This is a genomic window from Vibrio sp. JZG120, from assembly GCF_053890955.1.
The window spans coordinates 1-230,686 of the sequence record NZ_JBSRRK010000008.1; the positions used below are offsets into that span (position 1 = coordinate 1).

Below are 230,686 nucleotides of genomic sequence, written 5' to 3' on the forward strand. Positions count from 1 at the left end.
TGGTGATTTCTCCAATTGATTTTCCGGTATAGCGGTTTCCGACGTCTCGGAAAACCAAGTAGTTCTCTCAAAGTTACTTTTATTAACGGCGCTCAAACTGATTTCTTTAGGGAATTTTTTGGATTTTTTTGGAAAAAGTTCATTTGGAGAAGGAATCGTGATGAAGCAGATAAAAAAGCAAAAAAACGTCAAATTTTCGCTAAAGCTTCTTTTCGAGTTGTCGATACAGGCAGGTTTTACGTTAAATTCGAGCGAGATCGATCATTAGCCAAGTAAGGTTAATGCTAGGTTGGGCGCTTGTTTTGCTTGTGCAAGAATAGAAGTACTGACCTGCTGCAAAATCTGCTGCTTCACCATTTGCGTGGTTTCTTTCGCGTAGTCAGTGTCTTGGATACGACTGTTGGAAGCGGCTAAGTTTTCGTGGATGTTATCGAGATTATTGATCGCGTGATTAAAGCGGTTTTGATACGCGCCTAACTCAGCACGATGGCTATCAACGTACTTCATCGCAGTATCTAGGACGGCCACGGCTTGTTGCGCACCACCGACAGACGTAATGTCGATGTTATCAACCGCATCGTAACCTTTTAGCTGTAACCCCAGTTCACTCGCTAAGTCACCTGAAAACGATAAAGTGCCTGAAGTTTCTTCTCCAGCCATAAATAGCTGTAACTGACCTTCTTCATTCACCGATGCCGTGACTTTGTCAGTTTGACCATTGATATAAGTCGCAAGCTCTTCGATATCATCGCCAGCTTTGGCATTAATTTGAATGGTTTCCGTCTCACCAAAACGATTCGTAAATGACATACTAAGATCATTCGCACCGTCTTTTACTTTCCAATCAGAGCTTGCACGTCCGTTTGCAATGTAACTAAAGCCGCCCATATCAATGCCATCACTGCGCATCGACTTTAATTCAACTTGCACAGCTTCACCTGACGCTGCACCGATTTGAAATGCCGACTTACCAAAGCTGCCATTGAGCAGTTTACGCCCACCAAAGGAGGTCGTTTCGGCAATGCGGTTTAGCTCATCGTTAAGTGCCGTCACTTCTTCTTGCAGTGCAGTGCGTTCCGCTTTGCTGTTTGAGCCATTGGCTGACTGAAGCGACAAATCACGCATACGCTGCATGATATTAGTCACCTCATTCATCGCGCCTTCCGCAGTTTGCATGATGGAAATACCGTCATTCGCGTTACGTACCGCGACATCCAAACCGCGCATTTGCGATTGCAGACGGTTGGAGATTTGCAGACCCGCAGCGTCATCCTTTGCGCTGTTAATACGCTTCCCTGAAGACAAACGCTCCATGGATTGGTTCAGCATGTCAGTTGCACTGGTCAAATGACGTTGTGCGACAAGTGCTGCAACATTGGTATTAACGGTGATAGCCAAGAGACACAGACTCCAAATAAATTAAGGCTTTGGATACTTATCGACCAAATAATCGAAAGGTTTAGTCTTTTTTGAAAAAGTCTGTGGAATAGAAAAGAAGAAAATAAAAGCCCTCCAATTGGAGGGCTTAAGAAATAAAGTCTGAGAACTTACTTGATGGCTAGCTCTGCTAGCATTTCTTGTGATGGAGCGAAGAAGTACGCACCAGTTACCGCTTTTGTGAAACGAAGCATTTGGTCTGTTTTACCATCTGTCACGCCGTACATACTTTCTAGCATCACTTTAATGTTATGAAGTGTATTGCAGTAAGAAATAAACAGCAGGCCATGAGGCCCTGTTACCGTCCCGTATGGCAAGCTATGACGAACAATCTTGAGACCTTTTCCTTCTTCTTTAATATCAACGCGACCAACGTGTGATGCAGCAGGAACGTCTTCTAGCTCGATAGAGTCTGGTTTGGTACGACCAATCACTTTTTCTTGCGCTTTGACATTCAAGCGATTCCAAGCGGCAAGGTTATGTTCGAAGCGTTGAGCCATGACATAACTACCTCCAGCAAATGGGCCCTCTTTTACTAGAGCCACATCAGCGCGAGCCTCCCCTTTCGGGTTTTCTGTCCCATCAATAAAGTCTGTCATATCACGAGCATCAAGGTAACGGTACCCATACGTTTCGTCCACAATGGTGACATCTTCTGCCGTCTCTTCTAGAAACTTACGCAGAACATAAAAGTGCAAGTCGTGACGAGTAGAGTGACAGTGAATCAGCACATCAACATCCGTTGCAGGCGCTACGATGTCTCCTTCGCCAAGTTGAGTAAAATCAATAAGCTCTTCTGGCGCGTCTACATTGAGGTGTTGCCAAAACGATTTTGTGAATGCGATAGAAAGGGTCAGCGCCGCGCCTGGCTGGGTAATATTTAACTCTTCCACTAACTTTGGTAGTGCTTTCAGCTTATCCAATACGTTTTCACGGTTTTGGTTCACTTTAAGTTGAGTGTACAGTGCAAATGGCCCTGCTTCTGGCACGATCGCCGTTTGAGCTTGTGACATTGAGGTTTCCTCTATACTTTGCCCCGGTGTGGGAAGTTATTGTTTTTAATTCTTCGAAGGCTGCTCTTCATTGCGCTCCAATTGTGGCACATGAAAACAGTCTTTTACCCATCTTCCATTTAGAAGATAGATCATAAACCAAGCTAATAAGGTAATGGTAAGGGCGTTTGCCCAGTTGAATACACCATGTTCCAGATACACATGATACATGGTCTGAGCCAGTTGGATACCGCACAAGATCAAAGTGATCTCTCGACCATAGCGAGTAATTCTGTTTACCCATCCTCTATCGGGGTGACGGAGCCCCATCAACCACATGAGAAGCAGGCTTGGAATGCCCATAGCCAAACCCAAATACAGCGTACTTGAGTCTGGATAAACAATAGCGAGTAGCTTACTGCCACTATCACGACTTACGCCTGCCATCGCAAACACAACCCATGAACGTACAAGAAACATCCATCCAAACCATAAAATAATCGGCGCTTTTAAAAATCCATGGGCGTCATATTGGTCAAACGAGTAGCGCACAACATCTTCTTCTTAATGTGATAAAACGCCACTTTAACCTATCATTTCAGAGTTGCAAGCCAGCAAAGATGAGAACTAAAGTTCATTTCATCATCTTACACAGGTAAACTAAACAAAGATTTACAATGACGTTGATGAGAAACATGAAAAAAAGAACTCCAGCTACCCCAGCGCCTTCTCAAGAAACTCAAGCCGAAGCGATGAGAATTGCCAAATCCACGCAGAAACCGGGGCAAACCAAAGAGCAAACCAAGCTTATCGCTCAAGGTATCGAAAAAGGCATCGCTCAATATAAGAAGCAGCAAAAAGAGCGCAATCGTCAAGCCGATAAAGCGAAGAAAAAACAGCAACGTGAAAAGCAACGTCAGCATGAAGAAGCTATCGAACAAGACAACATTACCAACGATGTGCCAAACTATGCATCAAGCAAACAGCCTTGGATACTGCTCGCTCTGAGCTGGATTGGCTTTGCTGCTTACATAGTATTGGGGAAATAGCTGATGAGACGCCTGTTACTTGGACTTTTTGTCGTACTTCTCTCTGGTTGCACGATGCCTTCTCACCTTACTCATGCTCAAAGCCAAGATGTTCATATTCGCATTGACGCTCAGTTCAACCCTGATCGATGCGAATACAAAGGCGAAGTCACCGGAAGCGAGGGTCATTGGTATAACTACATTTTCATGACCAATGACGCGATGATGCAAGGCGCGATGAACGATTTAAAAAACAATGCAGCGGCTATCGATGCGGACACCGTTTTTATGGTCTCCCCACAAGATTTTATCACTTCATTTAGCGTGCTGGGTTCCGCCTACCGCTGCAATGGATGAGGCCTGAATATGAAAAAAGCCAGCAATTGCTGGCTTATGCACGAAATCCAAGACTGCTAGCGATATCTCTCTCCCGCTCTAGAACCCATTGGCTATCAAAAGGCCCCCAATCTGAAAGTTGATAATAGCCGTCATTATGACGTCGGCCATCTTGAACGAATATGAGTTCAATGCCGATCCCAGGTAACGCCTTGAGTACATCTTGAATTGTACGACGAGGCCACCCCGTTTTTTCGATCAACTTTGGCACATTCGGCCTTTCTAGGTTTTCCACCAACAAGGCCAAATATAGCCGCCTTGCAAAAACAGGACTCAATTCCATTGACACCTCCTAAAATTGTGCTGATTCATTATTTCGTTTTTGCTCAGCGAGATGTTGCGTTTGATCAATAACTCGACTTTTCCATTTGATTTAGACGATTTTTTATTCGATTTATAGTGCATTCATCGTAAATAAGTTACGTAACATCAGTTATCTCAATCTATCTGAAAATATTTTCCACCGCATTTTGTCAGTTTGATTGCTTCTTGATAGGATGCTATAGCAGCCCAAATCACTTAAGTGCGTCTTAACCGCGCCAGTGAAAAATAGAACAAAGAAAAAAGGAAACACTATGTCGATTACCATGTTTGGTATTCCCAACTGCGATACGATCAAAAAAGCCAAAAAATGGTTAGAAGCTGAGGATATTGCTTACGACTTCCATGACTACCGTAAGCAAGGCGTTGATGTAGCTATGGTAAGCGAATTTTGTCGCGCTTTAGGTTGGGAACAGGTGCTCAACAAACGTGGCACGACCTACCGCCAACTGACACAAGAACAAAAAGACACGCTTAACGAAGAAAACGCGATCGCTCTTTTGGTAGAAAACCCTGCGATGATCAAGCGCCCAATTTTAAAAGTGAATGATCAACTTCATATCGGTTTTAAAGCTGATCAATACGCTACCATTTTCAACTCTTAAATAAAGGAATACTCAAGGATGACAGACAGTCCAGTATTGGCACTTGCTAAAGATCTGATCAGTAGACAATCTGTAACGCCGGAAGACGCAGGTTGTCAGGATTTGATGATCGAACGCTTAAAAGCACTCGGGTTTGAAATTGAAGTGATGGTATTTGAAGACACCACGAACTTCTGGGCTCGCCGTGGTTCAGAAGCGCCACTATTTGCGTTCGCTGGCCACACCGATGTGGTACCTGCTGGCAAACTGGAGCACTGGGATACACATCCGTTTGAACCAACTATTATTGATGGTTACCTACACGGTCGCGGTGCAGCGGACATGAAAGGGTCGCTAGCTGCTATGGTCGTTGCTGTCGAACGCTTCATTGAAGAAAACCCAGACCACAAAGGCTCAATCGGCTTTCTAATTACGTCGGATGAAGAAGGACCATTTATCAATGGTACCGTTCGTGTTGTAGAAACGTTGATGGCACGTGGCGAAAATATCGACATGTGTATCGTCGGTGAACCATCCAGCACCGAAGTGGTTGGCGATGTGGTGAAAAATGGACGTCGCGGTTCTATCACGGGCGATTTAACGGTAAAAGGAACACAAGGCCACGTGGCCTATCCTCACCTAGCCAATAACCCAGTGCACGAGTCTCTACTCGCGATTCATGAACTCGCAACAACCGAGTGGGACAAAGGGAATGATTATTTCCCACCAACCAGCTTCCAGATCCCGAACGTATCGGCTGGCACTGGTGCGTCTAACGTCATTCCTGGCGAGTTCCATGTTCAGTTCAACCTGCGTTTTAGTACTGAGCTTAACAATGACGCAATTGTTCAGCGTGTTACCGAAACACTAGACAAGCATGAGCTGGACTACGACCTAAAATGGACATTCAACGGCGACCCATTCCTGACCGATACAGGCGCGCTGCTAGATGCAGTTGTTGCTGCTGTTGCCGACGTGAATGATACGAAGCCAGCACTACTTACAACTGGCGGTACGTCTGATGGTCGCTTTATCGCTCGAATGGGTGGTCAAGTCGTAGAGTTAGGCCCTGTTAATGCTACGATTCATAAAGTGAACGAATGCGTGAAAGTGGACGATCTAGAAAAGTTGACTGACATGTACGAGAACACGTTGAAACACCTGTTAGCGAAGTAATCAGCGAGAACACCATGACACCAGAGCAACTCACCGGCACCACAGATTCTCATCTGCAATCCACTTTAGTGGGTCAAAAAGCGTTTCTACTCCACCCTGAAGTAGCTGACGATCTGCTAAAGATGATTGAAGCGGCAACAGAAGCAGGTTTTAAAATGGAAATCGCCAGTGGTTTTCGTGACTTCAACCGCCAAAAAGCGATCTGGAACGGGAAGTTTTCTGGTGAGTTGCCAATTCTCGACGTCAACTCCCGCCCTTTAAACAAAGCAGAGTTAAATGACGAAGAGAAGTTGATGGCCATTTTGCGCTGGTCGGCACTGCCCGGAGGAAGTCGTCATCATTGGGGTTGCGATTTTGATGTCTATGCGCGCAATTTATTGCCTACTGACACCAAACTCAAGCTGGAGCCTTGGGAGTACCTTGAAGGCCACCAGCAAGCGTTCTACCAATGGTTAAAAGCCAACCTTGGTCGATTCGGCTTCTTCTTCCCTTATCAGCAAGATTTAGGTGGCGTTTCGATTGAGCCTTGGCACATTAGCCACCGCACTGTCGGGCAACAGTGCCTCGCGCAATTGACGCCTGATGTGCTCAGAAACCAGCTGATTCAGCAAAATCAGACCGACAACATTGCAGGGATTGACGTCATACTGAATAATTTGGATAACGTCGTTGCCAAATTTATTCACAATATCACGCCGCCGGAGGCTCTATGATAGAAATACTCACCAATCCTTGGGTCATTATCATTGTAGTGTTGAGCGTGGTCATTGGTAACATTGCCGCACTCAAATACACCGCAAAAATGAAGTTTGGTCAGATGGATAAAAGCCGTAAGAACGATTTATATAAGCTGAACACGTTGGATAAACAGCGCTCCGCTGACGAGGAGAGCAACAAAGACGAGCCTCGTTAGTTAAACACCTACTTTATCCCGACACGCCGAATATAAGCATCAAAAAAGGGACCACTGGGTCCCTTTTCAATTATTGTGTAAACGTATCGCGTTAAGTTCGCTTTGGTTACTGCTTCACCGTCGCAGCCAATACAGGCGCTAGTGATTTCAAAAACTCTTCTTCTACTGGCTTACCAGAGGAATCCGTAATATTGATAGACGTACGGTTGCCTAAATCACCAAGTAAGAATGTGTACTTACCAGCGTCTAACTCCACTGGTTTAACGCCGATATCGTTCCAGAATTCATCATCCGGAGACGCATATTTCGCAGTGATTGTGCCCTGAGACTGGCTACGCTCTTCAATCTTAAAGCCCATCTTAGGTAGAATATTAGGCAGACGTTGCCAAAGCATGTTGTATTGCGCACGCGCGACAATCACAGGAAGCCCGCTGCGGTCTTTACCCATTGTAATTGGGATCTGTTTAACCAACTCTTGCGCTTTACGCTGTGCTTCTTCACGCACTTCTTGATCGTAGCGAGCGGTTACCAAGTTCGTCATGAACACATTGTAGCGCTCACGGTTGGTCGCCGTTACTTCTTTCACTTGATTGCCTTCACGCCAGTCAATAAGACTCACTTTAAAGCCGTGTCGACCATTTGCTTCAGCACGTACGATCTCATATCGGCTACCAATTTCCAGCTCTTCGTCTGGCGAATCCCACGTCACCCAACCTGTCTCGATACGAGAATCCGTTTGGCTTTCAACTGGAATCTCGTTGGCCGCGACCATGTTTTGTACCGTTTGCCAAACTTTATCCAGTTCATCTTTACGAAGTAGCCAAAGTGTCACTTCACCATCACTACTGCGGTCCAGACGTGCACCAGGAATAAGCTCTAGGACTTGTTGAGGTGGACGAATGTCGACATCTTTACCTACTCCACCAACATAGTTACCCTGAGGGATCTCATAGTTCGGATAAAACTGTGGCTGTGCGCCTTGTGGGACATTCCACTCACCCAAATTGGGGGAGTTCAAATACTCGAAGTCATCTTTTGCTTGACGACGTTGATTGGCACCACCTGAACAGGCAGTCAATACGAATACAGCTAATGAACTTAACACTAACTGGCTTGAAAGCTTCATCTATACTCCTAAAACACCGAGGGCGCTTTGGCCCCCAGTATGAACTTCAATCCTAGTAACTCAATCTTAATAGCTCAATTTTAATAAATACCGGCGTCGGTTAACGCCTGTTCAACGATCGGCTGCGATTTTTCAGAAAGTGTGGTTAAAGGAAGACGCAAACCACCTTCTTCAATCAAACCAAGCTTTTGCGCTGCCCATTTTACTGGGATAGGGCTTGCTTCAATGAAAAGGTTTTTGTGTAGAGTCATCAAGCGTTGGTTAATCGCTTCTGCTTCTTCGTACTTACCTTCACTTGCCAAATGGAACATGTCTGCCATGTCTTTAGCTGCAATATTGTTCGTTACTGAGATAACACCATTGCCGCCAAGTTTCACAAAATCGAGACCCGTCGCATCATCGCCACTTAGTAAGATAAAATCTTCGCCACAAAGTTCACGGTGAATTGCAATTCGGTCCAAATCGCCCGTTGCATCTTTTAAAGCCACGATATTATCAAGCTTTGACAAGCGTGCCACTGTTTCTGGCTGCATATCAACAGCAGTACGGCCTGGTACGTTGTATAAAATTAGAGGCACATCACTCGCTTCAGCAATTGCCTTGTAGTGCAAGAACAAACCTTCTTGAGTTGGTTTGTTGTAATACGGTGTCACACTCAGGAAGCCAGCAATACCAGAATCAGCCAGTAATTTGCTAAATGTTACTGCCTCGTGGGTTGCGTTTGCACCCGTGCCAGCAATCACAGGGATGCGACCGTCGGCAAACTCAACAGTTTTATTAACGACCTTTACATGCTCTTCAATGGTCAGTGTCGCTGACTCACCTGTTGTGCCTACTGCCACAATACCGTCTGTACCCGCTTCAACGTGGTACTCTACTAGCTTTTGCAGACTGTCAAAGTCTACTTCGCCATCTGCTTTGAATGGTGTAATCAGCGCTACGATACTTCCTGAAAACATGTTTATCTCCCTCATTTAACTCTTTCTGCATGGTACTGTAATGCGATTGAAAAACACAAGAGCGTAAACTCGCTTACAAAGTACAAATGAATGAATAATTATCAGTTGTTAGAGGTCTAGCAACTTAATTGCTCTATTTGGTTTGATTAGCGGCAATATTGATAATCGTGTTGGGCTTTCGAGTGACTTTAGAATCTATCAGTGATTTGGAAAATACTGAAGTGCACAAGCCAGGAAAATATACTCTTGGGTTGCGCTCACCAAGTCAGACCTGAGTGAATAAAAAGACCAAACAATACGCAAGCACATCATGCAAACGTTTTATTCCCCCGACTCCCTCGTTGACTGCTTGCCCCCAATCGTTCACCTCAAGAGCCAACCTGCTTTTTTGTAAACTAAAAAAAGAACTGACTCGATATTTCTCCGCAATATCTGTGCTAACATCTCTCTATTGAAGAAAGGACAAGAAGCTCATTTATGAAGCAACATCTGGTACTTACAGCAGTTGGAACGGACCGTCCAGGCATTTGTAACCAAGTCGTACACCTCGTTACTCAAGCCGGTTGTAACATAGTCGATAGCCGCATCGCTATCTTTGGAAGTGAATTTACGCTGATCATGCTCCTAACTGGGAACGCCAGTAGTGTGACTCGAGTAGAAACGCAATTGCCCCTACTTGGCCAAGAGCATGACCTGATTACGATTATGAAGCGTACGTCGGCGCACGAATTGCTCGACAACAGCTACACAATGGAAGTGTTTATTGAGTCTGAAGACCGCCCAGGTCTGACTGAAAAGTTTACTAAGTTCTTCGCGGATCAACAGATTGGTTTGGACTCTCTTAGCGCCCAAACTATCAGTAAGTCGAAAATTCAACTTGATGCCGACCAATTCCACATTGCGATTACCGCATCAGTAAGTGCGGATTGTAACTTAATGCAATTACAAGAAGATTTCGATGAACTTTGTCAGTCGCTCAACGTACAAGGTTCTCTGAATTTCATTAAAAACACACTATAAAGTAAAGGAAATCACCATGAATACGCTGACAGCAGGCTCGCCAGCGCCAGCCTTCTCTTTGCTCGACCAAGACGGAAATACCGTTTCTCTCGAAGACTTTAAAGGCAAGAAAGTACTTTTCTACTTTTACCCTAAGGCGATGACGCCGGGTTGTACTACACAAGCAAAAGGTCTTCGTGACATCAAAGCTGAACTCGATGCACACAACGTGGTGGTACTTGGCGTAAGCATCGACCCTGTAAAACGCCTAGGCAAATTCATCGAGCGTGATGATTTAAACTTCACCCTGCTTTCTGACGAAGATCATGCCGTTGCAGACCAATTTGGCGTTTGGGGCGAAAAGAAATTCATGGGTAAAGTATACGATGGTCTTCACCGCATTAGCTTCCTGATCAATGAAGAAGGCGTGATTGAACACGTGTTCAACAAGTTCAAAACCAAAGATCACCACGAAGTCGTATTAAATTACCTGAACGAAAACGCATAAGCGCGATCCGTTCTCAAATAACAAAAAGCCCAGCCAACTGCTGGGCTTTCTTTTGAGCATTGTACTTTGGTAACGCCTACTCTTGTTCGACTGGTTCGTTTTCTTCCGTACTTGGTAAGGCATGCCATACGGCTTTAACTAGTGTCGCCAACGGAATGGCGAAGAATACGCCCCAAAAACCCCACAAGCCACCGAAGACTAACACTGCCACAATGATGGCAACTGGGTGTAGATTTACCGCCTCAGAAAACAGAACAGGAACCAACACATTACCATCCAGCGCTTGGATAATACCGTAAGCAAGCAGCAACCAATAAAACGGAGGCGCAAGACCCCATTGGAACAGACCAACGATGGCGACAGGCACAGTTACAGCTGCCGCGCCGATATAAGGAATTAACACAGATAGACCGACAGCTACGGCAAGCAGCGCCGAATAGCGAAGATCTAAAATGGCAAAAGTCACGTAACTCACGCCACCCACGATTAAAATCTCTAACACTTTACCGCGAATGTAATTTGATATCTGCTCGTTCATTTCATGCCAAACTTTATTCGCCAATTTACGGTTTTTCGGCAGAATACCGCTTGCGATTCTCAGCATTTCTTCTTTGTCTTTAAGCAAAAAGAAGATAAGTAGTGGCACTAAAATCAGGTATACCGCTAGCGTCGCAATACTGACTAATGACGCAAGTGAGCCTTTTACTACACTCTCACCAAGTCCCAACGCTTGGTTTTTGGCATTTGTCACCACGGTTTCTACAATTTCTAAGTTTGCTAACTCAGGATGACGTTCTGGTAACGTGACAATAAACTTTTGTAACCCGTTGTACATGTTTGGAATATCGTTAATTAGATTACCGACCTGAGTCCAAATCGTCGGAACCAAACCAAACAAAGCGATCAACATCAATCCGACGAACATTAAGATCACGATGATGACCGACAAAGTGCGCGGCACGCCCATGCGACACATTTTTACGACTGGCCATTCAAGTAAATAAGCCAAAACGATCGCGACAAGCAATGGCGCAATCAAATGCCCAAAGAAGTAAATGGTGATAAAACCAAACAGCAAGATCGCGACGAGACTTACTGCATGAGGGTCTGAGAAACGTCGTTTATACCAACGACTAACCATTTCAAACATCTTATGCGGATTCCTTATTGAATACAGTCAATGTGTAGTGCTCTGATGTAGATTGGCAATCAACTGAGTACCCTTGGGCACTGAGATAGTACACAATGTCTCGTTTAGAGCTCTTATCCACCACTTGAATAACAAGTTGATGATACTGCTGCGTTTCTCCTTGAAAGACTTCAGCAGCGTGACGCTTTGCAAGTAACAGTGCCATAGGGCAACGTTGTTCACGCAAATCAAGTAACATGGATTCCATTGTATTGCTCTGCACTTATGATAGGGTTGTATTGTAACGGCTTTTTGAGCTGGTGCTAGCACTTCTGACATGATTTAACCACATGCTGAAATGACTCGGATATAAAATAATTTACGAAACCAATTCATTTATTTCCGGTCTTATTGCTAGCTTATATCCTCGCGGATAACCAAAACGCATGTGGCGCTGTTAAGAGGTTCTCAGCCTCTAACCACATGCTTATGTATTTTGGAGAACCTTTTAAACGTATGTTAAAACGCACTCGCTCGCTAGTTTGCTTATGTCTTGCAGCTGCAATCAGTTCGCCGACAACTTATGCCAATAGCATTGACTTGCCAGACATTGGCACGGCTGCTGGTGGCACGCTCTCAATAGACCAAGAGTTGATTTACGGCGACGCCTATATGCGTATGCTCAGAGCCAGTAAACCTATCGTTAATGATCCTGTTATCAATGAGTATATTGACGCTCTCGGGCACAGATTAGTAGCCAATGCGAACGATGTAAAAACGCCGTTTCACTTCTTTATGATTCGCGACCGCAATATTAACGCGTTCGCGTTTTTTGGTGGTTACGTAGCGTTGCACTCTGGGTTGTTTCTTCATGCGCGTTCAGAAAGTGAGTTGGCCTCTGTTGTTGCTCACGAGATTGCGCACGTCACACAACGCCACCTTGCGCGCAGCATGGAAGAGCAAGCACGTCGCTCTCCGGCCACATTAGCTGCACTCGCTGGCGCATTACTGCTTTCGATTGCCTCACCAGAAGCGGGGATGGCTGCAATTACGGCGGCAACCGCAGGTAACATGCAAAGCCAAATCAACTACACTCGCGCAAATGAGAAAGAAGCGGACCGCTTTGGTATTTCGACACTGGCAAAAGCTGGTTTTGATGTTCAAGCAATGCCACGTTTTTTTGGCCGTCTTGCAGATGAATATCGTTATGCGAGTAAACCGCCGCCAATGCTACTGACTCACCCACTACCTGAAGATCGAATTACCGATAGCCGTGCACGAGCAAGGACCTATCCACCAATGCGTGTTGTGCCTTCAATAGACTATCACCTAGCGCGTGCGCGCATTGTGGCTCGTTACGCTGGCATTGATGGACAAGCTGCTTTGGGCTGGTTTGAACGAACTCAAAAGAAAGCCTCTGCGGACATCACACCTGCTTTTGACTATGGGCGAGCACTCGTACATTTAGACAGCAAACGCTTGTCTCAAGCGGAACCTATTTTGAAAAAGTTGCTGGAGCAGGACCCAAGTAACCCGTTCTACCTGGATGCTATGACGGATTTATATATCGAGAAGAAGCAGCCAGAAAAAGCAACCGAGATGCTCCGTAAAGCGTTATCTCGGAACCCTCAAAATAAAGTATTGACCATTAACTATGCCAATGCACTACTTGAGGACAATAAAAACGATCAAGCCACGCGAGTTCTTCAAAGATACACTCATGATTATCCTGAAGATACAAATGGCTGGCACCTAATATCGAAGAGCTACCACGCGCTAGGACGTAGTGATGAAGAGTTGGCTGCGCGAGCGGAAATTTTGGCGTTGCGAGCAAACTGGAATAAAGCGATTCAATATTATAGTGAAGCAAGTAAAATGGCCAAGTTGGGCAGCTTAGAGCAAGCTCGATACGATGCCCGTATTGACCAACTCATGATCCAAAGAGATCGATTCATGGCATTACAATAACGAAATGGAGAAAACCATGTCAGTCGTGATTTATCACAACCCTCGTTGCTCAAAGAGCCGTCAAACACTTGAACTGCTTGAGCAAAATGGTGTTACACCGGAAGTCGTCAAATACCTAGACACACCACTTAACGTAGATGAGCTAAAAGCGCTGTACGCACAACTTGGCTTTTCATCTGTACGTGAAATGATGCGCACCAAAGAAAGCGAATACAAAGAACTTGGCCTAGGCGAAGACTCTGTTAGCGATGAGCAATTGTTCGAAGCAATGGCGAAAAATCCAAAATTATTTGAGCGTCCGGTGGTAGTTGCCAACGGCAAAGCGAAAATTGGTCGACCACCAGAGCAAGTGTTGGATATTCTATAAATGGATTGCCAGATCCTTATTTTGTATTTCAGCCGTCACGGCTCGACAAAACAACTGGCAAGACAGATAGCAAGAGGAGTCGAATCGACTCCTCAATGCCAAGCAATTTTGCGTACAGTTGAAGAATTGTCACCTCACTCACACTCCCCTTCTGATCCAATTGTTACTCTAGAGGAACTGAAAACGTGCGACGGTCTAGCGTTTGGCAGTCCCGTCTGGTTTGGCAACATGGCTGCGCCTTTAAAGCACTTCTGGGATCAGACTACATCTTTATGGGTCAGTGGTGACTTAATCGATAAGCCAGCTTGTGTCTTTACCTCTTCCTCTTCGATGCATGGTGGTCAAGAAACAACGTTACAAAGCATGATGACCCCTTTATTGCATCACGGGATGATGGTTTTGGGCATTCCTTATGCCGAACCAGAGCTACACACTACGCAGTCCGGAGGCACTCCGTATGGCGCCAGCAGTGTAGGCCATGAGGCAACCCTCAGCAGTGAAGAGATTCGTCTGGCACAACAATTAGGCAAAAGGCTGGCAACTGCAGCGTTAAAACTAAAAGTCTGTTAGTAAAATCAAGGATAGTTAATCGATGTCTGACTCTTTAGACCAAACACCACTCGGTACACAGGCTAAAACCTATCGTTACCTAGCTTTATTTGGCAACTTAGCCTTATTAGCCTGGGTCGCAATTTGGCAGCTTGCGTTGTCCCCTCACCCTCACCTTAGCAGCACAACACTTGCTATTGCTTGGTGTATTCCGCTATTACTTCCGTTGCCTGGTATTTTGGCTGGTAAGCCTTACACTCATGCTTGGGCTAACTTTGTTCTTATGCTGTATTTCTTGCATGCGCTGACCATCCTTTATGTGGATGGTGGAGAACGTTGGCTTGCGGCAGTAGAGTTGCTCCTGACTTCACTCGGTTTCGCTGGCAATATTTTGTTTGCTAGAGCGAGAGGCAAAGAGCTAGGTCTTAAGTTGAAGCGCCTCTCTCAAGTAGAAAAAGAAGAAAAAGCGAAATTCAATAAATAACGCCAATCGCAATCAATCACTGAGCATTGGTTCGAATACGAATTTAGAAAACAAAAAGAGTCGCTATTGCGACTCTTTTTTACGCTTACCACATTGGTGTTTGATCCTTGCGCTTTACGCCTGGAAAGCTATCAATGCGATTACGATGCCGAGCGCCACTCGTAGATCAAGTCATACTGTTCTCGGACAGGCTCCACAATCATCGGCTGAGTTGGGTGCGTTTCGTCCTTTGCTTCCGCCGCGATATCCGCAGGCACTTCGGACTGCACTTTTTCTACCATAGCTGTATCTTTAGCTTCATTCATCGGAGCAATTGGCTCTGCTTCTTGAGTTAAAGCTGGGGCATCAACTTCACCCAAAGGATCTTCAAAAACCATTAATTGAGAAATAGAAGAAGCTTCTTTCTCAAAAGCTTGTTGAGATGCCAAAAGATGGATGTTGAGCGTCAGCTCATCACCTTGGACACGCTTAATTTCCGTACCCGCAACCGAATTAAGTTGTTTTAACGCATTCTCTAAACGGAAGAAGTCCGTGGCAGACGTTACATTAAGGACTTTCACCGCCAACGCTTTTGAAGATTTTCCAGATACTACCACTGCGCTCTTACTCGCGTAGTAGTCAGCGATGCCATCAACCATCTCAGCAATGGCATTGGCGCCTGATGCGGAACCGTTACGCGGAGAGCGCTGTGCTTCAACAATTCTCATTGGTGATTGATCGTATAACGTCCAGCGAATTTGTTCACCTTGAGCGCGCACAACTAAAACGGCATCCGCTGGGTAGCGCTGGCTCGCTTGGCCAATTGGCTCAATAAAGCCGCCCCAAAGATCAGAAACATTAACACCAGTTACATCATCAAAATCACCAACCGGGATCGTGATCGGCAAGCCTCTCGATTTCGCAGCACTGCGAAGTGCTACAACGTTTGAAGAGTCGGAATGCTCCCAAGCAATATTACGATCGTAGCTCTGCTCTTCCACCATCCAAACCAAAATATTGGCGCGATTTGGCGACCAAGATGGCAATTGTGCTTGTGTTAAAAGCGAGCTGATTTGGTCACTGTTAAACAACATTTTTAAGCTCGCTTTTCCATCAACCTGCCCATAGCTCAGTTGGGAAATGTAACGCGCACTTGAACCAAGTGCCTTTTTAATCACTGGATTGCTTAAAGAGGATTGAGAACCGGTCGCTCGAACAATCACATCCTGCATACCTTGTTGACGAGCCAGAGACTCACCGTCGTTCTGCTCACTGTCGATAACCACTTCGGCACGATAGATATCCACCTGAGTTAATGCATATACTGGTAGGGACAACCAACCTATCAGTAAGAGAGCTAAATAGCGCATAGTTTTTATAATCCTCTGAACAAGAACCCGAATAATAAGCAACTATCAAATCTTGAGCAAGGTAAGTACTGAGTAAATTGTCTGTATTATGACCAGCTTTGTTAACTCGGGTCTCAACGAGCACTCTAGCGTTGTTTTTCATAATAAACTCATTGCTTATCCAGCTATCTCAACAAGTTAGACAGTTCATTTTTCATCGTCACGCAAGACTCGTAAAAGAGGCCAATTTGCAAGCAACTAACTCGCAAAAACGCTATTTATGGGAAAGATTCAATCGAAAGTTTGATCCATGCAACGTTGCAAACGATTGCTGGATGATAGTATTCGCCGGATTTGTCTGCGTATCTTGAAAATAGGGAATTATTATGAAAAACGCGTTACAAGGCGCTCAAATGCTCTTTGTCGCTTTTGGTGCTTTGGTGCTTGTGCCGCTGCTAACTGGCCTTGATCCAAATGTCGCCCTCTTTGGTGCCGGTGTCGGTACTCTCCTCTTCCAATTAATGACTAAACGTTCTGTTCCCATCTTCCTTGCCTCTTCTTTTGCGTTTATTGCTCCTATTATGTTCGGTATCCAAACTTGGGGTATCGGCGCAACGATGGGCGGCTTAATGGCAGCGGGCCTGGTTTATGTGGCTCTAGGGGCGATGATCAAAGTGCGTGGTGTTGGATTTATCCATAAAATTCTCCCGCCTGTTGTCGTTGGTCCTGTGATCATGGTGATTGGTCTTGGCCTTGCTCCAACAGCAGTGAACATGGCGGTAGGGAAAACCGGTGATGGTGCTGCACAGCTTGTTAATGGTGATGCTGCGATCATCATCTCGGCGGTCTCACTGCTCACAACCATTGTACTAAGCGTGTTTGCAAAAGGCTTTTTGAAGCTCGTTCCAATTGTCGGTGGTATTCTTGCAGGTTACTCTGTTTCTCTATTCTACGGGGTGGTTGATTTCACTCCAGTAGCACAAGCGGCTTGGCTAGCTATGCCAAACTTCACCGCGCCAGAGTTCAACATAAACGCAATCTTGTTCATGATTCCTGTCGCTATCGCACCTGCGGTAGAGCACGTAGGTGACATGCTTGCTATCTCAAACGTCACAGGTAAAAACTACCTGAAAAAACCTGGCCTTCATCGCACAATCGCAGGTGACGGGGTGGCAACTATCGTAGCCTCGATGGTGGGTGCTCCACCAAACACCACTTACAGTGAAGTTACAGGAGCGGTAATGCTAACCAAAGCATTTAACCCTGTGATCATGACTTGGGCTGCGATCACTGCAATCGTACTTGCATTGGTAGGTAAGCTAGGCGCGGTTCTTCAAACGATTCCAGTACCTGTCATGGGCGGTATCATGATTCTGTTGTTCGGCTCTATCGCCACAGTAGGCCTCAACACACTGATCAAGAATAACGTTGATTTACATAAGTCTCGCAACCTAGTGATCGTTGCCGTAACACTTGTATTTGGTATTGGCGGTATGGCTTTCGGTATTGGTGAGTTCAGCCTACAAGGTGTGAGCCTATGCGGTATCGTGGCAATTATTCTTAACCTTGTGTTACCAAACGATTTAGGTGAAAACCACGTTGTAGATAACGCACAAATGGAAGAAGAGAACGCGAAATAGTGCGTCTGCGCTGCTTTACTGAGTGGCGCATTTTATTCTTCTCGTATTATAGATATAAAAAAAGGCTTGGTTTTCACCAAGCCTTTGTTTTTTCTGTTCAGTCGTAGTAATACATTAAAGAATTACTTAGTACCGAAGATCTTATCACCTGCATCACCTAGACCCGGTACGATGTAGCCTTTGTCATTTAGCTTCTCATCGATTGCCGCAGTGTATAGCTCCACATCTGGGTGTGCTTTTTCTAGCGCTTCAATACCTTCTGGTGCAGCAACAAGTACCAACACTTTGATTTGGTTACAACCTTTCTCTTTTAGAAGATCAATCGTAGCAATCATAGAACCACCCGTTGCAAGCATTGGGTCAACAACAAGCGCAATACGCTCATCGATGTTAGAAGCAAGCTTGTTGAAGTAAGGAACTGGCTCAAGTGTTTCTTCATCACGGTAAATACCAACAACACTGATACGTGCGCTTGGCATGTGCTCAAGAACACCGTCCATCATGCCTAGACCTGCACGTAGGATTGGTACTACGGTTACTTTTTTACCTTTAATTTGGTCTACTTCTACCGGACCGTTCCAACCATCAATGGTCACTTTTTCTGTTTCAAAGTCTGACGTTGCTTCGTAAGTAAGTAGGCTACCGACCTCAGTCGCTAACTCACGAAAACGTTTTGTGCTGATGTCACCTTCTCTCATTAGACCAATTTTATGTTTTACTAGAGGGTGCTTTACTTCAACAACTTTCATGTCCATCTCCGGCTATAGTTGGCAATATTTAAACAAACCTTCAGATTATACATGATTTTTACAGGGATATCAGGATAAATCACTAAAGAAAAAAACAGACGCAAACGTTTGCTATCTATGTTTAAGCACTGTTAGAATAGCGCCGTTTTCATATCCAACTTAATACCGAGGACTTCCCTGTGAGTGGTAACAACTCTTCTCTTAGCTATAAAGACGCTGGTGTAGATATTGATGCAGGCAACGCGCTTGTGGATCGTATTAAGGGTGCGGTAAAACGTACTCGTCGCCCTGAAGTTATGGGTAGTATCGGTGGTTTTGGCGCGCTATGCGAATTGCCAACCAAATACAAACAACCTGTACTGGTTTCTGGTACTGATGGCGTAGGTACTAAGCTTCGCCTAGCACTGGATATGAACAAGCACGACACTATCGGCATCGACCTTGTTGCGATGTGTGTAAATGATCTTATCGTGCAAGGCGCAGAGCCACTGTTCTTCCTAGATTATTACGCAACAGGCAAACTAGACGTTGATACCGCAGCGGATGTTGTTTCAGGTATCGCTGAAGGGTGTGTTCAAGCAGGTTGCGCCCTAATTGGTGGCGAAACTGCGGAGATGCCTGGCATGTATGAAGGCGAAGACTACGACGTTGCTGGTTTCTGTGTTGGCGTAGTCGAAAAAGAAGACGTGATCGACGGCACGAAAGTCGCTGCTGGTGATGCACTTATCGCTGTTGGCTCAAGCGGCCCACACTCAAACGGTTACTCCCTTATCCGTAAAATCCTAGAAGTATCTGGTGCAGATAAGAACGAAGAACTAGCAGGTCGCACTATCGGTGAGCACCTACTAGAACCAACTAAGATTTACATCAAATCAGCACTTAAGATGATTGAGAAACACGACATCCATGCGATTTCTCATATCACTGGTGGTGGTTTCTGGGAAAACATCCCACGTGTGCTGCCTGAAGGCACAAAAGCAGTTATCGATGGTAACAGCTGGGAATGGCCAGTGATCTTCAAGTGGCTACAAGAGAAAGGCAACGTCGACACACACGAAATGTACCGTACGTTCAACTGTGGTGTGGGTCTAATCGTTGCACTACCTAAAGACCAAGCGGAAGCCGCGGTTGCTCTTCTTCAAGAAGAAGGTGAAAACGCATGGGTGATTGGTCAAATCGCGCAAGCAGACGCGAATGAAGAGCAAGTTGAAATCCAATAATTTGCAAATCGAGCCCACAAGATAAAAAGAATGAGGACACTAGATGACTAGGTCCTCATTTTGCTATCTAGAACAATAAAAACCATTCTATTAGTAGGTAGTTTAGAAGCTACATAACTCTAACCTACAATACCAAGGCACTCTCGACATCATGAAAAACCATACCCTAAAAAACATTGTGGTCCTCATCTCGGGTAACGGAAGTAACCTGCAAGCTATCTTGGAAGCTTGCGAAAACAGCATGCCAAACGCACGAGTAGCAGCCGTGTTCTCTAACAAAGCCGATGCTTTTGGTTTAGAACGTGCAAAAAACTTTGATGTAGACGGTCACTTTGTCGACCCTAAAGCATTCGACTCGCGTGAAAGCTTTGATGCAGAGCTAATGAGTCAAATCGATGAATACCAACCAGACGTGATTATTCTGGCGGGCTACATGCGTATTCTGAGCAGCGAGTTTGTTTCTCATTACATGGGTAAGATGATCAATATCCACCCTTCTCTTCTACCAAAATATCCTGGGCTACACACACACCAGAGAGCAATTGATGCTGGCGACAAAGAACATGGTACGAGTGTGCACTTTGTAACGGAAGAGCTTGATGGTGGCCCTGTCATACTGCAAGCAAAAGTTCCGGTGTTCGAAGACGATAATGCTAGTGTACTTGCAGCACGTGTTCAGGCTCAGGAGCACCGAATCTACCCTATGGTGGCTAAGTGGCTGGTAGACGAGCGGTTGATCATGAAGGATGGTAAAGCCTATTTAGATGGCGCAGAACTTGGCGCACACGGTTACGCCTCCGATGAGTAGTCCTGAAACCAAACTCCAAACACAAAAGAGCAGCCTGAGAGCTGCCTTTTGTTGTTTTGAAACTTATAAACTTGATTCAAGAAAGCCGCAGTGCGACTAGAAACCTAAAACCCAACATTCTAAAAAATCCCATAACCACTTGAGTAACACAACACTCGGAAAGTAAATTCTGAATCTGGTTCGTTCCTCACCGTTCAGAATGACGTGGTGTTTTATGAGAAATTTCTATCCATTTACGTCTTTCCGGCAAGCCTTAGCAAGACTAGGAAGCTAGAAAGTATGAGAGTTCACCAGTATCCGCATTCGGTTGAAAACGTATAAAAATAAAGCTCGCGATTAAGCGAGCTTTACGAGTTGTTCCGAATTAACCGCTATTCTAACGGCTCAGTTGGCGCCTGATTGCCCGGTTTCGCCGCTGCAAACGGCACATTCACCAGTTCAGAGGCATTGTTTTTCACTAGTTCACCTAGGTGAAACAAGCCGTACTCGCCAGGTTTCATCCGCTGCCAAGCTTCGTTACCCGTTAAAGGTTGAGTCGCGATCACAGAAACAATGTCATGTGGCGTTGTTTCTTCTTGGAAGTTAATTTCCACATCTTCATCAAGCAAAGCGGCTTTACCAAACGGTGCGCGTCTCGTGATCCAATACAAGTGATTGGTGCAATACGTCATTACATACTCACCATCACTCAGAAGCATGTTAAATACACCCTTCTCTCTTAGCTCATCACAACATTTAGCAACATATAAGAATACCGATTCCATGTCCTTTGGCGGCTCAGGATATCGATCTTCCATTTGCTTCAGTAACCAACAAAAGGCCAGTTCGCTATCTGTCTCGCCGACAGGTCGGTGTCGACCCGTATGTAAGTCTTGATAACCTGAGAGCTGACCGTTGTGCGCAAACGTCCAATACCTCCCCCACAGCTCACGTGTAAAAGGGTGAGTATTTTCTAAATTAACGCCGCCACGATTCGCCTGTCGGATATGGCTAACGACAGCGCGACTTTTGATAGGATAATTTTGCACTAACTCTGCAATTTGCGACTCACAACTTGGCTTGGGATCTTTGAAAGTTCGAAAACCTTTCCCTTCGTAGAAGGTAATTCCCCATCCGTCACGATGTGGGCCAGTTCGACCTCCACGCTGCATGAGCCCGGTAAAACTGAAACAAATATCCGTCGGAACATTAGCGCTCATACCGAGCAATTCACACATGATTTAAAAAACTCCCTAACAACACAGCTCGAAAAGGTGGCCGTGAAACGACTATTCCATCTCTTTTTCAATCAACTGAATGATGATATGAATAATCTTAATATGAATTTCCTGAATGCGGTCCGCATAACCAAAGTGTGGCACGCGGATTTCAATATCGGCAAGCCCTGCCATTTTGCCGCCATCTTTGCCTGTTAGTGCAATCGTCTTCATGCCTTTCGCTTGCGCCGCTTCAATCGCTTTCAGGATGTTACCTGAGTTACCTGAAGTCGACAGACCAAACAGTACGTCACCTTTTCGACCAACGGCTTCTACATAACGGGAAAACACGAAGTCATAACCAAAGTCATTACTCACGCAAGAAAGGTGACTTGGATCTGAAATAGCAATACCAGCATAGCCAGGACGGTTTTCTCGGTAACGGCCTGTTAACTCTTCGGCAAAGTGCATCGAATCACAGTGAGAACCACCGTTACCACATGACAGTACTTTACCATCTTGCTTGAATGAGTCAGCAATCATTTTCGCCGCTGCTTCGATTTGCGCAATGTTATGGTCATCGCTTAAAAATTTGTTGAGCACTTCAGCAGCTTCGTTTAATTCACTTCTAATCAGATCATGGTACATAAGACGTTCTCTTTATTATTTCGGCTTCAGTCAGTCCTAGATTCACTGAGCAAATTGTTCTGATACCAATTTGGTATCGGACATTTCATAAACCTGAACTCGGGTTTGATTACTCTGAGTTTACCCACAAACGAGAATTAGTGTCGATAGTGAACCAACAGATTTAGATTGGTGATGGTAATAAACTTGTCAACTTGCTCATGAAACCATCACTCAAATCGCAACTTTAGAACTTTAACTCTACTTAGATCACTTTTTATCCAATCTTATGTTTTACATTTCCTTAATATTTTGATTACACTTAAACCAACTGGTTAGACCTCTTACCTAACATACAGACGTACAACACTTATAAAGTCTGAAAAGGAAAATACATATGGACATCTTGCTCACAATCATCACGATGACGGTCGTGCTAGGCATTACGCTCTACCACCGCATGTCTCTCGTGAAATCTATTAGTTTACTCACAGCAGCTATGTTAGCGCTCACAGTAATAGGCGCGGTTGGCGTTACTGGTTGGACGATTTACATTCTTACTGCCGCTGTATTCGCGGTTCCTGGCGTACGTCAGTCTTTGATAAGCCGCAAAGCATTAACGCTTTTCAAGAAAGTGCTGCCAGCTATGTCTCAAACCGAAAAAGAAGCGTTAGACGCAGGTACCGTCTGGTGGGAAGCCGAGCTATTTAAAGGCAAACCAGAGTGGCAAAAGCTTCACGCAATTCAAGCACCTAAATTAAGTGCAGAAGAACAAGCCTTTTTAGACGGTCCAGTGAATGAAGTGTGTGCCATGGTGAGCGATTTCCAAGTGACTCACGAACTCGCAGACTTACCGCCAGAAGTATGGCAATACCTGAAAGATCACAAATTCTTCGCCATGATCATTAAGAAAAAGTACGGTGGTCTTGAGTTCTCAGCATACGCTCAATCACTAGTACTACAAAAACTAACGGGTGTTTCTGGCGTTCTATCGTCTACCGTTGGTGTTCCTAACTCTTTGGGCCCTGGTGAGCTACTGCAACACTACGGTACTGAAGATCAGAAAAATCATTACTTACCGCGCCTAGCTGAAGGTAAGGAAATCCCTTGTTTCGCCCTAACGAGTCCAGAAGCAGGCTCTGACGCTGGCTCTATTCCAGATTACGGTGTGGTTTGTAAAGGCGAATGGGAAGGAAAAGAAGTACTGGGTATGCGCCTGACTTGGAACAAGCGCTACATCACCCTAGCGCCAGTCGCAACGGTACTAGGCTTAGCATTTAAACTTCGAGATCCTGAAGGTTTGCTAGGCGACAAAGAAGATCTTGGCATCACTTGTGCGCTTATCCCAACTGATGTCAAAGGTGTTGAGATTGGTAACCGACACTTCCCGCTCAATGTGCCTTTCCAAAATGGCCCAACGCGCGGTAAAGACATCTTTGTTCCTATCGATTTCATTATCGGTGGTGAAAAAATGGCGGGCCAAGGTTGGCGTATGCTGGTTGAGTGTCTATCGGTTGGTCGTGGTATCACGCTACCTTCAAACTCAACAGGTGGCATCAAAACTGCGGCAATGGCAACGGGCGCTTACTCACGCATTCGTCGCCAGTTCAAACAACCTATCGGTCACATGGAAGGCGTAGAAGAGCCATTGGCACGTCTTGGTGGTAATGCTTACGTGATGGATGCAGCAAGCAACTTAACCGTGGCAGGTATCGACTTAGGTGAAAAGCCATCAGTAATCTCAGCTATCGTGAAGTACCACTGTACTCATCGCGGTCAGCAAAGCATCATCGACGCAATGGACATCGTAGGCGGTAAAGGTATCTGTATGGGACCTTCTAACTTCCTAGCGCGTGGTTACCAAGGTGCGCCAATCGCGGTAACGGTTGAGGGTGCAAACATTTTAACACGCTCAATGATCATCTTTGGTCAAGGTGCGATTCGCTGTCATCCATACGTTCTTGAAGAAATGAACGCCGCGTACTCTGATGCCAGTGATGCTGTAGAGAAGTTCGATAAAGCGCTTGCTGGTCACGTGAGCTTTACCATGAGTAACCTCGTGCGCAGTATCTGGTTTGGTTTGAGCGACGGTTTAGGTTCTTCATCACCAACCAAAGATGCAACCAAGCGTTACTACCAACAATTGAACCGTTACAGCGCAAACCTTGCTCTGCTATCGGATATCTCAATGGCAGTGCTAGGTGGCTCTTTGAAGCGTAAAGAGCGTCTATCAGCGCGTCTTGGTGACATTCTAAGCCAGCTATATTTGAGCTCTGCGACGTTGAAACGTTTTGAGCAAGATGGCCGCCCAGTCGAAGATTTACCATTAGTACACTGGGGTCTACAAGACAGTTTGAAACAAGCGGAAGTGGCGGTAGACGAATTCTTAGCAAACTTCCCGAACAAAGTGATTGGTCGTGCACTGCGCGTGTTAATCATGCCATTCGGTCGTGTACGCAAAGCGCCAAGCGATAAACTAGACAGCAAAGTGGCGCGCATTCTACAAACGCCTAGTGCAACGCGCTCACGCATTGGTCGCGGTCAGTACCTTGAACCAACCGAGCACAACGCAGCAGGTAAGATTGAGCTTGCCCTGTCAGTCATTCTTCAAGCTGAGCCAGTGTTCGACAAAGTATGTAAAGCGCAAGGCAAACGTCGTCCATTCCTACGTTTGGATATGATTGCTCAGGAAGGGCTAGAGCAAGGCTTGATCACGCAAGAAGAAGCCGACCTACTAAGAGAAGCTGAACAGCATCGTCTGGATACAATCAACGTTGACGACTTCGAGCCGGAATTGCTCGCCGCAAAGCCGCTATACCCTCAGATGGATAGCGTTGCTTAACTCTCTAATCTGAAACCATACAACGGGAGTGACAACTCCCGTTTTTTATTGCTACCAGAATAGCCTTCATAACACCTCACACCACGAAGAACCTCTGCGCAAGCGCAATAAAATCCACGCACTCCGACCCTTCCCCCGATTTCCAGTGATAACTAACTCACAGACGTTCCAAGCAAGCGGTGTATACTTTTAAGTAACTCACTCACATATATGGTAAATCCGTTGGCTAAAATATTATTCGCACAGTGGTTCCCAGGGCTTGTTCAGCTTAAGCATTATCAAAAAGAATGGTTTGTTAACGACTTTAGAGCCGCCTTTTCTGTTGTCGCGGTTGCCCTGCCAGTTGCCATAGCTTATGCACAGCTAACCGGTGTATCCGCAATTGTCGGTCTGTACTCGTGTGTACTGCCAATGTTGGTATACGCCATGATGGGCACATCTCGACAACTCATTGTCGGACCTGATGCAGCAACCTGTGCAGTGATTGCCGCCGTTGTTACGCCGCTTGCCGCGGGTGATCCTACAAAACATTGGCAGTTAGTTATGACCATGACAGCGATGACTGGTATTTGGTGTGTACTGGCCAGTCGTTTCAAGTTAGGGGTGTTTGCAGACTTCCTTTCTCGCCCGATTCTTTTGGGTCTACTCAACGGTGTCGCTCTCACAATTATCGTTGGTCAGTTTGCCAAAGTGGTCGGTTTGAAATACGAACAACGTTATTTGCTGGAACGCTTATGGGAGGCTCCACAACGATTAACCGAGCTTCATTGGCCTACCGTAACTCTGAGTATCGTGACGGTTGTCGTTTATTTACTCACCAAACGCTACCGACCAACTTGGCCTGCTGCCATGCTGGCGATACTCGTGACTACCGCGTCAGTTTGGTTTTTCCATTTACAAGAGATGGGCGTATCCGTAGTTGGGCTCACTCAAGGTGGTTTCCCTCAGTTTCAAACGCCGGAGTTTGAGCTAGGTGAAGTTCGTGAGCTAGTGGTCCCGGCGCTCAACCTTGCGATTGTCAGCTTTGTTAGCATGATGCTCACCGCGCGCAGTTTCGCCGCTAAAAACGGTTATGATATTGATGCAAATAAAGAGTTTCAGGCGTTGGGCTTTGCCAACATTGCCTCAGCGTTTTCGCAAGGTTTCGCGATAAGTGGAGCTGACTCACGCACAGCGGTAAATGATGCCAATGGCGGTAAATCTCAATTAGTTTCGATTGTCGCCGCAATCACCATTGCCATTATTGCGGTATTTATTTATGAGCCTTTACAGTTTATTCCCATCGCATCACTTGGTGTCGTGTTGATCATCGCATCCTTGTCTCTGCTCGATCTCAAAGCCATTTGGAAATTAAAATCTCGTGACAAAGATGCGTTCTATCTAGCAATCATCACTTTTATTTCTGTTTTGATCGTAGGCGTAATACCGGGGATCACTTTGGCGGTACTGCTAGGGCTGTTTCAATTTTTACGTATTGTCATGCGACCGAGTGATCAGCTACTTGGCTTGGATGAAAAAGGCACCATTCGGACCATCGACGACTCAGGAAAAGCTTCGCCTATTCCTGGAATGGTGATTTACCGCTTTAACTCGCCGCTGACTTACTTCAACGCACCTTACTTTAAACGCCGAGTGTTAGAGCAAGTAGAACATCACAAAGACGCAAGTTGCGTTGTCATCGACGCCGTATCGAGCTTTACTCACTTGGATCTCAGTGTGATGGCAACACTGGCAGATATTCACAATACTTTAAAAAAGAGAGGCGTACGCTTAATCCTCGCAGGAAGGAAACGACGCTTACGTCAATGGTGTGAGCTTACTGGTATCAGCACCAGTGAAGGAGGCATCTTACTGCGAGCCGATATGTACCTTGCCATTAAACTTAGTGGCTGTTACATCAGTGCTGTGGGTGAGGGACAAATTCCTACTGTTCAAAAAGAGCCTGATTTAGAGCAGCCACCCAAACCAATTCCAGAAGTGGCTTAAATGGAAATTCAATATAGAAAACAGGAGATTAAACTCCTATTTTCAAGTACTTATCTTCACAGCTGAATACGTATTACGCCTTCGGCTTAAACTTTTTTGTCATCCCTTGGCTTTTAGGAGCCACCAGCCTATAACCAAGCTTTTCGTAAAAGACCGGTTCATCAGCAATCATAGAAACGTAAGAGCCTTCAAGTGCAACAGAAGAAAGATAACCGTCGATGTATTCCATGACTTTTCTACCTAAACCGTTACCTTGATAATCAGAATCAACGGCAACGTCGACAATTTCGAAGTTACACGCCCCGTCACCAACAACCCGACCCATTGCAATGAGCTTTCCTTCATCCCGGACAGATACGCCATACAACGAATTGGGTAGACCAATTTCAGCAGCTTTCAACGATTTGGGTGATAGCCCGGCTTTGACACGCATATCACAGTATTCTTTCGGGCTTGGCACATGCTCTTCATATCTTATTGTCATTATGTACGACTCCTTTATATCATCTTGGAGCTTACACAACCAAACTGTATAAATAAACAGTTAAACATTGGAAAGATGTTCCCGTTAAGCACACAAAGTATCGGGTCTGGAAAAGAAGCCACCGACAACTCTGACGCCATAATAGATATAAGTTGCTCTGAAGCTAGACATTCCTTTTTCTAAACATATTTCTCTCAGCAACATATCCGCATGCTTTCGAGCACTTTGAGGCAACACCTCTTCCCTCATGAGTTGGTAAAGAGCATCATGCACTAAAGAAGCTTTCATAATGTTTTTTGTGTCTAACGCTGGCCCACTCGCTCCATCCCATGCATAGCCCTTTTTAATCGTTAACACGCCTTGTTTGGACAAACTAAGAAAAGGGCTGTCATACGCGTTACTCACTGAAATGTGAGCCTCAATCTTTTCTTCAGAATGGAGAGTGTATTTGTACTTCTGACGCTTTTTGTATTTCATAACCTAACCGCCTAACTAACTTGAGTGGGAGGAACGGGGATAACTCTCAAATTAGAGTTTCTCAGAGAGTTTTTTCAAGTAGGACTTTGCAAGATCATGGTTATCTCTGCTCAACCACTTAATACAATCAAAGAGTTCCCAAATCAGGCCTTGATCACCACTGGTATAAACTGGGAAATCTTCATGTTTTGGCGCAGGTTCATCAGTAACCATGCCAGCAGTCACATCAGCTTTATCAAATAAAACCTTAAATGGCTTAGAAAGTTTGAAAGGCTCACAGATATCTAAACAATGAATCTCCGCACTGGTTAGGTCATTAAAAATATATTTTTTGAAGCACGCATTTTCGTTGTGCTCTCCCTCAAGACGATAAAAAATGTCTTTATTTGCTTCAAAGTGGGTAAAGCAAGGCTCTGAGGCTTTATGGAAGTTGTTTTGAGTAAAGACAACAACATCAGCGTCCGAAATACGGTCACCTTTTCCTGATGACAATGAACCAAGCAATACCGCAGCAACAACGTCTTTTTCAGAATAAAAGGCATCATAAGCAGACTCAACCAAGGCCTTTTGTCGTGGTAGATGTTCTAGTTCTAACGCTCCAATTGTCATAACTCACTCCGTCGATACGCACTAAAATCAAGTCGAAACGTAAAGAGTATCATGCGAGCTTTATTATGATTAATCAACGTTAAATCATGGTGTTACTTTAAAATAAAATGATTAATGACCATGAGAAACATCAAATTCTGTCTCAAACTTAAACTGAAAAAAAAACGGAGCCGATTGGCTCCGTTTCTCGCTTTATGTGTTACTACTATTTCTTTGGCACCTCTAACTGCATCTCTGGCATGGCATCGCGCTTCGCTTTAATTTTGCGCCAGACTATCCATGCAATGATCACAATCAGCAGCATTATCACGTTACCCACCGCGATAATAATCATGCTGCGCTTACGCTCAGCCTCCCGCTCAGCAATAATTTGCTTTTCCATTTCAATACGGCGCTGCTCGGCTAATTCAGCTTCTTTTGCAATTCGAGCGGCTTCTAGATCAACTTCATCAACAACACTGAAGGTTTGCTCTGGAATAGGAAACACCAGTGGACGTTGCGTCGCAAAATCAGTGGCAAAGATCTCGCCGCGCCATGCGTATTTACCAAGCTCAGCGTCGTTATTGAGGTTCAGCGTGGTTCTCATTCCATCTTTAGAAACCTGGCCTTGGCTGTAGCTAACAAAGCCATCGGGTGCATCTTGTTCCACCGTGACTGCGATTGAGCCTGGCGCGATCATACCTTGCTCACCACTCACCACCAATTGGTGTGGTTTGTCAGGATTGCGCGCCTGAATAAAAGTACGAGAAATGGGGTTCGGATAAACCAAGATGACTTGCTCTTGCGCTCGTAAGAATACGCCATTACCAGAGGTGATTCGCGCACGGTACTTACCGGGCTCAACATCTATTGGTAGTTGGACAGTGAACACACCATCCCCTGCTTTTTCATCCAAGCCGCGGCCATCATCAGCAAACTCACCCACAACCATCGGCACTGGACGTGCTTCTTTGATCAACTCATCTTCATTTTCGACAAACTTGGTAAATGTCACGCGCAAATTCACGCGGTCAAGGAAGTCGCGCAGTACAAGAGGTTTGTCGTCGGAGGTTAGGCGAGCTGTAAACTTAAGCGCTTCCCCATTATATAATCGGTTTGGGAACACATCCGTGCTGAGCTTTAAGTGAGAAATTAAGCGGATGTTATTTTTAGGAGTGACTTTCCCCACAGCCTGCCATGGGCCTGGCATAGGGTTGTCAACGGAGATAATATCGAGTGAGGCATCTTGGTACCAACGTACATTGTCGTAGGCGTCCCAAGCATAGTACTTTTTACCGTCAGGGCGGACTAAAACAACTGGCTGAGAACTTTGCTCACGATAAACTAAAAAAGTGATCTGCTCGATGGTTGGATCCACTCGAAAGCGATTGTCTAACAAAGACATAGCAGATTCACTCGATGCACTCGAGAGACTACTCCATATCGCTAAAAACGCGACCAACAAAGCCCTCAGCATAGCTTCTCCTATTGATGCCAAATACAGTCGTTCACCAACTCTAATCTTTTTTGGTGAGCTTCTAGTTCATCGGCACTTGCGCGCAAAACCTTTAGCGCTTTTCTTCCTTCAATACGGCGAATGGTTTCTACCCCACCCTCTTGTTTATTCGCGTTAAACTCTAGACTCGTTTGACCACCCGTCATAAAGAGGTAAACGTCGGCTAGAATCTCCGCATCGAGCAAAGCTCCGTGGAGTGTACGGTGCGAGTTATCAATACCGTAACGTTCACATAAGATATCAAGGTTGTTTCGCTTACCTGGGAAGATTTTCTTCGCCATAGCAAGGGTGTCGGTCACCTTGCAGTAGTCGTCCGTTTTGCCGATGTTAGGATCGAGCATGCCAAACTCGTAATCCATAAAGCCCGTATCGAAGGGCGCATTGTGGGCAACAAGTTCGGCGCCTTTAATAAACTCAAGAAACTCTTGGTGCACGCTCGCGTATTCCGGTTTATCAACCAAGAATTCATCCGTAATACCGTGAACTTCAACCGCTTCTGGTTGGATTTCACGATCGGGTTTTAAATAAACGTGGAAGTGACGACCAGTCAGCTTACGGTTGATGATCTCCACGGCACCGATTTCAATAATGCGGTGTCCCATGTAGTGAGGACCACCCTCGCGGTTCATACCTGTGGTTTCGGTATCGAGAACGACAATGCGGTTATATTCAGAATTGCTGCTGGTATTCATAAGGTTATGTATGTCAGACTATGCTTTATTAAATGTTTCGGCTAATAGTACCAAAAAATATGACCAAACACGTTGAGATTTTCACTGACGGTTCTTGTTTAGGTAACCCAGGACCAGGTGGTTACGGCATTGTATTGCGTTACAAAGACGTAGAAAAGACGCTTTCCAAAGGCTACACGTTAACCACCAACAACCGTATGGAAATGTTGGCGGCTGTCGTCGCGCTGCAGACGTTAAAACAACCTTGCAAAGTCACTTTAACGACTGACAGCCAATATGTGCGCCAAGGTATTACTCAGTGGATCCATAACTGGAAGAAGCGTGGCTGGAAAACAGCGGATAAAAAACCCGTGAAGAATGCCGATCTATGGCAAGCTCTAGACAAAGAAACTGCACGCCATCAAGTTGAATGGCACTGGGTAAAAGGCCACGCTGGTCATCGTGAGAATGAAATTTGTGATGAGCTAGCCCGTACCGCCGCAGAAAACCCAACCGAGGAAGATACTGGTTACCAACCCTCTTAACGAGATTCTTTCCTCATAGTATTGCCCTCTCGATTCATCACCCCTAGTGGTGTGAGCTTTTTCTTCAAACGCCAATGCGGTTTGATAGGCTTGAGAGGGTATGTTCGTTTCCTTGCCACAATGTAATACAAACTCCCTGCAGGTGACGCCCAATCACCGAGACTGTTTTCCAACCATGTCCACATCGTGCGGTAACGCTTCATCGGAAACAGCGCGTAACGATCGCAATGAATCACTTGATAATTAAGTAACCCTAACCAGTCGTTGATGCGGTTCGACGTAAACATTCGTCCACTCCAAGGCAAATTATGTTTACGCCATGGAAGCAAACTCGCTAATCCAGTCAAACTTAGTGGGTTAAATCCAGTGATTATCAAATAACCATCATCCATCATCACTCTATCGACTTCCCGTAGCAAACGGTGTGGATCGCTTGCATAGTCGAGCTGATGAGCGAGTATCACAACATCAAAGCTTTTTTCCAAAAAGGGCAATTCGTAACCATCTGCAATCACATTATGCAACGGGTTCTGGATATCTACGTTGACTTGGTGTTGAATGTTACAATTACAGCTGGTTAGCTCACAGCTCAACCCGCCCAGTTTGAGCATATGGTAACCGAAGAGTTTCGGACACCATTCATCAAGTCGGGTCTGGATTGACTCAAGCACCCACGGACCGTTGTTCATTGCTGACCAAGTCGACGGGTGTGGTATAGTTTTGTTGCTGAGTGCTGGTTTCATTAACCACCTGACTAAAATGGGTGACGGAGAACGAATCGTGTTAGAGATCAAAAGCATACCCGCATTTAATGATAATTACATCTGGCTGATACAAAATAGCGATAAGCGTTGCGCAGTCGTTGATCCGGGCGATGCGAAGCCAGTGTTAGAATACTTGCAGGCTAACGAATTAACTTTAGAAGCGATTTTAATTACGCACCACCACAACGATCACATTGGTGGCGTTCCAGACTTAGTGCGTGCCTTTCCTGAAGTCGCCGTTGTGGGCCCGAAATCTGAGCCAATTCCAACCCTAACCACCCCCATGGAAGAAGGCGACAAACTGGAGTTATTTGGCGAAATCTTTTTGGTGCTAGGTTTACCAGGCCATACCTTAGGTCATATCGGTTACGTTGGAGACGGAAAACTGTTTTGCGGTGACGTGTTGTTTTCCGCAGGCTGCGGTCGTATTTTTGAAGGTACGCCAGAGCAAATGTTTGAGTCACTAAACAAGCTAACGTCTCTACCAGAAGAAACTCAAGTCTTCTGCGCGCATGAATACACCGCGAGTAACGTGGCGTTTGCTTTAGCGGTTGAGCCTGATAATGAGCAGCTCCGTCAATATCGCGATGATGTAAACCGACTGCGAGCTCTAAACATTCCGACACTTCCAACAACAATACGCAAAGAAAAGTGGATTAATCCGTTCTTGCGAACCACCAATCCTGACGTGGTTCAATCTGTTGCTAGTCGCATTAAAAATAGCGATCCATGCTCGGTTTTTACGGCTTTGCGTGAGTGGAAGAACGAATTTTAACCATTTTCTGCTTGTAAGTTTGCAAGACCCCAGTATTATCAGGGGCTGATTTTTCGAGAAGCGCCACTGGCGCTTCTCTTACGTTTGGGGTTGATATAAATCTATTTGAATTTCTCCCCATTGCATAATTTAGAAGCTCTTTGCCTCTATTAATTAGTTAGTGTTTAAAAGATGTCTATTATCTTGCGACTGCCACGCACATTGTGTTGCGCGACAGGCAGGTGAAGATAAAAAGGCCCTAAATAGGCTGAATCCATGCGTTTGAAGTATACCTGGGCGTTGGCGTTGTTATTATCTGGCTGTCAATTGACTCAGTCAGACTCAACGTCTTCTACACCAGAAACCAATAAATCTGAGCAGACTGCAAAACAAAATGCAGCGAAGGCTCAACCGGGCAACACATCGTCTTTAGCAAAAAAATCCGCTAACGACGCGCCTAAAGTTCTTTCCCCTCAGGAACAAGAAGATGTATGGCAACGTATCGCCATGCAACTTGAAATGGATATCCCAAACCATAAGAAAGTGGACTACTACCGTACGTGGTATCTAAAGCACCCGAATCACCTTTACACGGTGTCTAAGCGTGCGACTCCTTTTCTATACATGATCACAAAACGTATCGAAGAGCGTGGACTTCCAATGGAGCTTGCTTTGCTTCCTGTGGTGGAAAGCTCATTCGATGCCTTTGCCTACTCACACGGTAGTGCAGCTGGATTGTGGCAATTTGTCCCTGGCACCGGAAAGATGATGGGACTAGAGCAAAACTACTGGTATGACGGTCGCCGAGATGTGGCAGCAGCAACGGATGCCGCGCTGGACTACCTTGTACAACTAAACGAGCGTTTTGATGGTAGCTGGGAGCATGCAATTGCCGCTTACAATAGTGGTGGTGGCCGTGTTTCTAGCGCAATTCGTAAGAATAAAAAGCTCGGTAAACCTATCGATTTCTTCTCATTGGACTTACCAAAAGAGACCAGCAGTTACGTTCCTAAGCTGCTAGCTTTGGCTGACGTCATCGCAAACCAAGACAAGTACGGACTTAATATTCCTGCGATTCCAAACAAACCTGTTCTAACGCTTGTCGATCCGAAAGAACAGCTTGATCTGGCCATTGCAGCAGATTATGCCGGCATTGGTGTGAAAGAGTTACAAAGTTACAACCCTGCATACAACCAATGGTCAACGGCGCCTGAAGGTCCGCACCAACTTTTGATTCCGGTAGAGAAAAAAGAGGCTTTTCTCACTAAGGTGGAGAAAAACCGTGGTAAAGGTATGAAGGTCGCTCGCTACAAGGTGAAGTCTGGTGACTCTTTAAGTGTGCTAGCTAATAAATACGGCACAACCACAAAAGTGATTCGACGTGCAAACGGTCTGTCGAATAACAATATTCGTATTGGCCAATACCTACTGATTCCGACGTCAACAAAAGACGATGCGAAATACGCACTAACGGCACAAAATCGATTAAGCAAGACTCAATCACGTGCTCGTGGACAACTCAAGCTCACTCACGTCGTTCAGTCTGGAGAAAGTTTGTGGTCAATCGCACGTGAAAATAAAGTGTCGTATAAATCGTTAGCAAAATGGAATGGCATGGGCCCTAAAGATCCATTGCGTGTGGGTCAAAAGCTCGTGATTTGGAAGGACTCAGACAAAGGTGCTGTGATCCGTACCGTTTTCTACAACGTTCGCTCCGGTGACACCATTAGCGGCATTGCAAGCAAGTTCAAAGTAAAAACAAACGACATCGTAAAATGGAACTCGCTACACAACAAAAAATACTTACAACCAGGTCAAAAACTTAAGTTGTACGTTGACGTAACGAAGGTAAGTGTATGAACCCATCAAGCAACCCACTTGTGATGCTGTTGGACATTTTTCGTTCTCCAACATCTTGCTTTCTAGCGCTTTACCAACGCGGCGGATGGGGATGGCAACCGTTCATCTTCTTGATGCTTAGTCCGTTTTTATTCTGGGGCGCTTACTTTTCGAATGTCGATTTCACGTGGCTTAGTGACCAACTAGCCGCGCAGTTTCAGCAAATCGACCCAAAGCAGATTGAGCTATTAGAGCCAAACACGCTAATGGCAAGTGCGATCATCAATGATGTATTCAACCGCTTTGCCACCTTACTGTTGCTTGCGCTTTGGTTCTTTCTTGCAACGAAGGCAAGCAAGCAACAATATGGTTACTGGAAGTGGTTTGCCGCGTCGTGTGCAATCTTATTCCCAGCAGTATTGGGCGATATCGCAAGCTACGCGAGCCTATTGCTCAAGCATGGCCAGGTGATGACTTACGCAGCAGATTTAAACAGCCTCAATGGTCTATTAAAACTGCCGCTTACCAGTGAGTGGTCTCAGTTCGCTAGCTCACTACCACTACTGCTGCCTTGGTATATTGTATTGGGCTACGGTGTTGTGCTTACTTGGACTGAGTTTGAACGTGGGCAAGCCTTGGTGATTGCAAGCCTGCCATGGGTATTCTTCTACGTTATTTGGGCGCTTTATATTGTGGTGACCTAAGCTAATCATCTAACGTAAATGACAGTAACAATGGGTTATGATCGGAAGCGTCGCTCTGCGGCGCTTTCGCGTATTTGAGGGTCAGTCCTCGGTAAAATACGTGATCCAACGGTAATCCCGTTATAAATTGGACTCGATGATCAGGCGAGAACGTCACTTCTTGCAAGTCCGCGGCTTTTAAGGCCTGTCGCATCGCATTAACGCGAGATTCACTCCAACTATTGAAGTCTCCAGCGAATAGGATCGGCCCTGTATGATGCTTTAAAAGCATTTCAAGAGCCGTTAACTGAGAGACATACTCTTGCGTGCCAACCGTGAAGTTAATTGCATGTACATTCACCACAGCGAGTCTCTCGCCATTGCTTAATTGATATTGGCTGTATAGTGCAGACTTGGGTAAACGCAGCCAAGGCTCTTTAGACGTATAAGCACAGGCTTTTTCTGGTTGCCCTTGAGCGATACTAATCACACCCGCACCGCTGCCCAGCGCCTTAAAGGCACTCACTTGGTTGCTGACCCAGTTGCCATCCACCAACCATTGCTTAAAAGATGGTGTCATGCTGGCTTCTTGCAATAACAGCAGCTGCTTATCAGCAGAGAATTCATTGAGTGCGCTTTGCCAATTATTCCGGTTCTGTTTGTAGATATTCCAGACAAGTACATTGATTTCACCGCCCTGATCCAGAGCTTTTGAGCCGCTAAATTCGATACACCTAATATCCTGCGTCAGCTCTGAACCTGTTTGAGTAATGATTTGCGGCTGATCTGGTACGGTGAAAATAACCTGGAAGCCGACCAATACCGCCATAATAAGAAAAGCTAACGCCAGAAAAAAACGCTTAAACATACGACAAACCTGAATATACGCACCCTAAAACTGGAACAACCAACCTCGGGTTATTTGATTTCACTGAAAGTAAAAAACAAAAAAGGAGCCACTTGGCTCCCTTTTAGCATAATAAATACGAGACAGGTAACAAGAAACCTTAGATCGCGTCTTCGTCTTCTTCACCAGTACGGATACGAACCACACGCTCAACATCAGTAACAAAGATTTTACCATCACCAATTTTGCCGGTTTGCGCGGTTTCAATGATCGTCTCTACGCATTTATCAGCCACATCTTCCGTTACAACGATTTCGAGCTTCACTTTAGGCAGAAAGTCCACCATGTACTCTGCACCACGGTAAAGCTCGGTGTGACCTTTTTGGCGACCAAAGCCTTTCACTTCAGAGACGGTCATCCCTGTAATGCCAACTTCAGCTAGCGCTTCTCGAACATCATCCAATTTAAATGGCTTGATAATCGCTTCAATTTTTTTCATGTTCATCCCTTAAGCTTCAATCGATTGCGCTTATTATCGTTTAGCGTTTCGCAACATTCAATGTTTGTCTCTGATCCACCAGCGAAAATCCAGATTGAGCAAATTAACATAGCGAATATCGTGAGTTGATAAAACCCCAGTGAGGACTGCTCAATGCCCAATCGTCCAAGCTTTTTCAGACTCGCGTTTACTTCAAACTTGCGTAGTAAGCCGCTAGATTAGCGATGTCTTCATCAGACAACAGTGAAGCTTGAGCTTGCATAACAGCAGCAAGACCACCTGTTCGCTCTTTGTTTTTATAGGCTTTAATTGAACTGATAATGTATTGCTCGTTTTGCCCTTTCAGGTTTGGGTAACCCGGAATGACAGCAATGCCGTCGGCGCCATGACATGCTGCGCATACTCCTGCCTTTGCTTGACCAGCTGTGGCATCTCCCGCTGCTAGAGCATGACCACAGAATATGGTTAGCGCCACCATTGCGCCCATGATTGTTTTTTTCATTGCTTCACCTAATCAATTATTATTTAAGGATTTTTATATTTTATAATCGACATTGTGGCATGAATTTTCATTACCTGCGCCAAATAAGTTCACAATCTTGACCATTAAACGCCTGATCAACGAACAGATCTGCCACTGCAACGACTCGGTCTTGATACATCAAAATCGGAATTTGACGACGCAGCCAGCTTGGCACATTGTATTCTTGGAACAACTTCTTCAGCTTTCGACTGTGATTACGCGTGGTTGGATGCGCTGATAAGCCTTCCGGATTGAAGGTCACGCGAAGCAATTCTGGCTGACTCGGAAGCGCAATCGTTGCGTTGCTAGAACTCGTCGTTAAGGTCAGCTCCCCTAGCCGCTCTGGAAGCGATAAAACGGTATCGACTTGAATCCTACTTTGCCACTCAGTGACGTCAGCTATTTCCGTTACCCAATAGAGACGATTTCGAAAACGGCGCACTTCACCTTGTTTAAGTTGTAGTTTGGGGTTGGCATCTTGCTGAGCTAATGCGACTTCATTCCAGATAAGATTGAGTTGTACCTGAGTCGGCATACTAGTATTAAGCTTAGCCAGCCACATACGAATCAAGCGCGCACGCGCTAATTCACTGTGCTTAGCCAGTTCTTTAATACTTAAACTTAGATCCGTTTGTAAAGCGTGTTCAAACACCGCGCTCAATAGTTCATCCAATAGCGCTTCTTGTTGAGCACATAAGCTTGCACTGCGCTGAACCGCTTGATGGATACTCGGCCAGCGACCAGACAATTCAGGAATAACACAATGACGAAGAAAGTTACGATCATAACGGGTATCTTGGTTGCTTTCGTCTTCCACCCACTCCAAGCCTAATTTAGTAGCCGCGTCTTCGATGGTCTTCCGCTTGATAGTAAGCAATGGTCGAACTAGGGAGCCGCCAGAAAACGGCATACTCTCCGCCATCGAAGATAACCCTTTTGGCCCGCTGCCTCGCTTAAGAGCAAGGAGAAAAGTCTCTAGTTGATCATCAGCATGTTGGCCGGTCAACAGTATATCGCCTTCTTGAATGTACTTAGTTAAGGCTTGATAGCGAGCTTCACGAGCAAGAAGTTCAATACTTTCACCATTGCTGATGTCTAAGCTCACTCGCTCAATCGAGCATGATATGCCCACTTGTTTTGCCCAAAGTAAGCATTTATCGGCCCAATCATCGGCATTCGAGCTCAAACCATGGTGCACATATACGGCGTGGCACTCTATCGAATGCGCTTGTTGATAGCGACTGAGTAATTCGAGTAAAAGACGTGAATCCACTCCTCCGCTAAACGCCAAGACAACCTTAGTGCCTGATTGATAGTAGCGGCCGAGAACTTGAGCAAAATGCGGGTAAAGCGATTCCATAAGCGATCCGATAGGTACAAAAAAGGGCTGGACTCTCATCCAACCCTTTCTATTTTAACTGTTATCACTTGAGATATCAGCTAACGCTTAATTGCAATCACCGAAATTAACAGTAACCGTAGCTCATTAGGCGCTGGTAACGACGTTCACGTAGCGTCTCTTCATCCAATTGTTCTAGATCTTCTAGCTGACGAAGTAGTGTCGCTTTCATATTCGCTGCCATTTGAACATGATCGCGATGAGCGCCGCCTAGTGGCTCTTCAATGATTTCGTCGATCAGTTCAAGCTCTTTAAGACGAGGAGCAGTTAGACCCATCGCTTCTGCCGCTTGCGGCGCTTTGTCAGAATCACGCCATAGGATTGAAGCACAACCTTCAGGAGAGATTACTGAGTACGTAGAATACTGAAGCATGTTCACGTAGTCACCTACACCAATTGCTAGTGCGCCGCCTGAACCACCTTCACCAACAACGTTACAGATTACTGGCACTTTAAGACCAGACATCACTTTTAGGTTTTTCGCGATAGCTTCAGATTGACCACGCTCTTCTGCGCCCACACCTGGATACGCACCAGCCGTATCGATAAATGTGATGATCGGCATGTTGAAACGCTCAGCCATTTCCATCAAACGTAGCGCTTTACGGTAACCTTCTGGTTTTGGCATACCAAAGTTACGTTTCACTTTCTCTTTGGTTTCACGACCTTTTTGATGACCGATGATCATCACAGGACGGCCTTCAAGGCGAGCCATGCCACCCACAATCGCTTTGTCGTCTGCAAACGCGCGGTCACCCGCTAATTCATCAAACTCCTCAAAAGCGTGTTGGATGTAATCCAGCGTGTAAGGACGTAGTGGGTGACGAGCCAGTTGAGCTGTTTCCCATGCGCCTAGGTCGCTGAAGGTTTTTTTCTTCAGCTCTAAGCTTTTCTTCTCAAGCTGTTCGATTTCTTTATCCAGGTCAATCGCAGAATCACCACCGTGACGAGAGACATCACGTAATGCTTCAATTTTCGCTTCTAGTTCTGCAATTGGCTTTTCAAATTCAAGAAAGTTTAGGCTCATCTATGAATCCTTGTTTACTCAGCGTCTAACACATTGCGCTGAATTTTTAGTTAAATTCGAGTTCTACCTGGCTTTTGCCAAGTAACTGTTTTAAATCGTCGAGTAATGTATCACTTGGCGTTACTCGCCACTCGGTGCCCAATGTTAACCGCGCTCTGGCGTCGGCACGCTGGTAGTATACATTGACGGGTACGGTTCCAGCTTTGTGCGGTTCTAAAATACGGCTGAACTGCTCAAAAAACTGATCGTTGATCTGATTTGCATCTATCGATACCGACAAACCACGAGCGTATTTCTCGCGCGCACTGCCGAGATCCATAACTTCACGCGCCGACATTTTAAGGCCACCGTTGAAGTCATCAAAGCTGACCTGTCCAGAAACGACCAAAATTCTGTCTTTTTCGAGAAGTTCAGCGTATCGATCCAGCGCATCGGAGAACAACATCACTTCCATACGACCACTTCGGTCATCCAGTGTCATAATACCAATTCGTGTACCACGCTTGGTCGTCATTACACGAGCGGCAATAACCAGGCCGGCTACCGTGACAGATTGATCGCGGCGAGTGGGCGTTGCGTCTTTTAGTCGACAACTGGTGTATTTGTTTAGTTCCTTTACGTAGGCGTTAATTGGGTGCCCTGTCAAATATAGACCTAGGGTATCACGCTCGCCCTCTAACCACACTTTTTCTGGCCAAGGCGGAACCTGCGTATACTTATGCTCTACTTCTTCAGGCGCATCCGTTAGCACACCAAACATATCCGTTTGACCAAACGCCTCAGCTTGGTGATGTTGACTTGCTGCTTTTACCGCATCATTGAGTGACGCCATCATCGCCGCGCGGTGTGGGCCTAGTCGATCCAACGCGCCCGCGTAAATCAGCTTCTCTATCACTCGTTTATTGACGCGTTTTAGATCAACTCGAGCACAGAAATCAAATAGGTCTTTAAAGTGACCACCTTTATTTCTTGCCTCAAGAATCGCATCGATAGGGCCCTCACCTACCCCTTTTATCGCACCAATACCGTAAACAATTGCGCCATTTTCATCAACATTAAAGCGATATAGGCCAGAGTTGATGTCTGGTGGCAGCACGGTGAGCTTCATACGGAAACACTCATCGACCAAGCCAACGACTTTTTCCGTGTTATCCATATCAGCTGTCATTACCGCGGCCATAAATTCGGCAGGATAATGGGTTTTCAGCCAAAGAGTCTGATAAGAAACCAATGCATAAGCAGCAGAGTGCGATTTGTTAAAACCATAACCAGCGAACTTCTCTACCAAGTCGAAGATTTTCATCGCCAACTCGCCATCGATACCGTTCTTTATCGCACCTTCTTCAAAGATAGCACGTTGTTTTGCCATCTCTTCTGGCTTTTTCTTACCCATTGCACGACGGAGCATGTCCGCACCACCTAGCGTGTAACCCGCTAAGATCTGCGCAATCTGCATTACCTGCTCTTGGTACAGGATGATGCCGTAGGTTGGATCAAGCGTCTCTTTTAGCGACTCGTGTTGCCACTTTTCATCTGGATAAGAGATCGCTTCTCGACCATGTTTACGGTCGATAAAGTTATCTACCATGCCCGATTGCAAAGGACCCGGACGGAAGAGTGCTACCAATGCGATAATGTCTTCGAAACAGTCAGGCTGAAGTCGTTTGATCAGCTCTTTCATGCCCCGAGATTCAAGCTGGAATACTGCTGTCGTTTCAGAGTTTTGCAACAAACGGAAAGAGGCAGGGTCTTCTAACGGTATGGATTCAATTTGAACTGGTTCTTTACCTTCTCGCTCTAGACGTGGGTTAATCAGCCCTAACGCCCAGTCAATAATGGTTAAGGTACGTAAACCCAAGAAGTCAAACTTAACTAGGCCAGCGGTCTCAACATCGTTTTTATCAAATTGAGTAACCGGGAAGTGACCTTCAGCGTCTGCATAAATTGGCGCAAAATCGGTAATTGTTGTAGGTGAAATTACAACACCACCAGCGTGTTTACCGGCGTTTCGCGTACAGCCTTCCAAAATATGACACATGTCGATGAGTTCTTTAACTTCCTCATCGGCCTCATACAATTCAGGTAGCGCAGGTTCAGCTTTAAACGCCTTATCTAGCGTCATGCCTGGATCAGGCGGGATCAGCTTTGAAATACGATCAACAAAACCAAATGGATGACCCAATACGCGGCCAACGTCACGGATTACCGCTTTTGCCGCCATCGTACCAAACGTGATGATCTGAGATACCGCGTCGCGACCGTACATTTCCGCAACGTGGTCAATAACCTGGTCACGTTTATCCATACAGAAATCGACGTCGAAATCGGGCATCGAAACACGTTCTGGGTTCAAGAAACGTTCGAATAGCAAATCGTATTCTAATGGATCCAGATCGGTGATTTTTAGTGCGTAAGCCACCAAAGAACCAGCACCGGAACCACGTCCAGGACCTACAGGAATTCCATTATCTTTTGACCACTGGATGAACTCCATTACGATCAAGAAGTAACCAGGAAATCCCATTTGGTTGATAACATCTAGCTCTATCTGAAGACGTTCATCATATTCAGGGCGGCGACGTTTCCTCTCTTCCTCATCTGGAAATAGGAACTCTAAACGCTCTTCCAAGCCCTCTCGGGATTTCATGACTAAGAACTCAGTCTCTTTCATCCCTTCAGTTGGGAAGGCTGGTAGGAAGTACTCCCCTAAGCGCACAGTCACGTTACAACGCTTCGCTATCTCGACACTGTTTTCTAACGCTTCAGGAATATCAGCAAACAGCTCGCACATTTCTTCTTCTGTACGAAGATATTGCTGCGGACTGTAGTTTTTTGGCCTGCGCGGATCTTCTAATGTGTAACCATCGTGAATCGCTACGCGTATTTCATGAGCATCAAATAGGTCTGGACTCAGGAATACAACTTCATTGGTCGCCACTACTGGCAAGTCTTGCTGCTCTGCCAATTCAACTGCAAAGTGAAGATAAGTTTCTTCATCTGGACGACCGGTACGAAGTAACTCAAGATAAAAGCGATCTGGAAAATGCTGTTTATAAAAATCAACACACCCTTGCACTATTTGACGGTTGCCTTTCAAAAGGCCGCGACCAATTTCCCCGCTTTTACCGCCGGATAATACAATCAGGCCTTCAGACATTTCAGCCAACCAGGCTTTATCAATCACAGGGTGGTGTTGAACATGTCCACGTAAGTACGCTTTTGATATCAATAACGTCAGGTTCTTATAACCCACATTATCCGCCGCAAGCAAAGTCACTTGAGTCAGCTCTTCACCAAACTCGTCCGACTGCATTTTAAAGTCAGCACCAATGATCGGTTTAACACCACTGCCATGTGCTGTACCGTAAAACTTCACCAAACCACATAGGTTGGTAAAGTCGGTCAACGCCATTGCGGGCATACCGAGTTCAGCAACTTTCTTTACGATTGGCGGAACTTTGTTGAGGCCATCCACCATCGAGAAGTCACTATGAACACGCAGGTGGATGAATTTGGGATCTGACATTAACAGGTACCGTGTAACTCTATTTTATTGGGGATTCTAACCTAAAGAGGTTGGGTTTATAACACCAATTAGATCGTTTGATTATTCTATGCCTAACGCTTTTTTTACTGGCTTGAAACTCTTGCGGTGTTCACTAATCACTCCGTGTTGCTCAATCGCTTCAAAGTGCGCTTTAGTTGGGTAACCTTTGTGCTTCGCGAAGCCAAATTGTGGATGAAGTTTATCCAACTCTTCCATCTCTTGGTCACGCACGACTTTGGCAATAATGGAAGCCGCACTGATTTCGGCAACACGTAGATCGCCTTTTACTACAGCTTGAGCATCCATTGGCAGCTCCGGACAACGGTTACCGTCAATCAACACCAAATCAGGTTGAACCTGTAACCCCGCCACTGCGCGCTGCATCGCAACCATAGTCGCCTGCAAAATATTCAGTTGATCGATTTCTTCAGGAGAACAACGTCCGACCGCCCACGCCAAAGCTTTTTCTTTGATTTCAGGAAGCAGCGCCATGCGTTTCTTTTCGGTCAATTTTTTCGAATCGTTCAAACCTTCAATAGGATTGTTAGGATCAAGGATAACCGCAGCGGTGACGACGTCTCCCACCAAAGGGCCACGTCCTACCTCGTCGACTCCGGCCACAAACTGATAACCTTGTGGATATTCAAACGGAGGGAGTTCAACTTTGGTTTTGGTCGCTTTTGGTTTAACAGCCATGATAAATCTCTATTTTTCAATCAGTTTTAGAACCGCGTTTGCGGCTTGTTGATCCGCATCTTTACGGATCCAATGATGCATTTCCGTAAACTTATCTAACATCGGTTTATTGTCGCTTTCCAATAAGCGAGAAACCTCAGTAAACAAATTGTCTGGTGTGCACTCATCTTGTAGATATTCTTTGACGAGCTCATCATCCGCCAAGATATTCGGCAATGACACATACTTCGTTTTCAATAGACGTTTAGCTAAGAAAGCGGTAAATGCATTCACACGATAACCCACCACCATTGGACGCTTGAGAAGCATACACTCCAACGCTACGGTACCAGAGGCCAGCATCACTGCATCGGATGCGGTGATGACGTTACGTGCGGTGTCATCAACTAACTTGAAGTCCAACTCTGGTGCGAGCTCTTTCCATGCTTGTTCAAACTGCTCACGGCGTTTTTGATTAACAAGTGCGACAACAAACCCCAGTTCTGGAAATTTTTTATGAAGTAACTTGCAGGTTTCAATAAATGGCTCAGAGAGCATTTTTAACTCGCTACCACGACTGCCTGGCAGGACAGCAAGCCACTTTTTATCTTGTTCTAAACCAAGCAACTCACGTGCAGGCACTTGTTCTGATTCAAGTGGGATGGAATCAGCCAAGGTATGACCAATGAACTCGCAAGGCACATTAAATTTGTCGTAGAACGCTTTTTCAAAAGGAAGAAATGCTAACACCAAGTTCGTTGCCGCTTCTATTTTAAAGATGCGCTTCTGACGCCAAGCCCAAACAGACGGACTCACGTAATGAACGGTTTTAATGCCCGCTTGCTTGAGGTCAAGTTCTAGACGTAAGTTGAAGTCAGGAGCATCGATCCCGATGAAAACATCAGGCGGATTCTGAGTAAAATACTGAACGAGCTCAGCTTTCACTTTAAGAAGTCTCGGTAAGCGGCCTAAAACCTCGACTAACCCCATCACCGCAAGCTCTTCCATATCAAACAGAGACTCGCAACCTTGGGCTATCATTTTCGGACCGCCAATGCCTACAAACTCTGCGTCTGGATATTGTTGCTTTACTGCTTTGATAAAGCCTTCACCTAGCGTATCGCCAGACAATTCTCCGGCAATGATGCCAATACGTAATGGTCTTTCCATATCTACTTCGCTATTTTTCCTGTGCGCTATGGATAACGGTTTGCCTTATCCATAAAACACAAAAAGATCGTAACCTCAAATTCGGTCACGATCTTTTTATTTATTGGTTCATTCGCCAATTAACGAATAATGCCACGTTCCGTCGTTTCCAGAATATCTGAGAAACGCTTCACAGCCGGCCAATCTTGAGCCATTTCAGCCAGAATAGGCTTCACTTCTTCTAGCGTCTTACCTGAACGGTAGATTTCTTTATACGCTTTTTGCAGCGCACGAATCTCTGGTTTCTCAAAACCATTACGCTTCAAGCCAACAAGGTTCAAGCCGAAAGGAGTCGCGTGGTTACCTTGCGCGAGTACGTAAGCTGGGACATCTTGCACCACTGCTGAGCAGCCGCCAATGTACGCGTAAGCGCCCACTGTACAAAACGGGTGAATCGCAGACAGTGCCATCACACCAGCATAATCATCAACAGTAACGTGACCACCAAGAATCGAGTTATTACCGATATGAGTGTGGTTACCAATAACAACATCATGCGCAACGTGTGCATTCACACACAATAAGTTGTCATCACCAATGATCGTGGTTGCTTTGTCCTGCACTGTGCCGCGGTGAACTTGGACCGCTTCACGAATGACGTTACGATCACCGATAACCACAGTTGTGTCTTCACCACCGTATTTTTTGTCTTGGTTTTCTTCGCCAATGACAGCATGCGGGAAAATACGGTTATCTTTGCCAATAGTCGTGTGACCTTTGATCACAACGTGAGACATCACTTCTGTGCCTTCACCAATTTCAACCGTAGAGGTGATGTACGTAAAAGGACCGACAGTTACGTTAGCACCAATTTTGGCGCCCTCTTCTACCACCGCTGCCGGGTGGATTTTAGCGGTTTCATGAATCATATTAAAACTCTCGACGAGCACACTTCAGTTCTGCAGAACATACCACTTCGCCGTCAACTTTTGCTACACCGCTAAATGCAGCAATGCCGCGACGTTCTTTCAGAAATTCTACCTCAATAACCAATTGGTCGCCCGGAACCACTGGTTTACGGAATTTCGCGCCGTCTACGCTTGCAAAGTAGTACAGTTCATTTTCTGTTGGTGCACCAAATGATTTAAATGCAAGTAAGCCTGTTGCCTGAGCCATTGCTTCTAAAATCAAAACACCTGGGAATACTGGTAGTTGAGGAAAGTGACCTGTGAACTGAGGTTCGTTAACCGACACGTTTTTAATCGCGTGAAGGTACTTCTCTTCTTGGAAGTCTATCACTCGGTCGATCAATAAGAATGGGTAGCGATGAGGTAGTAGCTCTTGAATTTCAGAGATGTTCATCGTTTTCTTTTCAGTAGTCAAAGTCGTCTTCCTATATCAATTTTTTGCCGCCAAGATGGCAAACGTGGCAACAGGTCGTAAAGCCGAATCGCTTTGCAATATACTAGCAAAATACGCACCATCTTGGAGTTAAATCTACTTAGAGCGCGTCATTATAGAAGAAAAAGACCCGCATTTCGCGAGTCTTCGTACAGAATATGGAACTAGAGCCTGTTAGCTTTCACGTTAAATACAGAGCGAAAGATAACTTGTTCTAAATTTCTTCTTTCTGTTCCAGCTGTTTTTCAACCGCTTTCAGGCGCTTATTCATCTCATCAATACGGTGAACTCGAGTTGCAGTTTTACGCCACTCTCTGTTCGTTTGTAGTGGAATACCTGATGAGTAAAGGCCTTTTTCTTCGATACTGCGCATTACCATGCCCATACCTGTAATCGCCACACCATCTGCGATAGTGATATGGCCATTCAGAACAGACGCGCCGCCAATCTGGCAGTACTTACCAATTTTTGTACTGCCCGCGACAATAGTACCACCAGGCATCACGGTACCATATCCGATCTGCACGTTGTGCGCGATTTGAAGTTGGTTATCCAGAATGACATTGTCTTCAATGATAGTATCTTCGAGTGCACCGCGGTCAATCGTAGTACAAGCACCAATCTCAACGCGGTTACCGATACGCACTGAACCAAGCTGAGGAATTTTAATCCACTCGCCTTTGTCATTCGCATAACCGAAGCCATCAGAGCCAATGACGGTGCCCGATTGAACAAGACAGTCATCACCCAATGACACTTCATGATAGATAGTGACATTAGCCCAAAGCTTGGTGTTATTCCCTAGCTTGGCGTTCTTACCGATAAAACAACCAGCGCCAACACTTACGTTGTCGCCGAGTTCCACGCCCGTTTCAATCACGGCGTTAGCGCCGATTGTAACGTTCTCACCCATCTTAACGTCAGCGGCAATCACAGCACTTGGTGCAATATCGTCTGCCGGTTTTGGTGTGGTATCCATCGCTTGGACCACACGAGCAAATGCGACATAAGGGTCTGAAACCACTAGCGCATTTCCAACGCATTGATCTTTATGCTCAGCCTTTACCATAACAACGGTAGCTTGGCACTCAGAAAGGTGTTTTGCGTATTTTGGGTTAGACAAGAAGGTTACGTCACCTTCTTGTGCTTTATCCATTGGGGCAACACGGCTTACAACGAGAGACTCGTCACCAAACAGCTCACCCCCGGTAATTGTCGCCAATTCGGCTAATGTTAATGTCTTCATAACTTCTTATTTTAGAGCTTTAATTACGTCTTCAGAAATATTGTATTCTGGCTTGCCGTACTGCAAAGCAGAGATATCAATCACAAGATCGTAACCATTTTTGTCTGCGACTTTCTTAACTGCATCTTGAATCGTTTTGAAAAGCTTCGCTTTTTCTTCAGCTTCACGACGCGCACTTGCTTTTTCAAGTGCTTGTGCTTTCACTTTGTACTCGCTGTCTAGCTTCGCGATATCGATACGTAGCTTTTCAACTTCGTCTTGACCCAAAAGCTCGCCGTCACGTTGTAGCTTTTCGATCTTTGTTTTAGCTTGTGCTTGGATTGACTTCAGTTCATCAGCTTTGCTTTTGAAGTCTTTTTGCATTTTTTGTAGTACAACTTCACGTTGAGGAAGAGCTTGGAAAACTTGAGCTGTATTTACGTAAGCAATTTTCTGTGCAGCTTCTGCCGCATTTGCAAACATTGAAGAGCTCAGTACAAGAAGGCCAATCCCAGCCGCTTTGATCATTTTATTCAAAATATTTTCCTCTTTAGAAAGTTCTACCGATAGTGAATGTGAAGAACTCTTCATCATCGCCATCAAATTTCTTAATTGGTTTCGCTAGTGAGAATACTAGTGGCCCCATTGGAGACATCCACTGCAACGCCGCACCGTAAGAAGAGCGGTAGTTGGTTGGATCTGAGTAATCGTAGTAGTAACGGTCACCATATTCCGCACCTGAATCGCGGTAGTCAAACTCCGTATCCCAAACACTTGCCATATCAAAGAAGATACTGGTACGAATTTGGTTTTGTACTTCTTCTGATGCAAATGGTGTTGGGACAATCAACTCAACACTTGCTAGCGCTACGGCGTTACCACCAACAGAGTCATCTGTTGCTGTATCTGCGCCATTGTTTGAACCAGATGTATCACGGTAAACCGCTTTAGGACCAACAGAGTTTGAGCCAAAGCCACGAAGCGATGTAAAGCCACCTGCGTAGTAGTTTTCGTAGAATGGGAACAAGTTATCGTTACCATCTGTTTGACCGTAACCATTACCGTAACCTAAGCGGCCACGGAACAAGAGGGTAAACTCGTGCTTTTTAGTCAATGGCACATACTGACGAACATCGTACTGCATTTTGAAGTATTGAACGTCAGAGCCAGGTACGGTCATTTTATAGAATGCACGCTGATGGTTACCTGCCGTAGGGAAGTAGCCACGGTTTAAGTTATTACGTGTCCAAGAGATATTGAAATCGAAGTCGTTCGTGTTCAACGCTCCACTAGAATCAATGTTGTCTGCTTGTGCTCGTAAGAACTGCTCTACCTGCAAGTAAGGCGATAAGTTACCGATCTTGTTGTGCGTATAACCGACACCGAATTCAAAACGGTTCAGCTCATCGAATGGGAAGCCCCACGTTAAGCTCGCACCATAGCTTTCGTTGGTATAGTCAACGATATTAGCTTCTTTCGCTTCAAATTCGTTGTAGAAGACCTTACCACCTAAGCTAACACCGTCTAAGTTCCAGTACGGGTCTCGGTAATCTAGACTGATGTTTTTCTGGTAGTCATTCATCATCGCGTTGATACCAACACGGTTACCGCTACCAATAAAGTTATCTTGTTGCAGGCCAACCTGGAAGCTCACACCCGATTCTGTACCGTAGCCAACACCGAAGTTAACGCTACCAGAGTTCGCTTCTTTGACAGAGTAAACTAGGTCAACTTGATCATCACTACCAGGAACTCGAACCGTCTGTACTTCAACATTTTCAAAGTAGCCCAAACGGTTTAGACGAGTTTTACCCGTTTCAATCGATTTCGAGTTTAACCAACTGCCTTCCATCTGACGCATTTCACGACGAAGGACTTCATCTTTGGTTGAGTTGTTACCCGTGAAGCGGATATCACGAACGTAAATTCGGTTACCTGGATCGACGTTAACGACCAAAGATACTTCTTGATTCTCATCGTCAAACTCAGGAATGGTATTCACTTGAGGATAAGCGTAGCCGGACTCACCAAGCACACGTTTAATACCCTCTTCCATTGAAGTGACCAACGAGCCGTTGTACGTCTCATTGTCTTCAAATGGTACAAGTCGTTCGAACGTCGCTTCCTCACCAATCAAATCACCACGGAACTTTACGTCCTTGACGGTATAAACCTTTCCCTCTTCTAAGCCAAGAGTAATGTATACCCCTTTCTTGTCAGGAGAGATTGCAACTTGTGTCGAATCAACGTTAAATTTTAAGTAACCGCGGTCCAGATAGAATGATTTGAGCGCTTCAATATCACCTGCAAGCACTTGTTTTTGGTACTTTTCGTCAGACAGGAAATTCCACCACGGCACATCAACATTCAAGTTAAAACGAGAAAGAAGGTCCTCATCGCTGAAAACTTCATTGCCGATAAAATTGATTTGCTGAATTTTTGCCGACACGCCTTCAGTAAAGACAAACTTTAGGTCAGAACGGTTACGTGGCAGTGGAGTCACCACAGCTTTTACTGTGGCGTTGTATTTACCTACGCTGTAGTAAAAGTCTTCTAAGCCTTTTTCAATGTTGCTTAGCGTGGTGCGGTCAAGCGCTTCGCCTTCACGAACACCAGATGCGTTCAGGTTTTCTTGTAGCTGCTCGTCCTTGATTGCTTTGTTACCAGAAAATGAGATGCTGGCAATGGTAGGACGTTCTTTGACTTGAACCATCAGAACGCCGCCGTCACGTAACACTTTCACATCTTCAAAGTTACCAGATGCATACAGTGCACGGATAATCTCTGCAACATCGCCTTGGCCAATGGTATCACCGACACGTACAGGCATTTTCAACAACGCAGCACCCAGTGCTACACGCTGCAATCCATCGATTTCAATATCTTGAACTACGAAGTTCTCTGCTCCATTTGCAGATACACTGGTCGCCAGTAAACTTGCAAATAGAATTCGCTTAATCGCCATACTTGTTCTAATTATTCCTTGCTACTGCTTTTGTCTCTGAACTATCACAGACGAGTAAAATCATTAAATAGCGCTAACGCCATGAGCGAGAAGATGATCGCACCACCAATTCTAAAGCCCATTTCCTGCACTCTCTCAGAAACGGGACGTCGAATGACTGCTTCAATTGCAAAAAACAACAAATGACCGCCATCCAACATTGGTAAAGGAACGAGATTAATAATACCTAGGTTAACACTAATTAGAGCGAGAAAACCTAAAAAGTAGACCAAGCCATAATCAGCCGTCGCACCTGCGCCTTTGGCTATTGATATTGGACCACTCAGATTATTCAGACCAACGTCACCAACAATCAGTTTCTTAAGCATGCTGATTGTCAAGCCAATGACTTGGCCGGTTTTGTCTACCGCCTTACCTACTGACTCGAATACACCAAACTGAAGGTCGAAGCGATAACTTTCTGGCCATTCTGCGACTTTAGGTGCAATACCTGCAAAACCAACGACTTCTTTGTTAGCTAGCTCACGGCTACCAGGCGTCAGCGTTAATGTTTGCTCATAGCCCTGACGCAATACCGTTAATTCAATCGGTGTATCAGGATTAGAGCGAACCGCTTCAACAACCTGCTTCCACTCCGTGACGCGTTGTTCACCAATAGCGACAATCTCATCACCTGGAAGCACACCTGCTTTTTCCGCCGCTCCACCTTGCGAAACCTGTTCGATAACGCGATATACCTCCGGTGTATACGGCGCAAAACCTAACGACTGCATCGCAGACTGAGTTTCAGGGTCGAACTCCCATTCGCGCAGATCGAGAGTTTTCGTTACTTCTGAACCAACTTCATTCGCTGACGTCAGTGTTACTGTCATCAAATCATCGCCAATATGAGAAATCAATCCCATATTTACCGATTCCCAATCCGGAGTTTTGATACCAGATATCGATTTAAGTTCCATTCCAGATTCAATTCCGGCTTCTGCGACGATCGAATTGGGCGTAACTTCACCAATTACTGGCTTAACTGCTGGGATACCAATAAGAAATACGAGCCAATAGGCGAAAATTGCGAAAAGGAAGTTAAAGATAGGGCCTGCCGCAACAATAGAGGTTCGCTTCCATAGCGGCTTCTTATCAAACGCTAAGTGCTTCTCATGTTCTGGCACCTCATCAACACGGCTATCAACCATTTTTACATAGCCGCCGAGAGGGATCATTGAGATGCTGTACTCCGTTCCGTCTTTGCCTACCTTACTCCAGATAGACTTGCCGAAACCGATTGAAAACTTTTCAACTTTCACGCCGCAACGGCGAGCAACCCAAAAGTGCCCAAACTCGTGCACAGCGACAAGAATGCCCAGTGCGACGATAAAAGAAATGAGATTCCACAATATACCAGTCATCAGATACGCTCGCGTATGGTTTCTAGGGCAATAGTTCGTGCCATTCTATCTAGCTCTAACAAGCTTTCCAAGCTATTCGCATTCTCAGCTTTGCAGCTTGCATTGATTTTATTCAACACAGACTCATTGATGCGAGCGATATCCGTAAAACCTAGGCTGTTATTTAAAAATGCATCAACAGCGACTTCATTCGCTGCATTCAGTGCCGTTGTTGCATGTTGACCTTCATAACAAGCGTCAATTGCTAGTTTTAGACATGGGTAACGAGCAAAATCAGGTTGCAAAAACGTCAATTCGCCAATTTGCGTGAAGTCTAGTGGCTTAACCCCAGCTTCAACCCTTGATGGGTATGACATAGTCAGTGCAATAGGAGTCGCCATATCCGGCTCACCCATTTGTGCCAAAACCGAACCATCGCGGTATTGAACCATTGAATGAATAACAGACTGCGGATGAATAATAACCTTTAGCTGCTCGCGAGCCGCATTAAACAACCATTTAGCTTCGATATACTCTAAGCCTTTGTTCATCATCGTGGCTGAGTCAACGGAAATCTTTGGTCCCATCGACCAGTTTGGATGGGCGATCGCCTGTTCAGGAGTCACCTTTTCCAGTTCTGCGATGTCAGTGTAACGGAAAGGACCACCAGAACCAGTCAGCAAAATATGAGAAATGCCATGTTCTTGTAAATTACAACGACCTAAATTGGTTTGTACTTGCTGTGGTAAGCACTGGAAAATAGCATTGTGTTCACTATCGACGGGAAGTAGCTCCGCACCAAACTCTTCTACGGCATCAATAAATAACTGGCCTGACATGACCAGTGCTTCTTTATTTGCCAACAATACTCGCTTACCAGCTTTCACAGCAGCCATGGTAGGCAGTAGACCAGCCGCTCCGACAATAGCAGCCATCACACTGTCAACTTCGTCCAATGATGCAATATGGCATAGAGCATCCACACCACCTAATACTTCGGTGTTTGGCGAAACCAAATGTAACTCAGATTGGAGTTGAATCGCTGCGGCTTTGTCCGCCATTACCGCGTATTTAGGTTGCCACTGACGACATAGCCCGATCATCTTTTCAACGTTGGTGCTTGCCGCTAAGGCAACGACAGAAAACAGCTCTGGGTTTTGTTCGACCACTTTAAGCGTGCTTGCACCAATAGATCCAGTAGCACCAAGAATCGTTAACTTTTGCATGTTGTAAGACCGTTAGAAAGCTCAGGAGCGACAATGCCGCTCCTGATAAATTAGAATACGTAGTAAAGAAGAGCAAAAACTGGGAATGCTGCGGTTAGGCTGTCAATACGATCGAGCACACCGCCATGTCCTGGGATAATGTTGCTGCTGTCTTTAATGCCTGAGACACGCTTGAACATACTTTCCACCAGATCGCCGAGCACTGATATAACAACAGTAACCAACGTAATCAACACCATATGGACAGGACTGGAGAACTGAATATCAAACCAATCAGCAAATGCCCACGCCACGATCAATGCCGTGATAATGCCGCCAATAAGCCCTTCAATGGTTTTATTCGGACTGACATGTGGCGCCATTTTACGTTTGCCTAAGCTTTTGCCTGCAAAGTAAGCACCGCTATCTGCAGCCCATACCAAGAAACAAACGTATAACACGAGCTTTGCTCCGTGGTATGGATCTACCGTAATGTCATGAGCTCTAAGAATAACTACACTCCAAAGGAATGGAATTAATGTCAGAAAACCAAACACATGGCGTAAAACAAAATTATTTTGCCAAGATTTCGTTGTTTTGGGATAAGTAATCGCCATTAAGCTAGCAATAATCCACCAAACAAAACCAAGGCCCAGCACAACATAATGAGGCGTTGCTAAATGGTTGAGGCTATGTGCGTCAGGCGAAATATATAGAAAACTAAGTCCGGTAACAATGACTGCCGGAACGAGGGCAGCAAAGCGAGAGTTGCTTCCTGTAAATTGAGTCCACTCCCAAAAACCTAATAGGGTAATTGCAGTTAAAGCGGCAATAAAGCCCATTAGGGGTAATTTAAAAATGCCTAAAATAACCAGGGGAGCTAAAATTAGTGCTGTTATTATTCTCTGTTTCAAACTAACTAGTCCTTATTGAGCTGCCATCAATGCCTTTATTTGTTCACCTGTACAGCCAAAACGACGTTCTCGATTGATAAACCAAGTTACAGCTTCAACTAAGCTGTCTTCGTCGAATTCCGGCCAATACTCGGGTGTAAAGTACATTTCTGCATAAGCCATTTGCCACAACATAAAGTTGCTGATGCGACACTCTCCACTGGTACGAATCAAAAGATCCACTTCAGGTAAGTCTGCCATGGTCAAATGCTCAGTGATTAGCTGCTCATTGATATCCTCTACACGAATCTCACCGTTGCGTGCTTTTAACGCTAACGTTTTGGCCGCTTCTGTGATGTCCCACTTACCGCCATAATTGGCTGCAATGTTGATCACCATCCCCGTGTTACCTGCCGTTAGATTTTCAGCTTCTACAATCTTCTTTTGTAGACGCTCACTAAATCGACTGGTATCACCGATCACGCGCAACCGTAAATTATTTTTGTGTAGTTTTTTTACTTCACTAGACAGGACCGTGATAAACAGTTCCATCAAAAGACCCACTTCTTCCTCCGGACGACGCCAGTTTTCACTACTAAAAGCAAATAGCGTCATGGCTTTAATGCCAAGCTTTGAAGCAGCAGCCACGGTCTTACGAACGGCATTAACGCCTTTTTTGTGACCAAATACGCGAGGTTTTCCTTTGGACTTAGCCCAACGGCCATTACCGTCCATAATGATGGCAATATGCTTAGGAAGGGAATCAGAGAAGGCTTGAGAATTTTGCATAGGGAGTTAATTGAGTTCCATCAGTTGGATAGACTAACATAAAAAAACGCTGAGCTGTGAGCACAGCGTTTTCCAACAGTGATGTGTGTGGGAGTATTAAACTTCCATCAACTCTTTTTCTTTTGCAGCAAGAACTTCATCGATCTTCTTAACTGCAACGTCAGTTAGTTTTTGAATTTCGTCTTGTGCTTTACGGTCTTCATCTTCAGAGATTTCTTTATCTTTTAGAAGCGCTTTAAGATCGTTGTTTGCGTCACGACGGATGTTACGAACAGCAACACGACCACCTTCAGCTTCACCACGAACGATCTTAACTAGGTCTTTACGACGTTCTTCCGTTAGCGGTGGAAGTGGAACGCGGATGATAGTGCCAGCTGACATAGGGTTTAGACCAAGGTCAGACGTCATGATCGCTTTTTCTACTTTCGGCGTCAGCTCTTTATCGAAAACCGTGATTGCAAGTGTACGTGCATCTTCAGCAATAACGTTTGCTACTTGGTTTAGAGGTGTTGCTGCACCGTAGTATTCTACAGAAATACCAGATAGTAGGCTTGGGTGTGCACGACCTGTACGAATTTTAGAAAGGTTGTTCTTAAGCGCTTCAACGCTTTTATCCATGCGCTCTTGCGCGTCTTTTTTGATTTCGTTAATCACAGTTTCACCTTAAAAATGTCATCTTTCCTGAAGAAAGCCTAAAACGGTTGAGCAAAGCAAACGCCACCCTAACGCTTTGGGTGGCACCTTAGGACAAGCTTATTCGTTGATTAGCGTGCCTTCTGCTTCGCCCATAACCACGCGACGTAGTGCGCCTGGCTTGTTCATGTTAAATACGCGGATTGGCATTTTGTGGTCACGAGCTAGCGTAAACGCCGCCAAGTCCATCACTTTCAGCTCTTTATCCAGAACTTCTGCGTAAGATAGCTTATCATACAGCTCTGCGTCTGGGTTTGCTACAGGGTCAGCAGTAAATACACCATCAACTTTCGTCGCTTTTAGTACAACATCCGCTTCGATTTCAATACCACGTAGGCAAGCAGCAGAATCCGTTGTAAAGAACGGGTTACCCGTACCAGCAGAGAAGATGACAACACGGCCTTGGCGAAGCTCACGGATCGCATCAGCCCAATTATAGTCGTCACATACGCCTTTTAGAGGAATGGCAGACATAACGCGCGCATTCACGTATGCACGGTGAAGAGCATCGCGCATCGCTAGGCCATTCATTACTGTAGCAAGCATACCCATGTGGTCACCAACTACGCGGTTCATACCAGCTTCAGCAAGGCCTGCACCACGGAACAAGTTACCGCCACCGATAACTACACCAACCTGAACACCCAGTTCAACCAGTTCTTTAACTTCTTGTGCCATGCGATCAAGGACCGCAGGATCAATACCAAAACCGTCTTCACCTTGAAGAGCTTCACCACTCAGTTTTAATAGAATACGTTGATACGCTGGTTTAGGGTTCGTAGTCATGGAGTTTACCTTCCAAAGAGAGTTGTTGATTAACAGTCATGAATAGACACAAATTCAGTTATGGCTATTCATCACGGCTAATCGTTCACTGCTCATAAAAAGACCGCAGCCAAGGCTACGGTCTAATCTTTATACAGTCTCTAAGGATTAACCTTTTTGAGCTGCAGCAACTTCTTCAGCGAAGCTCATTTCTTCTTTCTTCTCGATACCTTCACCTACTTCTAGGCGAACGAATGTAGAAACTGAAGCGCCTTTTTCTTTCAGCATTTCACCTACAGTTTTCTTAGGTTCCATGATGAAAGCTTGACCTGTTAGAGAGATCTCGCCAGTGAATTTCTTCATGCGGCCAACAACCATCTTCTCAGCGATTTCAGCAGGCTTGCCTTCGTTCATTGCGATTTCAACTTGAACCGCTTTCTCTTTTTCTACTACGTCAGCTGGTACGTCTTCTGGGTTAACGAACTCAGGCTTAGAAGCAGCAACGTGCATTGCAACGTGCTTAAGAGTTTCTGCGTCGCCTTCACCAGCAACAACAACACCGATTTTCTCACCGTGACGGTAAGAAGCAATTGCAGTGCCTTGAACGTATTCTACGCGACGGATAGTGATGTTTTCACCGATTTTAGCTACAAGAGCTACACGTGCGTCTTCGAATTGTGCTTGTAGCTCTTCAACAGTCGCTTTTGAAGCTAGAGCTGCAGCTGCAACTTCTTCTGCGAATGCAGTGAAGTTACCGTCTTTAGCAACGAAGTCAGTTTGGCAGTTAACTTCAAGAAGAACAGCAACGCCGTTTTCTTCTTTGATGATGATTGCGCCTTCAGCTGCAACGTTACCAGCTTTCTTAGCTGCTTTCGCTGCGCCAGATTTACGCATGTTTTCAATTGCTAGTTCGATGTCAGCGTTTGCTTCTACAAGCGCTTTCTTACATTCCATCATGCCAGCGCCAGTACGCTCGCGAAGTTCTTTAACTAGAGCAGCAGTTACAGTTGCCATTCTGTATTCCTCGTTTGATTCGAAATAAGGTAAAAAACAGGGGCCTAACATTGTCGGCCCCCATTGCTAACTATAACTTAGTTTATGCTACACAAAGGTTTCACATAGACCAAGTGTGACACAGAGCCGCTATTATTCAGCTTCTACGAAACCGTCTTTTTCAGCAACTGCAGCTACGTCTTTGTTACGACCTTCAGATACTGCTGAAGCAGCAGCGTTCAGGTATAGCTGTACAGCGCGGATCGCGTCGTCGTTACCTGGGATTACGTAGTCAACGCCGTCTGGGTTAGAGTTAGTATCTACCACAGCGTATACTGGAATACCTAGGTTGTTAGCTTCTTTAATTGCAATGTGTTCGTGATCAGCGTCGATTACGAATAGAGCGTCTGGTAGGCCGCCCATGTCTTTGATACCACCAAGAGATTTCTCTAGCTTCTCCATTTCGCGAGTACGCATTAGAGCTTCTTTCTTAGTTAGTTTGTCAAAAGTACCGTCTTGAGATTGAGTCTCTAGATCTTTTAGACGCTTGATAGACTGACGAACTGTTTTGTAGTTTGTAAGCATACCGCCTAACCAGCGGTTGTTTACGTAAAACTGGTTGCTTGCGATTGCAGCTTCTTTAACAGCTTCAGATGCAGCGCGCTTAGTACCTACGAATAGAACTTTACCTTTCTTCTCGCCAACTTTAGCTAGTTCAGCTAGAGCGTCGTTGAACATTGGTACAGTTTTTTCTAGGTTGATGATATGAACTTTGTTACGAGCGCCAAAGATGAATGGCTTCATTTTTGGGTTCCAGTAACGAGTCTGGTGACCGAAGTGAACACCAGCTTTTAGCATATCGCGCATTGATACAGTTGCCATTTTAAATTCCTCTATGGGGTTAGGCCTCCACATTCCCCATAACTCCGACCAAGCTTCTGCTCAGCACCCCGGAATATGTGACGGAATGTGTGTGATTTAAAGATAAAAGGTTATTCGGATGAAGCTTGCTTCGCCGCTTAGCTTTGCTAAACGAAGAGAACAGTCCTCTATTCCGGCGCGCTTTATACCATATTTTAGCTCACTGTGGCTAGTAAAAATTATTTCTTCACCGTGCCACTTTCTCCTATTTATAAGCAAAACTTTAAACATACGATCGAATTAAGAATGATGCATATTCCTATCTAACTTGGGTTAACGCCCCGATGTCTGATAGAATGCGGCCATTCGCACGTTTACGTGCTTAGGAATAAGTAGAGAAAGCCAATGTCAATCAAGATTAAAACTGCTGAAGAAATAGAACGCATGCGCATTGCGGGCAAGCTGGCCGCAGAGATTCTAGAAATGATCGAACCACACATCAAAGTTGGTGTGACGACAGAAGAGTTGAACAAAATCTGTCATGAGTACGCTCTAGAAAAAGGCGCATACTCTGCTCCGCTTGATTACCATGGTTTCCCTAAGTCGATTTGTACTTCAATCAACCATATCGTATGCCACGGTATTCCAGCAGAAAAAGACGAAATCGGTAGCAACGGTCAAATGAAGCCAGCGGTACTAAAAGATGGCGACATCTTAAACGTTGATATTACCGTAATCGTTCCAAATGACGAAAATGCGGATCTGAGCGTGCGTCCTCAAGGTTACCATGGTGACACTTCTAAGATGTTCCTAGTCGGTGATGTTTCACCTGCAAACAAACGTCTATGCATGGTTGCTCAAGAAGCACTGTATGTTGGTATGCGTACCGTAAAGCCAGGTTCAACGGTTGGTGACATCGGCACAGCTATCGAGAAATACATCAAAGAGAACAACAAAAACAACCCTCGCAACAAGTTTTCTATTGTGAAAGACTTCTGTGGCCACGGTATCGGCGATGAGTTCCATGAAGAACCACAAGTGGTTCATTACAAGAACAAAGACCGCCGCGTACTAAAAGAAGGCATGTGCTTTACTATTGAGCCGATGATTAATGCAGGTAAATTTGGTTGCTCTGTTGACGCTCAAGACGATTGGACCGTTTACACAGGCGACGGCAAGAACTCTGCTCAATGGGAACATACCATTGTTGTAACAAAAGAAGGTTGTGAAGTACTGACGCTTCGTAGTGACGATACGATTCCTCGCCTAATGAAAAACGCGTAAAGCTGACGACCACTCGTTGTTTACTATATCCCTGCTTCGGCGGGGATATTTTTTATCTGCCACAAATTTGTTAGATTGTAATTAGATTAGCTTGCACGGATGGCAAATATGACACTTCAGTCCCCTCTTACCTTTTCCGATGAACAAATCAATATCGGAGAACTCAAACAAGAGTTAGAGAAATTTAGCTCCGATCAAAACCAAGAGTTTCTCAATCATCATCCGGTAACAAGCTTGGTTTTAGCCAGAGCAGAATACATGGATCTGCTTCTGAATCGTTTGTGGCAACATTTTGGCTTCAAAGATATTTACAACATTTCCCTAGTTGCCGTGGGTGGCTATGGGCGTGGCGAGCTGCATCCGCTCTCCGATATCGATATTTTGATTCTGTCGAACAATAAGCTGCCGACCGCGCTAGAAGCAAAAATCAGCGAATTCATTACGCTGTTGTGGGATTTAAAACTCGAGGTCGGACACGCAGTTCGCACCGTTAACGAATGTGCGGAAATTGGTAAAGCCGATCTGACCGTCGCGACAAATCTTCAAGAAGCGCGTCTACTGTGTGGCAGCGAGGATACCTTTCAGGCACTGAAGAAAGTTGTATTATCAGACTCCTTTTGGCCAAGTGAAACGTTTTATCGCGCTAAAATTCAAGAGCAGCGCGAACGCCATGCCCGTTACCACGATACGACCTACAACTTAGAACCAGACATTAAGTCGACCCCTGGCGGGCTGCGCGATATTCATACATTAAGCTGGGTCGCACGACGTCACTTTGGTGCCACGTCATTGCTGGAAATGAGCCGATACGGATTTTTAACTGACGCAGAATACCGAGAATTGGTTGAATGTCAGGACTTCCTTTGGCGAGTGCGTTTCGCTCTGCACATGGAGCTTCGCCGCTATGACAACCGCTTGACCTTTGCTCATCAAGCACAAGTTGCGGAAAATCTAGGCTACGTCGGAGAAGGCAACCGAGGCGTAGAAATGATGATGAAAGAGTTCTACCGCACGCTTCGTCGTGTGGCAGAGCTCAATAAAATGCTACTCAAACTCTTTGACCAAGCGATCATTAATGGTGGGGCGACAGAAAGTGCCGAGATTCTCGATACGGACTTTCAACGTCGCGGTTCTTTAATTGAAGCGCGGAAACCCGCATTGTTCCAAGCTCGCCCAGAAACTATTCTGGATATGTTCTTACATATTGCTAACGACTCAACTATTGAAGGGGTGAGCCCACCAACGCTGCGTCAACTGCGCACCGCTCGCCGTCGGCTCAACAAGTTTTTGCACACCATTCCTGCTGCGCGTGAAAAGTTCATGGCGTTATGTCGTCACCCTAATGCTCTGCACAAAGCATTCAGCCTCATGCACCGATTAGGGGTTATGGCGGCCTATTTACCGCAATGGAGTCAGATTGTTGGTCAAATGCAATTTGACTTATTCCATGCCTACACAGTTGATGAACACAGTATTCGCTTACTTAAACACATCAACACTTTTAGTGACCCAGAAAATCATGCGAAGCACCCTATTTGCTGTGACGTCTACCCACGGATGCAAAAGAAAGAGCTGCTGATTATTGCCGCTATTTTCCACGATATCGGGAAAGGTCGTGGCGGCGATCACTCAATTATCGGTGAAGGAGAAGCGTACGACTTCTGCATTGAGCATGGTTTATCGAAGCCCGAAGCGAAACTTGTCGCTTGGTTGGTAAGACATCATCTATTAATGTCTGTCACCGCACAGCGCCGAGACATTTATGATCCCGATGTCATTACCGAATTTGCCAAAAAAGTCAGAGACGAAGAATCTCTCGATTATCTTGTATGCCTGACAGTTGCAGATATTTGTGCAACCAACCCAGAACTTTGGAATGCTTGGAAACGAACTTTACTTGCGGAGCTGTATTACTCCACGCAACGTGCTTTACGCAGAGGGCTAGAGAATCCTGTCGATGTGCGTGAGCGAATTCGCCACAATCAACAAATGGCCTCTGCAATGCTGCGCAAAGAGGGGTTTGCCGCGCGCGAAATTGAAGTATTGTGGCAGCGCTTTAAAGCTGACTATTTCCTTCGTCATACCCATACGCAAATCGCGTGGCACTGCGAACACTTACTTCGCATGGAAGATCCGACTAAGCCTTTAGTCTTGATCAGTAAAAAAGCCACTCGTGGCGGCACTGAGGTATTTGTATATACGAAAGACCAGCCAGCTTTATTTGCGACGGTCGTGGCGGAGTTAGATAGGCGTAATTTTAATGTACACGACGCGCAAATCATGACCAGCAAAGATGGGCACGTGATTGATACCTTTATGGTTCTCGATCAACATGGCGAAGCGATTGATGAGTCTCGTCACGCCGCGGTGATTAAACACCTCACCCATGTACTGGAGGCTGGCCGACCAACCAAGATTAAAACGCGCCGTACTCCGAACAAACTTCAGCACTTTAATGTGAAAACCAAAGTCGACTTCTTACCAACCAAAGGTAAAAAACACACTTTAATGGAGTTTGTCGCGCTAGACACACCAGGGCTGTTGGCCAAAGTAGGCCGTACGTTTGCTGATTTAAATATCAACCTTCATGGTGCAAAAATCACCACCATTGGTGAGCGAGCAGAAGACTTGTTTATTTTAACCAGTGATGCAGGGGGAAGATTAAGTGAAGAACAACAGGATGAGCTAAGAGAGAGATTGATCGAAAAGTTATCTGATGAGGTCGCTGCTTAGATCAAACCTGCCAATCTTTTCGGTTCAGGGCGAGAGCGATCTTGCCCACAAGTTAAGCATTTTGGCTAAATATCAGCTATCTAGCTCATACATAGGCTGCTACAGTTATATCAATATCAATTCGATGTAATAGAGGTAGCCTATGTATCCCCACCTCACTGGTTTGGGTATTCACGACCCTAAGCAGATTGAACGTTATTCCCTACGCCAAGAAGCACACAAAGACGTGCTCAAGATCTATTTCCACAAGCAAAAAGGCGAGCTGTTCGCCAAAAGCGTTAAATTCAAATACCCGCGCCAAATCAAAAATGTTCTTGTGGACAGTGGCAGTCACAAATATAAAGAAGTAACGGAAATCAACCGTAACCTCACATTGGTCATTGATGAACTGAATAAAATCACTAAGCCAACGAAACAACCTGAGGTTGATGTCAAAGAGAAAATTCTTTCAGACCTTCGTCATTTAGAAAAAGTCGTTTCGAGCAAGATCGCAGAGATCGAAGCGGATCTCGAAAAACTAAAGTAAAACGTTAAGTCTTAAATATTAAAAAAGGGTTAGCATTGATGCTAACCCTTTTTATTTGTACTCAATCATTATCTAGATCTAACTAATCCCATTATCGGTTGATCATTGATTCATCCCACTCAAAACGAGTAAACAATTGCAGCCAAGTCTCATCAATATTGGCAGTCATGACAACCTCTTGATCGGTAAATGGGTGGACAAACCGTAACTCTGAAGCGTGCAGTAGCAAGCGATGAGAATCAAACTCTGTGCGATAAAGCTTGTTGTGCTTGCCGTCTCCGTGCGTTGTATCACCCACAATAGGATGGCGTAGATGCGCCATATGACGACGAAGTTGGTGCTTACGCCCCGTTTTAGGTTTCATCTCAACTAAGCAATAACGCGTTGTAGGAAATTTACCCGTCGAATAGGGAACTTCCACTTTAGCCAACGGTTTATATTCCGTCACCGCTTCTTGCGCTTCTTTTTCTTGTGAAGCGAACTTATCTGCAATCTTGTCTAACTCGACTTTGAGTGCGTAATCCAAGACGCCCTCTTCCTCAATCCAACCGCGTACTATCGCGTGGTACGTCTTTTCCATTTTATGTTCAGCAAACATCGGCATGACTTGTGACGCGACTTCACTCGACAACGCAAACACGAGCACACCCGATGTTGGACGGTCCAGACGATGCAGTGGGAAAACATGCTGACCAATTTGATCGCGCAAAGTTTGCATGACAAATTGAGTTTCATGCTTATCTAACCAACTGCGGTGCACCAGCATGCCAGCAGGCTTGTTAACCGCAACAAAATATTCATCCTGATAAACGATCTCCAGTTCCACTGGTTCTGAAGATCGCGCTATTTCTTGTTCTAACATTTGGTTACTTACATAGTTCATCAATGGTTCGGATTGTAACAAGCAGCTCTGCGAACTGCGGTTCCTGCTTCCACGCTTCTGAAAAATAGGGCTCGAGAGAAAACTCTCTTGGCAATGGTTGGTTGTTTTCCACTAGCACATGCATTCTGTCTATAAAGATCCACTGCAACCACTCATGAGGATGCAGTGTATCAATCGCAAATGGCTCCACACTTTGTAAGGCTTGCTCTGAAGGCCTAGTGTGTTGCCACAACTTATGTTCTTTAAGCTGCGCTTCAAGTTGGTGAAGTAAGTCGACCAATTGAGTATTTGTTACCATTAATTCTATCTCGAACCTTGAATTAGCCGAGAATGATACCATTTCTTGTGAAAAGAACGTTAGGACGTCGTATTTAATGGAAAACATTCAAACCCTCACTCAACTGTTGAACAACAGCCGCTGTGATTATCAAATCTTCGATCTTGGTCGTCGTATCAAAACCATCGCTAAGAAAGAGTTTGCCGATGTAGAAAAAGGTCAAGCACCGTACCCATTCCCAATGCAGCGTAGAGCACACCTTGCCATCGCTTATTGGAATGAACAAAAGCAACCTTGGATTTGGTTTCTAAAGTTTGAATTGGACGAGCGCGGTTTGTTAAAGCAAGCGGATATCGGTAATTTCATTAAATACGTAGTGGAAGCTATGGGAACACGCCTCAATGATGATATCTCTGAAGAGCAACAGCAAAAGCTGTCTAATAACCCATACACTTTCAAACCTTCCGAAGATAAAATGGCCGTGTTTCATAGCCAGGTCCGCGCGAACCTCGATCTTCCTACCAGCCAATATTACGAGCACACTCAACATTACTTTTCAGGCGGTTTAGGCTGGGACAATTGGCAAACCGTAGGTCTGCAAGGGATCACCGACATGGCCGCTCGTTTGGACAAAGAGCAAAACGGGGTAATGATACGCAAAGCGTTGAACCACCTACCGAATGAGCCACTTTATGCTCTGTTGGGTGCGCTTGAGCATGTAGAGTTACAAGAGCGTTTAGCAGAACGTATCGCGGAAAAAGCACAACAAGAAATCGCAAGTAGCGAGCCTGATCTCTTCCTACTTTCAGCGCTTATCCGAGCTTTGGCTGGCGCACCAACAGCCATTGCCTCTCCAGTGTTAGAAGCGATATTACAAAGCCCTCGTTTAAGCCATCAGGAAGTACTGATTGGCGTGGCTGGCCGAGCTTGGCACTTACTAGCCAATGAAAAGGTAGCAGAACAGTTTTTGCTGCGTTTAGCTCAAACCGGTAATCAAGCCCTATTTAATCAGTTATTTGCCGATTTAGTGATGCTACCAGAGTTAAGAATGGTGCTATTGCCCTTGCTACATTCAAATCCATCCGAAGAACTAGCAAACGCGCTAGTAAGCTTACAACAAGCAACAAAGGGATAATAAAGGTTCAGGGATGATTGGTGATCTTTTAGCAATTTTAGGGCTATGCTTTTTCTGTTATCTGTTTTGGCAACAACGTCGTCAAGCCGAACTCGCAAAAGTGGCAATCACGCGTAAATGTGAGCAATTGGATCTCCAATTAATCAGCATCGCCTTTGGTGCCCACAAACTAAAAACGCCAGACGGAGTCTGGCGTTGGCATACGGTGTATCAATTTGAGTTTTCATCGCTTGGTGACGATTGCTACCAAGGGGAGTTAACCATGGTCGGTTTCAGGCCGCAGAACTTTCACCTACCACCGCATCGCTTGTAAATTCCATTTCAAAGTAAGGGCCATATAGATCCTTACTTTCTTTTGTTTCAACAAATCCCAGTTTTTTCAGCACCGCCATAGAAGCTTGATGGTTGCTATTCACGTTAGCTTTAACCTTATGTAGCCCCAGCTCACGGCACGCCTTGGGGAAAAATGCTTTTAGAGCTTCTGTCGCTAACCCTTTACCCCAATAAGATTTATCAAAAATAAACCCTAACTCAGGCTCGGAATCGAGATGGGAAATGAACACGTGCCCCATATAGTCACGACTGGTGCTTTCTAGCACCGCCATACTATAAATATTTTCATCATCCAGTATTTTCTCAAACATCTGTTTGGCAGACGCGACAGTATACGGACCGTTCATTTCAGCACGGTTTTTCGCACAGCAATTCAGCATGACGAACTCTAGTTGCAACGACTCATTGTAGGGTAGAAGAAGCATTCTTCTGGTTACTATGGCCACATCTGTTCCTTGATTACAACAAACTTTATTTATCCGCAGATCGCAAACTGATGAGCTTGAATATGCTCAATAACTGCGGGGCATAACACCTTGTAGAGAAGCCGAAAGTTAAACCAACTGATTGGAAAGGATATTGATCTGGATTGTTTTTTATTAAGTGTTATTAGGAATTTATAAATTTTGTGATATTGATATACCCAAGTCACCTCGAGGTGCTTAATTCAACGAGAACGACTAGGTATCTTTTTATATAAGAAAGACCCCGACACATAAGTATCGGGGTCATGGTCTTACTCGCAGCAGTCCGGCTACTAAAAGTGCTCCATGCATCATCCATAATAGTGGCTGATTCCGTCAGCTTATTCCTTACGTCGCCGTCCTAGCGGTGTCCTTATCATCCTGATAGCTAACATTCCCCGTTAGCACACATCACTTGTTCCTTGAGCGGTGTCCCTTGCATCTTCCTGACGCTGTCCATAACCTCTATCCTAGAGGGGTCCATTGTCTATCCTTAGTCATCAACATCCTATTGATGATAGTGTCCTTACAATGTCCTACGCTCCATGCTTGATTAATCATCCTGACCAACCAAATCATCTTCCTGACGATAACCAAATCCTTGGTGCTTTCCTGTTCCATGTCTGCTTCCTGCTGACAACTCTCAATTTACGCCTTTCCTAAAAATTGACAATCTATCCTAGATAAATATTTATACACCACATTGGTTAAATAGTTGTTAAATCATTATTTATCAATAAGTTGATGATTGTAATTTCTATTTTTCCGCTCACGAAATCGTTTTCTCTCACAACCCATGTAAGAGATCTCTCACACCACACATTCCAAATTGCTATTCGCCAAATTAGGGGACTCAACGTATGATGATAGATATATCGTTGTTAAGGATTAAAAATGTTAACTCAAGACGTTACTAAAGAATTAGAAGCGGTAATGGAACAACTGCAACAACAAGGAAAAGAGCCAACCGTAGCGTTAGTGAAAGCACGCTTGAAAACGCCCGTCCCAATGCCTGCATTAATCACCGCAATAAAAAGTTGGAAAAGTGCTCAGCGTGTTCCCAAGGTTGAAGTCGCAGCGCAAGCGCATACCGATAATGATCGTCTTGCAGCGCTAGAAAGCACGGTGAAAAAACTAGTCGCTCGCATTGAAGAGCTAGAAGCCAAGCTAAGTGGGAAGTCATCATGAAGTTATGGGTAGATGCAGATGCGTGTCCGAAAGTCATCCGCGAAACCATTGTGCGTGCCGCCGAACGCACGGGGATTGAATGTACGTTTGTCGCCAACCACGTTGTCCCGGTGCCCAAAAGAGACAACATCCACTCGCTGCAAGTTCCAGCTGGATTTGACATCGCTGACAACGAAATCGTCAAGCGTGTGGAGGCCAACGATTTGGTGATCACATCAGACATTCCGCTTGCAGATGAGGTCATCTCTAAAGGTGCTCAAGCCCTCAGTTCACGTGGCGAGCTTTATACAAAAGATACTATCAAAGCTCGTCTAAATATCCGCGACTTCATGGAAACCATGCGCTCAAGCGGAATTCAGACAGGTGGACCCGCTGCGCTTTCCCAAACCGATCGCCGCGAATTTGCGAACCATTTAGATCGTATTTTGGCTAAATTTAAGAAGTAATACTCACTCTATTCATATTGAGCCAGCAAATCAAAGCCTGGCTCATTACTGAAAATTCATTTTCAATATTGCACCCAAAGCGTGCTCTTACTCCCATTTGTTTTGTTCTGTTTATTTTTCATCTCGCTCGCCATAGCTTCAATATGCAACGTGGTTTATTTTGAACGACGTTTTTAATAAATGTATAGAGAATAATGGGCTTTAACATCGTTTCCAGTGGAAGCTACCTGCCAACGAATCAATGGTCAGATCGAGAGATGGATCGCTTCCTAAAATTGGCGCCTGGGACCTGCCGAAATAAATTCGACGTTGAATATCGTCATGTAGCCAATACAAAAGAGACCGCTATTTACATGGCGGTGCAGGCGATAGAGCAGTGTTTAGGAAACATATATACCTTGGGCTCCATTGATCTCCTTATCTACGCTAGCGGCACTCACCACCAGTCTCTGCCCTACGACGCTTCAGCGGTTCTCGCCGCGTTAGACGCTCCAACATGGCTAGAAAGCTTTGATTTGAACAGCACCTGTTTATCATTTCTTTCTGCGCTTGACCTTGCTCAGAGTCTATTCTTAGCAAAACGGTACCGTCGGATTCTCATTGTCACCAGCGAACTCGCTACTGGCATCACACTGAATCGAAATTTTACGCTCAAACCAGAAGTTGCAACCCTATTCGCAGACGGTGCCGCCGCATTTTTGCTCGAAGAACACAACGGTGATGGATTACTCACCAGTCACTTTGAAACGCATCATACCGGGTATTCATTTTGTCAAATTAAGGGCGGAGGTAGTCATGTCAACCCTCACACCTCAGAGCATCAAGCCTATTTAAAAAGCTGCCAGTTTGAGATGGAGGGCAAAGCACTCTTTAAACATGTGCGTAAAACCTTACCGGCGTTTCTAAAAAAAGGCTTTGACGCCTCTCCGGTAACACTCAGCGATATTGGTTATTTTCTTCCGCATCAAGCCAGTGCGCACGGATTAAAAAAACTGCCATCACTCACCGGGTTACCAACCGAGAAAACAGTTAATCACTTTTCGACTTTGGGAAACCAAGTCGCCGCCTCACTCCCAATTAACTTACACTGGCTGCGTAATCAGCCAGAAACAGCAGGAAAACATGTGTTATTAGCTGGCACCGCCGCAGGGTTGTCACTAGGTATGGGAGTGCTAAAACTATGAAGATATTAGTCACTGGCGGCAGTGGGATGTTGGGTAGCGCAATTCTAAGAATGTTTCACCAGCAGCATGAACTGCATTTTACAGCACGAAACACAGTCATCGCTAAACAACTCGCCGAGCAATTCGATGTTATCCCACATATAGTCGATTTAAGAGACCACTCAGCAGTTCATGCGGTATGCCAAGGTATGGATGCAATCATCCATTGTGCCGCTCTCTCAAGCCCATGGGGCAAGTGGGAAGCGTTTTATCAAGCCAATGTAGATGCCACCAAAAACCTCGTCAATGCGGCTAATTCGCATCAAATATCGTGTTTTATTCATATTTCCTCCACCAGCGTCTATTTTGACCACCAAGACCGTTGGAATATTAGAGAAACCGACGCCATTGCTTCACACTGGTGTAATGATTACGCACACACCAAATACCTATCTGAACTTGAAGCCGTAAAAGGCCAAAGCAAAGCGATCATTTTAAGACCGCGTGGCATTTTTGGTCCCAACGATCGCGCGATTATCCCAAGAGTGCTTAAGGCGATAAAAAACAACACTCTGCTTCTGCCATCGGGTAGAAACCCAGTGGTTGATCTAACTTATGTCGACAACGTTGCCCATGCGGCGATGCTCGCTTGCACTCAGGCAGACCGGCTTCAGCATGGTGATGTCTTCAATATTTCCAACAACGAACCAATGCCAATTGAGACTGTTCTACAAGCTTTATGTGTGGGGTTGAACCTAAAAGTAACGTTACAATCATTACCATACGGTGTGGTATCACCATTATTAAAGCTCAGTGAGCAAATACGAAGGCGCTTACCACATCAGCCAGAGCCAAGGCTCACTTCATACAGCGCAGGATTGTTTAACTATCATCAAACTCTGGATATCAGCAAGGCGATAAAAAACCTGAATTACCAACCGCTTTTTTCAATTCAAGAAGGAATACAGCAGTATGCAAACTGGTCTAAAAATAAAAATCTTTGAGGCTGGACACTGCGTACACCCAGGCTTTGTTGTCAAACCAGGCTCTGGTATAAAGCCTAGAGCATTTCCTGCAGCCGTTGCGTTAATTCAGCATCCGACACAAGGCAACATCCTGTTTGATACGGGATATCACGAGCACTTTTTTAGCGCGACTCGTCCCTTCCCTGAACGTTTTTATGCTTGGACAACACCTTGCCGCTATCAACAAGAACATGGGATTGTTGCGCAGTTAGCAAAAGAAAATCTCAAACCTCATGATATTGAGCATTTAGTGCTCTCCCACTTTCACGCTGATCACATTGCCGCCGTGTCTGAGTTTTCTCACTCTCAATTGCATTGCCAACAAAAAGGGGTAGATGCGATTACTAAAAGTGGTCGAATTGGAGGCGTAAGAAAAGGCTACCTAAAAGCTCTGCTCCCTCCACAACTAGAATCTAACTTCATCATTCATGGTGATTTTTCTGTGCCAATCAGTCAAATTCTTCCTCAGTGCCAAGGGGTTAACTTGCTCTGTAAAGACATGTTCGACGATGGACTTATTTATATGGTTAGCTTGCCAGGCCATGCAGCTGGCCAAGTGGGCTTGCTGGTTAAAAGAGACCAAGGTTGGCTATTCTTACTCGCCGATGCATGCTGGTTAATCGAGAGCTTGAGTGAAAATATCGATCAGCATTGGCTGGCGAACATGCTTTGCGATGACACAAAGGCCTATAAAAACACCCTCTCCGAATTGAGAAGTTGCTACCAACAAACCCACCACTTTGTTCGCTTCGTGCCTTCACATTGTCAGGAAACTATCCAGCAGCTAATCAAAGAAGGATGGATGAAGTGAGAACGCTTATCTCAGAATTCTGGCGAACCCGCTACCGCCCCTTCGGCTCAAGGGAACAAATCGAAACGTGGCAACAACAACACTTAACGCAACACTTGGATTGGGTATGCCGTCATTCACCGTATTACCGCTCTTTTCAAGGTGCACCACTCAATGATTTCCCTATCATGAATAAGCAAACCATGATGGAGAACCTTTCAGAGTTAAATACGAAGGGCTTAGATGCTGAACAGTTAATGCAGCAGGCACTCAAAGCAGAGCAGTCACGCAACTTTGCCGCTTCGAAAGTTGGCGATGTTACGGTTGGGCTTTCTTCGGGCACATCAGGCATGCGCGGGTTGTTTCTTGCTGACAAGCAGGAAACACAACTGTGGGCCGGCAATATATTGGCTCGCCTTTTGCCCAACCTATGGCAAAAGCACCGAATTGCACTAGCCTTGCGAGCCAACAGCCCACTGTATAAATCCGTCGCGAAAGGGCCTGTCACATTCTTTTATGCCGATTTAACCAAACCTTACCAAGAGTGGATAAAAGAGCTGGATAAGTTCCAACCCACGCTTTTGGTTGGTAGTGCGCAAGCTCTTCAGCTCTGCGCCCAGTTCAGCGGTCAATTTGGTCAACCCGCAATTCAACCACAACGGATCATTTCTGGGGCAGAGGTTCTAACCGAGAGTGACCGTCACTATATTTCTCAACGGTTCGACAGCGAACTCCATGAAGTCTACCAATGTACTGAAGGTTTTCTTGCATGTACTGATCAGCATGGACAAATGCGCTGGAATCAAGATGTTGTTTATATCGAAAAACACTGGCTGAATACCGAACGTACTCACTACAGCCCAATCATCTCCGATTTTCGTCGTAAAACTCAGCCAATTATTCGTTATCAGCTCGACGATATTATTGAGAATAAACAGGATAATGGCGTATTTGAACCTCTTGGGGCGATTGCCGGACGATGTGGTGATCGCCTCACGCTAAACGCAAACCACACCCCAGTGACGGTGTTACCAGATCTCATCTACCGCGCTATAACACTATCTGCCCAAGGTCGCGTGGATTACCGAATCACCCAAACAGGGTCACAAACCATTCAAATTGAAGCGGATGTTCACCACCATAGGGTTATACATCAAGCCTTGATAAAGTTGTTTGACCAATTACGGCTTGATCCTGTCAGATTTAGTTACCGCCCTGCGCCTATTTGGACGCCAATGAATAAACAACGACGTGTGGTGAACATATGCGGGTCTTAATCACCGGAGCCCGAGCACCAGTTGCACTAGAGTGGGCAACCATGTGTATGCATCATGGACATGAAGTAATTCTCACCGATTCGCTAAAAAAGCCTATGGGATCATTTTTGCGAGGCATCGAGTCTTATATACCCACCGCTTCACCTCGATTTGCGTTTCCCACCTACCAACAGCAGATCCTAAAAATCATTACTCAGATGCGTATTGATATGGTGATACCCACTTGTGAAGAAGTGTATTACTTGGCTCATGTTGCCAAGCAATGCACAGAAGTAGATTTTTTTCTGCCCAATGTGGGACTACTCAATGCCCTACACAACAAGTTGACCGTCTTTGAACAGCTTCAAGGCTTACCAGAAATTACACTTCCAAAAACTCGTTTGGTCGCTGATAAAAGTGAGGTTGAAACTAATGAAAGAACCGTTCTAAAACCAGTTTACTCTCGGTTTGGCGGGCAAGTAATAAGAGATGTGACAACTCAGTCTATTTCTGCCGTCACGATATCGCCACTTTATCCTTGGGTTCAGCAACAAAAAATCCATGGGACTCCGGTGTGTAACTATGCGATTTTTGAACATGGTGACCTTAAAGCACACCAAGCTTATGTGCCGAAATACTGTGTAAACGGATCGGCCGCCAGTGCTTTTCAGCCGCTCTCATGCGAACGACTAGATACATTTATCGCAGCTTTTGGTAAACGTCATACTTATCATGGGCAAGTGTCGTTTGACTTCATCCAATCACAAAATGATCTCTACGTGATTGAGTGTAACCCAAGAGCCACCAGTGGTTTGCACCTACTCTCGTCTCGATGCAATCAACTGCTTCCTAATATGGAGTTTACCAGTCCTTCCAAACAGCGATTGCATCATTTAGGGCCAATAACACTCATCGCTGAAGGTGGGTTATCCCTGTTCAAGGCTCGAACTTGGCAAGATTGGTGGTCTGGAGTGAATGTTATGCAACAGCATAACTTACCGGTCGGGAGCCAAATCCGGAGTGTGTTTGAATTACTCCGGTTAGCTAGGCAGAACAAGGCAAAATGGAGCGCCGCTTCTACCGTTGATATTGAGTGGAATGGAGAAGCGTTGCGATCATGACACTTTCCTCTCAAGAATGGCATCAAACCTTTATCACTCTTATGCAGTCGAATCCTATTGATGAATGCACAGCAAGCTTTGGTTGCTACTATATCGATGATGTTGCCATTCCCTACTCCGTAACACCAAAAATACCAAACAACTGTTATGCCGTGTCCCCTATGACACTGCTTAGTGGCTACGCCGAAGAAGAGCTTCACAAAGTCAAAAATGTGGCTGTTCGATGGGTATGTAAGCTACTTATTAATATGACTAAACCAATCTTATCATTGGCTGGATTGGATCAAGTCCAAACGCTCAACAATCAGTGCTTGTCCACCAATATGTATAGCGAACAATGGGAATCCTTAAACCTTGATGAGCTGCGCCGCGTGGCACTCGATCAATACCCCACCTTTCCCTTGGTGCTTCGCTCCCTCAACCAACTTCAGTACTCACACTTAATTCAGCGATTAGAACAGCAACAATGGCAAAGCTTGGTAACACGACAAGTGTATTTACTTGAGGATTGGCAAGCATTCAGCTTCAACCGAGATTTAACAAAAGACTTCAAGCTGTTTAATGATAAAGATTGGCAGTTTAAGCCTCTGGCTACTGATGAAGAGTTTCAGTGCGCCAAAGTGTTATATGACATGCTTTACCTTGATAAATACAGCCGGAATAACATCCAGTTTTCAACCCAATATTTAAAACAGGCTAGCCAGAATAACTTAGTGCATTTAGTGGGACTCTTTTATCAAGGAGAGATGCTGGCTACGTTAGGCATAGTAGAAATTGATAACGACATGACTTGCCCAATTTTTGGCTACGATACCAATAAGCCGCAGAGTTTTGCGCTGTATAGAAGAATATCTGCTTATACCATCCGCCATGCAATGATATGCCAGCGTCGCTTTAATATGAGCTCAGGGGCTCCAGCTTTTAAACGCAACCGAAAAGCCCAGCCAGAAATTGAATTTAGCTATGTTTATATTGCGCACTTACCTTGGTACAAACGCGTAATTTGGAAAAGCTTGTGCTGGCTCACTCAGCACTTTTATCGCCCTTTGTTGATGCGTTTTCAGCTATAAACCGACATCTATAATCAGGTAAGCCTGCGTACACAGTCTCAATCGATAAAAAAGCCTGCGACGTTCGCAGGCTTTTTATAATGGAGCTGTGTGAGGTAACCGTTTTTTACGGTGTGTAGTATGTTGCTGCGCCAGGGCCTACTGGTAAACCAAATACGAATACCCATAGGTAGAACAGCACACTCCAACCTACAATGAAGCAGATTGAGTAGGGTAGCATGGTCGCGATCAGCGTACCGATACCTAAGTTCTTCATGTAACGAGTCGCTACAGCAAGAATCAAACCAAAGTAGCTCATCATTGGAGTAATGATGTTTGTCGTCGAGTCACCAATTCGGTAAGCAGCCTGAATCGTTTCCGGTGCATAACCAACAAGCATCAACATAGGAACAAAAATCGGTGCCGTCACTGCCCACTGTGCCGATGCCGAACCAATCATTAGGTTGATAAAGCCACACATGAGGATGAAGGCAAAGAACAACATCGGGCCAGTTAAACCAATTTCTTGCAGGAAGCTTGCACCAGCAACCGCAAATACCTGACCGAAGTTAGTCCATTTAAAGAAAGCAACGAACTGAGCAGCAAAGAAAACCAATACAATGTACATGCCCATAGAAGACATAGATTTCGCCATTGCATCAATCACATCGCGATCCGTCTTCATCGTGCCAACAACTTTACCAAACACAAAGCCTGGGATAGCAAAGAACACAAAGATGAATGCCACGATACTTTTCAGGAATGGAGAACCTGCAATTGTACCTGCATCAGAACGTAGAATGCCGTCTGCTGGAACAACCGTCCAAGCAAGCAACGCGGAAACAACCAGTACAGCAACACCTGCTAGTTTTAGACCTTTCTTCTCAATGTCTGTTAAGCCGCCCATTTTGTCGTTCGACAAATCTTCTGAGGCTTCTTCTTCACTGTATTTGCCAAGCTTTGGCTCAACAATTTTTTCAGTAACAAACGCACCAGTGATTGCAATGAAGAACGTCGAAACAAACATGAAGTACCAGTTAACTTCTGGACCAACAGTGTAAGTTGGGTCAATCATTTGCGCTGCTGTTTCAGTAATACCTGACAGTAGCGGGTCAACCGTACCGATAAGTAGGTTTGCTGAATAACCACCAGATACACCAGCGAATGCCGCAGCGAGGCCTGCAAGTGGGTGACGACCTAGAGAATGGAACAGCATTGCTGCCAGTGGAATAAGTACCACATACCCCAGCTCTGATGCCGTATTTGAAATGATACCAGCGAAAACAACAGTCACTGTTACCATGCGTTGAGATGCGCCCATGACCAAGCCACGCATAGCTGCAGATAGCAAACCAGAGTACTCAGCAATAGCAACACCCAACATCGCAACCAAAACCGTGCCTAAAGGTGCAAAGCCAACAAAGTTTTTCACTAAGTTAGTAACGATAAGTTCGAGTCCATCAGCGTTAAGTAAGCTGACGACATGAATCATGCCATCTGCGGCACGACCTTTTGCGCCCTCAGGACGAGGGTCTACAACGGAAACTTCGAAGTATCCTGCAATGCCCGACATCACCAGAATGGCTAAACAGAAAATGGCAAATAGTGTGATCGGGTGAGGTAATAAGTTCCCCAAATATTCGACAGTATCCAAAAAGCGCGTAAACAGCGGCTTCTTAGGCGAGTTTTGTTTAATTGAATCAGATGAACTCATCTGTTCCCTCCTTGTTTTTATTCCTGTGCAAATGTGACAAAAATGTCAAAAAAGCGAGCGAAGGGTACTTGAGTAGAAGGTTAAAGAAAAGCCCTAAATGTTACAAACTGTGACCATTAGAGAGTTTTATAACCAATAATAAACAAAAACGTAGATATTTCATCCATGTAAAACAGTTAAGTCAAAATTATCAATTAAACAAAACCATAAGCCAGAAATATGCAGAACGATTACTTCTGCACTGCTTTAAACCTCGGATTCGCCTTACAAATGACATATAGACGCCCTCTTCGTTTTACGATCTGGCAATCCGGATGACGACTTTTTGCACTTTTTAATGATTTCAATACTTTCATGATTTATTCCTTTTCGCTCTTAAATTGACCAAAACGACGGTTGAAGTTCGCAATACGACCTTCTGTTTGAACCACTCGCTGTTTACCGGTGTAGTACGGATGGGATGCTGACGACACATCTAACGTAAAGTAAGGGTAGGTTTTGCCATCTTTCCATTCGATGGTTCTCTCTGTTTTCAACGTAGAACCAACAACGAAGTATTCATCTACGCTGGTGTCGTGGAACACCACTGGACGATATTCAGGGTGGATTCCTGATTTCATAATACTTTTCCTCTTAATTAAAGTGTTATGTTATAACATTTTAATTAATAATCATTATCAACAAGAAAAGCAAGAGAAATTTGTGATACTTTTCATCTCAATGAATTCTTAAAGATGTCCACCATGTATTCCATTGAACCCATCGGCGTCATTGAGACACCGTACAAAGAAAAGTTTGCAGTACCGCGCCAGCCTCGCTTAGTACCAACAGCGAAAGCACGCGTAAAACTGTTAGGCGCAGCGAATAGCCCTGAAGCAGTGCGTGGGCTAGAACAGTTCTCTCACGTTTGGCTGTTATTTTTGTTTGATCAAAATCTGGAAGCAGGTTGGAAGCCAACCGTCCGTCCGCCACGACTAGGCGGCAATGAACGAATAGGTGTCTTTGCCTCACGCTCGACTTTCCGCCCAAACGGAATCGGAATGTCAGCCGTTGAAGTGAAAGGAGTCACTAAGCAAGGCGATCAAATCTATCTTGATTTAGGCAGCGTTGATCTCGTGGATGGCACACCGATTGTGGACATTAAGCCCTATATACCCTATTCAGATTCTATTCCAGAAGCACAAGGCGGATACGCAGACCAAGAACCAGAAAAGTCACAAGTCAACTTTTCTGCTCAAGCATTAGCAACGATAGAAAATCGATCCGATACTGACTATGTAAGATCAGTCATTGAACAAGTTCTGGCCCAAGATCCTCGTCCTGCATACAAGAAAAACAAGCCGGACGATAAAGAATATGCGGTAAATTTGTTCGACTTGAACGTAAAGTTCACAGCAACAAGCAACTTAATAACGGTTACCGCTATTGAAAGCTTTTGACAAACGCAATTGGCTGATATTATAGACGGCTAATAAATTTCCCTTTCGGGAACTCCTATACTCCAGCTTGTTCAAGCTTGAGTATCTAACTTAAATAAACGGATAAATTTAATGCGTACCAGTAATTATCTTCTTTCTACTCTGAAGGAGACTCCAAACGACGCAGAAGTAGTGAGCCACCAGCTCATGCTACGTGCAGGTATGATCCGTAAGCTGGCTTCAGGTCTATACACCTGGCTACCTACTGGTCTACGTGTACTGCGTAAAGTCGAAAACATCGTTCGTCAAGAAATCGACAATGCAGGCGCAGTCGAAACTTTGATGCCCGTTGTTCAGCCGTTTGAACTATGGGAAGAGACAGGCCGCAGCGAAAAGATGGGTCCTGAGCTACTTCGCTTTACTGACCGTCATGTTCGTCCGTTTGTACTTAGCCCAACCGCTGAAGAAGTGATCACTAGCCTTGTTCGCAATGAAGTGAGCTCTTACAAACAGCTTCCGCTAAACCTGTACCAAATCCAAACCAAATTCCGTGACGAACGTCGTCCACGCTTCGGTGTAATGCGTTCACGTGAATTCTCAATGATGGATGCGTACAGCTTTGACATTGATAAAGACGGCCTACAAAAGTCATACGACGCAATGCACGATGCTTACTGCAAAGCATTCGATCGCATGGGTCTGGATTACCGTCCTGTACTAGCAGATAGCGGTGCTATCGGTGGTAGCGGCTCTCAAGAGTTCCACGTACTGGCTGAAAGTGGCGAAGACATCATCGCATTCTCTACCGAGTCAGATTACGCGGCAAACATCGAAAAAGCAGAAGCACTAGCTCCAGCCTCTGAAGCAGCTGCACCAACGCAAGAAATGACGTTGGTAGATACGCCAAACGCAAAAACAATCGCTGAATTGGTTGAACAGTTCGAGCTGCCAATTGAAAAAACAGTGAAAACTTTGTTTGTTAAAGCGTCTGACGAAGTTGATGCACCAATCATCGCGCTTATCATTCGTGGCGATCATGAGCTGAACGAAGTGAAAGCAGAGAACCTTCCTCAGGTTGCAGCTCCACTAGAGATGGCATCTGAAGAAGAAATTCGTGAGCTTATCGGTGCTGGTCCTGGTTCACTAGGCCCTGTTGGCCTTAAACTTCCGTTCATTGTTGACCGCAGCGTTGCGGTAATGAGCGACTTCGGTGCGGGCGCGAACATCGATGGCAAACACTACTTCGGCATTAACTGGGGTCGTGACGCAGAGCTTGGTCAAGTTGAAGACCTACGCAACGTGGTTGAAGGCGATCCAAGCCCATGTGGTAAAGGCACTATCCAGCTTAAGCGTGGTATCGAAGTTGGCCATATCTTCCAACTTGGCAACGCTTACTCCGCAGCGATGAACTGTGGTGTACTTGGTCCTGATGGTAAGAACGTCATCCTAGAAATGGGCTGTTACGGCATCGGTATCACTCGCGTCGTAGCGGCTGCTATTGAGCAAAACCATGACAAATACGGCATCATCTGGCCAGATGCAATCGCACCATTCCAGGTTGCGATCGTTCCAATGAACATGCACAAGTCAGAAGAAGTAAAAGAAGCCGCTGAGAAGTTGTACGCGGAGCTAACGGCAATGGGCATCGAAGTACTATTTGATGATCGTAAAGAACGCCCAGGTGTAATGTTCTCTGATATGGAGCTTATTGGTGTACCGCATACCATTATTATCGGTGACCGCTCGATGAAAGAAGGCAACTTCGAATACAAGAACCGTGCTACTGGTGAGAAAACGCCAGTCGCAATGACTGATATTATCGAGCACGTAAAAGCTCAACTAAAGTAAGCGCTCGACGAGTTCGCATTTGAAGTAATTTCAAATAATTAGAAAGGGTTGGCTTCGGTCAGCCCTTTTTTATTACTGGGCAACCTTACTACTCCCCTTTAGATCTATTCACTTTGTTAATCTTTGGTTCAGCTTCTTGCTATTAAACTGATTTCATCATCTAAAGGAGGTCAGTTATGGATTTAAAAAGTCTTCTAAACCAAGCACTCAAATCAGACTTACTCAAGCAAGGGGCTGATGCGTTAGGTAAACAAACTAACAACATCAAATCCTCATCAAACTCAAGTAGCCTGAAAACGCTAGGAGCAGGTGCCGTTGGCGGAGGCCTTATCGGTATGCTGATGGGCTCGAAGAAAAGTAAAAAAATGACCAAGAAAATAGGCTCGGGCGCATTAAAAGTCGGTGGCGCTGCTGCGCTTGGAGCATTAGCCTACAAAGTTTATAACGACTGGCAAGCCAAACAGTCCGGTCAAGGTGTTCATGAGACCTTTGACCCCGATGACAGCAAACACAGTGTACTAATTTTAAAAGCAATGATTGGAGCCGCAAAAGCCGATGGCCATGTCGATGAAGAGGAAATGGCCCGCATCGAGCAAGCCCTCGCGGATATGGGCGCAGATGAGCACGTACGTCAACTCGTTCAGCAAGAACTAAACAAACCGCTCGATCCTGCTGAAATTGCTAATCAGGCGACCTCTCCTCAACAAGCGTCAGAAATTTATCTCGCGTCTTTGATTGTTGCTGATGAGCAAAACTTCATGGAAAAAGCGTATTTGCAAGAACTGGCAAAACAGCTTCAGCTTTCACCAGAAGTCACTCAGCAGTTAGAAGTACAAGTGCAGTGATTAAATCTCGCTCAAGTAACTCCTCAACTTGAGCCAAAACAACTCTGCACTTTGAGTTTCAAATCTGCTGTGTGTATATTGAGATAAGTTATCATTTAGTGGAAAGAAAACATGCAAGTATACGGCTGTTGTGAACTGGTTCGTGAGCTTTATGCTCAAATTGGTAGTGGCGATCAAGCTTACATTCCTCAGGCAATTTCATGTGCTGTTAAAGCGCTGAACGATGTTGCGGCGGATGAGTCTCTGCCTAAAGAAGTGCGTGAAAAAGCGGCATTTGCTGCGGCAAACCTACTGATTTCAGATTTTGAGGATAAGTAATGAATCTAGCGAACTTTGAATCCATGGATCCTGTCATGCTCATGAGCATTGTAAATATGAAGCTACGCGACGACTTCGGTGGTGACTTAGATAAACTGGTAGCTTTCTTCGATATCGATCGCACAGCACTAGAAGCAAAACTGGCTTCTGCTGGTTTTGACTTTCTTCCAGAAGCAGGTCAATTCCGTTAACCCGCAGCAATCACCGCGGGTAACTGAAACGGGGAATAACCAACATGAAAAAGGGCTTGATGATCACTCATCAAGCCCTTCTCTTTTGTCCAATAGACGTTTCGATTAGCCAAATGAAGCCCAGATGACCGTAGCCACAAGAATTGGACATACAAACTTCACATACGCTGGCCATAACTTACCAAACCAACCTTGCGTAAACTCCGGGCAACCTTGCTCAAGCTCTTTGATTTTTGAGTTGCGATTCCATACCCAACCACCAAATAAGCAGAATAAGAGCGCAGCGGTTGGTTGTAGATACTGAGTAGCAACCGTCGCGACCATACCAAATAGAGCACCAAAGTTATAAACAATCACCACACTGAACAAGGCAATGATACCACCTAAAACCCAGCTCGTTGCGCTACGCTTGGTGTTGAAACGCTCACTCACTAACGCCACTGGACACTCTAACATTGAAATGGAAGACGTTAGCGCCGCAATCGTCAGCAATAAAAAGAACACAATAGAGAACAATTGACCAAGCAAACCTAAGCTATCAAACATCAATGGCAATACGGTAAATACCAACGTATCAGAGCTTAATAGAGAGCCATCTTCAGCATAGATTTGAACGCCTTTTTGCATCGCAACAAACATCGCTGGCATCACCACTAACCCTGCAATGAAAGCAACAGCAGTATCTACCATGGTCACGTTCATCGCCATCTTTGGTAGGTTCTCTTTCTTACTCAAGTAAGAGCCATAAATCAGCATTGAACAGCCACCGATCGTAAGCGAGAAGAAGCCCTGCCCCATTGCAGCAAGAATCAACTTGCGGTCCCATACCTTTTCGAAATCCGGTACCAAGTAATGCTTTAGCCCTTCCATCGCACCGTTTTGCGTCATGATGTAAGCAAACAGTAGAGCAAACAAAACAAACAATGCTGGCATCAAACGTGTGGACCACTTCTCAATACCTTGTTTTACGCCACCTTGTACGATGAGAATCGTTAGCACATAAAAAGTAATGGTTCCGAACAAGTTACGTTCAACGCTAAAGCCCTTTAGCCATTGAGTTGCGGCTTCTAACCCCATTAGATCTGTGATTGCACCCAGTAAAAAGCAGATCAACCAACCACCGACAATAGAGTAAAACGCTAAAACAGCGCTTGGTACGCTTAAACCAATCCAGCCCACAATACCGCCGAGCTTTTTACCTACCGGATGATTGGTAAGCGAACGCATACTATCCACCGGGTTGGCTTGACCATGACGACCAATCGCCATTTCAACCACCAGCATAGGAAATGCGACGATAAGAATCATCACCAAATAAACCAACAGGAAAGCACCGCCGCCATTACTGGCAGCTTGGGTTGGAAAGCCCCAAATATTGCCAAGGCCAACTGCGGCACCTGCGGCTGCTAAGATGAATCCGAGACGAGAGCCAAAATGCTCACGAGGCTGAGAAGAGGTTTGCTGTGTCATACTACTCACACAAAATATCATTGAACTAGCTAACTAGTACACTATAGCAATATTCACTATTCAACAAGAGCACTCCGGTTAAATACTCGACAGTTGAAACAATTCACAGTCATTCAGCTTGTAAATTTTAACGTACATCTCACATTCATCATTCTAAGACCTGGCGACTTTTGTCTTTTTCACACGCCTAGAATTTGTGATTCTCCCATCGTGAAGTGAGCCGAAAAATAATGAGCTTTGGTGTAAGGAACGAATAGTTCCTCGTGATACTGTGTCGAAAAGCAGAATATTGTGCTTCGCTTTTTCCCCCTTATGTCTATTTATCAGCTAGTTATTACTCTGTTCTCATTTATATCCATGACTCAAGGAGAGGAAAATGAAGGTCACTCTACTTCACGGAGCGATGGTTGCAGCACTCAGCGTCAGCTACCAAGCTCAAGCCTATAACTGCCAAAGCTTACCCGACTGGGACAGCACTGCGACTTATACATCGGGCACTTTAGTAAAAACGCAAGGAGCCGCTTACGAGGCAGCGTATTGGACGCAAGGCAATGACCCTGTTACCAATTCAGGGGCTTGGGAGGCATGGAAAGCGTTAGGGCAATGTGATGGTGGAAGCAACAACCTAGAGCCAACAGTGTCATTCTCCTCTCCAACAAACAACGCACAAATTCCCGAAGGCAGTGCGATCACCTTGCTAGCCAACGCAGCCGACGAAGATGGCCAAATCGCACAAGTTGAGTTTGTTGCAGGCAACCAAACGGTTGCTGTGGTAACTCAAGCACCATTCGAAGCATCTTGGACCGCTATTGAAGGTGTCTCGCAATTGACCGCAATTGCGACCGATAATGAGGGAGCCGTTACCACCACGACGATTTCTATCCAAGTTCAACCACAAGTCGAATTACCGCCACCAAGCATTTCATTGACAAGCCCAGTAGGCACAGAAGTGCTTAATGTAGGCGATAACCTAACCGTAGCCGCTCAAGCTGATGATATTGATGGTGTGGTCACACAAGTTGAGTTCTTCGTGAACAATCAATCCGTTGCGATTGATACCAGCGTACCTTACGAATATCAATGGACCGCGAATGCTGGTACACATTCGTTTAAAGCACAAGCGACTGATGACACATACCTCGCAACCATGAGCCAAGAAGTAACGCTTGTTGTTAGTAATTCAGAAACAGGGACTGGCGGATGTTCAGATGCAGTGCCTTACGCGGCGGGAACGAGTTATCAAGTTGGCGACCTGGTTTCTCACTTCAACCAAAAATATCGTTGTGACGTTGCGGGTTGGTGTTCCTCGGATGCGACATGGGCTTACGAACCAGGTGAAGGGCTATACTGGCAAGATGCTTGGAGTGGCCTAGGTGCTTGTTCGACGCCACCGCAAGTTACCATTACGGCACCAACGGATGGACAAGTTGTGCTCGCTGGCAGCAATAACGAAATCACGGCTAACGCAAGCGATGCTGATGGCACAGTCACGCAAGTTGAGTTTTTTGCGAACAACACCAGCTTAGGGGTCATCACTCAAGCACCATATTCCGTTACTTGGAACGCCACACTTATTGGCGCTAACCAGCTTAAAGCCGTCGCAACCGATAATGATAACAACACGTCAGAGTCCTTGGTTGGTGTGGAAGTCAGCGATAAAGATTTGGTCGTCTCACTGACTTCACCAAGTAGCGGTCAAACCGTCGGATTAGGCAAAAACCTCGCATTAAATGCCGATGCAACGTCTTTAACTTCAGGCATTAAGCACGTTGATTTCATGATCAACGGCTCTATTGTTGCAACCGATACCACGGCACCTTACACAGCCAACTGGACACCAACTGCACTTGGTAACTTTACAGTTAGCGCCCAAGCTGTGGATTTGTCAGGAAGCAATGCATTGTCTGACGCCGCAGCAATAACGGTGGTTGAGCAAGCAGAGAAACGTCATAAACTCATCGGTTACTGGCACAATTTTGTAAATGGAGCGGGCTGTCCAATTCGTCTAGCGGATATGGCTGATGCGTGGGATGTGATTGATATTGCCTTCGCCGAGAATGACCGTAACAGCGATGGTACCGTGCACTTTAATCTATATTCAGGCGATATTTACAGCGATTGTCCAGCGCTCGACCCAGCACAGTTCAAACAAGACATGGCAGCGCTTCAAGCTAAAGGTAAGAAGTTTGTTCTCTCTCTTGGCGGAGCAGAAGGCACGATTACGCTGAATACCGATCAAGACGAAGCCAACTTTGTCTCTAGCCTAACAGGTCTTATCGCTGAGTGGGGCTTTGATGGTCTTGATGTGGATTTAGAGAGTGGATCTAACTTGGTTCATGGCTCGCAAATTCAAGCTCGCCTTGGTCGTGCTTTGCTTCAAATAGAGCAAAACATGGGTGGCGATATGTACCTAACCATGGCACCTGAGCATCCTTATGTTCAAGGCGGCTATGTGGCTTACAGCGGTATTTGGGGAGCTTACATTCCTGTGATTAATGAGACACGCAGCACGCTCGACCTGCTTCACGTCCAGCTATATAACAACGGTGGTTTGCCAAACCCATATCTGCCAGGCAGTGCACCAGAAGGCTCTGTGGATATGATGGTAGCGCAATCTAAAATGCTTATCGAAGGCTTTGAATTGGCCGACGGCACTCAGTTTGCACCACTACGTGATGATCAAGTCGCAATCGGCTTACCTTCAGGTCCTAGCTCAGCAAATTCAGGGCAGGCTCCGACACAGAATATTATCAGCGCACTAGATTGTTTAACCAAAGGCACTTCATGTGGCACCGTTAAACCAGCGTTCAATTACCCGAATTATGCAGGGGTAATGACGTGGTCTATCAACTGGGATCAGCATGATGGTTTTAATTTCTCAAAACCTGTCGGCGATAAGCTCACCGAGATGAACGCGCAATAAGCTATCAAAGAACAAGCGGGTAAAACGGAAATATCGTCTTGCTTTCATTAATTGTTCAAGTATGTAAAAACGAAAAGAGAGCACAATTGTGCTCTCTTTCTTTATACCATTGAGTTCTACTTTTTGAAGGGTAATTAAATCGTAAATACTCGGTAATCTTTTAGCTCAGGGATTTTCTTCAACAAATCGTCTTCTTGCCCTGCCATGTCATCCAACGAGTCGCACAAGTCTTCTGCTTGTTGCTCTACCTCTTTCGAATGCTCAGCTAAACGCTCTTCTACTTTCGCGCTGAGTTCAGCCATACTCTCCGATAATGCAGTGAGGTTTATTCCCCCCTCTTCCTTCATTTTTTTCGATAAAGCATCCAACGAACTCGCTAAAAACTCTTTATTGAAGATCTCTTGTGCTTTTGCAAAGTCTTCAGTCCACCCTTGTGTCATGGACTCAAAGCTTTCCGCTGGTAGAATGAAATCACCATCTTTGTAGTAACGTGATTCAACATCAGCGAAAAAGTCCTGTACTGCGACTTTGACGTTATCAAACGCGCCAGGTGCGTCTAGGCTTTCCGCAACATCATCGATGATGTCATTTGCAAGCGCTAAACCATCACTCGCCAACTGCTTTGCTTGTGGAATATACGCGTTCATTTTTTCGCGATAGTCTTCAATTGCCGCTTTTTGGTCGGCATTGAGTTCAATTAGCTCACCTTTGATGAATAGGTTGTTATCCTCATCCACGACAGCTTTATCACCTGTCGTTTGGCGAATTTCCAAGCTTTGCCCATCCATACGGACTTCATTATTGATGTCCACACGACACTGCGCTGCATAACCAGTAGCACTGACCATCAGCAATGAGAGTGTAAAAAGCTTTTTCATGTCATTCTCTTTTATTTAACATTACTCGTGTTAAACATAACACTGAGTGATACATGAGATGTCAGCAAACCGTCACGACTTCGTAACAAGTTGTTTTTTCTCCTATTTTCACATCAATCTCATCACCTTCTTCTTTCCCGAATAACGCTCGACCAAGAGGAGATTTTGCTGTTAAGACAAAGACTTCCTGAGCCTGATATTTAACAGTCAGACCACCAGAACAAGGGCCTACAAAGAAGTGCTTTTCAAGCAAATTCTCATCTGCGAGAACGACGTAAGCACCTACACCAACAGGTGCGCCTTTAAACTCGCGAGTCACTAGAGCGCGATATTGACGCAGCTCGTCTTCACTCTCTTGGATTCGCATAGCTTGTCCATGAGCAAGATACGCGGCTTCAAGTGCTAACGTATCGTACTTATGCTCGGGAACAGTTTCTTCATCTGTCGCGGCATCAATGGCTAGTTGAGCCGATGCATGGGCCACTTGAAGTTTTTCTTCCAGATGTTGGATGATAATTTGGACTAAGTCAGCTTTGTTCATACTTTTAGGACGCGCGTTTGGCACTCAGGGTGTGTTAATGTACCTAAGTTTACCATCAAAGAAAGGTTTCCCTATTATGCAAAGTGACTCGCTGCATCAAACACTTCAATCCGTATTTGGTTTTGACTCATTACGCCAAGGTCAACAACCCGTAATTGAAGCGGTTATGAATGGTTACTCTGCTGCGGCCATCTTTCCTACAGGTTCGGGTAAGTCTCTCTGTTACCAATTGCCAGCAACCGTATTGCCCAATCTTACGTTGGTGATCTCGCCGTTGTTGGCGTTAATGAAAGATCAGCTGAACTTTTTGCAAAGTAAAGGGATCCCGGCCGCTTCTATCGATAGCAGTCAAAGCAGAGAAGAGTCACAACGCGTCATGGCAGGGGTAAAAAATGGACAGATCAAAATATTGATGATTTCTGTTGAGCGCCTAAAGAACGAGCGTTTTCGTGAGTTCATTCGCCAAGTACCGATCTCTTTGATGGTGGTTGATGAAGCGCACTGTATTTCCGAATGGGGACATAACTTCCGCCCTGATTATCTCAAGCTACCGCAATATCAACGTGAACTGAACATTCCACAATCTTTGCTTCTCACTGCAACAGCAACGCCCGCAGTTATTGAAGACATGCAACAAAAGTTCGATATTGCCAGTGAACATATTACCGTTACAGGCTTCTACCGCCCCAATCTGGATATCTCGGTGATCCCATGCGAGGAAGCAACGAAACAAGAAAGGCTAAGTGAGATCATCGCCTCTTCTCCTAAGCTTCCGACTATCGTATACGTGACACAACAGCAGACAGCAGAGCAAGTAGCACAGTCACTAATCCATATTGGCATTAATGCTCACGCGTACCATGCTGGTATGAAAAGCGACATCCGTGAACAAATCCAACAGCAGTTCATGGATAGCCAAATTGACTGTATTGTTGCAACGATTGCATTTGGTATGGGGGTCGATAAATCTGATATCCGCCGCGTCATTCACTTCGACTTACCCAAATCAATCGAGAACTACGCACAAGAGATTGGGCGTGCAGGCAGGGACGGGCAACGTTCTGAGTGCATTCTGCTAGGCAATACGTCCGGCTTAACGGTGTTGGAGAACTTTGTCTATGGTGACACACCTGAACTAACCTCGATTAACTATGTAGTCGAGCAAGCGAAAGAACATGCTCCACAATGGGAGGTAGTGCCACTGCGTTTATCGCGTGAAAGTAATATCCGCCAATTGCCACTCAAAACCTTGTTGGTTTATTTGGAGCTACATAAACTCATTGAAGCAAAATACAGTTACTTTGCGGAATATCGCTTTAAGTTTTTGCACGATCAGCAATTTATTGTGAATCAATTTCAAGGCGAGCGACGTCAATTCGTGGAGGCTATTTTCTCCTGCTCGCAAAAAGCCAAAGTGTGGTGCCAAGTTGACCTAGAAGCGTTATGGATGAACTATCAATCGGAACGCAGCCGAGTTGTCGCAGCCCTCGACTATTTTCACCAGAATGGTTGGATAGAGCTAGAGAGCAAACAACTGACCGACGTGTACTCTGTTTTGCCAACCACACAGAGTTCTGATGTTTTAATCCAACAACTGTATGAACTGTTCCAATCCAAAGAAAGCAAAGATATCGAAAGAATTCACACCATGCTGCGCTTGTTCCAGTCAGAGCACTGTTTGAGCTCACAATTGGCGAACTACTTTGCTGATCACAATGCACCAGAGCAATGTGGTCACTGCTCCGTGTGTCGTGGTCAAGTTGCTTCGTTCCCAACACCACAAGGTGAGGATATTGAGCCACCTCAAGTAGCAATGTGGGTGCAGGAATTTATTCAGCTTTCCCCTTCAGCTATCAGCAATGATGCTGTCGCCCGCTTCTTGTGTGGAATTAGTACCCCTTTAATTAGCCAGCTAAAAGCTTCAAAACTGTCAGGTTATGGTGCGATGGCCAACACAAGCTTTGAGCAAGTATTAGATCAGGTAGAAGCAGTAAGAGCCTAGAAAAAGCTCAATTGACGCGCTTGGTTCTCGGGCTTGAGCATCACGTTCAAGCCTAAAAGGCGTATTTCCCGTCCGTTTTGGCGCTTAAGAATATCTCTTAACAAGATCTTGAAGTCCTCAAGCTCTAATTGCGGATGGATATGCTCAATTGTTGTCAGTTGAAAGTCGGCAAATTTAACTTTAATACCTTGTTTAATAATCGATTTATCTGGGCTTGCACGCTCTAAGCGTTTCTCGAGTTCAGGATAAAGTTTATCCTCGATCACTTGCCAACATTCATCACAGCTCGAGATATTCTGGCTGAATGTCCGTTCCACACCGACGGATTTTCTCTCTCGCTCAACGACGACCTCTCGATTATCAATTCCATGGCTACGCTGCCATAAAGATGCTCCCTGACGACCAAACTGTCTCAGCAATTCACGATAGTCGCTGTTTTTAATATCCTCACATCGATAAAAGCCCGCTTGATGTAGCTTCTCAAGACTCACCTTCCCAACGCCAGGAATGTTTTCCAGCGGAAGTGTATCGATAACTTCCTGAACCTTATCTGGCGGGATAACAAACTGACCGTTGGGTTTATTCATATCAGAGGCGACTTTGGCAAGAAACTTAATCGGTGCAATGCCCGCCGATGCCGTCAGTCCAAGCTCATTCCAAATGTCGCGTCGAATAGACTCTGCGATCAACGTTGCGGAGCCACGACAAGCTGTCGAGTCCGTGACATCGAGGTATGCTTCATCTAATGATAGAGGTTCAATGATAGGCGTATAACGCTCAAAAATAGCACGAATCTGCTGAGAGACTTGTTTGTACACGTGCATTCGACCGGGAACGACTAGTAAATGGGGGCAGAGTTGTAATGCACGCGCCGTTGACATTGCACTACGAACGCCATATTTGCGCGCCTCATAATTACAGGTGCTAATCACGCCACGCTGTTTTTCATGACCGCCAACGGCGAGTGCAATGCCACGGTAACTAGGATTATCTCTCATCTCAACGGCAGCATAAAAACAATCCATATCGACGTGAATGATTTTTCTGATTCGGTCTGACATAGCCATTAAACACTGTTCAAAAACACAGTATAAATTAAATCTGCCTTGATAGAAATGAGAGTTTGTAAACGTGCTTTAATCTCGTAACATCACATCAAGCTGATCGACCAACTCTGCCCAGTCTGCGTCTTCTTCAATGGCTTGTTTGAGAAATGTGGCCTGCGAACTTGTCCAAAAGCTGGCTTCATGCAGAGGGGCTGAAGCTCTTTTGTGCCGATGTTCGTTAATAAAGTCCTTTATCTCTTGAGGAGAGCTGCCGAGGCCTAGTTGTTGAAACAATTCAGCCATACCGTGTTGATGCATTTCCATATTTCCTCCTAAGTTAACGCGCTTTAGTTTGAGTATATAACCAAATAACAGTTAAGTACGGTGATTAAAGGGAAATGACTTGGCTGTGAAGTCTGCACCGACTTAAGCTTCCGGTCATCCTAGATTAAACGTAGCAAGCAAAGTATAAACTCTCAGAGAAGTAGAGCGAGAAATATAAAAAAACCCAGCTTTAGCTGGGTTATTTTGTATTACTCTTTGGACGATCGATACTTAAGCAATTCGATCTTTTTCCCATGCAGCCAATTTCTCAGCTCGCGCCGCTTCACGTGCTTCACGTTTCTTACGCGCGTCACATGGTTCTGGACAGTTACATACTTTCTCAATACCTACTGCACCAAGACCGCCACAGCTACCCTTCACTACTTTCTTCTGGAAGATGTAGCCAACAGCCATCGCTGCGATTACCGCAACAAAAACTGCAAACGTAATTAGAAATGTACTCATAAGAACATGCTCACTTCTGTTGTTATTTCTTCATGAACGGCTTGTATGCTTCCGAAGCCAGCTCTTTAAAACCATTTTCCGTCTTCACAATCATGAAAACAGGAATATTATTTTCGTTCGCAATTGCCATGCCTTTGTCTTCACCTAGCACCATAAGGCCAGTTGCAAGACCATCAGCAGTCATCGACGATTTATCTAATACCGTTACAGACACCACTTTATGATGAATAGGTTTGCCTGTTCTTGGATTAATAATATGAGAGTATCTCACACCATTACTCTCAAAGTAATTACGATAGTCACCACTTGTTGCAATTGCCATATCCCCTGGCTCAATAATTTCTTGAATTGAACGCTCATCAATAGTCGGCTTTTCAATCGCAATGCGCCACGGCACGCCTTCACGATTCACGCCTTTGAGGCGCATTTCACCGCCCACTTCTACCATGAAGTTATGAACCCCTTCAGATTGAAGGTAGTCAGCAACCACGTCAACCCCCCAACCTTTAGCAATAGTTGATAAATCGACATACAAGTTAGGAATATCTTTGGACAATTTATTGCCATCAATAGATAGATGATGAATGCCAGTATTGGCTTTGCGTGCCGCTAGCTCTTCATCTGTAGGAACGACATCAGGGCGAGCTTCTGGGCCAAAGCCCCACAGGTTAACTAAAGGACCGACTGTCACATCCAATGCGCCTAAAGTAAGACCGTTGAGACGAATCGCCTCTTTGACTACAGTTGCTGTTTGTGTCGATACAGTAAATGGCTCACTCGTTTGATGCTGGTTAAAGCGACTTAATTCTGAATCATCACGGTAGGTCGACATTTGGTCATTAACCTCTTCCAATAAGCGATCAATTTCCGTCTGCATCGCTTTTGGCGTTGGAATACCATCTTGCTCGATATATTTGATGTTATAAGAAGTCCCCATGGTAGGGCCACTTAGATGAATTTGATCTGCTGGCTGCTCACAGCCAGCCAAAATCAATAGAGAAGCGAATGCAACAAGCCACGTTTTCACTTGTTAACTCCCAATGTTGTTGAATTGATATGGGGAATGGGACCGATTACTTAAATCCAATTACCTATATCAACTGTTGAATATTATTTTTACTTCTACAAAAAATAATGGCTAGCTCTTAGAGAGCTAGCCATAGATTCAATCACTTGGAGGGATTAACCACCGAAGTCATCTAGTAGGATGTTTTCATCCTCTACACCTAGATCTTTTAGCATGCCGATAACAGCAGCGTTCATCATAGGTGGACCACACATGTAGTATTCACAGTCTTCTGGCGCTTCGTGATCACGTAGGTAGTTCTCGTAAAGAACGTTGTGAATAAAGCCAGTGTAACCATCCCAGTTATCTTCTGGAAGTGGATCAGACAGTGCACAGTGCCATACGAAGTTGTCATTCTCAGCTTGTAGCATATCGAAGTCTTCTACGTAGAACATTTCACGCTTAGAACGTGCGCCGTACCAGAAAGACATCTTACGCTTAGAGTGCAGACGCTTAAGTTGGTCGAAGATGTGTGAGCGCATTGGAGCCATACCAGCACCACCACCAACGAATACCATTTCTGCATCTGTATCTTTCGCAAAGAACTCACCAAATGGACCAGAAATAGTACACTTGTCGCCTTCTTTTAGAGACCAAATGTACGAAGACATGATGCCTGGTGGTACGTCTGGGTTGTTCGGCGGCGGAGTCGCGATACGAACGTTAAGCATGATGATACCGTGCTCTTCTGGGTAGTTAGCCATTGAGTATGCACGGATAGTCTCTTCGTTAACTTTAGACTCGTAACGGAAAAGGTTGAACTTCTCCCAGTCTTCACGGTATTCCTCAGGAATATCGTAGTCTGCGTATTTCACGTGGTGAGCAGGTGCTTCAATCTGGATGTAACCACCAGCACGGAAAGGTACTGATTCGCCATCTGGAATTTGTAGCTTAAGCTCTTTGATGAATGTCGCTTTGTTATCGTTAGAGATAACGGTACATTCCCACTTCTTAACGCCGAAGATTTCTTCAGGAAGCTCGATGTCCATGTCAGTTTTCATAGCAACCTGACACGCTAGACGCTCACCTTCACGTGCTTCACCTTTAGTAATATGGTCAAGCTCGGTTGGTAGGATGTCGCCACCACCTGATTTAACTTTTACGCGACACTGACCACATGAGCCACCGCCACCACAAGCAGAAGATACGAATACGCCAGCACCGGCTAGAGCACTCAGTAGCTTACCACCTGGTTGTGTAACGATCGCCAGAGAAGGGTCATCGTTCACAGAAATTGTAATGTCACCTGTTGGTACAAGCTTAGACTTAGCGAAAAGAATCACTAGTACTAGTGCAAGTACGATCAGAGTAAACATCACTACACCAAGAATAATGTCCATTGACTATTCCTTAATTGTTGCGGTTTACCCGACTTACAGTTGAACACCAGAGAAAGACATAAAGCCTAACGCCATAAGACCTACAGTGATAAATGTGATACCAAGACCACGTAGACCTGGAGGTACGTCAGAGTACTTCATCTTCTCACGGATACCTGCAAGAGCAACGATTGCCAGCATCCAGCCAACACCAGAGCCGAAACCGTAAACGATAGATTCAGCAAAGTTGTAGTCACGTTGTACCATGAAAGATACACCACCGAAGATTGCACAGTTTACTGTGATCAGCGGTAGGAAGATGCCTAGCGCGTTGTACAAAGGTGGGAAGAAACGGTCTAGAACCATCTCTAGAATCTGTACAAGTGCTGCAATTACACCGATAAAGGTGATGAAGTTTAGGAAGCTAAGGTCCACGCCCTCAACTAACGCGTTCTCTCTCAGAACTAGGTTGTATACTAGGTTGTTCACAGGAACAGCGATAGTCAGTACTACCACAACTGCAACACCTAGGCCGAAAGAGGTCTTAACCTTCTTAGATACGGCAAGGAAAGTACACATACCTAGGAAGAAAGACAGAGCCATGTTTTCGATGAAAATCGATTTAACTAACAGACTAATGTAATGTTCCATGACGTCCTTACTCCTTCGCTTCTACTTGTTCTGGTTTCAGAATACGGATTACCCAGATAAGGAAGCCGATTAGGAAGAATGCTGATGGTGCTAGTAGCATTAGGCCGTTAGGCTGGTACCAACCACCGTTGCTCACTAGAGGTAGAACTTCTAGGCCAAATAGTTTGCCTGAGCCAAATAGCTCACGGAAGAAACCTACAGTGATAAGAACGAAACCGTAACCTAGACCGTTACCAATACCGTCAATAAGAGATGGTACTGGCGCAGACTTCATTGCGAATGCTTCAGCACGACCCATTACGATACAGTTAGTGATAATCAGACCAACGAATACAGATAGCTGTTTAGAGATATCGTATAGGTAAGCTTTTAGCACCTGGTCTACCACGATTACTAGCGATGCGATAATTGCCATCTGAACGATGATACGCACACTGTTAGGAATGTGGTTACGGATCAATGAAACAGAGAAGTTAGACAGCGCAGTTACAAATGTTACCGCTAGCGTCATTACAAAAGCTGTTTCTAGTTTAGTTGTTACTGCAAGAGCAGAACATACACCAAGAACTTGTAGCGCGATTGGGTTGTTATCCAATACTGGCGCTAGAATGCTCTTTTTAACGTTTTGTGCACTAGACATTAGTTAAGTTCTCCGTCACGAACTTTTGCTAGGAAAGGACCAAAGCCCTTGTCACCTAACCAGAAGTCAAATGTGTGTTGAACACCATTACTAGTGAGCGTTGCTCCTGATAGACCATCAACACCGTGCTCAGAACCTTGCGGTGCGCCGCCTTTCACGACCTTAATCGCTGGCTGATGATCTTCATTGTACAATTTCTTGCCAATGAATTGATCGCGCCATGAAGGGTTCTCTACTTCACCACCAAGTCCAGGAGTTTCACCTTGCTCGTAGTAAGTAATAGCAGACACAGTGTTACCATCAGTTTCAACGGCTACAAAGGCATACATCATCGACCATAGTCCTTTACCGTGCATAGGCAAGATAACTTTTTGGACTTCATCTTGGTCTTTTACTAAGTACACCACTGCTGTATTCGCACGACGACGGATATCAGCGACGTCTTCTTCTGGTGTCAATGCGATTGAACGTTCTGCATCTTTTGATGCTTCACGCTGATCGTACGTAGATGCATTACCCTCAGTAAAGTTACCTGTTTCAAGGTCTACCAGACGAGGTTCGATGTACTCAGCAAATAGCTCTGGTACTTTCTTACCGTTCGCGTCAATGCCTGCAACTTCAACGATCTTTGATTGCTTATCTAGGACAGCGTTAGCTTTTTGCTTATCACGCAGACCTACTGCTGCTGTTGATACGATGATTGAACAAACAAGGCTCAACCCGATAACAACACCCAGCGTCTTTTTAATGCTGTCGTTATTACTTGCCATAGCGTGCTAGTCTCCGCTTGATGTTCTTCTCAATCACTACATGGTCGAACAGAGGTGCGAATAGGTTCGCGAATAGAATCGCCAGCATCATACCTTCTGGGTACGCCGGGTTAACTACGCGGATCATCACACACATTGCACCAATCAGGATGCCGTACCACCATTTACCTTTGTTAGTAAATGACGCTGATACTGGGTCCGTTGCCATGAAGAACATACCGAATGCAAAACCACCTAGAACTAGGTGCCAGTGCCATGGCATGTTGAACATTGGGTTAGTGTCAGAACCGATCACGTTAAACAGGGTCGATACTGCAATCATACCGATCATTACGCCCGCAATGATGCGCCATGAAGCGATTCGCATGTAAACGATCATCGCTGCACCGATCATTAGAGCTAGAGTCGATACTTCACCAATAGAGCCAGGGATGTTACCGATGAAAGCGTCCATCCAAGTGATAGGAGAACCAGTTACTGTGTTAACTAGAGCACCGTTACCACCTTGAGCCCATTGGCTAAGAGCAGTTGCACCAGAGAAGCCGTCAGCTGCAGTCCATACTACGTCACCCGAGATTTGCGCTGGGTAAGCGAAGAATAGGAATGCACGACCTGCAAGTGCAGGGTTAAGGAAGTTACGACCTGTACCACCGAAGATCTCCTTCGCAACAACAACACCAAATGTGATACCTAGTGCCGCTTGCCATAGAGGTAGCGTTGGTGGAACGATAAGTGCGAACAAGATAGAAGTAACAAAGAAGCCTTCGTTTACTTCGTGCTTACGCACCATACAGAAAAGCACTTCCCAGAAACCACCAACAAGGAATACTGTTGCGTAGATAGGTAGGAAGTAGGTCGCACCTAGTAGCATCTTGCTGCCAACCCCTGCATCAGCGGCAATCGTTCCGCCCAGCATTTCAGTTAGCCAGTAGTGCCAGTTACCAGAGATAACTGTCGCTAGTTGATCACCAGCGTACATGTGGTTAAGCGCTGCAATAGCTTGGCCACCTGCGTTGTACATACCCCAGAACATTGCTGGGAATACCGCAAACCAAACCATGATCATGATACGTTTTAGGTCAACGCTATCACGAACGTGCGAGCTTTTATTTGTTACGATACCTGGAGTGTAAAAAACTGTTGCTACAGCTTCGTACAGGGCAAACCATTTTTCGTGTTTACCACCAGGCTCAAAATGATGCTCGATGTCTTCAAGAAACTTTTTAAGAGCCATGAAAATTACCCTTCCTTCTCGATAGTATCTAGGCATTCACGAAGTAACGTACCGTACTCGTACTTACCTGGACATACAAAGGTACACAATGCTAGATCTTCTTCATCCAGTTCAAGCGCACCCAGTGCTTGAGCACTGTCTGTATCACCTGCACATAGATCACGAAGCAGCAGAGTAGGCTCCATATCTAGAGGCATTACGCGTTCGTAGTTGCCAATTGGAACCATTGAACGATCACTACCATTGGTCGTCGTTGTCATATTGAACAACTGACCTTTGAATACGTGACCAAGGAAAGAGCGAGTTACCGAGAACTTATTCTTACCAGGCATTGCCCAGCCAAATAGTTCTTTCTCACGGCCTTCACGTAATACAGAAACCTGTTGATGGTAACGGCCAAGATATGCGTGTGGACCAGTTGCATGTGTACCTGTCAGTACAGAACCAGAAATCACACGAACTTCGCCAGGCATCAGCTCGTTATCTGTTAGGTCATCTAAGCTTGCACCGATTACGGTACGAACTAGACGAGGGTTATTCACAACTGGACCAGCTAGAGACACAACACGATCTGTGTATAGCTCACCAGTTAGGAACAGCTTACCGAACGCGATAACGTCTTGGTAGTTGATGCTCCATGCCACATTTTCTGCATTCACTGGGTATAGGAAATGCATGTGGGTGCCAGCAAGACCTGCTGGGTGAGGGCCATCGAAGACGTGTTCTTCTACGTTAGACTGTGAAGAGCGTGGCAAACTAGTGCCAGATTTACATACGTAAACCTTGCCTTCTGTCAGGGCTGAAAGAATGTCTAGACCAGCAATGAATGCTTCTTGTTGCTCATTAATGATCAACTCAGGCTTAGCTGCTAATGGATTAGTATCCATTGCAGTTACGAAAATAGCCTTAGTAGAAGACTCGATTGCAGGAACCTTGCTAAACGGACGAGTACGTAAAGCGGTCCATAGGCCAGAGTCAACCAACTGAGTCTTGATCACTTCACGATCTAGACCTGAAAGTTGAGCGGCTTCGAACTTATCAAATGTCACCTGCTCTTCACCTGCCACTTCAATCACTACAGATTGAAGGACACGTTTAGCGCCACGGTTAACTTCGATCACTTTACCGGCTGCTGGTGCAGTAAATTTCACGCCAGGGTTCTTTTTATCTTCAAAAAGAACTTGCGCTTTTTTCACTTCATCACCAACGCGGACATGCATGGTAGGACGCATGCCAACGTACTCTTCGCCAAGCAAGGCGACTTTTTTGATGGTCTTACCATCATTAATCACCTGGGATGGAGTTCCTGCGATAGGAAGATCCAAGCCCTTCTTTATTGTAATCATACGCACTTGCACTACTTTTATCGGGAAAAAGATTCTTTTGATTGCGTAACTTTTAGACACGACATCAGTGTCCGGTTTTGATGTTGTTTTAAACATCAAAATCGCAACATCCTATTAAAAATCTCGTCACAAGGAATACGCGAGATTTATCAGGTGCCGTAGTCTAGCATTTTTTAGGAACTTGATGCCATGACCAATCATTAGAATAGAGGGGTTATTTCGGTAGAATCAGGTCTAAAAGGTCAAAGAATAGTCATAACTTTGACCGATCGCACAAATGCCATATTCCATACATATCTTATGGAAAAGTCATATTCATCGCCTGAAATATCCTGCAATTTCCATTCATTTGTTGAAACACTGTTAACACATTTTTTAACCAGAATTTGTGCCACATCAATGCCCCTAAAGAATGTAAAACGAAAAAAGATGGCCTTAGCCACCTTTTCTCTGCACCTTTATATTTTGCGTCTTTAGTGACCGCCACCCATACACATAGGGCTATCAGGAGCGCCATCTTGTTCTCGCTTCCACTCTTCATCAGTGTATGTATGAATAGCTAGTGCATGAATGTGGTTATCTAGCTCATCTGCCAAAATTTGATGAACTTGGCGATGGCGTCCAATCAAACGCTGTCCCGCGAACGAATCACTCACAACAATCACTTTGAAGTGACTCTCCGAGCCTGGTGGCACATTATGCATGTAGCTCTCATTAATCACTTTGAGATAGCTTGGTTGCAGCTCACTGTGTAGTTTCTTCTCTATGATTTCTTGGATCATATTCGTTCCTCATTGATGCGAATTCCATAAGTATATACCTAAGTAAAGCAGACGTGTATCACTCAAACATCACTCTCATTATTGATGCATTTTACGTTCAACTAATTTCAAAGCGCTTGACGCTATGAACATGCCTAGAGAGCGAGCACCACTGAACACGTAAAATTTGACAGCTTTTTGTATCTCGACACGTCATCATTTGCGACAATAACACTTAATTTCTAAATCAACTTACATTTAGCTATGAAAACCGAACTGAATCTTCACGAGCGAAGCTTAACACTTCATCGTTTCCCAAAACGCAGCAATGAAACTCTACAAGCGTGGGATGCCGGTGATGAGTATCTTATTAATCATGTTGAAGAACTTGCTTTGCCAGACAATCAAAACATCCTCGTGATTAATGACAGCTTTGGTGCCCTCTCCTGCTGGTTTTCAGAAAAGCACCGTGTAACGCTAATGAGTGATTCATTCATTTCTCATAAGGGTGTGCTGCAGAACCTTGAGCAAAACCAGTGCAATAAGGTAGCATTTGCAACCACGATGGACCCCGTACCTTCCAATACTGATCTCGTATTGCTGCAACTGCCAAAAAGTAACCGTCACCTCGTTTGGATACTCAGTCAGTTAAGAAAAGCACTGCCTGCATCCTGCCCCGTCATTGCAGTTAATAAAGCGAAAGACATTCATACTTCAACGCTAAAACTGTTTGAAAAATATTTGGGTGAGACAAAAACATCTCTGGCCTGGAAAAAGCACCGATTGGTATTTGCTCAAGCAACGGTTGACCCAACAATTGAAGTAAGCCCTTTCACGACTTGGCGCGTTGATGGCGAAGATATCGAACTCAAGAACATGCCAAATGTCTATTCAGGAGAAAGCTTAGATTTAGGTGCGCGTTTTATGCTTCAGCACCTACCTCAAGATCCATTGGTAGATAATGTTATCGATCTCGGTTGCGGTAATGGTGTTCTGTCTGTGAAGTTTGGTCAGCTGAATCCGAATGCTCGATTAACATGTGTTGATGAAAGCTTTATGGCGCTTGAGTCCGCGAAGCAGAACCTGCTAGATAACCTTGGTGAAGATAGAGACATAAAGTGTGTTGCAAACAATTGTTTGGACGGTTTTAAACACAACAGCTGCTCTATGATTATGTGTAACCCACCCTTTCACCAACAGCAGGCCATCACCGATCATATTGCTTGGCAAATGTTCTGTGATGCAAAGCAAGTATTGAGTGAAGGTGGTAAGTTACTGGTGATTGGAAATCGTCATCTTGGTTACGACGCAAAACTAAAACGGCTGTTTGGCGATAAGAATGTGAAACTTATCGCTTCCAACAATAAGTTTGTGATTTTACAGGCCACAAAAAATCCTGCTAAATTAAGCGCAAAATAAGCTTTAGCAAAATAGTTAAAAGGAATAATAAAATGAGAAAATTGGTACTTGCGGCTTCGGTTGCGTTGCTTGCTGCGTGTTCAGCGCCTCAACAGCCTCAGCTGAATTTGATGCCAGAAAGCACACTGAGCACCAATCCAATTGTTCAAGGCAAGACTTACAGTTTGACCAGCAAAGATGTACGTGCAGCGCAGTACGTGGCGTTGGTGGATAACGGCCGTTCGAACATTCTTCCTCTTCATGCTAAACAGAATTTACGTATTGCGTTAGAAGAAGCATTAGAGAAGCAGTTTTCATCTCAAGGCTTCCATGCCGATCTAAACAGCAACAATGCAATTGAATTAAACGTTCAAGAAGCATTAGTTAACGTAAAACATTCGGTGATGGAAAATGAGATGGATGCGAAAGTCGTGCTTGAAATCACCGCAGAAACACCAGAAGGTAAACTGGTCAAAACTTACACAGGCACTGCGAAGCGTTCTGGCACATTGAGTGCGTCTGATGCCGACATTGAGCAAACACTGAATGATGTAGTGACATTAACACTTAAAGAAATTGCCAATGATCCTGAGCTTCGTCAATACATGCAGGAGCGTTTCTAATGTTACGCAAGGCAATTCTTTCTCTCGCGCTACTCAGCTGCAGCGTTTGGGCTGGACCAAAAGTGGCGTTTGAAACAACATTAGGTTCATTTACTGTCGAACTGAATGAAGAGAAAGCGCCGATTACGGTAGCGAACTTCCTGAAATATGTAGAAGACGGTAGCTATGAAGGCACTATTTTTCACCGCGTTATTCCAGGCTTTATGGCGCAAGGAGGTGGCTTTAACCAAGATATGCAAATGGTGAAGACTTACGCTCCAATCAAAAACGAGGGTAACAACGGTTTAAATAACGACCGTGCGACGATTGCAATGGCGCGCACCAACGCGCCTGACTCTGCTACTCGTCAGTTTTTTATCAATTTAGTCGACAATGATTTTCTAAACTACGGCGCTCGTCCACCGGGTTATGCGGTATTTGGCAAGGTCACGGAAGGATTCGACATTATCCAAAAAATGGCAAAACAGCCAACTACGACGACTCGCGGTATGCGTGATGTTCCCGAGACTCAAATCGTCATCACTAAAGCAACACTACTTAAATAGCCAAAACGATAAGCCCTTTGAATAATCGAAGGGCTTTCTCTTTCAACGGCTTCATTTTATTGGATTGATTTATGTCTTCATTACCTTCCATCACTTGGTTGGAAACGGTAAAAAGTTACCTCGATAAACGACTCATGTGGGTTTTCATGTTGGGCTGCTCTAGCGGCTTTCCGTGGGTACTTATCGGTTCAAATATGTCTGGCTGGCTAAAAGACGCTGGTTTGACCCTATCCGCAATAGGTTACTTTGGTAGTGTCTTTGCGGTTTATGCAATTAACTTTCTCTGGGCGCCTCTCGTAGACCGGGTGAAGCTACCAGTGCTCTATCGACTACTTGGACAAAGGCGTAGCTGGATTTTCTTCTGTCAAAGTATTGTACTCGTCGCGACGGTATTTATTGCGGGCGTGAATCCAGCAGAGAACTTGGTGTTTGCGTCTCTACTCGCCTTGTGTATTGCAACCGCATCAGCCACACAAGACATTGCGATTGATGCTTTTCGTATTGATACTTTCCCAAAATCAGAAGAATCTAAGCTGCCACAAGCTTCTGCAATGGCGGTCATTGGCTGGTGGACAGGTTATTCACTACCGGGTTATTTAGCGTTTGTTAATGCTGATAGCGTCGGTTGGAATGGCGTGTATTACGGGATGGCGGTGATAGTCGGCATTCTAATGGTCTTTACGATTTTAGTCGGTGAACCGAAGACTCAACGCGAACAACTTCAGTCTGCCGCGGAACAACGCCACAAAGAAGTGGTTGGTTCAAAAGTCGTGGCTTGGTTTACTGTGACTGTTGTAGAACCTTTCCTTGACTTCTTTAATCGCAATGGCGTCCGTGTCGCGATTACTCTTTTGCTGTTCGTTTTCCTATTCAAAATTGGCGAAGCGTTTTTGGGCAGGATGTCGATCGCGTTCTATAAAGATATTGGTTTTAGCAATGAACAAATTGGCTATTACTCCAAACTGATTGGTTGGGGAGCCACTATCTTCTTTACCTTTGTCGGAAGCATGTTCAACGTTAGGTTTGGTATTGTACGTGGATTAATGATCGGCGGTATTGCTATGTCTGCCAGCAACTTGATGTTTGCTTGGATTGCATCGGTAGGCCCAAATGAGCACCTGTATTTAGCAACCATTATTGTCGATAACTTTACGACTGCTTTCTCAACTGTCGCTTTTGTTTCATTTTTGACGATTCTAACCGGACAAGCATTCTCGGCAACTCAGTATGCGTTGCTTGCCTCTTTGGGCAACTTCGGACGAACGACTCTTGCTTCTTTCAGTGGAGAACTGGTGGACTACCTCAATGACTGGAGCACGTTCTTTGTGCTTACCGCTGTTATGGTCGTGCCAAGCTTGATTATGTTGTACTCGCTACGACATTACTTTGATGCTCTATTGGAAAAAGCACGTCACAAACACTAAGAAGCGCATCAAAAAACCACCGAATTCGGTGGTTTTTGTTTTGCGAGATATAAGATAAGAGGTCTATGGGTATAGCCCTTTGCCAAACATATTAAATATACGTGCCACACCTTGAGTAAAGATCATCGGCTCAGTCAGTACGGTTAAACACAAGCAATCTTCTCCGGCCTTAGTGTAAGGGCTGTGCTTCACTGACGCGTCTCGAATCATCAAGTCGCCCTCTTCATATTGGCCGTCCTCATCACTAAACCCACCATGTAGGATCAATGTAGATTCTAAGCCTTTGTGCGTATGTTGAGGGATTTGCACATCTTCTCCGATGTACATTAAGCTAACACGAGCATCTTCCCCTAGATCAATCTGAGCACTGAAAACCTTGCCTCCGTAACTTCTCCATGACCCTACAAGGTCAGAGAAACGCGCTAAGGTTTTGGGAAGTTCAAAGCTCTTTCCTGCAACATTCACTGCGGCAGGATCTCGGATAACGATGTTATCTGTCGCTGGCTCCGCATTGATAATATCATTGAACATATCGTCGAATTCACGGACATATTCAGAGGGGATGTCGCTCACGATATTCGCTTGGCTGGCTTCGACTTGGTTCACATAAGCTCGGCACTTGGTGCATGTTTCTAAATGGGTTGCGACCACAAGACCAGAAACTGCATCAATGCTTCCCGAAGCGTATGCTTCTAACAAGCTGTTATCTGGGTGTTTGTTCATAGTTGCTCCGTATGCATTGAATGCCTTAGCTTTTCTACTGCAAGCCTCAGCCTGGATTTTACGGTACCGAGGGGGATATCAAATAATTCAGCGACCTGCTGATGAGGTAGCTCTTCAAGATACACCGCTTGTAAAACGTCTCTCTGATTTTTCGGTAAAATATCTAAAAATTTAACCACCTGTTCTTTCAACATGTCTTGCTCTGGTGAATAGTGATCAACAAGATCTGGTGGATAATATTCTGACGGCCAAATGTCATCAGAATGAATGTGTAACTCCTTACCTTTCTGCTTTCTCAACAGATCAAAGCATAGGTTTCGGATTATGGTGTATATCCAAGTCGATAACGCGCTCTTTTCCCCATCATAGAGGTGCGCTTTCTGCCAAACTGTCGCCATGGTCTCTTGCACCATCTCCATAGCAACTTGCTCATTACCAACATGTTTGTAAGCGAATTGCTTCAGCTTGGGTGCGTAAAAACGGAATACAAAAGCGAACGCGTCTTTATCTCGAGCTTTCACTTTGTCCATGTAATCGTTCCAATCACTGCGCCCCAGTTTTTTTGGGCTATCACTCATCATAATCGGCCTTAATTTTAGGGAGGAGTCATCTCCTCCCATTCGTCCTAATCGGTAACGTCATCAACCAACAAGTTGAAGCCACCGTTGTTCCCATCATCAATGGCAACCACTTGATACACAACACCATTCATCACATTGACTGGTGCTGAATCAATAGCAACCGTACTTGGATCGCCTGCCACTGTCACGGTTACATAATAGGTACCTTCAGCGACATATAATCCCTGAACGCTATCTTTGTACGCAAAATTAGCAATAGTTGGATCACTTCCATCTATTCCAGCACTTGTAGTGAGATAAATATCCACCATTTCCGCTACGGGATTCGCCGCCGCATGTGTCACATTCAGCGTCGCACTAGTTGCCACTGCACGTCTCATGTCTTCAACAACTAGAGGTTCGATATCAATCGCTGGGCTAACAACACCGACTGCGTAAACACTGTAATCCATTCCGCCCGCAACCATTAATCCGTCAACATCGATAATAGGATTGGTTGTTGTGCCATCCACGTAAACGTCAATATCGTAAGCGCCAGCATCGAGATCCAAATAACCACGAATCTCTTTGAACGCTAAGTCGGCAAGAGGACCGAAGGCCGCCCCGTTAACGTTGACATCGACGATCGGCGCTCCATCGACAAGATGTCCGACTCTGACTTCAGCTTGGCTGCCCATATCCTCGATTATAGAAGATCCTGAACCATCCAATACCAACAACTTAACCGGTGACGTGCTATTTGAATTTCCGGTACTGATAGCGGCAATCGTCAAGTTTGAATTAGCAGCAAGAGATATTGTGCCCGAATCAAAAGCAACGCTATCCCCAACAGCAAGTCGAACTTGGTACTCACCAGCGGGGATGTTCAATACGTCTGTAGATGCTTTATATGCAAGATTCATAAGCGGTGTCGCGCTAGCAAGATCAGCCCCTGGCTCAGTGACGTAGAGATCAACGGTAGGAACGCCAGACGCTGCATGAACAACTTGAACATCTAGACTATTGGCATCAGCCATTGAATCGGCGCTGCGAGTCACAACTAAAGGTTCTACTGGGTTTGGCGAACCATCGGCATCACCAACAACGAACACGTTGTAATTGAGGTCTGAATCAAGGTCTAGTTCTGTTTTAGGTATTACGGTCGCGGTTTCATCGCCTGGAAGTTGAACATCAACTTGAATTGAGTTCATGCCCTCACGTAACTTCATGTAACCAGAACCCGTACCATAATCAACACCTGTCAATGATGATTTATCGTTTATCCACACATTTGCAAGCGGCGCATCAGAAGACGCATGTACTGCTTGCAAATTGGAATACTCGATGGTGTCGCTGTCGGAGCCACACGCCGCCAGTCCTAATGCCGCCACCATAGTTAGCGCAGCTCTGCTAAATCCTTTCATATCCTTGCCTCTTTGTTAGTCGGGGCTTCTATGGCTTCTGTCAGAAATTGCAACGCAGGAATGCAGTTCTCTGCGCCAACGAGCTGTTCGAACAGATTGCAGTCTAAAGGAAGTAATTCAAGCCAGCGCTGGGTCACCCAAGCTGAGTCATCGTAAAAACGATGCTGGTAGAGGTTTCCAAGTTGAGGAAACTCTTCATAAACATGGGATAACTGCTGGCTTAAATAGAAGAAATCTGGTGAGTTGTCTGGATGTTGCCAATTGTCTAACCATTCGACCTCTGCATGGCGTAAGCCGTCCGCATCTGCACGAACTCGTTTGACAACAAAGCGTTTCTCACCAGCGACTGTAATACCAAGAAGACCATCACTGAGTGTTTCAAAATCAACGATCCTGACCAAAGTTCCGATAGATGAAACATTTCCCACGTCTTTAGGGTCACCTTCACTACCTACTAGGCAAACTCCAAAACCCACATTTTGTAGGCTGCATTCCTTTACCATTCGCTTATATCGTGGCTCAAAAATGCGCAGATTCATTTTACCTTCAGGGAGTACAACTGAAGTGAGTGGGAATAACATGACTTCTTTCATTCAAACGTCCTCTTTGATTCACCGATACATACGAATCCCTTATCACTCCGATCACTAACGATTTATGTTGGTTAATCGACTGGCTTAAAAAGTCATAAAATCGCTTACGCAAACGATCCAAATCACATATTTATTGCAATCAAATGCAACAAACAAAAAGTTCCGTAAATAAAGATAATTTCGTGACGCAACTCACCAAAAACGTTCAATTTTGCACCCTTTATCACTTTCATTTGGGATTTTTATCGCTATTATTCCCGCCAATTGGAAAGCGCAGCACAGATTGCGTGTTCTGAATCATTACAAACATAGAGAGTCCCCTTATGCGTAAATCACTTTTAGCTCTTAGCCTTCTAGCGGCTACTTCAGCTCCAGTATTGGCTGCAGATTACTCTGACGGCGATATCCACAAAAACGATTACAAGTGGATGCAATTTAACCTAATGGGTGCATTCAACGAGAAAGGTTATGCTGAATCTTCTCATGATTACCTAGAGATGGAATTTGGCGGTCGCTCTGGTATTTTCGATCTATACGGCTACGTTGACGTATTCAACCTAGCTTCTGATCCAGGCAGCGACAAAGCTGGTGGCGAGAAAATCTTCATGAAATTTGCTCCACGTATGTCTCTAGATGCGGTAACTGGTAAAGACCTATCTTTCGGTCCAGTTCAAGAGCTATACGTTGCAACTCTAATCGAGTGGGGTGGTAACTCTGATGTTAACTCTCAAAAAATCGGTCTAGGTTCTGACGTAATGGTACCTTGGTTCGGCAAAGTTGGCCTAAACCTTTACGGTACATACGATGGCAACAAAAAAGACTGGAACGGTTTCCAAGTTTCTACTAACTGGTTCAAACCATTCTACTTCTTCGAGAACGGCTCATTCATTTCTTACCAAGGTTACATTGATTACCAATTCGGTATGGATGACGACAAAGGCAATAAGTTCAACACTACAGCATCTAACGGCGGTGCTATGTTCAACGGCATCTACTGGCACTCTGACCGCTTTGCTGTTGGCTACGGTCTGAAGCTATACAAAGACGTATACGGCTTTAAAGATGGCGAAGCTCTACCATGGGGTCATAAGCCAGAGTCTTCTGGTGTAGGTCACTATGTAGCTGTAACTTACAAGTTCTAATTGAACCACTAAGTTTCATCAAAAATGGCGCCTTTCGGCGCCATTTTTATTTGCTTTCCTTTTTTCCCTCATTATCCTTGCAGCAAACCTTTTTAATGAGAGCGTTTGGTGAATATCCTTATCCTCGGTCCAGGTGCGGTGGGCTCACTCTGGGCAACAAAATTTCAGCTTGCCGGACACAATGTTTCATTGTGGGGAAGATGTTCAGAGAGACAACAATCACTTCAGTTGGATGACACACCCGCAACCGTATTCAGTAATCAAGATATTTCCTCCGTAAATAAAGCGGATCTCATTTTGATCACGGTAAAAGTTTGGCAAGTGGAAGACGCCATTCAGCCTTTACTGCCTCATATCAACGCTGACACGATTATCATGCTGATGCACAATGGTATGGGTACCGCCTCTGGCGTGGAGAAGGCTCTGCCAAACAATCCGATAGTGCTCGCCACAACGACGCACGGCGCATACAAACCAGATAACCAACACGTACTGCATACCGGTCACGGAACAACGCAAGTGGGTGGTTATAATGACAAAGGAATGCAGTGCGCTTTTCTGCAAGATGTTATGCATCATGCCCTTCCAGAGGCCATTTGGAATCCACACATCCAATCTGCGTTATGGACTAAGTTAGCAATTAACTGCGCGATTAACCCACTGACTGCGATTCACCAGTGTAAGAATGGTGAGCTTGCGCAGCCCGAGTTTAAGATACAACTCGAAAGCATCACTCAAGAACTGGTTGAAGTAATGAGTAAAGAAGGTATTGCTATCGAGTTTCGCTCTCTTTTCGATACGGTAATGCAAGTGGTGAACGCCACAGCTGAGAACTATTCTTCAATGAGACAAGACGTATTCCATCAGCGTCGAACGGAAATTGATTTTATAACCGGATACTTGTTAAAGGCTGCCGAGAAACATCACATCAATACGCCTGAGAATTTAAAACTTTACCAACGCATCAAACAAATAGAACAAAGCTGGACAGAACAATGAGTAAGAAAATCTTAGTGCCAATCGCTCCGGGCACCGAAGAAATGGAAGCCGTCACCGTTACCGACATGATGGTTCGCGCGGGTTATGACGTTACAGTAGCGAGTGCTGCTTTTGATGGCTCATTGACGATGAAAGCTTCTCGCGGAGTCACACTAACAGCCGATTGTAAGCTGGTCGATATCGCTGATGATGAGTTTGACGCCATAGCGCTTTCTGGTGGTGTTGGTGGTGCAGAAATTTTTCGTGATAGCACGGTGATGATAGAAATCCTTAAGCAGCACATCTACGAGGGAAAATTGGTCGCTGCTATCTGCGCAGCACCGGCGTTGGTATTGCAACACCATGATCTTTTCCCACAATCACTGATGACCTGTCACCCGAGCTTTCAGTCACATATCCCGGAAGAGAAGTGGCGCAGCAAACGCGTGACCTTTGATATCAATCACAACCTGATCACCAGTCAAGGTCCGGGCACTGCTTTAGAGTTCGCAATGGAAGTAATCATTCAACTCTCAGGTAAAAAACACGCATGGTCAGTTGCTGAACCAATGATCCCTCTGCCTACTCTGCATTACCATAAGCTTGGTGAAGAATAATGTTTGACGTAAATGCTGTACGTGAGCAATTTCCCGCTCTAAATCAATCCGTCAACGATACGCCCTTAGTGTATCTAGATAGCGCAGCGACAACGCAAAAACCGCAATGTGTGATTGATGTCATCAGTCATTACTACAGTGCGCAAAATGCCAATGTTCACCGTGGCAGTCATAGTTTGACGGCTAATGCCACCAGCCAATTTGAAGCGGCACGAGAACGAGTGGCAAACTTTATTGGTGCAAACAGCTCTAAAGAGATCATTTGGACACGGGGCGCAACCGAAGCACTGAACTTAATTGCTCAGACTTACGCCCGCAGCACGTTACAACCGGGTGATGAGATCTTGATTAGCGAGATGGAGCACCACGCTAACATCGTGCCTTGGCAAATCGTGGCAGAGCAAACGGGCGCCAAAGTCATAAAAGTTCCAATGACATCAGATTGCCAATTCGACATCAGTGCATTTGAGGCGCTTCTGTCTGACCGCTGTAAAATTGTTGCTTGTGCGCAAATCACCAACGTCACGGGCACACGACAACCTATCGAAAAAATCACTGAACTAGCGCACAGCGTTGGCGCGGTTGTTGTGATTGATGGCGCTCAAGGCATCGTCCATGAGCAGCTTGATTTATCGGTATCAGATATCGATTTTTACGTTTTCTCAGGTCACAAACTTTATGCGCCAGCAGGTATTGGCGTTTTATACGGCAAGCTTGAACTTTTGGAAGCCATGCCACCATGGCACGGCGGTGGTAAAATGGTTGAACGCGTTTCGTTCGAGAAAACGACGTTTTCTGCACTTCCTGGTAAATTTGAAGCGGGCACACCAAACGTTGCGGGCGCGATTGCTCTAGCGAAAGCCATTGAGTGGTACCAAGGTTTTGACCATCACGAAGTCGAGGATCATCTCCATGCGCTTCAGGATAAGGCCTACCAAGCACTAAGCGCGTTGGACGACATCCATATTCTAGGCTATCAACCGAATGCCTCTGTACTGACGTTCGTCATGGACGGCGTTCATCACCAAGACATGGCGACGCTGCTCGATCAACAAGGCATTGCGGTACGAGCAGGACACCACTGCGCTCACCCATTGATGGATGCGCTAAACGTTAAAGGCACGGTACGCGTTTCTTTTGGTATTTATAACACGGCTGAAGATGTGGATAGACTCATCGCCGCCGTAGAAAAAGCCGTCGACATGCTATAACGCCAACGGTTTGATTTGGAGTAACCAACAAGGTTACTCCATCTGCCTATCCAGAGTCGCCACGCAATTTCTGCCATTTCTTTTCGCAGCATAAAGCGCTTTATCTGCATGCGCATACAAACGTTTGGTGGTTTCATTTCTGCCTATTTCCACCACGCCTACACTCACCGTGACCGGAATTTCAATCTTTTCAAATTCGAACTGACAATTTTGAATGTGGGAACGTACTTCCTCTCCTACCTCTTTCGCCGCCGACAGAGAAGTTTCTGGCAAAATAATCGCAAACTCCTCCCCTCCGACTCTTGCGAAAATTTCGTCTTTGACGAGTAAGTGAGAAACCAAATCAGCTAACGTCTCTAAGACATAATCCCCCGCATCATGACCACGTTTATCATTGATAACTTTAAAAAAATCCAAATCAAATAATAACAACGCGGAGTGATAATCCGGAGCTTGGGATTTAATAACTTCTTCTGTGAGCTTTTCGAAAAAAACACGTCGATTGTAGATGTTGGTAAGAGCATCAATTTGGCTTTGATGGCGAAGAAGGGTTTCAACTCGGTGGCGATTGGAGATGTTGCGTGTAAGAATAAGGACAACGCGACGACCTCGGTATTTTATAGCGAGTGGGCAGATCTTGCCTTCGTAGTATAGGTCGCCTCTTGGCCCACTGTTAGCATCTATTCCCTGAATGCTGTCGGCGCACATCTTGTACTCGATCGTCACAATACTGTCTTGTTTCAGTGACCGATTTATCTGTTCGATAAACCAGTCAGCTTTATCTTTCTCAAGTACGCTGTGCAGCGTCTCACCTATCAAATTACTTCCATCGTGATAGGCTTTTTTATCTGTTCCTCCAAAAACATCAATATAGATACCATCTTCACTCAGAATAAAAGTGGGGTCTGGCATTCCGGATAACACGTCTTGCGCATGTTCCAAGGTGAATTGCATATAGGGAGGTTCCTAGCATTTGTATCTAAGTAACCCAATCGCTTCCAAGTGTGTTTCCACATTGGGGAATAGGAGCGAATGGGGCATATGTCTATTATCTAATATAGACAAATTTTAAATACAATTGAGTTTATAAAAACCAAGTGGGCAATATAATGAACCAGGATCAATAGAATGGTTAATTAGCGCTAAAATAGTCGACCATTTGTATACTTTTTATCCATATGCAAAAAACGCCAAACAGCTAGGCTATTCGGCGTTTTTTAAGAATTGGGAAAATGACTCGTTACACGGCGGTTTGCTTAATCTGCTCTACAATAGCTTTCAAGCCATTACCACGTGACGGGCTTAAATGGGAGACAAGCCCCAGTTGATCAAAATAAGCATCAATATCAAATGCTTGAATTTGATCGGCCGTTTTACCGTCATAAGCTGCTATTACCAGGGCAATCAACCCACGGACGATACGCGCATCGGAGTCCGCACAAAAATGCCAAACGCCATCTTGCTCTTGGCTCACTAACCACACCAAGCTTTCACAACCCGAAACGGTAACTTGTTCTGATTTCAGCTCTTCTGGCATTTGTGGCAGCTTTTTACCCCACTGAATAACCTGACGGTAACGATCTTCCCAGCCTTTAAATTGCTGCATAGTCGCTACAATGTCTTCGCTGGTGATATCTGTACCAAATGGAGATACGGGAAAATCTGTCATGATGCGCTCTTCTTCTAGTTTACTTCTTATATTTTGAAATCAACTTCTCAACGATTCGCGATACCGCGACAAAGCCAAACGTTGCAGTTACGACAGTCGCCGCACCAAAACCGCTAGCACAATCCATACGTTTTGGGCCTTCCGCTGTCGACTTCACACCACACACTGAACCGTCTGCTTGAGGGTACTTCAGCTGCTCGGTTGAAAACACGCAATCAATACCAAACTTACGAGCCGGATTCTTAGGGAAGTTATGATGACGACGCAAGGTGTCTTTGATTTTCTTCGCTAGAGGATCTTGGATCGTTTTCGTTAAATCAGCGACCATGATCTGCGTTGGGTCAACCTGACCACCAGCACCACCCGTGGTGATCACTTTGATCTTGTTGCTGCGGCAATACGCCAACAAAGACGCTTTCGCTTTTACGCTGTCAATCGCATCTAGCACGTAATCAAACTCTTTGCTTAAGTACTCATGTTGATTGTCTGGCGTGATGAAATCATCAATCAGGTTGACTTTACACTCTGGGTTGATCAATTTGACACGCTCGGCCATCACTTCAATTTTGCTTTGGCCAACGGTGCCCGTCATCGCATGAATTTGGCGGTTAATGTTCGTGACACAAACATCGTCCATATCAATCAGAGTTAGCTCACCGATCCCAGTACGAGCCAGCGCTTCCACCGCCCATGAACCTACGCCACCAATACCAATCACACAAACGTGTGCAGCGCGAAGAATGTCCACTTCGCTGTTGCCATAAAGACGACGAGTGCCGCCAAAGCGTTGATTGTAGCTGTCAGATGCTGGGGTATCGAGTTCACGCATATTGAAGTCCAGATGATCGATAGAAAAACAAAGAGTGCGATTTATACGCACTCTTTGATGAAATGTCTAGATAAGAGAGTGTTCCTCTCTCTTGGACGACTATTGTAGCTTTTCTGGCGGTAAAGCCCAAGGCGCTTGAGTTGGTGAGTTTTCTAACCCAAGTTTCCACACTCGACCAAAATGCTTGTAGTGCCCTGCTTCCGTTCCTGCTCTCGCACCAATGCCATGATACAGATCCAAATGGTTCTGTTTTACCGCACCACCAGTGTCTAAAACGATCAGCATTCGCAGTTGATGCGCACCACTCCACGTACCATCAGCATTCAACAGTGGCACTTCCGCCAAGATTGGCGTACCCATTGGTAAGATAGAACGGTCACCCGCGACAGCGGCCATTGGCAACAACGGAATACCAGCCGAGCCTGTTACTGGCGCTTCTGCTTTTGGCGCAAAGAAAACGTAAGAAGGATTTTGCTCCAACAACTCGCGTACTGTTGCATCGTCGTTGTCCATCACCCACTCTTTGATTGCTTTGAGGGACATTTTTTCACGCGGGACTTCACCACGTTCAATCAAAATGCGGCCAATGCTGACGTAAGCTTTGTTGTTTTTACCCGCGTACGCAAAGTACTCCAACGTATCATCATCTTCAAAATGCACATAGCCACTGCCCTGCACTTCCATCATAAATGGGTCGATACGATTAGGCGCGTAACCTAGCACCAAACCTTGTCCATCTAGTGCTCCATTATAGATCTCCGCGCGAGTCGGACAATCTGATGAGCAGTTTGGCTTGCCATAAACTGGGTACTTAAAAATGTCGTTTGGTGTATGACGCAGTTCCATCACGGGAGAAAAGTATCCGGTAAACAGCACATTACCTTTTTTATCACCACCACCCAATTGCGCGGCTTGAATGCCAAACACACTCAACGCACTGGTATCTCCGCTCTGTTGCGCCCACTCACTTAATCGTTGATATAGCGGTTGGTACATCTTCGCCATGGATGGTGACTTTATCACCACTTGCTCTGCTTGCTTGTTAAATTCAGTAAAATCGCGTGGTTTGTTAGACTCAACCACATCCACTTGATTGAGGATCTGAGGAAACTCACCATCAAGATATTGCTGAGCACGATCATTTTGTTGAGCACAGCCAAAGAGTAGGCTCAAAGAGATAATAGGAAGGAGTTTTTTTAACACGTGTCTTTTCCGTAAAAGAGAATAGCAAAAGGATGGCAAACAAATGCATACGGTGCAATTGAAAAGCAACGACAAAATGTTTCAACGCTAAGCCAATCCGTTTACTCGTTGTGAATTCATTCAGTTAATGCAACATGATAGCAGCGGAAGAATTACGGAATTGTCCGGATTATGTTTGAAAGTAAGATTTACTGATTGAGAGATGAAATTGTGATCATCCATGTGACTCACAGACGCAAGAGATCTCTGCTTAACAGACAATGATAAAAACGACTATCTTACCGCAATCCTTGCACGCCCCTCTAGACGGAATACAGGTAGATAATGCGCATTGGCATCCAGCTTCATTTCTGCATGCTGCTTACCCACAAAATTGAAGTGCCGCTCATTTGAACCCACTCGATACGAAAACGAATCCCCATCGAATTCAAAACTGGTCGCCACTGTAGAACCATTTACGGTAACACCGCGCTCACTCAACACAAATTCTTCACGAGCATAAGGCGCAACATCTTGCTCAACCCAGCGACCATAAATAGTCGATTTAGGAATAGGCGGATTAATGGTTCGAGTAATCAAATCACTATACAGCATGCACACGACAACGGTTCCAACTATCGCTATAAGCATGAGAGAACGCTCTAGCCACTTACGAAGCATTGATTTAGATGACGTTTTTGACAGATTTGAAGCAGTGATCGCAGCATTCTTATTAACAGCAGAAGACATGAGGTTCACGTATTGAGAAAAGACGCGCTCATTGTAACTCTCCCCTTCAACGGGACCAAGAACCTACCTCAATATGTTTGTGCTTTATTCCAAAATTTCACCTTGCCACCAAGTGAATAAAAAGGCATTATTTTGACATAATTAAACAAAGGAATGGCTGTAGTGAAAATTCGTAGTACTGCTCTCGTAAAAGGATTCCGTCAATCAACACCTTATGTCAATGCTCACCGCGGAAAAACCATGGTGATCATGCTGGGCGGAGAAGCCGTCGCACACAAAAATTTTGGCAATATTATTAATGATATCGCACTCATGCACAGCCTCGGAATTAAAGTCGTGGTGGTGTATGGTGCACGTCCTCAAATTAATCAGCTGCTAGAAAAACAAGACCTCACTACGCCTTACCACAAAAATATCCGCATTACGGATGAATCAGCTTTATCTGTTGTTATGCAAGCTGCCGGACAACTTCAGCTTGCGATTACTGCGCGCCTATCAATGAGCCTCAACAATACTCCGATGGCAGGTACCCAGCTCAATGTCGTTAGCGGAAACTACATCATTGCTCAGCCACTCGGCGTTGATGATGGTGTGGACTATTGCCATAGTGGACGCATTCGCCGCATTGACACCGACGCGATTAATCGCACGCTCGACCAAGGCTCTATTGTGCTACTTGGCCCCATTGCGAGCTCTGTGACTGGCGAGTGTTTTAACTTACTTTCTGAAGAAGTTGCGACACAACTGGCGATCAAATTAGGCGCAGACAAACTGATTGGTTTCTGTTCAGAACAAGGTGTCATTGATGACAACGGTAATGCTGTCGCCGAGTTGCTGCCAATTGAGGCGGAGCATGTTATCAAAACGCTCTCTGAAAATACGTCTCCTGACCTAGATTACAACACTGGGACACTGCGCTTTCTTAAAGGCTCTATTGCCGCTTGCCGTGCCGGAGTACCTCGTAGCCACTTGATCAGTTATAAAGTAGATGGCGCCTTAATTCAGGAGTTGTTCTCTTTCGACGGCATCGGAACCCAAGTTGTTATGGCAAGCGCTGAGCAAGTGAGGCAAGCTAATATTGATGATATTGGCGGTATCTTAGACCTCATTCGTCCTTTAGAAGAACAAGGTGTACTCGTTAGGCGCTCTCGAGAGCAGCTAGAACAAGAGATTGGAAAATTTACCATCATCGAAAAAGACGGCTTGATTATTGGCTGTGCTGCCCTTTATCCATACCCAGAAGAGCGTAAAGCTGAGATGGCTTGCGTAGCGATTCACCCTGACTATCGTGATGGAAACCGAGGTTTGTTACTGCTCAACTACATGAAACATCGTTCTAAATCCGAAACCATTGATCAGATTTTTGTCCTCACGACACACAGTCTGCATTGGTTCAGAGAGCAAGGTTTTTACGAAGTCAGTGTCGACTATTTGCCCGGAGCCAAACAAGGGCTATATAACTTCCAGCGTAAGTCAAAAATCTTAGCGCTAGATTTGTAGCTTAACCTTAAATCAGGAAGAGAAATTTAAGGTTCCGCTATACCAACACCTCAAGGTGCGGGATTCAGCTCATTGACGCTCAATCCCACACATCAAGTTTGTTTTGGAGTAAAGCCTCACATAAATCCTGCTTCGAGCTAGTGAGTCATCATGTAAACACCAACTTAGAAATGCGCAAACCATTGCTTAATTTTCGTTCCAATTTTATCTTTTAAATATACATTTGGTTGGCTATACTCTGCTCGCTAGTGATTGGTTTTTAACCAATACGAATGGATCTAGGTGATGTTATGTAGCCTTCACCCTAAAATACTGGGCAATTGAAAAACTAGTTAGCTCCGTATTGCACACCAAGGACAGTTGTTAATCTGACTTTAAATAAGCCGAGACGAGCACTGTTATGAGAACAATCATTTGTAATTCGCTTCAAAGCTTCTGGGATATGGCTGACAATCAGTTTTTAGAAGGCCTAGACGTCCACTGTGTTTTCCCCGTAAATGACGCTATCCGAGATTTTATTCTTGCTTATCAACAGCAATACAAAATACGCAGCGTGTCTTTTACCAACGCGTTTGCAAAACATGCATAAAAGAAGACCGAGCCATAAGCTCGGTCTTCTTGTTTTAGTTAGTAAGCCGCTGTACTAAACCACTCGCACGAGTGGTTTTCACTTTAATGCCTCGCTTCAGAACATTGAGTTCGGCGTAAAGAGCTAAACGCTTTTTCGCGCGGGTAATGCCTGTGTAAATCAACTCACGAGTTAATATCGGGCTAAAGTCTGGTGGCAAAATCATCAGGGTGTAATCAAATTCACTGCCTTGCGATTTGTGGATGGTCATGGCGTAAGCCGTTTCATGTTCAGGTACTCGGCTTGGCAAGACCGATTTCACACTGCCGTCAGGTAACTCGAAAAAGACTTTCAAACGCGGTTCTTCTTCACTGTCATCTCGCATGCAAATACCAATATCACCGTTATACAAACCTAGACCATGATCATTACGCGTAACCATGACAGGTCTACCGTGATACCAAATTTCATCCTGAACCTGAATGAACTTGCGCGCCGCGAGCGCTTTCTCGATGCGCTGGTTTAGCCCAGCAACACCAAAGTCACCTTCACGAATCGCGCAAAGCAGTCGGCATTGGTTGAAGGTATCTAATACCGCTTTGGCTTTACGCGTTAGCGACTCTGGCTCTCCGGTTTCAGGATCGGTTTCCTGTTGTCCAATGCGTTTGAGGTAACGACCGTATTCCTGCACCAACGTCTGCATCATTTGGTTGTAGTGCTGACTACTTAGCGCGAAATGTTCGATATCAGAAAAGTCACGCGCCCAGACGTTATCTACGCTCGCTGCAGAACCTGAGTTAACCGCTTTTGCCAACTGACCAATGCCTGAGCGAGCATCAAATCGGTAGCTCTTTTGCAGCATACATAAACTATCGGCAATGCTAGATGCACTGTTACCCGTATGGGCTAAAGTATCGAAACCCGTCAGTTTTGCGATGGCTGATGCCTGCTCTTTGCCATAGCCCAATGCATGGAACGAACAAATATCACCCAACACAGCCCCAGCTTCAACTGAAGCAAGTTGGTCTTTATCACCTAGCAAAATCAGCCGCGCATGTTTCGGTAAGGCATCGACCACTTTATACATCATTGGCAAGTCGACCATCGACGCTTCGTCGATAACTAAAATATCCAAATGAAGTGGATTTTGCTTGTTGTGACGGAATTCTGCGCTATTAGGAATCGCGCCCAGCAACCGATGTAAGGTGCTTGATTCAGTCGGAATTTTGGCTTTTAGCTCCAGAGAAACTGGCAGCTCTTGCACCGCTTTACCAATGGACTCGGTTAATCGCGCCGCCGCTTTCCCCGTCGGGGCCACCAGCTTGATGGTTAGATTTTTCTCGTGCGTCGCCTGTTCAATCAAAGCGGCAAGCAATTTGGTTACCGTCGTCGTTTTACCCGTACCTGGGCCACCAGAAATCACAGCAAATCGACGAGTTAACGCAACCGCCGCCGCGACTTTTTGCCAGTTCACACAAGCTGAGAGTGGTACGAGTTCATCCAGTATTTGCAAATCTTGAACTTTGCGCGCATTGCTAAGCACTGCATCAATCGCGGGCCAATCCAACGATTCGCTTGCGACCACATCAAGGTGATCACACACCAATTGTTGACGCAACACTTGGTTGCTGCTTCCCGCTTCTACTGCTTTGCCCAACGCGTTAAACAGAAAATGGTATTGGCGTGCGAACAGATGGTTGAGCAACTCCGATAATCGCGCAAACTCTTGTGCTTGCAAGTTAACTGCGGCGCCCAACTGATTGAGCTTTTCCGCCAGTGTCACTTCATAATGCCAATAGCGGTGCAGATACAGACGCTCGCCATCGAACATCAGCGGTAAGGCTTCTCCTTGCGCGCCGACCACGGTGGAATTTTTTAATACTTGAATCCAGTCTATGCCTTGCAACTGAGTATTAAGCGCCAATGCCGACTCACCAAACAGCCCTAGCTTACTGGCTAAATCCGTAGATTGCCCTTGTGCATCGAACAGAGACAGACAGATATGTCCTTTGCCAAGCTCACTACTGACAACACCAGCGATAAACGCCAGTGCTTGGCTATCCGACGATTCCTCATGCGTTTGAGAATCAATAAAACAGGCGAATTGGTAGTCGAGCTGACGAATAGCACCTTTGTGCGCCAAGCGTTCCAGCACTACCAATAGACTATCTTGGTCAGAATGAAGATTGTGATTTGTCGTCATTAAAGTAGCTCCATCTGCCCGGCTTGAGTTGAGCGCGTTTCAAGTACTTGACCATCAATCAAACGATCCATCTCTTGTAAGAACTCTAAGGTTGGTTTCGCGGCAAAAATGCCGTGGTCACTCTGCCCATCCATGCCGCGCAAGAACAAGTAATACACGCCACCGAAGTGCTGCTCATATTGATAATTCGCCAATCGGCTGCGTAGGAAACGATGCAGTGCTAACGCATAAATCTGATACTGCAAATCGTAGCGGTGATCCGCCATGGCCGATTTCAGAGCCTCACCATGGTAGCTCGTTACATCGTCGCCAAGATGATTCGATTTCCAGTCAAGCACGTAGTATTTACCTTGATGTTCAAACACCAAGTCGATAAAACCTTTGAGCATGCCTTGCACGGTTTGGAAACCTAAATCCCCCGCTTTCGCCGACAACGGATCGTGACGTTGAATGACTCGGTTTAACGCCGGTGCAGACAACACTTCAATCGGCAACAAAAATTCCATCTCCACCAAACGTTGCGACGGTGCTTTTTGATTCAGCAGCAAAGACTTACCATCCAACGGCGTTGCGAGTACGGTATCAATCAATTGTTGTAAAATGGGCAACCACTCTTCATCGAGCTGTTCGCTTTCCATCAAACCAAGGATGATTTGTGTATTCTCTTCAGTAGTGGCTGGCTGAGTAAATTCAATTTCCTCAAACAAGCTGTGCAGGAACGTACCCGGACGCGCACCACGAGGGAAGGTAAAAATAGAGCGCTCTGGCTCCACCAAATCCGCTTCGTCTTGCTCTTCAGATGAGTCGATATCAAAACCCGTAATCTCAATCGTGGCATCATGCTCGGCGTGATGAGAGCCTTGCTTGACCAAGCCAGAATAACTGGTGATGCGCCAGTTTCTGTCGATAGGGTTTTGCAGTTCTTTCGCGCTAAGATCGTGTATTTCTTCTTGTGGCGCTACGTACTTCTCTTCGAGTTGCTGCGGCGGTTCGGCCACAACGACACAATCAAGCTCGTCTTGTTGCTTTGTTAAACCTTGGTGCAAATCGTTAATGCCACCTTCTTGACCATTTTGAATCAAATAGCCAATTGCACTGCGGTGTACGCCGGTTGGCTCTTTGGTCGAACGGCCATTGCGCAAAGGCGAGGCACCGATAAAACACGCATACACAGCTCGCGTTAGTGCCACGTATATCAAGCGTAAGTCTTCCGCCAAACGCTCTTTATCCGCTTGCTTCATGGACGCATCGTTGCCAGTGATATCCAGTACCGTGCGGTCATTGGCTGCATCGTAATATTTTGCTTCGCTGGCTTCTCGATAGCTGAACACAAACGGCAGAAATACGAGGTCATACTCCAAGCCTTTTGATTTGTGAATAGTCACGATCTGCACTAAGTTACGTTCCGATTCTAAACGTTGGATTTGGTCGTCACTGCCGCCCAAACCGTTTTCCGCATCACTGATAGACTGAGCGAGCCAACGCAGCAGACCGTGGTCGCTATCCAGTTCATTACTGGCTTGTTGAAGCAGTTCACCGATGTGCATTAAATCGGTAAGTACTCGCTCACCATTCTCACCCTGTGAACTCGCACCTTCTTCTAGTAATCGCTCGGCAATATGGCGTTTGCTGATCACCGCGCGTAACATCGGCAGCACACCACGCTGAACCCAAAGTTTGCGATATTCTTTGAATTCGTTTACGGCATTTTCCCACACCACTTCATCGTTATTAAGCGCATCCAAACTTGCTGCATCGAGGGCAAATAGCTCAGAGGCAAGACTTGCACGCAGCGCACGGTCATTTTCTGGAGTCAGCACCGCTTGCAGCAAACGCTGTAAATCCTGCGCCACCGAACTGGTAAACACACTGTCTCGGTTAGACAGGTACACGCTGGCAATGCCTTGATCAGCCAACGCTTGTTTGATCATTCGACCTTCACTACCTGTTCGAACCAACACCGCAATATCGCCCGCTTGAACCGCTTTCTGTTTTTCACCATTCACCAGACACGCTTGCCCCTGTTGAGCCTGCGTCAAAATGGTTTGGATTTGGCTTGCGGTCGCCTCTGCCATTCGAGTCAAATACTCGCCTTTTGGTAGCGGTTTATCGTCCGCTTCTTGCAACCAATAGGTCAGCGCGGGTTGCTTTTGGCCACCCATAGTCCAAATGCGTTTTTCGGCATTGGGACTGTACTTAACGGGTAAGAACGGAATATCCGAATCATAGATAAATGGACTGTCTGGCAAAGCAAATACTTGGTTTACCGCCTGCACCATATCTGCGCTAGAACGCCAGTTGGTTCCTAACGTGTAGTGGGCACTTACTTGGTTACGTGCTTTGATATAAGTGAAAATGTCTGCGCCACGAAAGCCATAAATCGCCTGCTTGGGGTCACCGATCATAAACAAACCACATTCCGGGTTGTTCAGATAAATACGGCTGAAAATACTGTATTGAAGCGGATCGGTATCTTGGAACTCGTCAATCATTGCGACAGGGTACAAAGTACGAATACGCGCCGCTAAAAGCTCGCTTTCGTCCGTATCGATAGAAGCAGAAAGTTGTGTCAGCAAATCATCGAAAGAGAGCCACTGTTTTTGATTTTTCGCGTTGGCCAGCATCACACGACAATGCTCAATCGCATGCGCAAGCAGTGGCGCTTTTAAGCTGATTGGATTGGCAAGAAATGTTTCAATGGCTTCAAATACCGCATGCTGCGGCGCACTGCCTTTCGGTGTTTTTTCCAACAAGACGTTTTGCGCGAATTTCTCCAGCTTGTCTGGATAATCGTAACCTGTAGTTTCCGTTGCCGCCCAAGCGTTTACCGCCTCCAACCACGTCGGCAGAGACTTTTTGGTGTAGCTGCGTTTGTTAATATCTGAATCTGAAATCAGCGTTAAGAAGTCATCTTGGCTTTCTCGCCACTGTGCTTTTAATTCATCAATTTTTTTCAAATTTTCAGTATGAAGATCAGCCAAACTACCTTTCATTGCAGGAACAGAAAGGCTTAACAGCGCACCGGTTAAGTAATTGCTGATGTCAGACAACAACGCAGATGGAGAGCTCCATAGCTGGCGAATTTCTCCAGCCAAGGTAAATGGCAACGGGTAAAAGTTGCGGCGCCAGTAATCGGCTACAACTTGCGATTTTAGGTGACTTTCATCGGTCACAAACTCGTTATTAAATCGGCTGCCAGATTCAAACGCATTTTGCGTTAGCATACGTTGGCAAAAACCGTGAATGGTGTAGACCGCCGCCTCGTCCATCTGACGCTCTGCCTGCAATAAAATTTCTGCGGCTTGCTTGTGATCGTCAAACTCATTAAGCAAAGGTTGGATCACCGGATCGGAACTCTGTCCACGCGCAAACGCGATTCGCGCGTCATGGATCCTTGCCCTGATACGATCTCGTAATTCCGCAGTTGCCGCTTCGGTAAAGGTTACGACCAGAATTTGGTCGACTGTAAGCGGTACGCGATGTCGAGTTTCCTCGCAGCCGTGACCAAGCAAAAGGCGCAGATATAAACCTGCAATAGTGAAGGTTTTACCTGTACCTGCTGATGCCTCGATTAACCTCGTGCCATGCAGAGGAAACGTCATCGGTTCTAGTGGCGTTGGTTGAGGTTGCTCTGTGCGGTCTAACGTATGTAGAGGACACTCTGCACCTGACATTTGATCCATAACGCTGAATCTCTCCGGATTATTTACTAGGACGTATCACCTAATAAATGTGATCTATAGTTAAAAATTCTATTAATATGTTTAACAAGTTGGATAATTTAGAGCTTTGTGAGATCTTTCTCACGGTTATCCATAAGACGTACCGTTAGTATGCGCCCCACGAGATAAGCCAAACCTTTTTGGCGGCACAACTCAAATGAATTAAACAAAAGTATCATGGTCCCTCTGACCTTGTGGCCGTACAGCGAACGCCCTACAAAAAATAATGATTTTCTGGCGGCCACCCTACTCTTCCTTCTCTTTATCCAACTGTCTTTATTACGCTTTTACGTCATCAGCGTCTTGAATCGCTAAGCGCGCACCTTGCAAAACTAATGCTGTCAGCAAACGAACTTCTGAGGCCAACTCATCATTCCAAGCTGGCCAAATTCGAGAGATGTACGCATTATTGCCTTCGCCCGGGCTCATGAAGCCATCATTGAATGCGTCAGCCATTTTCTTCAAAGATTTCTCTTCGTCATCGACCCACTGACCGCGGCTAAAGCCCGCTTCAACACAAGCCAACGCCGTTTTCGGGAAATAAGGCAAAGGCTTAGTCATGCCTTCGAAGAATAAGCGAACTAATTCAGTCAGTAGCTGTTTGGCATACTGCGCATCGGCAATTTCTGGGTAGATTAAATGCAGCGCACCTTCTTTACGATCGTAACCAATGATGTGGGTTTTCTTAGCATGACCCGACGCCGACATGGCAAGGTGATCGATCCACGCAGCAAGGTAATCCTGAGCTCGAATCTTACCGCTTCGGTAGCGAATCAACCCAGATTGGTAACACTGGGTTAGCCAACCTGTTAGGCGAACGTTTTTCTCTTCGCCTTCATTTCGCTCAAATAAGGAGTCAAACGTCAGGTCGATTTCCAAATCGTCTTGAGGCGCACCAGATAAAAACGCCAGTTTATCCACCAGCTCTTCCGCCTGAACTCGGTTGGTTTCAAACTCGATATCACCAAACGCCCCCACCGGCAGTTTGCCTTGCGCGCGCTGTTGACTCATAAAGTGTTTAAGCACCTCTGTTTTTTTCTCTGGCTGCATCAATGTCGTTTCAAGCAAGGTTTCTAACAGCTCATCACGCATTTGATAACTTTCCAAACCACCTAAAACAAAGGGTTCGTCGTCTTCCATCACCGGCAGTGGCGGTTCAAAGATTACTTTTAAGCGACGATTGAAAAAATACTGCACCGGTAAGCGCCAGAAACGTTGCAATTCGACTAAGTCGAGCTCAAGTGGGAACGTCGCTCCTAACAGATAGTCGTCTAATGCACGGTTAAAATCACGACGAACATAGCCTTGCGATTGACTACTTTGAGTCAATGCCGCTGGAATCCACTCTTTCGCGTAGCTGGCGTGCATGCCTTGGAACGCACTTGGGCTAAACGGCACCATGGCGTGGGTATTCACCAACGCGTTTAACAAGTTGTCGCCAGACTCATCAACGGGCAACGCTTCATCACCACTTAAACAATAGTTTTGGTGGCAGTATTCCATCAGCTCAGAAACCAATACCGAGGGCACTCGCTCGGTGTTGTCTTGGATTGAACGGCCAACATAACTGATGTACAGCGTTTGCTGTGCAGACAACATCGCTTCGAGGAATAGGTAACGGTCATCATCTCGGCGTGAACGGTCGCCCGGCTTGGTTCTTCCCGTCATCAAGTCAAAGCCTTCTGGCGGCATGGAGCGTGGATACACGCCGTCATTCATCCCCAGTAGACAAACGGTTCTAAACGGAATAGAGCGCATCGGCATCAGGGTACAAAAGTTCACTTGACCAGCCAGGAAGCGCTGGCTGACTCGTGTGCCAGATAATTTGTTTTGAAGGTATTGGCTGATGATCGACGGCGACAACGCATCATCAAATGCGGCATCAGCTAATTGCTCTTTGAGTTGGCTGAGCGTATCGCGAATGGATTTGAGCGCCATTTCGCCCTCTAACTCAACTGAGAAGAAGTCATCCAGCAGTGAAACCAAAGTCTCTCGCCAACCATCAATAGTCTGAACATGAGAAAGTTTGCTTCGATAAGTGCTAATTTGTTGGATAAAGTGTGCCAACTTGCCCGCCAGCTCTGCGCCCATGCCTTGCACTTCGTTGTACGGAGATAAACTGCCTTGCTCGGTTTCAAACAAACCTGCGGATTCTGGCATCGCGTAGCCAAGCAACATGCGTTGAATACCAAATTGCCACGTGTTTTGACGGGTTTCCGGCAGTTCAAATTCGCGTCCGGTATTGGCATCCAACCCCCAGCGAATTCCCGATTCCTCAACCCATTGTTTGGCTTGTAAGAAATCATCTTCGCTGAGTTCAAAACGCTTTAATATCGCTGGAGTTTCCAGAAGTTCGAGTAGTTCTGATGCCAAACAGCGCGTATTGGGTAAGTTCACCAACTGCATAAATGCGGCCAGAATTGGGCTCTCTTGATCGGCGGTTCGGTCAGAAATCGAATATGGAATAAAACGCTCACCCGGTGCGTTACCAAAGACCGCCTGAATCGCAGGGCTGTAAGCGTTGATGTCCGCGACCATCACGATAATATCGCGCGGTTTTAACGTTGGGTCAGCATCGAACATCGCCAATAGTTGATCATGCAGCACTTCCACTTCACGCATCGGGCTGTGACAAGCGTGTAGGCTCAGTGATTTATCACCCAAGCTAACCACTTGTTTGTGATGACTGTTTTCAATCTGTTGGTCATCTTGATGTTCTTCAAGATTGAGAATATCCGCTTGCAATTGATGGAGCAGACTGTCGCGCTCAACATCAACAAAGGCTTCAATTTCATGAGATTCCAGCTGAGACAACAGATACATATTGTCACGCCCGAGTTTACCCATGGACGCCAACAGACTGTTTCCAACCACATCGGTGTGCAGCTCATCGATCACATTATCTTCCAATGAGCCTTTCAGTTGCTCAGTTTCACCTTGCACTTCCGAGTGATCGTCCTGCCACACAACGTGCTGACGATGTTTCGCCGCCAAACGAGCCAGATATTTGCGATCTCGAACTTCACCCCAGTAATAACGACACGGGTTGGTGAACATCAGATGCACGTCGATGTGTTCACCAATTGCTTTTAGCGCATCCATATAGCGAGGCGGCAACGACGAAATACCAAAAACAAACAAACGCTTGGGTAAATGGTCAAAATTGCCGTTAAAACTCGCTAATGTGTCGATAAAGTGCTCATAAAGGTTGGCACGGTGATAAGGAGACTGTCCTAATGACACAGTGTGATCGTACAACGCTTGCCACAGGATCGGCTGCCACGGATGCTCATCTTCCAGCTCTGGCACACTCTGCCCAGCTTCCCAACTTGCGATCCATTCCGGACGATACACCAAGTAACCATCGAAAATATCGGCAATTTTCTCAGCCAGCTGATACAGCTTAGAGTGGTCACTGTCATCTTTGAGGTACTGCGCTAACGGCGAAAACACCTCTTGGTTGAGAAGCCCCGGAAGCAGATGCATCAACTTCCACGTCATCGCTTCTTTGTTAAACGCACTGCGTTTTGGCACGTCTGGCAACACCTGCGTAAACATATCCCAAATGAAGGTAGCAGGAAGCGGAAAATCAATGTTCGCGGCAACACCAAACTCTTTGGCCAATTCCATTTTTAGCCACTGGGACATGCCCGGACTTTGAACCAGAATTTGTTCTTTTTCGAACGGGTTTTCCAGCGGACTGATTCGAATCAGTTCGACAAGGAGTGATTTGAGAACGTCAACTTGGTTGGAATGATAAACAGTAAACAAATTGGGAATACCGAGCGCCGATTGAAACTGTTAGCTAGCTTAGCACAGCCCCATTTAAACCCGCAGTGATCTCGCGTTCGGAAAAAACAAAAGGTTATATATCACTCAAATAGAGTATGAATCTTCTTAATTTTCACATGTCAATCAATTCTGACACCTCCATACAAAATGTGACATTCGTCGCAACTATTCCATAATAAAAAACACTGTTTTATAATCCCACTACCCATAATTTATAAACAAACAAAAAGTATGTTTCGCAAACTGTCTTTCAACAGCGCTTGGCTGATTGCTTTTTTTGCTTGCTTTGCAGTGTATCTGTCGATCGCTTGTTATCCTTTTGTGTTGTCTAACAATCAGAATGAACCACTAACCTTGTTGCAAGGTTACTATTTGGTTTCGACTCAATATGGCTGGCTGGGCTTGATCGCTCTTCCATTTATGTTGTTGAGTTTATTGCTCTCTTTTCTACCGACTCGAGCATTCAAAGGCATCGTGATCGCTATCGCGATCTGTCTATTGATCATGTTTAAAGTCGATATCCTCGTTTTTCAGCAATACAAACTTCACATCAACGCCCTATTAATCCGTATGTTTTTCGAAGGTGGCGGTGATGTCTTCGATATTTCTTGGATGAGTTGGCTGATCTTCATCAGTGAAGTTGCCGTTCTGGTGATCGGGCTCGCTTGTACCGTTTGGGTAAGTAATCAACTGGCACAAAGCCGAGCTAAGTTCGTTTTGATCAGCGTCTGGTTTGCTGTATTGCTCAGCACACAGATGATTCATGCGTACAAAAACGCGCTTTACGACGATGAAGTCAGTCAGTTTTCGAATAACTGGCCACTTTACTACCCGCTGACGGCTCGTAAATTTATTTACAAACACGACCTAGTGGATGAGAACATTGCATCGAAGAACCGCGTAGAGTTAACCAACATTGAACGTAGCTCACTCAACTACCCGCTTGCGCCCATTCAAGTGCAAAGCAAAGAGAAGCAGCCCAATGTTTTGTTTATCTTGGTTGACGCGTGGCGCTATAGTGATGCGACGCCGGAAGTCATGCCAAATGTCAGCAAGTTCGCCGAAAAAACGGTGAATTTCACACAACACATGAGCGGCGGCAACTCAACTCAAGCGGGTATTTTCAGCCTGTTTTACAGCTTGCCCGCGACCTACTGGGAAAGCTTTTACGCAAGCCAACGCTCTCCTGTTTTTATGGATACGCTGCAAGCAGAAGGCTACCGCATGGGCATTTTTGGCTCGGCACCGCTCACCAGCCCGCCACTTTCTCGCACGGTATTCAAAAAAGTGTCGGACTTGACTCTGAGACAAACTGGAGAAACAGCAGTCGAGCGCGATCAGCAGATCACAGACAAGTTCATCGAGTTCCAAAAGCAGGACAGCGACAAACCGTACTTTGGGTTTCTGTTCTACGATGCCGCCCACGGCACAGTATTTCCCGAACCTGAATTTGCGAAATTCAAACCATACTGGGAACGCGTTGACCACATTTTGCTCAACAACGATTTTGACGCTTCGCTTTACCACAATCGATACAAGAACTCGTTGTACTACATCGATAGCTTGATTGGTGATGTGCTGAAAAACGTCGACTTAGACAACACCATTGTGGTGATTTCATCAGATCATGGTGAAGAGTTTAACGACCATAAGATGAACTATTGGGGCCACACGGGTAACTACAGTGACGTTCAAGTACATGTGCCTCTTTACGTGTACATGCCAAATCGTCAACCAGAGCAAATTGATTACCGCACGACCCATTTTGACGTCGTGCCAACCATGATGAATACGCTGTTTGACGTTCAAGGCACAACGAGTTCATACAGCGTTGGTCATAACTTGTTTGATAGCTCTGCCCCTCGCGATTGGTATATTGCTGGCAGCTACTACAACTATGCATTGGTCGGCAAAGAACTGATGCTTGTGGTCAATCCTGGCGGGCACTCTCAGCAACTGAATCGCCAGTTAAAAGTCGAGAAAGAACAGAAAGTTCCTGTCGATATCATTCGTCATTCTCTGGATGAGATGTCGCGATTTTACAAAAAAGGCTAGTGTCCAACATCGACGCCGATTGAAATAAAAAAGCCTCTTGGCTGTAAGACCAAGAGGCTTTTCCCTATCTGCTATTTAAGCGTGATGAGCGTGCATCAAGCGTGGCTGAATCAATAAGTTGTTGATGTATTGTAAAGCCACATAAGAGACAACAAATGTTGCCACAATCAACTCAAGACCAGCTAAGCCTCGCACTTGTTGAACATAGTGCGCAGCCAATCCTTGCAACTCCATCCAATTCGCCATTTTAAACAGCGCCGTCGCACCGATCACCATCGGGAAAGTGAACGCCGCATAGCCTGGGCTAAATGGCAGTCTAAGCAATTTAAAGAATGCGAGGTAAATGATGGCTGTCATCAATACCGCGATACCAAATAGCATAGCGATGATCACTGGTGATGGTGTCGCAGTGACCGTTAAGTACCCTGCCAATGATAGACTTGCTGGCGCTGCCATGATTGCCATTGTTGGTTTCGCTGCATCCGGAATTTCATGGGTAAACATGAAACGGTAAATCATCATCGGCAACATGATCGCGTACGCCACCATCCCAAACATCAATGCACCTTGTGCTACTGGTGCTAACATCGGGTTTCCAGAGAAAGACACATCCGCAACGATGATACCCACTGGCGGTACAAACCAACTAGGAACCATGTGGTGCAATTCAAAATCTTTGGCGCGATGGTAAACAAAGCTCACCAAGAACACGATGTGCAGAACCACTGCAATCAGCCAAAGCACATCACCAGCCAATGGGTAAAAATGGCCGAGAGAGTTCGATACCACCATAGTGCCCATCGCAAATGTCGGAACCACGCTACCCACAACCGGATGAGCAAGATCTTCTCTCAATAAATGGTTATGTAGCAAAAACTTGGTTGCCAATATAACCAACAATACGCTCGCAATACCCGCACTAATCCACTGTCCGTAGCCATGTAATTCGGCGAAGTTTTCCCAACTCCAGCCTAAGCTTGCAATACCAAGAGCCAAACCCGCCATCGGAGTTGGTGCTCCCATTACTTTTGCTTTTGTTCTTTGAATCATGATGACCTCAACCAGACTCACTCTTGATGGAGCGTATAATACGCTTGCACTTCGTTCCGATATATCTAATTATTTAAAACAAACGTTCAAAATTACTTAACGGTGGGGTATGGCAAGTCACATTTCTCTTAAACAACTGAAAGTGTTTACGACGATCACGCAGCACAAAACGCTCACAGCGGCTTCTGATAGTCTCTTTTTATCGAAAGCGGCAGTGAGCATGGCACTCTCAGAATTAGAAAAACAGATCGGCCATCACTTGTTTGATCGTGTTAATAACCGACTAATTTTGAACCAAGAAGGTCAAAAACTGCTGCCACTGGCGGATGAATTACTCAACCGAGCCAAAGACATCGAGAGCATTTTCGATGGTGACCAAGCGCTATCGGGACAACTTCGCATTGGTGCCAGCGACACCATTGGCAACCAAGTCGCGCCCTATTTGCTTAGCGAATTTCGTCAGCAAACGAACCATCGTTCCCAAAGCCTGTTCATTTCTAACTCTGCACAAATCTGCGACATGCTGACCGATTACGAGTTAGACATTGCCCTCATTGAAGGCAAAACACTTCATCCTGAATTGCAGTCCACCCAGTTTAGCGAAGATGAAATGTGCGTGATTTGCGCGCCAGATTCCCCAGCCGCGCACGAAGGGCCAGTAAACTTAACCGAGCTAGAAAACAGCGAATGGATATTGCGAGAGGCGGGGTCTGGTTCACGCGAATTCTTTATGCGCGTTGTCGCGCCGCGCTTGGAACATTGGCATGAAGCTTTTCAGCTCAATACCACCGAAGCGTTGATCAACTCAGTATCTGCTGGGCTGGGCTTAGGTTGCTTGTCACGTTTGTCTGCAGAACCTGCTATTCGTGACGGCCGCGTAAAACTGCTCGACATGCCTTTAGATATGAAACGTCGCTTCTGGTTACTGGTTCATAAAGAGAAATATCAAAGCCCATTGCTCAAAACGTTTATCGAATTTTGCCAAGATTGGGAACGACCAAATAACCTTTATCTAGAGAATACGCCCTCCAAGTAAAACGGAGATAGTTTAAATGCTGGTCAGTTAGTTGTACGTGTCTCTCATTCTTAGGCTTGTCGCTAGACTTAACTGGTCAAAAACTGTATAAAAAGCCAGTATCAATACACCAAGTTAGGGGACCAACCATGGCTGTAATCGTCAAGTACGTGGTAGAACGCAATGGAGAAGAGAAAATGACTTTTACCTCTAAAGCGGAAGCTGACGCATACGATAAAATGCTAGACATGGCAGACGAACTATTCACGCTGCTAGGTAAAAGTGAACTTCTAGAAGACGAAGGTAAGCAAGAAGATCTTGCGATGTACCTCGCTCAAAACAAAGAAGAAGTGCTTTACGCACTGGGTGCAAAACGCAAACCGGCACCAAAGAAAGCAAAAAAGCTTGAATCTGTAGAAGAAGACAAGCAAGAAGACGCTGCATAAGCCTCTCATTTGTTAAAGAAACGCCGCATCATGTGGCGTTTTTTATATCTGAAGGCACACATCATCATGGAAAGATCGCCCTTTCTTTCGAGCACAGATACGACAAATCGCCTTCTTTCATTTCAACAAACACCTGCTAATTGACCACCTCACAACCACATTTCTCATCAGACAGACATATCTCCCAAAAGACAAAAGGTATCCATCTACAGACTTTATCTATTTCCCCTCTTTAAACTCCCTAGCACTCTCATTATGATGGCTGACAACTTAATTATTTCTTGTCAGTGAACAGACGAGACACAAGACTCAACACATGGAGATCAACTATGGCTTTCTTTTCTCTAGCCTTTGGTACAGCGACTAAAAACCGCGATGGCAAAATCATTGAAGCGTTTTTTCCAAACCCAGTTCTTAACCCAAATGAAGAGCTTGTTAACGCACTAGCAGCAGTAACAGGTTACGAACAAGGCAACCAAGCTATCGAGATCTCTGCAGCACAAAGCGCAGAACTTGCGGCGGCTTTCGAAGCAAACGGCGATGCAGCAAACGCATCTTTCGCAACCAAAGCAGCAGAATCAGCACAGCCGCTTGTACTGGTTATTCTAGCTACGGATGAACAGCCACAATCTGTTGCTGAAGGCTTCCTAAAACTTCAACTTATCTCTAACCGTCTAGTTAAGCCACACGGCACAGTACTGGATGGTATCTTCGGTCTGTTGCACAACATCGCATGGACAAACGAAGGCCCAATCGACCTACCTGAGCTGGCTGAGCGTCAAATCGAAGCTCGCCTAGCTGGCCGTACGCTAAGCGTAGATTGCGTAGACAAGTTCCCTAAAATGGTGGACTACGTGGTTCCAACTGGCGTTCGTATCGCAGACACTTCTCGCGTACGTCTTGGTGCACACGTTGGCGAAGGCACAACTGTTATGCACGAAGGCTTCATCAACTTCAACGCGGGTACTACTGGCGTGAGCATGGTTGAAGGCCGTATTTCTGCGGGTGTGGTTGTTGGTAACGGTTCAGACATCGGTGGCGGTGCATCTATCATGGGTACACTATCTGGCGGCGGAAAAGTGGTGGTTTCCATCGGTGAAAACTCTCTACTAGGCGCAAACGCAGGTCTTGGCTTCCCAATGGGTGACCGTTGTACTATCGAATCAGGTCTATACGTAACTGCTGGTTCAAAAGTGCGCATGCTAGATTCTGCTGGCCAAGAAGTAGAAGTAGTGAAAGCACGCGATCTTGCCGGTGTTTCTGACCTACTGTTCCGTCGTAACTCTGTAACAGGTCAAATCGAGTGTCTTGCAAACAAGAGCGCAGTTGAACTGAACAGCGAATTGCATAAAAACAACTAATAAATAGTTAAGAAAAATCCCCCAGCAGGAAACTGTTGGGGGATTTTTTAGCTTACAGCAAAATGCGTGATTACTGATTTAAAAAGCTGACCGCTTTATCTGGGAAGTCAGTAAACAAACCATCCACCTTCACTTGGTTGTAGTACACATCCATCATGCCTTCAAAACTGTCCGTGTACGCTGGAATGCGTCCTGGATCGGCACGGAACGTGTATGGATGCACTTGCAAGCCAGCGTCTTTTGCAGCCTTCATCAACGGCTTGATGATGATATTGTCTTTGGTTGACTTATCATCCACCAGCATCGGCTTCCAAGGTCCAATACCTTCGGCGTAACTCGCCACTTTCTTCATGCCGTCGGCTTCGAACATCCAATCATAGCTGTATGGCGTTGCTGTATCGCCTTTGTACACCATAGTTTCGTTCCAATCGGTGTAAGCCATGAGCTGAACGAGCTTTAAATCCATGTCCATTGCGGGCATCAACTCACTGTTAATGCGTTGCAGTTCGTTCGCATCAAAACACTGCAGGTAAACTTTGTCGTCTTGCGAGTCGTAACCGTACTGCTTCAAGACTTTAAGCACCGCTTTAGAAATGTCCTTACCTTCATGACGATGGAACCAAGGCGCTTTAATTTCTGGGTAAATACCGATGTCGTAACCCAACGTCTTGTTAAGTCCTTGGATCAGCTCAATCTCTTCAGCAAACGTCGGCACGGTAAAATCCGATTTCCACATTGGGAATCGTGTCGGATAACCAGCGACCTTATTACCTTTGTCATCGATATTAAAGCCTTCAGTTACTCGCAGCGATTTGATTTCCGCCAGTGTGAAATCAATCGCGTAGTAGCGACCGTCTTTGCGTGCGCGATCAGGAAAACGCTCCGCAACATCCGTTACACGATCTAGATAATGGTCATGCAACACGACCAACTGGTCGTCTTTCGTCATTACCACATCTTGCTCTATGTAGTCAGGTTTCATTGCGTAAGCAAGCGCTTTGGCTTCTAGCGTGTGCTCAGGCAAGTAACCCGATGCGCCACGGTGTGCAATTACAAGCGGTTTCGCAATCGCACCAGCTGAGAGGCTAAGTGCTAAAAAAGTAAGACATACTGACTTTGTTTTCATTGTTATTTCCTTGATAAAGCGAAGAGGCAGTATTCCACTGCCTCTTTAAATAAATATTACGCTAGCGCTTCCTTTTCGCGCTCTTTTTGCTCGTGGTGCGCACGCTCACCTAAGAAGGCGTACATCAAACACACAATAGAAGTAATACAAGAACCCACTAAGATGATAAAGCCACCATCCCAGCCAAAGTGGTCTACCGTGTAGCCCAGAATCGCGTTTGCGGCAACTGCCCCACCTAAGTATCCAAATAAACCAGTAAGACCAGCAGCAGTACCAGCGGCTTTCTTCGGAGCGAGTTCAAGTGCGTACAAGCCAATCAGCATAACCGGACCATAGATTAGGAAGCCAATTGCAATCAGTGCCATCATGTCCACCATTGGGTTACCAGCAGGGTTAAACCAGTAAACCATCACTGCAACGGTCACTAGCACCATAAATAAGATGCCAGCAGGTGCACGACGACCTTTGAACAATTTGTCTGAAATCCAACCACACAATAATGTGCCTGGAATGCCGGCCCATTCGTATAAAAAGTAAGCCCATGACGATTTATCTACCGAGAAATCCTTCGCTTCTTTTAGGTAAACAGGTGCCCAGTCCAGTACGCCGTAACGAATTAGGTAAACAAATGCGTTTGCAATTGCAATCGACCAAAGCAGCTTGTTGTTGAATACATACTTAAAGAAGATTTCCTTGGCTGTCATTTCTTGTTCGTGCGACTTGTCATAGTCATCAGGATAATCGTCTTTATACTCTTCGATCGGTGGCAAACCACAAGATTGAGGCGTATCGCGAACCGTCATCCAAACAAACACAGCAACCAACGTGGCGAAAAATGCAGGGACATAAAATGCAGTGCGCCAATCATCGTTAAATGCCCACAGGCCAAGAATAAATAGTGGACCAATCAAACCGCCACCCACGTTGTGTGCCACGTTCCAAACCGAAACGATCTCACCACGCTCTTTACGTGACCACCAGTGCACCATGGTTCGTCCACATGCGGGCCACCCCATGCCTTGGAACCAACCGTTCAAGAAAAGCAAAATGAACATCGCAGTGACGCTGCCAGTCGCCCATGGCATAAAGCCAAAGCAAAACATCACTAATGCAGACATCAGTAGGCCGCCACTAAGGAAATAGCGAGGGTTGGAGCGGTCAGAAACGCTGCCCATTAGAAATTTAGAGAGACCATATGCAATGGAAACAGCTGCCAGCGCGACACCTAAGTCACCGCGGCTAAAGCCTTGCTCGATAAGATAAGGCATCGCCAAACTGAAGTTTTTACGAACCAAATAGTAACCGGCGTAGCCAACAAATATACCGATAAAGAGTTGCCAACGGAGGCGAGAGTAGGTGCTATCGATACTGCCTGGGGACAGACGATCAATGTGCGCCTTAGGTTTGAATATTCCAAACATAGGAACCTCATTATTTTGTATGCGATGGTAAAAAAACACAAAAGGAGCGAACGAAACAAAAAAATCTTCGTTCGAAAGTTCATGAATTGTATTGAGTTAGGATTTTATTTCTGTGACAAATGTTGCACATGAATTAAATATAAGTAAATACAGTAAATTAGAGCGCATTAATTAGACCATCGTTCAACTTTACTCATAATTAGTTAATATGAAACTGATGTTTCAACCTCTCATTTGAGCATTCCAATTCGAAACCAATGAAACAAAGGCTCGAATAAGAACACAAATTAACCGTAAAAAGGGTGTTTCACATCCATCCTTGTTACGCGAAACCACTAAATAACTAAAAAGATGAAAAATGTTCGCGCTTAGTATCAAACGAAATAACAAAACTAATGTTATCTGAACTCAAACCTAGACAGTGATTCACGAACACAAGACATAAACCATATTTATTTTCCTCTCCATTTTCATAATTAACACTAATTTGGATAACAAGTTCCTCTCGAGATATAAACATAGCAACGCATTTTCTTATATCACCGCTAGTCCTTGATGTACTTGACCTCACCTTACCTCTTTAGGGTTAATTACTACGCAAAATCTGAGTAATAAATCCCCAAGCACGTAGCAGCTTCACAAAACTCCTCTTACCAGTTGTGCATTCTTTTTCACATCGGTAATTTGAGCGCTTCCAAAACACACTTCGTAGCAAAGAAGTTCTTTTCGTTGTTTTCTTTTTCGATTAAAAGATGCGCCATTTAACAAAAACGAAGACTTTGATTAACAATTTTATGCTCAAACGCTCATTTTTAACGCGCGTTTGTTTTCGCAAACGTTTATATGTGCACAATAGTATCGTGCTAGACAGGCAAAAATGATCAAAGGACTTTTAACATGACAACGAACAAACACCCCTCTCTGCTCGGAGAATGTTTGGCCGAGTTTATCGGTACAGGACTACTTATCTTCTTCGGCGTAGGCTGTGTCGCAGCCTTAGTTCTAACAGGCGCATCATTTGGACAATGGGAAATCAGTATTGTATGGGGCCTAGGTGTCGCCATCGCTATTTACTGTACTGCCGGCGTTTCAGGCGCGCACATCAACCCAGCGGTAACCATCGCACTCGCTATGTTCCATGGTTTTGATAAGGCGAAAGTGGTGCCATACATCATCGCCCAAATGCTTGGCGCATTCTGCTCTGCTGCGTTGGTTTACAGCTTATACAGCAACCTTTTCACCGACTACGAAATCGCACATAACTTCGTCCGCAGTAGCCAAGATGCACTAGCAACCGCTGGTATCTTCTCAACCTATCCACATGCTTCCCTCTCTTTCTTTGGCGCTTTTGCTGTGGAATTCGTTATCACTGCCGTGCTGATGTTTGCGATTTTGGCTTTGGGCGATGAAAATAACGGCGCAGCACGAGGCGCAATGAACCCGCTGTTAATCGGTATTTTGATTGCCGTGATCGGTGGTTCTCTTGGTCCACTAACTGGCTTCGCGATGAACCCTGCGCGCGACTTTGGACCGAAACTGTTCGCTTACTTCGCAGGCTGGGATTATGCTCTGACAGGTGCTAAAGACATTCCTTACTTTATCGTGCCTTTACTTGCTCCGATTGCAGGTGCGTGTTTTGGTGGTTGGTTGTATCCAAAAGCGATTGCGGCTTACCTTCCACAACAAGGCCACGGCTGTACAATTCCAAACCAATGTGAGACGGAAGAAGAAACAGAAGAAGCTAGAGCTTAAAACTGACGCAACTCGAACATTTACTAAAATATAAATAACGAAACAAAAGGATTCTTACCATGACTGAGCAAAAATACATTGTTGCCCTAGACCAAGGTACGACAAGCTCTCGCGCAGTAATTCTTGATCATGACGCGAACATCGTAAGCGTCGCACAGCGCGAATTTACTCAGATTTATCCAGAGGCAGGTTGGGTAGAACATGACCCAATGGAAATCTGGGCAACACAAAGCTCTACGTTGGTAGAAGCTCTAGCTAAGTCTGGCATCCGTAGCGACCAATTGGCGGCTATCGGTATTACTAACCAGCGTGAAACTACCATCGTCTGGAATAAAGAAACAGGCAAACCCGTTTACAATGCGATCGTATGGCAATGTCGCCGTACTGCTGACATCTGTGAAGATTTAAAAGCGCGTGGTCTAGAAAACTACGTACGTGACAACACTGGTTTGGTGCTTGACCCTTACTTCTCAGGTACCAAAGTGAAATGGATTCTGGACAACGTTGAAGGCGCGCGCGAAGACGCAGAAGCAGGCAAGCTGTTGTTCGGTACCGTCGATACTTGGTTAGTTTGGAAGATGACTCAAGGCCGCGTTCACGTGACCGACTACACTAACGCATCGCGTACCATGCTATTTAACATCAACGATCTATGTTGGGATCAGAAAATGTTAGATGAGCTTGGTATCCCAGCGTCTATGATGCCAGAAGTGAAACGCTCATCGGAAGTTTACGGTAAGACCAACATTGGTGGTAAAGGCGGTACTCGTATTCCTATTTCTGGTATTGCTGGTGACCAACAAGCTGCGCTTTACGGCCAAATGTGTGTTGAAGCGGGTCAGGCGAAAAACACTTACGGCACGGGTTGTTTCTTGCTAATGAATACGGGCCAAGAAAAAGTCACTTCGACGCACGGCCTACTTACAACTTTGGCTTGTGGTCCTAAAGGTGAGCCTGCTTATGCACTTGAAGGTGCCGTATTCATGGGTGGTGCTTCTATCCAATGGCTACGTGATGAATTGAAAATCCTAAACGGTGCAGAAGACTCTGAATACTTCGCAACCAAAGTGGATACCTCAAACGGCGTTTATGTCGTGCCTGCCTTTACTGGTTTAGGCGCACCATACTGGGATGCCTACGCACGTGGCACGATTGTCGGCCTTACTCGCGGCGTGAACTCAAACCACATTATCCGTGCGACTTTGGAAGGCATCGCTTACCAAACTCGTGACGTACTGGATGCGATGCAAGCCGACTCAGGTATTAAACTTGCGAATCTTCGCGTCGATGGCGGTGCGGTAGCGAATAACTTCCTAATGCAGTTCCAATCAGATGTATTGAATACAGAAGTACACCGCCCTCAAGTAACAGAGGTTACCGCTCTTGGTGCAGCCTACCTTGCAGGTCTTGCCGTGGGTTACTGGGACAGCATTGACGAGTTGCAGAATAAAGCGGTGCTTGATCGCACGTTTGAGCCGCACGATGATGAAGAAAAGCGCAATCGTCGTTACAAGGGTTGGAAACGCGCAGTGAAATGTGCGCAAACCTGGTCTGAGCTTCACGACGAAGAAGATTAATCTCACCTCCATACGAAAAAAGAGCGCCATTTGTGCGCTCTTTTTTGCGCTTTGCCCCTGATTCCTGAACTCGCTTACTTCTCACAACGCGCAAATTCGAGCACAATAGAGCTTCGAATTTGAAGCATTGGCCGTTACCAATGCACAAGGGAGTGGTAAGTGAAGCAAATACCTCGACACCAACAGATTGTTGAGTTGGTGAAAAAACAAGGCTATGTCAGCACGGATGAGTTGGTAGAAAGATTCAATGTCAGCCCACAAACCATCCGACGCGATCTTAATGAACTCGCCGACGACAACAAAATTCGTCGTTATCACGGTGGTGCAACCATCCCTCTCAGTTCTGAAAACACATCTTACAACACGCGTAAAGCGCTCAACTTCAATGAAAAAGATGTCATTGCAGACGAGGTGGTCAAGCACATTCCTGATGGCGCGACTCTATTTATTGATATCGGCACCACACCAGAAGCGGTTGCGCGAGCGCTCAATAAAAACCATAAACAGCTACGCGTGGTTACCAACAATATCAACGTGGCAACCATTCTCTTCCCCAACCCAGAGATCAAAGTCATCTTAGCAGGCGGTGAAGTTCGAAGTCGCGATGGCGGCATTGTTGGAGAAGCCACTCTCGACTTCGTTAAACAGTTCCGTCTCGACTTTGGCATTCTTGGCATCAGTGGTATCGACTTCGATGGTTCACTGCTGGATTTTGATTATCACGAAGTAAGAGTCAAACAAGCGATCATCGACAACAGCCGCAGTGTATTTCTTGCTGTCGACCACACCAAGTTCGGGCGCAATGCCATGGTGAAGCTAGGCAATATCGCTCAGCTCAACATGATCTTTACCAACAAGCAGCCACCAGAAGAAATCTTGTCGATTTTAAAAGAAGCTTCAATTCCACTTGAAGTCGTTGAAGCGAACGAGACAAACTTCGAAAACGAGTAGTTCCAATCATTAATTTGCCTCTCAAATGACCTCTGTCTTAATTAGGCAGAGGTTTTTTTGTGCCTAAATCACACAAAACGCTCACAAACGAAAATAATAGATGATCACAAACGAAACCTAAGCTAGGATTAGATCATGTTCTAAAATGCTCGTTCGCTCACCAAGAGGTCAAATTTATGAGTATACAAAAAAATGCTTCCACTACTAGCTCATCCACTACCTTAGACTTGATCGTAATTGGTGGCGGCATTAACGGGGCTGGTATTGCGGCAGACGCAGCTGGCCGCGGTTTGAGTGTTGGCTTATACGAAGCAAGTGACTTCGCGTCCGCTACTTCTTCGGCAAGTTCTAAACTGATCCACGGCGGTTTACGCTACCTTGAACACTACGAGTTTCGTTTGGTTTCGGAAGCGCTCGCAGAACGTGAAGTTATTCTTCGCAAAGCGCCTCACGTTGCACTACCAATGCGTTTCCGTTTGCCTCATCGCCCATTCCTACGCCCAGCTTGGATGATTCGCTGTGGTCTGTTCCTTTACGATAACTTGGGTAAACGTACGACTCTGCCAGGCAGCAAAACCGTCAACTTAGCGAAATCGGGCTTGCTAAAACCAGAAATGAAAACCGGTTTCGAATACTCTGACTGTTGGGTTGATGACGCGCGTTTAGTATTACTTAACGTTCTGGCTGCTCGTGAAAACCATGCAGAAGTACGTAACTACTGCCGCGTAGAAAAAGCACACCGTGAAGGTGGTATCTGGCATGTCACAATTCATGACGTGATGACAGACCAACGTTTCGAACGCAAAGCAAAAGCACTAGTAAACGCAGCTGGCCCTTGGGTAAAACAGTTCTTTGATGATGGATTAGAGCAAGCCTCTCCTCGTAACATTCGCTTAATCAAAGGCTCGCACATCGTTGTTCCTCGTATCCACAACGAACCGCAAGCCTACATTCTTCAAAACAAAGACAACCGCATCGTATTTATGATTCCTTACTTAGATAAGTTCTCAATCATTGGTACAACAGATGTGGAATACAAAGGTGACCCACGCGAAGTGGCAATCTCAGATGACGAAGTCGATTACCTCATCGACATCGTAAACCAACACTTTGTCCACCAGCTGACTCGCGAAGATGTGGTTTGGACATACAGCGGTGTTCGTCCTTTATGTGACGATGAATCTGACTCTCCGCAAGCGATCACACGAGACTACACGCTAGAACTCGATGCGGAGTACGACCATGCACCTCTGCTTTCTGTCTTTGGTGGTAAGCTGACGACCTACCGTAAGCTGGGTGAAGCGGCAATGAAAAAGCTGGCTCCTTTCCTACCAGAGATGGGAAGCGACTGGACGGCAAATCAAACCCTACCTGGTGGTAACTTCAGCTGTAGTCGTGAACAATTAGCTAAACAAATTCATGCTAAATACGCTTGGGCGCCAGAAGCATTGATTCTTCGTTACGTGACACAATTTGGTACCCAAACGTGGAACTTAATGGAAGGCACAGCAAGCGAAGCTGACCTTGGACACGCGTTCTCATCGCAAGCCGGCGGTGTTTACCAACGTGAGATCGACTACTTAATGAACCATGAAATGGCAATGACCGATGAAGACATTTTGTGGCGTCGTACCAAGCTTGGTCTGTACATGAACGACGAAGAAAAGCTGGCTTTATCGGACTATTTAAAAGAAAAGCTACAGCAGAAAGTGGTTAATCTTTCTCAAGTTGGCTAGCTGCTCCTCCCCTCCCCACTAGAAAGCCTGCCTCGCTGCAGGCTTTTTTATTTTGCTGTTTTTACACCACACTTTGGCTTGCTTCACTTGATTACAAATAAGAGCAACTATTCATAGACATTTAGCGTTAAATGCAATCATACTCATTTAAATAATTATCCCTGAATAACTTCATGGCGCTGGGTTCAGAACGTTATCACTGATGCACTTCCCGGAAAATAATGCAGCGGAAGAGCACAGGCTCTTTCCGAGTTATTTGGGGAAAGGCTCAGACAAGGAAAAAGAAAATGGGTTTTATGATTGAACATTGGGATTTTTCAACCCCAGAAGCAACTCAGCAATCCACAACGGCGGAGCAGATTCAAGCCAAACATTGGTACCATTGTGAGCGGCTGCATCCCGATATTCGGGGCTGGCTAGAACAAAACCAAGTGCCACGTGCCACTGTTGATCACCTGTTAGCCGACGAAAGCCGACCGTCTTTCCACCCTTTGGATGACGAGAACTTCATGTTGATTTTACGAGGCGTCAATATGAATGGCGATGCTTCACCAGAAGACATGCTCAGTATTCGAATTCTCTATTTTCAAGGGGCACTGATTTCAACACGTAAGATCCCATCGCGTGCCATCATGGAAATTCGTCAAGCATTGGCGGAACACAAAGGTCCGAAAAGCCTTGCTGGTTTACTTCATCAGATTATTGAAGGATTAAATAGCAAAATAGACGTTTACCTCGATACGATTGAAGAGACGTTAAACCAGTTTGATGTGAATGATGAATCGACGTACAAGCATATGGCGACTCAAAAAGCGCTTATCTCCATCAAACGTTTTATTCGCCCTCAGCAATATGCTATTCGTGATCTCGTTGAATCAGAGTCCGAGCTGGTGGCTTTAAGGCCCCATCAATATCGCTTCGCCCACAATAATATTACGCGCATAAATGAAACACTTGAGTTTTATCTTGGAGAAGTCGCTCTCTTTCAAGAAGAAATCAAACATCATCGTGACGAGAAAACTAATAAAAACAGTTATCTATTTACCTTGGTGGCGACTATTTTCTTGCCAACCAGCTTCCTAACAGGTTTGCTTGGCATCAACATTGGCGGTATGCCAGGCGTGGAATCCGCCATGGCGTTCACCTGGTTCTGTATCGCTTTAATTGTCATCTTTGCTCTAGAGTGGTGGCTATTCAAACGCTTGGGGTTCACGAATAAAACGGACGACGAAGACGAATAAGCGCTAATCCTATAAAGAACAAAAATCAAAAGAGGAGCGCGCGGCTCCTCTTTCTCTACTCACATTAGCGCCCTATCCGGGATGACCATCAACGCGAGGGGTAATAAGCATCACGCCAAAGCGCCAAACAAACAGGCCAAATGCGAAAATCCACAATCCGCCACTGATGTTAATCCACAGCATCATATTGGCAGGATCAAATATCACGGCAAAACTGCGAACCAAAGCTGCCGCGGTAATCGCCGCAAACGCAAGGCTCATGTTCGGACCTTTGTAGATCATGCGACCAGTATGTCCCATCGTCACGCGTGCGATCATCGCTAAAATCAAGCCGCCTAATGCACCTACCGCAAACAGGTGAATCAGGTTATGGCTGGCAAATGCATCTCCCCAAGTGCCTCGCAAAATTAAGCTTAGTGGCAAACACAAATACGCAGCATGCAGCGACCACACTAAAGGCTCGCTCAGCGTTAACCAAGGTTTCCAGCGAACAAAACGCACCAGCTGAGCAACACCTGCAAACAGCATCAAAGGATTACCTAGCTCTGCAAACGTCACAGGGAAAAAGCTCAGCACAAATAGCATTACCAACGGCAAGTTCGCGAACCATTCTAACCAAGCCAGTGGTTGCGCTTTTTCGAAATTAAATCGACGCGCAGTAAAGAATGGAATCACACGTCCGCCCATGACCGACAATAACAGCGTAAACCACCACAACATCGCCTGCCATACAGCAGAAGAACTAAACGGCGGCATGCCTTTTATTGTTGCGTAGCTTGCAAAGTTCGCAAAAATGGCCAAAAGAAACAGTGGTACAAAAAACAGATTACGCCAACCTTTGGCTCGATAAACACGAATGCCTACCTCATAGGCAACAAACAACAAAAATACCGCTTCAATGCTGCTGGTTAACCATAACGGCGCTGACGTCCAAAGCAATATTCGGGGCGCGATCCATAAGCCAAATAAGACCAAAAGCGTGTAATGCTTGGTGCCATTAATGCCAGTCCAGTTTTGTACCGCGGTCAGTACAAAACCAACCACAATCGCCATCGAAAAGCCGAACAACATTTCATGTACGTGCCACCATAATGCCGGTACAGCTAATGCGTTTGGCTGTCCGCTCTGGAACATCCACACCCACAACGCGATCGCAACAATGGCGTAAATCGACCCAAACATAAAAAACGGCCGAAAGCCTAATCGCAGCCATGCGGGGATTTTTTCTTCCACTTTTTTATCGGTGATATTCAGCATTATCTTGCCCTCAAGCGTCTCTTGATGCTGGTTAACTCAACTACAATATTGATGCTACCACAAACATGCATGAAAAATACATGTTAAGAGTTAAGATTATACTTAAGAGGTAAAGTTGTGCTTCAGAGGCGGGTTAGGTATAAACGGTGAGAGACACAACCATCAGTTAAGGGATGCAACGAAGATGTACATATTTGGCTATGGCAGTTTGATTAATTCTGCGTCACGTAAGTTAACCGGACAAACGGGAGAAGCCATTCCCGTCATTGCTCATGGACTGGTGCGCTACTGGGGAAAGATTGATGACAGCTACACTCTGTCTCCTCTGGTTGTAAACCAAGGCGATGGGCAGGTCAACGGCGTTTTACTCGAAGTGAATGAAGAGGCTCTCGCAGAATTCGATCGTCGTGAGCGTGGTTATCATCGTATTCAAATTCAGCCAGATCAAATCGAATCGGACGCGAACTTTAACCAAGAACATAGCATCTGGGTTTACGTAAAAGACGAGCCATTACCACCGTGCGTAAAAAGCCCAATCATGCAAAGCTATGTCGATACCGTGCTAGCAGGTTGCTTAGAAGTATCTCATGCGTTTGCAGAGCATTTCGTGCGTCACACCATTGGCTGGCAACACGCAAAAGAAAATGACCGCCACCAACCTAAATATGGCAACCTTGCAGGCGTGCAAGAGCATCATTACGAGTTGATTGATAATCTGATTGCCCAAAATTCGTAGCTCAATCCCATCTGTAAAAACAGCTCTAAACTAAGAGCTGTTTTTACAATAGAGCGACCAGTGAACTGATTAAACAATTCTCACCCCAGTCGGCATCGCTCTTTCTGGCGTTAGCAACACACTTTCGGACTCATCATCAGTTTCTGCGCACAACAACATACATTCTGAGGTTTCGCCGCGCATTTTGGCTTTGGCAAGATTACACAACACGACCACTTGTTTGCCCATCAACTCTTCCTCTGTGTAATGAGGTACTAAGCTGGTTACGGTTTGCAGTGTTTTTTCACCAATATCAATTTGCACAATGTACAGCTTGTCTGCATTTTGATGACGAGCCACTTCAATGATTTTTCCGATACGAATTTCCAGTTTGGCAAAATCAGAGTAAGCAATATTTTCCATAATTAAAACCTCAGTAAAATTTTACTAAAAAGATAACGTTTACACTATCAGTAAGCTTAATAAATACAAGTGGTAAAGATCTCATTTCCGAAAGCAAATTCCCTATCAAATTGCACTTATTACACAATGGGTGTTTAATACTTCCAGTCAAAATTTTTAGCCACTAAAGGTTCTATATGGCAACGATCAAGGATGTCGCGAAAGAAGCCGGTGTTTCGGTCGCAACGGTTTCTCGCGTGATCAACAAGTCCCCAAAAGCCAGTCAATCATCGGTAGAGTCGGTCACCAAAGCAATGAGCAAATTGGGTTACAGACCCAATGCCGCAGCTCGTGCACTGGTGAGCCAAAGCACAAATACCATGGGTGTGTTGGTGAGTGATGTGTCCGATCCTTTCTTCGGCACGCTGGTCAAATCCGTCGATAATATCGCGCGCGAAAATGGCAAACATATCTTGATTGGCAACGGGTATCACAATCCAGATGATGAGCGTCAAGCCCTAGAATTGCTGATCAACAGCCGTTGCGATGCAATAGTCATCCACTCGAAAGGATTATCTGATGAGGAGCTAATTGGCTACGCCCAAGAAGTAAAAGGTATGGTGCTTATCAATCGTCATATCCCAGAGCTGGCTGAACGCTGTATTTCCCTTGATAACCGCAAGGGGGCATTCCTCGCGACAGAATATTTGATTCGTCACGGGCATCGCAAAATCGCTTGCATTGCCTCATCCCACGATATCGAAGATACCGATGAGCGATTGCAAGGTTACCAAGCCGCATTGAAAGAACATGGTATTGAACTCTCCAAAAGCTACATCGAATACGGTGAGCCCAACAGTGATGGTGGCGAAGTTGCGATGACCAACCTGTTAACCAAATCTTTGGAGATTACTGGAGTGGTGGCCTACAACGACTACATGGCCGCTGGCGCACTGGCAGCGTTGGATCAAAATGGCATTGACGTACCAAGTAAGGTTTCTATGGTCGGGTTCGATGATGGTTTGATCGCCCGCTTTGTTCACCCTAGCTTGACTACTATTCGCTACCCAATCGAGATGATGGCAGAACGCGCCGCCCGTTTGGCTTTGGCTCTATCTCGTGACGAAAAAATTGAAGATGAAACCATTATTTTTAGCCCAACTTTAGTACGAAGAAATTCTGTTGAGCGTTGTTGATGGTGGATAACCTGTAAATTGAAAACGAAAAGCCCACTCAGGTTATTGAGCAGGCTTTTTCTTTGAGCACTTGTCGAGACGATATGGACTCTAGCTCAAGGCTTCGTTCGGTTTTGCAGACTTCACGTCAACGCCTTGCGCAAACTCACCACGCTGTAATTTTTCTCGTAAAATCGCGTGTTGGTCTTCGGTAAATGTGTAGCGAGACATAATAAAGATGCGCACTAAAGCTCCCAATGCGGGTAGCAACGCAATACAGAAGAACATGCCACTGAGCGCGGTTTCCGTTTGCACCGCATTTGGTACATAGCCAATCATCGTCAAGATAACCCCCGTTAAGCCACCCGCTACCGCAACAGAGAGTTTGCCTGTAAAGGTCTGTCCCGAGAACGTGATCGCCGCGGTACGTTTGCCGCTGTGGTAGTAAGAGTACTCAACTGTATCTGCAATCATGGCCGAGATAAGAGGGTTAGTCATCATAAAGATGCCTGTGATCACCGCTAACCACGCCATCACGACCGTTGGATTATCATAGCCAGTAAAATAGAACCCAATGCGAGCGATGATCTCTAAAACGCACAGCGCAATAAAGATGTCACGTTTTTTGAAACGCTTCGTCAGCACTGGCGTAGCCAAACACGCAATCGCACTTACCAAAGTGATGGTACCAATCAGAGAGACTAACCCTGCGTCCCCCATGTTGTATGTGAAGAAGAAAATGTACAGGCCATTCACTAGATTGAAAAACACATTCATGAAAAACGCTGCCAGAATAAAAAACAACGGCTTGTTTTTACGAACGGCTTGAAAGGTTTGTTTTAGCGTGACTTTTTCACAGCTCTTCGTCGAGATGCGTTCTTTGGTGTTATAAAAACCGTTCAGCATGAAGAACAAACCCGCGATCATCAACACAATCACAGCTGGTAAGTAACCCTGATCTGCTCGGCCATCAGCGAAGTAAGCGCTCAGTTTCGGGAACACAACCAAAGTTGCACCAATACCTGCATTCACCCCTAACATGGCACAAGTTGCCGCTTTTGCTCGCTCTTGCGGTTCATCCGTCATAACAGAAGACATAGACCAAAACGGCACATCAGAAATGGTGTAAAGCGTACCCCAAAGAATGTAAGTGATACCGGCATACATCACTTTTGTCGACGTATCAGCATCAATGTTATAGAACGCGGCAACCGTGACCAGAACAATCAGAATCGGCGTAAACAGCATGTAAGGGCGGAATTTACCAAAGCGAGAGTCTAGCGTGTCCATGTATCCGGCAATGAGCGGATCGTTCACCGCATCCCACACACGAGCAATCAAAAAAATCGTACTCGCCGCAATTGGAGAAATGCCCAAAATATCGGTATAGAAATAAAGAATAAAAGAGCCGACTAGACCAAAGCTAAAGCACTGGCCTACCCCATAGCCGAAGTAAGACATCAGCTCCTTATTGGTGAGTTTGTTTTGTAGAGTAGTCATTGTTCACGTCTCAATTGATTTTATTGTAAATAAGAAACCGACCCATTTCTCAGAGTCGGCTCACAGGCAATTAATCCACTTCTGCGAGTGTTTTGATCAATTGCACTTCGCTTGCGTCATACGGCTGTCCTTGCTCATCAAGCAAATCGTGGAACCATTGACTCGCATAGTTTGCATCGCTACGTTTTATCTCTGGCCAAGGCAGATGCGTTTGTGTTTTTCCTTTCACTAATCCCCACTGGTAGCAGCCAATGTTTTTCTGTTTAAAGACCGGAAGCTGTTCGTGCATGTACGATTGCGCATGACGAGCAAGCCACTCAGTACACATCATTGGTCGGTTGTAGCTTTCTACAATTTCAACGGCTTCATGGAACAGATCGAGTGGTAAGTAAGCGTGGAAAGTAATGATGTCCGATAGCTCCATCGCTTTGCGATCGGTTGGGTGTTCATAAATCGGTAGGCTTCGGTCAAGAATGCTTGGCGCATGCCAAGCGCCAACGGTGAGAGGCTGAGTTGGGTTTTCTTCACGTGCCCACTCAAACGCTTTTTCCATCAGCTCATGACTAAAGGTTTCCATTTCTTCGTCGTAAGCGATCTCACCCGTAGTGGTGAAAATCATGCGGTTGGTTGGCTCGTTATAGAGATCCCAAATAACGATTCGAGGGTCATTTTTGTAGGTAGAGATGATGTCGCGAATATACGCTTCGACCTCACCCCACATAGATTTGTCCATCACCACATTGCGACCAGGACTTGCTGCTGCTTGGCTGTTGTGCAAATCCGGTACGGGCGCTTTTTGTTCACCAAGATAAGGATGGTCGCCCGAGAAACCGCAGTCATCCATCGGCGTGAGCATCACTTTGATTTGATTGCGTTCGCAAATATCCAGAAAGCGCTCAATTCGCGCATGTAAACCATCGCGATCCGCTTGCCAAACTATAAATGGTAAGTTGGTACGTAAAGTGTTGTAACCCACATCATGCGCCCAAGCTAACTCTTGTTCCATCACCTCAGGTGCAAAAGATTCCGCTTGCCACATCTCATTCCAGTTAACCGCTGTGCGCGGTAAATAGTTAAAGCCACGTAGCCAGCCATGCTCTTTTTGCCATTGCCACGCTTTCTCTTCCGACCATCTTTTCATCTTACTCACCTTAAAACTAAATTATTAACTAATAATATTAGCTAATATATTAATTGATAATTTAATGACTAGGTGCTCAAAGAATAAACGTGGTGAAAATCACAGCTTTTAAGTTGCTCTGACTTACTTTTGTGATCTTTATCTTTAAAGGATGATCCGAACTTAATCTTTAGCTAATATCTTTAGCTAACGAAATTACGTAAAAGAGCAGAATGGCTAAAAAAATCACCATGAGTGACATTGCGGCGGCGGCTGGCGTCTCTCAGTCGACCGTATCGCTGGTATTGAATGGCTCAACTTCCGTAAAAATCGCGGAAGCGACCAAACGTAAAGTGCTCGAAACCGCAGAATCACTTGGCTACAAAAACAAAAAGGTTGCCCATGCTTTGGGACGCCCTAAAAAGATCGCATTGGTGATCAACGGCTTAACCAGTTATGACCCATTTATCGATGCCATCAATGCAGCGAGAGAAGAAGCGTGGTCGAACGACTACATATTGGTGACGTTCAATTACAGCCATGATGAAGTGTTGGCAAGCAAGATTGAGTCGGAGATCAACGGCGGTGATTACGCAGGCTTGGTTTACGCATCCAGTATGACGCGAGAGTTGGAGCAGCAACGCGTCACAACTTCCTTACCGACTGTACTGCTGAACTGCACCAACGAAGAACACACCGAAACGCCAAGTATTTTGCCGGCCGATATGATTGGAGCTTACAAAGCAGTTTCACACCTCACGACGCAAGGCTATCGTCGCATTGCCATGCTGTCTGGTGAAAGTTGGATGCTAGCCAGTAAGCAACGTGCCGATGGTTATCGTCAGGCTCTCATTGATGCAGACATCATTCCTAACTCAGAGTATTTAGTCGATGCAAACTGGTCGCTAAAAAAAGCGCACCAGCAAACACTGGCACTACTGAATATGGAGCAACCGCCAGAAGCGATTTTCTGTGGCAGCGACTATATGGCAATGGGGTGCTACCAAGCGATAGCGGAGTTGGGGTTGAAGATTCCTCAGGATGTTGCCGTTGTCGGTTACGATAATCAGCAAATCGCCTCTGAAAGCTTTCCAGCATTAACGTCGGTTGAACTGCCCTACTCAGACATGGGTAAACTCGCAATCGAATCGTTGATGGCACTGATTGAAGCGCAACCGTTGCTTTCTAACAAACGCAAAGTAGAGGGTGAGCTCATCGTTCGAACCTCTTCGACAAAAACAAAAAAGGTGGGCATGTAGCCCACCATAACACCCAAAGTCGTTGGAGTTGCAGCATCGCTGCCGCTGCAAGTTCAAAGGGCAGAAGTGCTATCTAAAATTCAAACTGATAAGTAGTTTGATGCTGATAGCAATCCCCAGAGATCAACACCCCATAGTTGAGTCCCCATTCTGGTTTGTTTGGCCCGTCTGGAAAGTACTGCGTTTCCAATGCTAGGCCGTCATAGCGTTCGTAAGTTTTACTTGCACCTGGCGTACCGGCTAAGAAATTACCTGAATAAAACTGGATGGCAGGCTTGGTGGTTTTCACCTTCATCACCACATCTTCTTTTGGTGCAATTAAAACCGCAGCGACAGATACGCCATCGGTCACTTCAGGCATGAATACAAAGGCGTGATCGTAGCCACCAGCAGTTTTCTGATCTTGCTCGGCAAGAAATTCTTGGCCAATCGATTTTGGCTCGGTGAAGTCGAAACTGGTACCCGAAACTGGCTTTTGTTCACCGGAAGGAATTAACCCCGCATCTGTTGGCAAGTAATACCCAGCGTTAAGCTGTAAAGTATGATCCAAACTTTTCGCGCGGCTCGCCTCACCAGCCAAATTAAAGTAGGCGTGATTGGTTAAATTCACTGGAGATGTTTTGTCGGTCTTAGCATCATAGGCGATAGCTAGTTCATTCTCGTCAGTGAGCGTGTACGTCACCTTCACATCGAGATTTCCCGGATAGCCTTGGTCACCGTTCGGGGAGCGAAGTGAAAAAGTGACCTGTTGATCATTTTGCTCTTCAACCTTCCAGCGGCGTTTATCAAACCCTTCCAGCCCACCGTGCAGTGAGTTTTCACCGTTATTGATACCAAGTTGATACTTCTCTCCGTCTATCTCAAACTGCCCTTTCGCAATTCGGTTAGCAAAGCGGCCAACAATGGAACCAAAGTAAGCGTCTTGCGTCATGTGTTCAGCCATATTTGGTGAGCGCAACAACACTTCACGGGTTTCACCATTTACCGGTAATGTGCAACTCAACCACGTCGCACCAATATCCATAAACGACGCCGTCATACCACTCGCGTTGGTCAAATGAATCAGATTCGCAGTTTGGCCATCAAACGACGGCGTTTGCGCCATCGCTTGTTCTAGTTGTTGAAAATAGGCTTTCATCATCATTCCTTACAGCACTTCAACCAAACCCGCACCATTTTTGGCTTGGCAAACATAAATCGACTCTTTTAAGCCCGTAGCTGCTTGGTACTTCACTTCAACTGCCGCTTTCACGTCATCAACCAGTGCTGGCGGTACAAGTGCCACGATGCAACCACCAAAGCCACCGCCAGTCATGCGCACGCCGCCTTGATCGCCGATCACCTCTTTGACTATCTCCACCAGCGTATCGATTTCTTTTACCGTGATTTCGAAATCATCGCGCATCGAGGCATGAGACTCGGCCATCAGCTCACCCATGCGCTTCATGTCGTGTGCTCGCAGCGCTTGCGCCGCTTCCACGGTACGATCGTTTTCTGTGATGACGTGACGGGCACGCTTGGCCACCATTTCATCCAGCTCAGCAACTTTCTCGTTGAACTGCTCAATTGTCACATCACGCAAAGCTTTCACACCGAAAATGCGCGCCGCTTCTTCACATTGCTGACGACGAGTGTTGTATTCACTGTCGACCAAACCACGTTTTTTATTCGAGTTGATGATCACGACTGCCATCTCTTCTGGCATGGAAACCGATTCCGTTTCTAGGCTACGGCAGTCCAATAGCATCGCGTGATTTTCACGCCCTTCCGCTGAAATCATTTGGTCCATGATACCGCAGTTACAACCGACGAATTCGTTCTCGGCTTGCTGACCGTTTAACGCGATTTCGGCTTGGCTGATCTCAAGATTGAACAGCACTTTAAAAGTTTGACCGATCACCACTTCCAATGCCGCCGATGAGCTCAAACCCGCGCCTTGAGGCACGTTGCCGCTGACTGAAATATCCGCCCCAGTAAACTGGTAGCCACGCGCCAGAAGACACTTCACCACGCCGCGAATGTAGTTCGCCCACATTTTGTCTTGCTGGAAGGTAATGGCTTGCGTGATATCGAACTCGTCCACTGCGTTGCCATAATCGACCGACACCACACGCACAATATTGTCTTCACGCTTTGCCGCCGCCACGACCGTTTGGTAGTTAATGGCACACGGTAGGACAAAACCATCGTTGTAATCGGTGTGCTCACCAATCAAGTTCACACGACCAGGCGCTTGGATAATATGGCTAGGTGCGTAGCCCAACACTTGCTCAAATGACGCTTTCACATTTTGGATAAGTTCAGACATAGGGACGTTCTCTTAAAATAGTAATTTGTGTGGGATAGCGCGTTGAGCCTAACTTTCTATCTGTAAAGTCGCGCTATCCCGTTATTCGTAATCAGTCCAATTTAAAGACTTAGCATTCTTTGTAGTGGACATCACTCACATCACGCAGACGCTGCGCCGCTTGCTCTGCGGTGAGATCGCGTTGGCTTTCTGCCAGCATTTCGTAGCCCACCATGAACTTACGAACCGTGGCACTGCGCAGTAGTGGCGGATAGAAAAGTGCATGAAGCTGCCAATGGTCGATGTCTGTACCTTGGTCAAAAAACGGCGCGTAGTGCCAGCCCATTGAGTATGGGAATGAGCACTGGAATAAATTGTCGTAACGGCTGGTCAGCTTCTTAATCGCTAGCGCTAAATCGTCTCGTTGCTCATCGCTGAGTTCGCTCATACGACGAATGTGCGTTTTCGGCAACAACATGGTTTCGAACGGCCAAGCAGCCCAGTAAGGCACCACCGCCAGCCAGTGTTCGGTTTCCACCACAATGCGTGAGCCGTCTTTGAGTTCCGCTTGCACGTAATCTACCAGCAAGTTGCTGCCGTGTTCTTGGTAGTACGCTTTTAGGTTGTGCTCTTTGCACTCGATCTCATTTGGTAAGAAGCTGTTCGCCCAGATTTGACCGTGTGGATGCGGCTGAGAACAGCCCATGGTTTCACCTTTGTTTTCGAACGCCTGAACCCAAACGTACTCTTTGCCGAGCTCTTCAATTTGCTCATTCCATGTATCAATCACGCCACGAATTTTATCCACTGGCAGCTCCGGTAAGGTTTTGCTGTGATCTGGCGAGAAGCAAATCACTCGGCTCAAACCACGCACGCCTTGCGTTTTGAATAGCGGGTTGTTTGACTCTGGTGCATCTGGTGAATCCACCATCAGCGCAGCAAAATCGTTGTTGAACACATAGGTGCCTTGGTAGTCTGGATTAACATCGCCAGAGATACGTTCGTTGGTTGGACAAAGGAAACATTTACCGTCATAGCTTGGTAGCTCATCCAATGCGGGCTTTTCATCTGCGCCGCTCCAAGGGCGTTTTGCACGGTGAGGTGAAACCAAAATCCATTGCCCAGTCAGAGGGTTGTAACGGCGGTGTGGATGATCCACTGGGTTAAATTCGACATTCGACATGTTACTTACTCAACTTTTAAGAATTCTTTCATCTGCATTTCTCAATGAAATTGGAAAGTGCAGACAATAATGCGGCGACGTAAACTACGCAGGGGAATAGCCATTGGGATTGTTTGACTGCCAGTTCCACGTATCGGCGGTCATTTCAGCCACCGTGCGTGTTGCTTTCCAACCTAGTTCACGCTCTGCTTTTTCCGTGCTTGCCCAACATTCAGCAATATCCCCAGGACGACGCGGGCATAACTCGTAAGGCACTGGTTTACCGCAAGCGGTAGCGAACGCATCCACCATCTCAAGTACGCTCGAGCCTTTACCTGTACCTAAGTTGTAAATGTGCAAACCCGATTTCTCACCCACCGATTTCAATGCGGCGATGTGGCCGTCGGCCAGATCCATCACATGGATGTAATCACGCACGCCAGTGCCGTCAGGGGTTGGATAGTCGCTACCGAATACCGAGAGTTTTTCTCGGCGACCAACAGCGACTTGGGCGATAAATGGCATCAGGTTATTGGGAATGCCTTGTGGGTCTTCCCCCATGCAGCCCGATGAGTGCGCGCCAACTGGGTTGAAGTAACGCAGTAAGGTGATGCTCCAGTCGTTTTCAGCATGGAACAGATCGCTTAAGCACTGCTCCACCATATATTTGCTGCGTCCGTATGGATTGGTGGTTGCGCCTGTTGGTGAATCTTCCGTAATCGGCACTATTTCTGGGTCACCGTAAACCGTTGCCGATGAACTGAATACGATGCTTTTCACGCCCGCTTTACGCATGCTGCGCGCCAACACCAATGAGCCATTGACGTTGTTGTCGTAGTACTCAAGTGGTTTTGCCACCGATTCGCCAACCGCTTTGAGGCCAGCAAAGTGGATCACAGCTTGGATGTCGTGCTGCGCGAATACCGTATCCAAAAAGGCTTCGTCACGGATGTCACCTTGGTGGAACGCAGGCTGTTTGCCAGTCAGCGCTTCAATACGGTTTAACACTTCCAGTTTGGCGTTACACAAGTTGTCGACGATGATAGGTTCTATTCCCGCTTCAATCATCTGAACGCAAGTGTGACTACCGATATATCCCATACCGCCTGTGACAAGAACTTTCACTTTTGCTTCTCCACGTTTGCTGCTTTCTGTTCATACCTCACTCTGATGCGCTAAAAGCCAATCGCCATTGCATCGAATCGGTACGCCCATTTCTTAACTGGCTAAAAGTCTAGCAACCAATCTCGATCCAGATCCGTGATCGAATTCAAATTGTGTAAACGTTTCCACGAGATTACACAAAAGCCTTATTTTAGATGCTAACTTTAGTTAAATTAAACCAGGAAGATGATGAGCAGTTAAGATGAGTCGAACAGATACCGCTCTCTTTCGTGGATCGCACGATTTTACTAAAAGTTTGTGCATCCCTAAGTAGCTGTTTACAATAGCCAGATTATTGAGTTCTCACTTGGACTGTGAGCAATGCCAACGGGAAATGTACATGGCAACACTAAAAGATATCGCCACTGAAGCGGGCGTCTCACTTGCAACCGTATCGCGAGTTTTGAATGACGATCCGACGTTGAGCGTTAAAGAAGAAACCAAACGCCGCATTTTAGAAATCGCAGAAAAGCTGGAGTACCGCACCAGCAGCTCGAAGAAAGCCACCAAAGAAGCCAAGCAAAAACATCACTTTTTGGCCTTGTACAATTACAAACAAGAAGCAGAAGTGAACGACCCGTACTACTTGTCGATTCGTCATGGGATTGAAACTCAGTGCGACAAACTCGGCATTACGCTAACCAATTGCTACAACAGCGAAATTGATGTTGAAACGCAAAAGATCACGGGTGTCCTTTTAGTCGGAAAAGTCGACCAAAAGGTGGTCAATAAGTTACCTAAACGCTTAGCCGATAGCATCTGTTACATCGACTTTTCAGATCCAACTAGTCCTTACGATTGCGTTGATATCGATCTTGTAAGAATCAGCAAGCAAGTGGTTGATTTCTTTGTACAACAAGGCTACGAGCGTATCGGATTTATTGGTGGACAAGACGAGCCCAACACCGCAGACATTCGTGAAAATGCGTTTGTGGACTACGGCAGTCTAAAAGGTGTGGTTTCTGAAGACGACATTTATCGTGGCGATTTCTCTAGCTTGTCCGGTTATGACTTAGCGAAAGAGATGCTGGCCAAAGGCGATTTCCCAAAAGCGATGTTCATTGCTTCGGACTCCATTGCGATTGGTGTGTTACGAGCAGTGCATGAGTTTGGTTTAAACATTCCTGATGATATTGCGCTGATCAGCGTGAACGACATCCCTACCGCGCGCTTTACCTTCCCACCTCTATCTACCGTTCGTATTCATTCTGAAATGATGGGTATTCAAGGCGTGAACTTGTTAGTAGAAAAATACCGTGACGGACGCGCACTGCCCCTTCAAGTGTACGTTCCAAGCAAGCTCAAGCTACGCGGCACAACTCGATAAAAACACCCTCAAAACTGCTCAAATAAGGCACTGAATTTTCAGTGCTTTTTTATTTCTTCTTTTATTTTCTACCGAATTTTTACTGTTTTTACTTTCCAAAACAATCTAGAACGCATTCCTTTACGCTGATCACATCTTGCTCAACATTGGTCATTTAAAACGTGACCAAGTTAAAGTAAAACGTTTTCACTAATTTATTTTAGTAAAACTTTTACTAATATCTTTCTCAGATTATTCATAAGCATTTTTCACAATACATCGGCCGTTATATTTGCACTGATGTTGAGCCGCGATGAAACCGTCCCGCACTCCAACATAAGCGCACCAAGCCGAGGGGAGATCAAAACGTGAACAATTGGGAAAACTTCCAACACTTACACGAGAATCGTATGGCACCGCGTGCGTACTTTTTCTCCTACGACTCTGTTCAGAGCGCACAAACCTTTCAACGTGAACTGAGTCGCCGCTTTATGTTGCTCAGCGGCCAATGGACATTCCGTTATTTCACCAACCCAATGTTGGTACCTGATGAGTTTTACTCACAAACAATGAACGACTGGGGACACATTACCGTCCCAAACATGTGGCAAATGGAAGGCCACGGCGATCTGCAATACACCGATGAAGGCTTCCCATTCCCGATCGACGTCCCGTTTGTACCAACCGACAACCCAACGGGCGCTTATCAACGCACATTTACACTTGGTCCACAGTGGGATAACCAACAAACCATCATCAAGTTCGATGGAGTGGAAACCTACTTTGAAGTGTACGTAAACGGCGAGTACGTCGGCTTTAGCAAAGGCAGCCGTCTTACTGCGGAGTTCGACATTTCTGCCTACGCACACCAAGGCGAAAACTTGCTCTCTGTACGCGTGATGCAGTGGGCCGATTCCACTTACATTGAAGACCAAGACATGTGGTGGACGGCGGGGATCTTCCGTGATGTTTACCTAATCGGAAAAGAGAACATTCACGTCCAAGACCTAACAATTCGCACCGATTTCGCCGACGATTACCAAAGTGCGACGCTCAGTGCTCAAATCGAATTGGAAAACCTTTCCACCGCTATCGCGTCTGGCTATACGCTGGAATACGCGCTGCATGACAAAGGCACTGTCGTAGCCAGTGGTCAATGCGATTCACTGACTATCCAAAACCACCACTCAACAAGCTTTGCGATTGATATGGTGAATCCAACGCATTGGACGGCTGAAAACCCTTACCTTTACCACTTGTTCATCACCTTAAAAGATCACCAAGACAACGTAGTGGAAGTGATCCCACAACGCGTGGGTTTCCGTGACATTAAAGTGCGCGATGGCCTGTTTTACATCAACAATCAATACGTGATGCTGCATGGTGTCAACCGTCATGACAACGACCACCTAAAAGGTCGCGCAGTGGGCATGGACCGCGTGGAAAAAGATCTGATTTTGATGAAGCAACACAACATCAACTCGGTTCGCACCGCACACTACCCGAACGACCCACGCTTCTACGAGTTATGTGATATTTACGGCCTGTTTGTGATGGCAGAAACCGATGTGGAAACCCACGGCTTTGCCAACGTTGGCGACCTGAGCCGCATCACCAATGATCCTGCTTGGGAAGCGGTGTTTGTCGATCGCGCAGTGCGTCATGTTCATGCGCAAAAGAACCACCCTTCTATCATCATGTGGTCACTCGGTAACGAATCGGGTTATGGCTGCAACATCCGTGCGATGTATACCGCGACCAAAGCCATTGATGACACCCGTTTGGTGCACTACGAAGAAGACCGCGATGCTGAAGTCGTCGATGTGATTTCGACGATGTACTCACGCGCTCAACTGATGAATTACTTTGGTGAACACCCACACGAGAAGCCACGCATTATCTGCGAATACGCCCACGCGATGGGTAACGGGCCGGGTGGTCTGACGGAATACCAAAACGTGTTCTATGCGCACGACCACATTCAAGGTCACTACGTTTGGGAATGGTGTGATCACGGCATTCTAGCGCGTGATGAACACGGTCAAGAGTTCTACAAATACGGCGGCGATTACGGCGACTACCCAAACAACTACAACTTCTGCATGGATGGTCTGATTTACCCAGATCAAACCCCGGGCCCAGGCCTGAAAGAATACAAACAAGTCATTGCACCGGTGAAAATCCGCGCCGTCGAAGGTTGCCATGATCGCTTCATCGTTGAGAACAAATTGTGGTTCTCCAACCTCGATGATTACACCATTACTGCTGATGTGCGTGCCGAAGGCGAAACCTTGCGTAGCGTGCAGTTTAAAGTCGAAGCACTGGCCGCAAACAGCGCTCGTGAAGTAAGCATCGACTTACCAGAATTGGATGAGCGCGAAGCCTTCATCAACTTCACCGTACGCAAAGACAGTCGCACGCTTTACAGCGAAGCCAACCATGAAATTGCGGTGTATCAGGTCCAACTGAAAGACAACACCGCGACGTTGCCTGCGCTGATCAACCACAATATTCAACCCTTGGTGCTTGAAGAAAGCCGCCTAGAGCACGTGATCACAGGTCATAACTTCACGCTCACTTTCTCGAAAGTAAACGGCAAACTGACCTCATGGCGTGTGAATGGTGAAGAGTTGATTCAATCAGAGCCAAGATTGAACTTCTTCAAACCAATGATTGATAACCACAAACAAGAGTACGAAGGGTTGTGGCACCCTGCGCATCTGCAAATCATGCAGGAACACTTCCGCACGCTGAGCGTGGAAGCGAGCGAAGATGCCATCCTGATCACCACCAGCAGCATTGTTGCGCCACCTGTGTTCGATTTTGGCATGCGTTGTACCTACCGCTACCAAATCAACGCGCAAGGCCATTTGAATGTGGAACTGAGTGGCGAGCGCTACGGCGACTACCCTCACGTGATTCCGGTCATTGGCTTGGATTTAGGCATTAACAGCAGCTTTGATCAAGTGAGTTACTACGGTCGCGGCCCTGAAGAGAACTATCAAGACAGCCGCCAAGCCAACATCATCGATCTGTACCACACCAACGTGGCGGACATGTTCGAGAACTACCCGTTCCCGCAAAACAATGGCAACCGCCAACACGTGCGATGGGCCTCACTCACCAACCGTCATGGCACAGGGTTATTGGTGAAACCTCAGCAAGAAATCAACTTCAGCGCGTGGTTCTACACCAACCAAAATCTGCATGAAGCGCAACATACGATCGAGCTAGAAAAGAGTGGCTACATCACCCTTAACCTTGACCATCAAGTGATGGGGTTAGGCTCGAACTCATGGGGCAGCGAAGTGCTCGACTCTTACCGCGTGTACATGGACGAGTTCCGTTACGGTTTGACGCTGATGCCACTGCAAGCAGGCGATTGCAACGCACACGTGATGGCAAACCATGATTTCGACAACGCGTTTTTCACTCAAACCAATACTCAACCAGTCAACGAGGCGTAACCCATGATCGTGTTAGACAGCTTAGAGCAATTCAAACAGGTATATCGCAACGGTCGTAAATGGAACCGCTGTGTGGAAGCCATTGGCAACATCGGCAACATCAAAGATGGCGTGATGCACTCGATTGGCGATTCACTGGTTTACATGGTTGAAGACGGCATCGCGAAACAAACCGAAACGTTCATCGGTAACCGTCGTTACTTCGATGTGCATTACTACCTCGAAGGCCTAGAAACCGTTGAGTTCGCGGATAAAACCGCGTTGACACTAGAACAAACTTATCGTGATGAAACCGACCGCGAATTTTTTTCTGGTCAGGGTGAAATACGTGAGCTTTGCGAAGGCCAAGTGGCGATTTTTGAAAACAATGAAGCGTACCGCTTCCATGGAGACAACCGCGTAAGAAAAGTGGTGCTCAAAGTGACCATCGAAGATGGCTACTTCCTAAATAAATAAAACAAGAGAAGGGCTGTGGTCACAGCATTACAAGCCCTTCCTCCCTACAATTCCAACGTGATTCACCGGAGATAGAACATGTCTGAATCCAAACGTAATACGATAGGCAAATTCGGGTTGTTGTCCCTCACCTTTGCTGCAGTATTTAGCTTTAATAACGTAATCAATAACAACATCGAGATCGGTCTAGCGTCTGCGCCAATGTTCTTTCTGGCGACCATTTTTTATTTCATCCCTTTCTGTTTGATCATCGCAGAATTCGTATCTCTGAATAAAGATTCTGAAGCGGGGGTCTACGCATGGGTAAAAAGCTCACTTGGCGGTCGCTGGGCGTTTATCTCTGCCTACACTTACTGGTTCGTTAACCTATTCTTCTTCACGTCCTTGCTGCCGCGTGTTATCGCTTATGCGTCTTACGCGTTCTTGGGCTATGAATACATTCTGACGCCATTCACCACTACCGTGCTCAGTATGATTTTGTTTGCGTTTGCGACCTACGTATCGACAAACGGCGCGAAAATGTTGGGGCCAATTACGTCGGTGACCTCCTCCCTCATGCTGCTACTGACAATGTCGTATATTTTACTGGCTGGCGCTGCGTTGATCGGCGGCGTAGAACCAGCTGACCCAATTACTGTAGAAGCGATGATCCCTGATTTCAGCTGGGCATTTTTAGGCATTACTACATGGATCTTTATGGCGGCAGGCGGTGCGGAATCGGTCGCGGTTTACGTAAACGATGTGAAAGGCGGCTCGAAATCGTTCGTTAAAGTCATCATCATCGCAGGTATCTTTATCGGTGTACTTTACTCAGTCGCGTCTGTTTTGATTAACGTGTTTGTTCCTAGCGAAACCCTAAAATACACGGGTGGCTCGGTACAAGTATTTGAAGGTTTGGCTGCGTACTTTGGTTTGCCAGAAGTATTGATGAACCGCTTTGTAGGCTTGGTATCCTTCACCGCTATGTTTGGCTCTCTACTGATGTGGACAGCAACGCCAGTGAAAATCTTCTTCTCTGAGATTCCAGAAGGCATTTTTGGTAAGAAAACCGTAGAGCTGAACGAAAACGGCGTACCAGCTCGCGCAGCTTGGTATCAGTTCCTTATCGTTATCCCACTGATGATCATCCCAACATTAGGTTCTAACACCGCTCAAGATCTGATGAACACGGTGATCAACATGACGGCAGCGGCATCCATGCTGCCACCATTGTTCATCATGTTGGCGTACCTGAATCTGCGCTTGAAACTGGATCACGTCGAGCGTGATTTCAAAATGGGCTCACGCAAAATGGGCATCGCTACCGTATCGGTACTGATCGCTATCTTTACGGTTGGTTTCTTAGCATCGACCTTCCCTACAGGGGCCGACATCATGACCATCATTTTCTACAACGTTGGCGGTATCGTGATTTTCCTTGGCTTTGCTTGGTGGAAGTACAGCCAATACGAAAAATCATTGAATCAGGAAGAGCGTATAAAAGAAGCCGCGCCAGCTTCGCAAGCGGTATAACAAAGACTCTCAATGACAAACATTCTGGGCACCCTTTGGTGCCCTTTTTATATGTGAGAGGTGATGGTCGAAGAAACCAAGTCGCGTAGCCAAATGCCTTTGTCTTCATTGTTTCGGCTGGAATGCCACAGCATGGCAATATCAAAATCCGCAACGGCGATCGGCGGCTTAACAGTAATGAGATCGTCCGAAAAGCCCTCCGCCAACGCCATTTTTTCTGGCACGATGGCAATGAGATCGCGCTTTTTCAATAAATGCCGAATAGTGAGAAAGTTGCGCGACGCCACGGTGACTTTACGGCTCAAGCCATGTTCTGCGAGCTTTTGGTCTACTTGTGTCTTTAAGCTCCCATCGGGACTTACCAGAGCTTGCTCTATGTTCGCGAACGCTTCCAGAGACAGCTGTGTTTCCCCTTTCAATACCTGTTTATCACACATACACACGTGTTTTTCCGTGTACAAGTACAAGCTCTCAAAATTGTCATCCAACACCGGCATGCTGCCAATAATGACATCGAGCTTTTCGTGCTCAGTTAATGCCACGTAGTTGCTACGATTGACGTTAATAAAACTGATCTGCGCCTCTGGTGCGCGCTGGCGTATTTCGTCATAAAGCCGAGGAGCAAAGATAAACTCGGCATAATCCGTTAACCCGATGCGATATACACCCGCGTAATTTTCAGGTTGGAAAGCAGACTTAGTGAGCAAGTCTTTGGCGATAGAATCCAACAAGTGATGCACAGTTGGCGCGATGTGGTGAGCGTGCTCGGTGGGCTCCATCTTGTGTCCTTTTCGCTCAAAAAGCGGGTCGTCAAACAACAACCTTAAACGAGACAAACTATGACTCATCGCCGACTGGCTAACGTAACTTTTCTCTGCCGCGACGCTAACGCTTCGATAGCGATACAAGTAGGAAAACGTCACCAATAAGTTCAAGTCAATGTTGCGCCACTGAATGTCCTCTTTCACCTCAACACCTTCATCCCATTTCATTCATAAATGAAATTAAATCTATCAATTTGAGTCATTTTAGAGCATCCGATAAATTAGCAACAATGCTTTTTAGATAAACAGGCTCAACATGTTCACCATCTTCAAAACTTTTTTCTGGCTGGGTTGGTTCAGCTTCGGCGGCCCTGCGGCTCATATTGGTTATTTTCGCCAAACCTTTGTTGAGAAACTGAAATGGCTTGATGACAGCGAGTACGCGCAAATTGTCGCGCTCAGTCAGTTTTTGCCGGGACCGGGCTCAAGCCAAGTCGGCTTTGCATTGGGTTATAAACGCGGCGGTTTAGGTGGCGCATGCGCAGCATTTGTCGGATTCACGCTTCCTTCGGTGATCATCATGTTGGCGCTGGCGATGGTGAGCAGCCAAATCACCGACACCGCAGTGTTCCAAAACATCGTTCACGGCCTAAAACTGCTCGCAGTCGTCGTCGTGGCGGATGCGGCTTGGGGCATGTACAAAAACTTCTGCCAAAGCAAACTGACCGCGGGTTTGTGCGTCGCTACTGCAATTGCGTTGCTGGTGGCACCAAGCATCATGACGCAAATGTTCGTGTTGATCGCAGCAGGTTTTGTCGGCATACGATATCTGAAGAAAGACTCCGCGCCATCAGCCGAGCCGTTTAAACCGTCTATCGCGCCATTGGCTCTATTTGCGGTGCTTTTACTCGGCTTACCATTAGTAGCTCATTCATTGCCTTTGCTTGGGCTGTTTAGTGATTTTTTCCAAGCTGGTAGCTTAGTGTTTGGTGGTGGTCATGTGGTGCTGCCGCTTCTGCAAAACATTGTTGGCGACCAGCTCAGCCAAGATGCATTTTTAACAGGCTACGCCGCTGCACAAGCTGTACCAGGGCCAATGTTCACCTTTGCGACTTTTATTGGTTATGAGCTTTCGGATACGCCAATTTTAGGTGCGCTGATCGCAACGCTTGGCGTATTCCTCCCAGGGTTTCTTTTACTGCTTGGCGTTCTTAAAAACTGGCAAGCACTGGCAGGCAAACCGCTGGTCTCCGGCGCCATCAACGGTGTCAATGCCTCGGTAGTAGGGTTGCTACTCGCGGCACTTTACCAGCCAGTATTTAGCAGCGCAGTTGTTACTCCCATCGACATGGCGTTAGTGGTTGCGGGTTTCTATCTACACAAAAAGCTCAACCTTTCGGTGCTATGGATGATCGTGTTTTTTGTGGCGGCAGGCCTTGTCACGGGCATGATGTAAAAATCTTAAACGACAAACTCTTAGCGGGCACTTAAATACAAGTGCCCGTTTTCTCAACTAAGCTTAATGACATTGGAAGGATAGAGATGACGGATCGTCGATGGAACAAGACAACAATTACCAGATCAACGTAAGTTGGCAGCAAAAAGCAGCGACTTGGCTCCAGTCTGTGAAGAACGAGTTATTGATCGATAAGATTTTCTACACCTATTGCTTTATCTCGACTGCTGTCATTTATCTTTGTTCTTTATATCTCGATTTCCCTATTGATTACTCTTTTACCACTTACCTTGAAACGCTCATGCAAGCTTTGTATGTCACAGGTTTAAGCTGGTGTATCTATTATTACTTCTATCTCATACTGCGCAAAGAAAAACAGCCAGCAAAGCGCTTCATACGAAAACTGAAACATCTTATTTTTCCACTGCACCGCCCTGTATCAGTGTTTGTTTCGATGATGGCACTTAACCTGATTTTCTCTAACCACACGTTTTTGAAATCGCTTATTCCAATCATCAATCCTTTTAAATGGGATCTAACCTTTGCGAATATTGATACGCTGTTGCACTTCGGCGTGGCACCTTGGGAATTGACCCATGCATTATTCTCCAATGCTTGGGCCTCACTGACGCTAAACGTTGCCTACAACGCATGGTTTTTTTGTATGTGGGGTATACTCATCTTTTTCCTTATCTACAAAAAATACCCGTTGGTAAGGCAACAATTTTTACTCACGTTCGCATTGTCTTGGATGATTTTTGGTGTCTTCTTCGCCACGTTACTCTCTTCAGCAGGTCCTTGCTACGTGGAGCTTATCACCGGAGATGAACAGTTTGTTCCTCTGATGAAAACGCTCGAAGCCCAAAGCCAATATCTTACCAATGTGGACGCTGGGCAATTGTGGGCATTGCCTACACAGCAATATCTTTGGGATGAGTACATCGCGAATGCCAATGGTATTGGCTCTGGCATTTCGGCAATGCCGAGTTTGCACGTTTCCATTGCTGTTTTGATGGCGCTATCAATTTATAGACTCAACAAAACCACCGGCTACTTTGCTTACGCTTTCGCCGTCATCATTCAAATCGGTTCGGTACATTTAGCCTGGCATTATGCTATTGATGGTTACCTCGCAACACTCTTAACGGTGATGTTATGGAAGATAGTTGGTTGGGCTTTGCGGCGCTATGCTTCTTACCCTGAAAGAAGCGAATGAACGGTTACTTGAACAAACACCTTTGCAACGGCACTACTCCCCAGAAATGAAAAAGTCCCCAAAAATGAAAAAGCCACTCCATCTTGCTGAGTGGCTTTATTTTTAAATAGACTGTGAAGTTATTGGAGAAGCGCGGTAGAGGTATCCCCTCGCTCTCTTACCATTGCTAATGCTCGCTCTAAGTTTTTATTTGCCAGTTCATAGTAGGCCGGATTCTTATCAATAGCCTGTTGTAGATAAGGAATCGCCTCGCCTGGTTTGCCTTGAAGGATCAAGAAGTAACCAACATTGTTGAGTGCTTCCGGCTCTGTCATGTGTCGACTAAAAATACTCAGCGCTTGTCGTGGTTGATCTTTTGCCAGTGCAATGAGACCCAAGTTATTGATTCCCTTTTCATCCCCCGGCTTAATGCTCAGCGCAGCTTGAGTAAAGTGCGCCGCTTTTGAATAAGCTTTTTCCATGTAGTAGGAATAGCCTAGGCTGACTAAAGCGTTGACGTTTCTTGAATCAATATCCAACGCTTTTCTAATTAATGCCTGCGCAATATCGTGGTCGCCACGAATGTCGTAAAGCACACCTAGACCGGAGTAAGCAGAGACAGGTGATTTATCATCATAGCGATATGTTGCAACGCTCTCTGCAGTAATGTTGTCTTTAGTGATAATCGGATCGCCATCCATGCGAATTTGGTCAGCATTCAAAGCGCGTATGTAGTAACTCTTCCCGACGTCCTTTTCGCCACGTTTCGTATACAGAGTGCCAAGTTCTGTGAGGGAACCAATGTGATCAGGGTTCTCTGCTAAAGATGCTCGAAATGATTTATCCGCAAGTTCTGAATTCTCTCTTGCCAAATGGATACGCCCCACGGTGTATAAGGTTTTGTCTTTATGGACCGCATTCGGGAAAGAGAGCGAGCGAATGTATTCATACAACGCTAAGTCGACATTTTTATTACTTAATGCAATATCCCCTCGAGAGATTGCCTCCTCCTCTGTTTTTGGAGGTTCATCATTGGTGAGTGACTCAACGGGCTTACCTGAGTACAGCGTTGAATCGAAGTCTGATGACTGTTCAGTTGTTGAACATGCGGTAAGCACCAACAACGAGATGATGACGTATTTCTTAATCCACATAACGATCCCTATTTTGCTTTTTAATTAGAAAATGCCTCAGCCAATGAAATTAACGCAGGTCCAATAGCCACGATGAAAAAACATGGCCAAATAAACAGCACCATTGGAAACATCATTTTGACTGGGATTTTTGCAGCAATTTCTTCTGCTGCTTGTTGACGCTTATCCCTATAGTCTTCGGTATACTCACGCAAGGAGTTGACTAAGCTCCCACCTATTCGAGAGGCGTGGCTAAGCATGCTCACCAGCCCCATCAATTCTTCTAACCCTGTCCTTAATACTAGCTCTCTTAAGGCTTCAGGCATTGGTTTACCCGCTTTAATTTTATTGCACACCGTGTCTATTTCATCGGCAAGCTCTGGGTGAGAGATAACCAGCTCATCTGCAACGCGACGCAAAGCCGCATTAAAGCCAAGCCCTGATTCGGTACAAACCACCAGCAAATCGAGCATGTCGGGCACACCTGCACGAATCGCTTGCTGACGCTTGTTGACCATTCGGCGCAAAATAAAATCAGGAATCAGAAGCCCAATAAATACGGATAACGCCATGTAGGTGTACAGATATTTAGATTCCGGAATCGAGAAATACACCAGTGCCGCCACCATCACACCTAGTATTGTTGTGACCGATTTAATGGCATAGAACATCGACAATGCATTGCTTTCATGAAACCCAGCATGCATCAGTTTATTGCGTGTCGTTTGGCGCTCTTTTTCACTGGTTGGCGAAGTTAAAGGCGCTAACGACTCCAATGTGTCAGCCATTTTTTTGTTGTGGTGAGAGACTTCCTTTTTATCACCAGACAGTTCGGCTAACTTTCTTTTAATTGGCGAGTTGACCCCGATAATTATCGAGCCCAGCGTCATCACCACTAACACGGTGGTGATGAGGATCAACCCCATGAGTAACGTCTCTTGGCCGACAGCAAAACCGTTTAACCATCCTTGAATGCTTTCCATAGCTACACCTCAATATTGACGATTTTACGAATCCACAGCGTCCCGATAAATAAGGCCACCATCCCACCAATCACCATTTTGATCCCCATTGGGTGCGTATGAAGCAGCTCAATATACTCAGGCCGAACGAGTGAAATGATGACGTACAACCCAAAAGGCGCTAATACTAATACCCATGCCGACATTCGAGATTCCGCAGAAATGGTTTTGATTTTTCGAGCGAGTTTGAAACGAGCACGTAGGATATGAGAGAGCTTTTCAATGTTTTCGACTAAGTTACCACCCGTTTCTTTTTGCAGTAACACCGCACTCGAGAAAGCAAGCATGGATACCGTAGGGGTTCTTTCCGACATTTGCATAATCGCCAAGCGGAGGTCATAACCATAGTTGAGTAAGTTAAAGGTATTCATGAACTCAGGGCCAAGCGGCGCACTGACCTCTCTGCCTACTTCCCCAAACGCTTGTGTAATTGGCTGACCGGCCTGTAGTACTCGCTTAATGATATCGAGCGCCTCTGGCAGTTGCTCTTCGAACTTCATTAAACGATCTGCAATTCTTTTCTGTAGGTAGAAGTAAACCGACACCCAACAAGCGACAGCAACACCGGCACAGAGGTACCAGACTTGCCCGAATAAGAACAGAAATAGCCCAACCGCAACCCCACCGAGGAAGGTGAGAAAAATAAACCGACTGAACCCCATGTGTATCCCAGCCAATTCCAATTTCTTCTTAAAGTTATCGAATAGGCTGAACCTCACAAGCCATCGCTCTAATGGAGAAAGGTTTTTGAGCGAGTTTTCCCTTAGTAGGGAAATACTCTCTTGATCGATGTGTTTATGGCTTTCGTGTATCCGCTTAATTAACTGCTTATGCTTAACCTTTTTACCCGCAGAAGGCAGAATTAACGCCTGGCTAATAAAGAATACGGACAAAAAAAGCAGCACAAGAAAAAGGGGGAATTGACTATCCATAGCAATCTCCTAACGGGCTTTTTCATTGAATATTTCAAATGGTACGTCTAAGCCTCGTTTTACTAATTGGTCATGACAGCTTGGTACAATCCCTGTTGCCATGTAATCACCTAACACATTGCCTTCTTGATCGACCCCTCTTCTTTGGAAGGTGAAGATCTCCGACATGGTGATAACGTCGCCTTCCATGCCATTGATTTCTTGTACGCTGACCATGCGGCGTTTACCGTCTTCTTGGCGATCCATTTGCACGACAATATTGATGGCGGAGGCAATCTGCGCTCTCAAGTTTTTGGTCGACACATTCCAACCCGCCATCGAGAACATATTCTCAATACGGCTCAACGCATCCCTTGGTGTGTTAGCGTGAATGGTGGCCAGCGACCCATCATGACCCGTGTTCATTGCCGATAACATATCCACCGCTTCTGAGCCACGAACCTCACCAACAACTATCCGGTCAGGACGCATACGTAGCGAGTTTTTCACTAAATCGCGCTGAGATATTTCGCCTTTACCCTCGATATTAGAAGGACGTGTTTCTAAGCGAATAATATGTGGTTGTTGGAGTTGTAACTCTGCCGAATCCTCAATGGTCACAATACGTTGATCACTTGGAATGAAGCCCGACAAAATATTCAGCGTGGTTGTTTTACCAGAGCCTGTACCACCAGAAATCAGGATATTCATTTCCCCCACAACCGCAGCATTGAGAAACTTCGCCATCTCTGGAGATAACGAACCAAGCTCTAATAGGTTATCCATATTCAAACGTTCAACCGCAAAACGTCGAATAGAAACGGAAGGGCCATCAATGGCAAGAGGAGGAATAATCGCATTGAAACGCGAACCGTCTTTGAGTCGAGCATCCACCATTGGTGATGCTTCATCGATTCTTCGTCCAACCTGGCTAACAATGCGATCAATGATGTTGCGCAGATGGCGCTCATCTAAGAAGGTATGTGGCGTTTTCTCGAGCTTACCAAAACGTTCGACAAAGATATTTTTCGGACCATTGACCAAGATATCTGAAATCGTTGGGTCTTCAAGCAGCGGTTCCAGCGGCCCTAGACCAAACACTTCATCTTCAATTTGATGTATCACGCGATTGCGAGCTTCAGAGCTCAACGGGTGTGTTTGATCTTCAGCAATGAGCTGAACGACCGCTTCGCGTAACTCCTCTTTCGCACGATCTTCTTGCAAGTGCGATAGAAGCCCGAGATCCAAGGTATCCAGTAGCTTTTTGTGATAGTAGTGTTTGATCGAGAGATCTTGTTCTAGCTGTTTTTTCTGCTCCTCGATCGCTTTCATCTTGGCTTCAACAGGCGATAAAGCCCTTTGCTCATCTGACGTATCTTCGTCAGATTTTGCCAACTCGACATTCACAACTTTGGATTCTTTTGTTTCATCTACGGAATTGAAAGAACTCCCGACGCCTTTCCGTTTGAAAAACATAACTCCCCCTTACTAAGAAAATAGTTTTTTGATCCAACTTTGATTCTCTTTGGTCGGACTTTCTAATAAGTGCGATATTTCAGCCAAAGAAGCTTTCAGCGCACTATTTTTCTTAGATTGAACAATTGGGTTACCCAAATTAGCGCTCTCGATAGCAATAGCAAAATTATTAGGTACTAAATGTATCGCATGTCCACTAACTGCATTTTCAATGTCTTTCAAAGATATTGTTGATTTCTTTTCAAAACGATTAACAATCAGTTCAACCTGATGACTACTTAAACCATAGTCTAATTCTAAAGAACGTATGTAGCTGACAGCATGCTTAACCGAAGTAACATTCTGCTGCATAATTAAAAAGATATGCGTAGCCGGAGAAACAATTTGTTGATAAACATGCTCAACACCATGAGACAAATCCACAATAATATGTGAGTAAAACTGTCTCAGAATAGGTAATAACTTACTGACTTGAACTGCGTGTTTATGATTATCCTTGGTATCATTTTGGTTAAAACATAAATAATTCAAACCTGAAGGATGTTGATATACGAGACCTTCTAGTGATAACTCATCCAAATCATTAACAGAATCAATCACATCATTAATGTTGTATTTTGGCTTACAGTTTAAATAATCGGCCGCATCACTAAACTGCATATCTAAGTCAATGAGCAATACTTTACTCTTCGCATAACTTGACAGTTCTATCGCGGTGTTGATCGCCAGTGTTGTTGCACCCGAACCACCTTTTGTATTGATAAATAAAGTTAAATCGCCCATTTGTTTATTGGCAATCTTTTCATCCGCGGTCGATTTTAATAGCGGATAAAGCTCACCAAGATCAACAGAACGCGACAAATAGTCTGTTGCCCCAAGCCTCAATGCCATTTTGAGAGATGCAGTATCGTTTTCATCACCAAAGACAATCAAAGCGGTGTGATTATGCTGTAAGCTACTGTCACTAGAGTACACATGAGCCACTTTCTGCGCCCAACTTTCACCGGTTTCAATATAAATAAGATCGGGAATTTGCTTATTTTTAACAAAGTCTAAATTAAAAGACTCTAGCTCTATCCAATCAATATTTAGATTGACACATCCAGATAATTCATCAGCAATATGAATTTTAAAGTTTGACGTAGAATAAACTATCCAAACAATCAAGTTAGTTTTTAAACTTTTATATGTTTCTTCATTTATTTTAACTGGTTTCAACATAAAGCTACTCCATTAGCAATCCGTAATGACATTGGTCCCTTCGGGTCTAAGTATTCCTAAACTCTCTGCAGGCAATATAGTTTCAAAAGCTGGAGTACTCCCTACTGCATTAATTAAAGCAGCTAAAACAAAAAACTGAAAAGTATAATTTACCGCTCTTGCTCGAACATATTTAATTTGAGAAAACTGCGCATTTAATACGTCATTAGACGCTGGAGGGGTAGAAAGAAAGCCTGATACATCAACACTTGCACCAGCTTCATCAAGATAATCTATCTGTAAATTACTCGCAGAAAAGCCTGATGGATAGAGATCTGATACAGCTGGTAAGTTAGGAATGTCATCCCTATCAGCGATATAGCACACGGTAGCAAGCCTCGCAGCTCTTCGCGTTACCTCATTGACCATTTGCACCGAAAAGAAATAGATCGCAAACTCGATGATCAAAAACAGGACTAATATAACGGCCAAAGCGATGACCGAGAACTCAAGCTGCGTTACTCCTTTTTGTTTCGTTATCAATCGTTTCATGGGCCTGTCCTCATAGACGTGGTCGCCCCAATGCTAAATTGCAAAGAAGTGGTCGAAAAAGGTAAGGTCGAGAATATCGGCACGTAATTGTAAGTCGCCGATAGAGTGACCACCTTATTGGTACTCGTTGGTTGGGTAATGACAATATCATCCACACTGATATGGTCTATCACAGGTGTAGTAGAGGCAATTGGGCTTCCATACACAACGACATTCTTGATGCTGGTTTCGTCAGCAATTGACTCAAAGTTCAACGTGCCGTACGTATCAACGACGGCATACCTTGCCCCATTCTGCAGCGCTTTATTGACCTCGGTATACTGAATAAAAGCTCGGCTCACATCGATCACTAAAACGGTTAGCATCAATAGCACTGGCAAGGCGAGAATAAACTCTATGATTGCCAGCCCTTGTTGACTGCAAATATTTGGCCTTTGATGCTTTCTATTTGAATACAACATATCAAGAGGCCCCGCTAAACGGATCTTTGTACAGCTGGATACGGTAGAAGCCTTTATCTGTCGGATCCGTGCCAGTCGAACCGTTATTAATTAAACAATCATAAAGAAATTGCCCAAACACTGATGATTGACCTGAGTTACTGACTTTTTGTAGTAAAAAGAAGCAACCAAAGCCCAAAACATCAAAATCAGACTTACCTGTAGAAGCCGTACAATCTACGATAGGGATACGCAAAATCCGGCGTCCGTTCAGACCACCATCACCTGTATAACTACTGCCATCACAAGCTCCTCCGCTTTCACAAGAGCTTAGCTCCTGACGATAGTTGGCGTAATACAGATCGCCTGCGTACTCCGCATCGGTCTCAGCCAAAACATCGGGCTCTCTCACGTATTTGTCTGGTAAAACCGTTCCGTCATTTTTAATCGGTCCCGAAAAGTCGTTGAGCCTCACATTCAGTCCCTGTGCAACTGGACCTGCACTATTACCTGGTTTAGTCGTAACGGTATCGCCAATTGAGGCGCAACCGTTGTAAGCACCAGACAATGCATCACGAACTAAGGCTGCACCACTATTACCCGTTCCTTGCCCAAAATCGAGTAACTGAAAGTTTCCCGGCCCCATATCGGTGTTATTCTGATCCCCGACTTTCAGCTCATGCACTAGAGAAGGATCCATATCTACATTAGGGTCGTAACCCGGCGGACGATACCCCCATGCATCACTCACATCACCAGCAGGATCACCACACATGGCGATTGGCGTTAAATTACACGTATATGCAATCGCCGCACTTCGCCCTGCAACCGCACTCGCAGAGACCTCTTTATCAATCCCAAACAAACCACTCAAATACTGCGTTAGGCTAATATCGGTGACCGCTACGCGGACATAAATATCGTACTCCCCCAATGGCGGTGTAAAACTTGCTGCACTTACAAACGTCTGCATATCATGCGAGAATGTCACTGCTGTATTACTGTCACTAAACGTCAGCTCAGAATTTCCAGGCTCGGTTGATATTCCACTAAGCGTTGTTCTCACTGCTGTTTCAGCCTGATTCACATCCTCTGTCTTATCGGCAACGACAGCACCTGCAAGGGCTGCAGTATCGACCGCATTCTGTAAACGTGTTTTATTAAGAACTTGGTGGTTTAAATCAATACCAAACGCCGCAACGCCTAGCAGAATCAACAAAACCAAGCTTATCAACACTAAGGTAATCCCTTTCTGGGTTCGCCTTGGTGCTATATGCATATTCCTTCGCATAGCCCCTCCTAAGTGAACACATCACTTACTCATCTTTGGCTACCCCGTTGTTGTTATATACCTCTAAGCTAACTTGTGTACGCTCACCACTACCTTCCGGTAAATAACCCAAATTCTCATACCACGCTTCTGGATTAAGAGTTTGTTCAGCGCGCAACTGGCTAACCGAGATACCAAGCTCGGGGTCATTCGCACAGCCAAACAAGCCGAATGATGTGAAACAAATGGTCATTATCATTATGCTTTTCATCTTGCTCTCCCACTTATAGACTGTGCCCAAACTTGCCCTCAGAGCCACCTTCTGACGAACCGTATTGAATAAAGTTGTTGTTAGTATCTTCTTCGCTGATGTCGTTTAGCTGGTATCTATCAAAATCCAACTCAGCACCTTTACCAAGCAAATAGAACTCCACATCGTTCGGAGCCACAAAGCCATCCGTTGGCAGTGTGATTCGACGTCGATCGATTGGGGTTGCTAATCGAGGGGTGACCAGAATGACAAGTTCTGTTTCCCCTGAGGTAAACTCTTCACTCTTGAACAAGCGCCCCAAAACAGGTAAATCACTCGCTCCAGGTATGCCATCCGCGACATTACGTGCGTTTTCACTCAATAAGCCTGCAATACCAATGGTTTGGCCATCAGCCAGCTCAATCGTGGTGCCAGCACTTCGTTTGGTGATTGGCGGAATAAAGAACGTGGCATTCACTTCGTTTGGATTAAACGTCAGCACACCTGAGTTGGAGATTTCACTCACATTGACGTTCAATTTGAGGTTGATTCTCTTATCACTCAAAATAAACGGAACGAAGTCGAGTTGAACACCGTACTCTTTATAATCGATGGTAATACCATCTTCATTTGGTACTGGAATTGGGAACTCACCACCAGCGACAAACTCGGCTTGCGTACCACTTAATGCGGTAAGGCTAGGCTCTGCCAACACTTTCGCCACACCATTTTGTTTCGCCACATCAAGTGCGAAGGTAAACAAGGTATTGCTGTCGATAAACGACCCAAGAAAACCGAAATCTTCGACTGTTGGGACGTTCAAAATCGGTCCAATGCCATCAATACCGCCACCAGCAGTCGTACCACCCCAGGTAAAGTCTCCACTTCTTTGGAAAAAGTGGAAGTTTGAGTCAAAGCGTCTTACTAGTGTGCGCTGCACTTCGGCAACGGTCACTTCTAGTGTCACCTGTTGAGCCCCGCCAATAGAAAGTAGATTGATCACCATGCTGTCATCATCTTTAGAGCTGTCATCTTCTTCATCTGCCGCTTCACCCAAAGCGAAGGTTTCAGCAATTTTGACCGCAGTGTCCATGTTTTGCTGACTGCTGACCAAGCCTCTAAGTACCACTTTTTCTTGCGCACTGTGCACTTCGATATTTTCATCCGGCAAGAACTGATAAAGCTTCGACTTAAGCGTGTTTAGATCATGCGTGACTTCCACGTTAAACTGCTCAATTAACCGGCCTCGGCGATCCCACACCGACACATTCGTGGTACCTAACTTCTTACCAATAAGAAACAGCTCGTTCGATCTGAGCACTAAAATATCCAAGACTTCTGGATCCCCTAATGTCACTTTCTTCGCTTGGCCGGATATCATCAATTGGGTTGATTGGTGATGCGCAACGGTCACGACTTTTCCTGACTGCACCGTGGCTGCGTTAACAGACAAGCTGACAAAAAGTAACTGGCTAACGAGTAATATTATTGTTTTCATAATTCACCTAATTGCTGACTCGGACACTGGATGCCTGAGATCCCTTAATAATGGTCACACTAGGTCGTGGCGTGTATTTTCTTGCTACAACAGGTTTATCCACTTCATGAGGGTTGCGTAGAGCAAGTTGAATGTCGCCTTTGCTGTTCGCCGATAGGAGCTTTTCTGCCTCTTTCGGTGTTACTTCTAAAGTCACCGCACGCACAATAACGGGTTTGTTATCATTGGTTTTGGCTGTTTGGTCGACCGCAAGGACGTTGATGTTTTTAAGCACCGTTTTTGTTGTGGCGTTTTTACCTTGTCCATAACTCACGGTATTCAATACATCGACCTTATTGCCCGGTAACAAGAACCCAGCCACACCGATAACGTCATTGACACGAATGGTGATTGCTCGTTTGTTTTCAGGGATTAAAGCAGCAAGTGTCGCGCCCTCACCGGGCAATGCAAGACGATTCGAGTTAACCAGCTCGCCCGCATAAATGGTATTGGCAACAATTCTTCCCAATGCCTGTTCTTGTACTTTTAGCGTTTCATCGTCTATCCAATCCACTTCCATGAGCTTAGTAGACAAATGTTTCTCAGATAGAATGGTCCCTGGCTCTAGTTCCATGGCGGCAACTAAAACTGGGTGTCTTTCGACCTCTTCTAACTCGACAGTTGGTTGGTTTCTGCCATCCATCCATTGTTTAGCTATCAAAACGGCAGCAAGGCCGAAAACAATGGAGAGCAACAGCAACATGATGACTTGAGTCCGACTCATAATTTAGATCTCCCTATTCATCCACTGTGAAGTACAGTCCCCAGGCACGGGTTAAAATGTCTGATGAGACGACCTTCTCTTTCCCTTCGAACACCAAAATATCGCGGCTAATACCGAGTAAGTCTTTTGGTAAACAAGGGTAGTTGGCGACATCATTGTCGCGATGTAACTGACTTAACGTATCGAAAAACTCAGGCACAAGCGTCATTTGGTAATCTTTAGCAAGCGAAACCCAAAGCGCTTGATAATCTGTCAAACCAAGCGGTGTAAACTCGATCTTGTAACCCAAACGACGTAAAAAAGCGGGGTCTGCAATTTTGCTTGGTGCAAAGTTGGAGGAGAATGCCAGAGTGAGCATAAACGGCACCGTGACTTGTTGACCATTTGGCAAAGCCAAGTGGTCAAATAAGTATTCCATTGGAACGATCCATCTATTTAGCAGGGCATCAACAGGCATTGACTGACGACCAAGGTCATCAATCACCAAGATTCCGTTGTTAGCCATCATTTGCAGTGGCGCAATCCATACACGATTATGCTCGCTGTGGTTTACCTCAAGCATATCCAATGTCAGCTCACCGCCCACTTGAATGTTTGGTCTTTCACAAAGAACCCAGCGTTTGTCGTAATGCGTTTCCAACTTAACGAAAACCTGAGAATGGGAGTTGTCTAAACGACGGTGATGATGCTCTGAGAACACTTTGATGATGTTGCCATCGGCATATACGGCATAAGGAATGAATACCGAAGTGTTCATTGCATTGAGCACTCTTGATGCGACGTAGCTTTTACCGGTACCCGCATGACCATACAGCAACAAAGCGCGCCCCGAGTTAATGGCTGGTCCTAAAACGGGTATCAAATGATCCGAACCAAACACGTCAGACAGCGCTCGCTCAACATCATTGCGATTAATAGGATGCTTGCGAAGATCTTGTCCCTCAACAACCGTCCAATATTCTTCCAAAGAGACGGGAACAGGACCGATATACGGATCTTTTCTATACGCAATGTCTGCTTCTGCAAGCCCAAGCTCAGTTAAACTGTAGCGTACGTTGGAATACGATGTACTCAACTTGTCTGATGCTGGCTGATAAACTTCTACCCAACTTCGCTTTCTTAACTGCGCCAAAGCAAGCTCGACAATATTCGAAACAATACAAAGCCGTTGCGTTAATTCGATTAAGTCACATTTGGGATAGGCAGACAGATGTTTCAACACTAGGTTTTCAACAACTGAAGACGGCACGCCAAGACCCTCGACAGACGAAGGCACCTTTGGTGGATTTATTTGTGGCACGAGTTTTTCCCAATACACAGAGCCCATCACACTTCCCCTCTTGAAGTTGCCTAGTCAACTGATGCTGCATGCCATTTTTTATTATTATTTAATGGGTGTAGGAGAAATAAGCTAATCCAATTACGATTATCGGCGCGAAAGGAATGACTAACGGCTTATTAGACCTAAAGCCTGGTGTTACTTTTTCTAAGCAATACCCTTTTATCTGGTGTGATAGAGCAACACTAGTCGATGACACGTGTAACATTAGATAAAAAATGCCCACGATGCCTCCAGCAAGTATTATTCCAGTAGACGCTTCCCCAAGGTTACTCAGACCCAGCCATGCCCCTATGACGGCGAGCAACTTAACGTCTCCTCCAGCCATTACTTTGAACAGATACAGCGCGAAACACACTGCAAACGCAACCAACCCACCATATAAATGATCCAAGCCACTTGTTGCTGGGTTGTAAATTACGTTTGCAGTAACAGCAACCAAAAGCATAAGCACCGCTTTGTTTGGTATTCTGTGTTTCTGAGCGTCTGATACTCCAATCGCAATAAGCAATGACCAAATAACTAACTCGCTAACCATTACGAGCTGCTGATACGACCAGCTACTGAAGTAAACTTGTTAGACAAAGTCGTCCAGAAGCCTGAAGTCAAGAACGCTGTAACAATTAATGCCGCACCTAGAATGTACTCTAAAAGTGTTAGCCCCTCTTCATCTTCCATGAAGTCCTTGATTAGATTGCGAAAGTTATCCATATGATTATCCCCTTTAACGTATCTCGCTATTAATGATACAGGTCTCATGTGCACCTGAATCATGCTTAAACATTAGTCACCGAGAATTAGGGGGGTTAGGACTTTTTTGCCAAAGGTTGGTACTTTCTTGCCTACCTGCGCTTCAGAATCAAAATGTATCAATAACGAGACACATCACCACCAACTATGTGACACCTTTCACACTTGCAGTATGACTATATAAGCCTAAGCTTAATAAACGAAAGGGTGAGGTCTGAAGCTCAAGGAATGAGGCTCGACTGACCTCAATACATACTAACGTTGGTGTAGTACGTACTGAGCAGGATTCATATGGATAGACTGACCAAAGCTTATTGGATTGGAGAGACTCTTTGCTCGCTGCCGGAATCACTTCGCTGTGAGTTTGATAAGAGCTTTGAGATTATGGACTGTAGCAAAGATATCTCTGTGCTTAGCGATAAAGAACACAGCTATTTCTTCTACTACATGACTTGCGATCATCGAGAGCACCAGAAAGGCGTCATCACGCTCTGTGAAAATCTCGACAAAAAACTGATCGTTATACATCCAACCGGTATCGAGCCTCACTTACCGCCAAAGCATATTTGTGCGGAATATTATACGTTGAATGAAATCACCCTCCCGATTTGGCTATCACAGATAAAATTGAAATACTTTTTGCACAGCAAGGTCGACGAAGAACAAATTTCGGTCGATAAACTCTTTTCTCGAAGCGGAAAGTCGAGTTTTTCTGACGTGGTTCATTACATCGCCAATAACGTCCATAAAGACCTAAGAGAAGAGGAAGCTGCTGCGCTTTGTCACTACTCACCGAACTACTTTTCCAAAGTATTCCATCGCAAAGTTGGTATGTGCTTTCGTGATTATGTCACTGCGAAACGCATTTCATTAGCAAAGAAAATGCTCGTTGAAAATGAATCCATGAAAATTGCCTACATCGCTTATCAGTGTGGATACCGAGATGTCTCTTACTTTTCTCGAATTTTTAAGAAAAAAACAGGCCTGTCCCCAGCGAATTATCGGCAACAGTTTTAGGCGCTATTAGTACCGACTTTAGGGGTAACTAACGCTATCCTCCCCACATATTTCATCAAAATGCATTCCCGTGTCGTTATTTAACATGCTAAAGTTAACAATGCGTTAACAATTATAAATACAACGAGAAGACATGGAGTCACTAAAAATGAATCAGCCGAATCTAAACAGCGCTGCTGGTTGCGCTCTCCCACCACCAAATGAAATGATTCTCAAATGGGCTCAAGAGCGTCCAAATGAGGTCTATCTAAAACAAATTATTAACCGACAATTTGTTGAATACACGTTCGCTGATGTTGCCGATCAAGCCTTAAAACTCGTCAGTGCACTACGCAACCTCGGAGTACAGCCTGGTGACAAAGTAGCATTAGTATCTAAAAACTGTGCAGAGTGGTTTATTTGCGATCTTGCGATGATGCTTGGCGATTATGTCAGTGTGCCAATCTTTCCTACCGCCGGCGCGGACACCATCGAATACTGTGTGACTCATAGTGAAAGTAAAGCGCTCATTGGCGGAAAACTCGATGATCCTAAAGCAACCCAGCAAGTCATTGATGCAATGCCGGAGCTCATTAGTATCTCGCTCCCCTACGATACTGCGCCAAAATGTCAGTATGACTACCAAGCACTCATTGCCGATGCAATGCCAAGTGAAGAGCGTCCACAGCACTACGACGATAAGCTAATGTCTTTGGTGTATACCTCTGGTACGTCAGGATTACCGAAAGGTGCGATGCTGACCTACGGAGCGTTTAACTGGTCAGTACAACAACTGATAAACCATATCGGTATTCAAGAAAATGATCGTCTATTTTCTTACTTACCTTTGGCTCATATTACAGAGCGCGTCTACATTTTTGGCTCATCCATCATGGGTGGTGTACCAACAGCATTTCCAGAATCATTGGATACCTTTATCGAAGATGTAAAAATGCACCGCCCGACTCTGTTTATCTCAGTCCCGCGATTATGGACGCTATTCCAACAACGTATTCAAGACAAACTTCCACAGAAGAAGCTCAACATTCTATTGAAAATCCCATTCGTCAATTCTCTGATCAAGAAAAAGCTCGCAGAAGGATTGGGGTTGGATCAGGCTCGAGTATTAGGCTGTGGCTCTGCCCCGGTATCACCAGCACTGCTGGAATGGTACCACTCTGTAGGACTCAATATTACTGAAGCTTGGGGCATGACAGAATCATTTGCTTATAGCACGCTCAACTACCCATTTAGAGCTGACAAAATTGGTAGTGTCGGTAATGCTGGACCAGGTATTGAGTTAAAAATCGCTGACGATGATGAAATCATGGTGCGTGGCAAAGGGCTATTTTCTGGCTACTACAAAAATGACATTGCCACCCAAGAGTCTTTTGATTCAGAGGGCTGGCTACACACAGGCGATATCGGCTCTATCGACTCAGATGGTTACCTAACTATTCAAGGCCGTAAAAAAGATAACTTTAAAACCGCCAAAGGTAAGTTTGTCTCTCCAGTTCCTATCGAGAAAAAACTTTTCGAATACAGTCGCGTAGAGATGATGTGCCTCATCGGTTTAGGGCTACCAGCCCCGATTCTTTTGGTTGTGCCACATGATTTTCCTAACTTTGATCGGGAGCGGTACGCACGAACCACCCGCAAAGTCATTGCAAAAATGAATCAAGAACTCGCCTCTCATGAGCAAATCAAAGGCGTATTAATGATTAAAGAGCCTTGGAGCATTGAAAATGGCGTATTGACGCCAACACTCAAAATTAAACGTCATGTGCTTGAGCAAAAGTATCATGAAATTGGTCACAACTGGCCGAAAGGTGAATTGGTTGTGTGGGAAGAAGACTTATAGCCTTGTCTGCACTCCTCAATATCATTGGGGAGTGCAGTTTAATTCTGAGCTTGAATCAAACTCATAAACTACTCTCTCCAAAAAGGATTCCTCACTTCACTATTAATCTCCTTTTCATCTAATCCTATATCGTCCCAAAGATGTTCTGGTAACTCTCTCAAGTGACGACGTGTCTTGTAGTTTCTTCTCCAACTAGCAAGTTTAGAATAAATTAACTGTAATCCGGTCTGATGGTCAGCTGGTAAAGTGCGCTCACAAGTGTGTGTCATGTTTTCCATGTAACCAACTCCTATAACAATGTTGACCACTTAATAATCAGCGACTACGCTGATATCCTCAAACGATAGAATCTGCCATTGAGTTAAGGAAAACTAATGTGAAAGATCGAATGCCTCCTTTACAGGGCTTGTATTACTTCTTCGTTGCAGCAAAGGAAGGAAGCTTTAAAACAGCGGCAAAAGAATTGTTTGTTACGCCAGCTGCCATTAGTCAGCAAATTCGTCATCTTGAAGAATTTTTAGGAACGGACTTATTTGTTCGTCAGCACAGAAAAATCGTGCTCACACCTGAGGGAGAGCTGCTGTTTACTCAGGCAGAAAGAGGGTTTGCTCATTTGCAGCAAGGGGTGAGATCAATTAATCAAGATCCTAATCCTAACCACCTTTCGATATCAACACTCCCCTCTTTCGCTCACCATTGGTTAGTCCCGAAAATTACGGCTTTTCGTCAGCGTCACCCTGATATCGCCTTACTATTAGAACCAACCAATGATTTGGTGTCTTTTCAAGATAGTCAGATCGATTTGTGTGTCCGTTACGGTTTAGGAAAATACCCTAATTTAGAATCACAATGGCTAATGGATGAAGCTTTTTACCCTGCCTGTCACCCTGTATATCAGAAAGAGCACGGCATCTATCGCATTGAAGATTTAAGCAAAGCAGAGCTCATCGAAGACGTTTGGCCAGATCTGGACTGGAACATGTGGTTAGCGAGACTTGGTCATTCAGCGGCAAAGCCTGCTTTAAAATACAGTGGCTCACACTTAGTGTTAGAAGCCGCGTTATCACTACAAGGCGTAGCGCTCGTCAAACACAGTTTAGCTCATCAATATTTTCGTTCAGGCAAACTGGTCCGAATTGGTGATATAGCCATTAAACCCAAATTTGCGTATTACCTGTGCGCTCCAAAAGGCTACTTAAAGAGACCTAAAGCCCAATTGTTTGCACAATGGTTGAGAGAAGAAATAGAAACATTTGAAAAGTCAGTGATACCAGATTTTAAAACCATCGACCTCAATGTTAGTAATACTGGCTCAGCTTCAGAATAATCGGTAAACAACACCAAAGGCGTATATCAGCGAAACAAAAACGCGCTGTGTGTAAGCGGTTAGATACAAAAAGCCCCGCACTAGGCGGGGCTTTCAAGTTATAGAGTTAACTTAAGAATTACTTCTTAGCGTTACGCTCTTTAACGTCAGCAATTACTTGCTCAGCAACGTTTGCTGGACATGGTGCGTAGTGTGAGAACTCCATAGAGAACTGACCACGACCAGAAGTCATTGTACGTAGAGTACCGATGTAACCAAACATTTCTGATAGAGGTACATCACCCTTGATACGTACGCCAGTAGACGCAGCTTGTTGGTCTTTGATCATACCACGACGACGGTTAAGGTCACCGATTACGTCACCAACGTGATCTTCTGGAGTGAACACGTCAACTTTCATGATTGGTTCAAGAAGTTGCGCGCCAGCTTTAGGCATAGACTGACGGAATGCGCCTTTAGCAGCGATTTCGTAAGCGATTGCTGAAGAGTCAACTGCGTGGAAACCACCGTCGAATAGTTCAACTTCAACGTCTAGAGTAGGGAAGCCAGCTAGAACACCGTGCTCCATCATTGACGCAAAGCCTTTCTCAACTGCAGGCCAGAATTCTTTAGGTACGTTACCACCAACAACTGTTGACTTGAACGTGAAGCCAGAGTTTGGCTCACCTGGTTTGATACGGTAATCGATCTTACCGAACTGACCAGAACCACCAGACTGTTTCTTGTGCGTGTAGCTGTCTTCGATTGCTTGAGTGATAGTTTCACGGTAAGCAACCTGTGGAGCACCAACTTCTAGCTCAACGCCGTAAGTACGCTTAAGGATATCTACCTTGATGTCTAGGTGAAGTTCACCCATACCTTTCAGGATAGTTTCGCCTGAATCTTCATCAGTCTCAACTTGGAATGATGGATCTTCTGCAACCATTTTACCGATCGCGATACCCATCTTCTCAGAACCGCCTTTATCTTTAGGCTTAACTGCGATAGAGATTACTGGATCTGGGAAGATCATTGGCTCAAGAGTACATTCGTGCTTAGGATCACATAGAGTGTGACCAGTTTGAACGTTCTTCATACCAACTACAGCGATGATGTCACCAGCTTGTGCTGAATCGATCTCGTTACGCTCGTCTGCGTGCATCTCAACCATACGGCCGATACGCTCTGTTTTACCAGTTGCAGAGTTAAGTACTGTGTCACCTTTCTTCATCTTACCAGAGTAGATGCGGATAAAGGTTAGAGCACCAAAACGGTCGTCCATAATCTTAAATGCAAGCGCACGTAGTGGCTCGTCTGCAGATACAGTCGCAACTTCACCAGTTGGCTCACCAGTCTCTGAATCAGTTAGAGGCTGTGGATCAACTTCTGTTGGAGATGGTAGGTAATCAATTACCGCGTCAAGAATAAGTTGGATACCTTTGTTCTTGTACGCTGAACCACAGTAAGTTGGGAAGAATGCTAGATCACGAGTACCTTTACGGATACAACGTTTGATGTCTTCTAGAGATGGCTCTTCGCCTTCTTCTAGGTAAGCCATCATTAGATCTTCGTCTTGCTCTAGAGCAGTTTCGATTAGCATTTCACGGTATTCAGCAGCTTTTTCTACCATGTCTGCTGGAATATCTTGAACTTCGTAGTTCTCTGGCTGGCCAGACTCATCCCATACGTAAGCTTGTTGGCTTAGTACGTCTACAACACCTACGAAATCTTCTTCGATACCGATAGGTAGAGTCATAACTAGAGGTGTAGCACCTAGTACGTTTTGTACTTGATCTACAACTTTGTAGAAATCTGCGCCCATACGGTCTAGTTTGTTAACGAAGATCAGACGTGATACGTGTGATTCGTCAGCGTAACGCCAGTTAGTTTCTGACTGAGGCTCAACACCACCAGAACCACAGAATACACCGATACCACCGTCAAGTACTTTTAGAGAACGGTAAACTTCGATAGTGAAGTCAACGTGTCCAGGAGTATCGATGATGTTTAGACGGTGATCGTTCCAGAAACAAGTTGTTGCTGCAGACTGGATTGTGATACCACGTTCAGCTTCCTGCTCCATGAAGTCAGTTGTAGTTGAACCGTCGTGTGTATCACCGATCTTATGGATCTTACCAGTTAGCTTTAGGATACGCTCTGTAGAGGTAGTTTTACCCGCGTCTACGTGAGCAAAAATACCAATGTTTCTGTATTTTGATAAATCAGTCATTGTCTTACTCTGTTAATAAGGTATAAAGTGCGCGCAGAGTATATCACATTCTGTCAATACTGATACCCTTGCGTGCGGATGGAAGAAAAAAAATTTTAACGTGAAATTTCCGTCCCCAAAGCATAGTCAAACACAGCAATTTATGTACTTTATTCGCATTTTATTGAGGACGGATAGAACAGTTTGTGATTCCACAAATACCATTCTTATGAGCATTACAGCTCGTCAAAAGCCTCTATGGCTTCCGACAATTTCTTAACGCCGTGAATTTGCATGCCAGGAATGCCGCCTTTCGGCATGTTGGCTGCAGGCACAATGGCTTTCTTGAAACCATGTTTGAACGCTTCATTCAAACGTTCTTGCCCACTTGGCACAGGACGGATTTCGCCTGCAAGCCCGACCTCACCAAAAATAACCACATCTTTGGGTAGTGGACGGTCACGAAAACTCGATAAAAGCGCCATAACTAACGCAAGATCGGCACTCGTCTCCGTCACCTTAACACCGCCAACCACATTAACAAAGACATCTTGGTCTGCCATTTGTAAGCCACCATGCTTATGCAACACAGCGAGCAAAAGTGATAAGCGGTTCTGCTCCAAACCGACCGCAACACGGCGAGGGTTTGCCAATTGCGAGTAATCCACCAACGCTTGAATCTCTACTAATAGAGGACGCGTACCTTCCCACACGACCATAACAGAAGAACCTGATGTTTCTTCTTCACCACGAGAAAGGAAAATCGCGGATGGGTTACTCACTTCTTTCAACCCTTGGCCTGTCATTGCAAAAACACCGAGCTCATTCACAGCGCCAAAGCGGTTTTTATGACTACGCAATGTGCGAAAGCGGCTATCAGTACCACCATCAAGCAGCACTGAACAGTCTATAATGTGCTCAAGAACTTTAGGGCCCGCAAGGGTACCATCTTTTGTTACGTGACCAACAATAAATACCGCGACGTTATTCTGTTTTGCGTATCGTGTCAGAGCAGTCGCAGATTCACGTACTTGAGCAACACTGCCCGGTGACGATTGAACATCTGAAACGTGCATTACCTGAATCGAGTCAATCACCATAATGCGAGGTTGCTCTTTTTCGGCAATTTGGCAAATTTTGTCGACGTTTGTTTCCGATAACATCTTTAAGTGCTCTTTCGGCAAGCCCAGTCGAGAAGCTCGCATTGCTACCTGCTGCAACGATTCTTCACCTGTTACATAGAGCGTTGGCATTTGCGCAGACAAACTACACATGGTTTGCAGCAGCAAGGTGGATTTACCCGCGCCAGGATTACCACCAATCAAAATAGCAGCGCCGGGTACAACGCCCCCACCTAATACGCGGTCAAGTTCTTTAAACCCACTGGTGAAGCGTGGCACTTCCTGCAGATCAATTTCGGATAACGTTTGAACTGTTGCTTCTGTTGCGGAACCCGCGTAGCCGGATAAACGTTCATTACGAGCAACCGTTGGCGATGCAGCGATACGGACTTCTGTTATCGTATTCCACGAACCACATGCGTTACACTGCCCCTGCCAACGGGGAAAATCCGCGCCACAATCATTACAAACATACGCTCGTTTTGCTTTCGCCATGATGCCTCGATTTTTTCTACAAATGTGACTAAGCACAGCCAAGTCAGACCTTAACTGAAATGAACTATTGATATACTTAAGTTTTACTTCGCTTAGCCGATACAATTTAAAGTAACGACATACTCTAACAGAAATAATGCAGCAATCTGAAATTCTCTCGATCGCAGAACGACTCATTCCCGTTTACGGTTCGGATGACTTTGACTTTGTCCTTGGCCAATTGACCGAGGAAGAGCCGCCTTCGGCCAAAATCTTAGTGAAAATGGAACTTAACCGCTTGATGGCTCCGTGCAAAAAAAGCATCGATCTGCGCGGTCGCGTCCAAGGTGAATGTCGCGAGTATATTTTGGATGGTATTCCACATTGGTTAGATGACGTTGCTTTCAACGCTTACCATAAAAACATCAAAAAGTTTGGCGGCTACACTGAGGGAATGTGGGAAGCTTTGGTCAACACACGGAATAACTTTCGCGTAATGAGCAAACGTCTTACTCAACAAAAAACGCAATCGTTAACGGATCCTAAAAGCCCTTTCTTAGCAGAGCCCGTTCACCTCGGCTATGACTTAAAGCGCCAAGAAAAGCGCTTGAAAGTCCAATCTCAAGTCGAGATTTGCCGATCTAAAGGGCAACTTCTGCATGGGTTAAGCATTGACTTATCCTGCTCTGGCGCAAAGTTCAAAGTCCCAAGTGCGTTTAAATATAACCTTGGGGAGATTATTCAGGTCACGTTTACTGAGTTTGCCAGCAAATCTCAGGTTGCCGGTATCGAGAAACCGCTGGCGTACCGCATACTTGCGGTCGATGACTGTTACGAGAATGACTCAGTTCGATACCTCAGAACCATACGTTTAACTGAAACCAATGTCGTTACTCGAGTGATCGATGAAGCGCTCAACAGCGCAGCGAAAAGAGCTCGTCACGATAATCAAGATAAGATCATTCGAGCTCGAACTCGTGGTTATGAGCACATCGCGCTTAAGCACACCAGCAGCTTACCCCTATTCTTTGATGGCAGTGAGCTGAAACTCGCTATGTTGACGCCAAACAATCAAAAGCTTTGGCAGTACTGGCATGATGAAAGGAACCAGCAAATGTTTGGGTCCTTATTTAATGAGAAGCGAGTCGCGTCACTCATTAAACCTGGCGTTAAAGGCACCACAAACGTCCTTTATTCATTTACTCACGAGCACGAAAACCGAACCTATTTCTATTCGATGCTTCGTCCTGAGGCCACTCGTGAACAACGCCAGCTATTTTGGCATTTAGGTGCTAAACGTGAAAGTTGGCGCGCGTTTAGAATTTCGATATTTGAACTGTCAGAGCAAGAACAGGAAGACTTAGCCGCTTTCTCTCCGGAGTTAGCTGAAACGTCCCAATCATTGACTCACATTGGCATCTTGCAAGAAATTGCTGACGAAAAATCAGGGCAGGATTATCTGCTCACTGAAAAGCCGCGCTTACCCGCAAATACGTTAAATGCATTTCGCCATCCGAGAAGAATTATAGGCAACCCGAAAGGCATTTATTTTGATGCCAAGTCTCGTCGTAAAGAGCCACGTTACCGATTTAAGACCCCAATAGAACTGCGTTCTGGGCCCGTCACAGCGATCGGCAGCACCGTCGATATTTCAAAGCGAGGGCTCGGCATTAAACTGGACGAACCTACCATGTTGCGCTCTGGGCAAGAGGTTCAGGTCAACTTTCGAGAGTTACAACTCTACGACAAAAAGCTGCCTTTAACGTCGGTGCCATACCGGGTAATTCGTGTTAGCCCAGATGGCTGTAGCGTACAGTTAGTTATTGATGAAAGCAGCCACACCATTAAAGTGATCGCCTTTTTCAACAGCATTATCGAACACAATCAAGATAAGTTGATCCCGCAAAAAGAGATGCTACCGAGTAATGCGTTACTTGAAAGACTGCACAGCATGTTGCTCTCTCGAACTCTGAGCACACCCATTTTTATCAGTAAAACAGCGTCGTCTTCAATCAAAACCCCCATTATTGGGGTGAATTTGCCGCTACCTAAGCACATTGAGCTTTTTGCACGCCTTGGGCACGATCAATTGTTGTCACTTGAACCTATCTTTAAAGGTCGAACAAGCACATTAATCGCAGAGCCGATAAAGCGTGTAGAGGGAGCTAAAGCAAGGCATCAGGATATTTACATTAGCGCAGCCAAAGTCGGCAATAAAATTACAGGCATTGAGTCTAAGCTTCATCAAGAGTTCAACAGCGTAAAAGAACGGATTCAATTTATAAAGAAAGCGCGAATGATGGGTGACTTCTACGTGATTCGCTTATCTACAGCCCCAATTTTCGATCCGATGACATCGTTGCTGCAACAAGATTTAAGTGACTTAACCCAATTTGGTGTACATCAAGCGAGCAAATTAGAAAAGGAGCTGACCGCTTTGGTCGGTTACAGTGAGTTTGAAGACATTACGGAAGAGGTTGTAATTAGATTGGAGTTAACCGAGTAAATTTAGAGCCATACTAAGTCAACGAAAAACACCGCCAGAAAGGCGGTGTTTTTGAATGGATAAATTAAGGTTTTGCTTTCCAGCTGACCTTTTGCTGCTTCACCAGTGCACCAGATAAAATACAGAGCACACCGCCTAAGCCTGCAAATCGAATCGCAGATTGCGCTTGAGCTTCCACTTTAGGTTTTGCGTGGTACGCGATACCTAAGCCCGCCACCGACATCATCACAAGATCGTTAGCGCCATCACCGACAGCAACCGTGTTGTGCTGCTCAATTTCGTATTCATCCGCCAACTCCACCAGGATATCTGACTTCATCTGCGCGGTAACCACATCGCCAAGTACGTTCCCCGTGAGCTTACCATTAATGATTTCCAACTGATTAGAGCGAGCAAAATCTAAATCGACTTTATCTTTGATGTAGTCCGAGAAGTAAGTAAAACCACCGGAAGCAATCGCTGTTTTCCAACCTAGTGCTTTTAACGTTGCGATTAACGCTTCAAAGTCCGGCATAAATGGCAATTGGGAACGAACTTGTTCAAGAATTGACTCATCAGCTCCTTTGAGCTTGCCTACGCGTTGACGCAAGCTTTGCTCAAAATCCAGTTCACCTTGCATCGCACGTTCAGTAACTTCTGCCACCTCATCCCCGACTCCGGCCAATTTTGCGATTTCATCAATACACTCTATCTGGATTGCCGTTGAGTCCATGTCAAATACAATCAACCCTTGGGTTGAGAGATCTGGAACTTCATTAAGCGAGGCGTAATCCAAGTTGAGGCTTTGTAAGATCGTTTCGTGTTGAGGGGTCAACTCTCCTGCCATCAAGGCGACTTCATATTGGCCAACTTTCCACGTTTCTAACACGGGGTTGTAGACACCTGTGAAGAAATCAATGTCTTCAAAATGACGTGGCGAAAGGTATTCTGCAAACACTATCCAGTTTGCTTTTGCTTTATCTAGTTGGGAGGCAAATCGAGTCTCGGGTAATCGTTTTAAAAGTGTCGTATGTTTTCTGATAGGCAAGCTTTTTGACGCGTCCATGTATATAATCCCTTATGACTTTGCTAAAACGTTACCTCAACAAACTAAAAAGGCAAGTCTTTGTTTTATTTTAAATGGATGAGTAAAGAGCATGAGTGAATCCTTGTTCTCAGTAAGGAATGCCCTAAGAATTCTGGCACTAATCCTACTGTGTGTGATGTTGTTTATCACGATCAAAAACAGTGTTGTGATCAGTAAGGGCAACGAGAAAATTCAAGCACAGCAGCTTGAGACACTCACCAAAGTTTTGATTTCACAGGCGTCTCTTTCTGCCAGTGAAATGATTTTGACCAAAGATCAAGAACGCTTACTTAAGCTGACAAACCAGCTAGCACAAGACCGTTTGGTGTTTGATGCGACAATATATGATGCACAAGGCGTACGTTTAGCGTCTAGTGAAGATGCGCTATCGGTACGCGAAGTTTTAGGCTTAGACACGCCTTTGGCAACAGCTTCCATTGGCCGCCAGCAGTTGGTTGAACCAGTATTTGCCGATGAAGCACTCATCGGTTTTGTTCGCGTTACCTTTGAGACAGGTCGTGTAACCGCGATTTCTGACCACCACTATCGTAAAAGTGATCGCTACATGTACATGATGGTGCTAATGAGTTTTGTGTGCGGCATGTTATTCATTATGATTTTACGTAGACAGCCTATCCGCCGTAAAAAAACGCAAAACCTACTGCTAACCAAATAGTCAGTCGGTAATCGCATCTAATACAAAAACAGCCCGCATTGTGCGGGCTGTTCTTTTAGTTCTTAATGTCAAGAAACTAAGATGACTCTTTGTCGCTTATTCTTCATCGCCTAGCAATACTGAATCTAGTGCGATTAGCATCATGTCGTTGAATGTTGTTTGACGCTCATCAGAAGTTGTTTGCTCACCCGTTTTGATGTGATCTGAAACCGTACAGATTGTCAGAGCTTTTGCACCGTATTCTGCCGCTACGCCGTAAATACCCGCCGCTTCCATTTCAACACCAACAATGCCGTACTTGTCCATTACGTCGAACATTTCTGGATCTGGCGTGTAGAAAAGCTCCGCTGAAAATAGGTTACCGACTTTCACATCAATGCCACGTGCTTTTGCTGCGTCTTCTGCCGCGCGAACCATTTTGTAGTCTGCGATTGCTGCAAAGTCATGACCTTTAAAACGGATACGGTTCACTTTAGAATCCGTACACGCGCCCATGCCGATCACAACATCACGCACTTTGATGTCTTCGTTTACTGCGCCACAGCTACCAACACGGATAATTTTCTTCACGCCGAAGTCTTTAATTAGCTCCGTTGCGTAAATCGAGCATGATGGGATACCCATACCGTGGCCCATTACCGAGATCTTACGGCCTTTGTATGTGCCTGTGTAACCGAACATATTACGCACATCACACACTTGCACAACGTCTTCAAGGAAGGTTTCTGCGATGTATTTTGCACGTAGCGGGTCACCCGGCATCAGTACGACGTCTGCGAATGCACCCATTTCAGCATTGATATGTGGAGTTGCCATTTTCTTTTCCTTAACCTTTCTCTAGCGCTCCGCGCTTAAGGCGATATAAGCCAGAGTATTCTCATTTCCGACAAGCAGTACTTGCATACTGCAAACATAAAACTAGGAGCATTCAGCTCCTAGTTTTCAATATCCTAATTATAGGAAATTCTTACCGTAATCCATTGGAGAAGTACCGAAGTAGCTCGCCAATGTTTGGCCGATGTCTGCGAATGTTTCGCGGCGGCCAAGAGAGCCTGCTGGCACTTTTTGACCGTAAACCAATACTGGGATGTGCTCACGAGTATGGTCAGTACCTGGCCATGTTGGATCACAGCCGTGGTCTGCTGTTAGGATAAGCACGTCATCTTCACCCATCAGTTCTAGCACTTCATTGATGCGACCATCAAAGTACTCAAGCGCTGCAGCGTAACCCGCCACATCACGACGGTGACCGTAAGCTGAATCGAAGTCGACGAAGTTAGTGAATACGATGGTGTTATCACCCGCTTCTTTGATCGCTTCTTTCGTTGCTTCAAATAGTGCTGGAATGCCTGTTGCTTTGGTTTTCTTAGTGATCCCACAACCAGCATAAATATCTGAAATCTTACCGATGGAATGAACCTGACCGCCCTTCTCATCAACTAACTTTTGTAAGATAGTCGCTGATGGTGGCTCTACAGATAGGTCACGACGATTACCCGTACGCTCAAATTGACCTTTACCCGGGCCAATGAATGGGCGCGCGATTACACGGCCGATGTTGTAATCTTCTAGTTCTTCACGCGCAATTTGGCAAAGCTCTAGTAAACGGTCTAGACCGAATGTCTCTTCGTGACAGGCGATTTGGAATACAGAGTCCGCAGAGGTGTAGAAGATTGGCTGCCCAGTCTTCATATGCTCTTCACCCAAGTCATCAAGAACTTGAGTACCAGATGCGTGGCAGTTACCTAGGAAACCGTCAAGACCCGCGCGCTCAAGGATGCGATCCGTCAGCTCTTTAGGGAAGCTGTTTGATTTGTCTGTGAAGTAACCCCAGTCAAACAGAACAGGAACACCTGCGATTTCCCAGTGACCAGACGGCGTATCTTTACCAGAAGAAAGCTCTGCGGCGTGACCGTACGCACCAATGATTTCTGCATCTGCGTCTAGGCCAGGTGCGAAGCGACCTGTTGACTCTTTATGTGCCATTGCCAAACCTAACTTAGATAGGTTTGGAAGGCGTAGTGCGCCTTGACGTTGGTCGTTATCTGCTAAGCCTTTTTCACATTGTTCTGCGATGTGGCCTAGTGTGTCTGAACCTACATCACCAAATTTCTCAGCGTCAGCGGTTGCACCAATACCGAATGAGTCTAGTACTAAAATAAATGCTCTTTTCATTGCTCGTTCCTTAGGCCCACTCGGCTTTTTATTATGGTTGAGTAGGCCTTGTGTAATTACTTGTTCTATTAAATATCTTCTGCACGAATTTGGCGGTAAACCTCTGGAGTTGGTGTGTACTCACCACCTACTTTGATTGCACTGCGCAGTGCTTTTGCCGCTTCTTCCCACTGCTCTTCGCTGCGAGCGTGGATAACGGCAAGAGGTTTATCGCTATCTGCAACTTCACCCAAGCGGATGAACTCGTCGAAACCTACGGCATAGTCGATTTCATCAGTAGCAACACGGCGACCACCACCCATAGCAACGACAGCCATGCCAATAGCACGCGTGTCCATCGCTGAAACAATGCCCGTTTCCGTCGCGTAAACTGGCTTGATAATTTCCGCTTTTTCTAGGTAGTTATCGTAGTTTTCTACGAAGTCTGCTGGGCCGCCAAGACCAGCAACCATCTTGCCGAAGCATGCTGCTGCTTTGCCGTTGTCTAGTGCTTCCATCAATTTCGCACGTGCGTCTTCTGTGTTCTCAGCCAGTTTGCCAAGTACCAGCATTTCTGCACAAGAAGCCATGGTGACTTCAAGTAGGCGTGGGTTACGGTATTCACCCGTTAGGAAGCGAACCGCTTCACGAACTTCCACCGCATTACCTGCCGAAGAGGCCAATACTTGGTTCATGTCTGTCAGGATTGCAGTGGTCTTAGTACCCGCACCGTTTGCTACTGCAACGATTGATTTTGCTAGCTCTTCAGACGCTTCGTAAGTTGGCATGAATGCACCAGAGCCGACTTTAACGTCCATCACTAGCGACTCCAGACCCGCCGCCAATTTCTTAGAAAGAATGGAAGCCGTGATCAGAGAAATGTTGTCTACGGTTGCGGTAATATCACGAGTCGCGTAAACACGCTTATCCGCTGGAGCAAGGTCACCTGTTTGACCGATGATCGCCACACCAGCGTCTTTAGTTACTTGCCCAAACACATCGTTGCTTGGTGTGATGTTGTAGCCTGGAATAGACTCAAGCTTATCTAGCGTACCGCCTGTGTGGCCAAGACCACGGCCAGAGATCATTGGTACGAAACCGCCACATGCTGCCACCATAGGGCCAAGCATCAAAGACGTTACGTCACCCACACCGCCAGTAGAGTGTTTGTCGACAATTGGGCCACCAAAGTTCATGTGGCTCCAGTCGATAACCATGCCCGAATCACGCATTGCACACGTTAGGGCGATGCGCTCATCCATGGTCATTTCATTGAAGAAAATCGTCATAGCAAACGCCGCGATCTGACCTTCAGATACGGTGTTATTTGCTACGCCTTGAATAAAGAAGTTGATTTCGTCTGCGGTAAGTACTTCACCGTCACGTTTTTTACGAATGATTTCTTGTGGTAAATACATTAGTGCCTCCCATGCTCTCAGTGAGCCATGGTTAAGTAGGATAGAAGAGGTTTGGTAGCACCCGTTTAGGTGCTACCGTTCAGACATATTATTGGGATTAGTACGCTGCTGGATCAGCAGTTTCGTCTGTCACTTCTAATGTATTTAGTAGGTTAGTTAGCAGGCTAGACGCACCGAAACGGTAGTGACGGGCATCAACCCAGTTGTCACCTAGGATTTCGTCAGCCATTGCTAGGTATGCAGCTGCGTCTTCAGCAGTGCGCACACCACCTGCTGGTTTGAAACCAACAGTTTCTGCAACACCCATGTCGCGAATAACTTCAAGCATCATGCGTGCGTATTCTGGTGTTGCGTTTACTGGCACTTTACCAGTTGAAGTTTTAATGAAGTCAGCACCTGCTTCAATACAGATTTGAGATGCTTTCTTGATTAGTGCTTCTTCTTTTAGTTCACCCGTTTCGATGATCACTTTAAGAAGAATATCACCACAAGCCTCTTTACATTGCTTAACTAGTTCGAAGCCTACTTTCTCATCACCCGCCATTAGCGCGCGGTATGGGAAAACAACGTCAACTTCGTCTGCACCGTAAGCAACCGCCGCTTTTGTTTCAGCAACAGCGATTTCGATGTCGTCGTTACCGTGTGGGAAGTTCGTTACTGTTGCAATGCGAACCTCTGGCGTACCTTGCTCACGAAGTGTCTTCTTAGCAATAGGAATAAAGCGAGGGTAAATACAAATTGCAGCTGTGTTGCCTACTGCTGTTTTCGCGTCATGACATAATGAAATCACTTTTGCATCAGTGTCATCGTCATTCAACGTAGTTAGGTCCATAAGTTTAAGTGCACGTAGCGCTGCTGCTTTTAAATCGCTCATTTCTATCTCCGATCAATATTCAAAAAATTCACTACTCAGCCTTACATCACGTCTCTAACTATAATCAACAAGTCGAGACAATGTGAGTAAATGGCTAAACAGTCTATTAATGAACGGACTTGGTTCCCTGAAGACTCGGCATATACAGCGAAAATTTCATATGCCAATTGCTATCCTTGTCACCGCACAGTACCAGTTTGGCCTATGGCACAACAATCTATGATTGCGGTGTCTTTAATATCACATCACACAGCAAAACGCCTATTAGATCTGATATTGCTGGGCAAGTCATTTGCCCATTGATTATGTAATATTCATTACGTGATTAAGTATCAACCTTAACCACTATCCTGTGATTAATACATTATAGAGTTTCACCGCAAAACTGTAGCACCAAATAGAGCGCAAACGGTTTGTATCTCAAAATTTCCTAGCCCCTATTCCATCGGCTGCGTAACTCCTAGACTGAGGTCGACACCCGGTGAGATTTTAGAGCCCGAAAAACGAAAAATGCCCCGCAGCAATCTCTTGCTACAGGGCATGATGTAAAACGGCGTCTATATATTAAGAACCGATTCTAATTATAGTGCTGCAAGGCTTAAGCAGAAGCCTGCAATTGTCGCTGCCATAAGGTTAGACAACGTACCTGCAAGCACAGCTTTAACACCCATGCGAGCGATGTCACTACGACGGTTTGGTGCAAGGCTACCTAGACCACCAAGTAGAATCGCGATAGAAGAAAGGTTCGCGAAACCACATAGTGCGAATGAGATGATAGCTGTTGTCTTCTCAGACATTACTTCACCAGTTGCCGCGATTACTTGAGCGTTTTCACCTAGGTATGGTGTGAAGTTCAAGTAAGCAACGAATTCGTTCACTACGATTTTCTGACCGATGAATGAACCAGCAGTTACTGCTTCAGCCCATGGAACACCGATTAGGAATGCTAGTGGAGAGAATGCGTAACCTAGGATTAGCTCTAGCGTTAGTTCTGGCATGCCGAACCAACCACCGATGCCACCTAGCATACCGTTGATCAGCGCGATTAGACCAACGAATGCGATTAACATTGCACCTACGTTAAGCGCAAGTTGTAGACCAGAAGCCGCACCGCCCGCTGCTGCGTCGATTACGTTTACTGGTTTGTCGTCGCCGCCGTCCATCGCTTCTTCGATACTTTCGTGAGGCTGGTCAGTCTCTGGGTGAAGGATTTTAGCGAATAGTAGACCACCTGGTGCCGCCATAAATGATGCTGCTACTAGGTACTCTAGTGGAACCCCCATTGAAGCGTAGCCCGCTAGTACACCACCAGCAACAGAAGCTAGACCACCACACATTACCGCGAATAGCTCTGATTGAGTCATTTTTGGAACGAATGGACGAACAACTAGAGGTGCTTCTGTTTGACCTACGAAAATGTTTGCTGCTGCTGACATTGATTCCGCACGTGAAGTGCCCAGCGCTTTTTGTAGTGCGCCACCAAGAATCTTGATAACCCATTGCATAACGCCAATGTAGTAAAGAACTGAAATCAGTGCAGAGAAGAAGATCAGTGTAGGAAGAACACGGAATGCGAAGATGAAACCGCCGCCGCCGAATACTTCGAACATCTTGTCAGAAACAAGACCACCGAACAGGAATGATGAACCATCGTTACCGTAGTTGATAACGTTAGAAACACCTGAAGAGAAACCGTTTAGTAGATCACGGCCCCAAGGTACATACAGAACAAATGCACCTAATGCGAATTGGATAGCGAATGCGCCACCCACAGTTCTTAGATTGATAGCTTTTCGGTTATTAGAAAATGCCACTGCAATCGCAAGAAGCACTACCATACCGATTAGGCTCATAAACAGGCTCATAGTTTATGACTTCCTTATAAGTTATTTATTGGCGTGTTACAAAATGGAGCTATAAAGCGGGAGCAATTATACTCATGCAGAATCAATTAAAGTAATGCCAGCCTCACACTTTCCTATAAGATTCATGATTGATTCAGCCAGCTTTGTGAGTTAATTCACAATAAGCAGGAAAACGTTTTCTATTTCAAACCACATCTTTAGATTTTATTCACATATCGAGAAAGCAAAATTGCTATTTTTCCATAACTGAGAAGCAATCGATTGCTTTGAGCCGTTATGCAACTCTACGAGCTCATTAAAGACGTGAATGAGTTTGGCTGGGTGATTCGACTCCCCTTGATATCCAAGTATAGGCATATCCGGTGCATCTGTTTCGATCACGAGATGTTTGAGTGGTAATTTTTGAATTGCGTCGCGCGTTTTCTTCGCTCTTGGGTAGGTGATGGTTCCTCCTACACCGATAAAAAAACCTAATTTGACCCACTCCATTGCTTGCTGATAACTCCCAGAGAAAGCATGTAGCACACCGCCCCGAGGGAGCTTCGCCGCTTTAACCATTTGAATAAGGCGATTGTGCGCTTTTCGGCTATGTAAAATAACTGGGAGTTCGAAGCGTCTAGCCAGTTCAAATTGAACTTCAAGTGTCTTTTCTTGCAACTGTGGGTCAACATCAATGGCAAAATCTAGCCCACACTCTCCTATTGCCACGCACTGGGGAGCATTTTGTTTTAGATAATGTTCCAATTCAGCAAAGTGCTGCTCGACGTTATCTTCAAGAAAATACGGATGAAACCCAAGGGCGTAATACAAATTGGCATGTTGATCTGCCAAGGTTTGAATACGAGCCCAGTTTTGAGGTCCCACTGAAGGAATCAGAATTCTTGTCACGCCTTGCGTTTGAGCTAGCTGAAGTTGATGTGCAAAGTCACCTTGGAATACATCAAAGTCAAAGTGACAATGGGTATCAAAGAGCTTCATCTTGAGACTTTTTATCTGTACCGACAAACTGAGAATCAGAAAATAACAGAGCTTCACTGTTCTCTTCATTTTGATGGGCAGGATCTTTTCGATACGGAACGCAGCTGCGTTTTTGATCGGGCGTTAGTCCCATCTCCTTGCACCAGTCGTCGTAATGCTTCAATCCTCGTTTAAACCAGTTCATATCTCATCCTTATAAAAACGCCCTTGGCTAAGTTTATAGCCAAGGGCGTTTTAAAATCTAGTTTGCGTTAAAGCTTACCCAAACCGCTTTTTGATTAGTGCTCACGCGTCGCACGGAAATCAATATCAGGGAAACGCTCTTTCGCCAAGTTTAAGTTAACCATTGTTGGTGCAATATACGTTAGGTTATCACCACCATCCAATGCTAAGTTTGCTTGGTTCTTACGTTGGAACTCATCCAGTTTCTTCGCATCATCACACTCAACCCAACGCGCAGTTGCAACGTTGATGCCTTCATAAATCGCTTCAACGTTATATTCAGACTTCAAACGAGCCACAACAACATCGAACTGAAGTACACCAACGGCACCAACGATCAGATCGTTGTTTTGTAGTGGACGGAATACCTGTACCGCACCTTCTTCTGATAGTTGCACCAAGCCTTTTAGTAGCTGTTTCTGTTTTAGTGGATCTTTCAGGCGAATACGACGAAACAGCTCCGGGGCGAAGTTCGGAATACCAGAGAATTTCAGTGACTCACCTTGAGTAAAGGTATCACCAATCTGGATAGTACCGTGGTTATGCAGACCAATGATATCACCCGCGTAAGCGTGTTCTGCACGTGAACGGTCACCAGCCATAAAGGTTACTGCATCAGAGATACTCACCTGCTTGCCAAGACGAACGTGGTTCATCTTCATACCCTGCGTGTAAGTACCCGATACAATACGCATGAATGCGATACGGTCACGGTGTTTCGGGTCCATGTTTGCTTGGATCTTGAATACGAAACCAGAGAACTTCTCTTCTGTCGCTTCAACTTCACGCTCAACCGCTTGACGCGTTTTCGGTGCTGGTGCCCACTCTGTTAGACCGTCTAGCATGTGGTCTACACCGAAGTTACCTAATGCGGTACCGAAGTAAACTGGCGTCAGGTCACCTGTTAAGAACATTTCCAAGTCAAACTCAGGGCAAGCACCCATAACAAGCTCAAGCTCTTCTCGAACACTTTCCGCAAGGCCTGCACCGACTTTTTCATCAAGCTCTGGGTTATCTAGACCTTTGATGATTCGAACTTCTTGAATCTCATGACCGTGACCAGATTCGTATAAAATCGTTTCATCACGGTGAATGTGATACACACCTTTAAACTCTTTACCACAGCCGATTGGCCACGTGATAGGCGCACACATCATTCCCAATTCGTTTTCTACTTCGTCCAATACTTCCATTGGATCACGAACGTCACGGTCAAGTTTGTTCATGAAGGTCACGATTGGCGTATCGCGTAGACGGGTTACTTCCATCAGCTTACGAGTACGATCCTCGACACCTTTCGCTGCATCGATAACCATCAAACACGAGTCGACTGCCGTTAGAGTACGATATGTATCTTCCGAGAAGTCTTCGTGTCCAGGAGTATCAAGTAGGTTTACCAGGCAATCATTGTAAGGGAACTGCATCACAGACGTGGTTACCGAGATACCACGTTCCTTTTCCATTTCCATCCAGTCTGATTTTGCGTGCTGTGCATTACCACGACCTTTAACCGTACCTGCTTTTTGAATCGCGTTTCCGAATAAAAGGACTTTTTCAGTAATGGTGGTTTTACCCGCATCCGGGTGAGAAATAATAGCGAACGTTCTACGTTTAGACACTTCGCTTAGAAAAGGTGTATTTGACATGAAACTGGTCTTCTTTGATGTCTGAATGCTTGCTCGAAAAGCAAACACGCTTTTTAGATTCAATATTGCGCGGTATTCTCGCTTATTATTGCCTCAGGGGCAACTGATCGCTTTAGGGGCGACTTCCCTTATGGGGTGCGTTAACGTTAGTGAAAGAAGAGATAACTCATGATGATCGCATCTTCTTTTCCCGTGCCAGTTTTCGCAGGGTAATAGTTATGACGTCGATCAACTTCATTGAATCCAGCTTGTTCATAAATATAAATAGCAGGCTTATTACTCTCTCGCACCTCAAGCCAAGCACTCTCCGCTTTTGATTGCTCACAATGCTCTAAGAACGCATCCAACAGTTTTTGACCATAGCCTTTACCCTGAAGATGCGGCGCGATAGCAATATTCAGCAACGTAACTTCACCGACAATATTCTGCGCATAGAAGTAGCCAATCACCATCTCGCCATCGAGCATCACATGATGACATGCTCCACGGCTGGATAAATCACGTACCAAAGACTCTGCCCACGGATGCGAGTGTGCTTGCTGCTCAATTTGCCAAACTTGATCTAAGTGCTCAGCGCACATTGGTAAGATTTTAGTTGTCATTATTTACCTAGGGGTTCATGTGCAATACCAATTGCAGTAAAACGGGAATTAATGCTTATTTGCTCGAATTGTTGTAAGAACAAATCTGTTGCCAAAGTGCACGTTTTTGTTGGGTATTCCCATCCACATCTTGCAACAATGGCGATGTCAGCGGTTTAGTGTCAGGCAATACTTCGGCTTCACACCCTGCAAACCAAACCCACTCAAGCTCGTGCTGGCCAAGTAATGGAAATCGCTCTGGCTCAATATGTAACGCTTGGTCAAGCGTTAACTTCATACTCTTTAGGATGTTTTCAAACAAAACCGCCGTCTCATTCTCTGGACATACCGGAGAGATCAACAGGAGTTTGCAAGAACTTTGCAAATCGATTTTTGGCGATTGGTAACCTGCCAATCTATCTGGGTGTACCAGCTCCCATGTGCTGATGCCCATTTCGTGTAAATACTGTTTCTCGTTAATTGACATTTTCCGTCACCTATTTGAACGAGGGCAATCCTAACAAATAATCGTGATTATACCTAAAGGACTTCAAGGAACACCTCAATACATTGGAATGATTGAACTGTTCTGCCTATGACAATGGCCACACCGTAGGTATAACATATGAGGTACATTATGAAATTCTTACCTACACTGCTGCTTTGCGCACTGGTAGCCACCACCAGCATGAGTATTTTTGCTAATAGCAGCGATGAGTGGGAGCTGATTGCAACGAAAACCGTCAAATTCCAAACAGAAACGGATACCGTGACACCAAATAGCCTATTCCGAAATCGCAGCTTCAGTAAAATTAAACTGAAATGTGTGCAGGGCACGGTAGACATTAACGACTTAAAAGTCGTGATGACGGACGGTAGTGAGAAAAAGCTAACCTCTATGGGTGTGCTAACAAGTGGATTATCGACTCGTGCATGGAGCCTTCCTGGCTCAAAAGAAGCGAAGCTAAAACAGATTAAAATGACTTACAGCAGTTGGGGCAGCAGAAAACTCAATGTTTTAGGGCTAAGTAAGAAAGCAAAAATAGAGGTTTGGGGTAAGAAGAAAAGTGACCAGTCGTCTTAATCTCCCTATCTCAGTTTTCAATGAACTAAGAAAGAAGCCCACTGAGTTAGTGGGCTTCTTTCATTTACAGTTCAGAGAACTCTGGCGCGTAATCTATGCGTCCGGAGCGTCCGGCACATTGACCTTCGACCAACTCTGCGATACGAAATGCACCTTTAGGAACATCCCAAGCGCATTCGAATCCCATCTCGTCGCATGATTGAAAGCCCTGGCGCGCGTAATAATCAGGATCGCCCAACACCACACACACTGGATAGCCAAAATCACGCAGTGAATCAAAACCTTCTTTGATCAACTCTGCAGCGATGCCTTGGCGACGGTAATCTTCATGAACAGCCAATGGCGCCAGCCCTTGCCACGACAAATCTTCACCATTTAAGGTCACTGGGCTAAATAAAGCATGGCCTATCACCTCTCCCTCATCTGTACACGCGACTAAGGAAAGTGTGAATTTGCTGTTTTCGCGCAAACGCATCACAAGCTTAGCTTCAGCTTCCGTCGGGAAGGCGTGTTTCAATAAGCGGTCAATGGTAAGAATGTCCGCAGGGGCTTCAGTTCGAATAAGCATTCGCTACTCCGGTTGGTTGTGCTGGCGCTTGAACCCCTTTCTGAACAAAATCAGCCAATTGATTCAAAGCGACTTGCATTGCTTTCGGTAACTGCTCTAAGTCGACACTGTCCATTAAGTTTTTCACTTCTAAGCCAAGCTCAGTATCACCTTCAATTGAAAGGCGACGTTGGAAGAACAGTGTGTCAGGGTCTTCTTTACGACCAGCAATCAGTACTAGGTCGTTTAGATTACCACTAAAACTCACATCTTCCTGAACTGGTTTTTCAGCTACCACTAATTTTTCCTCTTGATAGCTGATGTACCATGCTAAGTTCAAGTCTTTAATCGCAACTTTTAACCACTTGTCTTCAAGGAACTCAAAGTCACCATCTTCCAAGGCTTCTTTAAACACCATTTTTAGCCCTTCCAGCAATGCTTTTTGCTGAATTGGCTGTGGTAATAACTGGACTGGAGAACGCAAAATGTTGGCTGCGTTCTTTACTAGTTGACTGCGAATCTTGTTTAACACGTTCATTATCCGTTACTTTGTCATTAGGTTGCCTATATTAAGCAATCGTGGCAATGAGATTACTGTTATGTATCAATAAAGTGCTTATTTTAGATTGGTGGATTATTGTTCACTAACGCTTCTTTTTTTGAAGTTACGTGTATTATTGATGCGAACAGGTGGATAAACACTTTTACAACCGTATTTTCAAAGTTATAGTTATCTGAGCGTATCCATGTGATTGTCGACTGTAAAGTTAAAACCGCGAGCCCTTTAATGGCAAGCGATACTGTGACTTGATAGTAGACCGCCGCAGGCTTATCAGGGTGTCGCTTTTTATACACGGACGAATAATCTGGCTCATTGGAGATCGGTAATACCCTAATGCCTTCCCAGCAATTAAAACATTGGTTTGCCACGCTAACCTCAAATAGCCCTTTCTTCTTTGCCATTCTTGATAAAAAACACAATTATCGAATGGTAAGTGACCGTTACTGCGATATCGCAGGTTTAAGTCATGAGGAAATCATCGGCTTAAACGATTGCCAGGTACTGGGCGAGCAGTTTTATAAAAAGCTGGCGCCCTACTATCAGCGTGCATTCAAAGGAACGCATGTCGAAGCCGAAATCACCCTCGATGAAACCGACCTTGAAACCAGCCTGCACTTTAGTCTGTCACCGGTTTTTGAAGGTAACGAAATTCGCTTTGTCGTTTTTCACGCTGTGGATACTTCAGAAAAGCAGATCCTCGTACGCTCCTTAGAGGAGTCCGAAAGTAAATTTGCGAAATTGACACAACTACTGCCTGACGGTCTGCTGCTTATCGAAGATGACATTATCATCTCTGCCAACCCTGCATCAGCACGCCTTCTGGGACTGAACTCTCCCCATGAGTTGCTAGGCGAGGAGCTCAGCCGTCTATTCATCGATGAAAACAGCAAGAAAGTGTTTAGTCATCGTTTGAGTGCATTAATTTCTGACAAGCCGTTTGTTTGCTTAACCAGCGCGAGATGTGGCTTTGAACGAAAAGTTCAGTTACACGCAGATTCTACGGCGATATTAGGTAGCGAGTCTCAAATCATCTTGATCCAAGACGCTGACGATACACCCAAGAATTTGTCTTCTGCATCGAATGAAGACATACACATTGATTCGCTCACCAAACTCTACAACCGCTTTGGCTTCACCAAACGTTTGGAACAGCTGATCAAAAAGCAAACACCGCTTCTGGTGTTCTATTTGGATATCGATAACTTCAAAAATATTAATGACTCACTTGGTCACCACATTGGCGATAAAGTGATTCAAGAGGTATCGGCCCGTCTTAAACGATTACTGCCAAATCAAGCGATTATTGGTCATTTGGGTGGCGATGAGTTTGGCGTCATTCTGCCAGAACCAGAAAATACCCGCATGGCTGAAATTTTGTCAGATCGCATTATCTCGTTGATCAACCAGCCTTTCGATTTACACCACTTCAGCAAACGCCTTGCGTGCTCAATTGGTAGCGTTCGTTACCCTGAAGACGGGCAAGATGCGCGAATCCTGCTACAAAATGCCGATACTGCGATGTATGAAGCCAAAGATCGTGGCCGAAATCGCCTGATCAAATTTAACGACCAGATGAACAAAGAAGCGCGCATGCGTTTGTGGCTTGAAATCGAACTGCAAAAAGCATTGCAGCAGAACGGTTTGGAGGTGTGGTATCAACCAAAGGTTAACGCGCGTGACTTCAGCATTAACGGTGCCGAAGCGCTCGTTCGTTGGAAACACCCTGTCGAAGGTTACATTAGCCCAGGTTCATTCATTCCTGTCGCCGAGCGTGCAGGGTTAATCGAACACCTTGGACGCGTCGTGATGCGTGATGTTTTCAATACGGTAAAACGTTGGAAACAACAAGGCATACTGCCAGGTCGTGTCGCTATCAACCTCTCTCCCGAGCAATTTGGTAATCCACAGCTGATCGACTTTATGGAAAAGTTACTTCGCACTACCGAGCTTGACCCAAGCTGCATTACCTTCGAGCTAACCGAAAGTGCCGTGATGAGTGATAGCGAACATACACTGCAAATGCTGAATGCGATTAAGAAGCTGGGCTTCGCCCTCTCTATCGATGACTTTGGTACTGGTTACTCTTCCCTTTCCTACTTAGCGCGCTTCCCTATCGACGAGCTGAAAATCGACCGCGCGTTTATTAACGATATCGACACGCTACCCAAACAGGTCACTGTGATTGAAAACATCATTAATCTGGGTAAGTCACTCGACTTGACGGTCGTTGCCGAGGGGGTGGAAACCCACCAGCAAGCTACTTTGCTCTCTAACCTTCAATGTAATGCGATTCAAGGATTCCATTTTTATCGCCCACAGCCAAAACATGAAATTGAAGAGCTGTTTGTACAGAATCGTCGTCACAAGAACTAACCCCGACTCGATACCCTTACTCTCAAGGGGTAAATATCGACTTTATTGAGCTAAACCTAACTTAGGTCAATTTCGCTATTCATAATTCTTCATAAAATGCGGACACCTTTTTATTCTCAATGATTGTGAGCATATGGAACTCTTGTGTCCCGCGGGTAACCTGCCTGCGTTAAAAACTGCGATTGATTGCGGTGCCGATGCCGTCTACATTGGCTTCAAAGATGATACCAACGCCCGTCACTTTGCTGGCCTCAACTTTAACGGCAAAAAGTTAGAAAAAGCGGTGCAATACGTTCACGACCGCGACAAAAAAATTCATGTCGCGTTGAATACCTTCGCTCATCCCAATGGCTTTGAGCGCTGGACGAACGCGGTAGACAATGCAGCGGCATTGGGTGTGGACGCGCTGATTGTTGCAGACATTGCAGTTCTGGAGTATGCAGCTCGCAAATATCCCGATCTGGAACTACATCTTTCAGTGCAAGCATCAGCGACCAACATCGCAGCCATTGATTTTTATAAACAGAACTTCAACGTAAAACGTGTGGTGCTGCCTCGCGTCTTATCGATTCATCAGGTGAAGCAGCTTTCGCGCAACATCACTAGCGATGTCGAGCTAGAAGTCTTTGCTTTTGGTAGCCTTTGTATTATGTCCGAAGGCCGTTGTTATTTGTCATCATACATGACGGGTGAGTCCCCAAACACTGTGGGTGCCTGTTCTCCTGCCAAATACGTTCGTTGGCAAGAAACTGATCAAGGCCTTGAGTCTCGTCTAAATAATATCCTAATTGACCGCTACTGCGCAGGAGAAAACGCAGGCTACCCTACGCTCTGTAAAGGTCGTTTTGAAACAGAAATTGATGGTGAGAAAAAACGCTATCATGCTCTGGAAGAACCAACCAGTTTGAACACCCTTTCGATGCTGCCAGAACTGTTTGCCGCTAATGTCGCATCTGTAAAAATTGAAGGGCGCCAACGCAGCCCAGCTTACGTAGAGCAAGTCACTCGAACATGGCGAGCCGCGATCGATCGCTACCAAGCCACCCCAGAAGCTTACCAAGTTGAAGCCGCATGGGATGCGACGCTCGCAAATGTGTCGGAAGGAACGCAAACCACCTTAGGTGCTTACCACCGTAAATGGCAGTAGAGGTTAAGATGGATAACTCAATGAAATACGCACTTGGCCCACTACTCTATTTTTGGCCAAAACAAGATGTAGAAGCCTTCTACCAACAAGCAAAACAAAGCTCTGCAGACATTATTTACCTGGGTGAATCGGTTTGCTCTAAACGCAGAGAAATGAAATCAGCCCACTGGTTGGAAATCGCTAAAGACTTATCTGCCTCTGGCAAGCAAGTCGTTATCTCTACGATGGCGCTACTGGAAGCACCGAGTGAAGTAAACATCATGAAGAAGTACATCAATAACGGTGACTTCGCCATTGAGGCTAATGACGTATCGGCGGTTCAATTAGCATCAGAGCATAAAGTGCCTTTCGTCGTTGGTCCTGCAATCAATACTTATAACGCACACACGCTCAACTTATTTTTGAAGCAAGGTATGGTTCGCTGGTGTATGCCTGTCGAGCTCTCTCGCGAATGGTTAAACGATACTTTAGTTCAGTGTGACGAGCTTGGTATTCGTAACAAGTTTGAAGTTGAGGTATTTAGCCACGGTTATTTACCTTTAGCGTATTCCGCTCGCTGTTTCACAGCCCGAGCTGAAAACCGAGCGAAAGACGATTGCGAAACCTGCTGTATCAAATACCCAACAGGAATCCAGGTCAGTAGCCAAGAAGGGCAAGAAGTCTTTAACCTTAACGGTATTCAAACACAATCAGGGTATTGTTATAACCTGATCAATGACTTACCAAGCATGCAAGGGCTAGTTGATGTGGTCCGCTTAAGCCCTCTCGGTGTGAGTACACTTTCTGAGTTAGAGCATTTTCGCTCAAACGAGCATGGCGACAACCCTGAAAAACTCGAAAGCCGCCAATGCAATGGCTATTGGCATCAGCTAGCTGGCTTAGAAGTAAAAAACATTTAGCTCTCCAAAAAAGAAAAGCGAGGCCCAACCTCGCTTTTCTCTATCAGCCATTGTTAACAGGCTTGCACTGTTGGCTCAGCCGAAGTTTCGTTTAGCAGCTTTTTCACGTCCCGCCACAACATACTGACCACGACTAAACTCAGCGCAATATTGGACAATGGGAAAGCCAGCCAAATACCTGTCACGCCAAACAGTTTCGGCATAACGAATAAAAACGGCAGTTGAACCAACATGTTGCCTAATGTCACAAACATGGCTTTGCTGCCTTTGTTTACCGATTGGTAGTACGCAGCCGCCACGACTAAAAAGCCATCTAGGAACAACGCAAACATGTGTAAACGAATCCCGATCACCGTGCTATCAATCAACTGTTGATCAGCATTGTTAAACACCGAGACCAACTCGTACGGGAAAAGGTTCATCAAACCAACAAACGCTACACCACCAAGCACAGATGTCCCCATTGCGACTTGCAGTAATTTTCTGACGTTCGCCTGGTTGCGCGCCCCGTGATTGAAACTCACTAGAGGTTGCATACCGTTCGCGATTCCCTCTGCAATTAGATAGTAAACCGTCACGATGTACCCCAAAATGGCGTACGCTCCGATCAACATTGCACTTCCGTACTGAGCAAATAATGCGTTGTGCATTGCCACCATCACAGAGCCGTACGCGTACATAAAGAAGCTAGATGTACCGATCATTATAATCTTTGGTGCAACATCAACTTGAACCTTAAAGTCACTGATTCGAAGGCGTAAGGTCGCTTTTGAAGTAAAGAAGTAACCAATACCAAGCACGGTTACCACCAATTGTGCCAGCGCTGTAGCAATGGCCGCTCCGGTTAACTCCCACCCCAACCAAGCAATAAATACGTAGTCTAATACAATATTAATGACGGCACCGATGACCATCAGCATCGTTGCTAAGTTCGGGCTGTCGTCATTGCGTAAAAGAAATGGAACCGCGATAGAGCCTAGCGTAAATACGCACGCGACAATCAGAATATGCAGATATTGTAGCGCGAGTTCAAACACTCGCCCTTCCGCCCCCTGCCAACGAATAAATTCATCGGAAAAATAGAACAATATGGTAGCAACGACCGGCATCAATATCGCTAACAACCCCAATCCGGTCGTTAAAATACGCTTCGCGCCCTCATGATCGTTTTCTCCTTGCTTAATCGACGTTAGCGCACCAGTCCCCACCCCAATCATCATCCCTATACCGAGGATAGAACCGATGATCGGCCACGCAACATTGATCCCTGCTAATCCGTCAGCACCAACATAACGGCCAATAAAAATGCCATCAACTATTTGATATAAACCGTTCACGAGCATTGCTGCGACGGTTGGAATCGTATATTTCCAAAACTGTCTATAAATTGAGTTTTGCATGACTGCCACCAGTAGTTAGCAAAGCTAACCATTTAATTAGCAAGACTAACTAAATGGTTGAATTAAATAAAAGAAAAATGAAACACCAAAGGCTAATGCGTACAGCGGAGGCCTTTGGTTTAATTTAAAATGACTTATTGCTCAATGCTTTATTCAGTAAAGCTTGTAACTGCTCAGCTTCTTGCTGATTTAATTGTTGCATCATTTGTTCAGAGATATCTTTGTAAACCACCTGCTCCAAAGACATTTTTTCTGCGACTTCTTCTGTCAGCAATACACGCTTAGCACGGGCATCCTCATTACATGCGATGCGTTTCACCAAACCCTTTTTTTCCAAACGAACAACCATTGTCGATGCGGAAGGCTTAGTCACTTGCAACTCTTCTGCAAGATCGGTTATTCGTACACCCTCAGGGTAAACCTGAATCACACGTAAATAATCGAACTCATTAAAGCTTAGATGTGATAACGGATCTTCTTTGGCATAAACACGCCAAGCTTTGGCGCAAAAACGCTCTAAATCAATCAAGCTTTCTTCTAGTGCCATAAAAGCCACCGCCACTTAGTTAGCAAGGCTAACTATTTTAAATGAGTCACTAATCAAGTTCAATCATAAAAAAAGCCGCTCTCATCGAGCGGCTCTAAATCATTCAATTTCCTGCTTCTTAGCAGCCTTTAGCTTGGCCAATCTATCTTGCTGTAATTGATCGTAGATTTGCGCCAATTCCAAGAAAGAATAGCGATGCTCAACATAATCGTAAACGTTGAACGAAATCGCGAGCTTATAAAGTGAGATGGCACTTGCGATATCACCTTCAAGCTGATTACGCTTTCCAAGGTAGAAATACGTTTCCGTCAATCGTTCAGCTAGGCGATAGTTCTCTCTCGTTCCATCCATAATTGCTTTAAGAGCGTCTTCGTCCGAGACGTCTCGTAGCATGATAGCAACAAGAACCCATCCCCACTCTTCACTACGATCTCGTAAATAACGCTGTTGAAGATTGGCTTTTGCTTGCTCTGGATTTTGCTCAGCTTCGATGATGTACAGCCATAATGAACGAAAAGGATCCGTTGGCATTTCTTGATAGTGCTTGGTCATATCTTCTAAAGCGAGATCGATTCGGCCACCGTAATACAGCGCAATCGCACGGTTGCGCTCAGCATAGGTATTATCCGGAGCCAACTCTATGGTCGAATCAAACGCTTCATAAGCCGCGTCAAACTCCCCTACTTGGGTGAAATACACCCCCAAAAGATTGAAGATATCCGGTTGAGCAGGATTCAACTGCAAAGACTGGTTAAAGTCCAAACGGGCAAGATCACGCAAACCAACGCTATCGTAGTAGCTACCGCGCTCATAATGCATTTTAGCGCGTACTTCATCACTGAGATCAGGACGTTGTAGCAACTGCGATAAACGCGCGATTTGTACTTCTTGTTGAACGCTAGGCTGAAGTGGCACCGCCATCGGTGGATATAGCCACTTTTGTGCTGATTGCTGAGAAGTATTTGCACAACCGGTCAGCGCGATAGCAACACATAAACTTGCGGTTTGAAACCATTTCACTAATTGATACTCCTGTTTGGACCGCTCAAAATTTATTTCTCTTAATGCAATATAGGCGATAACCTTGTTTGAGGTTAATGCGTCGAAATAAACCAAAAAAAGGGGAGCGAAAATGCTCCCCTTTTATAACATGCTTTCAGGCCCTTAATCTAATAAAAGGCTGAAAGTCTCACTTTGTCTTACTCGTCTTTCGCAGCTGGTGCTTCAGCAGCAGCTTCTTCAGCTGGCTTTTCTACCGCTTCTTTCATGCTTAGACGTACACGGCCTTGGCGGTCGATTTCAAGAACTTTAACTTGAACTTCTTGGCCTTCAGCTAGGTAGTCAGACACTTTCTCAACACGTTTTTCTGCGATTTGAGAAATGTGTACCAGACCATCTTTGCCTGGAAGAACCGTTACGAATGCACCGAAGTCAGCTAGACGTGCAACTTTACCCGTGTAGATACGGCCAACTTCAACTTCAGCAGTGATCTCTTCGATACGGCGGATAGCTTCTTTCGCAGCAGTGCCTTCAGTTGCAGCGATCTTGATAGTACCGTCGTCTTCGATTTCGATAGTTGTACCAGTCTCTTCAGTTAGAGCACGGATAACTGCACCACCTTTACCGATAACGTCTTTGATCTTCTCTGCGCTAATCTTCATCGTGTGAATACGAGGAGCAAATTCAGAGATGTCTTCACGGGCACCAGAGATTGCTTCATCCATTACAGATAGGATGTGCTTACGTGCGCCTTGAGCTTGGTTAAGCGCAATTTGCATGATTTCTTTAGTGATGCCTTCGATCTTGATGTCCATTTGAAGAGCAGTGATACCAGTGTTAGTACCTGCTACTTTAAAGTCCATATCACCTAGATGGTCTTCGTCACCAAGGATGTCAGAAAGAACAACGAAGTCGTCGCCTTCTTTAACAAGGCCCATTGCGATACCCGCAACAGAAGACTTGATTGGCACACCTGCGTCCATAAGCGCAAGAGACGTACCACATACAGAAGCCATTGAAGATGAACCGTTAGATTCAGTGATTTCCGATACAACACGTACTGTGTATGGGAACTCATCTACCGATGGCATTACTGCTGCGATACCACGTTTAGCCAGTTTACCGTGGCCGATTTCACGACGCTTAGGAGAACCTACAAAACCAGTCTCACCTACACAGTATGGAGGGAAGTTGTAGTGTAGTAGGAAGTGATCTTTACGCTCGCCTGTTAGCTCATCAATGATTTGAGCATCACGCTGAGTACCTAGAGTTGCCGTCACGATAGCCTGAGTTTCACCACGAGTGAATAGTGCGCTACCGTGTGTGCGAGGAAGAACACCAGTGCGTACATCTAGTGCACGAACCATGTCTTTTTCACGGCCATCAATACGAGGGTTACCCGCGATAATGCTACGACGTACAACTGTTTTCTCTAGATCATGGAAGATAGTGTGGATTTCTTTTGTATCCGCTTCAGGATCTTCAGCAAGAAGAACTTCATTTACTTCCGCAGCGATCTCATTGATACGGTCGTAACGAGCCATCTTCTCAGTGATTTTGTAAGCCTCAACAAGCTTCGCTTCTGCTAGCTCAGCAATCTTATCTTTAAGCGCTGTGTTTTCTTCAGGAGCAACCCAATCCCAAGCAGGAGTTGCCACTTCTGCTTTGAATTCGTTGATAGCTTTGATAGCAACTTGTTGTTGATCATGACCGTAAACAACCGCTGCTAGCATTTCTTCTTCAGTTAGGTTGTCCGCTTCTGATTCAACCATCAGTACGGCTGATTCTGTACCAGCAACAACAAGATCAAGCTTAGAAGTTTCTAGTTCAGTTTGGCTAGGGTTAAGTACAAGCTGACCATCGATATGACCGACACGCGCCGCACCGATAGGGCCGTTGAATGGAATGCCAGAGATAGCAAGAGCAGCAGAAGTACCGATCATTGTAACGATATCTGGCTGAACATCTGGGTTTACAGACATTACTGTCGCGATAACCTGAACTTCGTTTTTAAACGCGTCTGGGAATAGCGGACGGATTGGACGGTCGATTAGACGAGCTGTTAGCGTTTCGCCTTCAGAAGGACGACCTTCACGCTTGAAGAAACCGCCTGGGATTTTACCTGCAGCGTAAGTACGCTCTTGGTAGTTAACCGTTAGTGGGAAGAAGTCTTGACCTGCAACGGCTTCTTTTTTACCTACAACAGATACAAATACAGACGTATCATCCATTGTGACCATAACTGCTGCTGTAGCTTGACGTGCAATAACGCCAGTTTCTAAAGTAACTGTGTGGTTACCGTACTGGAACGTTTTAACAACTGGTTTTTCGAACATTGTTATTCCTTGTTTCTAATCTTCCTTTAGTGCTAAAAGAAATCTTAGATGTGTTAATTGACACTCAAGACATTACGAATCGCGACTAGTAAAAAGAAACTCGGAAATTCCTTTTGAATAGTCGCGACCTTTTGGTCGACGTGGTTGACTGTAATGCTATGAGCTTTTGAGAAAACCTCTTACGAGGTTTAGCCGCCAGTATTATAACGGCATAAGTCTAATTTGGCTAAATTTAGGCAACAAAAAAGGGGCATAAAGCCCCTTTTTAGACAAACTGCTATGCAGTCGCTGATTAGCGACGTAGGCCTAGACGTTTGATTAGGTCTTGGTAGCGAGCTAGGTTTTTACCTTTTAGGTAATCTAGAAGCTTACGACGACGAGAAACCATGCGTAGAAGACCACGACGGCTGTGGTGATCGCCTTTGTGCGCTTTGAAGTGACCTTGTAGGTGGTTGATAGAAGCTGTAAGTAGAGCTACTTGAACTTCTGGTGAACCAGTGTCGCCTTCGCCTTGTGCGTATTCTGCAACGATTGCTGCTTTAGTTTCTGCATTCAGAGACATAATTCTCTCCTAATAAGAGTAGGTTTAAAGTTGTAGCAGCCAATCTCTGATTCAGCCGCTACGCGAAGCGCGGATTATAGGGAAATTTCCTATCTCGTGCAATATAAAAATACCGACACTCAGGTCGGTATTTTCAATCATTTACTTGGATGCGACGTCATCTCGGAACACAACCAATCGCTTAGGAGCGATTTTGCCATCTTCGTTCATTTCGCCAACGCCAATAAACAAACGCTCTTCACCCATGGTAAGGCGAAGTGAGCCTTCGGTAAGCGCACCAAATACTTGAACAGGTTGCCCATGCTGAACCATATCCGCCAGTTCAGGCACTAAGTTGACTTCTGGTAAGTCTTCTACCGCAGTATCCATTGGTAACAGCAATGGGTCCAGTAGTTCTCGAGGAGCGCGTTCTTCACGGTGTGCTTGCTCTAGTAACTCATTCAGTTGCTCAAGTGTCACCATCTTCTCGTAAGGGTATTTCGCAACACCAGTGCGTCGAAGCATAGTTACGTGCGCACCACAACCTAACATTTCGCCTAGGTCATCCACGATGGTACGAATGTAGGTGCCTTTTGAGCAATGAACTTCCATCTCGACTTCATCGCCTTCAAAACGGTGAAGAACAATCTCGTATACCGTGATCTTACGAGATTCACGCGGAACTTCGATGCCTTTGCGAGCGTATTCATACAAGGGTTTCCCTTGATATTTCAACGCTGAAAACATGGAAGGTACTTGATCAGATTCGCCACGGAACTTCTCAATGCACGCTTCTAGCTTGTCTAACGTAACATCGATTGGACGTGTCTCTACGACTTCACCATCCGAGTCAGACGTGTTGGTACGTTCACCAAGCTTTGCGATCACACGGTAGCGTTTATCAGAATCTAGAAGAAACTGAGAAAACTTCGTCGCTTCACCCAAGCAAATTGGCAGCATGCCTGTCGCTAATGGGTCCAAGGCACCAGTGTGGCCTGCTTTCTCAGCAAAGTAGATTCGCTTTACTTTTTGCAGTGCATCATTGGAAGAGATACCTGTTGGTTTATCCAACAGTATAACGCCATTAATTGGACGACCTTTACGACGACGAGCCATTATTCTTCGTCCTCACGACCAGAATCTTTTTGCTTTTTCTTGTCTGAGCTTACCACTTCAGACACTAGGTTAGACATACGCATACCTTCAACAAGCGTATTGTCATAATGGAAGCGGATTTCTGGCGTTAAACGTAGGCGAATGCGCTTACCTAACATCATGCGAATGTGCACTTCGTGCTCGCGTAGTGCAGCTAGACATGATTCTGGTGTTTGCTCACCCACACATAGGAAGGTTACAAATACTTTTGCGTAAGCAAGGTCACGAGAAACTTCTACGTCTGAGATCGTCACCATGCCAAGGCGAGAGTCACGAACTTCACGTTGAAGGATCATCGCTAGTTCTTTTTGCAGCTGCTGTGCAACGCGCTGCGTGCGGCTAAATTCTTTTGACATATCTTTACTCTTATATAGAAAGAATGGGGGGTTGGTCAAAGCCAGCCCCCCATGGTGTATTCAACAACCAATTACTACTTATCTTTCAAAGACAATATTAGTAATTTTAGTCAATTAGTCTAGAGTACGTTTAATTTCAACGATTTCGAAGACTTCGATTTGGTCACCAACGCGAACATCATTGTAGTTCTTAACGCCGATACCACATTCGTAGCCATTCTTAACTTCTTGAACGTCATCTTTGAAACGACGTAGTGACTCTAGTTCACCTTCGTAAATAACAACGTTATCACGTAGTACACGGATTGGGTTGTTACGCTTGATCACACCTTCTGTAACCATACAACCAGCGATAGCGCCCAGTTTCGGTGACTTAAACACGTCACGAACTTCAGCAAGACCAATGATCTCTTGCTTGAATTCTGGAGCAAGCATACCGCCCATTGCTTGTTTAACTTCGTCAATCAATTGGTAAATGATTGAGTAGTAACGTAAGTCAACAGCTGCGGCTTCAACAGCACGGCGAGCAGAAGCATCTGCACGAACGTTAAAGCCAAGGATGATTGCGTTTGAAGCTTCCGCTAGTACTACGTCAGTTTCCGTAATACCACCAACACCAGAACCAACGATGTTCACTTTAACTTCGTCAGTAGATAGCTTAACTAGTGAGTCTGCGATTGCTTCTACAGAACCTTGAACGTCTGCTTTAAGTACAACGTTAAGTTCAGCAACTTCACCAGCAGTCATGTTAGAGAACATGTTCTCTAGTTTAGATTTCTGCTGACGAGCAAGTTTCACTTCACGGAACTTACCAGCACGGTAGTTAGCGACTTCACGCGCTTTACGCTCGTCACGAACTACTGTTGCTTCATCACCTGAAGATGGTACACCTGAAAGACCTAGGATCTCTACAGGGATAGATGGGCCAGCCGAAGTAATTTCTTTACCTAGCTCATCACGCATTGCACGAACACGGCCGTATTCTTGACCACAAAGAACGATGTCGCCTTTGTTTAGTGTACCTGATTGAACAAGTACTGTTGCAACTGGACCACGACCTTTATCTAGGCGAGATTCAACAACAACACCAGATGCCATGCCTTCAGCTACAGCTGTAAGTTCAAGAACTTCAGACTGAAGAAGGATTGCTTCTAGAAGACCATCGATGTTTGTACCCTGTTTAGCAGAGATGTGAACGAACATGTTCTCACCGCCCCACTCTTCAGGAATAACGTCGTATTGAGCAAGCTCGTTCTTAACGTTATCTGGGTTCGCGTCTTCTTTATCGATCTTGTTCACAGCAACAATTAGAGGAACGCCTGCCGCTTTCGCGTGCTGAATCGCTTCTACTGTTTGTGGCATTACGCCATCGTCTGCTGCAACTACAAGAACAACGATATCTGTCGCTTGAGCACCACGAGCACGCATTGCAGTAAACGCTGCGTGTCCAGGAGTATCAAGGAACGTGATCATGCCGTTGTCTGTTTCAACGTGGTACGCACCAATGTGCTGAGTAATACCACCCGCTTCGCCAGAAGCAACGTGTGTGCGACGGATGTAGTCAAGTGTTGACGTTTTACCGTGGTCAACGTGACCCATGATAGTAACAACTGGAGCACGTGGAACTGCTTCCGCGTTAGTGTCACGGTCAGATAGTACCGCTTCTTCCAGTTCGTTCTCTTTACGAAGAACTACTTTATGGCCCATTTCTTCAGCAACAAGTTGTGCTGTTTCTTGGTCGATCACTTGGTTGATAGTCGCCATAGCGCCCATCTTCATCATTACTTTGATAACTTCTGTCGCTTTAACCGACATCTTGTTAGCAAGTTCTGATAGAACGATCGTTTCGCCAATTACAACGTCTTGCTTAGCAACCGTTGCTGACTTATCAAAGCCATGCTGCATTGAAGTCGGTTTAGCAAGTTTGCCTTTACGACCTCTACCGCCACGTTGGTTGTTACGGCCACCGCGAGCTTGGTCGTCTTTACCTGAAGCTTTTTTCTTCTTACGACGACCGCTCTCTACTTTGCGATCTGCTTCATCTTCGGCTTCACGTGCGTATTGTGAAGTCGTTACATGGTAATCTGTATCTTCCATATCACCCTTTTTCTCTTCTGCAGCAGACCAACGCTCTTTATTCTTTTCAGCCAATTCGCGAGCTTCTTCAAGCTTGCGCTGACTTTCCTCTTCAGCCTTACGCTTAGCTTCTTCTTCCTGACGACGTTTAAGCTCGTCGGCCTCTTTTCGCGCTGCTTCTTGCTTAATTTTCTCTTCAGCATCACGCTTTGCTTTTTCTTCAGCATTGCGTTGTGCATTCGTATCTACGTCTCGCTTCGCTTTTTCTTCAGCTTCACGTTTCGCTTTTTCTTCCGCTTCACGTTTCGCAGCTTCTTCAGCTTCACGTTTTGCAGCTTCTTCAGCTTCACGTTTTGCAGCTTCTTCTGCTGCACGTTTTGCTGCTTCTTCTGCTTCACGTTGTGCTGCTTCTTCAGCTTCACGTTTCGCTTCATCTTCAATTGTGCTGCGCTTCACGTATGTACGTTTTTTGCGCACCTCAACCTGAACATTCTTACTCTTACCACCACCCGCGTTCACACTAAGTGTACTACGAGTTTTACGCTGAAGCGTAAGGCGAGTCGGCTCTGAATCACCTGATTTATCACCGTGTTCTTTCTTTAGATGAGAGAGAAGCTTCTGCTTCTCTTCATCAGTAACATTGTCAGAGCTCGCCTTTTTAATGCCAGCGTCAGCAAGTTGTTCAATCAAGCGGTCGACTGGCGTACCAATCTCATCACTCAGTGCTTTAACTGTTAATTGTGTCATGCCGCTTCCTCCTTGCCGAAAATTATGCTTCTTCGCCGAACCAACAGATGTTACGTGCGGCCATAATTAGCTCACCTGCACGTTCTTCGGTCAGGCCTTCGATACCTTCTAAATCGTCAATACCTTGGTCAGCAAGATCTTCCAGTGTCGCTACACCTTTCGCTGCCAATTTAAATGCCATCTCACGCTCAAGACCTTCAAGTGCAAGCAGATCTTCAGCTGGTTCTAGACCTTCAAAAGACTCTTCTTGTGCTAGTGCTATCGTCGTTAGTGCATCTTTTGCACGTCCACGAAGCTCTTCGATTAGTTCTTCATTCAAACCATCGATTTCTAGTAGCTCGTTAACTGGCACGTATGCGATTTCTTCTAGCGTTGAGAAACCTTCTTCAACAAGAAGTTGAGCGAAGTCTTCTTCAATATCTAGGTACTTCATGAAGTTTTCAATAGATGCTTGTGATTCTTCAGCGTGTTTCTTCTGAAGATCAGCAACTGTCATAACATTCAGTTCCCAACCTGTTAGTTGAGATGCTAGACGCACGTTTTGACCGTTACGACCGATAGCTTGCGCTAGGTTGTCAGCTTCAACTGCGATGTCCATTGAGTGTGCATCCTCATCAACGATGATAGAAGCAACATCAGCTGGCGCCATTGCGTTGATAACGAATTGAGCTGGGTTATCATCCCAAAGCACAATATCGATACGCTCACCACCAAGTTCGCCAGAAACAGCTTGTACACGTGCACCACGCATACCAACACACGCACCTACAGGGTCGATACGTTTGTCATTTGTTTTGACAGCGATCTTAGCGCGAGAACCAGGATCACGTGCCGCGCCTTTCAACTCGATAATATCTTCAGCGATTTCAGGCACTTCAACACGGAATAGTTCTGCCAGCATTTCAGGCTTAGAACGAGTGATGAACAGTTGGAAACCACGTGCTTCTGGCGCGACTTTGTAAAGAAGGCCACGTACGCGGTCGCCTGGACGGAAGTTTTCACGAGGAAGTTGGTCATCACGTAGGATTACCGCTTCAGCGTTGTTACCAAGGTCAAGTACGATTGTGTCGCGGTTTACTTTTTTCACAACGCCAGTGATTAGATCACCTTCATTGTCGATGAACTGCTCAACGATTTGTGCACGTTCAGCTTCACGAACTTTTTGTACGATAACTTGCTTAGCCGTTTGAGTCGTAATACGGTCAAACGTTACTGATTCGATTTCGTCTTCTACGTAGTCGCCAAGCTCGATTGAGTCATCTTCGTACTGTGCTGCTTCTAGTGAGATCTCTTTTGTAGGGTTCTCAACATCATCAACAACTAACCAACGACGGTAAGTCACAAACTCACCAGTTTTACGGTCAATGGCAACACGTACGTCGATTTCGATTTCGTATTTTTTCTTTGTAGAAGTTGCTAGAGCAATCTCAAGAGCCTCAAAGATACGCTCACGAGGTACCGCTTTTTCGTTCGATACCGCTTCTGCTACCGCTAAAATTTCTTTACTCATTGTATTTAGCCTCTAAGCTTAAACTTTTTTAGGGAACTAAAATTTAGGAATCAGGTTAGCTTTGGAAATGTTACTTAGAGCAAACTCTTCTTGCTGACCGTCTACAGTAATTGTCACTGTTTCGCCATCAACGCCGTGGATAATACCTTTCCACTTACGACGGTTTGCTACAGCCATTTTCAATACGATGCTGACCTCGTGACCAATAAATTGCTCGTAATGTGCTGCTTTAAAAAGTGGTCTTTCTAAACCTGGAGAAGACACTTCTAGGCTGTAAGCAACAGAAATTGGATCTTCAACGTCTAAAACCGCACTAACTTGGTGGCTAACTTCTGCACAGTCGTCCACGTTAATACCATTTTCATGGTCAATGTAGATGCGTAACGTTGAGTGCGCGCCTGCACGAATGAATTCTAATCCAACCAACTCATAGCCTGATGCCTCTACTGGTGCTTCAAGCATTTCAGTAAGTTGTCTTTCTAAACCAGTCATTTAACCACTCCAGAAACAAAAAAAGGGCTCAGAGCCCAATCAAAAAACCAAGCAGTCTCTGAGCTATTTCAAAAAGCTCAGATAACAAAAAACCCCGATAGTCGGGGTTTTATGCTGCTGGACCCTGATACGTTAAGAATAGCCAACAAATGCTTCTCTTAACTCGTAGTGTGGTTAGCACTACGCAAACTTGCCAATCTACGATTTCTTCTTAAAGAAAGAGATTGGTTGCGGGGGCCGGATTTGAACCGACGACCTTCGGGTTATGAGCCCGACGAGCTACCAAGCTGCTCCACCCCGCGTCCGACTTGCTGAGCATTATACTCGCAAACAAGTGATTTACAAGTTTGTAAATACATGGTGCCGAGAGAGGGACTCGAACCCTCACACCTAAGGCACTAGCACCTCATGCTAGCGTGTCTACCAATTTCACCATCTCGGCATCAAAACCTTACAGCTTATTGAGGAATTTCATCACCCGCAGGGGCTGGAACTTCACTCGCTGCATCCTTAACTTGTTCAACAACTGGTTGACCTAATGTTGGGTCTACCCATTGTGATTCAATCTTGTGCGTAGACATACGACCAAGCAACAAGCTAACGATAAAGAATACGGTTGCTAAAATAGCAGTTGTTCGGGTTAAGAAATTACCTGAGCCGCCAGCACCAAACACTGTGTTTGAAGCACCAGCACCGAACGAGGCTCCCATATCTGCGCCTTTACCTTGTTGAATCAACACAAGGCCAATCACACCAAGCGCTGCCAACAGGTAAATCACAAGTAGAACTGAAAACATTTTTTCCACCTATGTTCCAAATTGTTGAGCCAGCGCCGTTCAAGAGAATAAATCATAATTGAACAAGGCTAGCGACCTCCTAACGGGAGGCGGAGCAATACTAGCGAAAGCCGGTAACGCTGACAAGGGAAAATTAGTAAAAAATCAATGCCAATGCGCTAAGCGCTCAAAAAAAGGGCAAAAGATGCCCTTTTCATTCACTGCACACTTTAACGCAATGATTAACAACTTGCTTTTACAGCTTCGGCAATTTTCAGTGCAGAGCTTTGAACTAGCTCGCCATCCTCACCTTCCACCATAACGCGAATCAAAGGCTCTGTGCCAGATTTACGCAACAATACACGTCCTTTATCACCCAGCGTAGCTTCTACTTCGGCGACGGCGTTTAGTACTGCTTGAGCTTCAAGAGGATTACTTTCCCCTGCAAAGCGGACATTTTCTAGAACCTGAGGATACAACGTCATGCCTTGCGATAGCTCATGCAAAGACATATCACTGCCAACTACAGAAGCAAGCACTTGCAGTGCTGCAACAATCGCATCGCCCGTGGTGACTTTATCTAATAAGATCACATGGCCTGAGTTTTCAGCACCAATTTTCCAGCCTTTTTCTAGCAGTTGTTCCATGACATAACGGTCACCAACAGCGGCACGTACGAATGGAATGCCTAGCTGCTTTAAGCCATTTTCCATGCCCAAGTTAGTCATCAACGTACCAACTACACCACCCTTTAGCTCGCCACGACGAAGAGCATCACGAGCAATAATGTAAGCAATTTGGTCGCCATCGACTTTGTTGCCAAGGTGGTCGACCATAATGATACGGTCACCATCACCATCAAATGCTAAACCAAGGTGCGCTTGCTCTTCAACGACACGCTTTTGAAGCGCACGAACATCTGTTGCGCCCACTTCTTCATTAATGTTGATGCCGTTAGGCTCTACGCCCATTGCAATAACTTCTGCGCCAAGCTCTTTGAAGACATTTGGAGCAATGTGGTACGTTGCACCGTGCGCACAATCTACCACGATTTTAAAGTTTGCAAGACTCAATTCAGATGGGAAAGTACTCTTACAGAATTCGATGTAACGGCCTGCAGCGTCATTTAGACGAGTGGCTTTACCAAGTTCTGCAGACTCAACACATTCAATGTCTTTATCCAGCTCAGCTTCAATCGCCAACTCGATATCGTCAGGTAGCTTAGTACCTTCAGAAGAAAAGAATTTAATGCCGTTGTCGTAATATGGGTTATGCGATGCAGAAATCACAATCCCCGCCTCTGCGCGGAAAGTTTGAGTTAAATATGCCACTGCTGGGGTTGGCATTGGACCAGTAAATGTTGCTTTAAGTCCCGCTGCAGCAAGGCCTGCTTCTAATGCAGATTCAAGCATATAACCGGAGATACGCGTATCTTTACCTATAATAACTTTCTTTGTGCCTTGTTTTGCTAGTACACGACCAGCAGCCCAGCCAAGCTTAAGTACGAAGTCCGGAGTGATTGGGTATTGTCCTACTTTACCGCGCACACCGTCAGTACCAAAGTAACGTCTTTTATTCGACATAAACTTTCCTTTATTATTTTTAAATATTGTTTTTCGTCATCTCAACAACTTTCATTGCTTCGATTGTCTCTTCAAAGTCATGCACACGAATGATCTGCGCGCCTTTCATTGCTGCAATCGTAGCGCAAACGACACTCGCATTTGTACATTCAGCCGCTGGCTTATCCAACAACTTAAAAATCATTGACTTACGAGACATGCCAGCCAAAATTGGCAGGCCGAATTCATGAAACTTTTCAAGATGAGCGAGCATATGATAATTGTGTTCTATCGTTTTGCCAAAGCCAAACCCAGGATCGAGAATCAGTTGAGATTTATCAATCCCTGCTGCTTCACATGCCGCGATACGTTCTTCTAGAAAGGCAGATACGTCGCTCATCAAATCATCATAATGAGGTGAAACTTGCATGGTTCTAGGTTGACCTTTCATATGCATCAGACAAATTGGAAGCTTTGCTTCTGCTGCGACTTCGAGAGCACCAGGTTCTTGCAAAGATCGAATGTCATTGATCAAATCTGCACCAGCATCAATAGCTTGACGCATAACTTCCGCTTTACTGGTATCGACCGAAATCCACACATCGTACTTTTCACGAATGGCCTTGATTACTGGGACAACACGTCGAAGTTCTTCTTCTAAAGACACATCTGGCGCGCCAGGCCTTGTCGACTCCCCACCAACATCAACAATGCTTACACCAGCCTTTATCATTTTATCAACTTGAGCAAGGGCGAGTTCAATCGAGTTGTATTTACCACCATCCGAAAAGGAATCCGGAGTCACATTTAGAATGGCCATAACATGTGGACGGGAAAGATCTAAAGATTTGTTATTTGCTGTAATCATCATCATAAACACAAAAACCCCGAGATAACTCGGGGTTTATTATTATCAACACTCTTTATTCAGAGTCTTTCTTTTCAGGCGCTTCGCTAGAAGTCGCTTCTGAAGAGCTAGACTTTTCTGCATCTTTCGCAGCGTCCGTTGCTTCTTCTTTAACTTCTGGCTTTGCTTGAGGCTTCTCGCTGTCTTCAGGTTTGCTAGTTGAGTTATCACTCCAACCCGCAGGCTCACGAATTTCAGCTTTGCGCTCCATTAAATCATCAATTTGACGAGCATCAATGGTTTCATACTTCATCAGCGCATCTTTCATCGCATGCATGATATCCATGTTTTCTTGAAGAATCTTCTTCGCACGGTCATAGTTGCGGTCAATGATCTGACGAACTTCATCATCAATCAACTTCGCCGTATCGTCAGATACATGCTTAGTCTGAGTTACACTACGTCCTAAGAACACTTCGCCTTCATCTTCTGCATACAGTAGAGGACCAAGCTTTTCAGAGAAACCCCATTGAGTAACCATCTTACGAGCAATATCAGTTGCACGTTCAATATCGTTTGACGCGCCTGTTGAGACTTTATCAGCACCGTAGATGAGTTCTTCCGCTAGACGACCACCGTACAAGCTAGAGATCATAGACTCTAGATGCTGGCGAGACATGCTGACACGGTCTTGCTCCGGTAGGTACATAGTCACACCCAACGCGCGACCGCGTGGAATGATCGACACTTTGTACACTGGATCGTGCTCAGGTACTAAACGACCAACAATTGCGTGACCTGCTTCGTGATAAGCCGTTGACTCTTTTGTCTCTTCAGACATCACCATTGAACGGCGCTCGGCACCCATCATGATTTTGTCTTTCGCTAATTCGAATTCAACCATAGAAACGTTACGCTTGTTACCACGCGCAGCAAATAGCGCCGCTTCGTTGACTAGGTTTGCTAAATCAGCACCAGAGAAGCCTGGTGTACCACGAGCGATTAGAGAAGGCTCTACGTCACCTGCTAGAGGGACTTTACGCATGTGTACTTTTAGAATCTGCTCACGACCACGTACATCTGGCAATCCAACCACTACTTGGCGGTCAAAACGACCAGGACGTAGCAACGCTGGGTCAAGAACGTCTGGACGGTTAGTTGCAGCGATTACGATGATACCTTCGTTACCTTCGAAACCATCCATCTCTACTAGCATTTGGTTTAGTGTTTGCTCACGTTCATCGTGACCACCACCAACACCAGCACCACGCTGACGACCTACCGCATCGATTTCATCGATGAAGATAATACAAGGCGCTGCTTTCTTAGCTTGTTCGAACATGTCACGTACACGAGATGCACCGACACCCACAAACATTTCTACGAAATCTGAACCCGAGATGGTAAAAAATGGTACTTTTGCTTCACCAGCAATGGCTTTCGCTAGAAGCGTTTTACCAGTACCAGGAGGACCAACCATTAACACACCAGTAGGAATCTTACCGCCCAGTTTTTGGAAGCGGCTTGGATCACGCAAGTAGTCCACCAGCTCTTTCACGTCTTCTTTTGCTTCGTCACAACCAGCGACGTCAGCAAAAGTTGTCTTGATTTGTTCTTCGCTCATCATTCGAGCTTTGCTCTTACCAAAAGACATGGCGCCTTTACCGCCGCCGCCTTGCATTTGACGCATGAAGAAAATCCATACACCAATCAGTAAGATCATTGGGAACCAAGAAATGAAAATAGTACCAAGCAAGCTTTGCTCTTCTGGAGGCGTGCCCTGTACTTTCACGTTTTGGTTAATTAGGTCATCTAGAAGCTTTTGGTCATACACTGGCATGTAAGTGACCATTTTGGCACCGCCGCCACGACGAACAAAGCTAATTTCACCGTCTTTAAAAGTTGCTTCTTGAATCTGGCCTTGGCCAACTTCCTGTACAAACGTGGTGTAATCCACGGTTCTGCCATTGCTTTCTCCAGGGCCAAAGCTCTGGAATACCGACATCAATACGACGGCGATAACAAGCCACAGAATTAAATTTTTTGCCATGTCACTCAAGGTGTAAGCCTCTCGATAACTAATTGTAATTAAAGGTAGGGTACTACAGTTCATTCACTGTAGCTATAGTGTTAACACGCTCTCAAGAGAGCAAAATGGTTAACCTTTGTAACCAGTGGCTACAACAAAGACTTCTCGAGAGCGAGCTCGCGATGAGTCTGGTTTTCTAATTTTTACGGCTTTAAACATGTCTCGGACTTCTTTCACATACTGATCGAAGCCTTCCCCCTGGAAAACCTTTACGACAAAGCTACCATTAGGCGCTAGAACTTGTCGACACATATCTAAAGCCAATTCAACTAAATACATAGCACGAGGTTGGTCAACAGAGTTATTTCCCGCAATATTAGGTGCCATGTCAGACATTACTACGTCTACCATTGAAGGTTGGATTCTTTCTAGCAAAGCTTCCAATACTGCATCATCGCGAAAGTCGCCTTGTAAAAAGCTGACACCTGCAATCGGGTCCATAGGAAGCAAATCACACGCAATGATCTGACCACTGTCTCCTACTATCTTAGCAGCATATTGAGACCACCCGCCCGGTGCCGCACCCAAATCGACGACTGTCATCCCAGGCTTTAACAATTTATCTTTCGTTTGAATCTCATCGATCTTGAAATAAGCACGTGAGCGATAGCCTTTTTTACGAGCCTCATTCGCGTATTTATCATCAAAGTGTTCTTTCAACCAACGACCAGAACTAGCCGAATGTTTTTGTTTACTCATTTTAATCCCAACAAGGCGCAAATTGGAGCTATTGTTTTAATAGGCGCTACCTATTACTCAATAAATTATAGTCTTCAGCAATAGATGGCGTTAAAATAGCTTTTTTCAACCCTTATTTTAAAGAAAATTGGCCGCGTAATGAACCTAAGCACCAAACAAAAGCAGCACCTTAAAGGCCTAGCTCACAGTTTAAAACCTGTCGTGCTAATGGGCGCAAATGGACTTACAGAAGCCGTGCTAGCAGAAATTGAAATCGCTCTTAACCATCACGAACTAATCAAAGTAAAAGTTGCTTCAGAAGATCGTGAAACAAAACAGCTAATCATCGACGCTATCGTACGTGAGACGGGCGCAGAAAAAGTTCAGACTATTGGTAAAGTGCTTGTGCTGTACCGCCAGTCTGAAGAGCGTAAAATCGAAATCCCTCGTAAGTAATTCTACTTACGTTGCTGAAGAAAAAAGGTCGCCATTGGCGACCTTTTTGCGTTTTATTGGAGTAACAGACTACTCTCAACGACTTAGATGTACTCTACTCGGTCGATTTCGAAGTCTTTCGCGCCACCCGGAGTTTGAATAGCAACCTCATCGCCTTCCATCTTACCGATCAAGCCACGAGCAATTGGTGAGCTTACTGAAATACGGCCAGCTTTAATGTCTGCTTCGTCATCACCAACAATTTGGTATGTTTTTTCTTCTTCGGTGTCGATGTCAATCAAGGTTACGGTTGAACCAAAAATAACTTTACCCGTGTTTTCCATCTTCGTTACATCAATTACTTGAGCAACTGATAGTTTGTATTCAATGTCACGGATTTGTGCTTCACAGATACCCTGCTCTTCTCGAGCGGCGTGATATTCTGCGTTCTCTTTTAAATCACCTAACTCACGAGCTTCAGCGATTGCCTCTGAAATTTGAGGACGTAGTTTAAGTAGACGATCGAGTTCTGCACGTAGCTTTTGCTCGCCACGTAGTGTCATTGGAACTTTTTCCATTTTATAACCTCAAGCCCAAATGGGTCTTTGGACAAAAAAAGCCCACCCTGCCATAGGGCTGGGTAGTGCGCTTAAAGATGTATTTCATTTAGTGTAAACAAACTCCCGGACGAAATCATCTTAATTCGAAAGGCTGTAAGACTATGCCCTTTCGGCATAATGATATAAGTCACTTTTAGAACGATTCTAGAGTGCATCACTGTCGCAATTTGTTGAAAAACAACACTGTTCATTACACAAAAAACATCAAAAAAGATAAAAACTAATCAATGTCAGACGAATGTTATAGCCACAAAATCTTATTTAAAACAAAAAGTTAAACAAAAAACCAGAACAATCGAACAGTGTTCATCGATACGATTTATATCATTTTACTAACTCATACGGAAACTTTAGCAGTAAAACATGTCCAGCGAGTTGTTAGATCAAAGGCTTACAAGGGCGAATTATACCGCTCATTGGCCGATTATAGACCAACAACTTGTGAGAGATTACCTCTCCCCCATACAACAATGATTATGGACAGCTAACTAGGACAAATAAGATGAAAAAGACTCTAATTGCTCTTTCTGTATCTGCAGCAGCTATGGCAACTGGCGTAAACGCAGCTGAACTTTACAACCAAGACGGCACTTCTCTAGAAATGGGCGGCCGTGCTGAAGCACGTCTATCTATGAAAGATGGCGATGCTCAAGACAAATCTCGCATCCGTCTAAACTTCCTTGGTAAACAAGAGATCAATGACAACCTATACGGTGTTGGTTTCTGGGAAGGTGAATTTGAGACTGCTCAAAACGGTACTGTAGACGGCGATGACAAGAGCGATCTAGAAACTCGTCTTGCTTACGCTGGTCTTGGCGGTGCTTACGGTGAGTTCGCATACGGTAAAACTGAAGGTGCACTAGGCGTTATCACTGACTTCACAGATATCATGGCTTACCACGGTAACTCTGCAGCAGACAAACTAGCTGTAGCAGACCGTACAGACAACATGATGGCTTACAAAGGTCAATTCGAAAACCTAAGTGTTAAAGCAAGCTACCGCTTCGCTGACCGTGTAGAACAAAACGGTGAATACTCTGATAACAAACAAGACGGCTACTCTCTATCAGCTATCTACGCTGTAGCAGACACTGGTCTTGAGCTTGGTGCTGGTTACGCAGACCAATACGATGCAAACGAGTACATGCTAGCTGCATCTTACACAATGTCTGATCTTTACTTCGCTGGTATCTTCACAGATGGCGAAAAAATGACTGACACATTCAACAACACTGTTGATTACACTGGTTACGAACTAGCGGGTGCTTACACGCTAGGTCAAACAGTATTCACAACAACGTACAACAATGCAGAAACTGACAACGAAACTTCTGCAAACAACTTCGCTGTTGATGCTTCTTACTACTTCAAACCTAACTTCCGCGGTTACGTTTCTTACAACTTCAACCTAATTGACGCTGGCGATAAGTTCGGCTCAACTAGCGGTAAGACAGTTGCGAACAAGATCGATGCTGAAGACGAGCTAGCTCTAGGTCTACGTTACGACTTCTAATTCCGGTCTTTGACTAGAATATCGAATGCCCGCTTCAAGCGGGCATTTTTTATACTCCATTTTAAGCCGCGCGCCTTTCTCTCATGTCTCATTCCTGATGACATACAAAGCATTTCTTTAGTTACCTAGCATATTGAAAGGACTTGCGTATACTCAATCACATAACTCACCTTAGAAAGTATCATTATGCGTTTACGTTGGCCCTTGCTCATATTCTCTTCATTACTTTCTGCTTTTTCACAAGCGTACCCTCATCAAAAAGTGTTGCCGGAAGGCTCTCGCATCAGTTTAGTCGCAGAAAAACTCAGTGAGAATGCTGAACTTGACGGTGTTCATCCTACCGAACAACTGTTCCCACCAGCCAGTACATTAAAAATCGTCACAGCATTAGCGGCGAAGTTAGAGCTGGGTGATAACTTCCGCTTTCGAACCAAGCTAGAAGCGTCGAGCTCAGACGCAGTGATTTACTTTGTCGGCGATCCAACGCTCCAAACCAACGATTTAAAATCACTTCTTACCCTAGCCAAGAAAAATGGCTTAAAACGTATTGACGGTGACTTATGGCTCGATAACAGCGCATTCACTGGTTACAACCGTGCAGTGGGCTGGCCGTGGGATATCTTGGGAGTTTGCTACAGCGCTCCGGCATCGACCATCACACTCAATAACAACTGCGTGCAGGCTTCTATCTATACGCAAAAAGACGGTGGGACTCGAGTCTACGTACCTGAGCATCAACCTATTCGTGTAACAAGTACTGTCGAGACCGTTTCTAAAACGATTAAGAAAAGTCGTCATTGCGATTTAGGCTTAGTCGCAAACCCTGATAACAACTACAAGCTAACTGGATGCTTAGTTGAGAGGGAGAAACCATTGCCACTTAAATTTGCCGTTCAAGATCCCGAACTTTATACTAGCCATAGATTGGCAGCTTTGCTTAAGCAGCTCAATATTGAGTTATCAGGAAAGATTAGGATCGGTTCGGCTCCGGAAAAACAGCGCAAGCTAATCGCCATGCATCAATCAGAGGCATTACCAGACATTCTGGAAGAGATGCTTAAAAACTCTGATAACTTGATTGCAGATACATTAACCAAAACACTTGGCGCTAAGTTTTTTGTTCAGTCAGGTAGCTTTGCCAACGGTACAGAGGCGATCAAGCAGATCATTTTCGCCAATACTGGTATTGATATTCGTAATGCGCGCCTAGAAGACGGCTCAGGACTTTCACGAAACAATCGTATCTCCGCCACCAAAATGGCGGAAATTCTTCGTTATATTTGGAAGCACGAAGACGAGCTTAAACTGATCGCCATCATGCCGAAGTCAGGTGAGTCAGGCACACTAAAGTACCGACAAAGTATGCGAAAGTTGCCAATTAAAGGACAATTGATCGCCAAAAGCGGCTCCCTCTACGGAACTTACAACATGGCCGGATATGGCTTGGATAAAAATGGTCAACCTAATACCGTTTTTGTTCAGTTTGTTTCAGACTACTTCCCAGAAAAAAGGGACGATAACAAACCTGTCATCGCCCCTATTACACATTTTGAGCAGCTTTTTTATAGTGATATTGTGAACTTTAGTCAGGCGATACCCAAGAAATAGTTCACCACATTAAAGTATATCCACATCCCTGAAATATCGACGATAGATGCAAGCACTGGACTCACCAATACTGCTGGGTCCATCTTGCAAGCTCGTGCAATAATTGGTAGCAGCCCACCTAATGTTGTAGAAATTGTTACTTGGATGAATAACGCAACCGCTATTGCCAATGCGATATCGGTAAGTTCAAAGCCCCCAGTTGATTGACCGGCACTAAATAACATAATGCGTCCAATCATCACGATAGCGATAGCTAACGCAATAAATAGAGCAACGCGGCTCTCTTTCCACAAAACTTCTAGCCATTGGCGTTTCTTTAGCTCCCCAGTTGCAAGAGCACGAATCACCAAAGTTGCAGCTTGTGTTCCTGTATTACCACCAGCCGCAGCGATCACAGGCATGTACACCGCAAGCAAAACGAGCTGGCTAAGGGTGTCCTCATACTGAGCAATGATCAAACCCGACACAATCCCTAAAAGTGCCAGTGCAATGATCCACCCAATACGCTGCTTCACGTGCCCCAAAACACTAGTCGATAAATAACCATCAGGTGTATCAACTTCAGACATATGCAAACCCAATTGGTGAGCATAATGACGTGCGCGTTTGTCATGGCCAGCTTGCTCAAGTTGAGCAATAAGACTATTCACATAACCGACAGAGCAATGCTGCAAAATACCTACCGCCTCATCAATCGGCATGATCGTAAGCAAATGGACTTGTTGCTCTTTCTCATACTGCAAAAATGCATTGCGAGCTGCACCAATTTCTACTTCAGAAAAGTTTGGTGTTGTTTCAATAAAAGTGTTGTTCATTACCGTCATGGCGAATCTCCCGATTGGCATTGGTAACGACCATCGACAAAGCACGCAAAGTCAATCTTGCATACTTAAAGTCATACAACAATTAAGATGCGCAGAGAAAACCAATGCGGATGCACTGTCTATTCAGAATGTATGAAGGAAATAACGAGAAGAAAATTAGAAAAGATGCCTCACCACTTAGGTAAGGCGGAGATCGCCAATACCGAAGCGGGTTATTTCGCTCCCTTGATCTTACTCACCCAACGACTGGGAGGATGGTCGGTATTGTTCATGTAAATCTCCGATAACGCAGCCATTATTGGCTGCGCGAGTATAGTAGCAAAGTTCAACATGTTTGGAAGTTTTACTTTGTCTTTTTCGCTAAATTTTTATACAAAAAAAGCGCCCATCAGGCGCTTTCATTTGCAGCGATTATTGATTACTGAATAGTAATACGTGCAAATTTACGTTTGCCTACTTGGAACACGTAAGTACCCGCTGCTGGAGCAAATTTGCTGTCCGCAATTTTTTCACCATCCATCTTCACAGCGCCCTGCTTAACCATACGCATCGCATCTGACGATGATGGGCATAAGCCAGCTTCTTTCAACAGATTACTCACTGGGCGACCTGCATCAAAATCAAATTCTGGCATTTCATCAGGAATTTGGTTCTTCGCAAAACGGTTTACGAATTCTTGCTCTGCCGCATCTGCATCAGCTTCACTGTGGAAACGAGCAATAATTTCTTTTGCTAGCAATACTTTGATGTCACGAGGGTTTTTGCCCGCTTCTACATCAGCTTTGAATTGAGCAATCTCTTCCAGAGGACGGAAAGATAGCAGCTCGTAGTAGCTCCACATTAGGTCATCCGAAATAGACATGATTTTACCAAACATTTCGCTTGGCGCTTCGCTGATACCGATGTAGTTGTTTGCTGACTTAGACATCTTCTTCTCGCCATCAAGGCCCACTAGAAGAGGCATCATCAGTACAACCTGTGGTTTTTGACCGTGAGACTTTTGCAGTTCACGCCCCATTAGCAGGTTGAACTTCTGGTCAGTACCACCAAGCTCAACGTCAGTTTCCATTGCTACTGAGTCCCAACCTTGTAGAAGTGGGTACATGAACTCATGAATAGCAATTGGCTGACCACCCGCGTAACGCTTTTTAAAGTCATCACGTTCTAGCATACGAGCAACGGTTTGGTTTGCAGCAAGACGAATCATACCTTCTGCACCAAGCTCAGATAACCACTCAGAGTTGAACTGAATCTTAGTTTTTGCAGGGTCTAAAATTTTGAATACCTGCTCTTTGTAAGTTTCTGCATTACGCAATACGTCTTCGCGGCTTAGCGGTGGACGTGTTGTGTTTTTACCTGTTGGGTCACCAACCATTGCCGTGAAGTCACCAATTAGGAACGTCACCTCATGACCTAGCTCTTGGAACAAGCGAAGCTTATTGAAAATAACCGTATGACCTAGGTGAATATCTGGAGCCGTAGGATCCGCACCCAATTTAATACGTAGAGGACGGTCTTCTTTTAGTTTTGCGATAAGCTCTTCTTCTGGAATCAGCTCTTCAACACCGCGCTTAATCTCGGCTAGTGCAGCTTCAATGCTCGCCATTCTTGTTCACTCCCACAGATTTGGCAAAAATATAATAGCTGAACATATTACTTGAATAGCGATGCATTTTGAAACACGTTAGACTAGGTAGTTGTCAATTTTTCCGTTTAATTTAGCAATCAAGTACCTCATGCATTCGATTTTTGTCCGACTTCCACTCTTGCACAAAGTATTGATCGGTTTTTTTAGTGCGCTGATTATCCTCGCGCTCTTCTTTTTACCTGATCCGCAAGACCTAGACCCGCAGCAGAGCCGATTAAAAGTTGGTCAACATTATCCTGTGCCAGTTTCCCTAGAACTCAGTGCACTAAACAGTTCGTCTCCAGCGTCCTCCGCTGTACTGCGTTGGGAAACATACAAAGTGAAAAATGGTGAGAGTGCCGCCATCTTGTTTAGTCGCGTGGGGCTTTCTGCCCGCCTATTGCATGAGCTTGTCTCATCAGACAAAGAAGTGGAAAAGCAATTAACCCGGCTTCGACCTGGCGATCGATTGCAATTCGGTTTTGATGAAAACAACGACTTAGTACAGTTAAGAAGAACATTAAGCGCATTCGAAACTTTTCGTATCACGTTAAAAGACGGCAAATACGTCTCAGAAGTCGATAAAAAAGAAGTCGACTTCCAGTACAACTACGCTGAAGCCACCATCAAATCAAACTTTTGGAATGCGGGAATCTCTTCGGGATTAAATGGCAACCAAATCATGGAACTGGCCGGCATATTTGGCTGGGATATCGACTTTGCTTTAGATATTCGTAAGAACGACAGCTTCCGAGTGCTTTACCAAGAGGAAGTGGTAGAAGGTGAAGTGATTGGACGCGGAAAAATCATTGCTGCGATATTTAAAAACCAAGGCGATACTTTCACCGCAATACTGGATCAGAAAAGTGGCAAGTATTATGACGAAAATGGACGAGCAATGAAAAAGGCGTTCTTGCGCGCACCGTTGGATTTCCGTCGAGTTTCGTCTAACTTCAACCCACGCCGCTTACACCCTGTAACGGGACGCGTTCGTCCTCACAGAGGCACAGATTATGCGGCACCTGTGGGCACCCCGATTTGGGCGGCTGGTGATGGTGTCGTTCAAAAATCGTCTTACAACAAATTTAATGGTAACTACGTTTTCATTAAACATAGCAATACTTACATTACCAAGTACCTGCACTTAACCAAACGTACGGTACGAGCTGGTCAACGCGTTAAACAAGGCCAAACCATTGGTACGCTTGGCGGAACAGGTCGTGTAACAGGCCCTCACCTACACTATGAGTTCCTTGTGAATGGTGTCCATAAAAACCCGCGCACGGTGAATTTGCCACAATCTAAATCCCTAACAGGAAAAGCGAGACAAACTTTCATGGCAAACGCGAAAATTAGCATGGACAAACTTGAGCGCTACAGCAAACTGCTAGCAATGAAGTAAGCCAGGTATTGAAAAGGGCAGCTCAGCTGCCCTTTTTGTTTCTTTAATATCATCACAATGAA

213 protein-coding genes and 2 tRNA genes are annotated in these 230,686 nt (G+C 45.4%); 82 read left to right on the forward strand and 133 right to left on the reverse strand.

Going from position 1 to position 230,686, the window contains the following annotated elements:
* Positions 1–264 precede the first annotated feature (264 nt).
* The 3 genes from ACWPOD_RS16190 to ACWPOD_RS16200 form a co-directional block, all read right to left on the reverse strand.
* A complete protein-coding gene (locus tag ACWPOD_RS16190; RefSeq protein WP_046875529.1) occupies positions 265–1,398 on the reverse strand; it encodes a flagellin in 1,134 nt (377 codons plus the stop codon).
* A gap of 149 nt (positions 1,399–1,547) precedes the next feature.
* Positions 1,548–2,450, reverse strand: coding sequence for a Dyp-type peroxidase (locus ACWPOD_RS16195; RefSeq protein WP_048625862.1), 903 nt, complete (start codon positions 2,448–2,450; stop codon positions 1,548–1,550).
* Positions 2,451–2,495: 45 nt separating this feature from the next.
* On the reverse strand, positions 2,496–2,981 hold the full coding sequence (locus ACWPOD_RS16200; protein WP_012841521.1) for a DUF2919 domain-containing protein: 486 nt from the start codon (positions 2,979–2,981) through the stop codon (positions 2,496–2,498).
* A 143-nt stretch (positions 2,982–3,124) separates the two neighbouring features.
* On the opposite strand from ACWPOD_RS16200, the gene ACWPOD_RS16205 reads away from it, so the two are divergent.
* Together ACWPOD_RS16205 and ACWPOD_RS16210 are read left to right on the forward strand one after the other, a co-directional pair.
* A complete protein-coding gene (locus ACWPOD_RS16205) occupies positions 3,125–3,478 on the forward strand; it encodes a DUF2956 domain-containing protein (protein WP_258644797.1) in 354 nt (117 codons plus the stop codon).
* Positions 3,479–3,481: 3 nt separating this feature from the next.
* On the forward strand, positions 3,482–3,814 hold the full coding sequence (locus ACWPOD_RS16210; protein ID WP_081441201.1) for a DUF4156 domain-containing protein: 333 nt from the start codon (positions 3,482–3,484) through the stop codon (positions 3,812–3,814).
* A 34-nt stretch (positions 3,815–3,848) separates the two neighbouring features.
* Here the strand turns inward: ACWPOD_RS16210 and ACWPOD_RS16215 are convergent, their stop codons facing one another.
* Complete coding sequence (locus ACWPOD_RS16215; protein WP_005380433.1) at positions 3,849–4,136, reverse strand: winged helix-turn-helix domain-containing protein; 288 nt, start codon at positions 4,134–4,136, stop codon at positions 3,849–3,851.
* Between the two features lie 292 nt (positions 4,137–4,428).
* Here ACWPOD_RS16215 and ACWPOD_RS16220 point away from each other — a divergent pair, with 292 nt between their 5' ends.
* From ACWPOD_RS16220 to ACWPOD_RS16235, 4 genes are read left to right on the forward strand one after another with little or no spacing between them, the layout of a single operon-like run.
* Positions 4,429–4,779 (forward strand): ArsC family reductase, encoded by a 351-nt coding sequence (locus tag ACWPOD_RS16220; RefSeq protein ID WP_047008853.1) that lies wholly within the window; start codon positions 4,429–4,431, stop codon positions 4,777–4,779.
* A gap of 18 nt (positions 4,780–4,797) precedes the next feature.
* Entirely contained in the window at positions 4,798–5,934 is a 1,137-nt protein-coding gene (dapE, locus tag ACWPOD_RS16225) for a succinyl-diaminopimelate desuccinylase (RefSeq protein ID WP_193446995.1), read from the forward strand.
* Positions 5,935–5,948: 14 nt separating this feature from the next.
* Complete coding sequence (locus tag ACWPOD_RS16230; RefSeq protein WP_182034642.1) at positions 5,949–6,647, forward strand: M15 family metallopeptidase; 699 nt, start codon at positions 5,949–5,951, stop codon at positions 6,645–6,647.
* Positions 6,644–6,847 carry a DUF2897 family protein gene (locus ACWPOD_RS16235; RefSeq protein WP_456232060.1) on the forward strand — a complete coding sequence of 68 codons (204 nt, stop codon included), beginning with the start codon at positions 6,644–6,646 and terminating at the stop codon, positions 6,845–6,847. The genes ACWPOD_RS16230 and ACWPOD_RS16235 overlap by 4 nt, the downstream gene beginning before the upstream one ends.
* A 106-nt stretch (positions 6,848–6,953) precedes the next feature.
* On the opposite strand, the gene bamC is transcribed toward ACWPOD_RS16235, so the two are convergent.
* Both bamC and dapA read right to left on the reverse strand, forming a co-directional pair.
* Positions 6,954–7,973, reverse strand: a complete 1,020-nt coding sequence (bamC, locus tag ACWPOD_RS16240) for an outer membrane protein assembly factor BamC (protein WP_301578350.1) — start codon at positions 7,971–7,973, stop codon at positions 6,954–6,956.
* Positions 7,974–8,053: 80 nt separating this feature from the next.
* Complete coding sequence (dapA, locus tag ACWPOD_RS16245) at positions 8,054–8,932, reverse strand: 4-hydroxy-tetrahydrodipicolinate synthase (RefSeq protein ID WP_012841516.1); 879 nt, start codon at positions 8,930–8,932, stop codon at positions 8,054–8,056.
* A 477-nt stretch (positions 8,933–9,409) separates the two neighbouring features.
* On the opposite strand from dapA, the gene ACWPOD_RS16250 reads away from it, so the two are divergent.
* A complete protein-coding gene (locus ACWPOD_RS16250; protein ID WP_012841515.1) occupies positions 9,410–9,952 on the forward strand; it encodes a glycine cleavage system protein R in 543 nt (180 codons plus the stop codon).
* 16 nt (positions 9,953–9,968) lie between these two features.
* The gene (gene bcp, locus ACWPOD_RS16255) at positions 9,969–10,439 is read left to right on the forward strand and encodes a thioredoxin-dependent thiol peroxidase (RefSeq protein ID WP_005380418.1); all 471 of its coding nucleotides are present in this window, start codon (positions 9,969–9,971) and stop codon (positions 10,437–10,439) included.
* 76 nt (positions 10,440–10,515) lie between these two features.
* On the opposite strand, the gene ACWPOD_RS16260 is transcribed toward bcp, so the two are convergent.
* The gene (locus ACWPOD_RS16260; protein WP_145532723.1) at positions 10,516–11,589 is read right to left on the reverse strand and encodes an AI-2E family transporter; all 1,074 of its coding nucleotides are present in this window, start codon (positions 11,587–11,589) and stop codon (positions 10,516–10,518) included.
* 1 nt (position 11,590) lies between these two features.
* Complete coding sequence (locus tag ACWPOD_RS16265) at positions 11,591–11,827, reverse strand: sulfurtransferase TusA family protein (protein WP_167427068.1); 237 nt, start codon at positions 11,825–11,827, stop codon at positions 11,591–11,593.
* A gap of 257 nt (positions 11,828–12,084) precedes the next feature.
* On the opposite strand from ACWPOD_RS16265, the gene bepA reads away from it, so the two are divergent.
* From bepA to ACWPOD_RS16285, 4 genes are read left to right on the forward strand one after another with little or no spacing between them, the layout of a single operon-like run.
* The gene (bepA, locus tag ACWPOD_RS16270; protein ID WP_012841513.1) at positions 12,085–13,536 is read left to right on the forward strand and encodes a beta-barrel assembly-enhancing protease; all 1,452 of its coding nucleotides are present in this window, start codon (positions 12,085–12,087) and stop codon (positions 13,534–13,536) included.
* A gap of 16 nt (positions 13,537–13,552) precedes the next feature.
* Positions 13,553–13,903, forward strand: a complete 351-nt coding sequence (gene arsC, locus ACWPOD_RS16275; RefSeq protein WP_005380410.1) for an arsenate reductase (glutaredoxin) — start codon at positions 13,553–13,555, stop codon at positions 13,901–13,903.
* On the forward strand, positions 13,904–14,473 hold the full coding sequence (gene wrbA / locus ACWPOD_RS16280; RefSeq protein WP_012841512.1) for an NAD(P)H:quinone oxidoreductase: 570 nt from the start codon (positions 13,904–13,906) through the stop codon (positions 14,471–14,473).
* Between the two features lie 22 nt (positions 14,474–14,495).
* The gene (locus ACWPOD_RS16285; RefSeq protein WP_012841511.1) at positions 14,496–14,936 is read left to right on the forward strand and encodes a DUF2069 domain-containing protein; all 441 of its coding nucleotides are present in this window, start codon (positions 14,496–14,498) and stop codon (positions 14,934–14,936) included.
* A 140-nt stretch (positions 14,937–15,076) separates the two neighbouring features.
* Here ACWPOD_RS16285 and ACWPOD_RS16290 read toward each other — a convergent pair whose 3' ends face one another.
* On the reverse strand, positions 15,077–16,285 hold the full coding sequence (locus tag ACWPOD_RS16290; RefSeq protein WP_167426326.1) for a DUF2066 domain-containing protein: 1,209 nt from the start codon (positions 16,283–16,285) through the stop codon (positions 15,077–15,079).
* A 365-nt stretch (positions 16,286–16,650) separates the two neighbouring features.
* On the opposite strand from ACWPOD_RS16290, the gene ACWPOD_RS16295 reads away from it, so the two are divergent.
* Complete coding sequence (locus ACWPOD_RS16295) at positions 16,651–17,904, forward strand: uracil-xanthine permease family protein (RefSeq protein ID WP_167426325.1); 1,254 nt, start codon at positions 16,651–16,653, stop codon at positions 17,902–17,904.
* Between the two features lie 122 nt (positions 17,905–18,026).
* Here ACWPOD_RS16295 and upp read toward each other — a convergent pair whose 3' ends face one another.
* Positions 18,027–18,653 carry a uracil phosphoribosyltransferase gene (gene upp, locus ACWPOD_RS16300; protein WP_041852906.1) on the reverse strand — a complete coding sequence of 209 codons (627 nt, stop codon included), beginning with the start codon at positions 18,651–18,653 and terminating at the stop codon, positions 18,027–18,029.
* Between the two features lie 179 nt (positions 18,654–18,832).
* Here upp and purM point away from each other — a divergent pair, with 179 nt between their 5' ends.
* Entirely contained in the window at positions 18,833–19,873 is a 1,041-nt protein-coding gene (gene purM, locus ACWPOD_RS16305) for a phosphoribosylformylglycinamidine cyclo-ligase (protein ID WP_456232061.1), read from the forward strand.
* Between the two features lie 151 nt (positions 19,874–20,024).
* Entirely contained in the window at positions 20,025–20,681 is a 657-nt protein-coding gene (gene purN / locus ACWPOD_RS16310) for a phosphoribosylglycinamide formyltransferase (RefSeq protein ID WP_145473579.1), read from the forward strand.
* Positions 20,682–21,052: 371 nt separating this feature from the next.
* Here purN and ACWPOD_RS16315 read toward each other — a convergent pair whose 3' ends face one another.
* Together ACWPOD_RS16315 and lpcA are read right to left on the reverse strand one after the other, a co-directional pair.
* Positions 21,053–21,898: a class II glutamine amidotransferase gene (locus tag ACWPOD_RS16315; RefSeq protein WP_006741678.1), complete on the reverse strand. Its 846-nt coding sequence runs from the start codon at positions 21,896–21,898 to the stop codon at positions 21,053–21,055.
* A gap of 51 nt (positions 21,899–21,949) precedes the next feature.
* Entirely contained in the window at positions 21,950–22,525 is a 576-nt protein-coding gene (gene lpcA / locus ACWPOD_RS16320; protein ID WP_005380392.1) for a D-sedoheptulose 7-phosphate isomerase, read from the reverse strand.
* A gap of 376 nt (positions 22,526–22,901) precedes the next feature.
* On the opposite strand from lpcA, the gene fadE reads away from it, so the two are divergent.
* Both fadE and ACWPOD_RS16330 read left to right on the forward strand, forming a co-directional pair.
* Positions 22,902–25,346 carry an acyl-CoA dehydrogenase FadE gene (fadE, locus tag ACWPOD_RS16325; protein WP_167426323.1) on the forward strand — a complete coding sequence of 815 codons (2,445 nt, stop codon included), beginning with the start codon at positions 22,902–22,904 and terminating at the stop codon, positions 25,344–25,346.
* 210 nt (positions 25,347–25,556) lie between these two features.
* Positions 25,557–27,332 (forward strand): SulP family inorganic anion transporter, encoded by a 1,776-nt coding sequence (locus ACWPOD_RS16330; protein WP_046875514.1) that lies wholly within the window; start codon positions 25,557–25,559, stop codon positions 27,330–27,332.
* A 73-nt stretch (positions 27,333–27,405) separates the two neighbouring features.
* Here the strand turns inward: ACWPOD_RS16330 and ACWPOD_RS16335 are convergent, their stop codons facing one another.
* The 5 genes from ACWPOD_RS16335 to dnaQ form a co-directional block, all read right to left on the reverse strand.
* Positions 27,406–27,816, reverse strand: coding sequence for a GNAT family N-acetyltransferase (locus ACWPOD_RS16335; protein WP_017633770.1), 411 nt, complete (start codon positions 27,814–27,816; stop codon positions 27,406–27,408).
* A gap of 84 nt (positions 27,817–27,900) precedes the next feature.
* On the reverse strand, positions 27,901–28,293 hold the full coding sequence (locus ACWPOD_RS16340) for a DUF1353 domain-containing protein (RefSeq protein WP_139060403.1): 393 nt from the start codon (positions 28,291–28,293) through the stop codon (positions 27,901–27,903).
* Positions 28,294–28,344: 51 nt separating this feature from the next.
* Positions 28,345–28,902, reverse strand: coding sequence for a hypothetical protein (locus ACWPOD_RS16345; protein ID WP_203347016.1), 558 nt, complete (start codon positions 28,900–28,902; stop codon positions 28,345–28,347).
* A 205-nt stretch (positions 28,903–29,107) separates the two neighbouring features.
* Positions 29,108–30,358 (reverse strand): TIGR03503 family protein, encoded by a 1,251-nt coding sequence (locus tag ACWPOD_RS16350; protein WP_456232062.1) that lies wholly within the window; start codon positions 30,356–30,358, stop codon positions 29,108–29,110.
* Between the two features lie 8 nt (positions 30,359–30,366).
* Positions 30,367–31,089, reverse strand: coding sequence for a DNA polymerase III subunit epsilon (gene dnaQ / locus ACWPOD_RS16355; RefSeq protein WP_005380385.1), 723 nt, complete (start codon positions 31,087–31,089; stop codon positions 30,367–30,369).
* Positions 31,090–31,148: 59 nt separating this feature from the next.
* Between dnaQ and rnhA the strand changes: the two genes are divergently transcribed.
* A complete protein-coding gene (gene rnhA, locus ACWPOD_RS16360) occupies positions 31,149–31,613 on the forward strand; it encodes a ribonuclease HI (RefSeq protein WP_012841509.1) in 465 nt (154 codons plus the stop codon).
* Here the strand turns inward: rnhA and ACWPOD_RS16365 are convergent.
* Complete coding sequence (locus ACWPOD_RS16365; protein WP_012841508.1) at positions 31,610–32,356, reverse strand: class I SAM-dependent methyltransferase; 747 nt, start codon at positions 32,354–32,356, stop codon at positions 31,610–31,612. The two genes, rnhA and ACWPOD_RS16365, sit on opposite strands and share 4 nt — an antisense overlap.
* 37 nt (positions 32,357–32,393) lie before the next feature.
* On the opposite strand from ACWPOD_RS16365, the gene gloB reads away from it, so the two are divergent.
* The 3 genes from gloB (at position 32,394) to ACWPOD_RS16380 (ending at position 35,674) form a co-directional block, all read left to right on the forward strand.
* Positions 32,394–33,152, forward strand: coding sequence for a hydroxyacylglutathione hydrolase (gene gloB / locus ACWPOD_RS16370; RefSeq protein ID WP_006741673.1), 759 nt, complete (start codon positions 32,394–32,396; stop codon positions 33,150–33,152).
* A 255-nt stretch (positions 33,153–33,407) separates the two neighbouring features.
* The gene (locus ACWPOD_RS16375) at positions 33,408–34,991 is read left to right on the forward strand and encodes a lytic transglycosylase (protein WP_167426318.1); all 1,584 of its coding nucleotides are present in this window, start codon (positions 33,408–33,410) and stop codon (positions 34,989–34,991) included.
* Positions 34,988–35,674: a YIP1 family protein gene (locus tag ACWPOD_RS16380; RefSeq protein ID WP_053809793.1), complete on the forward strand. Its 687-nt coding sequence runs from the start codon at positions 34,988–34,990 to the stop codon at positions 35,672–35,674. Before ACWPOD_RS16375 ends, ACWPOD_RS16380 begins: the two co-directional genes overlap by 4 nt.
* Position 35,675: 1 nt before the next feature.
* On the opposite strand, the gene ACWPOD_RS16385 is transcribed toward ACWPOD_RS16380, so the two are convergent.
* From ACWPOD_RS16385 to rpsB, 21 genes are all read right to left on the reverse strand, one after another.
* Complete coding sequence (locus tag ACWPOD_RS16385; protein ID WP_006741670.1) at positions 35,676–36,521, reverse strand: endonuclease/exonuclease/phosphatase family protein; 846 nt, start codon at positions 36,519–36,521, stop codon at positions 35,676–35,678.
* 139 nt (positions 36,522–36,660) lie between these two features.
* Positions 36,661–36,999: a nitrogen regulatory protein P-II gene (glnB, locus tag ACWPOD_RS16390; protein WP_005436810.1), complete on the reverse strand. Its 339-nt coding sequence runs from the start codon at positions 36,997–36,999 to the stop codon at positions 36,661–36,663.
* Positions 37,000–37,186: 187 nt separating this feature from the next.
* A complete protein-coding gene (locus tag ACWPOD_RS16395; RefSeq protein ID WP_167426317.1) occupies positions 37,187–37,501 on the reverse strand; it encodes a c-type cytochrome in 315 nt (104 codons plus the stop codon).
* Positions 37,502–37,571: 70 nt separating this feature from the next.
* Positions 37,572–38,882, reverse strand: a complete 1,311-nt coding sequence (gene tilS / locus ACWPOD_RS16400; RefSeq protein WP_167426316.1) for a tRNA lysidine(34) synthetase TilS — start codon at positions 38,880–38,882, stop codon at positions 37,572–37,574.
* Positions 38,883–38,988: 106 nt separating this feature from the next.
* Entirely contained in the window at positions 38,989–39,948 is a 960-nt protein-coding gene (accA, locus tag ACWPOD_RS16405; RefSeq protein WP_005380365.1) for an acetyl-CoA carboxylase carboxyl transferase subunit alpha, read from the reverse strand.
* 46 nt (positions 39,949–39,994) lie between these two features.
* On the reverse strand, positions 39,995–43,474 hold the full coding sequence (gene dnaE, locus ACWPOD_RS16410) for a DNA polymerase III subunit alpha (protein ID WP_005385364.1): 3,480 nt from the start codon (positions 43,472–43,474) through the stop codon (positions 39,995–39,997).
* Between the two features lie 81 nt (positions 43,475–43,555).
* Complete coding sequence (rnhB, locus tag ACWPOD_RS16415; protein WP_167426315.1) at positions 43,556–44,191, reverse strand: ribonuclease HII; 636 nt, start codon at positions 44,189–44,191, stop codon at positions 43,556–43,558.
* A gap of 9 nt (positions 44,192–44,200) precedes the next feature.
* The gene (lpxB, locus tag ACWPOD_RS16420) at positions 44,201–45,340 is read right to left on the reverse strand and encodes a lipid-A-disaccharide synthase (protein ID WP_104970852.1); all 1,140 of its coding nucleotides are present in this window, start codon (positions 45,338–45,340) and stop codon (positions 44,201–44,203) included.
* A gap of 119 nt (positions 45,341–45,459) precedes the next feature.
* Complete coding sequence (gene lpxA, locus ACWPOD_RS16425) at positions 45,460–46,248, reverse strand: acyl-ACP--UDP-N-acetylglucosamine O-acyltransferase (protein WP_167426314.1); 789 nt, start codon at positions 46,246–46,248, stop codon at positions 45,460–45,462.
* A 1-nt stretch (position 46,249) separates the two neighbouring features.
* The gene (gene fabZ / locus ACWPOD_RS16430) at positions 46,250–46,702 is read right to left on the reverse strand and encodes a 3-hydroxyacyl-ACP dehydratase FabZ (protein ID WP_005380349.1); all 453 of its coding nucleotides are present in this window, start codon (positions 46,700–46,702) and stop codon (positions 46,250–46,252) included.
* A 232-nt stretch (positions 46,703–46,934) separates the two neighbouring features.
* Positions 46,935–47,966, reverse strand: a complete 1,032-nt coding sequence (gene lpxD / locus ACWPOD_RS16435; protein WP_005380347.1) for a UDP-3-O-(3-hydroxymyristoyl)glucosamine N-acyltransferase — start codon at positions 47,964–47,966, stop codon at positions 46,935–46,937.
* A gap of 6 nt (positions 47,967–47,972) precedes the next feature.
* Entirely contained in the window at positions 47,973–48,482 is a 510-nt protein-coding gene (locus ACWPOD_RS16440) for an OmpH family outer membrane protein (RefSeq protein ID WP_005391804.1), read from the reverse strand.
* 13 nt (positions 48,483–48,495) lie between these two features.
* On the reverse strand, positions 48,496–50,910 hold the full coding sequence (gene bamA / locus ACWPOD_RS16445) for an outer membrane protein assembly factor BamA (RefSeq protein ID WP_456232063.1): 2,415 nt from the start codon (positions 50,908–50,910) through the stop codon (positions 48,496–48,498).
* Between the two features lie 44 nt (positions 50,911–50,954).
* Entirely contained in the window at positions 50,955–52,313 is a 1,359-nt protein-coding gene (gene rseP, locus ACWPOD_RS16450; RefSeq protein ID WP_456232064.1) for a sigma E protease regulator RseP, read from the reverse strand.
* A complete protein-coding gene (ispC, locus tag ACWPOD_RS16455) occupies positions 52,313–53,518 on the reverse strand; it encodes a 1-deoxy-D-xylulose-5-phosphate reductoisomerase (protein ID WP_047008882.1) in 1,206 nt (401 codons plus the stop codon). The genes rseP and ispC overlap by 1 nt, the downstream gene beginning before the upstream one ends.
* A 50-nt stretch (positions 53,519–53,568) precedes the next feature.
* Complete coding sequence (locus ACWPOD_RS16460) at positions 53,569–54,411, reverse strand: phosphatidate cytidylyltransferase (protein ID WP_048625888.1); 843 nt, start codon at positions 54,409–54,411, stop codon at positions 53,569–53,571.
* 12 nt (positions 54,412–54,423) lie between these two features.
* A complete protein-coding gene (locus ACWPOD_RS16465; RefSeq protein ID WP_006741661.1) occupies positions 54,424–55,179 on the reverse strand; it encodes an isoprenyl transferase in 756 nt (251 codons plus the stop codon).
* 96 nt (positions 55,180–55,275) lie between these two features.
* Positions 55,276–55,833 (reverse strand): ribosome recycling factor, encoded by a 558-nt coding sequence (frr, locus tag ACWPOD_RS16470; RefSeq protein ID WP_005380330.1) that lies wholly within the window; start codon positions 55,831–55,833, stop codon positions 55,276–55,278.
* Positions 55,834–55,932: 99 nt separating this feature from the next.
* Positions 55,933–56,658: a UMP kinase gene (pyrH, locus tag ACWPOD_RS16475; protein WP_005380329.1), complete on the reverse strand. Its 726-nt coding sequence runs from the start codon at positions 56,656–56,658 to the stop codon at positions 55,933–55,935.
* 147 nt (positions 56,659–56,805) lie between these two features.
* Positions 56,806–57,651, reverse strand: coding sequence for a translation elongation factor Ts (gene tsf / locus ACWPOD_RS16480; protein ID WP_012841502.1), 846 nt, complete (start codon positions 57,649–57,651; stop codon positions 56,806–56,808).
* 132 nt (positions 57,652–57,783) lie between these two features.
* Positions 57,784–58,512, reverse strand: a complete 729-nt coding sequence (gene rpsB / locus ACWPOD_RS16485; protein ID WP_012841501.1) for a 30S ribosomal protein S2 — start codon at positions 58,510–58,512, stop codon at positions 57,784–57,786.
* A 384-nt stretch (positions 58,513–58,896) separates the two neighbouring features.
* Here rpsB and map point away from each other — a divergent pair, with 384 nt between their 5' ends.
* The 3 genes from map to ACWPOD_RS16500 all read left to right on the forward strand — a co-directional run bounded on the left by map (position 58,897) and on the right by ACWPOD_RS16500 (position 63,034).
* Positions 58,897–59,775, forward strand: a complete 879-nt coding sequence (gene map / locus ACWPOD_RS16490) for a type I methionyl aminopeptidase (RefSeq protein ID WP_005380326.1) — start codon at positions 58,897–58,899, stop codon at positions 59,773–59,775.
* A 108-nt stretch (positions 59,776–59,883) separates the two neighbouring features.
* Positions 59,884–62,508, forward strand: a complete 2,625-nt coding sequence (gene glnD / locus ACWPOD_RS16495; RefSeq protein WP_446572364.1) for a bifunctional uridylyltransferase/uridylyl-removing protein GlnD — start codon at positions 59,884–59,886, stop codon at positions 62,506–62,508.
* 142 nt (positions 62,509–62,650) lie between these two features.
* A complete protein-coding gene (locus tag ACWPOD_RS16500) occupies positions 62,651–63,034 on the forward strand; it encodes a DUF3461 family protein (protein ID WP_005380322.1) in 384 nt (127 codons plus the stop codon).
* A 91-nt stretch (positions 63,035–63,125) separates the two neighbouring features.
* Here ACWPOD_RS16500 and truC read toward each other — a convergent pair whose 3' ends face one another.
* Positions 63,126–63,896, reverse strand: a complete 771-nt coding sequence (truC, locus tag ACWPOD_RS16505) for a tRNA pseudouridine(65) synthase TruC (RefSeq protein WP_237284067.1) — start codon at positions 63,894–63,896, stop codon at positions 63,126–63,128.
* 4 nt (positions 63,897–63,900) lie between these two features.
* Positions 63,901–64,215, reverse strand: coding sequence for a YqcC family protein (locus tag ACWPOD_RS16510; protein ID WP_104972039.1), 315 nt, complete (start codon positions 64,213–64,215; stop codon positions 63,901–63,903).
* Between the two features lie 76 nt (positions 64,216–64,291).
* Between ACWPOD_RS16510 and ACWPOD_RS16515 the strand changes: the two genes are divergently transcribed.
* Positions 64,292–65,329, forward strand: coding sequence for a DUF3549 family protein (locus ACWPOD_RS16515; RefSeq protein ID WP_258628741.1), 1,038 nt, complete (start codon positions 64,292–64,294; stop codon positions 65,327–65,329).
* A gap of 13 nt (positions 65,330–65,342) precedes the next feature.
* Complete coding sequence (locus tag ACWPOD_RS16520; RefSeq protein WP_012841498.1) at positions 65,343–65,642, forward strand: DUF3301 domain-containing protein; 300 nt, start codon at positions 65,343–65,345, stop codon at positions 65,640–65,642.
* On the opposite strand, the gene ACWPOD_RS16525 is transcribed toward ACWPOD_RS16520, so the two are convergent.
* On the reverse strand, positions 65,602–66,087 hold the full coding sequence (locus ACWPOD_RS16525) for a GNAT family N-acetyltransferase (RefSeq protein ID WP_080936742.1): 486 nt from the start codon (positions 66,085–66,087) through the stop codon (positions 65,602–65,604). The two genes, ACWPOD_RS16520 and ACWPOD_RS16525, sit on opposite strands and share 41 nt — an antisense overlap.
* 933 nt (positions 66,088–67,020) lie before the next feature.
* On the opposite strand from ACWPOD_RS16525, the gene ACWPOD_RS16530 reads away from it, so the two are divergent.
* The 8 genes from ACWPOD_RS16530 to ACWPOD_RS16565 all read left to right on the forward strand — a co-directional run bounded on the left by ACWPOD_RS16530 (position 67,021) and on the right by ACWPOD_RS16565 (position 74,185).
* Entirely contained in the window at positions 67,021–67,314 is a 294-nt protein-coding gene (locus tag ACWPOD_RS16530) for a hypothetical protein (RefSeq protein WP_047008886.1), read from the forward strand.
* Positions 67,311–67,760 (forward strand): YaiI/YqxD family protein, encoded by a 450-nt coding sequence (locus ACWPOD_RS16535; RefSeq protein ID WP_005380310.1) that lies wholly within the window; start codon positions 67,311–67,313, stop codon positions 67,758–67,760. Before ACWPOD_RS16530 ends, ACWPOD_RS16535 begins: the two co-directional genes overlap by 4 nt.
* 194 nt (positions 67,761–67,954) lie before the next feature.
* Positions 67,955–68,944, forward strand: a complete 990-nt coding sequence (locus tag ACWPOD_RS16540; RefSeq protein ID WP_456232065.1) for a ketoacyl-ACP synthase III — start codon at positions 67,955–67,957, stop codon at positions 68,942–68,944.
* Complete coding sequence (locus ACWPOD_RS16545) at positions 68,941–69,927, forward strand: NAD-dependent epimerase/dehydratase family protein (protein ID WP_456232066.1); 987 nt, start codon at positions 68,941–68,943, stop codon at positions 69,925–69,927. Before ACWPOD_RS16540 ends, ACWPOD_RS16545 begins: the two co-directional genes overlap by 4 nt.
* Positions 69,896–70,759, forward strand: a complete 864-nt coding sequence (locus ACWPOD_RS16550; RefSeq protein ID WP_456232067.1) for an MBL fold metallo-hydrolase — start codon at positions 69,896–69,898, stop codon at positions 70,757–70,759. The genes ACWPOD_RS16545 and ACWPOD_RS16550 overlap by 32 nt, the downstream gene beginning before the upstream one ends.
* Entirely contained in the window at positions 70,747–72,015 is a 1,269-nt protein-coding gene (locus ACWPOD_RS16555) for a F390 synthetase-related protein (RefSeq protein ID WP_456232068.1), read from the forward strand. The genes ACWPOD_RS16550 and ACWPOD_RS16555 overlap by 13 nt, the downstream gene beginning before the upstream one ends.
* On the forward strand, positions 72,003–73,115 hold the full coding sequence (locus tag ACWPOD_RS16560; RefSeq protein WP_182019942.1) for an ATP-grasp domain-containing protein: 1,113 nt from the start codon (positions 72,003–72,005) through the stop codon (positions 73,113–73,115). The genes ACWPOD_RS16555 and ACWPOD_RS16560 overlap by 13 nt, the downstream gene beginning before the upstream one ends.
* Complete coding sequence (locus ACWPOD_RS16565; protein WP_456232069.1) at positions 73,112–74,185, forward strand: hypothetical protein; 1,074 nt, start codon at positions 73,112–73,114, stop codon at positions 74,183–74,185. The genes ACWPOD_RS16560 and ACWPOD_RS16565 overlap by 4 nt, the downstream gene beginning before the upstream one ends.
* A gap of 106 nt (positions 74,186–74,291) precedes the next feature.
* Here ACWPOD_RS16565 and ACWPOD_RS16570 read toward each other — a convergent pair whose 3' ends face one another.
* The 3 genes from ACWPOD_RS16570 to ACWPOD_RS16580 all read right to left on the reverse strand — a co-directional run bounded on the left by ACWPOD_RS16570 (position 74,292) and on the right by ACWPOD_RS16580 (position 76,498).
* The gene (locus tag ACWPOD_RS16570; protein WP_006742541.1) at positions 74,292–75,878 is read right to left on the reverse strand and encodes an AbgT family transporter; all 1,587 of its coding nucleotides are present in this window, start codon (positions 75,876–75,878) and stop codon (positions 74,292–74,294) included.
* A gap of 230 nt (positions 75,879–76,108) precedes the next feature.
* On the reverse strand, positions 76,109–76,234 hold the full coding sequence (ykgO, locus tag ACWPOD_RS16575) for a type B 50S ribosomal protein L36 (RefSeq protein ID WP_005593337.1): 126 nt from the start codon (positions 76,232–76,234) through the stop codon (positions 76,109–76,111).
* 3 nt (positions 76,235–76,237) lie between these two features.
* A complete protein-coding gene (locus ACWPOD_RS16580; RefSeq protein ID WP_139060421.1) occupies positions 76,238–76,498 on the reverse strand; it encodes a type B 50S ribosomal protein L31 in 261 nt (86 codons plus the stop codon).
* 123 nt (positions 76,499–76,621) lie between these two features.
* Here ACWPOD_RS16580 and tsaA point away from each other — a divergent pair, with 123 nt between their 5' ends.
* From tsaA to ACWPOD_RS16605, 5 genes are all read left to right on the forward strand, one after another.
* Positions 76,622–77,317 (forward strand): tRNA (N6-threonylcarbamoyladenosine(37)-N6)-methyltransferase TrmO, encoded by a 696-nt coding sequence (gene tsaA / locus ACWPOD_RS16585; protein WP_109169598.1) that lies wholly within the window; start codon positions 76,622–76,624, stop codon positions 77,315–77,317.
* Positions 77,318–77,428: 111 nt separating this feature from the next.
* Positions 77,429–79,144, forward strand: a complete 1,716-nt coding sequence (locus ACWPOD_RS16590) for a proline--tRNA ligase (RefSeq protein ID WP_046874977.1) — start codon at positions 77,429–77,431, stop codon at positions 79,142–79,144.
* A 176-nt stretch (positions 79,145–79,320) separates the two neighbouring features.
* A complete protein-coding gene (locus ACWPOD_RS16595) occupies positions 79,321–79,989 on the forward strand; it encodes a tellurite resistance TerB family protein (protein ID WP_164666282.1) in 669 nt (222 codons plus the stop codon).
* Positions 79,990–80,100: 111 nt separating this feature from the next.
* The gene (locus ACWPOD_RS16600) at positions 80,101–80,307 is read left to right on the forward strand and encodes a YaeP family protein (protein WP_005391765.1); all 207 of its coding nucleotides are present in this window, start codon (positions 80,101–80,103) and stop codon (positions 80,305–80,307) included.
* Positions 80,307–80,498: a DUF4250 domain-containing protein gene (locus ACWPOD_RS16605; RefSeq protein ID WP_012841490.1), complete on the forward strand. Its 192-nt coding sequence runs from the start codon at positions 80,307–80,309 to the stop codon at positions 80,496–80,498. The genes ACWPOD_RS16600 and ACWPOD_RS16605 overlap by 1 nt, the downstream gene beginning before the upstream one ends.
* Before the next feature lie 105 nt (positions 80,499–80,603).
* On the opposite strand, the gene ACWPOD_RS16610 is transcribed toward ACWPOD_RS16605, so the two are convergent.
* Positions 80,604–81,968, reverse strand: coding sequence for a sodium-dependent transporter (locus ACWPOD_RS16610; RefSeq protein WP_167426302.1), 1,365 nt, complete (start codon positions 81,966–81,968; stop codon positions 80,604–80,606).
* A gap of 376 nt (positions 81,969–82,344) precedes the next feature.
* Between ACWPOD_RS16610 and ACWPOD_RS16615 the strand changes: the two genes are divergently transcribed.
* A complete protein-coding gene (locus ACWPOD_RS16615) occupies positions 82,345–84,891 on the forward strand; it encodes an Ig-like domain-containing protein (protein WP_343429687.1) in 2,547 nt (848 codons plus the stop codon).
* 134 nt (positions 84,892–85,025) lie between these two features.
* Here the strand turns inward: ACWPOD_RS16615 and ACWPOD_RS16620 are convergent, their stop codons facing one another.
* Both ACWPOD_RS16620 and ACWPOD_RS16625 read right to left on the reverse strand, forming a co-directional pair.
* Positions 85,026–85,769, reverse strand: coding sequence for a YggN family protein (locus ACWPOD_RS16620; protein ID WP_005385316.1), 744 nt, complete (start codon positions 85,767–85,769; stop codon positions 85,026–85,028).
* Between the two features lie 61 nt (positions 85,770–85,830).
* Positions 85,831–86,310 (reverse strand): GreA/GreB family elongation factor, encoded by a 480-nt coding sequence (locus tag ACWPOD_RS16625; protein WP_456232070.1) that lies wholly within the window; start codon positions 86,308–86,310, stop codon positions 85,831–85,833.
* Positions 86,311–86,386: 76 nt separating this feature from the next.
* On the opposite strand from ACWPOD_RS16625, the gene ACWPOD_RS16630 reads away from it, so the two are divergent.
* On the forward strand, positions 86,387–88,312 hold the full coding sequence (locus tag ACWPOD_RS16630) for a RecQ family ATP-dependent DNA helicase (protein WP_456232097.1): 1,926 nt from the start codon (positions 86,387–86,389) through the stop codon (positions 88,310–88,312).
* On the opposite strand, the gene dinB is transcribed toward ACWPOD_RS16630, so the two are convergent.
* The 11 genes from dinB to bolA all read right to left on the reverse strand — a co-directional run bounded on the left by dinB (position 88,309) and on the right by bolA (position 97,955).
* Positions 88,309–89,373 carry a DNA polymerase IV gene (gene dinB, locus ACWPOD_RS16635; protein WP_456232071.1) on the reverse strand — a complete coding sequence of 355 codons (1,065 nt, stop codon included), beginning with the start codon at positions 89,371–89,373 and terminating at the stop codon, positions 88,309–88,311. The two genes, ACWPOD_RS16630 and dinB, sit on opposite strands and share 4 nt — an antisense overlap.
* Before the next feature lie 75 nt (positions 89,374–89,448).
* The gene (locus tag ACWPOD_RS16640; RefSeq protein ID WP_012841486.1) at positions 89,449–89,682 is read right to left on the reverse strand and encodes a DUF2789 domain-containing protein; all 234 of its coding nucleotides are present in this window, start codon (positions 89,680–89,682) and stop codon (positions 89,449–89,451) included.
* Between the two features lie 231 nt (positions 89,683–89,913).
* Complete coding sequence (gene nqrM, locus ACWPOD_RS16645; RefSeq protein WP_005436655.1) at positions 89,914–90,147, reverse strand: (Na+)-NQR maturation NqrM; 234 nt, start codon at positions 90,145–90,147, stop codon at positions 89,914–89,916.
* 22 nt (positions 90,148–90,169) lie between these two features.
* Positions 90,170–91,174, reverse strand: a complete 1,005-nt coding sequence (locus ACWPOD_RS16650; protein WP_065645499.1) for an FAD:protein FMN transferase — start codon at positions 91,172–91,174, stop codon at positions 90,170–90,172.
* A gap of 155 nt (positions 91,175–91,329) precedes the next feature.
* Complete coding sequence (nqrF, locus tag ACWPOD_RS16655) at positions 91,330–92,553, reverse strand: NADH:ubiquinone reductase (Na(+)-transporting) subunit F (RefSeq protein WP_005380271.1); 1,224 nt, start codon at positions 92,551–92,553, stop codon at positions 91,330–91,332.
* Positions 92,554–92,586: 33 nt separating this feature from the next.
* Positions 92,587–93,183, reverse strand: coding sequence for an NADH:ubiquinone reductase (Na(+)-transporting) subunit E (nqrE, locus tag ACWPOD_RS16660; protein ID WP_005380270.1), 597 nt, complete (start codon positions 93,181–93,183; stop codon positions 92,587–92,589).
* Between the two features lie 7 nt (positions 93,184–93,190).
* Positions 93,191–93,823, reverse strand: coding sequence for an NADH:ubiquinone reductase (Na(+)-transporting) subunit D (locus tag ACWPOD_RS16665; RefSeq protein ID WP_005380269.1), 633 nt, complete (start codon positions 93,821–93,823; stop codon positions 93,191–93,193).
* The gene (locus ACWPOD_RS16670; protein WP_006742550.1) at positions 93,823–94,593 is read right to left on the reverse strand and encodes a Na(+)-translocating NADH-quinone reductase subunit C; all 771 of its coding nucleotides are present in this window, start codon (positions 94,591–94,593) and stop codon (positions 93,823–93,825) included. Before ACWPOD_RS16670 ends, ACWPOD_RS16665 begins: the two co-directional genes overlap by 1 nt.
* Positions 94,583–95,827 carry an NADH:ubiquinone reductase (Na(+)-transporting) subunit B gene (locus tag ACWPOD_RS16675; protein WP_006742551.1) on the reverse strand — a complete coding sequence of 415 codons (1,245 nt, stop codon included), beginning with the start codon at positions 95,825–95,827 and terminating at the stop codon, positions 94,583–94,585. Before ACWPOD_RS16675 ends, ACWPOD_RS16670 begins: the two co-directional genes overlap by 11 nt.
* A gap of 5 nt (positions 95,828–95,832) precedes the next feature.
* Positions 95,833–97,173, reverse strand: a complete 1,341-nt coding sequence (locus ACWPOD_RS16680) for a Na(+)-translocating NADH-quinone reductase subunit A (RefSeq protein ID WP_041853022.1) — start codon at positions 97,171–97,173, stop codon at positions 95,833–95,835.
* Positions 97,174–97,646: 473 nt separating this feature from the next.
* A complete protein-coding gene (bolA, locus tag ACWPOD_RS16685; RefSeq protein ID WP_005380262.1) occupies positions 97,647–97,955 on the reverse strand; it encodes a transcriptional regulator BolA in 309 nt (102 codons plus the stop codon).
* A 243-nt stretch (positions 97,956–98,198) separates the two neighbouring features.
* Between bolA and ACWPOD_RS16690 the strand changes: the two genes are divergently transcribed.
* The 4 genes from ACWPOD_RS16690 to ACWPOD_RS16705 all read left to right on the forward strand — a co-directional run bounded on the left by ACWPOD_RS16690 (position 98,199) and on the right by ACWPOD_RS16705 (position 101,924).
* Positions 98,199–99,353, forward strand: a complete 1,155-nt coding sequence (locus ACWPOD_RS16690) for a methyltransferase (RefSeq protein ID WP_456232072.1) — start codon at positions 98,199–98,201, stop codon at positions 99,351–99,353.
* Positions 99,354–99,385: 32 nt separating this feature from the next.
* A complete protein-coding gene (locus tag ACWPOD_RS16695; protein WP_012841484.1) occupies positions 99,386–99,955 on the forward strand; it encodes a YajG family lipoprotein in 570 nt (189 codons plus the stop codon).
* A complete protein-coding gene (locus ACWPOD_RS16700; protein WP_301660446.1) occupies positions 99,955–100,500 on the forward strand; it encodes a peptidylprolyl isomerase in 546 nt (181 codons plus the stop codon). Before ACWPOD_RS16695 ends, ACWPOD_RS16700 begins: the two co-directional genes overlap by 1 nt.
* 71 nt (positions 100,501–100,571) lie before the next feature.
* Positions 100,572–101,924 carry an AmpG family muropeptide MFS transporter gene (locus ACWPOD_RS16705; RefSeq protein ID WP_006742554.1) on the forward strand — a complete coding sequence of 451 codons (1,353 nt, stop codon included), beginning with the start codon at positions 100,572–100,574 and terminating at the stop codon, positions 101,922–101,924.
* A gap of 63 nt (positions 101,925–101,987) precedes the next feature.
* Here ACWPOD_RS16705 and ACWPOD_RS16710 read toward each other — a convergent pair whose 3' ends face one another.
* From ACWPOD_RS16710 to ACWPOD_RS16725, 4 genes are read right to left on the reverse strand one after another with little or no spacing between them, the layout of a single operon-like run.
* Entirely contained in the window at positions 101,988–102,647 is a 660-nt protein-coding gene (locus ACWPOD_RS16710) for a ChrR family anti-sigma-E factor (RefSeq protein ID WP_456232073.1), read from the reverse strand.
* A complete protein-coding gene (locus tag ACWPOD_RS16715) occupies positions 102,644–103,228 on the reverse strand; it encodes an RNA polymerase sigma factor (protein WP_005380255.1) in 585 nt (194 codons plus the stop codon). Before ACWPOD_RS16715 ends, ACWPOD_RS16710 begins: the two co-directional genes overlap by 4 nt.
* Before the next feature lie 44 nt (positions 103,229–103,272).
* Entirely contained in the window at positions 103,273–104,631 is a 1,359-nt protein-coding gene (locus ACWPOD_RS16720) for a DUF4397 domain-containing protein (RefSeq protein WP_456232074.1), read from the reverse strand.
* Positions 104,628–105,224 (reverse strand): LON peptidase substrate-binding domain-containing protein, encoded by a 597-nt coding sequence (locus ACWPOD_RS16725; RefSeq protein ID WP_005380253.1) that lies wholly within the window; start codon positions 105,222–105,224, stop codon positions 104,628–104,630. Before ACWPOD_RS16725 ends, ACWPOD_RS16720 begins: the two co-directional genes overlap by 4 nt.
* Positions 105,225–105,547: 323 nt before the next feature.
* On the opposite strand from ACWPOD_RS16725, the gene ACWPOD_RS16730 reads away from it, so the two are divergent.
* From ACWPOD_RS16730 to csdA, 4 genes are all read left to right on the forward strand, one after another.
* A complete protein-coding gene (locus tag ACWPOD_RS16730; protein ID WP_046874988.1) occupies positions 105,548–106,366 on the forward strand; it encodes a nucleoside-specific channel-forming Tsx family protein in 819 nt (272 codons plus the stop codon).
* Positions 106,367–106,474: 108 nt separating this feature from the next.
* On the forward strand, positions 106,475–107,365 hold the full coding sequence (panE, locus tag ACWPOD_RS16735) for a 2-dehydropantoate 2-reductase (protein WP_395203811.1): 891 nt from the start codon (positions 106,475–106,477) through the stop codon (positions 107,363–107,365).
* Positions 107,362–107,961 (forward strand): DJ-1 family glyoxalase III, encoded by a 600-nt coding sequence (locus ACWPOD_RS16740; protein WP_456232075.1) that lies wholly within the window; start codon positions 107,362–107,364, stop codon positions 107,959–107,961. The genes panE and ACWPOD_RS16740 overlap by 4 nt, the downstream gene beginning before the upstream one ends.
* Positions 107,961–109,172, forward strand: a complete 1,212-nt coding sequence (gene csdA, locus ACWPOD_RS16745; protein WP_282174411.1) for a cysteine desulfurase CsdA — start codon at positions 107,961–107,963, stop codon at positions 109,170–109,172. The genes ACWPOD_RS16740 and csdA overlap by 1 nt, the downstream gene beginning before the upstream one ends.
* 33 nt (positions 109,173–109,205) lie before the next feature.
* Here csdA and ACWPOD_RS16750 read toward each other — a convergent pair whose 3' ends face one another.
* The 5 genes from ACWPOD_RS16750 to ACWPOD_RS16770 all read right to left on the reverse strand — a co-directional run bounded on the left by ACWPOD_RS16750 (position 109,206) and on the right by ACWPOD_RS16770 (position 113,602).
* A complete protein-coding gene (locus ACWPOD_RS16750; protein WP_046874992.1) occupies positions 109,206–110,126 on the reverse strand; it encodes a GGDEF domain-containing protein in 921 nt (306 codons plus the stop codon).
* Positions 110,127–110,412: 286 nt separating this feature from the next.
* Positions 110,413–110,841: a cysteine desulfurase sulfur acceptor subunit CsdE gene (gene csdE / locus ACWPOD_RS16755; RefSeq protein WP_256953047.1), complete on the reverse strand. Its 429-nt coding sequence runs from the start codon at positions 110,839–110,841 to the stop codon at positions 110,413–110,415.
* A gap of 19 nt (positions 110,842–110,860) precedes the next feature.
* Positions 110,861–111,670, reverse strand: a complete 810-nt coding sequence (gene tcdA / locus ACWPOD_RS16760; RefSeq protein WP_005380241.1) for a tRNA cyclic N6-threonylcarbamoyladenosine(37) synthase TcdA — start codon at positions 111,668–111,670, stop codon at positions 110,861–110,863.
* 99 nt (positions 111,671–111,769) lie between these two features.
* Complete coding sequence (gene mltA, locus ACWPOD_RS16765) at positions 111,770–112,873, reverse strand: murein transglycosylase A (protein ID WP_272164918.1); 1,104 nt, start codon at positions 112,871–112,873, stop codon at positions 111,770–111,772.
* Positions 112,874–113,146: 273 nt separating this feature from the next.
* On the reverse strand, positions 113,147–113,602 hold the full coding sequence (locus tag ACWPOD_RS16770; RefSeq protein WP_005380234.1) for a DUF2850 domain-containing protein: 456 nt from the start codon (positions 113,600–113,602) through the stop codon (positions 113,147–113,149).
* Between the two features lie 162 nt (positions 113,603–113,764).
* On the opposite strand from ACWPOD_RS16770, the gene argA reads away from it, so the two are divergent.
* The gene (argA, locus tag ACWPOD_RS16775; RefSeq protein ID WP_012841478.1) at positions 113,765–115,102 is read left to right on the forward strand and encodes an amino-acid N-acetyltransferase; all 1,338 of its coding nucleotides are present in this window, start codon (positions 113,765–113,767) and stop codon (positions 115,100–115,102) included.
* A gap of 400 nt (positions 115,103–115,502) precedes the next feature.
* Complete coding sequence (locus ACWPOD_RS16780) at positions 115,503–115,691, forward strand: hypothetical protein (protein WP_005380230.1); 189 nt, start codon at positions 115,503–115,505, stop codon at positions 115,689–115,691.
* 34 nt (positions 115,692–115,725) lie between these two features.
* Here the strand turns inward: ACWPOD_RS16780 and recD are convergent, their stop codons facing one another.
* The 3 genes from recD to recC all read right to left on the reverse strand — a co-directional run bounded on the left by recD (position 115,726) and on the right by recC (position 125,366).
* Complete coding sequence (recD, locus tag ACWPOD_RS16785) at positions 115,726–117,873, reverse strand: exodeoxyribonuclease V subunit alpha (protein ID WP_456232076.1); 2,148 nt, start codon at positions 117,871–117,873, stop codon at positions 115,726–115,728.
* Positions 117,873–121,547, reverse strand: a complete 3,675-nt coding sequence (gene recB, locus ACWPOD_RS16790) for an exodeoxyribonuclease V subunit beta (RefSeq protein ID WP_456232098.1) — start codon at positions 121,545–121,547, stop codon at positions 117,873–117,875. Before recB ends, recD begins: the two co-directional genes overlap by 1 nt.
* A 327-nt stretch (positions 121,548–121,874) precedes the next feature.
* Entirely contained in the window at positions 121,875–125,366 is a 3,492-nt protein-coding gene (recC, locus tag ACWPOD_RS16795; protein WP_456232077.1) for an exodeoxyribonuclease V subunit gamma, read from the reverse strand.
* A gap of 252 nt (positions 125,367–125,618) precedes the next feature.
* Between recC and ACWPOD_RS16800 the strand changes: the two genes are divergently transcribed.
* Positions 125,619–127,442: a DUF3413 domain-containing protein gene (locus ACWPOD_RS16800; protein WP_134647127.1), complete on the forward strand. Its 1,824-nt coding sequence runs from the start codon at positions 125,619–125,621 to the stop codon at positions 127,440–127,442.
* Between the two features lie 75 nt (positions 127,443–127,517).
* Here ACWPOD_RS16800 and ACWPOD_RS16805 read toward each other — a convergent pair whose 3' ends face one another.
* Positions 127,518–128,492: a TDT family transporter gene (locus ACWPOD_RS16805; RefSeq protein WP_025533968.1), complete on the reverse strand. Its 975-nt coding sequence runs from the start codon at positions 128,490–128,492 to the stop codon at positions 127,518–127,520.
* Between the two features lie 109 nt (positions 128,493–128,601).
* Between ACWPOD_RS16805 and ACWPOD_RS16810 the strand changes: the two genes are divergently transcribed.
* The 3 genes from ACWPOD_RS16810 (at position 128,602) to dapD (ending at position 131,314) form a co-directional block, all read left to right on the forward strand.
* A complete protein-coding gene (locus ACWPOD_RS16810) occupies positions 128,602–129,528 on the forward strand; it encodes a LysR substrate-binding domain-containing protein (protein WP_134647125.1) in 927 nt (308 codons plus the stop codon).
* Positions 129,529–129,656: 128 nt separating this feature from the next.
* Positions 129,657–129,953: a YebG family protein gene (locus ACWPOD_RS16815; protein WP_041852896.1), complete on the forward strand. Its 297-nt coding sequence runs from the start codon at positions 129,657–129,659 to the stop codon at positions 129,951–129,953.
* Positions 129,954–130,282: 329 nt separating this feature from the next.
* Entirely contained in the window at positions 130,283–131,314 is a 1,032-nt protein-coding gene (gene dapD, locus ACWPOD_RS16820) for a 2,3,4,5-tetrahydropyridine-2,6-dicarboxylate N-succinyltransferase (protein ID WP_134647122.1), read from the forward strand.
* A 70-nt stretch (positions 131,315–131,384) separates the two neighbouring features.
* On the opposite strand, the gene glpQ is transcribed toward dapD, so the two are convergent.
* Together glpQ and glpT are read right to left on the reverse strand one after the other, a co-directional pair.
* Positions 131,385–132,440: a glycerophosphodiester phosphodiesterase gene (gene glpQ / locus ACWPOD_RS16825; RefSeq protein WP_068864588.1), complete on the reverse strand. Its 1,056-nt coding sequence runs from the start codon at positions 132,438–132,440 to the stop codon at positions 131,385–131,387.
* Between the two features lie 56 nt (positions 132,441–132,496).
* Positions 132,497–133,861: a glycerol-3-phosphate transporter gene (gene glpT / locus ACWPOD_RS16830; RefSeq protein ID WP_006742417.1), complete on the reverse strand. Its 1,365-nt coding sequence runs from the start codon at positions 133,859–133,861 to the stop codon at positions 132,497–132,499.
* 897 nt (positions 133,862–134,758) lie between these two features.
* On the opposite strand from glpT, the gene ACWPOD_RS16835 reads away from it, so the two are divergent.
* The 5 genes from ACWPOD_RS16835 to ACWPOD_RS16855 all read left to right on the forward strand — a co-directional run bounded on the left by ACWPOD_RS16835 (position 134,759) and on the right by ACWPOD_RS16855 (position 141,118).
* On the forward strand, positions 134,759–135,613 hold the full coding sequence (locus ACWPOD_RS16835) for an MIP/aquaporin family protein (protein ID WP_046875005.1): 855 nt from the start codon (positions 134,759–134,761) through the stop codon (positions 135,611–135,613).
* Positions 135,614–135,672: 59 nt separating this feature from the next.
* Positions 135,673–137,190, forward strand: coding sequence for a glycerol kinase GlpK (gene glpK, locus ACWPOD_RS16840; protein WP_006742415.1), 1,518 nt, complete (start codon positions 135,673–135,675; stop codon positions 137,188–137,190).
* A gap of 159 nt (positions 137,191–137,349) precedes the next feature.
* Positions 137,350–138,141: a DeoR/GlpR family transcriptional regulator gene (locus ACWPOD_RS16845; protein ID WP_006742414.1), complete on the forward strand. Its 792-nt coding sequence runs from the start codon at positions 137,350–137,352 to the stop codon at positions 138,139–138,141.
* A gap of 176 nt (positions 138,142–138,317) precedes the next feature.
* Positions 138,318–139,877 carry a glycerol-3-phosphate dehydrogenase gene (glpD, locus tag ACWPOD_RS16850; RefSeq protein WP_006742413.1) on the forward strand — a complete coding sequence of 520 codons (1,560 nt, stop codon included), beginning with the start codon at positions 138,318–138,320 and terminating at the stop codon, positions 139,875–139,877.
* Positions 139,878–140,164: 287 nt separating this feature from the next.
* A complete protein-coding gene (locus ACWPOD_RS16855) occupies positions 140,165–141,118 on the forward strand; it encodes a CorA family divalent cation transporter (protein WP_012841472.1) in 954 nt (317 codons plus the stop codon).
* A gap of 72 nt (positions 141,119–141,190) precedes the next feature.
* On the opposite strand, the gene ACWPOD_RS16860 is transcribed toward ACWPOD_RS16855, so the two are convergent.
* Positions 141,191–142,375 carry an NnrS family protein gene (locus tag ACWPOD_RS16860; RefSeq protein ID WP_134647120.1) on the reverse strand — a complete coding sequence of 395 codons (1,185 nt, stop codon included), beginning with the start codon at positions 142,373–142,375 and terminating at the stop codon, positions 141,191–141,193.
* Between the two features lie 184 nt (positions 142,376–142,559).
* Between ACWPOD_RS16860 and ACWPOD_RS16865 the strand changes: the two genes are divergently transcribed.
* The gene (locus tag ACWPOD_RS16865) at positions 142,560–143,111 is read left to right on the forward strand and encodes a gamma-glutamylcyclotransferase family protein (protein WP_134647118.1); all 552 of its coding nucleotides are present in this window, start codon (positions 142,560–142,562) and stop codon (positions 143,109–143,111) included.
* Positions 143,112–143,180: 69 nt separating this feature from the next.
* Here ACWPOD_RS16865 and ACWPOD_RS16870 read toward each other — a convergent pair whose 3' ends face one another.
* Positions 143,181–143,513, reverse strand: a complete 333-nt coding sequence (locus tag ACWPOD_RS16870; RefSeq protein WP_134647116.1) for a tRNA-binding protein — start codon at positions 143,511–143,513, stop codon at positions 143,181–143,183.
* A gap of 176 nt (positions 143,514–143,689) precedes the next feature.
* On the opposite strand from ACWPOD_RS16870, the gene ACWPOD_RS16875 reads away from it, so the two are divergent.
* Positions 143,690–144,688, forward strand: a complete 999-nt coding sequence (locus tag ACWPOD_RS16875) for a substrate-binding domain-containing protein (protein WP_134647114.1) — start codon at positions 143,690–143,692, stop codon at positions 144,686–144,688.
* Between the two features lie 90 nt (positions 144,689–144,778).
* Here the strand turns inward: ACWPOD_RS16875 and ACWPOD_RS16880 are convergent, their stop codons facing one another.
* Positions 144,779–146,167, reverse strand: a complete 1,389-nt coding sequence (locus ACWPOD_RS16880) for an MFS transporter (protein ID WP_233059795.1) — start codon at positions 146,165–146,167, stop codon at positions 144,779–144,781.
* Positions 146,168–146,237: 70 nt separating this feature from the next.
* Complete coding sequence (locus ACWPOD_RS16885) at positions 146,238–147,308, reverse strand: cellulase family glycosylhydrolase (protein WP_167426285.1); 1,071 nt, start codon at positions 147,306–147,308, stop codon at positions 146,238–146,240.
* Between the two features lie 212 nt (positions 147,309–147,520).
* On the opposite strand from ACWPOD_RS16885, the gene ACWPOD_RS16890 reads away from it, so the two are divergent.
* Positions 147,521–148,546 (forward strand): LacI family DNA-binding transcriptional regulator, encoded by a 1,026-nt coding sequence (locus tag ACWPOD_RS16890; RefSeq protein ID WP_167426284.1) that lies wholly within the window; start codon positions 147,521–147,523, stop codon positions 148,544–148,546.
* 73 nt (positions 148,547–148,619) lie between these two features.
* Here the strand turns inward: ACWPOD_RS16890 and galM are convergent, their stop codons facing one another.
* From galM to galE, 4 genes are all read right to left on the reverse strand, one after another.
* Positions 148,620–149,684, reverse strand: a complete 1,065-nt coding sequence (gene galM, locus ACWPOD_RS16895; protein WP_395202163.1) for a galactose-1-epimerase — start codon at positions 149,682–149,684, stop codon at positions 148,620–148,622.
* Between the two features lie 9 nt (positions 149,685–149,693).
* Entirely contained in the window at positions 149,694–150,854 is a 1,161-nt protein-coding gene (gene galK / locus ACWPOD_RS16900) for a galactokinase (protein WP_089203056.1), read from the reverse strand.
* Between the two features lie 109 nt (positions 150,855–150,963).
* Entirely contained in the window at positions 150,964–152,016 is a 1,053-nt protein-coding gene (locus ACWPOD_RS16905) for a UDP-glucose--hexose-1-phosphate uridylyltransferase (protein WP_134647106.1), read from the reverse strand.
* 84 nt (positions 152,017–152,100) lie between these two features.
* On the reverse strand, positions 152,101–153,120 hold the full coding sequence (gene galE / locus ACWPOD_RS16910) for a UDP-glucose 4-epimerase GalE (protein ID WP_134647104.1): 1,020 nt from the start codon (positions 153,118–153,120) through the stop codon (positions 152,101–152,103).
* Positions 153,121–153,499: 379 nt separating this feature from the next.
* On the opposite strand from galE, the gene ebgR reads away from it, so the two are divergent.
* From ebgR to ACWPOD_RS16930, 4 genes are all read left to right on the forward strand, one after another.
* Complete coding sequence (gene ebgR / locus ACWPOD_RS16915) at positions 153,500–154,486, forward strand: transcriptional regulator EbgR (RefSeq protein WP_005494135.1); 987 nt, start codon at positions 153,500–153,502, stop codon at positions 154,484–154,486.
* 347 nt (positions 154,487–154,833) lie between these two features.
* The gene (gene ebgA, locus ACWPOD_RS16920) at positions 154,834–157,932 is read left to right on the forward strand and encodes a beta-galactosidase subunit alpha (protein ID WP_134647102.1); all 3,099 of its coding nucleotides are present in this window, start codon (positions 154,834–154,836) and stop codon (positions 157,930–157,932) included.
* Between the two features lie 3 nt (positions 157,933–157,935).
* On the forward strand, positions 157,936–158,388 hold the full coding sequence (locus tag ACWPOD_RS16925) for a beta-galactosidase subunit beta (RefSeq protein WP_134647100.1): 453 nt from the start codon (positions 157,936–157,938) through the stop codon (positions 158,386–158,388).
* A 78-nt stretch (positions 158,389–158,466) separates the two neighbouring features.
* Positions 158,467–159,900, forward strand: a complete 1,434-nt coding sequence (locus tag ACWPOD_RS16930) for an amino acid permease (RefSeq protein WP_006742400.1) — start codon at positions 158,467–158,469, stop codon at positions 159,898–159,900.
* A gap of 47 nt (positions 159,901–159,947) precedes the next feature.
* Here the strand turns inward: ACWPOD_RS16930 and ACWPOD_RS16935 are convergent, their stop codons facing one another.
* A complete protein-coding gene (locus ACWPOD_RS16935; protein WP_456232078.1) occupies positions 159,948–160,868 on the reverse strand; it encodes a LysR family transcriptional regulator in 921 nt (306 codons plus the stop codon).
* Positions 160,869–160,980: 112 nt separating this feature from the next.
* Here ACWPOD_RS16935 and chrA point away from each other — a divergent pair, with 112 nt between their 5' ends.
* Together chrA and ACWPOD_RS16945 are read left to right on the forward strand one after the other, a co-directional pair.
* Entirely contained in the window at positions 160,981–162,120 is a 1,140-nt protein-coding gene (chrA, locus tag ACWPOD_RS16940) for a chromate efflux transporter (protein WP_456232079.1), read from the forward strand.
* A gap of 100 nt (positions 162,121–162,220) precedes the next feature.
* Positions 162,221–163,336, forward strand: coding sequence for a phosphatase PAP2 family protein (locus ACWPOD_RS16945; protein WP_237312464.1), 1,116 nt, complete (start codon positions 162,221–162,223; stop codon positions 163,334–163,336).
* Positions 163,337–163,455: 119 nt separating this feature from the next.
* Here the strand turns inward: ACWPOD_RS16945 and ACWPOD_RS16950 are convergent, their stop codons facing one another.
* The 14 genes from ACWPOD_RS16950 to ACWPOD_RS17015 form a co-directional block, all read right to left on the reverse strand.
* The gene (locus tag ACWPOD_RS16950) at positions 163,456–164,469 is read right to left on the reverse strand and encodes a tetratricopeptide repeat protein (RefSeq protein ID WP_006742396.1); all 1,014 of its coding nucleotides are present in this window, start codon (positions 164,467–164,469) and stop codon (positions 163,456–163,458) included.
* Between the two features lie 20 nt (positions 164,470–164,489).
* On the reverse strand, positions 164,490–165,431 hold the full coding sequence (locus ACWPOD_RS16955; protein WP_047008928.1) for a type II secretion system F family protein: 942 nt from the start codon (positions 165,429–165,431) through the stop codon (positions 164,490–164,492).
* Between the two features lie 2 nt (positions 165,432–165,433).
* Positions 165,434–166,402, reverse strand: coding sequence for a type II secretion system F family protein (locus ACWPOD_RS16960; RefSeq protein WP_006742394.1), 969 nt, complete (start codon positions 166,400–166,402; stop codon positions 165,434–165,436).
* A gap of 9 nt (positions 166,403–166,411) precedes the next feature.
* Positions 166,412–167,857, reverse strand: coding sequence for a CpaF family protein (locus tag ACWPOD_RS16965; protein ID WP_006742393.1), 1,446 nt, complete (start codon positions 167,855–167,857; stop codon positions 166,412–166,414).
* A gap of 12 nt (positions 167,858–167,869) precedes the next feature.
* Positions 167,870–169,078, reverse strand: a complete 1,209-nt coding sequence (locus ACWPOD_RS16970; RefSeq protein ID WP_048625931.1) for an AAA family ATPase — start codon at positions 169,076–169,078, stop codon at positions 167,870–167,872.
* 12 nt (positions 169,079–169,090) lie between these two features.
* Positions 169,091–169,609, reverse strand: coding sequence for a TadE/TadG family type IV pilus assembly protein (locus tag ACWPOD_RS16975; protein ID WP_041852895.1), 519 nt, complete (start codon positions 169,607–169,609; stop codon positions 169,091–169,093).
* Positions 169,606–170,070, reverse strand: a complete 465-nt coding sequence (locus ACWPOD_RS16980; RefSeq protein ID WP_048625932.1) for a TadE/TadG family type IV pilus assembly protein — start codon at positions 170,068–170,070, stop codon at positions 169,606–169,608. The genes ACWPOD_RS16975 and ACWPOD_RS16980 overlap by 4 nt, the downstream gene beginning before the upstream one ends.
* A gap of 1 nt (position 170,071) precedes the next feature.
* Positions 170,072–171,340 carry a pilus assembly protein TadG-related protein gene (locus ACWPOD_RS16985; protein ID WP_109169524.1) on the reverse strand — a complete coding sequence of 423 codons (1,269 nt, stop codon included), beginning with the start codon at positions 171,338–171,340 and terminating at the stop codon, positions 170,072–170,074.
* A 25-nt stretch (positions 171,341–171,365) separates the two neighbouring features.
* Positions 171,366–171,590 carry a hypothetical protein gene (locus ACWPOD_RS16990; RefSeq protein ID WP_012841463.1) on the reverse strand — a complete coding sequence of 75 codons (225 nt, stop codon included), beginning with the start codon at positions 171,588–171,590 and terminating at the stop codon, positions 171,366–171,368.
* 13 nt (positions 171,591–171,603) lie between these two features.
* Entirely contained in the window at positions 171,604–173,067 is a 1,464-nt protein-coding gene (locus ACWPOD_RS16995; protein ID WP_006742390.1) for a type II and III secretion system protein family protein, read from the reverse strand.
* Positions 173,068–173,074: 7 nt separating this feature from the next.
* Positions 173,075–173,830 carry a Flp pilus assembly protein CpaB gene (cpaB, locus tag ACWPOD_RS17000; RefSeq protein WP_006742389.1) on the reverse strand — a complete coding sequence of 252 codons (756 nt, stop codon included), beginning with the start codon at positions 173,828–173,830 and terminating at the stop codon, positions 173,075–173,077.
* 13 nt (positions 173,831–173,843) lie between these two features.
* Positions 173,844–175,157, reverse strand: a complete 1,314-nt coding sequence (locus ACWPOD_RS17005; RefSeq protein WP_006742388.1) for a hypothetical protein — start codon at positions 175,155–175,157, stop codon at positions 173,844–173,846.
* Positions 175,158–175,218: 61 nt separating this feature from the next.
* Positions 175,219–175,707 (reverse strand): A24 family peptidase, encoded by a 489-nt coding sequence (locus ACWPOD_RS17010; RefSeq protein ID WP_041852894.1) that lies wholly within the window; start codon positions 175,705–175,707, stop codon positions 175,219–175,221.
* Positions 175,707–175,880: a Flp family type IVb pilin gene (locus ACWPOD_RS17015; RefSeq protein WP_031781043.1), complete on the reverse strand. Its 174-nt coding sequence runs from the start codon at positions 175,878–175,880 to the stop codon at positions 175,707–175,709. The genes ACWPOD_RS17010 and ACWPOD_RS17015 overlap by 1 nt, the downstream gene beginning before the upstream one ends.
* A 330-nt stretch (positions 175,881–176,210) precedes the next feature.
* Here ACWPOD_RS17015 and ACWPOD_RS17020 point away from each other — a divergent pair, with 330 nt between their 5' ends.
* A complete protein-coding gene (locus tag ACWPOD_RS17020; protein WP_134647087.1) occupies positions 176,211–176,936 on the forward strand; it encodes a helix-turn-helix domain-containing protein in 726 nt (241 codons plus the stop codon).
* 148 nt (positions 176,937–177,084) lie between these two features.
* Positions 177,085–178,776: an AMP-binding protein gene (locus ACWPOD_RS17025; RefSeq protein WP_167713332.1), complete on the forward strand. Its 1,692-nt coding sequence runs from the start codon at positions 177,085–177,087 to the stop codon at positions 178,774–178,776.
* A 68-nt stretch (positions 178,777–178,844) separates the two neighbouring features.
* Here ACWPOD_RS17025 and ACWPOD_RS17030 read toward each other — a convergent pair whose 3' ends face one another.
* A complete protein-coding gene (locus ACWPOD_RS17030; RefSeq protein WP_456232080.1) occupies positions 178,845–179,054 on the reverse strand; it encodes a DUF1127 domain-containing protein in 210 nt (69 codons plus the stop codon).
* Positions 179,055–179,152: 98 nt separating this feature from the next.
* Here ACWPOD_RS17030 and ACWPOD_RS17035 point away from each other — a divergent pair, with 98 nt between their 5' ends.
* Positions 179,153–180,103 carry a LysR substrate-binding domain-containing protein gene (locus tag ACWPOD_RS17035; protein ID WP_134647084.1) on the forward strand — a complete coding sequence of 317 codons (951 nt, stop codon included), beginning with the start codon at positions 179,153–179,155 and terminating at the stop codon, positions 180,101–180,103.
* A gap of 118 nt (positions 180,104–180,221) precedes the next feature.
* On the opposite strand, the gene fusA is transcribed toward ACWPOD_RS17035, so the two are convergent.
* Both fusA and radA read right to left on the reverse strand, forming a co-directional pair.
* A complete protein-coding gene (fusA, locus tag ACWPOD_RS17040; protein ID WP_012841459.1) occupies positions 180,222–182,312 on the reverse strand; it encodes an elongation factor G in 2,091 nt (696 codons plus the stop codon).
* A 215-nt stretch (positions 182,313–182,527) separates the two neighbouring features.
* Complete coding sequence (gene radA, locus ACWPOD_RS17045; RefSeq protein WP_046875036.1) at positions 182,528–183,907, reverse strand: DNA repair protein RadA; 1,380 nt, start codon at positions 183,905–183,907, stop codon at positions 182,528–182,530.
* A gap of 136 nt (positions 183,908–184,043) precedes the next feature.
* Between radA and ACWPOD_RS17050 the strand changes: the two genes are divergently transcribed.
* A complete protein-coding gene (locus ACWPOD_RS17050; protein WP_456232081.1) occupies positions 184,044–186,392 on the forward strand; it encodes a PilZ domain-containing protein in 2,349 nt (782 codons plus the stop codon).
* A gap of 64 nt (positions 186,393–186,456) precedes the next feature.
* On the opposite strand, the gene serB is transcribed toward ACWPOD_RS17050, so the two are convergent.
* Complete coding sequence (gene serB / locus ACWPOD_RS17055) at positions 186,457–187,437, reverse strand: phosphoserine phosphatase (RefSeq protein ID WP_006742382.1); 981 nt, start codon at positions 187,435–187,437, stop codon at positions 186,457–186,459.
* A gap of 91 nt (positions 187,438–187,528) precedes the next feature.
* Here serB and ACWPOD_RS17060 point away from each other — a divergent pair, with 91 nt between their 5' ends.
* On the forward strand, positions 187,529–188,134 hold the full coding sequence (locus ACWPOD_RS17060; protein WP_104969748.1) for a YtjB family periplasmic protein: 606 nt from the start codon (positions 187,529–187,531) through the stop codon (positions 188,132–188,134).
* Positions 188,135–188,230: 96 nt separating this feature from the next.
* Here ACWPOD_RS17060 and deoD read toward each other — a convergent pair whose 3' ends face one another.
* The 10 genes from deoD to ACWPOD_RS17110 all read right to left on the reverse strand — a co-directional run bounded on the left by deoD (position 188,231) and on the right by ACWPOD_RS17110 (position 198,359).
* A complete protein-coding gene (gene deoD, locus ACWPOD_RS17065) occupies positions 188,231–188,950 on the reverse strand; it encodes a purine-nucleoside phosphorylase (protein ID WP_006742381.1) in 720 nt (239 codons plus the stop codon).
* Between the two features lie 138 nt (positions 188,951–189,088).
* Positions 189,089–190,309 carry a phosphopentomutase gene (locus tag ACWPOD_RS17070; RefSeq protein WP_085342676.1) on the reverse strand — a complete coding sequence of 407 codons (1,221 nt, stop codon included), beginning with the start codon at positions 190,307–190,309 and terminating at the stop codon, positions 189,089–189,091.
* 68 nt (positions 190,310–190,377) lie between these two features.
* A complete protein-coding gene (gene deoA, locus ACWPOD_RS17075) occupies positions 190,378–191,706 on the reverse strand; it encodes a thymidine phosphorylase (RefSeq protein ID WP_048625940.1) in 1,329 nt (442 codons plus the stop codon).
* 97 nt (positions 191,707–191,803) lie between these two features.
* Positions 191,804–192,580 (reverse strand): deoxyribose-phosphate aldolase, encoded by a 777-nt coding sequence (gene deoC / locus ACWPOD_RS17080; RefSeq protein ID WP_006742378.1) that lies wholly within the window; start codon positions 192,578–192,580, stop codon positions 191,804–191,806.
* A 581-nt stretch (positions 192,581–193,161) separates the two neighbouring features.
* Complete coding sequence (locus ACWPOD_RS17085; RefSeq protein WP_006742377.1) at positions 193,162–194,445, reverse strand: NupC/NupG family nucleoside CNT transporter; 1,284 nt, start codon at positions 194,443–194,445, stop codon at positions 193,162–193,164.
* A 204-nt stretch (positions 194,446–194,649) separates the two neighbouring features.
* On the reverse strand, positions 194,650–195,423 hold the full coding sequence (locus ACWPOD_RS17090; protein ID WP_145532595.1) for a TatD family hydrolase: 774 nt from the start codon (positions 195,421–195,423) through the stop codon (positions 194,650–194,652).
* Positions 195,410–195,607 (reverse strand): DUF5363 family protein, encoded by a 198-nt coding sequence (locus ACWPOD_RS17095; RefSeq protein ID WP_104970908.1) that lies wholly within the window; start codon positions 195,605–195,607, stop codon positions 195,410–195,412. Before ACWPOD_RS17095 ends, ACWPOD_RS17090 begins: the two co-directional genes overlap by 14 nt.
* 94 nt (positions 195,608–195,701) lie before the next feature.
* Entirely contained in the window at positions 195,702–197,291 is a 1,590-nt protein-coding gene (gene prfC / locus ACWPOD_RS17100; RefSeq protein ID WP_012841453.1) for a peptide chain release factor 3, read from the reverse strand.
* Positions 197,292–197,437: 146 nt separating this feature from the next.
* Positions 197,438–197,893, reverse strand: coding sequence for a ribosomal protein S18-alanine N-acetyltransferase (rimI, locus tag ACWPOD_RS17105; RefSeq protein ID WP_005394641.1), 456 nt, complete (start codon positions 197,891–197,893; stop codon positions 197,438–197,440).
* 55 nt (positions 197,894–197,948) lie between these two features.
* Positions 197,949–198,359, reverse strand: coding sequence for a DNA polymerase III subunit psi (locus ACWPOD_RS17110; RefSeq protein ID WP_005394642.1), 411 nt, complete (start codon positions 198,357–198,359; stop codon positions 197,949–197,951).
* A gap of 150 nt (positions 198,360–198,509) precedes the next feature.
* On the opposite strand from ACWPOD_RS17110, the gene ACWPOD_RS17115 reads away from it, so the two are divergent.
* Positions 198,510–198,956: a hypothetical protein gene (locus ACWPOD_RS17115; protein WP_317419850.1), complete on the forward strand. Its 447-nt coding sequence runs from the start codon at positions 198,510–198,512 to the stop codon at positions 198,954–198,956.
* A 64-nt stretch (positions 198,957–199,020) separates the two neighbouring features.
* Here the strand turns inward: ACWPOD_RS17115 and ACWPOD_RS17120 are convergent, their stop codons facing one another.
* Both ACWPOD_RS17120 and ubiT read right to left on the reverse strand, forming a co-directional pair.
* Positions 199,021–199,524, reverse strand: coding sequence for a GNAT family N-acetyltransferase (locus ACWPOD_RS17120; protein ID WP_012841450.1), 504 nt, complete (start codon positions 199,522–199,524; stop codon positions 199,021–199,023).
* A complete protein-coding gene (gene ubiT, locus ACWPOD_RS17125; protein WP_456232099.1) occupies positions 199,508–200,035 on the reverse strand; it encodes a ubiquinone anaerobic biosynthesis accessory factor UbiT in 528 nt (175 codons plus the stop codon). Before ubiT ends, ACWPOD_RS17120 begins: the two co-directional genes overlap by 17 nt.
* Positions 200,036–200,398: 363 nt before the next feature.
* Between ubiT and ACWPOD_RS17130 the strand changes: the two genes are divergently transcribed.
* From ACWPOD_RS17130 to ACWPOD_RS17140, 3 genes are all read left to right on the forward strand, one after another.
* Complete coding sequence (locus ACWPOD_RS17130) at positions 200,399–202,438, forward strand: sensor domain-containing protein (protein WP_005394646.1); 2,040 nt, start codon at positions 200,399–200,401, stop codon at positions 202,436–202,438.
* 133 nt (positions 202,439–202,571) lie between these two features.
* Complete coding sequence (gene ubiU / locus ACWPOD_RS17135) at positions 202,572–203,585, forward strand: ubiquinone anaerobic biosynthesis protein UbiU (protein ID WP_456232082.1); 1,014 nt, start codon at positions 202,572–202,574, stop codon at positions 203,583–203,585.
* Between the two features lie 20 nt (positions 203,586–203,605).
* Positions 203,606–204,484 carry a U32 family peptidase gene (locus ACWPOD_RS17140; protein ID WP_041853020.1) on the forward strand — a complete coding sequence of 293 codons (879 nt, stop codon included), beginning with the start codon at positions 203,606–203,608 and terminating at the stop codon, positions 204,482–204,484.
* Positions 204,485–204,537: 53 nt separating this feature from the next.
* Here ACWPOD_RS17140 and ACWPOD_RS17145 read toward each other — a convergent pair whose 3' ends face one another.
* The 17 genes from ACWPOD_RS17145 to rlmE form a co-directional block, all read right to left on the reverse strand.
* The gene (locus ACWPOD_RS17145) at positions 204,538–205,884 is read right to left on the reverse strand and encodes an MATE family efflux transporter (protein ID WP_161443023.1); all 1,347 of its coding nucleotides are present in this window, start codon (positions 205,882–205,884) and stop codon (positions 204,538–204,540) included.
* Positions 205,885–206,008: 124 nt separating this feature from the next.
* Entirely contained in the window at positions 206,009–206,431 is a 423-nt protein-coding gene (locus tag ACWPOD_RS17150) for a MarR family winged helix-turn-helix transcriptional regulator (RefSeq protein ID WP_005394653.1), read from the reverse strand.
* 99 nt (positions 206,432–206,530) lie between these two features.
* Positions 206,531–207,451 carry a lipoprotein NlpI gene (gene nlpI / locus ACWPOD_RS17155; RefSeq protein ID WP_012841449.1) on the reverse strand — a complete coding sequence of 307 codons (921 nt, stop codon included), beginning with the start codon at positions 207,449–207,451 and terminating at the stop codon, positions 206,531–206,533.
* A 179-nt stretch (positions 207,452–207,630) separates the two neighbouring features.
* On the reverse strand, positions 207,631–209,766 hold the full coding sequence (gene pnp, locus ACWPOD_RS17160) for a polyribonucleotide nucleotidyltransferase (RefSeq protein ID WP_005394655.1): 2,136 nt from the start codon (positions 209,764–209,766) through the stop codon (positions 207,631–207,633).
* A 292-nt stretch (positions 209,767–210,058) separates the two neighbouring features.
* Complete coding sequence (gene rpsO / locus ACWPOD_RS17165) at positions 210,059–210,328, reverse strand: 30S ribosomal protein S15 (RefSeq protein ID WP_005380094.1); 270 nt, start codon at positions 210,326–210,328, stop codon at positions 210,059–210,061.
* A 141-nt stretch (positions 210,329–210,469) separates the two neighbouring features.
* On the reverse strand, positions 210,470–211,423 hold the full coding sequence (gene truB / locus ACWPOD_RS17170; RefSeq protein WP_258656079.1) for a tRNA pseudouridine(55) synthase TruB: 954 nt from the start codon (positions 211,421–211,423) through the stop codon (positions 210,470–210,472).
* Positions 211,423–211,818, reverse strand: coding sequence for a 30S ribosome-binding factor RbfA (gene rbfA / locus ACWPOD_RS17175; RefSeq protein ID WP_005394657.1), 396 nt, complete (start codon positions 211,816–211,818; stop codon positions 211,423–211,425). The genes truB and rbfA overlap by 1 nt, the downstream gene beginning before the upstream one ends.
* Before the next feature lie 114 nt (positions 211,819–211,932).
* Positions 211,933–214,641 (reverse strand): translation initiation factor IF-2, encoded by a 2,709-nt coding sequence (gene infB / locus ACWPOD_RS17180; protein ID WP_012841448.1) that lies wholly within the window; start codon positions 214,639–214,641, stop codon positions 211,933–211,935.
* Between the two features lie 22 nt (positions 214,642–214,663).
* Positions 214,664–216,151, reverse strand: coding sequence for a transcription termination factor NusA (nusA, locus tag ACWPOD_RS17185; RefSeq protein ID WP_005380084.1), 1,488 nt, complete (start codon positions 216,149–216,151; stop codon positions 214,664–214,666).
* 36 nt (positions 216,152–216,187) lie between these two features.
* Positions 216,188–216,643: a ribosome maturation factor RimP gene (gene rimP, locus ACWPOD_RS17190; protein WP_005394659.1), complete on the reverse strand. Its 456-nt coding sequence runs from the start codon at positions 216,641–216,643 to the stop codon at positions 216,188–216,190.
* Positions 216,644–216,868: 225 nt separating this feature from the next.
* Positions 216,869–216,945, reverse strand: a tRNA-Met gene (locus tag ACWPOD_RS17195).
* 56 nt (positions 216,946–217,001) lie between these two features.
* A tRNA-Leu gene (locus ACWPOD_RS17200) sits at positions 217,002–217,085 on the reverse strand.
* Positions 217,086–217,101: 16 nt separating this feature from the next.
* On the reverse strand, positions 217,102–217,440 hold the full coding sequence (gene secG, locus ACWPOD_RS17205) for a preprotein translocase subunit SecG (protein ID WP_005394661.1): 339 nt from the start codon (positions 217,438–217,440) through the stop codon (positions 217,102–217,104).
* A gap of 221 nt (positions 217,441–217,661) precedes the next feature.
* The gene (gene glmM / locus ACWPOD_RS17210; RefSeq protein ID WP_005394663.1) at positions 217,662–219,002 is read right to left on the reverse strand and encodes a phosphoglucosamine mutase; all 1,341 of its coding nucleotides are present in this window, start codon (positions 219,000–219,002) and stop codon (positions 217,662–217,664) included.
* 19 nt (positions 219,003–219,021) lie between these two features.
* On the reverse strand, positions 219,022–219,852 hold the full coding sequence (gene folP, locus ACWPOD_RS17215) for a dihydropteroate synthase (protein WP_456232100.1): 831 nt from the start codon (positions 219,850–219,852) through the stop codon (positions 219,022–219,024).
* A 52-nt stretch (positions 219,853–219,904) separates the two neighbouring features.
* Positions 219,905–221,878: an ATP-dependent zinc metalloprotease FtsH gene (gene ftsH, locus ACWPOD_RS17220; protein ID WP_085342669.1), complete on the reverse strand. Its 1,974-nt coding sequence runs from the start codon at positions 221,876–221,878 to the stop codon at positions 219,905–219,907.
* 108 nt (positions 221,879–221,986) lie between these two features.
* Positions 221,987–222,616 carry a 23S rRNA (uridine(2552)-2'-O)-methyltransferase RlmE gene (rlmE, locus tag ACWPOD_RS17225; RefSeq protein ID WP_005388985.1) on the reverse strand — a complete coding sequence of 210 codons (630 nt, stop codon included), beginning with the start codon at positions 222,614–222,616 and terminating at the stop codon, positions 221,987–221,989.
* A gap of 138 nt (positions 222,617–222,754) precedes the next feature.
* Here rlmE and yhbY point away from each other — a divergent pair, with 138 nt between their 5' ends.
* Complete coding sequence (gene yhbY, locus ACWPOD_RS17230) at positions 222,755–223,051, forward strand: ribosome assembly RNA-binding protein YhbY (RefSeq protein WP_005380066.1); 297 nt, start codon at positions 222,755–222,757, stop codon at positions 223,049–223,051.
* Positions 223,052–223,134: 83 nt separating this feature from the next.
* Here the strand turns inward: yhbY and greA are convergent, their stop codons facing one another.
* Positions 223,135–223,608 (reverse strand): transcription elongation factor GreA, encoded by a 474-nt coding sequence (greA, locus tag ACWPOD_RS17235; protein ID WP_005380065.1) that lies wholly within the window; start codon positions 223,606–223,608, stop codon positions 223,135–223,137.
* A gap of 544 nt (positions 223,609–224,152) precedes the next feature.
* Here greA and ACWPOD_RS17240 point away from each other — a divergent pair.
* Positions 224,153–225,163: a porin gene (locus ACWPOD_RS17240; RefSeq protein WP_012841444.1), complete on the forward strand. Its 1,011-nt coding sequence runs from the start codon at positions 224,153–224,155 to the stop codon at positions 225,161–225,163.
* A gap of 186 nt (positions 225,164–225,349) precedes the next feature.
* Positions 225,350–226,771: a serine-type D-Ala-D-Ala carboxypeptidase gene (gene dacB / locus ACWPOD_RS17245; RefSeq protein WP_182019893.1), complete on the forward strand. Its 1,422-nt coding sequence runs from the start codon at positions 225,350–225,352 to the stop codon at positions 226,769–226,771.
* On the opposite strand, the gene ACWPOD_RS17250 is transcribed toward dacB, so the two are convergent.
* Together ACWPOD_RS17250 and tyrS are read right to left on the reverse strand one after the other, a co-directional pair.
* The gene (locus ACWPOD_RS17250) at positions 226,750–227,595 is read right to left on the reverse strand and encodes a magnesium transporter (protein WP_395197865.1); all 846 of its coding nucleotides are present in this window, start codon (positions 227,593–227,595) and stop codon (positions 226,750–226,752) included. The two genes, dacB and ACWPOD_RS17250, sit on opposite strands and share 22 nt — an antisense overlap.
* A gap of 418 nt (positions 227,596–228,013) precedes the next feature.
* Entirely contained in the window at positions 228,014–229,201 is a 1,188-nt protein-coding gene (tyrS, locus tag ACWPOD_RS17255) for a tyrosine--tRNA ligase (RefSeq protein ID WP_053809228.1), read from the reverse strand.
* A 130-nt stretch (positions 229,202–229,331) separates the two neighbouring features.
* Between tyrS and ACWPOD_RS17260 the strand changes: the two genes are divergently transcribed.
* Positions 229,332–230,624 carry a peptidoglycan DD-metalloendopeptidase family protein gene (locus ACWPOD_RS17260; RefSeq protein ID WP_199803534.1) on the forward strand — a complete coding sequence of 431 codons (1,293 nt, stop codon included), beginning with the start codon at positions 229,332–229,334 and terminating at the stop codon, positions 230,622–230,624.
* The last annotated feature ends 62 nt before the right edge of the window (positions 230,625–230,686 follow it).

Bases quoted from the DNA above. Each gene is read 5' to 3' on its own strand.
- ACWPOD_RS16615 (WP_343429687.1), top strand. From the start codon at position 82,345: ATGAAGGTCACTCTACTTCACGGAGCGATGGTTGCAGCACTCAGCGTC.
- ACWPOD_RS17110 (WP_005394642.1), bottom strand. From the start codon at position 198,359: ATGTCAATTAACGAGAAACAGTATTTACACGAAATGGGCATCAGCACA.
- rimP (WP_005394659.1), bottom strand. From the start codon at position 216,643: ATGACTGGTTTAGAAAGACAACTTACTGAAATGCTTGAAGCACCAGTA.
- ACWPOD_RS16880 (WP_233059795.1), bottom strand. From the start codon at position 146,167: ATGACTACTCTACAAAACAAACTCACCAATAAGGAGCTGATGTCTTAC.
- nusA (WP_005380084.1), bottom strand. From the start codon at position 216,151: ATGAGTAAAGAAATTTTAGCGGTAGCAGAAGCGGTATCGAACGAAAAA.
- ACWPOD_RS16780 (WP_005380230.1), top strand. From the start codon at position 115,503: ATGAGAACAATCATTTGTAATTCGCTTCAAAGCTTCTGGGATATGGCT.
- ACWPOD_RS16580 (WP_139060421.1), bottom strand. From the start codon at position 76,498: ATGAAATCAGGAATCCACCCTGAATATCGTCCAGTGGTGTTCCACGAC.
- deoA (WP_048625940.1), bottom strand. From the start codon at position 191,706: ATGTATTTACCACAAGAAATCATTCGTAAAAAACGTGACGGTGAAGTA.
- tyrS (WP_053809228.1), bottom strand. From the start codon at position 229,201: ATGGCGAGCATTGAAGCTGCACTAGCCGAGATTAAGCGCGGTGTTGAA.
- ACWPOD_RS16625 (WP_456232070.1), bottom strand. From the start codon at position 86,310: ATGAACAAAGCTGACTTAGTCCAAATTATCATCCAACATCTGGAAGAA.
- rpsO (WP_005380094.1), bottom strand. From the start codon at position 210,328: ATGTCTCTGAATGCAGAAACTAAAGCAGCAATCGTTGCAGAATACGCA.
- ACWPOD_RS16855 (WP_012841472.1), top strand. From the start codon at position 140,165: ATGGGTTTTATGATTGAACATTGGGATTTTTCAACCCCAGAAGCAACT.
- ACWPOD_RS16985 (WP_109169524.1), bottom strand. From the start codon at position 171,340: ATGCGAAGGAATATGCATATAGCACCAAGGCGAACCCAGAAAGGGATT.
- ACWPOD_RS16230 (WP_182034642.1), top strand. From the start codon at position 5,949: ATGACACCAGAGCAACTCACCGGCACCACAGATTCTCATCTGCAATCC.
- ACWPOD_RS16600 (WP_005391765.1), top strand. From the start codon at position 80,101: ATGCAAGTATACGGCTGTTGTGAACTGGTTCGTGAGCTTTATGCTCAA.
- ubiU (WP_456232082.1), top strand. From the start codon at position 202,572: ATGGAACTCTTGTGTCCCGCGGGTAACCTGCCTGCGTTAAAAACTGCG.
- ACWPOD_RS16500 (WP_005380322.1), top strand. From the start codon at position 62,651: ATGTATCCCCACCTCACTGGTTTGGGTATTCACGACCCTAAGCAGATT.
- ACWPOD_RS16835 (WP_046875005.1), top strand. From the start codon at position 134,759: ATGACAACGAACAAACACCCCTCTCTGCTCGGAGAATGTTTGGCCGAG.
- ACWPOD_RS16695 (WP_012841484.1), top strand. From the start codon at position 99,386: ATGAGAAAATTGGTACTTGCGGCTTCGGTTGCGTTGCTTGCTGCGTGT.
- ACWPOD_RS16385 (WP_006741670.1), bottom strand. From the start codon at position 36,521: ATGTTTAAGCGTTTTTTTCTGGCGTTAGCTTTTCTTATTATGGCGGTA.
- ACWPOD_RS16810 (WP_134647125.1), top strand. From the start codon at position 128,602: ATGGCAAGTCACATTTCTCTTAAACAACTGAAAGTGTTTACGACGATC.
- ACWPOD_RS16995 (WP_006742390.1), bottom strand. From the start codon at position 173,067: ATGAAAACAATAATATTACTCGTTAGCCAGTTACTTTTTGTCAGCTTG.
- ACWPOD_RS16210 (WP_081441201.1), top strand. From the start codon at position 3,482: ATGAGACGCCTGTTACTTGGACTTTTTGTCGTACTTCTCTCTGGTTGC.
- lpxB (WP_104970852.1), bottom strand. From the start codon at position 45,340: ATGGAAAGACCATTACGTATTGGCATCATTGCCGGAGAATTGTCTGGC.
- ACWPOD_RS16205 (WP_258644797.1), top strand. From the start codon at position 3,125: ATGAAAAAAAGAACTCCAGCTACCCCAGCGCCTTCTCAAGAAACTCAA.
- lpcA (WP_005380392.1), bottom strand. From the start codon at position 22,525: ATGTACCATGATCTGATTAGAAGTGAATTAAACGAAGCTGCTGAAGTG.
- bolA (WP_005380262.1), bottom strand. From the start codon at position 97,955: ATGATCCAAGAAATCATAGAGAAGAAACTACACAGTGAGCTGCAACCA.
- ACWPOD_RS16570 (WP_006742541.1), bottom strand. From the start codon at position 75,878: ATGAGTTCATCTGATTCAATTAAACAAAACTCGCCTAAGAAGCCGCTG.
- ACWPOD_RS16860 (WP_134647120.1), bottom strand. From the start codon at position 142,375: ATGCTGAATATCACCGATAAAAAAGTGGAAGAAAAAATCCCCGCATGG.
- ACWPOD_RS17115 (WP_317419850.1), top strand. From the start codon at position 198,510: ATGAAATTCTTACCTACACTGCTGCTTTGCGCACTGGTAGCCACCACC.
- ACWPOD_RS16215 (WP_005380433.1), bottom strand. From the start codon at position 4,136: ATGGAATTGAGTCCTGTTTTTGCAAGGCGGCTATATTTGGCCTTGTTG.
- chrA (WP_456232079.1), top strand. From the start codon at position 160,981: ATGTTCACCATCTTCAAAACTTTTTTCTGGCTGGGTTGGTTCAGCTTC.
- ACWPOD_RS16525 (WP_080936742.1), bottom strand. From the start codon at position 66,087: ATGCTTCTTCTACCCTACAATGAGTCGTTGCAACTAGAGTTCGTCATG.
- recB (WP_456232098.1), bottom strand. From the start codon at position 121,547: ATGTCAGGTGCAGAGTGTCCTCTACATACGTTAGACCGCACAGAGCAA.
- ACWPOD_RS16955 (WP_047008928.1), bottom strand. From the start codon at position 165,431: ATGGAAAGCATTCAAGGATGGTTAAACGGTTTTGCTGTCGGCCAAGAG.
- infB (WP_012841448.1), bottom strand. From the start codon at position 214,641: ATGACACAATTAACAGTTAAAGCACTGAGTGATGAGATTGGTACGCCA.
- nqrM (WP_005436655.1), bottom strand. From the start codon at position 90,147: ATGAGTACATTTCTAATTACGTTTGCAGTTTTTGTTGCGGTAATCGCA.
- ACWPOD_RS16330 (WP_046875514.1), top strand. From the start codon at position 25,557: ATGGTAAATCCGTTGGCTAAAATATTATTCGCACAGTGGTTCCCAGGG.
- ACWPOD_RS16800 (WP_134647127.1), top strand. From the start codon at position 125,619: ATGTTTCGCAAACTGTCTTTCAACAGCGCTTGGCTGATTGCTTTTTTT.
- ACWPOD_RS16555 (WP_456232068.1), top strand. From the start codon at position 70,747: ATGGATGAAGTGAGAACGCTTATCTCAGAATTCTGGCGAACCCGCTAC.
- ACWPOD_RS16950 (WP_006742396.1), bottom strand. From the start codon at position 164,469: ATGTGGATTAAGAAATACGTCATCATCTCGTTGTTGGTGCTTACCGCA.
- rbfA (WP_005394657.1), bottom strand. From the start codon at position 211,818: ATGTCAAAAGAATTTAGCCGCACGCAGCGCGTTGCACAGCAGCTGCAA.
- ACWPOD_RS17095 (WP_104970908.1), bottom strand. From the start codon at position 195,607: ATGAACTGGTTTAAACGAGGATTGAAGCATTACGACGACTGGTGCAAG.
- rimI (WP_005394641.1), bottom strand. From the start codon at position 197,893: ATGACAACTAAAATCTTACCAATGTGCGCTGAGCACTTAGATCAAGTT.
- rnhB (WP_167426315.1), bottom strand. From the start codon at position 44,191: ATGGCTGTTAAACCAAAAGCGACCAAAACCAAAGTTGAACTCCCTCCG.
- dapA (WP_012841516.1), bottom strand. From the start codon at position 8,932: ATGTTTTCAGGAAGTATCGTAGCGCTGATTACACCATTCAAAGCAGAT.
- dacB (WP_182019893.1), top strand. From the start codon at position 225,350: ATGCGTTTACGTTGGCCCTTGCTCATATTCTCTTCATTACTTTCTGCT.
- ACWPOD_RS16365 (WP_012841508.1), bottom strand. From the start codon at position 32,356: ATGAAACCAGCACTCAGCAACAAAACTATACCACACCCGTCGACTTGG.
- ACWPOD_RS17250 (WP_395197865.1), bottom strand. From the start codon at position 227,595: ATGACGGTAATGAACAACACTTTTATTGAAACAACACCAAACTTTTCT.
- ACWPOD_RS16805 (WP_025533968.1), bottom strand. From the start codon at position 128,492: ATGATTCAAAGAACAAAAGCAAAAGTAATGGGAGCACCAACTCCGATG.
- tsf (WP_012841502.1), bottom strand. From the start codon at position 57,651: ATGGCAACTGTAACTGCTGCTCTAGTTAAAGAACTTCGCGAGCGTACT.
- glpQ (WP_068864588.1), bottom strand. From the start codon at position 132,440: ATGAAAACAAAGTCAGTATGTCTTACTTTTTTAGCACTTAGCCTCTCA.
- folP (WP_456232100.1), bottom strand. From the start codon at position 219,852: ATGATGATTACAGCAAATAACAAATCTTTAGATCTTTCCCGTCCACAT.
- ACWPOD_RS16630 (WP_456232097.1), top strand. From the start codon at position 86,387: ATGCAAAGTGACTCGCTGCATCAAACACTTCAATCCGTATTTGGTTTT.
- ACWPOD_RS16710 (WP_456232073.1), bottom strand. From the start codon at position 102,647: ATGAACAAACACCCAGATAACAGCTTGTTAGAAGCATACGCTTCGGGA.
- ACWPOD_RS16730 (WP_046874988.1), top strand. From the start codon at position 105,548: ATGCGTAAATCACTTTTAGCTCTTAGCCTTCTAGCGGCTACTTCAGCT.
- ACWPOD_RS16560 (WP_182019942.1), top strand. From the start codon at position 72,003: ATGCGGGTCTTAATCACCGGAGCCCGAGCACCAGTTGCACTAGAGTGG.
- ACWPOD_RS17085 (WP_006742377.1), bottom strand. From the start codon at position 194,445: ATGAGCCTGTTTATGAGCCTAATCGGTATGGTAGTGCTTCTTGCGATT.
- glnD (WP_446572364.1), top strand. From the start codon at position 59,884: ATGACACTTCAGTCCCCTCTTACCTTTTCCGATGAACAAATCAATATC.
- dnaE (WP_005385364.1), bottom strand. From the start codon at position 43,474: ATGTCAGATCCCAAATTCATCCACCTGCGTGTTCATAGTGACTTCTCG.
- ACWPOD_RS17050 (WP_456232081.1), top strand. From the start codon at position 184,044: ATGCAGCAATCTGAAATTCTCTCGATCGCAGAACGACTCATTCCCGTT.
- ACWPOD_RS16530 (WP_047008886.1), top strand. From the start codon at position 67,021: ATGTTAACTCAAGACGTTACTAAAGAATTAGAAGCGGTAATGGAACAA.
- serB (WP_006742382.1), bottom strand. From the start codon at position 187,437: ATGGACGCGTCAAAAAGCTTGCCTATCAGAAAACATACGACACTTTTA.
- purN (WP_145473579.1), top strand. From the start codon at position 20,025: ATGAAAAACCATACCCTAAAAAACATTGTGGTCCTCATCTCGGGTAAC.
- glpD (WP_006742413.1), top strand. From the start codon at position 138,318: ATGAGTATACAAAAAAATGCTTCCACTACTAGCTCATCCACTACCTTA.
- lpxA (WP_167426314.1), bottom strand. From the start codon at position 46,248: ATGATTCATGAAACCGCTAAAATCCACCCGGCAGCGGTGGTAGAAGAG.
- ACWPOD_RS16925 (WP_134647100.1), top strand. From the start codon at position 157,936: ATGATCGTGTTAGACAGCTTAGAGCAATTCAAACAGGTATATCGCAAC.
- ebgR (WP_005494135.1), top strand. From the start codon at position 153,500: ATGGCAACACTAAAAGATATCGCCACTGAAGCGGGCGTCTCACTTGCA.
- fusA (WP_012841459.1), bottom strand. From the start codon at position 182,312: ATGACTGATTTATCAAAATACAGAAACATTGGTATTTTTGCTCACGTA.
- map (WP_005380326.1), top strand. From the start codon at position 58,897: ATGTCAATCAAGATTAAAACTGCTGAAGAAATAGAACGCATGCGCATT.
- ACWPOD_RS16265 (WP_167427068.1), bottom strand. From the start codon at position 11,827: ATGTTACTTGATTTGCGTGAACAACGTTGCCCTATGGCACTGTTACTT.
- tilS (WP_167426316.1), bottom strand. From the start codon at position 38,882: ATGGAATCGCTTTACCCGCATTTTGCTCAAGTTCTCGGCCGCTACTAT.
- ACWPOD_RS17140 (WP_041853020.1), top strand. From the start codon at position 203,606: ATGAAATACGCACTTGGCCCACTACTCTATTTTTGGCCAAAACAAGAT.
- rlmE (WP_005388985.1), bottom strand. From the start codon at position 222,616: ATGAGTAAACAAAAACATTCGGCTAGTTCTGGTCGTTGGTTGAAAGAA.
- ACWPOD_RS16380 (WP_053809793.1), top strand. From the start codon at position 34,988: ATGAACCCATCAAGCAACCCACTTGTGATGCTGTTGGACATTTTTCGT.
- ACWPOD_RS16815 (WP_041852896.1), top strand. From the start codon at position 129,657: ATGGCTGTAATCGTCAAGTACGTGGTAGAACGCAATGGAGAAGAGAAA.
- ACWPOD_RS16510 (WP_104972039.1), bottom strand. From the start codon at position 64,215: ATGGTAACAAATACTCAATTGGTCGACTTACTTCACCAACTTGAAGCG.
- yhbY (WP_005380066.1), top strand. From the start codon at position 222,755: ATGAACCTAAGCACCAAACAAAAGCAGCACCTTAAAGGCCTAGCTCAC.
- dapD (WP_134647122.1), top strand. From the start codon at position 130,283: ATGGCTTTCTTTTCTCTAGCCTTTGGTACAGCGACTAAAAACCGCGAT.
- ACWPOD_RS16345 (WP_203347016.1), bottom strand. From the start codon at position 28,902: ATGACAATTGGAGCGTTAGAACTAGAACATCTACCACGACAAAAGGCC.
- lpxD (WP_005380347.1), bottom strand. From the start codon at position 47,966: ATGAAGACATTAACATTAGCCGAATTGGCGACAATTACCGGGGGTGAG.
- ACWPOD_RS16565 (WP_456232069.1), top strand. From the start codon at position 73,112: ATGACACTTTCCTCTCAAGAATGGCATCAAACCTTTATCACTCTTATG.
- ACWPOD_RS16595 (WP_164666282.1), top strand. From the start codon at position 79,321: ATGGATTTAAAAAGTCTTCTAAACCAAGCACTCAAATCAGACTTACTC.
- ACWPOD_RS16740 (WP_456232075.1), top strand. From the start codon at position 107,362: ATGAGTAAGAAAATCTTAGTGCCAATCGCTCCGGGCACCGAAGAAATG.
- ACWPOD_RS16665 (WP_005380269.1), bottom strand. From the start codon at position 93,823: ATGTCTAGTGCACAAAACGTTAAAAAGAGCATTCTAGCGCCAGTATTG.
- nqrF (WP_005380271.1), bottom strand. From the start codon at position 92,553: ATGGACATTATTCTTGGTGTAGTGATGTTTACTCTGATCGTACTTGCA.
- cpaB (WP_006742389.1), bottom strand. From the start codon at position 173,830: ATGAGTCGGACTCAAGTCATCATGTTGCTGTTGCTCTCCATTGTTTTC.
- ACWPOD_RS16870 (WP_134647116.1), bottom strand. From the start codon at position 143,513: ATGGAAAATATTGCTTACTCTGATTTTGCCAAACTGGAAATTCGTATC.
- ACWPOD_RS17005 (WP_006742388.1), bottom strand. From the start codon at position 175,157: ATGGGCTCTGTGTATTGGGAAAAACTCGTGCCACAAATAAATCCACCA.
- rpsB (WP_012841501.1), bottom strand. From the start codon at position 58,512: ATGGCAACTGTATCAATGCGCGATATGCTAAAAGCTGGTGTTCACTTC.
- glmM (WP_005394663.1), bottom strand. From the start codon at position 219,002: ATGTCGAATAAAAGACGTTACTTTGGTACTGACGGTGTGCGCGGTAAA.
- ACWPOD_RS17060 (WP_104969748.1), top strand. From the start codon at position 187,529: ATGAGTGAATCCTTGTTCTCAGTAAGGAATGCCCTAAGAATTCTGGCA.
- glpT (WP_006742417.1), bottom strand. From the start codon at position 133,861: ATGTTTGGAATATTCAAACCTAAGGCGCACATTGATCGTCTGTCCCCA.
- ACWPOD_RS16295 (WP_167426325.1), top strand. From the start codon at position 16,651: ATGAAAAACGCGTTACAAGGCGCTCAAATGCTCTTTGTCGCTTTTGGT.
- ACWPOD_RS16350 (WP_456232062.1), bottom strand. From the start codon at position 30,358: ATGCTGAGGGCTTTGTTGGTCGCGTTTTTAGCGATATGGAGTAGTCTC.
- ACWPOD_RS16970 (WP_048625931.1), bottom strand. From the start codon at position 169,078: ATGTTGAAACCAGTTAAAATAAATGAAGAAACATATAAAAGTTTAAAA.
- ykgO (WP_005593337.1), bottom strand. From the start codon at position 76,234: ATGAAAGTATTGAAATCATTAAAAAGTGCAAAAAGTCGTCATCCGGAT.
- ACWPOD_RS16975 (WP_041852895.1), bottom strand. From the start codon at position 169,609: ATGAAACGATTGATAACGAAACAAAAAGGAGTAACGCAGCTTGAGTTC.
- ACWPOD_RS16770 (WP_005380234.1), bottom strand. From the start codon at position 113,602: ATGTCTTCTGCTGTTAATAAGAATGCTGCGATCACTGCTTCAAATCTG.
- ACWPOD_RS17025 (WP_167713332.1), top strand. From the start codon at position 177,085: ATGAATCAGCCGAATCTAAACAGCGCTGCTGGTTGCGCTCTCCCACCA.
- ACWPOD_RS17020 (WP_134647087.1), top strand. From the start codon at position 176,211: ATGGATAGACTGACCAAAGCTTATTGGATTGGAGAGACTCTTTGCTCG.
- ACWPOD_RS16590 (WP_046874977.1), top strand. From the start codon at position 77,429: ATGCGTACCAGTAATTATCTTCTTTCTACTCTGAAGGAGACTCCAAAC.
- arsC (WP_005380410.1), top strand. From the start codon at position 13,553: ATGTCAGTCGTGATTTATCACAACCCTCGTTGCTCAAAGAGCCGTCAA.
- ACWPOD_RS17260 (WP_199803534.1), top strand. From the start codon at position 229,332: ATGCATTCGATTTTTGTCCGACTTCCACTCTTGCACAAAGTATTGATC.
- ACWPOD_RS16905 (WP_134647106.1), bottom strand. From the start codon at position 152,016: ATGTCGAATGTCGAATTTAACCCAGTGGATCATCCACACCGCCGTTAC.
- ACWPOD_RS16550 (WP_456232067.1), top strand. From the start codon at position 69,896: ATGCAAACTGGTCTAAAAATAAAAATCTTTGAGGCTGGACACTGCGTA.
- pnp (WP_005394655.1), bottom strand. From the start codon at position 209,766: ATGTTCGAAAAACCAGTTGTTAAAACGTTCCAGTACGGTAACCACACA.
- ACWPOD_RS16235 (WP_456232060.1), top strand. From the start codon at position 6,644: ATGATAGAAATACTCACCAATCCTTGGGTCATTATCATTGTAGTGTTG.
- prfC (WP_012841453.1), bottom strand. From the start codon at position 197,291: ATGTCAAATACACCTTTTCTAAGCGAAGTGTCTAAACGTAGAACGTTC.
- glpK (WP_006742415.1), top strand. From the start codon at position 135,673: ATGACTGAGCAAAAATACATTGTTGCCCTAGACCAAGGTACGACAAGC.
- recD (WP_456232076.1), bottom strand. From the start codon at position 117,873: ATGACGACAAATCACAATCTTCATTCTGACCAAGATAGTCTATTGGTA.
- rseP (WP_456232064.1), bottom strand. From the start codon at position 52,313: ATGACTGGTATATTGTGGAATCTCATTTCTTTTATCGTCGCACTGGGC.
- ACWPOD_RS16605 (WP_012841490.1), top strand. From the start codon at position 80,307: ATGAATCTAGCGAACTTTGAATCCATGGATCCTGTCATGCTCATGAGC.
- wrbA (WP_012841512.1), top strand. From the start codon at position 13,904: ATGGATTGCCAGATCCTTATTTTGTATTTCAGCCGTCACGGCTCGACA.
- tsaA (WP_109169598.1), top strand. From the start codon at position 76,622: ATGTATTCCATTGAACCCATCGGCGTCATTGAGACACCGTACAAAGAA.
- ACWPOD_RS16540 (WP_456232065.1), top strand. From the start codon at position 67,955: ATGGGCTTTAACATCGTTTCCAGTGGAAGCTACCTGCCAACGAATCAA.
- ACWPOD_RS16375 (WP_167426318.1), top strand. From the start codon at position 33,408: ATGCGTTTGAAGTATACCTGGGCGTTGGCGTTGTTATTATCTGGCTGT.
- ACWPOD_RS17120 (WP_012841450.1), bottom strand. From the start codon at position 199,524: ATGCTTATTCGAACTGAAGCCCCTGCGGACATTCTTACCATTGACCGC.
- ACWPOD_RS16260 (WP_145532723.1), bottom strand. From the start codon at position 11,589: ATGTTTGAAATGGTTAGTCGTTGGTATAAACGACGTTTCTCAGACCCT.
- ACWPOD_RS16220 (WP_047008853.1), top strand. From the start codon at position 4,429: ATGTCGATTACCATGTTTGGTATTCCCAACTGCGATACGATCAAAAAA.
- ACWPOD_RS17010 (WP_041852894.1), bottom strand. From the start codon at position 175,707: ATGGTTAGCGAGTTAGTTATTTGGTCATTGCTTATTGCGATTGGAGTA.
- ACWPOD_RS17145 (WP_161443023.1), bottom strand. From the start codon at position 205,884: ATGCAAAACTCAATTTATAGACAGTTTTGGAAATATACGATTCCAACC.
- ACWPOD_RS17130 (WP_005394646.1), top strand. From the start codon at position 200,399: ATGCCTTCCCAGCAATTAAAACATTGGTTTGCCACGCTAACCTCAAAT.
- ACWPOD_RS16930 (WP_006742400.1), top strand. From the start codon at position 158,467: ATGTCTGAATCCAAACGTAATACGATAGGCAAATTCGGGTTGTTGTCC.
- nqrE (WP_005380270.1), bottom strand. From the start codon at position 93,183: ATGGAACATTACATTAGTCTGTTAGTTAAATCGATTTTCATCGAAAAC.
- ACWPOD_RS16875 (WP_134647114.1), top strand. From the start codon at position 143,690: ATGGCAACGATCAAGGATGTCGCGAAAGAAGCCGGTGTTTCGGTCGCA.
- ACWPOD_RS16335 (WP_017633770.1), bottom strand. From the start codon at position 27,816: ATGACAATAAGATATGAAGAGCATGTGCCAAGCCCGAAAGAATACTGT.
- ACWPOD_RS16520 (WP_012841498.1), top strand. From the start codon at position 65,343: ATGATTGGTGATCTTTTAGCAATTTTAGGGCTATGCTTTTTCTGTTAT.
- ACWPOD_RS16715 (WP_005380255.1), bottom strand. From the start codon at position 103,228: ATGATGAGTGATAGCCCAAAAAAACTGGGGCGCAGTGATTGGAACGAT.
- ACWPOD_RS16285 (WP_012841511.1), top strand. From the start codon at position 14,496: ATGTCTGACTCTTTAGACCAAACACCACTCGGTACACAGGCTAAAACC.
- ACWPOD_RS16885 (WP_167426285.1), bottom strand. From the start codon at position 147,308: ATGAAAAGATGGTCGGAAGAGAAAGCGTGGCAATGGCAAAAAGAGCAT.
- ftsH (WP_085342669.1), bottom strand. From the start codon at position 221,878: ATGGCAAAAAATTTAATTCTGTGGCTTGTTATCGCCGTCGTATTGATG.
- ACWPOD_RS17240 (WP_012841444.1), top strand. From the start codon at position 224,153: ATGAAAAAGACTCTAATTGCTCTTTCTGTATCTGCAGCAGCTATGGCA.
- ACWPOD_RS16195 (WP_048625862.1), bottom strand. From the start codon at position 2,450: ATGTCACAAGCTCAAACGGCGATCGTGCCAGAAGCAGGGCCATTTGCA.
- accA (WP_005380365.1), bottom strand. From the start codon at position 39,948: ATGAGCCTAAACTTTCTTGAATTTGAAAAGCCAATTGCAGAACTAGAA.
- bamC (WP_301578350.1), bottom strand. From the start codon at position 7,973: ATGAAGCTTTCAAGCCAGTTAGTGTTAAGTTCATTAGCTGTATTCGTA.
- ACWPOD_RS16465 (WP_006741661.1), bottom strand. From the start codon at position 55,179: ATGCAAAATTCTCAAGCCTTCTCTGATTCCCTTCCTAAGCATATTGCC.
- ACWPOD_RS16670 (WP_006742550.1), bottom strand. From the start codon at position 94,593: ATGGCAAGTAATAACGACAGCATTAAAAAGACGCTGGGTGTTGTTATC.
- ACWPOD_RS16705 (WP_006742554.1), top strand. From the start codon at position 100,572: ATGTCTTCATTACCTTCCATCACTTGGTTGGAAACGGTAAAAAGTTAC.
- fadE (WP_167426323.1), top strand. From the start codon at position 22,902: ATGGACATCTTGCTCACAATCATCACGATGACGGTCGTGCTAGGCATT.
- dapE (WP_193446995.1), top strand. From the start codon at position 4,798: ATGACAGACAGTCCAGTATTGGCACTTGCTAAAGATCTGATCAGTAGA.
- glnB (WP_005436810.1), bottom strand. From the start codon at position 36,999: ATGAAAAAAATTGAAGCGATTATCAAGCCATTTAAATTGGATGATGTT.
- pyrH (WP_005380329.1), bottom strand. From the start codon at position 56,658: ATGACTACGAACCCTAAACCAGCGTATCAACGTATTCTATTAAAACTG.
- ACWPOD_RS16865 (WP_134647118.1), top strand. From the start codon at position 142,560: ATGTACATATTTGGCTATGGCAGTTTGATTAATTCTGCGTCACGTAAG.
- ACWPOD_RS16980 (WP_048625932.1), bottom strand. From the start codon at position 170,070: ATGTTGTATTCAAATAGAAAGCATCAAAGGCCAAATATTTGCAGTCAA.
- bamA (WP_456232063.1), bottom strand. From the start codon at position 50,910: ATGGCGATTAAGCGAATTCTATTTGCAAGTTTACTGGCGACCAGTGTA.
- dnaQ (WP_005380385.1), bottom strand. From the start codon at position 31,089: ATGAATACCAGCAGCAATTCTGAATATAACCGCATTGTCGTTCTCGAT.
- deoC (WP_006742378.1), bottom strand. From the start codon at position 192,580: ATGAGCGATTTAAAAGCAGCAGCGCTACGTGCACTTAAACTTATGGAC.
- ACWPOD_RS16720 (WP_456232074.1), bottom strand. From the start codon at position 104,631: ATGAAAGGATTTAGCAGAGCTGCGCTAACTATGGTGGCGGCATTAGGA.
- truB (WP_258656079.1), bottom strand. From the start codon at position 211,423: ATGGCTCGTCGTCGTAAAGGTCGTCCAATTAATGGCGTTATACTGTTG.
- dinB (WP_456232071.1), bottom strand. From the start codon at position 89,373: ATGTCAGACCGAATCAGAAAAATCATTCACGTCGATATGGATTGTTTT.
- ACWPOD_RS17015 (WP_031781043.1), bottom strand. From the start codon at position 175,880: ATGGATAACTTTCGCAATCTAATCAAGGACTTCATGGAAGATGAAGAG.
- ACWPOD_RS16890 (WP_167426284.1), top strand. From the start codon at position 147,521: ATGGCTAAAAAAATCACCATGAGTGACATTGCGGCGGCGGCTGGCGTC.
- bcp (WP_005380418.1), top strand. From the start codon at position 9,969: ATGAATACGCTGACAGCAGGCTCGCCAGCGCCAGCCTTCTCTTTGCTC.
- galM (WP_395202163.1), bottom strand. From the start codon at position 149,684: ATGAAAGCCTATTTTCAACAACTAGAACAAGCGATGGCGCAAACGCCG.
- ACWPOD_RS16395 (WP_167426317.1), bottom strand. From the start codon at position 37,501: ATGAAAAAAACAATCATGGGCGCAATGGTGGCGCTAACCATATTCTGT.
- ACWPOD_RS16965 (WP_006742393.1), bottom strand. From the start codon at position 167,857: ATGTTTTTCAAACGGAAAGGCGTCGGGAGTTCTTTCAATTCCGTAGAT.
- ACWPOD_RS16960 (WP_006742394.1), bottom strand. From the start codon at position 166,402: ATGGATAGTCAATTCCCCCTTTTTCTTGTGCTGCTTTTTTTGTCCGTA.
- ACWPOD_RS16945 (WP_237312464.1), top strand. From the start codon at position 162,221: ATGGAACAAGACAACAATTACCAGATCAACGTAAGTTGGCAGCAAAAA.
- ACWPOD_RS16535 (WP_005380310.1), top strand. From the start codon at position 67,311: ATGAAGTTATGGGTAGATGCAGATGCGTGTCCGAAAGTCATCCGCGAA.
- ACWPOD_RS17070 (WP_085342676.1), bottom strand. From the start codon at position 190,309: ATGAAAAGAGCATTTATTTTAGTACTAGACTCATTCGGTATTGGTGCA.
- ACWPOD_RS17030 (WP_456232080.1), bottom strand. From the start codon at position 179,054: ATGGAAAACATGACACACACTTGTGAGCGCACTTTACCAGCTGACCAT.
- deoD (WP_006742381.1), bottom strand. From the start codon at position 188,950: ATGGCAACTCCACATATCAATGCTGAAATGGGTGCATTCGCAGACGTC.
- ACWPOD_RS16620 (WP_005385316.1), bottom strand. From the start codon at position 85,769: ATGAAAAAGCTTTTTACACTCTCATTGCTGATGGTCAGTGCTACTGGT.
- secG (WP_005394661.1), bottom strand. From the start codon at position 217,440: ATGTTTTCAGTTCTACTTGTGATTTACCTGTTGGCAGCGCTTGGTGTG.
- ACWPOD_RS16675 (WP_006742551.1), bottom strand. From the start codon at position 95,827: ATGGCTCTTAAAAAGTTTCTTGAAGACATCGAGCATCATTTTGAGCCT.
- galK (WP_089203056.1), bottom strand. From the start codon at position 150,854: ATGTCTGAACTTATCCAAAATGTGAAAGCGTCATTTGAGCAAGTGTTG.
- radA (WP_046875036.1), bottom strand. From the start codon at position 183,907: ATGGCGAAAGCAAAACGAGCGTATGTTTGTAATGATTGTGGCGCGGAT.
- tcdA (WP_005380241.1), bottom strand. From the start codon at position 111,670: ATGCGTGAACTCGATACCCCAGCATCTGACAGCTACAATCAACGCTTT.
- upp (WP_041852906.1), bottom strand. From the start codon at position 18,653: ATGAAAGTTGTTGAAGTAAAGCACCCTCTAGTAAAACATAAAATTGGT.
- ACWPOD_RS16610 (WP_167426302.1), bottom strand. From the start codon at position 81,968: ATGACACAGCAAACCTCTTCTCAGCCTCGTGAGCATTTTGGCTCTCGT.
- ACWPOD_RS16640 (WP_012841486.1), bottom strand. From the start codon at position 89,682: ATGGAAATGCATCAACACGGTATGGCTGAATTGTTTCAACAACTAGGC.
- ACWPOD_RS16680 (WP_041853022.1), bottom strand. From the start codon at position 97,173: ATGATTACAATAAAGAAGGGCTTGGATCTTCCTATCGCAGGAACTCCA.
- csdE (WP_256953047.1), bottom strand. From the start codon at position 110,841: ATGACAGATTTTCCCGTATCTCCATTTGGTACAGATATCACCAGCGAA.
- ACWPOD_RS16250 (WP_012841515.1), top strand. From the start codon at position 9,410: ATGAAGCAACATCTGGTACTTACAGCAGTTGGAACGGACCGTCCAGGC.
- ispC (WP_047008882.1), bottom strand. From the start codon at position 53,518: ATGCAAAAGTTAACGATTCTTGGTGCTACTGGATCTATTGGTGCAAGC.
- ACWPOD_RS17150 (WP_005394653.1), bottom strand. From the start codon at position 206,431: ATGGCACTAGAAGAAAGCTTGATTGATTTAGAGCGTTTTTGCGCCAAA.
- ACWPOD_RS16690 (WP_456232072.1), top strand. From the start codon at position 98,199: ATGAAAACCGAACTGAATCTTCACGAGCGAAGCTTAACACTTCATCGT.
- ACWPOD_RS16750 (WP_046874992.1), bottom strand. From the start codon at position 110,126: ATGCAATTCACCTTGGAACATGCGCAAGACGTGTTATCCGGAATGCCA.
- ACWPOD_RS16340 (WP_139060403.1), bottom strand. From the start codon at position 28,293: ATGAAATACAAAAAGCGTCAGAAGTACAAATACACTCTCCATTCTGAA.
- greA (WP_005380065.1), bottom strand. From the start codon at position 223,608: ATGGAAAAAGTTCCAATGACACTACGTGGCGAGCAAAAGCTACGTGCA.
- ACWPOD_RS16545 (WP_456232066.1), top strand. From the start codon at position 68,941: ATGAAGATATTAGTCACTGGCGGCAGTGGGATGTTGGGTAGCGCAATT.
- csdA (WP_282174411.1), top strand. From the start codon at position 107,961: ATGTTTGACGTAAATGCTGTACGTGAGCAATTTCCCGCTCTAAATCAA.
- ACWPOD_RS17090 (WP_145532595.1), bottom strand. From the start codon at position 195,423: ATGAAGCTCTTTGATACCCATTGTCACTTTGACTTTGATGTATTCCAA.
- truC (WP_237284067.1), bottom strand. From the start codon at position 63,896: ATGTTAGAACAAGAAATAGCGCGATCTTCAGAACCAGTGGAACTGGAG.
- ACWPOD_RS16515 (WP_258628741.1), top strand. From the start codon at position 64,292: ATGGAAAACATTCAAACCCTCACTCAACTGTTGAACAACAGCCGCTGT.
- rnhA (WP_012841509.1), top strand. From the start codon at position 31,149: ATGACCAAACACGTTGAGATTTTCACTGACGGTTCTTGTTTAGGTAAC.
- ACWPOD_RS16315 (WP_006741678.1), bottom strand. From the start codon at position 21,898: ATGTGTGAATTGCTCGGTATGAGCGCTAATGTTCCGACGGATATTTGT.
- bepA (WP_012841513.1), top strand. From the start codon at position 12,085: ATGTTAAAACGCACTCGCTCGCTAGTTTGCTTATGTCTTGCAGCTGCA.
- ACWPOD_RS16700 (WP_301660446.1), top strand. From the start codon at position 99,955: ATGTTACGCAAGGCAATTCTTTCTCTCGCGCTACTCAGCTGCAGCGTT.
- ACWPOD_RS16990 (WP_012841463.1), bottom strand. From the start codon at position 171,590: ATGAAAAGCATAATGATAATGACCATTTGTTTCACATCATTCGGCTTG.
- ACWPOD_RS16290 (WP_167426326.1), bottom strand. From the start codon at position 16,285: ATGCGCTATTTAGCTCTCTTACTGATAGGTTGGTTGTCCCTACCAGTA.
- ACWPOD_RS16725 (WP_005380253.1), bottom strand. From the start codon at position 105,224: ATGAAAGAAGTCATGTTATTCCCACTCACTTCAGTTGTACTCCCTGAA.